The organism is Bradyrhizobium sp. 159, from assembly GCF_023073795.1.
Taxonomy (GTDB): Bacteria; Pseudomonadota; Alphaproteobacteria; order Rhizobiales; family Xanthobacteraceae; genus Bradyrhizobium.
In genome coordinates this window covers 1-191,652 of the sequence record NZ_JADPKE010000081.1, presented here as the reverse complement: position 1 = coordinate 191,652, position 191,652 = coordinate 1, and the positions used below count along the sequence as shown (strand labels likewise).

The following is a 191,652-nucleotide window of genomic DNA, read 5'->3' as shown; positions in this document are numbered from 1 at the left end:
CGCCACCCGGCAATACCGTCATGTGGCGCGGGCTGTCACGCCTCACCGACATAGCGCTAGGTGTCGTGGTCGGAGGAGAATTTGTGGGTAATTGAAAGCAAGACCGTATGCTTACGACTGAGATCGCTTGACTGCTCGCGGGAAGGCCATCCGATGCGATCTGATCGCGATCGAGAGCTTCCGAACGACTCAGGAAGTCAGGGGTTTAAGCAGTTTTGCAAGTACGTAGCGAACCTGAGCGAAAGGGGGACAAAGGTGGATCTTTGCACACTGATTGAGCGTAACGCGTCGTTTACTCCCGACAAACCCGCGATCCACTTCGACGGGGGCACCCTAAGCTACTCCGCCTTCACTCAAAGGATCGAGCAAATCGCTCGTGCTCTAAAACATCAGCTCGGCATCGAGAGAGGCGACCGCGTCGCGATCCTTGGCCTCAACCGGCCCGACTACCTGGCCCTGCTCTATGCCTGCGCGCGACTCGGCGCAATGCTCGTTCCATTAAATTGGCGGCTTACGGTCGCGGAACAGTTGTTCATCCTCTCCGACGCCGGTCCCAAAGTGCTAGTTCTAGAACAGGCCTTTGATGCGCTGCTACCAGCTCTGGCGGGGCAATTGCCCGAAACCTTTGTTGCGGGTTTGGACTTTTCGCCTCTCGGCGGGAGTAAGTGGGACTGCCTGGTAGACCAGGGCCGAGGCGACGATCGCAATCAGCACACGGACCTGTCTTGCCCGCTTCTGATTGTCTATACTTCGGGTACCACAGGGCGGCCGAAAGGCGCTGTGCTGCGTCAAGACGCGTTGCTGTGGAATGGAATTATGAGTCAGCACATGCATAACCTCGGCTCGACCGATCATGTCCTGACAGTCTTGCCGCTGTTTCACGTTGGCGGCCTGAATATCCAGACCACGCCGGCGCTGCATCACGGCGCGACCGTCACCATTCACACGCGATTTACGCCCGAGGCGACGCTTGCTGCGATCGAACGCGACAGACCTACGCTGGCTGCGTTGGTGCCTACCACGATGCAATTCCTAACCGACCATCCTCAGTGGCGGACGACGGACCTCTCCTCACTGAAGGCAATTTGCACCGGTTCAACGATGGTCCCGCAGCACCTTATCGAACGCTTTGTCGCACGTGGGGTGCCAGTGCTGCAGGTTTACGGTTCGACCGAGACCTGCCCTATTGCTGTTTATACGAGGCTCGGCGGCGATCTTACGCGTAAGGGCTCGAGCGGCTTGCCCGGCCTATGCTGCGAAGCGGCTATTCTCGATGATACCGGCAACAAGTTGCAGGCAGGCAGCCCGGGCGAGATCGCCGTACGAGGCCCCAATGTCTTCAGCGGGTATTGGGGCGCTCAACAAACAACGCGCGAGCCTTTGCACAATGGCTGGTATCTCACCGGTGACATCGGCTGCCGCAATGCCGATGGATACTTTTGGGTTCATGATCGCACAAGGAACCTCATAATTTCCGGTGGAGAAAATATCTACCCGGCGGAAGTAGAGCGCGCGCTTATGGAGCATCCCTATGTCGCAGACTGCGCCGTTGTCGGTCGACCCGATCCGCGCTGGGATGAGGTGCCGATCGCTTATGTGATCAGGCGGCCGGGGGTTCGAGTTGACGCGGAAGCACTAATGGCGCATGCAGGCTCGCAGCTCGCCCGCTTTAAGGTGCCGCGCGAAATTTTCTTCACGGAAGAATTGCCACGAACGGCGTTGGGCAAGATCCAGCATTTCGCGCTGAAGGGGCTTACACGATCAAGCCAGCACAACGACGGCGACTGAAGATTTCGATCGGGTTTGGCATTTCCTTTGCCCCGTAGGCGTGGCCGCTGAGGGCCGCGAAAACCCCACGCGTCACCGCGTCGATGCGAACACGGCAGCTGCGAGTTGATCATTTCGGCGCCTTTCGGTCGAATAACGTTGCCCCGAGGTCGCTGATGCCGCGGATCCTCATTATGAATGCCGGTACGGCGCAAATGTCGGGCTCTAATCTGCGACAACCCAACTGTCGCTTGCCCTCCAAGTCGGCTTGGTCTCCGTGTGGTTTGCACAGGAGGGAGATAGGGGGCCCAATTCCGGTATTGGTAAGTCAAGGATTCGCCGACTGTTATCTCTGGATGCTCGCGCAGTTTGAAAGGAGAAGCATTAGAACGCGTCATTTGAACCTCAGAAACGGGAGAGAACGCTCCGTGGACGAGAAGGAAAGAGAGCTCAACAGAACGGCACTCACAAGCGTTTCTCGGCCCATGCGCCTCCTTCTCGGTCTGCAGAGCAGACCGCCGAGCTGCACGACACCAGAGCTGGCATGGTTCGGAATGCCTCTTGAAATGCTGCTGCCGGCATACATTGCCATCCTCTCACCAAATATCGCGATTTACATCTCCTGCGCTTTGAACTTGCGAATCAGATCGCAAATGCCGTTGTAGTCGACGTATGTCGACGGTTCGCACAAGATGTCGTCCATGTCTTCACAGGTGCCGCACTCTTCCAGGAAGTTAATAGAGGTGCTGAGCCGGAGCGACGTCGCCAGTTGGGGTACCCGTCCTCACTCAGCCGATATTCCGATCGTCTCCCACCTCAATTTTTTGGCCTCTCGACGCCGCCGACGCCCGCGTCAGTTAGAGCTTTGCCCGTGTTGCTGCCGGCGTATTCTGGGACGTGATCGAACTGCCCATGCCGTCTTTGGGAGCGCGATTGTATCAATCTTCCTATCAACCGATAAGTAGCGCGCCATTCGAACCAGTCCGGGTTCAAAAGGAGAGATCGCTCTTGCGAGCCTGCGTTGACGCTCGTCCTTGACGAGCGCTTGCAGCAATCCCGTACCAGCGCCTTGCTGAATAAAGCTTCTGATTATGCCAGAAAAATCAGCGACCTGTCGATCGCGCAAGGCGTCTTGAACCTGACCTGACTTGTTCGGCAGTCCGAAACCGCACAACAAGCGCGGCCTCATAGTGTTAGCCTCGGACATTGCTGTTGAGGAGCATGCGCCGAGCCAGATGGAAGTGCTGGAAAGCCGCCTCATTTTAATCGGACCGCATCGACCCAGGCCGAGAGTGCGAGATGGTCGTTACCGCTCTCACAGCGCGGAAAGCGATTATGCTTGATCCAAGATGAGGCCGTTAAGGGTCACGGCGAGATTGGTCACCAGCATGCCAACGACTCCATTGGTAAAATGAAACCGGCTTTGACTCGGTCCAGAACAACTACAGTCTCGAGGCGCTTTATATCTGGATTTTCATTTATCAAGCGTCGGGTGAAATGCTCGTACTCTTCCATATTATTTGCAGTCACCAACAGGATGAAATCAGCTTGGCCCGTGACGTAAAATCCGCTCATCACCTCCGTCATAGTGCGGATCCCCCGCTTAAAGCGATCAATGATGTCGGCTCGATCGCGCTCAAAGAAAATGAGGACCAGCATAGTCACGTTTCGGCCGATCGCCCTTGGCGAAATGATTGAGACGTCTGATTCTATCACGCCCTCTTTTCGTAGGCGCTTAAGTCGGCGCTGAACTCCGGATGCAGATAGGGCAACTTTCGCGCCGAGTTCTTCACTGCTCAGGCGATTGTTGCGTTGAACGAGATCAAGAAGACGAGCATCGATTTTGTCGATTTCCGTGGCTGCATTGCGGACTCTCGAGCGCGACCGCCTCCTCCAGGCATGCGAGGTAGTGCCATTGAGCGTCCCGGTCATCTCTAAACCTTCTCCCTAGCACCTCTACGAATGCACGTCTTCAGCCGACAATGCGCGCACTGACGAGTTGAAAGGCTCAAAACCTTATCGGCGACAGCCAACCACCGATTCCGGCCTTGTGCGCGCCCGGTCGGCTTGCGTCGCCTCCCCTAATTCCAATAAGCCGCTACAGCTCTTTTCCTCACGGCGCTGTTGGTGGAGGTGACTTTGTCTGTACGGCATCTCTCTTGATCCCTGGCAGCTGATTGAACGTAGTCCTTTCGGGAGCGGACATGTGGGCGGCTTAGCGTCACCAATGGAGGACATAGGATTGACCTCCAGCTAGTGCGGGGTGAATTTCCTTCAGCTATGTCACGTCGTCGCCCGTGGCGGCGCGCAGGCCACACTGGCGGCTCTCAAAACCGACTAACGACAGCACTCTTCCATAGGCAGGGCGGCTTCCCGCCTGCGTCCCGTCGTGTGATGATCGATCACTGGACGCAATAGATCAAGAAGCAGCGCGCCCGGTATCGTCCCGCTCGCATCAGCATCGAGAACTGGCATCATTGAAATGTCTTCCTCTACGTCGAATGGGCTTAGGATTGCCTCTCCTCCGGCGTCAGTCAACGTCAGCGGCTTCGCCGCGGCAAACGGCACCTCGATATTGAAATAACTAAAGCGCGGCATCTCCCGGGCAAGGCGCACCAGAAAGGACATTGTTAACGTCACGCCACTGAGCAGCGCATTCAGGACCAGGATCGAAATCTTGGCTGTATCTGCGATACGGCCGAACGATCGAGCATCGAGGGCGCGTCTGCGTTGAGGCTCACGCCGTGGTAGGGCGGCATCAGCATCAGAAGGCTTGCGCCACGCGCGGCCGCATAGCGGACGCGCTCGATTGCAAATTGCGTGCTGAAATGTTTGCATGTGATCATGACCGCCTTGCGACTACCCACATGAGCCAGGGACAAATCAACCGATATATCGCACTCCTGCTCCGAAAACAGAAACTGCTCGGGACAATGAGCCAGAATGCAGATCCATCGGCGCGCTCGTCGATCATGCATTCGAGCACGCGGCGCTGCCCCTCAAGGGCAAGAACTCCGGTTGTGAAAGCCGGTGCGACTGGGAAGAGGCGGCCATAGGCGTATTTCCTTGCATTTGGCATGAGCAGGCGTCCAACAAGCGGATTTTCTTGACGGTCAGATGTCTTTGGGCTCGCTCAGGTCATCAAGAACATTCAATGCGCCTCGAACAGATAATAGGATCCGAGAATGGTCCTCGCAGTGTTCGCCGCCTGCAAGAAAGGCCGCACCAATCATCGGGCGTCCAGCCATCTGCTGCGAAGACTTCGTAGTTGTTGTTCCAGCGGGTCCACCAGAAACTAAAGGCTGCGTTGGTGTAGCTCATGCCATAACCCGCTTCACCTTTCTCTTCCGATGCAGGGCATGAGCAATCCCACGAGGTCATTCCGGCTCTGCGGCAGCCTTTGCCGATGAGATCGGAGCGATAGACCTTTATCCCAGCGTCGTCCGTGGATACGCGGTGTTTTTCGCTCAGCATTTTGGAGATGACTGGAACTGTCCTGCTTCGACCTTATGAGGCGCGGCCCTGCCCCGATCGTGATTATTCCAGATGAGGTCGCATTGGTCGCGGCGCCCGAACTCAGCATCTGGGTAATTTTGGGAAAGTATCCCTTGTAGGACGCAACCGTCTAAGTCAGCTGCCAACTCAGACTTGTCGGTTTCTCGCGTATCGCAACGTAGACGGGATGATTCATCCTAACATATGCTGAGCGGTGTCTTCCGCTTGTACAGCTTTCGAAAAGTAGACGGCGCTAAAGGCTCCGCAGGAAAGAAATGCTAGCGAGCTTTTGTCTCCCTCCCATGGGCTCCTCCCGCGGCCAAGGCATGCTTCTGAGCGAAGCTTGTTCTTGTTCAGCTGAGAAAAGGAAACGACGCCCTATTATAGAGATCGTCAAATTGCCGGCCGTCTCTAGGATTCGAGTGCGCTGGCGTCCGCCAGTATCAGTCCCGTATACATCCTTGTCCACTGGACTCCGGCTGGACACTTTCGGAATGAAGCTGAGGCTTCGGCGATGGTCAGGCGCATCAGCGACAAGACGCTCGAAAGCCGCAGTGCGCGGCTGGACAAGCCGGTGCGCAAAACGCCCGTCTTGGTATCAATCGGACGAGGCCTGTCGATCGGTTATCGGAGGAACGAGACCGCCGGCACGTGGGTGTTTTGCAAAGCCGACGGATCGCGACTATACGGACCCCCGGACACTCGGACCCAACTGTCGACTACAGCGTGGAGTGCAACCGATCTAAGCGCGTGTCCATTACGGGGCCCGATGCAAAACCCACTGTCGACCTCCAAGGTCGCACCGTGCCGTTGTTTCTGAATCATGACCGATCCTGGGAGAACAACGCGCAGTAACCGATCTTAAGCCAGACCCCGTCGTGCCAGCAACGATTGACATAATCGTGTCATTGCCGAAAGTCAGAAGAATTGTAACCGGCAGGCCGTCGCCATGTCTTCGATCTGCGACAGACTCCCTGGCGCCACCCGCTCGATCGCATCGGCTGGACAGCCTGCAAACACCTCGATTTCGTGGCTAGCCACGATATCGATGAATCTCTTCGCTCATGCCAGCGTCACAGCTTGTTGCTTGAAGGTATCAACTGCCGCCCGGGTCAGCCGAAAAACGCCACGACCACGGGGCCGTGAGCGATAGGCAGAGTCGGCTCGGGCCTTGAGAACATCAAACCATTGGTCGGGCGTGAGCCTCGTCGGGCACTCGCTGATCTGGATCACCCTGCCATTCGGGGCGAAGCGGACGTGAATGATGATCTGCGGATTCATATCGTTCCCTTTTTTTGACCAAGGTTTAGAGACCGGTGGGCTGCTCGATTGTGACGTGTTCAGTTTCGTCCCGTTTGGGTGGGTCCCGCGTCGCGACTTGAACTTCGCACCCGCATTGGTGCCAGGTGGGCGGTCCGGGTTGGCGGCGATAATCGCCCGTGTGTTAGGCCTCATACGTTCTTCGGCATTGCCCTGAGCTCGTTTCAGACCAACAGTCGATGTGGGCAAACTCCGCCCGTGCGTCCGCGAGATTGATGGGTATGGACGGCTTGAGAACGAATACGAGGAGGCGATTACCTGTTGCTCCGCTCGATACCGAGCGCCTTCAGGCCAAGCAGGAGCCCAATCGTGCGCTTGGAACCGCAACGCCATACTTGGAGCCAACATAGACCGCGAAAGCTGGTCCGAGCGTCTCAGTCGTCGACCGACTGGAAATTCGCTGCGAACACAATAGCGCTTCGACGGCAGAGAGACGACAACAATGATATCAGGATCCGAGAGCGGAATTGCATTCACCGCCTCCGCGTCATCGAGGCGATTCTCTGCGGGTCCAGTGCCGATCACCGCCCAACATGCCTTCTAGCCAGCACTAATCCAGTCGCTCGCGCCTGGTCGGCCGTGATCTGCATGCAGTGGTCAGATCCATCGATGAGATGCAGGTCAAACTGCGGAAGACGTCGGAATGGCTGCTGCGACAGATCCGACGCATCACATCGAACCAAGGTGAGCTGCGGAAAGCGGCGCCTTAGGTCAGCAACGACGCTAGTGTCTGTGTCAGCTGTCGCAAGCAGGCGTTCGATTTCGATCAATTGTTCTGTGGCGAGCGCCATTGTGATTCCTTATGGCTGTTGCCAATGAGCATCACTGCCAGAACAGCCGCTCGGGATCCGTGTTCAATTCGTCGATAGCCGACGCAAGCCGGTGGAAAATGCTGTAAAATTTCCAGCTTCCTCGCGCATGATTCTTGAAGAACAGTTTCCAGATCCCGCTCACGGCATCGTAATGAAATAGCGCGACATCGATCTGACCGCCATCGTTGTCGATATTGCGCGAGCAGCAGGGACTCTCAATGAGATAGCCAGCCTTTACCGGCGTTACACTCGGCAAGACATAGCGATAGTGCTTGCGCGAGATCAAAGCACGTTCGATCCGCTTGCGATCTAGCTCGTTCGGATGCGCGATCAGCCCGACCGGTACCTCTCTCGACACTCTCATTGCGAGAACATCCCCTCAAAGGACTGTGATCTCTTCTTCAAGACAACCAACGACCAGCCGCTCACCAAAATCTACAAGATAAATCGGCACGCTCGCTTCGGTATGCATTGCGACCCGGACGATCTCGCCGATAGCACCGGCGCCGACCAGGATCCCATCAGGCGGCGAAGTAGCAACTGACTCGTCATTGATGAGATTGACTGCGGTTTTCACGCGCTGGCCCGATCGATATTTTGGAACGCGCGGCTCTGTCATGACACAGCCACTTCCGGCAATGGCAGATCATCTACGGCCTCGTCGACCGGATCGAGCTCTTTGCGCCCCATGCCGACGCGGTAGCCACTTTCAAGAAATTCGATACCGTAGATATAGAATTTCTGCAGGAACGTGCCGATGGAAACGACATAACCCACGTCGCCCTTCTTGACCAGAATGTCGCCGATCTCCTTGCCGCGAAGGGTGCTGTCATTGCGGATGGTACTGCTGGCCCGCACCCTTTCGCCGAAGCTGAACGCGGGCGGCCCGCTTAGCTGGACCACATCACTGTCGCGAACGATCATGTTCATGCACCGCCCCCTCGCGAACCTGCAGGGAGCACGGAGACGCGAGCAGAGGTGCTCTTCTGCAGCATATTGTCCTCGTCTGCGATGAGACATGCCGATTCGTCATCCGCGAGGCGAATCGCCACTTCGTAGCGGGCATGCCGTTCAGGTTCGCGGTTCAGAGAGGTTACCGAATGAGGTGAAAGCCGCTGCGCGAGCTCGGCCCGAGCCTTTGGTTGCGACCGCGGCCAGACGCTTGACCGGCGTCGCCGCGCTTGACGTGCCGGATCCGCTAACTCTCCCTGCCTGGTCGTGATCCTCGCCGCAGGTTCATCCTCAATCTTGGCCTGATAAGCCTTGCGCGTCTCGAAGTCATATTGAACGTCCATGGCCATGACCTTCTCTATGGTGAACTCGCTGCTGCGATCATCTCCGAGCAGGCCGACGGCGTCAGCGCGGCGATGGCGGCAATGCCGCATCATCTTTATCTGACCTTCACAAGCATCCTGCAGGGCCGCCAATTCCTGCGCTGGTCGGGCCTCGCTGGCCTTTGAGCCCGAATGCTGTGCCGTGCTCGGGCGCGGAGATCAGTGGCACGAGAAGTCGTTCTCGGATTGGCCAAGGCATCGCCGGGGCCGGCGATACCGAGCACAGTCAGCTGTGGAATTCTGGTGGCGACCGCGAGCAGCTTTCTCGCCGCCTGCTCAGGAGTGAGCTTCTCACTACCAACACCCGGACGCGATTCATTGGCGCAGTCGTACTTACGATTGCAGTAGTTGCATTGAATATTGCAAGCCGGCGCTACTGCGACATGGATGCGAGCGTAATGATGATGAGCTTCTTCTCTAGCAGGGATGAGTCCTAATTTTGTTCCAGATTTCGGACGGCAGATCGCCTGGGCCAGCCTGTGACCCATAGCTCCGTTTGCCATTCTTCGAAGAGCTCCGGGAACCCTTATAATCGGCGATGACCCGCATCCCGCCGCTATCCTCAGCATCTTTGACATGTTTTCCGCGTCCGGCAACAGCGTTCATATTCAATTCTCTACCAAGTGTGGCCATGGCGACCAGCCTGTGGCCACAGAACGAGAGTTAGCAACTCGCGTGCCATCTCGGACGGCGATGCCATTCCCGCCCTGTGAATGAGTTAGCTAGCCGTGATCCGCACAGTTGTGCACGCGTCAGCGACAGTTCACACGTCGCAAATGCGACAGGCGTCGCAATTGTGACGGAGATGGCCGCTGGGTTCTCATTGAGCTCGCGTGAATTCTCCCAACCCGCACCCGTCGTTTGCGATGCGACCTCTTCCTACTAGCGGACCGCGGCGAGCAGCCCACTTCGCGCCGCTACTTGGCGCTCAACATCTCTATCGCGTGCGGGAGTCATATCGCGATCGGTGTCAGATGTTGCTCGATCAGAAAGTAGAGTTCGTTGCGCGAGAGTGCTTGCGGATCGACCATGCGTAATGGACGTCAGCCGAGCGTTTGGTGATCTGCCGCGCATAAATAGCAAAAAGCCGATCATTGAAGAGACAGCCGAAGAAGAGGAAGCTCCGTCCGTTCCGCCTTTCCTTGATGAGGTTGGGAACTGGTGTCTGGATGCCGATTGCAGTCAGAACCTCAATATAATCAGCGTCAGTAATCAGAAAGCTCTTGACCGGCAGCACGCTCCGTGCGGCTTGCGCAGCACAGTAGGCCAATGGGTCGCCGAGGCATGATCAACCTTTTGGCTCGCCGGATCGTAAATTGGATACCAGCAATCGACGTGGATGCCGGAGCGCGCGATACTTTGCACCTCACCCCATCCGTCGACCGAGTGCCGTCCGCATCGGGCCGTCGTACCAAGAGTCGACTATCACCGGCAGTAAGGATGCTAGATGATGATGCAGTGGTGTCGACTCCACCGGCGGGCGAACGCCTGGACCATCAAAGCCGTCACGGTGGAGCGATGTATGTCGCTCTCGACATTCTGCGCCGGCGCCCAGACATTGCCTTTGGCCTGGCGCGGTAGCGCAACTTTGCTGGAGAAGGCAGAAGGCCTCCTGTGTCATTGGCATATGTGGTCCGATCAACTCGGCGAGGCCAAGTCCGAGATACGGAACAATGCTAGGCTCTCATCCTCACCGCAAGATCGGTAAGAATCACCTTCGCGTCGGCTGCGTTGACAAACTCAATTCGCGGGAGCGCCTTCATCAGTCCGCCCGTCCTCCCCCGCGTCCTGGCATTTATTGTGATCGGCAGCGGCGTGTCGCTCGCCATCTCGGGCAGATCGTCATCCAGCCATTGGCCATTCTGATCCAACCGCGCGAGAGCGTTTCATACTCGGATTCCACGATCGGCTCTTCGAGAGCTTTCTTGCGAACGGCCCGCATCAAGAGAGCGGCGACTCAAGAGTTTCATGAGGTCAATTTTCTGGACCGCGATGTATACTTGCGTGGTTTAGCATGCTCCCGCGAGTTGGCGCGCAGCTGAGCCACAATGTTTGACAGTACGGAGACGACCTGGTCGACCTCTTCGAGGGTTGTCTCACGCGACAGGGGCAAGCGCACCGCGCCGTGCAGGCTCTTCTCCGGCAAGCCCATGGCGTGCAGGACATGCGACGGCTCGATTGAGCAGGATCCGCAGGCTGATCCGAGCGAAGCGGCAATGCCCGCACGATTGAGATGGTGGAGAATTGCGTCGCTTTCGAGATGGTCAAAAGCGATGTTTGTCCTACTTGGTTGCCGGTTGCTGATATCGCCAAGCGCCATGCAGTCGGAGGTGGCTAAAATCCCCTGCTGGAGGCGGTAGCGCAATGCACCAATGCGAAAGCGCTCCGGCTCGAGCCGAGCCGCCGCAAGCTCTGCGGCTTTTCAATGCCCGACGACCATGCCGGGATATCCTCGGCTCCGCAGCGGCGCCGCCGTTCCTGTGTGCCGCCCGAGATCAGCGGCCTGAATTTTTGTGCCTTGCGCAAATCGAGCGCGCCGATCCCCTTAGGACCGTGCAATTTGAGCCCGGACAGCGACAGCATGTCGATGGCACTGTCCTTCAGGTTGATGGGCAGCTGCCTACGGCTTACACCGCATCCGTATGAAACAGCGTGCCCGCCTCTCGCGTCACCCGGCTAGAAACTCCACCGGAAAAATCGTGCCGGGTCTCGTTGTTGGCCTACATAACAGACGCGATCGCAGTACGCGGTCCGAGCGCGCATCGAAACGCCCGGATGTCGAGCCGGCCGTATGAATGTAGAGGGATCACGTGCGTCTTAACGGTCGTTGTCGCCAAATTGCTCGACCAGCGCAAGGATGGCGGAATGCTCGACGGAGGTGACGACTTCGTCGCGGCGCTCCTGCGTCGCGAGCGCAGAAAGGAATTTGGTGTTATTGGCCTCGCTCTCGCCGGATGTGAAGACTATTTCGTGATCATGCGCGCTCCCTAACAATCCTTGCACGCTGCGACGCGCCTGCTTCACGGCTCCGCATCCTCTCGGCCAAAGGCATGGGCGGAGGAGGCATTGCCGAACTGTTCGGAGAAGAACGGCAACATGGCTTGTAGGATGGACGGATTGTCCGTGTCGTCGCGTTGTTGTCGAGATAGATCAGCACTTAATCCTCCCTCAATTCGAGCGCCTTGGTTGCGCCGCCACCCGGATCAAGCGAAGGCGGCGAGGCGATCTCAGAAGATCTCGGCGTCAAGCTGGAGAACGTCACGCTCAACATGCTCGGTCGCACGAAGAAGTTGATGATCGACAAGGAGAACACCACCATCGTCAACGGCGCCGGCAGAAGGCCGACGTCGAGGCGCGCGTGGCCCAGATCAAGGCTCAGATCGAGGAGACCACCTCGGACTACGACCTTGAGAAGCTTCAGGAGCGTCTCGCCAAGCTCGGCGGCGTCGCGGTGATCCGCGTTGGCGGCGCGACCGAAGTCGAAGGAGCGCAAGGATCGCGTTGATGACGCGATGCATGCGACCCGCGCGGCTATCGAGCAGGGCATCGTCCTGGGCAGCGGCGTCGCCCTGCTCTGTGCCTCCGAGCAGCCCAAGGGCCTGCGCACTGTTCCAAAAGCATCAGGATCACACCGCTCAGCGGCGCCTTCAAGTCATTCCGGCAGAAAAAAAGCAGAAGAGCTCTTCGCGAGGCACATCAAGCTGGCCAAGGTGGCAAGTCGGCAGTCGAAAAAACTTATGGTCTTTGGCGTCAGAGGCGATACGAGGCCTTAAATTGCTTAAGCTCTATAAGAAGACGAAGGCGAATAGGCTGGAACATAGGAGTATAAGTCCCGCGGCGGTCACCCCCAGGAGGCGGCCGGAAACAAAATCATGCTCGCGCATGAGCGCCCCTAGTTGCGGCCTGAATTGCAACCGGGCCCCTTTCCTGCGCCCGCGCGGTCAGTTCTTATCCTGATTGCGCACATAATTCCGGCTGTTGCGCCTCGAAAATGCATTTTTTGAGCACCGCACAAGGCTACTCGGCCGTGTTACTGCACGAATGATCGCTATTGCTTTCGGCTCAGCAAACGGCACCTGAAGAGCGGCGCGACATCCTGCCAGCGATGCGTGTCGTTTGGCCCGGATGTGAGGGGTTCAGTAGTTTTTGGTCATGCGTGGGTCTCTGATTTTCCTTGTGGTTTTTGCAATCATCTTGGCGGCGCGCGGGCAGCAGCAAGAACGCTTCGTGTTGCGCCCGACCGCGGCCATGCCGCCGGTCAACGTTCCTTGAGAGCAAGCGCGCGGAACGTGTCGGCGACATGATGATCATTTGGGGGACTTATCTGGTCAATCAGATCCGACGGGCCATCGGCCGGCGGAGATCGTGAGAGTCCAGGTTGGTCTTGCGGCGGCCTCGTTAGCCAGCAGTTACTCTGCGCTTGCGCGGAGGCAGCTCAGCCAGTCTTTCGTGCCGAGTTGGCGCAGTGGCACTTAACTCGCGCAGCACAAGCCAAGCTCATGGAGCTGATCGGAGAGAGACCTTTTGCTTCGGCGCGCCTCGGCCGAGCCCTGTCCGGACTGGCAAGACCCTGGGTGATGCTGTTTCGCACAGCAGCTTGCCGTCTGTCAGGAAGGTGACGGCTTTGGGCTGCACCGTGGTATCCACCGTGACCCGCTTGAGATCGCGCCTGCGCAGTGCTCCGGCGTAGTGCGCCACCCTCTGGCTCTCGGCCAGCAGAAGCTCGAGCTTGCACCAAAGCGCATGCGCCAATGGCTGAGATCCGAGCGCTCATGCGGAAACTCATGCTGGAAAAACGCCTCGCCGGTGAAGTGCTGGAATACGGATCATGGACCCAGCGATCGCACGCGACTTCGTCGGAGAGGTCATAAATGTGCTTGAGCAGCAGCAGCCCAACCACGAAGCGGGTCTCGATCCCAGGGCGGCCCCTTGTCGCTGTACAGCGGTGCAATCTGCGCATCGATCCAATCCCAGTCGACCTTGCCGGCGAGCTGCACCAGCTCGTGCTTCATGTTGATGATCTGGTCGAGCCTGGCACGAAATAGATCGCCTTCTTCGGTCGCTTTCGGCTTCTTCGGTCGCATCGGCTCCTCCGATGCGGCCATCGAATCCGGCTTTCGCGATTCGACGGAATCTCAAACTGCAAGTTGCAGGCTTCCGATGCTCAAACCTATCAAAGCCTGCAATCCGAAACGCGCCAACGTCCGGAAAACCGATTCCTGATCAGCACCTTAGGCGTTGTTCACGGACGACGGTCTAAGAGGGATGCTTCAAGAACGAGGCGGGAGCGAATTGACGTGAGTCAATGCGAACCAAGCGTGTCGGCCATCGATCGCTTTATGCCGAGCGGCATCAGCGCTCAGATACTGTTGCCGGAGAGGCGGCGAGGCTCCCAGGCACTCCGTCCCACTTGGCCGCGCCTGCGCCGTGGCTCCAGCCAACGGCTCACGCGCCGAAACTCGAGGTCCATACATGAATGGCGCACTGCCATCCCGGGATCTTGGATCTGATCGAAGCAACAGCACCTTTCCCTGATATGTGCTGAGATATCAGCACTTCTCGTTCCAGCTCTCCAAATAAAAAGCTCGAACTCCACAACGGCATCGAAAATTCTCCTTCGGCAGCCTGATCGTCGGGCGCGGCCTTAATCGCCTAGATAGTCGGTCTAAGAATGCGGTGCGCACGTTCGGCTCTTCGAGGACCGGCGCGGCCCCGGTCGTTCAGGCTGGCGCCGACGTAGTTCGACAGAATGGGATCGTGCCGGCACTGGCGATGGCAGCTCAGGAGCTCTCCTGTCCTCTGGCCTGGACTTTGGGGGTGCTAGGGCCCGGCTCCATCAGTTCGAGCACCGCTCGTCCCTTGTCCGTGATGCGCCACCCTCCATTCACACGCTCGACGAGTCGCTGCGAAAAAAGGTCGAGCTCGGGCACGCGGGCGCCCATTCTCTTGGTGCGCGCCGCCCAATCGGGACCGCTCGTGGCCAAAATGGCCATGTCTCGCTTGAGGTCCGGCATCGATGCGAACCCGTCCGGGTAGCTCACAAGGATCTTCAGCACCGTGACTTGGAAGTTCACATTAGCACTATCACTGTTGTCCGCACCTACCGCCACATTGTTGGCGCAGAGCGAAGAGCTTCCATGCCGACCTGCCTAAGGCGGTCCGCCGTGATCTCACCTCTGTTGGCGGCGTCCAAGATCTTGGAAGCGACATGGGCCCGAGTGCCGGTTTCGTTGCGAGGCAGACCCTCGCACACCTCCTCAAGAACAGCACGCAAAAGCGCAGTGGTCGTTGCGTCCAACACTTGGCGACTCAGCAAGGCGCAAAGAATGGTAGCACGAGGAAGTACACTGAAACTTTCGAATGAACTACTAGCTGATTCCAAGACTATGAACTTCACCACAGTTGCCGTTGTTTGTTGATTACCTGAAACGTCGCGGCCGTGTCCTCCTCATGGCGCATAGTTGTGATGCTCCTGCTCCGCCACGCCAGTGCCGAGGAACCACCTCCGTGATGGAATCCAGCCCCGGAGAGGCTCTTTTTGACGATTTTCATCGCGATGGCTTTGTCCTCGCCGCGTTACATGAACTCTTTCTCGTGGCGGCGCATCTTCAGCATCAATATCGCGCGCTGAGGCTAATTGAGCTCGCACACCCGATGCTCAACTGCGCGCACGGCCATTCGTAACTTGCCTTGAACTCCTTAATTCTCGTTGAAGCCAAGGTTTCGTTGGGCCGAGACCACGTTCTGGAAGCGTGTGCATAGAGATTGATGACAGACCGCAGGGAGGTCGCCTCCTTCATGGGGTCATCGTCGCGCAAATCGGTCACGAATCCCTCAATACGACTGGATGCTGCGAGCTGGCGCTAATGATTGTCGACATGTTTCTTGATCGATTCTTCACTGGGCTTGCGCTCGAATTCGGTTGCAATTTGCCCGGATTCCAAGAAGGTTTATGACAACGATACGACATGACCTTTGAATTCGTTGCTGGCATTCGACTCACGTTGCGCCACGCTCCCGTAGAGCGTGCGACAGTGCAGATTGCGCCTGTGACAATGACTCCTGAAATCCCCGTCAGTGCCAGCTGTTCGAGTAGCCCAACGTGGAATCCGCGACGCGGTGATGATGTCCAACGATTTCTGATCGCGACTTTGCTCATTTTGCCCTCAAATGACTTGTCCGGACGCGCCCGATGCTGGTTCGCACTGTCGCGCAGCTATCCTGCTAAATCGCCGAGCTCAACGTTTCTCTGCCGCTCGTTGACGAGCGCTGACTAATTTAGATTGATCCTGAAACCGAGCTATCGAGGGTACGGACGCGTACACCGAGCGAGTGTTCGATGGCCTCAATGAACAGCACGCAAGCGAATATTCTCGCGAGAAACGCTTCACGATAGCAGTTGCTGCGAACTTGACGAAATCTGCGCACAAAAACTGCAAGATATGGCTGCGAACGCCTCCAATCCTCCCAGGTAAATGAGTATCCGATCTCCGCTTGCACGATCTGACGACGTTTCGCGCAAGATTGGAGTTCCCAGTGAGTTCATTTACTTGCCGAGCTCCTATTCAGTGCCCTTCGGGGCGTTTCCTCCCTGACTCGGCCGCGCGGTATCTCGCGCGGCCTTTTTTCACGCTCGACGAAGATCTGATTGCTCGGATTTGAAAACCTCCAGGAGCAACGCGACGACCCCGACCGCCGCCGCACAACCCACCGCAAGGCTCGTCCATCCTGCGCTAGCGTCTGAAGGACCCGTCACTTCTGCCGGAGGCCTGCTACATTGATCGCGCCTGAGTCGGCTCACCTTGCCTTTGGTAAAAACAATCTGGCGATCGGCACCTCCGAGCAGGGCAAGCCGCTCTCCAAGGCCCCAGGCGAAGTCGATATCGGTGGCGCCTATGTCGAGTTCTACACCGAAGAGGCGCGCCGCATCTATGGCGAAACGATTCCCTCGCCGCGCCCGGATGCAAGGCTGCTTGCGATCAAGCCACCGATTGGCGTCTGCGGCACCATCACGCCGTGGAACTTGGCCAATTCGATGATCACCCGCAAAGTATGGTTGGCGCCCGCCGCAGGCTGCACGGTGGTGCTGAAGCCAACCAGCATGACGCCGCTCTCGGCGCTTGCGCCCGCGTCCCTCGCTGAGAAGGCCGGCGTGCCCAAAGGTGTCTTCAACGTCATCACCGGAGATCCGCGACCGATCGGCGAAGTTTTGTGCGAGCACGCGGGCGTGCGCTTTGTCGGCTTCGGCGGCTCGAGCGAAGTCGGCAAGATCCTCTACCGTCGGCCTGAAGAAGCTCGGTCTCGAGCTGGGCGGTAAGGCGCCTTACGTGGTGTTCGACGACCCGATATCGATGCCGCCATCGAAGGCGCCATCGTCTCCAAATACCGCAACATGGGCTAGACCTGCGTCTGCGCCAACCGCCTCTACGCACAGGCAGGCATCTATAAGGATTCGTGCAGAAGCTCTCAAGGTCGCGGCGATAAAGATCCGCGAGGCTGCGGTTCGTGCCTGCACACTGTCCATGAGCGGCGCGATCGCGACGGTTGTGCTCAGTTTCATAATTCGCTCTTGACAGCCGCAGCTCTGGTTTTGGCGGGCGCCGTATGGACGTGGACGCTATTCGACATTGGCGTGCAGCTCTACGCCCCGCGCTGGGTTGCGGGCCAATCCGTTGCGGCTTGGTAGGTTGCGTTCTCTGGGGGCCTCGCAGTTGGCAGTTTGGGCTGAGGGCGCCTCACCGATGCCATCGCTTTCGACATCACGCTGCTCGTCTCTGCCGGACTGATGCTGCTCTTGCCGCTGCTTGGGCGCTGGCTGCGCATGCCGGCCATCACCGAGCGCGGGATGACGCCGACATTCTTGCGATCCTAAGGTGCGGCTCACGCTGACCACCGGAACGGCCCACTGGTAATTGAGCTCGACTATCGCGTGGCCTCGGAAAATGAGCGAGCCTTCCACAACCTCATGCAGGATGTGCAGCTCTACCGGCAACGCAACGGCGCCTATGGTTGGTCAATTGCGCGTGATATCGCCGCCCCCGAGCTGTGGACCGAGTGCTAGACTGGCCGACATGACTCGATATTTGCGCCAACGCAACCGCTGGACCAGTCGGAGCGCGCATTAGGCGAGAATGCCATGGCTTTTCATATCGGGCCTGAGCCCCTGCGTATCCGTCGTATGCTGGAGCGTCCGCTTGGGTCGGTACGTTGGAAAAATAATGTGTTCGACCGCGCCGCGAGTGAGCTCTAGCTGCTGGTTGAGCGCGCGGCGCAGGCACTAGCTGTCGTCCGTTCCATCGCACCCGCATTCAAAGACCTCGGGCACGTTGACGCCCTTGCGCTTGGCTAAGCCTTCGTCGTCAATCAAGTTGGGTAGAGGACTTCCATCTCCGAGCTGTCGCTCATACTCGGCACACAAAAAGGGCCACTCTGATGAGCGGCCCAAGTCTGCGACGAAACGTCCCGTAGGGGACCTCTAGGATCAGGCCGCGGCCTGTTCGATCGGCGAGAAGGGAAGACCAAGGCTCTCGGCGACAGCCTTATAGGTTAGCCGGCCCCGATAGACATTCAGGCCTGCGCGCAGATGCGGATTTTCGAGCACAGCTGCAAATCCTTTACTGGCGAGAGCCAAACCAAAAGGCAGCGTAGCGTTGTTGAGTGCCTGGCTTGAGGTGAGCGGCACAGCTCCCGGCATGTTTGCGACACAATAGTGGATAACGCCATCCACCTCATAGGTTGGATCGGCATGTGTCGTGGCCCGCGATGTCTCGAAACATCCGCCCTGATCGATCGCTACGTCCACGATCACGGAGCCTTTGCGCATCGAACTCAACATACCGCGGCTGACCAGTTTCGGCGCGCTCGCGCCAGGAACGAGGACGGCACCAATGACAACATCCGCCGCAAATACCTCTTCTTCAACGGCGTCAATCGTCGAGAATCTGGTACGTACTCGCCCTTCGAACAGCTCATCCAGTTCGCGAAGCCTGGGAATCGAACGGTCGAGGATCGTGACCTCAGCACCCAAGCCTGCCGCCATCCGTGCAGCGTGAGTGCCGACAACGCCCCCGCCGATCACCACAATGCGAGCGGGTGGCACGCCCGGTACCCCGCCAATCAGCAGTCCCCGTCCGCCCGCGTACCGCTTCAGCGCCGCACCCGCGGCTTCAATCGCAAGTCTTCCCGCAACCTCGCTCATAGGGGCAAGCAGTGGAAGGCCACCGTGCGCGTCGGTCACAGTTTCATAGGCAATTGCGGTGCAGCCAGACTTCATGAGGCCCTTCGCCTGGTCCGGATCCGGAGCCAAATGCAGATAAGTGAAGAGGATCTGGTTTTCTCGAAGCTGCGTCCATTCGGAGGGCTGTGGCTCTTTGACTTTCACGATCATTTCGCTCGACGCGAATACCTCGCGAGCAGAGGTTGCAATCGTCGCGCCAGCCTTGCGGTAGTTATCATCTGTCGCGCCAATCCCGGCGCCGGCGTTGCTCTCGACCAATACGCTGTGGCCAGCTGCAACGTATTCGCGGACGGCCCCAGGCGTCAGGCCGACGCGGTATTCGTGCGTCTTAATTTCCTTGAGAATACCGACCTTCATTTGCAATCTCCTTGGTGAGCAGTTCGTTGTAATCGGAAGAGCGGTACAAACCTGCGAGGCGAGAAGCCAAATAACGCAGTAATCCGGCGATCTGCCCCGCCTGCTTGCAGGATTTCGAACAGACGACCGAAGACCGCCGAGTTGGCAGGGATGCTACCACAGGGTGGCAAGACCTGATGCGGCCCCGGCGCCAAACCGGGCACTCGTGATCAGGATTGATCTACGCCGGACTGGATCGACTTCTTCGTTGTTTGCCTCATTCGCAACGATGCTCGATTCACTAAGACGAGTAGCGCTTGCGAGGGTGACCCGCGGGTTCATCAAAGATGGATCGGGTTTTTCAAAGGTTTGCTGAACGATTGACCGAAAGCACGCATCAAGACGCAGCTCAGCAGAGCATGGCTGAGCTCGCCGCTGCGCTCAAGCTGTCGTGCGTCGCATATCTAGCTCTTCCCGTGAGCCGGGCAGTGCTCCCAACGTGATCTCGACATATCCCCTCCTGGACCGCCATCTATCTGCAGCGTGGCTACGAATCCGTCGATCCGGGGTGCGTCGGGCAATGCGCCAGCCTAAGCCCTTCCGATGGGGGCTTGGATTTGAAGCGCGAAATCGGTCGGAGTCCGAACGCGCTTTGTTCGAAGAAGCCGAAACATTTGGGATTTGCTGCAGGTTTACATTCTATCCACGATGACAAGGGCGCAATCGCCGCGCTGAGCTTTGCAAGTGACGAGCGTCGAACTGGTTTCGAGCGCGCGCTTGTCGAGCACGCCCAGAGCCTGCGATTAATCGCAACGTTTTTACATGAGCATGCAAAACGCTTCTGGACGATTGATCGCATGATCGGCGGCGTGGTGCTGTCTCCTCGCGAGTACCAGTGTCTCGAATGGTCCGCGCGCGGTAAATCGGCTGGGGAGATCGGGATCATTCTCGGCATCGCAGAGCCAACCGCGGGATTTCACCTGGACAACGCCCGTGCAAAGCTGGTGTCAGCTCGCTTCGTCAAGCGATCGTGCGGTTGACCGACACAAAATCTCGAAAATGAAACGCCGGCCTTCCATAAACACCTGTGGAACTGCACAGGATGCGCTTGCCTAGGCCTTCTGCTTAGTTGCCGAAACGAAGCAGGGAGGCAAAAATGATGCAGCTCATCACGCCGGAGTACATGGAAGTCGACAAGTTTGACGTCCTTGAGCGGTGGATCTACTGAACCGCTCGGGAGCCGGACGTATTCAAGGTTGCGTCCGGCTTTTGCCTTCGACCGGTCCAACCATGCTGGGGGACATCTTCCCGATCCTGCTGGACGCCAGCCGGCGCCACGAAGCGATCGGATCTGGGGAGCAGCCGATTCGCGCTCGATGTTCCCGCGGATGCGCCGAAGGCGAGCGGCGGACTTGCTGCTGCCAGTTACGAGCTGTTTGCGGGCATGATTGAATTCGGCCTTTCCATTGAATTGATCGAAATAGTCGCTGTGACCGACGCCCGCATGGAGCGCATTCTTCGCCGGGCCGGATGGCCCCTTGGCAGGGTGGGAAAACTCGGGGAATTCGTCCACGATCTCGCCGAGATGCACCGGCTGCGCTACCGCGTTTTCAAGCAACGCCTGGATTGGACCGTCGAGGTCAGCGGCAACACCTATGTCGGACTCGAGCACGAGGCTTATTCCTGTCTTCATGCTGATCAGCCTTTTGATGATGCCGTGACTGACGAGTAACATCAGGAATTCCTGCAGGGCCGGGTCTCATTGCCGGCGTGCCGATAGGCAGAAAACTCGAATCGGCTCGCACCCGCGCCATTGCGCAGCTCTCGGTAGACAAGGTCCGCCAAATTCGCCTCTCCGAGCGCTATTCCTCGCCTTCGATCGGTCGCTGACGCGCGCGGCGCGCTTTCCGGAAGCTCCTGTCGGCCGCCATGAACCGGGCCAGCATGGGCGCGATAAGCTTGGCCGGATCTCCGATCGGCTGAGCGGTCTCCTGTACAAGGATCTGGGCATATGCCACGAGATCCCTGTGCACGCTCGCGGGCAGTTCATGCGTAATCTTGATCGGCTTGTCGTCTTCGATTGCTCCGAGCTTAAGCTTTGCCATCGTCCTCAACCTCTATACGGTTCGAGCATCAGGTCACGGTTGACGATCACCCGCACCGGAAATCCCGGACGGATCGTCAAAGTCGGCTGTATGTTGAGATTGCGGCGGACAACCTGCTGGCCCGTTTGATTGATCGAATCCCCAGCTCCACGGCGGAGGGCGGCAATGAGATCGTTGTTGGTATTGCCGTTATCCGCCCCGGAATTCACCTCCGTGCCGACGGAAAGCAGCGTCGAAAGAGCGGCCGCCCCCAACAGTTCCTTCCAATGATTGTCGACCTCGTCCTCAAGACCAGAGAAGCCTGCCGCATCTGCACCGGGCTGCCGTTCCAGAACAATCGACCTCCCATTCGGCATGATTAGGCGCGTCCAGACCAGGAGCACGCGCGACTGCCCAAATGCGACCTGGCTATCGTAGCTCCCGATCAGCCTTGCTCCCTGGGGGATAAGGCGAGCTCGCCCGGTAGGAGAATCGTACACCGATTCTGTGACTTGCGCCGTGATCTGGCCAGGCAGGTCGGAGCGGATTCCTGTGATGAGAGCGGCCGGAATGACCGTTCCGGCCTGAACGACAAAAGGCGAAGCCGGCCTCACAAGGCGATCGGAGCTTGTCGTCCGACGATCGACCGTTGCACTGACGAACGCAAGCTTTCGGTCTTGGCCATTCTGAGCAAATGCTTCGTCCGATGATGGCACGCCGCTCGAACGGGCTTCGCTCGATGAAGTGGCGGGGGCTTGTGGCCGGACATTGGTGCTGGCAAATACCTTGCTGGTCCGTGCCGCCTCGCTCTCCTGATTGACACGCTGCTGTTCGGCATCAATACCGAGCGAGCTGGATGTCGAAGATCCCTGTGCAGCGACGATCGGCCGACCGAGATCACCGGGCAAAGGCGGCCCCAGGCGCGGCACGTCCTTCGGGATCTCGGTGTAATCCTTCGGTAAGGTCGCGAGCTGATCGGCGACGTTATGGTGGTCAGTCGCGTAAAGCTCCTCGGGTGCTGAAGTACCTGACCGTTTCTCGTGCAGCGCCCAGAGCACCGCGCCAGTGATCAGCGCGAGCACAAGGGCGCTGCCGCCGATAAGGACTTTCCGCGAGAGGCGCGCAACTTTTGGCCGATCCGGCCGGATCCGCAGGATTTCGGCAATCTCTTCCGGCGGCTTGCCCCGAGGCGCTTCCTTTGGTGTATCGATCGCCTGGTCCGTATCGTTCAAAGCGACCTCCCGTCGGTTCGCACGATCCTGACCTTCTGCTGGTGCTCCTCGCCCAGCCTCAGTTCCGCGGCCGCGAACAGCCGGTCAACAATCAGCACATTTCCGTAAGCGCGGTAGTTGACGATCTCGGTTTTGCCGTCGGGCCCGATCACGAAGAGCGGCGGCATCTCGCCCTGACTGACGCCGGGGGAGAATTCAATGTAGGTTTTTCGGCCGTCATCATAAGCGTTGACGGGACGCCAAGGCGGGCTGTCGCCCTCGATGGCGTAGCGGTAGCGGCGCGCCCGCAGGTCCGGAATAAAGGGTGCCGGCGGTAAAGCTCGAGCTCGCCCGCCAGGATCCGGCGGATAGAACCAGGCGACCGAGGGCATATAGGGCTTTTCGTTGGCGCGAAGCTCGATCAGGTAAGTACGGCGATCAGTATTGACGACGAGGTTGGTCTCGATCGAGGGACGGGTGGGCTTGACCATGATGTGAACGCGGCGGGCGACGCCGCTGCCACTCTCGGTGTCGCCCACCACCCAGCGGACGGTATCGCCTGCGGCGAGCGGTCCTGAGCCGATCAGCTGCTCACCGGGCTCGAGTGCAATGTCCGTAATTTGCCCCGGCGCGGCATAGATCTGGTAGAGCGCGCCCGGACTATAGGAAAACACTTGCACCGCATTGTAGTAGCCGGCTTTGCGAGGCTGCACGCGTGCAGCGTCATTTGCGGTTTCGATGCGCTCGACAGGCTCCTCGGCCTCCGCGCTCTTGCCGCCTCGTGCAGCCTTCCAGGTCGGTGGCACATGTAGCGGTCGCGGGCGATCATCGGCAAGCGCCGGCAAGTCCGGTGCCGGCGGGAGCTCGTTGTCGTAGCTGATTTGCGGCGGCCTGAAGGTCGTGCAGCCGCCGAGCGTCGAGACACAGACCAGAAGAGCCAGAGGCAAGCACGGCCGCGCTTTTCGTGACACAAAAACAAGACCTGACGGCATGTTAGCCGAGCTCCTTTGACCAGTTGATAGCGTTGACGTAGATGCCAAGGGGATTTTTGCGTAGGCGATCCAGATCGCGAGGCATTTCCACGACGATGGTAAGGATGGCAGTCCACCGTTCCGTTGCGGCAAGTTGGCCGTTATCGTAGCGGCGCTCGATCCAGGCGAGGCGAAAGCTCTCAGGCGAGGCTCGGATGACGCTCGAGACCTCGATCGCGATTTGAGACTTTCCGAGCTTGGCGAAGGGGTCGTTGTTGCGGGCATAGTCGTTGAGCGCGGCGGCGCCGCGATCGGTCGTGAAGTCGTAGGCACGCAGCCAGTTCTCGCGGAGGACAATCGCGTCCATCGGCAAGCCGCGGACGTGCTCGATGAAGCGCGCCAGGTGAAACGCTATTTGAGGGTCCGTCGGCTGGTAGGCAGCATTTGCAGGGGCAAGTGCTTTCGCTTCACCCAATTGATCGACCTCAACCACCCAGGGCGTGATCGTGCCATGGGCTGATTGCCAGACCAGAGCTCCAGCAAAGCCCGCGGAGAGGAACAGGCAGCCGAATGCCATGAGCCGCCAGTTCTTGGCCTGGACTCGTGCTGCACCAATGCGGTCATCCCAGACTTGAGCTGCGCGTTGATAGGGCGTGACCGGCTCCGGCGTGCGGCCATAGTGAACGGCCGATCGTTTGAACATTTGTCTGACCTCAAAGCATGGTTGGAAATGGATTTTGGAGAGACAGCGAACTCAGCGATTGTCTTGTGAGAGGTCCACCGATGCGCCGCTCCCGCCGTGATCGCCTGACCGAACCGCGTGCGTGGCCGCTGATGCTCCCTGTTGGATGGTCTGCGCACGCTTCATACGCCGAACCCAGGCTGGCGGACTGTCGGGGGCGGCCGAGGAGCCCCCCTCCTCCTGACCGACATGACCAGTCGCTCGCCCAAGGCCGGCTGCGAGCGAACGCAAGGGACTTGCCGCGCCTGGCGCGCTCGCCTCGACGCCGGAGCTTCCCGCCCGCAACATGTTCGTCGCGCCACTTGCAATCGCGCTTCCACCGCGCAGCGAGCCCGCAATCGCGCCGGCGGCAAGACCTGCAGCGCCGGCGGCAGCGCCAGCTCCTGCCGCGATCACCCCACCGGCAGCGAGGCCCGTGCCGACGGCGGTGCCTGCGCCAAGCTGCGGACCTCCGGAGACGATGCCATTGGCGATACCGGGGCCGAAGATGCCAAGGCCCAAGAGGGCGAGCGCGCCCAGGACAAGTGCCATCGCATTCTCGATGGTCGGCTGGTTGCCGCCAAAGCCGCTCGTGAACTGCGAGAACAAGGTCGACCCGATGCCCACGATGACGGCAAGGACCAGAACCTTGACCCCCGATGAGATGACATTGCCCAGCACCCGTTCAGCCGCAAAAGCGGTCTTGCCGAACAGGCCGAAGGGGATCAGGACGAACCCGGCAAGTGTCGTCAGCTTGAATTCGATGAGGGTCACGAACAGCTGGATCGCCAGGATAAAGAACGCGAGCAGCACCACGATCCAAGCAAACAGCAGGACCACGATTTGCACGAAATTCTCAAAGAAGCTGACATAGCCCATCAGCCCAGAGATGGAGTCCAGGATTGGCCGGCCTGCATCAAGGCCTACCTGCGCAATGCGGCCCGGCCTTAGGAAATCTGCTGACGAAAGGCTTGTCCCTGAGGCTTTCAGACCTAACCCCGCAAAACTTTCGAAGACGATCCGGGCGAGGTTATTCCAATTGCCAATCAGGTAAGCAAAGACGCCGACAAACAAGGTTTTCTTGACCAGCCGGGCGATGATGTCCTCGTCCGTTCCGAATGACCAGAACAGGCCAGCCAGGGTGATGTCGATTGCAGCCAGCGTTGTGGCGACATATCCGACTTCGCCCCCGACGAGACCGAATCCGGAATCGATGTAGCGGGTGAAAGCTTCCAGAAACTGGTCGATGACGCCCGTGCCGCCCATGGCTCACTCGCTTTGGCTCGGAATGGAGGAAAAGCCGGACGGGAGGCGACCTTCGTCTTTACGCGGGACTGGAGAGGGGAATGGCGCCGCGCCGGTCCGGCTATGCGAACCATCAATTGACCTGCTTCCGCCTAAGAATTGATTGCGCTGCTCGGCCCAGATCTTCTGGCATTCAAGCAGAGCGTCTTTCTGCTCGTAGGTGACGGTACGGCATTGCTCGAGCTTTGCTGCGGTCAAATCCGGTTTTGAGGCTAGAGAGACGGAAGACTGGGTCGCGCTCTCGTCGGTGCGCAGGCGAATGGCGCAGGCGGCAACCAACAGGACAGCAAGACCAGCTGCTGCCGCGACAGGTAGTCGTTCAAATCGTATTTTCATGATCAGTGGAACATCTGCACGGTTGTCGGTTGATAGTTTTGGCCCGGATTGAGAAAGCGCCGCAGCTGCTCCCTACCCTGCTCCTGCGCTGCAGCCCGTTGGGCGGATTCGAGCGTCTGTGCGCGACCTTGCGCGGCAACAGTCGCCGTAAGGTCCGCAAGCTGCTGGGCTTGCAGCGCAAGGAGCTGGTTGCCGGCCTGACTTGCCTGGAGCGCACCCGCTGCGCCCTGGCTCGCCGTCACGAGGGCGGACATCTGGATGCGGTTGGCGTCGAGATTGCCGACAACGCTCGCTTGGACCCTCATGGCGTCCTGCAGCCCGGCAACTGAGTTCTGCCAGCGTGTTTGGGCATTTGCGACCAGGAGCCCATCGGACATGCTCGCCGATGCCGGCGCATAGGTGGTGGAAAACGCGCGATCGATCTGCTGGACGTCGTAGGCAATCCGCTGCGCGTGCGAGAGTAGCTGCTGGGTGCGTTGAATCGACTTCTCGAGCTGTTGCAAGGATGAATAAGGCAGGCTCGCCAGGTTCTTCGCCTGATTGATCAGCATCTGCGCTTGGTTCTGGAGCGAAGTGATCTGATTGTTGATCTGCTGCAGCTCACGCGCGGCCGTCAGCACATTCTGAACGTAGTTGTTGGGATCGAACACGATCCACTGCGCCTTCGCTTCGCGGGGCGCTTGGATCATGGTCATGGCGATGATACTTGCTGCCAGAAGCGGGCGGATACAGCTCATCAGAGCGCTCCTTGTTTGGCGAACTGCGGAATGAGATTGCAGGCCCAGCCGAGGTCGCGCGCCTTGAGCCAGCCGGTGACGAACTCGTCCCTTCCGTGCTCGGCAAGCACCCGATCAATCAAAGCCTGGTCGGCTTTGGACGAGGCGGCCGCGAAGGCGAGCGCGATTTCGCCAAGTCCGAGCTCGAACAGGCGGTTGCCGCGGCGCGATTGGCAGTAGTAGTCCCGCTTCGGAGTGGCGCGGGCGAGGATCTCGATCTGCCGGTCGTTCAGCCCAAAGCGACGGTAAATCGCCTTGATCTGCGGCTCGATGGCGCGATCGTTTGGCAAAAGGATGCGGGTCGGGCAGCTCTCGATGATGGCAGGCGCGATTTTGGAGCCATCGATATCGGCAAGCGATTGGGTCGCAAACACGACCGAGGCGTTCTTTTTGCGGAGGGTTTTGAGCCACTCGCGGAGCTTGCCGGCAAAATCGGCGTCATCGAGCGCAAGCCAGCCTTCGTCGATGATGAGCAGTGTCGGACGGCCGTCAAAGCGGTCCTCGATCCGGTGAAACAGATAGGCCAGAACTGCGGGCGCGACAGAGGTCCCGATCAATCCGTCGGTCTCGAACACCTGGACGGAGGCTTCACCCAGCCGTTCATATTCGCCGTCGAGCAACAGGGCGTATGGACCACCGAGGCAGTAGGGCTGCAGCGCGCGCTTGAGAGCGTTGGACTGCAGAAGAACGGAGAACCCAGTCAGAGTCCGCTCCTTAACTGGTGCCGAGGCGAGTGAGGTCAACGCCGACCAGACATGATCCTTGGTCTCAGGGGTGACTTCGATCCGCTCGCGCGTCAGGATCGATGCGATCCAGTCGGATGCCCAGCCTCGCTCGCCGACATCGTCGATGCCTGCAAGCGGCTGGAGCGAGACGAATTCTGAGGATTCCAGGGCGCCGCCGAGATCATGCCAGTCGCCCCCCGTGGCGATGGCCGATGCGCGGATCGAGCCTCCGAAGTCGAACGCAAAGATCTGCGCCTCGCGATAGCGGCGGAACTGCAGCGCCATGAGCGCCAGCAGCACCGACTTACCGGCGCCCGTCGGCCCGATGACCATGGTGTGGCCGACATCTCCGACATGCAGAGAAAACCGGAATGGCGTGGAACCCTCAGTCTTACCGAAGAACAATGGGGGCGCGTTGAGGTGGTGATCCCTCACCTCTCCGGCCCATACGGCAGATAGCGGGATCATATGGGCGAGGTTCAGGGTCGAGACCGGCGGCTGGCGGACGTTTGCGTAAGTTTGTCCCGGCAGGCTGCCGAGCCAGGCTTCGACGGCATTGACCGTCTCGGCCATGCAGGTGAAGTCGCGGCCTTGGACGACCTTTTCGGCGAGGCGGAGCTTTTCGTCGGCTGCGCGAGGATCCCCGTCCCAGACCGTGACCGTTGCCGTAACGAAGACCTGTGCGATCTGATCCGAGCCCAATTCCTGGAGCGCACTGTCGGCGTCCATCGCCTTGTTGTGGGCATCGGTATCCAGAAGCGCGGAGGCCTCGTTCGTCATCACCTCCTTCAGGATCGCCGCGATCGACTTGCGCTTGGCAAACCATTGCCGCCTGATCCTGGTGAGGAGCTTTGTGGCATCTGTCTTGTCGAGCATGATCGCCCGCGTGGACCAGCGATACGGGAATGCCAGCCGGTTCAGGTCGTCGAGAATTCCGGGCGTGGTCGCGGTCGGAAAGCCCACGAGCGTCAGAACGCGCAGATGCGCCTCGCCCAGCATGGGCTCGAGACCTCCTGTCAGGGATTGATCGGCAAGCAACGCATCGAGATACATCGGAATTTCTGGCACGCGCACGCGATGCCGTTTGGTCGAGACCGTCGAATGCAGGTAGGTCAGCGTTTGCTCGTCATCGAGCCAGCCACATTCCGGCATGAAACCCTCGACGAGCTGCAGGACGCGGCCGGTCCGGTCGACAAAGCCGGCAAGCACCTCGCGCGCATCCGCTCCCGCAGCGCGATGGCTGCCCTCGTACAGCAGGCGCTCCGCCACGGCCGCACTCTCTGCCGGAGGCAGATAGAGGAAAGTCAGATAGTAGCTCGACTCATAGTGGCTGCCGGCCTCCTCGAATTGCGCTTTCCGCTCCGCATCCACCAGCGCCGAGGCGACGTCCGGGAATGTATCCGGCGGATAGCGTCCTGCCGAATGCCGTTGCGCCTCGACGAAGACGGCCCACCCCGATCCGAGGCGACGGAGCGCATTGTTGAGGCGGCCTGCGACAGCAACAAGCTCGGCCGGCACTGAGCTGTCGAGATCCGGCCCTCTGAACCGGGCCGTTCGCTGAAAGGATCCATCCTTGTTGAGAATGACGCCCTCATCGACCAGGGCCGCCCAAGGCAGGAAGTCGGCAAGGCGCGTGTTTGAACGGCGATATTCGGCAAGATTCATCATAGGCAACTCTAGGACCTGAGGTGGCTTGGAATACGGACGTGCCGGCGCACGACTTCCACGAAATCGGGATCGCGTTTTGCGGCCCAGATGGCGGCCATGTGGCCGACGAACCAGAGGAGAAGGCCGGCAACCCACAGGCGCAGCCCAAGACCGAGTGCCGCCGCTAACGTGCCGTTGGCGATCGCCACGGCGCGCGGCGCACCGCCCATCAGGATAGGCTCGGTGAGCGCACGATGCACGGGCGCGATAAAACCTGCGACAGGCTCCTCCATTAGATCACCACGCCGCCGCCGAAGGAGAAGAAAGACAGAAAGAAGCTTGATGCCGCAAAGGCGATGGACAGACCGAACACGATCTGAACCAGGCGGCGAAAGCCACCAGACGTGTCGCCAAATGCGAGCGAGAGCCCGGTCACAATGATGATGATGACCGCAATAATCTTGGCGACGGGACCCTCGACCGATTGCAAAATCTGGTTGAGCGGTTGCTCCCACGGCATATTTGAGCCAGCGGCGCACGCCGGGATACTGCTCAGCCAAAGGGTCACAATTGCCGTGGCCGGAATGCTGGCGCGGCGGAGAGATGAAGGCATCGTCATGATCGGTCTCCAATTGCAGAAAGGCTGTAATCACCTGATGCTTCTAAGCCGGTGACGCGGGCGAGCTCGCTCAAGCGGCGTTCGGCGCCGCGGCCGCTGAGCACCGCGATTACGTTGATTGTTTCGGCGATAAGCGGCCGGGGGACTGTGACGACAGCTTCCTGGACTAGCTGCTCGAGTCGGCGTAGCGCCCCGAGCGCCGTTCCGGCATGGATCGTGCCGATTCCGCCCGGATGTCCGGTGCTCCAGGCCTTGAGCAAATCGAGCGCCTCGGCTCCGCGCACCTCACCAATGGGAATTCGATCGGGGCGCAGACGAAGCGACGAACGGACCAGGTCGGAGAGCGAGATCAAGCCATCCTTCGTGCGGAGCGCCACGAGGTTTGGCGCCAAGCACTGAAGCTCGCGCGTATCTTCGATGAGAACGACACGGTCAGTCGTTTTAGCCACCTCGGCGAGAAGGGCATTGGTCAGTGTCGTCTTGCCGGTCGAGGTGCCGCCGGCGACCAGAATGTTCTTGCGCGCGCAAACTGCATCCCTCAATGCACCGGCCTGATCCGGCGTCATAATGCCGACTCCGACGTAATCCTCGAGGCTGAACACGGCGACCGCCGGCTTTCGGATCGCAAATGTTGGCGCGGCCACGACCGGCGGCAGCAGCCCCTCGAATCGCTCCCCCGTCTCGGGCAGCTCGGCAGAAATCCGTGGGCTCCCGGGATGAACCTCGGCACCCACGTAGTGAGCTACCACGCGGATGATTCGCTCTCCGTCAGAAGGGGATATATTCTTGCCAGTATCCGTAAGGCCGCTCGACAGTCGGTCGATCCACAGTCGGCCGTCGGGATTGAGCATCACCTCGACGATTGCCGGATCTTCCAAAAACCATGCGATGGCGGGCCCCAACGCGGTACGCAGCATACGCGCTCCGCGCAAGTTCGCTTCTGAATCAAAAGAATGGATCGCCACGATTTGCCCCAAGCTGCTGAGGCCGCTTCGGCGCCCTCATCTGAAGGCAAATAAAAGACAGGTCGTGTCTTACCGCAACAAAGGGAATATGCCGTTCGAAGTCTAGCGTGGAAAAAGGAACATTTGAAAAGAGCGCCGGCTTGACGCGCCGACCCCTCGACGGCGAGGCGAGAAATCGAACCACTGTCGCTGCCGCGCGTAGGCACGAATGAGCTCCCGCTTTTGGAGGACGCTCAAACCCGGGATAATGAACCACATCAGCCGGCGGGCTGCCGCAGGTACCAATGGCGACGCTGGTCTGGTGCACCACCGTGAGCGTAATGACCCTGCACCATTCCCCCTGGAATCAGGCTGGCCCTGTACTGCACGACGATTGCCTCCCAGAATGTAGGCATTCAAAGAGTGATTTCTAGTCCGCAATGGCCGAGCTGAGATCGCAGATCTACTTGAGCTGCGCGTGTAGCGAGACATGGTCGAGTTCACCTTCCCACCACGACACAAACACCGCGGCAATACCGTTTCCGATGATGTTGGTAAGCGCGCGCACCTCGCTCATGAACTTGTCGATCGAGAATACGATCGCAATGCCCGGGACGAGGTCAGGACTGACCACGGTCAATGTTGCGGCCAGTGTGACGAACCCGGCACCGGTAACACCACTTGCGCCCTTCGAGGTGAGCATCGCCACAACCAGTATCGTGAGCTGCTGGCCGAAGTCGAGATCGACCCCGAGCGCCTGCGCGATGAACAAGGTCGCCAACGTCATGTAAATGTTCGTCCCATCCAAATTGAAAGAGTATCCTGTCGGCACCACCAGGCCAACGACCGGCTTGGAACAGCCCAGCCGTTCGAGTTTTTCCATCAACTGCGGCAGCGCGCTTTCGGACGACGACGTTCCGAGGACGATCAGCAGCTCATCCTTGATGTAAACGATGAACTTTAGAATAGAAAAACCGACCAAGTGCGCAACCAGACCAAGCACAATGATCACGAAGAGCCCGGCTGTCACGTAGAACAGCGCAACCAAGCCGATGAGTTTACCGAGCGCGGACGGTCCGAATTCGCCGATAGTGTAGGCCATGGCGCCGAACGCCCCGATTGGCGCTGCCTTCATTACGATCCTAATGACACCAAACACCGCGTGTGCAGCATCGTCGACCAGACTGCGCATCCGCTCACCCCGCTCGCCAAGCGCCATCAGCGAGAACCCGAATAGGATGGCAAACAACAGCACCTGTAGCACGTCGCCTCGGGCCAGAGCGCCAACCACGCTATCCGGAATAATATTAAGGAGGAAATCGACCGCCTTCTGCCCTTCCGCTCTTTTGACGTAGTTGGCTACCGCCGCGGCATCAGCCCTGGGAGCCAGCCCATGGCCGGCCTGAACGAGATTGCCCATCACGAGACCCAGGATCAGCGCGAAGGTTGAAACGATCTCGAAGTAAAGCAGCGCCTTGACGCCGACTCGCCCGACCTTTCGTGCATCCTGAACATGCGCAATTCCGGACACAACAGTGCAGAAGATGATCGGCGCGATCACCATTTTGATCAGCTTGATGAATCCGTCACCAAGCGCTTTGACCCAGCTGTTCGTCCCCACAGCAGGCCACAACCAGCCAACGAGAACGCCAATCAGGATCGCGATGAGTACCTGGACATAAAGAACATTGTACCAGGGGCCAGATGGCTGGAACAGGGCGGCGGCTTTGACAGAGCGGCGCTGGCGGTGATTGTGCATCACGCTCGACCCGGCGCCGTGGTACCAAAGAGGGGTGACAATGAAGGCACGGCTTCGCTCAGTGTTACCTTAGCGCGGCGCGCACAGGGCACTGACCGCTTTAAACGACCCCGTCCGTTGCCAGGGTTTGCCGCCTCTCCCGAATGGGCTTGTGGCCAACGCGAAACGAAGTGCTGAATCCCTTCTGAAACCAGCGATAAAAACTTGAGAAAGCTTCCTTGAGAGTTGGAATGCATCAACGTCACCACCCATTTCAATCTTTTTTGGTTGTTCGAAGATGCCACCAGCATCTTATAAGACGCCACCTTTAGCAGCCCGCGACCACTCTTCACCTGGACAGGCATTCTCGCCGCTATCGCACCGGATCGCGACGTACGTTGAAGAAACATTCACCGTAAAGAAGTTGTGGTGGTGCGGCTCGCCTGCGTTCACCCCTCAATCATCCTATCCTCACCTCAGGTGAATGCCCCGACATCCCCAAAGGCATCGACGTCGATCGCAAAACCACAAGGGCCGAGAAGACATGGCCAGCAGCATTGCTCACGCTGCCTCCCTTGGCGATCCCGGTTGCGGCTTTTCGGGAGCTGTGTTTTGCGGTGTCGAACAACACTCCTCGTAACAGAGCTTCTCACTCCTGTAGCTCGCCAAGGCCTGGAGTGAGCACTGCACGAGATCCCGTTTCGCTACATCCGAGGCAGGCACTGCATCCAGCCATTTCAGCGCCACCTCGACCAATTCGATCGCGCGATCCCTGTTACCGGTCTCGTAATAGTACCGAGCGACCGCCCCGTACGAGAGAAACTTCGCGCCCTCGCTGCCTTGGGGCGGATTCGCCGCCAGGATGTGTTCGGAGAGATCCTTGCCCATGGCAAAGCGCTCGGCATGTGGGAAACCGGAGTAGTCTTTCGCGGGGTCGAAGAGTTGGCGGATGGCCACGCTCATCCAAACCACGGATTTCTTGTCGATCGCATCGCGAACCAATTGGCGCAATACCGCCAGGCCGGCCCGCATGTCGCGTATCTTGTGAAGCAACAATTCCGCATGAAGCCCACGAAAGGTGAGATCGTCCGGCATCGCAGCGAGTGCCTCCTCAATCCCTGAAAGGGCTGCCGCCCAATCCTTACTGTTCATGGCGGCTTCAAGCCTGGCAAAGATCGGCTCCACCAGCGCTCGCTTCTGCGATAGTTCGCGCTTTCTGCGTCGACCCTTGGTTATCCTCTCCGCATCCAGGGCTTGGGCTTCGTCGCTCACTGCCCAGGAGCCGTTCAGAACTTTGGGCAACGCGTTATCGAATTGCGTCGGATGGCCGATAAAGGCGAAGCGGCCGTCACGATCGATCACGAATGACGAAGGAATCCCGACAGAAAAGCTGGGATCCATCCAAAGCTTGTTCATTTCGCCGGCGTAGTCGAATGCGATCGCGAAGTTCAGATTCGGCAAGCTCTTCGTCAACCAAGCGTCCAAGCTGGCTCGCGCTTCATCTGCCGTCGAAGCTTGTTCGTGAGCCGCGATGCCCACCACCTCAACTCCGCTGCTCCTGTATTTGCTTTGCAGGATCACCAAATTCTGCATCGAGGCGATACATGGTCCGCACCACGTCGCCCAAAACTCGATGATGTATACTTTCCCAGGTTCGAACGTTGTAACGGGCTGGCCACGTAGCCAGTCCTCAACTTTGATGGAGGGAGCCGGCGAACCGACTCTCAGCACATTCTCCGCACCGACTTGACTTGCGCTCTCAGTCACACTGGTCATTGCTCAAATTCGCTTTACCTGGCTCTGCGGAAAACAACAGCAAGTCGCATGCCAGCCAGCGCTCATTGATATTACGCATTTTTCGTATCTTTCCTGTCGACCTTGCGACGCATGTCGCATATCCGACCAGCTGTTTGGAGCTTCTCAGGCAATCAGTCGGCCGGACGTTCTTGACGCGCCTGTAGACCGACGAGGCGGGTCAGGCAGAGGGCCGACTTCACCACTCCACATCTTGATCGGTTTTCAGGATAACCATTTCGGCGATCGGGATAATGACGTGAACTGACCTGCTTTGGCCCGTCGACTTGCGCTTGACGGCGATCTCAGATTTCCAAATCAACTCTTTGAGCCGAGGGGCGATGAACCAGACCAGGGCGACCAGCTGCAGCACAACATTCATACTGAAGGCCGTCTGATACGCGATAGAGGGGTAGTGTCCGTCCTTTACCGGCCATTGCGCGAGAATTAACCCCGTCCCGTACTGGACGAGGAAAGCCCACCCGAAATGCAGAACGTTGAGCACGCCGTTCGCGCGCGCGATCAGTTGGGCCGGAAAGTAATCTCCGATGATCGCGTAGCTGAGCACGATTGCTGATCCGACCACCGCCACAATGATCCACGACGGTAGCGACGGAAATGGCGGATGCAATATCAGCGCGAGTTCGGCTGCAATGAACACAGCAGCTATGATTGCGAGCAACGTTTCAATGTTCTTGCCATGCCGACGCAGCGAATCGGCGACCACGCCGAGCAGCAATGCGCCAATGCTTAGGGCTATCGCCATGACGAGCAATTGTGTGACAAGGCTTGTTCGATCCAACCCTTCCACATCGTTCAGCCAGGACGCTGCCCACAAGGACTGCAGGGCCCACGCGGACCCGATACATGTTGAAGAAATCGGCGCAATTCTCCAGAACCGCCCATCCGTATAGACGGTCTTCAGGCTGATCGTCCCTGGAGGGCTCTTCGCAGTTGCCTCATGCTCTGGAACCAAAAAATAGATCGAAGCGGCCGCGGAGGCACTGGATGCGGCAAGCAGCTCAAATAGACCGCGCCAGCCTATCCAGTTAAGCAATGCCTCGGCTGGTGCGGTTGCCGTTACCGCGCCCAGTGCACCCAGCATGATCATACAGCCGTTGATGAGCGCCACGCGCTCTCTCGGAAACCAGAGCACGACTGTTTTCAGGCCAGACATGAGGGAAGCTGCGGTGCCAAATGCTATCATCGCGCGAGCAACCAGAAGCGCCAGAAATCCACTCGATAATCCGAAAAGCGCAGCGCCTGCGGCAGCCAGCAGCAAGAGCGCACTCTGGACTCGGCGCGGACCGAAGCGATCCAAGAGCATGCCCATCGGAATCTGGCTGCCGGTAACGACCAGAAAGTAGATCGAGCCCAACAGCCCCAAATCGGCCGTACCAAGCTCCAATTCAGAGGCGAGGCGGCCACAAATGAGCGTGTTGATCATCCGAAACAGGTAGGAAAGATAATATCCCGCGGCAAAGGGAAGGAACACGCAAGAGATGATCCGCCAGGTCCAACCCCGGTTGACCGGTTTCTCGCCTGATATCAGCCCAGCGGCATCGCTGCGCGTGTTGCTCGGAACGCGGCCACTGGCTTTAGCACAAGGCGTTGGCAGCTGTCGAAAGTTGATATTGCTGCCGCCCTCCTCGGCGACAGCACACGCTTCTGAGTTTTCACCTACGACGGCCACACAGTGGGGTTCTTCTTCAGCTGGCGCTCGTCGAACGGCGCGTGACGCTACGCCTCCCATTTCAGACCCGGATCGGCTGGAATTTCCCGAGCGATCAATTGCCTCCTGCAGCAAGGGGCGGCCAAACCGTACGCGACGATCGACCTGCTCGGCAAACGCCTTGAAGCGCTCGAGCCCGAGTACGCACGCCTCGTCCTGCTTGGATGGCGGCATCGGCGGCGTCAGCGTGAGGTGGTATCGCACATGGAGAGCCACTATTTCCGCGATCATCGCGATGTCCGTCCGCAGACTGAGCACCTGCTCATTCGTTCGCTCGATCGCCTCGAAAACAAGGCCCTCTATAGGCGGCGGCGGATCCAGGAAGCGCTCAAGAGCCGCCTCGATGGCGACGCTCTTGCCCATACCAGGGCGGTCAGTCGCGGCTTGGAGTCGCTGAAAAATGCACTCAGAAAGTTGAATCGTTATCTTTCTGGTCTGCTGAGCTTCGCTTGGACTCGGCTGCGCGTCTACCTCAGCTTCATTCCGACTTGAGGTCGGTTCTCCCCGGCGCTCGCCGCTAATCTGCATACTCCAGCTTCCTTCTCTCTGCGACTGCACACCGCCCGCGCTTGCACGCGCGTGGTTTGTATGTTCGGTCGAAACGGATGAATCGCGCTGCGATGACGCACGACAAAAGCGTCGAGACCGCATGCCGCTTCAACCGCGGGGACATTCTGGTCGCAGTCTGGCGTACCGAAAGAAAGAAACGGCGGACTCTCAAAGACCAGCGCCAGACGTGTCGTAGCCTCTTGTCCCTCTAGGCAGTCAGGTCGCCGACAGACGAGCGATTTCGCGGACGGTGCGTGCACCCTTACTTGAAATCGAAAAAGTCACCGATCCAAAAAAGAGGCGCAGGCGCAATCTAGACGGCGCCCTCGCGCCCCCGACGTCGCGAACGACCCCCGCGGACGCACCGGCGTTGTTCGCTAAGGGGGTGATGCGCCTCATAAGAAGCGCACCAGCTCATGCGCGCGACCAAAATACACCTGCGCCTCACCGATTTCCGGCATGCATCACCAGCGTGCGATAGGACTTACAACCGTTCGCGTGCCGCGCGTCCAGCCCGGCTCACGGCCGTTGAAACGTATCTGCTGGCCCGGTGCGACCACTCACTTCTCGGGGGCCTTAGGGGAATGGTCGGCCGCACTGGCAGGCGGCTGAATCGCGTAGCGGGTCCCCCTCGCTATGGCGGCAGACGTAGCGCTCGTTGCGCCCGTCCTCGCCAGCCAGGAGATCCATCGGTCCCTCCGCACGCCGGGCATTGCTTCCGGATCTGATGGAGGACTGCCATGTGAATTGTCCCTGCCGACAGCGAGCTTACTCGCGCCAGATCGGCTGTTACAGGCACCTCGCAGCACATTCCGCGCAAGGCCACTGCTCGCCCGCCTTGACGTCCGAGCCGCCGATGTACTTAAGTGCATCCTGGTAGCGTTGAGTTGGGGCACACCATGGATGTTGAGTGCTACAGGAGCTTTGCATAACGGGCCCGCGATCTGGCCGGTAAGGCCGACCCGTTCACGCGAAAGCGGCTTCTGGTGCTGGCCGCGAAATACGGCCAAGCTCGGCAAGCCTTCGTCGGCCAGGCGCAATCTTCAACGCACGCTACCGCTGCCCCGCACCGTGCCAGCCGTGAGCGCCATCTCCGATGCCGGCGAGGCTTGACGAAGACCGCCGGCAGCGGCAGCAAACATCACCGCTCCAGGGCGCTGGATTTCCAGGGACGGTACACGAACTACATCGGGAAAGGATGCGCACCCAAGCCGGAGTGAGCACCCGGATCTCACCAGTCGATCGCCCTCACCGCACTTCGGAAGCACTGCGGCCGCCGAGCAGCTTGCCGGTGGAGGCATTCACGAAGTGGACCGAGGAGCATGCCAGACAAACGACCGGCAGATGAGTGTCGGGACCGATCTGCTCCAGTGCCGCCAGCAGGTGCTGCACGTTCATGCCCGTGCGTGGGCACCTGAAAAGTACTGTTTGCTCCATCCGGCCAGCATAGGCCTGGATACTGCGCCCTGAAACTGCGGTTGTTTACTGAGAGCGTGCCGGCGCCTCCTGGAGCACCGTGCGGCGGCAGTTACGAATCTTCATCGCGTCTGGAGGCTGGGTCGAGGACACCATTTTGCGTATTCTTTGGCCCAGCGCTCAAGCCGCGCGGCTGGCTCCGGATCGTTGAGCGCAAGAGTGGGCACCTTCTCGGCAAGTAATCTGGTTTTATCGTCCTCCATGGAATTCCTACCCCGAATGGGGCTCGTGTTGCGCAGAATGCTGGATGCCCTTGCATACAACTCACCGTAGCTTGACTCCGCGTTCACCTTCAGCCGCCAGCTTCCCCGGCGAGGATTGCCTGGACCTGATCTCCCCCGCCGTTGGACGCCACTCGGAAAGACCTGCCGTGACGAGCCGTCTCGAGCTGACGATGTGGCCTTTTGCGATATGAGCGGATCCTCATTGAGGCAACATCCAGATCTCGAGGCGGGGCGCTGCAAGGATGGGCGATGCGGCGGTCAGCGTAACAGTTCGAACACCTGAAGCGTACTTGCCGCTGCAGCGACGAGGTGCGCTGTAGGCTGAAGGCCTCGGCGAGGCTCCGCAGCTGGGCATTTCTCCAATAGAGAATCGGTCTGGATCATGCGAGCGGCCCGCATGGCCCTGCTGCAAACTAGTTCCTTCTACCTGTATCTCCGGCCGTTCGGGTCGAAGCGGGATGCACCAATCTCCTCCGGCCCTGGCGGGCAGGACCATTAACTCTCAAGCGGCGTCAGAGCGCGGGCCTCGCGGTGAAGGCCGGTAGTCGCCACGCTCCTGGGGGGAATAATCCGTTCATGGACGTGCGAAGAAGGTGTCCGGTCGATCAGGAGGCTGATCAGTTCAGGGCGACTGTAGTGACCGCTTGCATCCATCACTCTCTTGCGCCCGTCGATTTCGATGAAGTCGAGATCTGCAATCACATCTCCTTCACCTTCCTTCAGGGGCTCGCCTATCAATTGACCATCGGGGGCAACGATAGCGGTGAAGCAACCGCCCGAAATCGGAGCGATAGCAGCGCCCGTGTCGTTGGCAATTTGGGCTTGTTGGTCGGCGTTGAGCCATGCGGTTGCGCTGACGACGAAGCAGGCCGACTCAAGGGCATGCTGCCGGGTGCTCACTTCCGTTTGCTGGGAGAAGAGGGGGCCGAAGATCGAACCGGGGTACATCGCGGAGTGGATCTGCTCGCCATCGGCAATCAAGGCGTATCTGGCCAGCGGGAGATAATGTTCCCAGCACACAAGCTGGCCGATCCGGCCAACCGCGCTGTCTACGGCGCGAAGGCCGGCACCGTCGCCCTGGCCCCAGACCATCCGCTCATGATAAGTAGGGGTGATCTTGCGGCGACGCTGGATCAGCGTGCCGTCCGCATCGAACAGGAGTTGAGTGTTGTAGATTGATCCTCCGTCCCGCTCATTGGCGCCGACGGAAACGACCATTTGGGCGTCCTTGGCGGCATCGCCGATCGCATGCGTCTCCGCAGAGGGTACCGTAAGGGATTGCTCAAGCAGCCTCTGATGCTCCTTGGCAAGCGTGAAGGGCGGCTGGACGAACGAGAAATACGGGTAGTAGGGAATGATGGTCTCGGGGAACGTGGCGAAACGCACCCCCTTCTTGCCCAATTCGCGAATCTTTTTGGTGATCTTCTCGACTGTCCCCTCTCGGCTGTACAACATGGGGCTGATCTGTACGGCGGCTGCCTTGACGATGTTTCTCATTCTCTTCTTCTCATTGTGAGTATTCGAGCGCTGCACTGGACTGGTGTAGAGGACGACAGATGACTGTCACGGGAGGCTCTTCGAGCACATCGGCAGGGCTTGTTGGATTCAGGGCTGTGTGCGTCTGCCATCGACAGGCACGTCGATGCCGGTGGTGTAGGCGTCGCAGAAAGCGAGGAAGCTCACGCGCCGCGATCTTGCGTGGCTTGCCGAAGTGTTTCGCGGCTATCTGCTCGAGCAGGACCGTTCCGCGGTCTTGCACGCTGGCCTCGGAAATGCCGATCTTCCTAAACAGCGGGCTTTCGATGACGCCCGAGCTCTCGGCGTTTACCTGAACGCTTCGGCGGATCAGTTGGTCGCCAAGCGCTCGCGTCAAGTTGCACAGTGCGGCCTTGGATGCGGATACGGCCGATGTTCCCGCAATTCCGACCTGATCGGACAAAGAAGCCGTGAAGCCGATCGCGTTTAGGTTGCGCACGAGAGGCAACGCGCTGTGGACGTTGAAATAGGGCTAGGGAAATTGACGCTTAAGACGTCAAAGCTCTGCTGCGTTGTTTCCGCGAGCGAGCCGGGTTTCGCGATTTCGGCATTGGCATCGAAACGGGCTATAATAGTTTCGCGCATTCCTTCGAAGCGGGATAGCCAGCGCGAAAAGCGGCAATCGCCAAGCCTCCCTGTCCAGATAGCTGCACAATGCCCTGCAGGACTTTGGCTCATGACGCGTTTTCCGCATCGCTTGGCTTATGCGTTGAGGGATAAGGCTTTCTACCTACTGTGTCGGTAGTCGCGTCGGCTACTGCCGTAGTCGAATCATGCGCCATCATGTAGTACGTGGCGAAGTGGCCGCTCTTGCTGGCGATCTTACCATTCTTGCGAGTGAGGTTGCCCTTCTCACGTTTGGTAATCAGCTTCATCTTGCACCGCTTGGCGATCAGGGGCATCGGGACAAGCTTCCATCCCGTGGCCTTGCGCAACTCTGCTTGTGTAACGCCGTCTTGTCGTGAGGCGAGAGAGCGGATCAGATTGGATTTGGTGTGAGGATGCTTGGCCATCGTCGCCATCCGGGGGAATTGGGCCTCATTCAAACGGCTCCAAGCCAATAGGCTTCTCGTGGCGCAGCTGTCCCTTCCATCGAAAGGGGACGATTTAGTTCCGTTCCTTTGGAATTGTGGAAACATGTTGCAGACGATCTCAGGCGTTGCCCGATCGCAATCTGACGTAAACGGATAACGTCGCACCAGTTTGCTGAAGTGTGCGGCAGTGCAAGTTCTCGCATTTTTCGACAGGATGTTCGCATAGTAAGACCTTACAACGTGGATTGCTAACACAGAGGACCTGCGATGCAATTCGCTAAAACTGGTAGGCCAACTATTCAGAAGACCTTGAAACTCTGGAAGGCTTCCGCTTGCTCAAGCAAGCAGCGTTACTCCAGTGAGCGGCTGCTCGATGGAGACCGGACAAGTCTCAACTCGCTTCAGATTTCAGCATTCATGTCATGCGGCCTGCTACCCTCAGATATCTGCCGTCGGTACCGATCTAACGCGCTCGCTCCGTTCGATTTGGCTCTATCGTTGTTTGCGGCCGAAATGTACTCGGCGCGAGCACCCTCGCAAATTCCCTTGTAGTCCTGCATCGCCCGCCCGCTCGTCGGTTGTTGAATTACTCTGGAATTGCGGGGTTCGAATCGAAGCTCACCTCTTTCAGAACGGTTGATCCGCTGGAAAGCCTTCGGCCAAGCGCTTCAACGAATCGATCATAACGTTCGGCGCCTTTGGCGCGAGCGGCTGGACTGGATTGTTCTGGTAATGCCGGCACCGATGTCAACCAGAAGCGAATGAACAGGGCGAGCGTCTCGAGCGTGATGTTGCCATTGCGTTCGAGACGCTCGAGCAGCCGTGCGGTCCGATCCAGCCGCTTGGCAATAGCCGCCTCGCGTCGGTCGGAATCGTCAGGCGAAAGAAATGACGTGATCGCGGCCTCTGCGACCAGCGACTTGGGTTGGCCACGACGCTCCGCGAAGACATCAAGGGTTCTGAATGTCTCCGGATCAAGGTAGACACTGAGCTGAATCTTTTTCACCGATTTGCCAACTCAGAGGTCCATGCCATCGTCAGGGTCGAGGCTGGTCGCGCGCGCTAATCCCTGCATTGCGCGGCTAAGCGCTTGCGCCTGGACAGCATCTGCGTCGGGCTCATCGGGACCAGCATCGAACTCATGTTCCGCGAGCGGTGCCTTGATTTCGATCTCCTCGTGCTGCGGCAATTCTGGCTCGCGCCGCAGCCCTCCATTCGGATCGCCACGCTTTCGCTGCCGAGGCGCAAGCAGTTCGGTCGAGGGCGCAGGGGTTGGGTTCCCTGACCAGCCTTCATCTGGGCGCGAGGACAAGAGAATTGTTCCTGTTTCAGCGGGCTTGACGATTCGCTTCTGAAATTGCGGGTCCTCATAGTAACGAACCTTAGTGGCACGCAGCGGATGGAGGCCCGACACCATCACAATCGCCTCTTTCGATGAGAGCTGCATGACTTCGCCGGGCGTCAGGAGCGGACGGGACGTCTCTTGGCGGCTCACCATCAAGTGTCCAAGCCAGGGACTTAAGCGATGCCCGGCATAGTTTTTCATGGCGCGCAGTTCGGTTGCGGTCCCCAGCGCATCCGAGACGCGCTTAGCGGTGCGCTCGTCATTTGTGGAGAAGGCGATCCGGATGTGACAATTGTCGAGAATCGCGTGGTTCGGCCCATAGGCGCGTTCTAACTGATTCAAGCTCTGAGTGATCAGGAAACTGCGAATGCCATAGCCCGCCATGAAGGCAAGCTGGCTCTCGAAAAAATCGAGGCGGCCAAGGGCTGCAAACTCATCGAGCATCAGGAGGAGCTTTTGACGGCGCCGGTCGGGATCCAGGCTCTCGGTCAGGCGCCGTCCGATCTGGTTGAGGATGAGCCGCATCAGGGGTTTTGTGCGGACGATGTCGGATGGCGGCACGACGAGATAGAGTGAAACGGGCTGCTGTCTGTCGACGAGATCGCGAATGCGCCAATCGCTCCGCGCGGTGACCTTAGCGACGACCGGATCGCGATAAAGGCCCAAGAAGCTCATTGTGGTCGACAGCACGCCCGACCGCTCGTTTTCGCTCTTGTTGAGCAGCTCTCGCGCAGCTGAAGCGACGACGGGATGAACGCGATCACCAAGATGGGGAGTCGCAAGCATCGCATTCAGCGTGGCCTCGATCGGGCGGCACGGGTCCGAAAGGAATCTGGCAACCCCGGCAAGTGTCTTGTCAGCTTCAGCGTAGAGGACATGCAGGATAGCGCCGACGAGCAGAGAATGGCTGGTTTTTTCCCAATGATTGCGTCGCTCGAGCGCCCCTTCGGGATCGACCAGGATATCCGCGACATTTTGCGCGTCTCGTACTTCGCAATCACCACGGCGAATCTCAAGAAGGGGATTGTAGGCCGCGCTTGCTGCGTTGGTCGGGTCGAACAAGAGTACATCTCCAAGGTGCGCGCGCCACCCCGAGGTCAACTGGAAATTCTCGCCCTTGATATCGTGGACGATCACCGAACGCGGCCAGGTCAAAAGCGTCGGAACCACAAGGCCGACTCCCTTGCCCGAACGGGTAGGCGCAAAGCAGAGCACGTGCTCAGGCCCATCATGGCGAAGATATCGACCATGGAAACGCCCGAGCACAAGGCCATCGTTGCCTAGCAACCCCGCCCGTTTGACTTCGCGCGTATCGGCCCAACGCGCTGATCCGTAAGTCGTGACATCGCGAGCCTCATGCGCGCGCAAGACCGAAAGCACCATTGCTGCGGCGACTGCCGCGATCCCACCGCTCCCGGCAATGGCGCCCCCCTGGAGGAATATCGTGGGCGCGTAAGCGTCGAATTCAAACCACCAGATGAAGAAGGCAAACGGCTGGTAGACGGGCCAGGTGCCTAATCTGAACCAGGCCGGTCCAAGCTGCGGCTGGAACGCAAGCTGACAAGCAGTCCATTCGGTCGCGGCCCACACGAAGGTGAACGCGATTAGGCAAACCAGGATCACCTGATGCCAGATGATTTTTGTCGCAGACATGGCTTGCCGATATCGACACGATCGACCTGTTGGCTACAATCAGAGGCTTATGCTTCTCGTAGTCGCGCGCGCCCTGGCGAACGGATCGGCGGGTCAGATTGGCAAGCCGCGTTTGGGCCCAAAAAGATCCCTCGCGTGGAACAGGCCGCCTCAAAGCACCGTCCCAAGCAGCTTCGCGTGATAGGCGCTTGGATGATGAGACAATCAACTCGTACCGTGCTGCCGCTCTAGGCGAACCGGCCGGCCTTCGCGAAGCGAGGCTCCGGGTTATAGATGTCCGGAAGGCTAGCTCGCGTCTGGCCTAAGCTCTCCGTAAGTGCGCGCGATCAAGCGAGGTGCGGCGTGCCACAACGCGTTATCGATGAGGCGGGCGTCCCGGATTAAATCGGCGGGAGGCGGGGTCGCGGAGTACAAGAATCATGCGGGAGCGTCCCCGGCAGGAGCTTATTTCCGATGGGACGACACTGCCGGGCCGACGGTCATCTAGATACTCCCGCACATCGTGTCGAGCGAGTCCCCCTCCAGCCGGTCGCCTGTTGATGCCCTTGGTCAGCCAGATGCTTGGATGTTGTACGTCAGCTGTTGCGGTCTCTCTGGAAACTGGGACAGGCGAACTGGCGTTCGCCAAATCTTCATTGCGCGATTCGGGTTGCACTTCGGCTATCCGCTATCAAAGCCGGCTTGCCGGCCCGGAGCTGTCCGATTGCTCGCGGGCCTGCCTGCGCGGATAACCTCGCGCGAATGCCTCCAGACAAAATTCGAGCAGGTTAAATCGTTATTCGCCCGCTCGATGACACGCCCACAACTGGTCCAGCAAACTGGACTCTGGCGGTCGGAAAGTCGGTGCGCGAAGCGCCGGAGTCTTCTGCGGAGCATCTGACCATCAGCATCCGAGACCAGCACGCACGGAAGTATCGTCACCGCCATCACGCCACAGCCAGACACCTTCCGATCACTTGAAGATCGAAGGTCCCATGCCGTTTCCGCTACAGGGGATGGCCATCTAGATTCGAAGGGTTCTGCTGTCCGATTTAGCCGTTGAGAGTCTCAGCGACCTAAAGGTGAACGGCGCATTTTTCCACACAGCTGCGTCTAGTCGATGATCGAGCGCCACCAAGGTCGAGGGAACCCGGAGGCGATGAAGAGATCGTTTCAGAACGGTGGACCCTCCATTCGCTATTCGCTGCTCACTATCGCTCCTCTCCCATTTTCCGCCTCGACCTGTCGCGCGAGGAACCAAGTCTTCCCTGCCGTGCAATTCGGCGTAGTGCAGCGCCATCGCCTCAGGTCAGAGCGATAGGCCGCGCTTGCGCCCGAAGTCCCAGTCCACGCTGCCTGGACCGGCGATGCCGCTGACCTGCTTTCCCAACTCCCGCTCGAGCGAAGGCGACCAGGGCACAAGCTGAAAGCCGAGGCCGTTGTCGATCATCGCGAAGCGCCCGGAGGCCAGTGAGAGGCGTCGACGATAAACCCCCGAAATCTGCTCACCTACATCAGATGACAGGTGCGGAAGCCCCGTTTCCTCCATGAGCCGTCGTGTGACGACATCGAGTTCGCGGTCGCGGAGGGTTTCGATCAGGTTGCGGCTTAGCCGGACCTTGTTGCCATCGCGCTGGGCGAGCCCTTGGTCGGCCAAAACGTCGATGCGCCGTTCAAGTGCTGCACGAACCTCCGCGCCAAACGCATTGCGCGAGAGCTCGGCAGGATCTCGCGCAACGAGCTGCCGGTCTAGCCACGTTGCTCCATCCGCCGCGACCTGGTGGTCCAGAACGAGCTCCGAGCGAACCGCGAGCGCAATCCGTGTTCGACCACGAACGTCCGCAAACCGGCGCAGTTCCACAATCCCGCCGATCGGCCCATCGCCGGCCGCCTCGACGTCAGGAAGCTTCACGTGATGCACGCGCCCGTCAATCCCATCGACAATGGCAAAGGCTGTGCCCTTCAGCTCGTCATCAAGCCCGCGCGCGATGAGACGGCCAACGATCGGTTCGCCATGAGTTTCGCCCTCCAGTGCCCAGGATGCGGGGGTGCGGCTGGCGCCGTCCCGCGTGAGGGTTTTGTGCAGCCGCTTGATGATGTCACCGCGCTCACCCAGCTCTCGCAACCTCGCCTCCGCATCGGCGGCCAGAACCCAGACCGCGGGGCCAGCAGGTTCCGCCAAGCCGAGCCGCTCGAGCGTCCGCATCCGCCCGATCCGAATTTCCCGCAATGGATCGCGCCCGGCATCCCGCTCGAACCTAAAATCGATAACGCCGTCCGCCGTCCCCGCTTCCCGGGCAAGCGTCCGATCGAGCCTGGTCCAGCGTTCGGCTGTCGTGTCCGCCTCAAGGCTCTGGCGGATCTCGAGCTCCGAACGAGGGCCGAGTTCGCGCGTGACAAGGTCGCTGGCGCGGGCGCGCAAGCCCATAGCGATATAATCGCGACTGATGACGAGGTCGGCACCGTCATCGGTACGGCCCCGCACGAGGATGTGAATGTGCGGATGCTCGGTATTCCAATGGTCGACCGCGACCCAGTCAAGCCGTGCGCCAAGGTCGCGCGAGGCTTGGTCCATCAGCTCCCGAGTGAAGCTACGCAGGCTGGCAAGTTCACCAGCATCATCAGGCGAGACGATGAACCTAAAATGATGGCGGTCACCCTCGCAACGCGTGACGAACGCGCGACCGTCCGCATCATCCCCCGCAGCGTCGAATAGTTTGCCCGGAGCGCCGTCGCGAGTGACTCCGTCGCGCTGCAGGTAACCGATATGGCCGCGCAACGCGCCCGGCGAACGCATCCGCCGTACCACCCGCGCCTTGACGATAGCGCCGCGGCCGCGGGCGTTGAGGAGCCGTGCCGCAGCGATGCTCGCGGCGCGGCCGCGTCCAAACTTACGGCCGTGGCCATCCTTACCTCGCGAGAGGCCGCCGGCCTTCTGAGCGGCTGTGAGTACCTGCGCCAGAAACAGCTTTGTCCGGGGCGCGCGCGTGGAACGGATACGGCCGGGACGGATCCGAAGATCATCGTCGCGCGTCATTCCGGCCGCCGCAAGGCATCGAAAACCGTGTAAGAACAGCGCCTTGGGGAAAGCTGAACTTTTCTCCGAGTCGCCGCAATGTTTAGTTGATCATTGAAATCGATACGCTTTCTCGCACAACCGACCGGCCGCACCTTGCGGCTTTTATCCTGCCGTCGGCGGTCGGCTCCCCCCTGCTTCCTCCCGGCCATTCTCAAACATGTGAGAACCTTCGAGGCCATGCGACCAAATCCGATTGCTATCACGGAGACTGCACCTTGATTGATCGATGCCAAAACAGCCCCGTCGCGCGAGGTACAAGTGCACGGGCAACGGCTTTAGGCGCAGCCTTCGACGAATTCATTGTGCGCACTCCTGATGCAAAGTTGTCGGCAGCGGACGAGCTGCCGCATCGCTCAACAAAAACTGGAGCTTGCTGCCACAGGACGACGTGTCTGGCGGCCGAACCACGGCTGTTGCGTTGCTCAACTCCGATCAATGCTGCGAGTCTGGTCACATATGTTTGCGTTTCTTCTGGAAGCGATCGACCTGTCGTCAAATGCTCGTCATAGCGCTTCGGTCCCGCATTGTAGGCTGCAAGAAACCCTCCCGATCCGAACCGGTCGAGCATCTCGCGAATGTACGCTGCCCCAGCTATAATATTGTCGTGCGGATCAAACGGATCGATACCGAGATCATGACGAGCGCTCAGTTCGACCCAGGTCGCGGGCATGATTTGCATCAGCCCGAGCGCTCCTCGAGGCGATATGGCGTGCGCATTACCGCCACTTTCGACCTGCATCACGGCATCGATCCAACGCTCCGGGATCGCGAACCGGTGGGAGGCTTCGGTCACGAACGCGGCGTATGCAATGCTACGAGGCAGGGTTATGGAGTGCGCAGCTGGTGCCCGCGATGCGACCTCCGCTCTGGCGCTCGAGGCCGGTCCGAACCTCAGCAGAATTCCCAAAAAGCAAGCAGTGGCCCCACATCGCATTGTGCGGACTGCCGCCAAGTATAAAGTTTCTCCCAGCCGGCCTTGAGGCCGCCTGATCCTGGGGCAATGCGCGCCGATTCTCAAGAAGCTGGCCGAGACGGAGGAACGATGTTGCGAACGGCCGTATGGAGAAATGACAAGCCAACAGGGGAGAGCCGGCATTGTTACTTCTCTCTGGTCCACACCGGGAGCGCTCGCCCAATGACGGCCGATCTCGGCAGAGGTCCGAAATATCGGCCGTCTAGCGAGTCCGCCGACTGCCAGTTCATGAGAAACACTTCGTCCTCAGCAATGACCCAGCAGCCCTGCCAGACCGGCAACGGCCGGCCGCGACGATCGCGCTCGCTTGCCTCACCCATTTGTATGCTGTCTACGATGATTGCGAGGCCCGTTCTGCAGACGGTTTGGCCGGGCAGCGCCAGCACACGCTTGAGCATTGGAAGGCCGCTTGGCAAATAGCCGTTGAGATCGAGAAAAGTCGCGAGCGGGTCTGGAGTTCGAACCGCCACGAGCTCAGTAACGTACAATGGTCCGGCCTCTTGCAGGCGATAGACTCCGATCGGCACGCTGTCCGAGGCATTCCAGATGTACAATGGTGAGGTGTTGTTGACTGGCCAGAGCGCGAGCATTGTGGCCCCACACATCGCAAGAATGTTCCCCAACCGTCCCATCAGAGTGCCAACCTGCGCCGATGGAGCCACGCTTGGTGGCGTGCACGGGTATAAGCTCGTGGCTTTTCGTTGACAGAAAGACGGTTGTGGACGTGATGCCAATACTCGGGGGCTGCATCGGCAGGATCGATGCCCAGTGACTCTACGGAGTCGATCAACTGGAGAACGCGTTCGACCTTTGGCCAACCAGCTAATCGCAGCAGGCTTTCGCCGCCGGGACTGACCCAAGGCACGGTTGAGTATCGCTGGCCTGGCGCGACGGCGCGTAAAATGTCGATCCGAGACAGGATGGTTCCGAAGTCGTTGGACGTCCAGCGCACCAACGCGAAGATGCTGCCGGGCAAAAACGAGAGAATGCGCCGGTGATGATCAACGATCTTCTCTGATGCAGGTTTACCGAACCGGATTCGATTTTCGATGCGCTTCTCGAGCCACAAGAGCTCAACAGTTGTGAGGTCGCTCACCTGACTGCTCCATATTGTTGAGAGGGATTTGGACGTGCCGAGAATGGCTATCACCGACGCATCGTGCGAGGAGCCTTTGCGTCGGTAGGACGGCTGTAATGACGCTTCGATGGATCGGTTGCTTCGCGACAATCCGGGAACGGAACGGGCGGCGCGTTCCGGCGGAGAATGGTAGAGACGAACGACGGAATTTATGCAGGGCTCGACGTGTCGCTCCAGGCAACGAATGTTTGCGTGGTGGACGGCGACGGCAACGTCGTCCAGGAAGCGACACTCAAGACCGATCCGGACGCGATCGAGCTGTTCTTGGTGGAATGCGGAATCCACGGCCTGGAAGCGTTCTCGTACAGGGCCTGGCTGTTCACGGCGCTTTCCGAAAAGGGCCTCGCCGTGATCTGCATCGAGAGCCGGCACGCCAAGGCGGCGCTGAACGCGATGCTGAACAAGACCCGCCGCAACGCCAAAGGCATTGCGCAGATGATGCGGACCGGTTGGTTCCGTACGGTTCATGTCAAGTCGGAGAGCGCACAGCCGCAGCGCGCGCTGCTGGTCGGGCGCAAGGCGAGGCGCGGCGAGACGCTGGGCATGGAGAACATGATCCACGGCCTGTTGCGCCCGATCGGCCTCAAGGTCGGCGAGATCTCGGTCGGCCGTTTTGACGCGCGGGTGCGCGAGATCATGGCCGGAAAGAGAGAATTGGAAGCGATGGTCGCACCGCTGTTCGACGCCCGCAACGCCATGCGGCTGCAGCTGGCAAAACTGCACCGCCTGGCGCCGGCGGCTGCGCCCAGCGACAGCGCGGTGCGCCGGATGATGACGGCGCCCGGAGTCGGCGCGCTCGTGGCGCCGACGTTTCGCGCCACCGTCGATGATCCGGCGCGATTCAAGAAGTCGTCCAATGTTGCCGCCCATTTCGGACTGACGCCGCGGCGCTATCGATCCGGCCAGACCGACCGGATCGGCAGCATCTTCACATGCGGAGATGAGCTGACGCGAGCGATCCCGTAGGAGGCGGCGATCGCGATCCTCACGCGCATTCCGAAGAGTTTTAAGCTGCGGCTGTGGGGCCTGCGGCTGGCCAGGAAGAAGGGGCTGAAGCGCGTGGCGACCGCGGTGGCGCGCACGCTCGCCGTGCTGCTGCACAAGATCTGGATCGATGGCACGACCTTCCGGTTTGGCGCGGGCGTGAAGCGCGGCCGGCTCCCTGCGGTGGCCTGAGGGCCTCCGCGACCCGGCCGTTTCCACGAGCGGCTTCTTCCGCCGCGGCGGAGCGGCGTCTCCCAACCAGACGGGGATTTGGGTGAGATCGCTACTTTTGCTGCCAGCGGCTTCATGCACACTTTTGAAGCCATCAAGCAGGGCGCTGGCTAGCCTGACCGCCCATTCTCCAGATTCAGGCATGTGGTAGCGGCCGTGCCAACCACGAACCTTAGCGAGTTCTCCTCGACGAGCGAGTAACGGAAACGAACGAGCGTAACGCGGTGGTGACAACGATGCTGCTGATCGCGTGATTTTGCGCGCGATCGCGTCCGCGCGCGTGCGCTCGTGACAAGAATCGCATTGCGGAGAGGCTTTGCGCGTGACAAAGTAAGCGCATGAGGCATCCTCGTTGCACGCGCGGCCGACTTGTTCACAACGTACTGATTCACAACAAGAAGTTAGTGTCAGTATATTAGTAAAGTTAAGAGAGCTGGGAAGATTGCCGTCGCAGTGTTTTAGGTGCATTTCGTCCCCGGTAGCACGCGGATCGGGTCCCCGATGGCACGAGTCTTCCAGTCCCTGATAACACGAGCGAATTCACAGCTTATCCCCTGCAGGGCTGATGAGGCCAAGCTTTCGCAATGGCCGCGTAGGCGGGTCGATCTGGACGGTGCGAAATTCAATCGTTCTTCGCCATTCAGGTCGTGTGTGATAGCCAGCCGATAGCTCGGCAAGGTCTGATGATGCACGATTTGGCGCCGGTCGTTGGCGAAGTGCTTCAGCGGCGCGAGGCTCCCGGACTTGGCATGCAAGTGCATGAGCCCGAAGCTCCAACCGCTATGCTGATGACCCCCGTGCTTGCGGATGAGGCGATAGAGCCAACGTTCCAGTCCACCGGTCAGATCGAAATACGCGCGATCAATGGTCAGCACGAGCGATTCGTTTAGAACGCCCGTGTAGAACCAATCGGGTAAGATCAACTCAATCGCACGGGCATGCCTGTGCACATCGCTTGTGTGTTTCCATTCGTTTCTCCAGGAGAAGAGATGCCGCGACCGTTCTGTCGGTTGTCGGATTGAGGTCATGACGCTGGTTGATTGCAATCGGTCGAGCGCAGCCTTGAGGCGGTCGTAGTCGCGTACGCTGGTGCCGCGGCCGACGAAGGTAAGGATGTCATAGGGGGTGGTGAACATCAGGCGCGAGGTTTTCAACCCGGGCATCACGAGCATCGACAATCTGTGAGGCAGCCCAAATCAGAACGTCCGCGCCCCAGATCGTGCTCCAGGCCATGTTCCGGCACCGCTTCGACACGGATGGTGATGGTGCCCGAGCGGAAGTCGATCGGGACGATCCGCTTCGACTTTGCTAGCGAAAAGAACGGATACGCCATCAAGTCTTGCGCGTCCCGTGCAGCGAGATTGCCAGGACGCGCGCGAAACAGATCGAGTTGGTCGCGCTCTGACCGCCGCCTCCCGCCTGCAGTTGAGTTGCTGTCGGGCATAGGTCAGCGCCGCTCCTTGCCCGCATACGGAATCGGCGTGTGCCGTTTCGCGGGCAGGACTGTGCCTGCGCCAGGATCGCTGGTGGACGTTTTGGCGCCGCGGTCAACCCACGCCGTCAGGTCTTCGAGCGCATACACAACGCGGCCGCCCAGCTTCCGGTACGTCGGGCCTGTGCCATAGGTGCGGTGCTTTTCGAGGGTGCGACCGGACAGTCCGAGAAAGCGCGCCGCCTCTGGCGTGCGCAGGTATCGCGGCGGCAAGCCGGCGTTCGGATCGGGCATTTGCGAGGCTCCGTGGTCGTCTGGAGCGCGACCGGGTTCGGTCGCGCGTCGACGGTCACCATGACGGAGTAGGAGTGCTCAGGGGGATGCCGAAGATGGACCGATGGTTTTCGGCACCCCTGCTCTACTCCCTGCGAGATGGGGGATGCAGTAATGCGCGATAGCCGCAGCGCATCAGAGCCAAGCCGGCTTGCACCAGGCGGATGGTCCGGCTGCGCAGCTCATGGGTTTTCCAGCCGCGTTCAGGGATGCATTTTCGGCCGAACAGCACTTCGGCGATGACGCGATCAGAAGCGCCAAGTGCCCATCGAGTGCGCACAGCGAAGGCCAATCGTTCGCGTCGCTGCGCCGAAAGCTGATAAAATGGGGGTCCTGGGGCGCGGCCGGTGATAGCGCGCCACAACCGACGTGAAGCGTGCACGCGGATCTCCGAGGCGTCCGGCTTTACTCAGCAATACATCAGCGATTTAGAGCGTGGCCGGCCGCAATCCCACGATAGTGACGCTGTTCGAACTCGCGAGCACATTAAGCCTTAGCCACGTCGATCTCGTGTTGCCTGATGAGGAATTCTGCAAAGAGCGAACCAAGACGCCGAAGCAAAAATGAAAGGACTTCGGCCAGACGCTTGTTTCGGTTGCTCGGCAGTTGCTGCATGACTTGAACACGAAGCTCCGCCTAGGGTGTAGCCTTCCCCGCCTTCGTCATCGAACAGGTTCGCGTATATCGGCGCGTCGAGGAGGATGGTCAAGCTCGTGTGAGGTATTCACGCGCTTCCTTCGGAGCGCGTTGACCACACTGCGCCTATCTCGCGACTATACTGCGCACCAAATAGCAAGCTTATGAGCCGTTAACCGGCAATTCTTCTATGATGACCGGAAATTAGGGCTTCAAGACCATGGTCACAATAGGCTGCCTAAAGGCGGGCTTTACCATTCCAACACAGCGTCCGCCCAAGGATTGATCAACGAGTGCTAAGCGCTCGGGCCGGCGCTATCATTCACAAGCGTCGACCTCCTCGTCGGGGAATTTCTCAGCGTCCAGCTCCAGCCTGTTTTTCGCCTTTTCCAGCTCCCGTGTGACTAGCACGTAGTCTTCGAACGTGCTCGAGGCGCTGATCTGCGTGTCGTTCGAGCTGGCGCGTCGAACAGTTTGCGCTACTTCGGCGTCGCTCAGAGACTCACGAGCGCTCCGACTTTCCGCCCCCGACGCTCTTTACGACGTTGCGTAAAACGATTTCAGAAAGCTGCACTACCTGCCGTTTGAGAAACACAACCAGCTGTGTGAGACGAAGAATTTCTTGTTTGCAGCGCTCTAGCTCGCGCTCTTCGTCTGTCATCGTCGATGCTTCATGGCGATTTGTACTTGTCGTCATGGTTCATATGCCCTCCTTCTGCGAGACGAATCTATTTCGTTCTGCGAACTCTTTTTCGAACACGAATTGCGCCGGCTTGCCTTGATCCCCATCGACAACCCTTCGCCACCAATAGCTCGCGGGGATCGCGCACCAAGCCGGGGCTGCCACAGATCATGATGCGGTCATGCTGCGGCTCCAGTTCCGGCAGTTCGATCTCCGCGAACAGCTTGCCTGAAACGATCAGATCGGTGGCCTGGCCGCGGTTACAGAAGCAATCGCGCGTCACGGTCGGATAATAGATCAGCTGGTAGCGCACGAAGTCGCCGACCAGTTCGTCGCACGGCAGTTTTTCCGTGATCATCTCGCCATAGGCGAGCTCGGTGACGCGGCGGCAGCCATGCAGCAGCACGACATTCTCGAATCGCAAATAGGTTTCGGGATCCTTGATGACGCTCAGGAACGGCGCAAGCCCGGTGCCGGTGCCGATAAGATGCAGATTGCGCCCGTCCTCGAGATTATCGATGACCAGCGTCCCCGTCGCCGTGCGGCTGACGATGATCTCGTCACCCTCCTTCAGATGCTGCAGACGCGAGGTTAAGGGACCATCCGGTGCCTTGATCGAGAGGAATTCCAACCGGTTCTCGTAATGAGCGCTGGCGAGGCTGTAGGCCCGCAGCAGCGGCTTCTCGTCGACCTTGCGCCCGATCATCGTGAATTCACCGCTACGGAAGCAGAACGACGGATTCCGGGTCGTGGTGAAGCTGAAGAGATTGTCCGTCCAGTGATGGACGCTCAGTACTTTTTCCTGGCTGAACTTGCTCATCTCACCGTCCCGGCGAAACTAAGGCATGATCCGAATCCACGGGCCGCGTTCGCGCAAAGTTTGCATCAGTTTTCCGAATGATCATACTACAAGCACCAGATGAGGCTCTCGATGAAGTAGAGTCGGACCGATAGCTTCGCGCCCACAACCGCTTTGTCTTTCATGTGAAGATCGGCCTGTGTCCCTCCTGTGGCGATCAATCCCAGGCGCTGCCCATTCACGTAGATTATCCAATCGCTTTACTCTTCCGCCCGCCGGCCTCCCCAGATAAACTTTTTGCCCAGTTCACGCGGGCCGGTAGGCTGGCTTTGCCAGCTCACTCCCGGCCGAGTGGCCGTGCCCCTCCTCGAGCAGCCGCAATGGCAGATTTGGGCGCATTTGCTCCGACAAACATAGTACATTGCGAACAAACAATCTCGTTTCGCACGTGAGTGTGGTGTCTCGGCTTCAGTGGAGCGCTTCGTACAAAACACCTGTTCCATCTCGCCTGGACCTTGCGCTCGGTTCCAACGCTACTGGAACGAGAACCCCAACGAGGATCGACGCTCCGAGATTCGCCGAGATATCAATCCCCTGAACATGCTTCCTACGACCGTGCGATTGCTGAAGCAGACTGTAACAACTCTGCGATTCTGCTTAATGCAATGAGGCGCGTGTTCACGGCTAAATCCTGCATCTTGGCCACCTTCTTCGATGGATTTCACGCCGCACATGGTCCCGAACTTTCCCGGACAGCGGCCTTGTCATGACGGCACATGCTCGGTCCGATGCAGACAGCCGCGTGCTTTCAGCCTCCCCTCAAGCAAGGACTAAAGCCGAAGCACAAGAGACATGGGCACGGACTTCGAGGTCTGCATCGAGCGGCAGTTCGGCGGAAGGTCCTGTCCTGAACAAGATCGCAACATCACATTGTGTTTGTCGGGGCATTGTACCGACAGAAGCGTTCGATGAATGGAAGGATGTGATCGGCGGACTTCCTCCATCGGGACGGTTTGGGATGGGCGTTGTGTCGATCAATAAACGAAGTGATGTCTGCCCGGAGGGCGGCGACGCTGCGCCCGCCTGATCTTTTTATCCGGGAGGAGAACGAAGAAAGGCCCGGCCTAGTTGAGCCATGACGAACTGGTCGGGGTCAGGTGCACGTGCCAGCGCTGTCTTTTAGCCATCCATCATTGAATCAGTGCGGACTTATGCGTGGCGTAATTGTCCATGACGAGATGGACCTCGAGCTCGCGCGGCACAGCGGCCTCGATCTCGTCGAGGAACTGACGGAATTTGGCAGCACGGCGACCTCGCTAGCACTTCGCCGTTGGCTCGTGCTGTCGCAATGTCGAGAGCGGCGAACAGCGATGTGGTGCCATGTCTTCTGTAGTCATCCTTCCTTCGGGCCGGCTGGCCGGGACGCATCGGCAGCATGGTGGCTGCGGTCCAGCGCCCGGATTGGGACTTCTCATCCACGCATAGAATGACACGAGCTCCGGCGGCCGGACGTAAAGGCCCACAGCGTCGCGCACTTTGGCCATGAAGTTTGGATCGTGGAGAGCTTGACGGTCTCCGTCGGGTGCGGCTGGAGCCCGAAGGCCGGCCAGATGCGTTGCACGGTCGACACCGACAGGCCGCTGGCTCGCCATGCCGCGGGAACTCCGATGGATGGCGTTCTCAGGGCAACTCTCCAATGTCCTCACGATCGCGGCTTCGATGCGGGCATCCTCAACCGTACGCGGCGCCCGAAGCGTGGCTCGTCGACGCGCCGCTCCACAAAACGCCGCGCCTACCCTCGACCCCTCAAGGCCCAGCTTGGCCGCCACTTCCTTGTTCTGACCGCCTTCCGCGCAGGTCAGCACGATTCGCGCTCGCAGCGCCAGCACCAGAACCGTCTTCCGCCGCGTCGTCAGCGACTTGTTCGGCACGAACTTCATCGCTCAATGTCAGGGAGGCAAGTTGCCGGAGCGCCATCACATTCTCCGTCCCTGCTACATCCTCCATCTTGGCACAGCGACGCAAATCTAATGCAAATCTACGATTGGGGACTTGTGGCTCGGGACACCGGCCGCGGCGCATTTTTGAACCAAAGGTGATGTTGCTCTCCCTGAATGCGCACTACAGCACACCAACCGTGGGTGCCTGTCTGTTGCTGCCCGATGCAAGATCAGCAGACGGTTGCGCAGCGGCGAGGCAGACGCGCTCCGCACAACTGGGACCAGCATCGGCAAGGCCTCGGTTCCCCAAGAGCCACGTGCCTACAGTGCCGGCAGTGACCACTCATATATGGTGGCCTCGGGAGGCAATCTGAGAACCGGAGAATTGATGTTTCTCGACTGGCTGGCCGACACGCTGGGTGTTCACTTGTGCTGAAGGCTCGGTTCAGCCACCCAGAGGAGCGACAACACCGAAGGACTGGCCTAAGGTCGCAAGCCGGCGAGCCAGTTCCAAGAAGAAATAGCACTGCTGCGTAAGAGCGACTTTATGACCACCCAGATCGGTAGTGGCACTGCGAGCTCTAGAAGGCGAAATCACGAAAATCGACTGCGGCGATGCAGCGGCGCAGCGTTGATGTTTTCGACTTTAGGCTCCAAAAGGAACCCGCCCGATCAACTCGGGCGGGCTTTAGAGCGAGTCTCACTCGCCGTTCTTGCGCGGCCGCGACCAGAGCAGGGTGTACCCCTCGCCGCCTTCGTCATCGAACAGGTTCGCGTAGATCGGTGCGTTGAAGGAGGGATCGTCGAGCTTGAGCGAGAGGTAGTCGCGGCCCTCCTCGGAGCGCTTCGACCAGGCTGCCCCGATCTCCGCCCGGCCCACGTAGATGCGGTGGCTGGGCGCGTTGTCGCTGGAGCGGTTGGTTTCGGCGACGATGCGGACGCCCTTGGTCTGAAGGCTCAGGGTGACGATCTCGCCGTGAAACTCGTTACCGACTTTCTTGAACGAACCGATATTAGCCATGTTACTTCTCCTGTTTGTGTTTCGAGCCCGCGACCACCGCGGCCTCGATGGCGATCTGAAGCCGAAGACGATCGGCGACGCACCCGCTTGAAGGGCCGGAGCGCAGCGGAGGACGCCGTTGTGGCGACTTTCTTGTCTCGCGAGGAATGGGCGAAGCCCAGGGGAAGAAAGTCGCATCAACGGCGTTGCGGCTCAGACGATCGAGGCGCAGCCGGTCTTGGGCCAGATCAAGCCATCAAAGAGGCCACGTGCGTCGCGTGCTGAACCGCAATAAGGAGAAGACGTGGCATATCTCGGTTCCTCTGAACAAGAGCGGCGAACGATCCGGCGTAGAAAGAGAAACAATCTGCTGCAAAGGGCTGAAGTCCTCTTCGAAGGAATGATCAAGGGGCACGCCGCACCGCTGCAGCTACGTGGGTTGGGCCGAAATGGACGCGGATTGGTCAAGGCACTCCGAGAAGGACTGGCTCCCTGCTCGCGTCCCGATGATCCCTCATTCAACGTACCGATCTACGCGAACCTGTTCGATGATGAAGGCGCAAGGGTCATCCCTTGCGGAGAGTGGCGGTAAGAACTGGCTGGAACCGCTCCACCGCCCGACCTGACTCGAGTGGGCGGGTCTTCGCCAAAACTCTCAAGCGCGTTCATGCCGCGCCGCCGATGCAAACCGCACCTAGGCAAGCGAAGGCCTCGCGCCAAGCCAGCGAAGCCCCCCGATCTGCGAAAGCGCAAACACTGCTTCATAGCCGGCGATTGCCGCAGGGACGGCAAATGCGCTTCCGATCGCGACGCGCAAAGTCAAGGACTGACTAGCGGCGATGGCGACCTGACCAGCGGCAAGCGTCAGCGCGCCAGAAGCAATTCCGATGAGCAGTGCACCGAAAACGCCCGCGCCATCACGAAATGCCGACATCCAGACACTGAGTGCGACGAAAAACGGCAAGGCATAGACCGCCAGCGCAAAGGTCAGCCAGCAGAACAAGCCGATGCCGAATGTGTTGAGGACAAGCCGAAGGGCGAGCATGGCGGTGGCTCCAGTGCATAGATGTACTGGTCGCGCCTTCCACCACCACCGCGGCGCGGCTTCGGACCTGATATCGAAACGAGGCGGAGTTGCGGCGTGCAACTCCACCCTGCCATCTTAGATGCGAGCAAGACGGCGCTCACGCGCCGCCGAACTTCCAGACGGGAATGCCGAGCCGCTTCGCCTTGTCGGCGAGATTGTCCTGGATTCCAGTGCCGGGGAAGTACATGACGCCGATCGGCAGGAGCCCGAGCATGGCGTCGTTGCGCTTGAACGGTGCCGCCTTGGCGTGCCTGGTCCAGTCGGGCTTGAAGGCGATTTGCGGTACCTTGCGATTGATCGCCCATTTGGAGGCGATGAGTTCGGCGCCTTTCGGGGAGCCGCCATGGACCAGGACCATGTCGGGATGCTTGCCGTGAACCTTGTCGAGGCGATCCCAGATGAGGTGGTGGTCGTTGAAGTCGAGCCCGCCGGTGAGTGCGATCTTGGGTCCTGGCGGCACCAGGACCTCGGTCTCGGCGCGGCGTTTCGCTGCGATGAAGTCGCGGGAGTCGATCATTGCCGCGGTGAGCGTGCGGTGGTTGACCAGTGACCCCGACCGCGGACGCCAGGACGAACCGGTGTGGACTTCAAAGCGTTCGATCGCCTGGTCGCGGAAGAGTTCCAGGCAGTTGCGGCGCTCGATCAGCGTGATGCCTTCAGCCGTGAGGCGCTCGAGTTCGACCGATCGTACTTCGGAGCCGTTCTGCTCGCGCTGGCTCTTGTGCTGCGCCTGCTCGTTGTCGTCGAGCTGGCGTTCGATGCGATCGACGGCACGACGGAACAAGTTGACGGTCGACCAGAGCAGATCGTCAAGGTCCGGCTCGAGCCGCGTGTCGTTCAGGGTCGCGACCAGGGCGTCGAAGATATCGGCCACGGCCCCGGAGATCATCTTGCCTTCGGGAAGCGGTCTCGGGTCAGGCTGGTCGTCGAAGGGACGGTAGCCGAAGAGCTGTAGTTCGGTGAGGACGTGGTCGGTCGGAGAAGAGGCGTGCGGCGGTTCGACGTCGTCATGGTCGGTCATGGAAGGAGGTCCTTTGCCGGGTTTGGCCGCGCCCTTCGCGGCCTTCGTGGCGATCACTCAGACGGCGGGCGGAACAGGCCAGAACCCGAAGGGCCGAAGCGGCAGCGGAGGATGGCGAAGGCCGGCTATTTTGCTTCGCGATGCAAAGCGCGCTGACTAGACATATGACGTGCGTTTCAATTGCCGGCGCGCGGCGGAAAATAGCCGGACGCAGCCATTGCCGGCCCGGGCCGCTTGCCGTCCGATCGCCCTCTAGAAGGCCGAGGTCGCGTCCCCTTCCGGTATTGGCCTCGCCCATGACCGACCTGTCACGGTCGATCGAACCGTCGTGACCTATTCCGCGGGCACCGTCGACGAATGCAAGAAGCGGACGACATCCTCGGGTACGAGCTGAATCCGCAAGGCCGCTCGGAGACCGTCGAGACCGAAGACGTGCAGATCTTCGTTGAAGTCGCCCAGCCGTGGCGACAACGCGATCGCTTCAATGCCGGCGTCTGCTGCGCGCTGGGTCAGAACGGCGAGCACCGTATCACCGGCGGCATCGGCATCGCGAGCGATATAGAGCCGACGCAAGCCAGACGGCAGCAACATGGCTGCGAGGTGGTTGGCCGAAAGCGCAGCGGCCATCGGCATTGTCGGCAACACGTAGCGCAGCGACAGCATGGTCTCGATGCCCTCGCCGGCGGCGAGTATATCGTCCACCACGCCGAAACGAACGGCATTGCCGAGGAGGTCGCCCATCGCGCGTCGTGGCGTATCGATCGGAGCCTTGCCCAACCGAACGCGATCAAAGCCGACCGGGTCGAGCCAGGTACGGTGTACCCCGGTGATCCTGTCATCGAGATCAGTGACAGAAGCGATCATCGCTGGCCAAGTCTCGATCGGCAGGTGCTCGTCCGGCCGATAGTAGCAGCGCGGGTGGAAACGCAGACTGCCACCATGATGGACGTGAGCTATTCCGCGATTCAGCAAATAGGATTCGACCACGGTCCCCTCGATCGGGCTGGATATTGCAAAGAGCCGACGGGCAGCCTCTTGCGATTTGGCCGGTGCTGCCGGACCGACGGGCCTTGAGAAGAGTTCCGGTTCAGCGCGAGGCAATTTCAGGAAGCGTCTTGCTTCCTCGGCGGTCTCGCGGAAGTCACGCAATCCCAGGCTTTCGCGGATGACGTCGAGGAGATCGCCATGCTCGCCGGTCGCGGCGTCTGTCCATTTGCCGGCAGGCCCCTTCGGCGATTCCTGGAGCCGCACGAACAGCGAGCGCCCCGGGGTGTTGTGGACGTCTCCGACCAGCCAGTACCGCCCTTGCCGCTTGCCGTTGGAGAGATAGTGGCGGCACACCGCCTCGGCCTCACGCGCGAGGCGGCGTGCCAGTTCGATGGCATCGCGGGGCATCAGGCGGCCTCCCGCTCGCTGATGCGCGCGACTGGATACTGCTCAAGCACCTTCGCCAGGATCTCGACGCCGCTCGCGTCGGTGGGCACGAATATGCGCAGCTTCCAGGAGATGATTCCTCCGAAGAGGCCGTAGGCCCGCAAGCGGTCGCGCATCGTGTCGTTGAACCCAGACAGTTCGATGCGGTATGCGCCCATCACCCGGGCACGGCGAAGCTGGAGCCCCTCCGCGAGCTCGAGGACGGTCCGCCCCTCCATCAGCGCGGCGAAGGCCGCGTCCGGCGTCAGTGCCGGCGCGTCAGCCGCAAGGAGGTTCGCGACCCAGGTCGCGGAGACCTTGCGGCCGATGACGCGCTCGCCCGCATCGGTCTGGAGCCGATAGACCCGCGTCGGCTCGTTAGGCAGCCGCTTCCAGATGGGCAGTAGCAAGCCGGCCACGACGTGAATCATGCTTTCCGTGAACTCGGGGACCTCGGCGAGCTCCGCCAGCCAGGCTGCGGCGAAGCCATCACGGTCGGCCTCGACCCAATGGCTTTCCGCCATCATCGTCAAGCGAGCGCTGTGCTGCTCCATGGGGTGGATCAGGCGGACGCGCCGCTCGATCTCGCCGTCATCAAGTATGAAACTCGGAGCCGGGAGCTGTAGGGCGGCACGGCCCGATCGCTCATTGATCAAGAGGACGGCACGATGGTCGGAACGACGAGCAAGAGCATCATCCAGGCTCACCGGATGAGTGCGCTGGCGCTGGGTAATCGTGAGAAGCCGGGTCTCGGCGCCAGTGCCCGGATGGGTATAGATCGTGCTCCGGTCGGTAACGACGAAGCTTTCGGCGCGGAGCGTTTCCAGTCCCAGGTCATAGGTGCCGGATGCGACCGCGCCCTCGATCCGAGCGGCCAAGAGCTGCTCGAACACGGTGAACAGGATGTTCTGAAGTTCGATCGTGAGCGCCAGCAGCCGGTTCAGGAAGGTCGTGATCGGCGGCAGGTCATCCCTGGGCCCGTTGGTATCTGTTAGCTTCAGGCCGGTTGCACCCTCGAATGTCTCAAGTGAGCAGCCGTCGACCTTGCCACGCGCGAGCAGCGTATAGAGCTGGCGCAACGCATCCCGTCCGTACTGGCTTTCGAGATTGTCCTCGGGCCGGAACAGGCCCTGCCCCCCGGTTTGGCGCTGGCCGCGCGTAATCGCTCCCAACGTGTCGAGCCGGCGAGCGATGGTGCTCAAGAAGCGCTTCTCGGCCTTCACGTCGGTCGCAACGGGCCGAAACAGCGGCGGCTGCGCCTGGTTGGTCCGGTTGGTCTGGCCGAGACCCTGGATCGCGGCGTCCGCCTTCCATCCGGGCTCGAGCAAATAGTGGACCCGCAGGCAGCGATTCCTGGCCGACAATTCGGCGTGGTAGCTCCTGCCCGTACCGCCCGCGTCGGAGAACACGAGGATCGCGTAGACAGCGCCATCGATGGCGGCAGAGAACACAACTCGCGCGCGTCCCTGAAGGCGAACGAAGGCATCTCGCCACGCCGGATTGTCCGGCCCGAAGCTTGCACCCGTGATGGCGACCAGACGCCCACCGTCGCAAAGGCGCGCCAAGGCCGAAGCGATGTGCCGGAGCGCCGCGTCCGCCATTCGCCGATCGACATTCGCCAGCGCCGAGAACGGCGGATTCATTAAGACGACGCTAGGTACGAAATCGGCTTCGAGGTGATCATCGATCTGGGCGGCGTCGAACCGGGTGACCTCAACGCCGGCGAACAGGTGATCCAGCAACTCCGCACGGGGTTCGGACAACTCGTTCAATACCAATGCGCCGCCGGCGAGCTCGCCAAAGATGGCGAGCAAGCCGGTGCCCGCAGACGGCTCCAAAACCCAGTCGGAAGGCGTGATGCAGGCCGCGGTACATGCAGCCAGCCTCAGTGGGATCGGCGTCGAGAATTGTTGAAGCGCCTGGCTGTCCTCGGAACGCCGCGTGTGCGTCGGCAGGAGACTGGCTACTCTCGCCAGCATCGGCAACATCGCCGCCGTCGAACCAGCCTTGGTCCCCATCGCCGGACCGAACTTGCGAAGAAATAGAACGGTGGCCGCCTCGCAGGTGTCATAGGCGGTCTTCCAATTCCAGCTACCTGCCGCATCCGAGGCGCCGAAGGCAGCCTCCATGGCGCCACGCAGGACGGCGGCATCGATGCGCCGGCCGCGTTCGAGATCGGTCAAGAGCTGTCGCGCAGCCCTGACTGCAGCGGAGGTGATAGTGGCAGCGGCACGCATCGGGAGCGGCGCGGCGGCAGCGCCGCTTGCGAGAGAGTCGGTCATGGGATTTCTTTCGGAGAGCAGGAACGGGTCGAATCGCCCGGCGCTCTCCTCAAGACCACGGCGATTCAAACCCATCCCGGCCCCACTCTCCCTCTCAGCCTCGGTCATAAGAATGGGGACCGACGCTGTGCATCGGTCCCCGAGCAAGCGCGGGACAGCCGGAGCCAGCCCTTATGCTGTCACTCAGCCGCGTCGAGCTGTTGCGGATGCTCGTCGCTGCCGTTCTCCGGATCCTCCTCGCCAGCGAGGAATTCTGGCAGCGGGCCCGCTTCACCTTCCGGCTCCGCCGAAGACGGGCTGGAATCGTCGAGGCGCAGCGGCTCCGGCAACCAGCCCGAGCCATCCAGGAGACGCTCGGCCTCCTTGGCCATGTCGGCCTTCTTCAGATGGTCGATCAGTTGCGCCGACGACTCGCCCTTGGCTTCCCGCACCGCCTCCAGAATGCGAGGCTTAGTGACGCGCCGATGTAGTTGTTGACTTCCAGCCAGCCTGCACCATGTCAACTCCGGCAGCGCGCTAGCACGTTGGCCTGGTCGAGACGCGTGCGGACGCCGTGGGCTGAGACGCGACCCTGATTGTAACGATTGGCCGGCTGATAGACGGCGTTGACCGCAAAGGACGCGCAGTGGGCGAACAGCGACGCCTGTGCACCACCATCGAGAGCCGTCAGCGCATCCCAGAGATCGTTCTCGCTCTTCGGCAACCGTGCGTTCCAGCCCTCATGCCGCACCTCGACAGCCTTAGCCGAGACGCTTTCCCTCAAGCCCGGAGCTTGAGCAGGAAAGGTTGGCGTGCGCAGCCAAATCTCAAGGCAGCTCCCGGACGAAGCAAACCGGTAAAAGGCCGTCAGCACGAAGTTGTGCAGCACTGCCTGGAACGCGATCGCAGGATTTTCGGCCAGCGCATCCCGCAATGCCAGCGTACGGTGCGCCGTCAGTTCAATGATGAGCCGATCTAGCAACGGCCTTGCCGGGTCTTCCTCCTCGGCTTCGCGCACGACACACGGAACGACCTGCGTCTTCGCCATGCGCTTCTGCTTGACGAGAAGTTCCAGTGCGCGATAACGCCGACCGCCGAACATGCCGGTTTCGTCACCCTCTCCATCGAGTACAGCCCGGACATTTAGGCTCTGCAAGAGAGTGCGCTGCGCAATGCTTTCCGCGAGCTGCTCGATCGAAACGCCCGCTTTCACGCGCCGCACGTTCGACTGGCTGAGCACCAGCTTGTTGAACGGAATGTCGCGCGAGGGTGACAGCGTGATCTTTTGGACAGCCTTGGTCATGTGGATTCTCCACGACGGGCGGCCGGGAGCCTCTCTCTCGGCCTCCAACCCGTCGCGAAAACCGCATCTCCCCTCTCACTCTCGTTTCCGAAGTGGCTGGCAAGATCTTTACGCGGCCTCCTGCTCCGCTCTCTCGGTCGTCATGTCGACAACAACTTCCGGCAAGAATCCAAGGAGATAGTCCGCAACCTTGCTGGCTTGTGAAGCAGCTCGCACAATCGCGCGATTGTCTTCTCGCAGCACTTCAAGCCAGGAGCTAATATAGTCGGCGTGCCGCACCGTCGGCACGATACCGAGCGAAGCGCAACTGAACGCAGACGAGATCTCCGCAACCAGTTCCTCAAACGCGTACTTCCTGGTCCCGTAGCCGCCTGACAAGTCGCGGTTGAGACGTGACGGATGGCCGCTGGCATGCGCCAGCTCATGCAGGGCCGTTCGATGCCAATTGATCGGCTCGAAATAGGCTTGCGGTGGCGGCACCTGCACATAATCTTCTGCCGGCACATAGAAGCCGCGATTGCCGCCGATCCGGAAGTCGATGCTAGTCGCCTTGATAAGCTTTTCGACCCGGGGCTCGATCAGGCCTGGCGGCGGAGGCGGTGCCGTCGTTGTGATCTCGGAAGGCAAGCCCTCGCATTGATCACTGTTGAACACCGTGAAACGCTTGAGGAATGCAATGGCCTGCGCTTCCTCACCGTTCTCGCTCGCGCGCCGCTTTTCGTCGGCCGGCACAAAACGATCGGCGTAGACGATGGTCGTGCCGCGCTCGCCCTTGCGGACGTGACCGCCGAGCAACAGCGCCTGGCGAAATGTAAGCCAGCTCTGACCTGTGAATGCGCGCTCGGTTGCGGCCGCCCAGAGGATTAAGATGTTAATGCCGCTATAGTGGCGACCGGTCGCGGCGCTTTTCGGCAAGGCCAATTGCGCCTTCGCCGCCGCGGAGCCCCATGGCTGCACCCACGGCACTCCGCCGGCTTCCAGCTCGGCGATGATCTTGTTGGTGATTTCGTCATAAAGGCTCGCCCGGTCCTCACCGGTGCACGCCCGAGGATAATATCTGGACATCGCGGATCTCCGCGACGGGCGGTGCGAGCCTCTCTCGCAGCCTGTAACCCGTCACGGCAAATCCGCACGACACTCTTACTCTCAGCCTCTCCGCGAGAGAGTGCGAAATCTACGAGGCGGCCCGCCTTCCGTCCATTTCATCATAGGGCTTGGCCTTGACCGCCCAGGGCCGCAGGCCCTGATCAGGCGTGCGCCAACGGCGCATCACCTCAGCGGAAAATGGCACCCGGAGAGCGTGAGCATAGCGACCCGAAGGGGCACGCTGGTCCGAGTGCAGCGACGAGACCGGTTAACAGCGGCACCCGGGAACGGGGCAGTGATAGCGATCGCCGAAGGCGAGCCCCCTTTCCCGAGTGCCCCCGGCGAGGAGCTCCGAAGCTCTTGGCGCGAGGGATCGAAGCCGGGACGGCGTGCGCCGTTGAGGCGTGGAGAAGAAGGGAGTGTTCGAAAGAATGGAGCCTGCTGGTTATGGCTCTTACTTGCCCGGCTTACCGGTGTCGGAAACGACTGAAACTCCGAAAGGAGAACGGGACCAAAGCATGCCGGGAAACGTCTCGAAATCGGGCGCCGCAGCCCGGTGGAGAGCACAGAGTAAGGTGTGCATGGTGAAAGCTGTATTGCCTGAATCCCAGTTTCCAGTTGCCAAAGGGCTGGCCGTAGCGAACGCGGCTGACACGCTATGCCACGCGGGGCAGACCGCACCGGCCAGTGCGATCTGCCACCAGTCCGCGTGGGACGACCACCATCGGTGGGTCAAGGAGACGAATGGGACACCTAAACACACCGCAACTTCCTGCACACGCAACTACGGGATCGCCTGCAGCAGGCTCTTTCGAGGACCTGTATGGCGACGGAGCCGTCATAGTACCCAAACGCCCGGCGTAATGGCCAGGACAGCCGCCGCGAGGTGGACGATCATGCGTATAAGGCCGGGTGACCGGACCGAAAGCGCCTCCGATCGGGGGAAGGACGATGCCGCCAACAACGGCATTTGCAGTATGCGTAGAAGAGATTCTTCGACGGAGAGGTTCTGCTGATGCAGGCCGCTACCATCCAGAGAAGAATTGAATCACTGCCGACTTTGTCGCGGTCGGGTAAGCGCGTAAATGGCCTTCACCGCCTGATGAGATCTCCGCATCTCTTCGAGTGGGCCTACGAAAAGGTCTCCCGCAACAAGGGAGCCCTGACGCCGGGTGTAGATGGTAAGACCTTCGACGGCATGTCGCTGGCGAAGCTCGCCGATGTCGCCAGGCGCGTAGCAGACGGCACTTATCGCTTCCGGCCAGTCCAGCGGGTCTATATCCCAAAGGACAACGGCAAAACACGACCGCTGGGTATCCCAACGGTGGAAGACCGGCTCGTTCAGGAGGCGGTCAGGATTCTGCTCGAAGCGATCTACGAACCTGTGTTCCTCGATGAGTCGCATGGGTTCCGCCCGAGACGATCCTGTCATACCGCACTCAAGTCCATCAAGAAGACCTGGACGGGCTGCAAGTGGTTGGTCGAAGTGGATGTGCGTGGGTTCTTCGACAACATCGACCATGACATTCTGCTTGGGCTTCTAAAGAAGCGGATCGATGACGATAGGTTCATCGCTCTGATCGAAGGAATGCTCAAGGCAGGTTACATGGAAGATTGGGTCTACGGACGCACTTACAGTGGCACGCCACAGGGCGGGATTGTCTCGCCCCTGCTCGCCAACATCTATCTGCACGAGCTGGACCAGCACATGCAGACGATGAAGACGGGCTTCGACAAAGGCCGCGACCGACGTCCATTCCCGCGCTATGCGGCGCTGGAACGGCGCGTCCTCAGTCTCCGCCGGAAAATTGAACGGCTCCGCGCCGACGGCGCGGATCGGGCCGAGATCGACGCTGCAGTCGCGGAGATCAAAGCCATCAACAAGGAGAGACGGAAAGTGCCCTCCGTCGATCCGATGGACCCTAACTTCAAGAGGCTCCGCTACTGCCGCTACGCCGACGACTTCCTCATCGGCGTAATCGGGAGCAAGCGGGAAGCGTGTGAGATCATGGATTGTGTCGAACAATTCCTGACGCAGACATTGAAGCTCACGGTGTCGCCCGAGAAAAGTGGGGTCTATGCCGCTTCAAAGGGAGTGACCTTCCTCAGTTATCGCATCTCGACATACACATCCTACGGGGCTGGACGCAAATCCAACCGCACGGGACCGGACGGACGGACATGGCGCGTGGTACGCCGGCCGACCACCGGGAATGTCAGCCTGCGAGTGCCGCGGAAGGAGGTTACCGCGTTCTGCAAGCGACACGGCTATGGCGATCTCGCCAGAAAAACTGGCCGTCCTCGCGAGCAGTTCCTGGCCACCAGCGATGTCGCAACCGTCCTCGCCTATAACTCAGAGTTCCGTGGTTTTGCGAACTACCATTCGTTTGCTGATGACTTCAAGGGCGCCTTGGGACTGTTGGAGCTTGTTGTGTTCCGCAGCCTTGTGAAGACGCTGGCGATGCGACATCGAACGACGAGAGCGAGAACCATGGCACGTCTGTGGAAGGGTACGGACTACGAGGTCAGCTCCGTGGTCCGTGGTAAGCTTCGCAGCATCAAGCTGTGGAGACTGAAGCATCTGACCCAAACCTACTGGACGAGTCCCGTTGTCGACAACGTCACGGCAGGTGCGTGGTGGGTCAAAAGCCCAAATGATCTGGTCGATCGGCTCAACGCTCGCAGATGCGAAGCGTGCGGCGATACGAGGGGACCATTTGAGATGCATCACCTCCGCCGCGTAGGAGACCTGCAAAGCGGATCGCTGACGGCTTGGAAACGGTCCGGTTGGCGACGCAAGACCATCGTCCTGTGTCCGTCATGCCGTGTAACCGTGTCCGGTCGAGAGCATGCGCGTATGGAAAGCCGTGTGCATTGAAAAGTGCCCGCACGGTTTGGGGGGAGGCGTAGGGACATCCTCGTCGAGGTGTCCCGCGCCTACCCTACCGAGACGCAAAGCGGCTCGGTTCCACGAGAGCCCGATGCGGCGAAAGCCGCACGCGCGCAAGCGGAAGAACTCCGCTTAGACTCGAACCGGCGATCTAGATTTCCTCGCGAGCATGCGTCTGCGCGTCGTAGATCCTGATCTGAAGCAACGGAAAACGCTTCTTTAGTTCTTCGCCAGCCGCCTTGGCGCCGTCTCTGGTTGTAAATTCGGCTTTGAACCGGCCGTCCACTTCAATCGCGTAACCAGAGGTCGGCAATTCACGGGTTGCTGCAACCATTTCATTCCCATTATGCAGTGAGGTGATTGGGAATGATGGGTAGCGTGAGTCGCCCAAATCGCGCCAGAGCCACCTGCCCAACCTGTGATGATAGGCCAATACACGTTGTGGATCGGCATCTCTCCGGAACCGCATCAAGGATGGGCATTTGTGTCATCCGAGCAGGTGGCCGGCTTCCCACTTGCCCGGATGCATGCACGATAGAGCCACGGCTCGACGTAGCTTCCCTTCCAGAGTCCCTGGCCGGTACGCTCAGCCTCGCGCTGAGCCTCGCGATATCTGCCCTTCGAGTATTGAGGCCAATCCAACGCAATGCCACTCCGTACAAGCCATTCAGCGAGATCCCTGCCTGCGACCGAGCAGGTCGCGACGGTCCGGCCATACGGGTCGAGGCTGACTGGAACACAATTGACGGGACGGCGGGCAATGAAGGCGTCAAGGTCGTTCGCCGCCTGCGCACCGCAACGATATTGCAAGCTGTCTTCGCCGCGGCACAGCTGACTGCTCTCCGGTGCATCGATACCCCAAAGCCGGATACGCGCTCCATGTACTTCCAACGTATCGCCGTCGATCACGCTAGCCTGTCCGACAAAATCGTCGGCCAGCGCCACACCCGACAGAATGGTGAGAATCAAAGCGACAGAGGTTCGAAGCATTCCAATGACGTTGTAGCTATATCAAATCTCGCGGATTGGATTTGGCCAGTTCTCGAGTGGTTTCTGCGTCGGCAGGTTCTCGCCTTAGATGGTAGGCTGGTCAACCGGCGAAGAGGAAAGTTGTGTCCCAATGCGCCGCTTGGGATGAGGCAAAGGCGCTGCACACCCTTTGCCAGACGAGGCGCGACAAGGAAGACAAGCTTACAGCCTATGCACAGGGCGGCGGAACGCGTGGAAAAGCACCTGCCCCGACGATTTGGAATCCCTGCTCTGTGTTAGCAGCCGGAACGGATTGAGGGCCGCAAGGATTCGCCCCTCGCGCAGGAGCGATTTTGATGCTGATGACCAAGGAGAGGCGAACGGCGACCCGCACGGTACGCGGGCGGGCGGTGGCCGTGCTGGAGGAGGCAGGCGCGATCCGCGAGTGTGAGTACCACGGCTGGATGCAGGACCGCGCCGATCCATACGCCCGCGAGCGGGCGGTCGAAATCGCCCGCCAGGATCCGCCACCGGGCCTTTCGCCCGAGGCGGCTGCCGGCGCGCTAACCGAGGTCCTGGACTCGATCGGCGATACCTGCCCCGAATGCCCGCCCGAGGTCTAGGCAACGCGCTGGACTTTTGAGGCGGGCAAAAAATTTATCGTCCGAGACGCTTCTCGACACGCTTCCGGTTGTTGCCGACCTTTTTGACAGCTTTCTTGACCGCTGACGCCGACCGTCCTGTCTTCTTGGATTCGTACCCCACTTCATACTTTTGGCCGCCGGCCACACGGGCCCGGTCCTGCTTGCGCCCGCGCCCCGTCTTCTTCGCTGCCGCCATCGGCTCCTCCTGTCGGATTGCTAGCAGACCAACGCAGCAAAGGATTCACGGGTTCCGGAACGATTCGACCTGTGTCAGTTTGAATCAGCTGTTGCGTGGAGTGCTTCAGTGGCGTTTCAGCGTCGAAAACCGGCGACCATCGGCGTGAAGGCCCCAATGCCCGGCTTCATCGAACCGTCCTTGGCCACCTCGATCGAGAGGGTGCCGTCCGGAGAACGCTGGATTCACGAAATCCAGTTCGGCGGCTACTGGGTCCAGATCCACTTGGCCAACGAGGCGGCGAAGGTCTTCACCCGCCGCGGCCATGACTGGACCCACCGCTTCAAGAAGGTCGCCCATCACGCGTGGCGGATCAGCGCGAGCTCAGCCGTCATCGACGGCGAGATCGTCGTCCCCGCCGCCGACGGCACCACGGATCTCGGTGCTGCAGAACGAGCTCAAGGGCAAGTCAACGAGCATTGTGCTGGTGGTCTTTGATCTGCTCTACCTGAATGGCCGCGCTCTCCGAAAGCTGCCGCTGATCCAGAGGAAAGCCGAGCTCAGGAAAATCGTCGATGGTACCGACGTCCAGTTCAGCGAAAGCTTCGAGATCGAGGGACGCGAGATGTTCGCGCATGCCTGCAAACTCGGTCTGGAAGGCGTCGTCTCGAAGGTGCGAGATGCTCCCTATCCGAAGGGGCGTACAGGCGATTGGGTGAAGAAAACCTGCATCCAGCGCGAGACACTGACGATCGCTGACTCGACGAGGGAAAATGGGACGGCATCGATGTCGATCGCCGCAACGGCGACGATCTGGTCTATGCGGGCAAGGTCGACCACGGATTTGACAAGACGTCCGCCGCTGACCTCCAGAAGAAACTGATGCCGCTGATCCGGAAGACGCAACCGTACACGAAGCGGATCGCACATAAGGGCATCTGGGTCGAACCAAAGCTGCTCGCCGAGACCGAGTATCGCGCGAAGTCGGCCGAGGGAAGGTCCGGCACCCGTTCTACCGGGGCCTGCAGGAGGACCTGTGATGGATGCGTTCGATCGCTTTTGGCAGCGGGCCAACAAGCCCGTGGAAAGCCAACTGACGATTCCAGCCGAGCTACATCGGGCCGTCATGGAGCTCTCTCCTGAGGATCGACGGGACCGCGCCGCCGTGAACCAAGCCGCAGTACGCGTACTAGGGTACTCACAGATCTGGGTCGATGTCCGGTCCGCCTCGACACCGACCGCCTTTGTTCAACCGCATCAAATGCCGCGATGGGACATGTGTGGACGGCTCCGGGTTGGCAAGGAGAATCTTCACTTGCGGCGTTGGTCGAAGCAGCCATGTGTTCGGCCTTTTTGCGCGGTACTCATGACCGCTGGCCATAATGCCTTCCGCGGATCAGGTCCCGATCAACAGCTCGCATTCGAAAATGCCATGGCCCATGTGGGTTATCCTGATCGCCGGATCGACCGGCGCTGCATTAGTGCTGTTCGCCCTTCCAACCGTTACGTCACACCCGAATCCGGCTGTGATCTCGTTTACGCCGTGAGAGCGGCGGGTTCCTTGTAGCGTTCGTTCCTGGCCATCATTGCCCATGCCATCCTGGCGAGCTTGTTGGCGAGCGCGATCGCGGCAACCTTGGTGGGACGCCGCGCTAACAACGCTGTGAGCCAGGGCCGATGCGGCGCGCCATGGATCTTGGCATAGCGGATCACGGCGAGTGCGCCTGCCGTGAACAGGCTGCGTAAGTAGCGATCGCCTTGCTTACTGATACTACCAAGCTTGTCCTTGCCTCCGCTCGAGTTCTGCTTCGGCACGAGTCCAACCCAGGCCGAGAAGTCCCGCCCCGATCGGAATGCATTGGCATCTGCAACGCTCGCGACTAGCGCCGTTGCCAGCGCTGGTCCGACGCCGGGGATCGCATCCAGTCGCTTGCTTGTCGCGTTCGATCGATGCCAGGCGACAATGCGTCTGTCGAACTCCAGGATCTGAGCCTTCAATGCCCGCAACTGAATGCCGAGAGCCGCAAGACACGCACGGGCCACCTCCGGGAGCCGGCGTTCAGCTGGATCGGCGACGACTTCCAACAGCTGTTCGACACCCCTGCGCCCGACGGGTGCGACGATCCCGAACTCGGCTAGATAGGCGCGGATTGAATTGATGACGGCAGTCTGCTGGCGAATGAAGAGATGGCGCACGCGATGAAGCATCAGACAGCTCTGTTGCTCGATCGTCTTGATCGGCACGAACCGCATGTTCGGTCTCGTGACCGCCTCGCAAATCGCCTCCGCGTCGGTGCTGTCGTTCTTCTGCCGCTTGACGTACGGCTTCACATAGGCCGGAGGCATCAATCGCACCGCATGCCCCAACGCCTGCAACTCACGGGACCAATAGTGGGATGACGCGCAAGCCTCGATCCCCACTAAGCACGGTGGCAACTTCTCAAAGAAGGACAGCACGAAACGGCGCTTGAGCTGACGGCGTATGACCACTTGGCCGGCTGCATCGACGCCATGCACCTGAAAGACCGACTTCGCAATATCCAGACCGATCGTCGAAATTGACTGCATAGGCTGCTCCTCCGAATCGTGGGAGCCTCAAAACGGCGCCCATACCTTGGCACTCTCGTGCCGGTGGAGGAGCCGTCCACAGCATCAACAGAGGACGCGCTACAATAACGACGAGGTCGCCAACTGAGACGGTCTTACTTCATGTCGAAATTTGCCGGGGGGCGCCTCTTTAGGCGCCAATAGCCCACCAATGCGCGCCACTCAAATACGCTGATTAAGATGCCGACCAGTGCAGTCCCAATCCCGCACATTATCAAAATCATTTGGAGCATCGAATCACCGCGTGCCGTGTCGATGTTCCTGAGAGTACCAAAGTGAACAGTCGTTCCGAAGGCTTATTTGGGTGGCTGCAATCCGGGCGACGTCAGCCAGTCGCTTAGATGCGCGCCGGTCTCGGCGATCCTGGCTCGCTTAAGTAAACTCTCACGTTCCGTACCAGCCGGTAACTGGCTCGCCCGTTCTTTAAGCTTATTGGCCTGTTCGGCCATTCGTTCTTCAAGCGAGCAGGTCTGCTTCACTCTGCGGCGCTCTCCCATGGGGCGCTCCCTAGTGTTGAATACGATTTCCAAACCGCGAAAGGTAAGTTCGGTTCCGGTCGGGTCGTTGAAGATCTGTCGGATCAGGCCGGGCGCCTGAGAACGACGCCGGGCTTTGCCATGGTCGCGGCGACGACGTCCCGATCGTGGCTCTCCCTTGCCGCGCCCTGATGGAAGAGATTGCTATCTGCGCCCCACGCTTCCAGAGCCGCTTTCATGCAGGGAGCGGCGATCGCCTGACCGACGAAGCCCAGCGAGGTCTGATAGGTCTTCAGTTTTCTGGCCATCGGTCCGATCCGCCCTCCGCGATCGATCGTGCTCACGCCACGACGCCTGCGGAACACGACGCGGCCTCGAAGCATTCCCTAATCCTTGAAGGACGTCCATGCATTTCGCAACGCGCTCCGAAGGATTGACCTCGAATGAGCCGGACGTCGCCCTTGCCCAAGCGCCTCCAGCCGATGCTCGCCACGCTCACCGACGCGCCGTTCAATGACCCCGGCTGGGTTTTCGAGGACAAGTATGACGGCTTCCGGATGATCGCAGAAATCCGGCGGGGCAAGGTTGCACTCTACAGCCGCAACGGCAAGATCATCAGCCGCAGCTATATCGAGATCGCTAAAGCGCTGGAGGGCGTGAAGGGCGACGCCGTGATCGACGGTGAGCTCGTCGCGATCGGAAAGGACGGCGTCTCACATTTCCAGCTGCTTCAAAACGCGCTGCGCCATGAAGCGAAGCTCCTGTATTGCGCCTTCGACCTCATGTTCGAGAACGCAGTGGACTTGCGCAGGCAGCCTCTCCTCGAGCGCAAGAAGCGGCTGAAGGCGATTCTGCCGCGCGACAGGCTGATCGCCTTCAGCACTCACCGCAAAGGAGACGGCACGAAATTCTTCGTCGATGCCGAGCGGAAGGGTTTGGAAGGCCTCATGGCGAAGCGCGCCGACAGCGCGTATACATCAGGAAGCCGAACGGCGGATTGGCTGAAGATCAAGACGGCAAAGCGTCAGGAAGTGGTGATCGCCGGCTTCACGGCACCCAGGCGCACCAGGCCATTCTTCGGCGCCCTGGTCCTCGCCGTGCGGGAAGACGACGCATGGCGCTATATCGGACATGTCGGCACCGGCTTCAGCCACAAAATCCTGGAAGACCTGCATGGCAAGCTCGTGAAGCTGACGGCCCCTAAATCGCCGTTCCCTGCCAAAGTGAAGGACGAGGCCGCCACGACCTGGGTCAGGCCCTCGCTCGTTGCCGAGGTCAAGTTCGCGGAGTGGACGAGCAAGGGCGAACTGCGCCAGCCCGTCTACCTCGGGCTCCGGTCCGACAAGCGGGCGAAGGAAGTCGTGCGCGAGCGAGAACGTCCGCGCAAATAACGCTTCCCTTCGAATGTGACCGGCAAACGGAACGAATTAACGCATTCGCCTCCTCCGCTGTGAATTCCCAGCGCGGTGGTGCGCTCAGTCGCCTCCAAGGTCATGGATTTCCGGTCGCATGCCCTGAGAAGTGACATCGAGCGTCGCAAGCGTGATCGGCAGCTTGAAGCGCCGCGGTCCCGCGCTTCCGGGATTCAGGTAGAGAACGCCACCGACCGTATCGATCTTCGGCACGTGGGAATGCCCGGAGACGATGACGTCGATGCCCGCGCCAAGATCGTCCTGCAGCGTCTTCAGGTCGTGCAGAACGTAGATCGACTTTCCCGCCAGGCGCACGAGGTTCGTGTCGGGGTATTCGCGGGCCCACTCGCCATTGTCCACGTTTCCGCGGATGGCGGTGACGGGCGCAATCCGGCGGAGCGCGTCGACGATCTCGGGACGCCCCATGTCGCCGGCATGAATGATGTGATCGACGCCCGCCAAGCCTCGTTCCGCCTCGGGCCTTAACAGGCCGTGCGTGTCCGAAATGATTCCAATCCTGAACGTCATTTCTCAGCTCTCTCAACGGCGATCGCCAAAAGACGATCGAGAAGCTGTACCTGAGCGGTCAGCATCTTGGTCCGTGCGAACTCGATATCGAACCATTCCGCGCGGTCGACTTCGGGAAAGCTCTGCCGTCGACCGCTTCGGGGCGGCCATTCGATATCGAAGGTATTGCTGGTCAGCGCGGCCGGGTCAAAATGGCCTTCTCCGGAGAATGCGATGACGCGCTTCCCTCCTCGCTGTCGGACCTCCCCCAACGGCTGGAGCGGACCAATAGAAGCGCTCGGGCCGAGTTCTTCGGCAAACTCGCGCCGCGCGACCTGTTCCGGAGCATCCGCGGCATCGATTTCGCCCTCGGAATGGACCAGGCGCCATTATCCTTATTGCTCCAGAACGGACCGCCGGGATGAACGAGCAGAACCTCGAGCCCGGAAGCGCCCTTGCGGTAGGCGAGAATGCCCGCGCTCAACTTCGATCTCTTGGAAGTCGTTTTCAGCACAGCCATATCGCTCCCCGCCGCGGACACGAAGTAGCGGCCGTCTGGCGTCACTGCATGCTTAACGAGACGCTAGGCCGACTTGCGCTGCGGCTTGGCTGCCGGTTTCTTCGCCGCGGCCTCTTTCGCCGGCTTCTTGCCTGCGATCGGCATCAGCATTTCCTTCTGCCCGGCCGCCGCCTTGCGCGGCTTTTTGCCTGGCTTTTTGGCAGCCTCTGTCGCGGCCGGCGCGTCTCTTCCAATGCTCTTGCGCAGCGCGTCCATCAGGTCGACGACGTTCTCGCCGCGGGGACGCGCCTTCGCGGTGATAGGTTTGCCGGCGCGCTTCTGGTTGATGAGATCGATGAGGGCGGTTTCATACTGGTCTTCGAACTTGTCCGGCTCGAAATGACCTGCCTTCTGATTGACGATGTGCTTGGCGAGATCGAGCATGTCCTTGGTGACTTTGACGTCCTGGATCTCGTCGAAATACTCATCCGCGGACCGGACTTCGTAGGGATAACGCAGCAGCGTCCCCATCAACCCCTTGTCGAGCGGCTCCAGCGCGATGATGTGCTCGCGATTGGTCAGCACCACACGACCGATCGCGATCTTGTTCATTTCGCGGATGGTCTCGCGGATAACGGCGAAGGCGTCGTGCCCGACTTTGCCATCTGGAGTCAGGTAGTAAGGGCGGATCAGATATCTTGGATCAATCTCGGTGCGGTCGACGAACTCGTCGATCTCGATCGTTCGCGTCGATTCCAGCGCGACATTCTCGAGCTCCTCCTTCGTCACCTCGATGAAGGTGTCGGTGTCGACCTTGTAGCCCTTGACGATGTCCTCGTTGTCGACCTCCTCGCCGGTATCAGCGTCCACCTTGGCGTACTTGATGCGGTGGCCGGTCTTCCGGTTGAGCTGGTTGAACGAGACCTTTTCGGATTCCGACGTTGCCGGATAGAGCGCTACTGGACAGGTGACGAGGGAAAGACGCAGGAAGCCTTTCCAGTTAGCGCGGGGGGCCATGGCGGGGAACTCCGATACTGATGCCGGATTCAAGACGATCCACCCAGGTTGGTTCCGACATGGCACCCCTTCCACCTGAATGATTTTTTCTCGTGAGGGTGCGGACGGACTCGACTTTTGTTCTTGTTATGTTCTAATTCGGAATGACCGATCGACCCGCGAGCTGGCGTATGCCGACCCCGAAGCAGATGGAAAAACTGGCCGCTGAAGCTGCCCGCAGACCGGGCCCCTCCACGGCGGCTCCAGATGCGCCACTCCCGGCCGAATATTGGGAATCCGTCCTGAAAGACCCTCGCGCCGATGAGAGCCGAGCCCGGAAGCGGCAGCGACGTCTTTCCGAGATTCGACGCCACGTGCTGCGCGTCTCGTGCCGCCGCTGCGAGCGGACCGTGGAAATCCAGACCGCTGATGCGGTCCGATTGTATGGCGGCAACGCGCTCTGGAAGGACGTGGCGCACCGGTTGCTCGATAACACCTGTCTGCAGCGCACTGGCAGACATGAAGAAGACGGGTGCTGGCCGGCGTTCGAAACGCCCTAGCCCGTTCCGGAACGCGATCCGATCTCTTTGCGCCTGGATGTCCGGATGGCCCCGAAGTATCACCCCACGCCCCTGTCGGGCGGCGATCGCAAGGCTCTGGCAAAGGAGCTCGGCAAGGCGCGCGCGATGGCCAACATGCTGGCAGCCCAATCGGCGGAGATGCGGGCCAAGGGCGAGGCCATGGTCCAGCAAGCTGACAGGCTGCTTTGCGAAAGCTGGAATGAGCGGATGTGGAGCGACGGCGAACCGATCGATCCGTCGCCCACCATCGATCAGGCTGTGAATGGAGGCTTTCCCTGGCTTGAGATCAGGTGCACGCGCTGCAAGACGCCGAGCGACGTCGACCTCGCAGCTATGAAACATCCGCCGACCACCTTCGTGCATGATCTCGCCAGCCGGCTGCGCTGCCGCAAATGCGCGAAGGCCGGTCGGCGTCCGACCGCGACTCTGCTACAGTTGGCTTGGCAGCCTCGCCACCCCAAAACCGAAGCCTGATTGATGTGCAATCTCTTGTCTGATTGCGGTTGCTGGCACAAGGGTTCAGCTCGTTACCGACAGCCTGCGAGGCTCGCTCTTGTCTACGAGGTCGACGTTCATAGGCGCCTCACGATGGTAGTCCGAAGATCGGGAGCTGCTATCTATTAGGCGCGTGCTGCAGGCACAGAGGTTGCAGCGCAGTCACCCCGACCTCGTCCTCGCAGGACGTCGTCCTGCCTTTTCGGCGGATCCGCTGAATTGCTAATTGATCATGCGGTCGCCTCCTCGCGGGTCCATCGGAACTCGCTTCCATCTGCCCAGATCCGATGCATCACGATCGCTAATTTTCGTGCGACTGCTACGACCGCTCGGCGAAGCCCGCGTCGCTTGGCCACCCTTACACCCCAAGCTTTCAATGCGGAGCAACGCTGGGCGCGGGTTAGAAGTGCAAGCGCGGCCTGATAAAGTATGGTCCTGAGCATCACATCGCCACACCTCGAAATAGCGCCATTCCGATCGGTTGCCCCAGATGCGTATTTGCGTGGCGTAAGGCCAAGATGCGCGCCAACATCGCGGGAGCGTTGAAAGCGATCCGGGTCATCAATGGTTGTTAGAAACGTGATTGCCGTCAGTGCACCTACGCCCGGTATCGTCATGAGCCGCTGACATGTCGGTTCGCGGCGTACTATTTCAAGTACCATCTTGTGCAAGACGCCGTACTGTTCACGCAGCGCGGCTCGAGCCACAAGCATTGGGCGCAGCATCGCCGCGAGTCGTGGATGGCCATCTGTGAGTTCATTAGTCTGCTGCTCAAACGTCGCTTGAGATATACGACCAGACAGCTTTAAGCCGAAGACGCGTAAGACGCCGCGAATTTCGTTCTCGATATCGATCTGCTTGATCAAAAGCGTCTTGCGATTGTTGAGAAGCATTCGTAGCTCCTGGCTCCCGTCACCCTTGATATGAACAACGGTGTACCAGCCGATCTGCATTACCTGTGCAATGGCGCGAGCGTCGTTTCGATCGGTCTTAATCGGCATCGTCTTAGTCACGCCACGCAGTCTTCGGGGATCGATGCAGACTGCGTGTAAGCCGGCAGCACGCAGTTCGCTGTACAGCCAACGAGCGAGACCACCAATCTCAATCCCGATCTTGACAATGGGCAATCCGCTTTCGTTGAGCCAGGCAACAATAGCCTCCGGTTCCGAAAGTGCCTTGCCCTCGCGAATGACGACGCCATTCTCGTCCACAACACAGATAGCCGTCTCCTTTAGCGAAACATCCAGACCGACATAGTGCTTCATGTTCCCGCTCCTGCTGCCACCGGCTCGCCGGCTTCCTTCCAGGCTGAGCCTTTCGAGCAGCAACCGCAATCACCCCATCTATTCGATCACGACCAACCAGGCTGCCATTAGTGCGCTGTTTCGCGTCGTAAACCGATACGTCGGCAATCTGGCGCCGATGCCTGGCGTGTTTCCCGACTACAAGGCACCGATCGTGCACAACGGAGCCGAGGGCCGCGAGCTCGCCACGGCGCGATGGGGGATGCCGTCGTCATCGAAGGCACTGATGGACGCCACCAAGAAACGAGCCCAAAAGCTGCAGGCCAAGGGCAAGGCAGTGGATTTCAAGGAATTGCTCAGAATGGAGCCGGACGGCGGCACGACCAACATCCGCAACGTGAAGAGCAAACATTGGACCCGCTGGCTCGGCGTCGAAAATCGCTGCGTCGTGCCATTCAACTCGTTCAGTGAGTTCAACAAGGCCGAAGGCGGCGATATCTGGTTCGCTTGATGAGACCCGTCCCCTCGCTTGCTTCGCCGGCATCTGGACTAACTGGACGTCCGTGCGGAAGGTCAAGGAAGGCGAGACCACGAACGACCTCTACGCGTTCCTCACGACGGAGCCGAACGCCGAAATTGGCGCCGTCCACCCCAAAGCGATGCCGGTGATCCTGACGACACCGGAGGAAGTCGAGACCTGGATGACCGCTCCTCCGGACAACGCTTTGAAGCTGCAGCGGCCCTTGCCGGACGGGTCACTGCGGGTCGTCGCCTGCTGCGCCAAGGAAGACCCGATCGGGCCGCCAACGTAATCACGCCGTATGGCCCGGCACGACTGCGATTGTCCACAATGAACGGGATCCAAGGCGAGCTGTTTGCTAAACGACCTTGCGCAAAGCGTCGGCCTTGCGTTTCACGCCGACCTTGGGATCGAGCGATAGCGCTTCGTCGAAGCAGGCGAGTGCCTCCCTGAGATCGGCGAGCGCCTCGAGGCAGGTGCCGCGCGACCGCAGTAGGCGAGCCCGCGTGCGACCGTCACTGGGACCCGCCATCGTTGGGGCGCGGAATCCGGCCCTCGACTATCACCCGTTTGCCATCGAGCAAGAGATAACGCCCGATCCGGGACTGATCCGGCCCGCCATCGGCCCAGGCTAAAATAAACCGCCCGTTTGGCGAGCGCGCGCGCAGCCCGATGAAATTATGCGAGGCGATATGGATCGTATTGCCGAAGTCGAAGTCCTCTTCGTCGGCATCGCCGCGCGGCGCATTCTTCGATCTGGTCAGCCAGTTCCACATTTCCATACCTAGGATAGTAGGGCGAGCCCTGTCCCGCGGGGAAGCCCTCACGCCGTCTGTGGCTCTGCCGAGACGAGGTGCCGAATCAAGTTCGATAGGAAGAAAAAGAGACCGACGAGTCCCTGACGGGCTTCGGCGACGGTGACCTCGGCATGGACGCCCTTTGAGGCGAGATCGTTGAGCCGGCGGAAGAAGAAGTCCAGATGGTCGAGCTCGGCTATCAGCAGGTCGCGTGCGCTCGAATTGCGCAGCTTGACCCGCGTGAATTCCTGCAGGCGATTGAGGTATTGCTGGTCGCCGAGCTTGCGTTGCTGCCCATCCGCACAGGTGACCGGCTCCTCGCTCGTGACCGGCCAGAACAGATCGGCGGCCGCCTTCATCGCTCGGCGCACCTCGGTCAGCACGAGCGCACAATCCTCGCCATCCTTCGAGGTGGCCAGTTGGCTGGCCTTGATCAGCTTCTGCACGACATCGTCGAACCGGCCCTTGAAGTAGTTGTGCACTTCCGCCTGCACGCTGTGCAGGAAGTTGTCCTGCTGCCGGCCCGCGTCGAGCTGGCGCCCGACCTCCAGCGCATAGTTGAGGCAACAGGTCTTGAGGCGGGCCTTGATCGTATGGAGCCCGGCAAGCCGCTTGTGCACGATCCCTTTCTGCTCCATGGCGCTGGCCGTGAACTCCGCCATATCGTACTGCGACGGGCCGGGTGGTGGCACTAGGTCGTCCAGCGTGTCCTGCCAGCGCTTGATCTCGGACTCGATCTCGCCTGCCGCGGCCATCAGGACGTTGGCGCGGTCGCCTTCAGCCTTGCTTGTATCAGGATCGACGCCCACGATCGTGTGCAACTCGAGGAAACGCTCCAGCGACGGCTCGAAGATGAATTTCTTGGCCTCATCGTTGAGGTGCTGCGTTTCGGTGAACAGTGCCCGCGCGATCTCGATCTTGCTCGGGTAGAGCTCGCGAAGGAAGATGGCGGCGAACAAGGAATCCCTGCTTGCTCGCGCGACGCGCAGGCAAGCCATGACCGCGTTCTCAACGCGGTCATCCTCGATATGGTCGTGGATGCGTTCGAGCGCGGCAGAAAAGTCCATGGCATCACGAAGACTGGTGACGAATCTTCATATGATCGCACGGATCAGGCTCCGGCGCGACATTTTCGAGCACTGAAAAGGCATCCGCGGTCGCAGGGTTTGTGCTAGCTATTCCTCGTCCCCGTGACGCACGGCGGCAATGTCGTAAAGCTCGGCCAACCACGCCGCGACGGCAGCGTCGCGTTCATCCCGTGATCCCGTGGGCAGCTCCACAGCAATCTGCCGCTCGTCGACCTGGATCGGTTGGCTGATCTGGTGACGGCCGATCCCGAGACGCTTCCCGCGCAGACCGACGCCGCCCATGATCACGCGCAACGGGGTGCCGTTGCCGTAACCGTTGGACAGTGTCACGAAATTTTCCAGCACGCGACCGAAGATGTTTTGCACATTCGTGGTCGGGATCAGATCGTCGCCCTGGTGGTGAACGAACATCTCCGTGGTCACGGCCCAGAACTCACCGTTTGGAAAGACTTGCGTGAACGCGCGCGGCTCGGTCGCCGTGCCGTGCGGCTCATAGGTGATGGCGCCATGGGCGTTGCGGTCGCCGACTCCCATATAGAGATTGCGCAAGAGGAGATCGACGCGCCGGTTCAGGACGTCATCGTAAAGCGGGGTGAGCTTTAGCGATGCAGCGCGTGCCCGTACCGGCATCAGGCGGAGATAGAGCGCCTGGCGCTGGCTGAAACGGTAATCGATCGCATCCGGCGACGGCGCATGATTCTGCGCGAGGATTTCGCCCGGTTGGAAGAACACGGCCTTGGTGAAGGTCGTGGGCGTCGGGACATGAACCGGCGCCGCGGCCGCGGCCATGGTTAGGTAGGGGCGGAGCGCCGCAACGAACTGGGCCTTGAGCTTGTCGCGCTCCGCCTTGATCTCGGCCTTGGAAGCGTCGGGCGCGAGGGTGTAGCTTAGCGGCCAGGATTTTTGCCGCAGATCGAACGGCAGCGCATCACCATCGCCGTAATGAAGGTTCTGCACCATCAGCACGCGCCGTGCGCCGTGCGCGCGGTGCGCATGCCCGTATTCGATCGCAACGTTGGAATTGATGAGCTTCTTGCCGTCGGGTGTCTCGCCGACAAGGGTCACGTCGGCCAGGAAAACATCGGCCTTCTCGATCTTCTCGAAGATCGTTGCCGCAAGATCCGGGCTTCCCGGCACGCCCTGCCGGTCTGAGTCCATCGCAAGGCGCGACGCGGCCTCGCGCTCGACGGGCTCGAGCAGTTCTTGGTCGGTCTTCAGCATCTGAATGGCTTCGCGCAACGCGTCGCGCACGAAGAAGCGGCCGATCTCCTTCGGGATGTCCGACTGCCACGACCAGAAAATTATCACGCAACACCACTCCTTCGAATCCGCGAACCGGATCACACATTAAGTACGTTTCCTGTGATTGGCTTCAAGGCGCGTCCGCAGGCGCGGGTCGGGGCTCTTGTGCATCGGGCCGCGAAGCCGCGTCCCGGCCCCAGAGGGCCTCGATCCCAATCGGCAATTCACCGCGCTTGCTAAAAGGCTCTGCTCCTCGCGGCGCCAGCATTCACACCCTTGGCCTACTGCAAAATCCCGTAGTTGATCCGGAGATCGCCAAAGCCGGAAAACCCGGCGGCTATTTCCTCGGCACCATCGGCGAGACGGCGGCAGGGGCAAGTGCTCCGCGCAGAGAGCAAGGTGCACCGTCGAGGCTTGCGGCGACCTCCTCGAAGTCCGGTAAGCAGCGCCTCAAACTCGCCGCCGTCAGCCCGCTCCCACCGACGGCTCCGCCGCCGCGACGCTAGGACCAGTGCGGTCAAGGCCGAAGGGTTCGCCCACCTGCGCCCTATCGTCAGCCGAATCACAAAAATATTCTATATCTCAGTTAGTTAGGAGCATTGCCCCAACCCGACGCAGCAAGACCTAGGCCGGCCTTCCGTTCGATTGTTTTTCCCTAGATGAAGCAGGTCTCGTCTTTCGGAATACAGGCAGGCAAGGATCAAGGCGTGGCGTTCGTCGGCCACCGGTGATGAAGGTGTGCGTCACGTCCAAGCAACGCTCTTGTGCGGGTTTTGCCGCCTAGCCTATAAGTTGTAGGAGCGGCGGCCACAGCTTGCTGGCGGAGCCAATTCTCGTGGTCCAACCAAGTCGAAATCCAACACTTCGGCGCCTTCCTGCAAGTTCGCTCCGCCATGATCCACATCTCACGCGTAGACCTCACCGAGCGGGGCATCCTGTTGCCGCACGATCGCGTGGGCATGGTGATTGCCCAGCCCCATCTGACATTGACGCAGCAGGAGCCGTATAGGACTGCGCCTGCCGATAAACCCGGACTCCTGGCCAACCTGACCGCGACGCTGGCTGTCTCGCGGGCAGCGCCGCATCACGCCGAGAAAACGCATTTCACGATCTTCCCGGAATACAGCATCCCCGGTCTGGATGGGATCGACCTGATCGACGCCGCGCTCGCGGACCAGCAGTGGCCGACGGGAACGATCGTGATCGGCGGGGTGGATGCGCTCTCGAAGGCCGATTTCGCAAGTCTGGCCGGTCGCGCGGGTAGCCACCTCGACACCGAGCATAACGGCCTGGGCAACATCGGCGCCAACGAATGGGTCAATTGCGCGATCACCTGGACCAAGGCCGCAGATGGTACGGTCGAGCGCTGGTTGCAGCCCAAGCTTTGGCCGGCTTGGGAAGAGCAGAACATCAGCTACCAGAATATGTACCGGGGCAAGTCGATCTTTTCCTTCAAAGGGGATTTGTCCAATGGCTCGAAGTACCGCTTCTCCTCGCTGATCTGTTTCGACTGGATCGCGACGATCAGTGCCAAGCCCTCGTGGCGATGGGCCCTCGATGATCTCGGCGTCCAAGCCGGCGAAGGCGAGCTGCCGCTTTCATGGATGTTCGTCATTCAGTACAACCCACGCCCTTCGCATCCAACATTCATGAACGCGGCGGTATCCTTCTTCGATGGGACGATCGTGCCGAAGGTCCAGCGGGATCGGACATGCCTCGTGTTCGCCAACAGCGCGGGCAAGCCTGCCCCTGGGCGATCCGAATTCTACGGCGGCACCAGCGTGGTTTTTTCACCTAAAACTCTATTTCAGGAAACCGCTTCACGGCCGACCGTCGCGAGGGGCGGTCCGCGCTTCAGAGGCAATCCGCTGTTGAATGCCTTCCGCGATGCGTATTTCCGTGAAAAGGGCGCGTGCATTCATTCGTTCGTCCAGATCAATCCCGACTCTGTAACTGCTGGTGCAGCAAACCGCTCGTTCGCCGTCGATAGGCCGTTCGTCTTTCCGCTGGCCGCTGCCGCCGACCCACGCGCGCCATCCAACCTGGTCCCGGCCTGCGTCAAATGGATCAACGATGAACTTGACGATGTAACGAGCCCCAGCGATTTCCAACCTGCGGGCGACCTCGGTGCCCGCGCCGACGCCGCACATGCGACGTCGATTCAGGAATTGCGCGCGCTCTCCGCGCCCTCCTGCGACAAAGTTATACGGTTGGCGACCGCGCGCGACGGTCAGACAAGCGGACGCGGCGCGACCGAGGACGACGCCGATGCATGGGACGCCGATGAACGCGACGCCCTCGGTCATGTTGTGCACACGCTCGATCTGCTCGCCATGTGCGGCGAGGCTGCTGCAAGCGATCAAGACACCGGACATGCGACCGTGTCGGTCGGCGGAAAGACGCTCGACCTGCTCGCCGTACGGGGCAAGACGCATGACCAATGCCACAAATACGCAAAGGCCAAATTCACGCCGAATACCCGCCGGCACACGATCCTGGTCACGCGCGATCGTGACAACTCGCCGCGCAAACGCCGGGCTGGCAGCATCCTTCAAACCACTTCGCCAAAGCTCGGTGAGGAGCGCAAGATCACGGATCCTGAAAGCGCGATCATCCACGTCGATTATCAAGGGTTGATCGCCGCCTTCATCGATGCGGCCACCGTCGAAGAATTCTCACAAAAAGTAGCTGCCCATGTCGGCGCTTAACGAAGGTCACGCGGAAGCAGTGAAGGCGTGCCTCGGTCAGGTGCCGGGAGGCACCCTGTCGGTGTTGGAGGCAGGAAGAGGTCTTCCGGTCACCATCCTGCGAACCGATCGGGTCATCGCCGCCTTTGCCTTTGCAGGTTCCGACCCGCACGCAACATTCGAGGAAACCTACGAGGCGTTCAAGGACGAGGCCGAGCGAGCGAAGGATTGGGATCAATACGATCTGTCCTACGTGCTCTGTATTGCGACAGACACCGACAAGCTCGACCAGTTCGCATCAGACATCGAAACCGACGTCTATTTTTGCCGCAAGTTCGTGGTGCCGCTAACCGAGCATGTCGGAAACGCGCTCGCGCGGCTGCCCTTCTTTCCATTGACGCAGCTTGACGGCCCGGCCCTTCGTCCCGCATCGGCCCAAACATTCCTTCAACAGTCTGACGTTCCGAACACCTTGGCCAGGCAGATCGTCGCTCAGCATGAACGGGGCGCCGAACGAATCGTCGAAGCGTGTCTGGCCAACGAGTATGGAAGCCCGAAAATACCGACACGTGTGGCGACGTTATCCGCAGTTTCCGACGAGCAGATCAGCTCGCCTGTGTTGCTGGAATCCGTTACGATCGAAAATTTCCGGGCATATCGCGCTCCGACGACGTTCAAGATCGGCAGCGAGATCACCGTGCTCTTTGGGCCGAACGGGTTCGGTAAAACCTCGTTCTTCGACGCGATCGACTTCGGTATCACCGGATCGATCGGCCGGCTCAAAATTGCCGATAAGAACCGCTTCAGCAAGGTCGCAGCCCATCTCGACAGCAAGCCGGAAGACGCCCGCGTCGCCTTGACTTATCGATCGGACGGGAAATCGCACACGATCGAAAGGACAGTAGCCGACCCGGCGTATGCGACACTGGATGGGTCGCAGGAAGAGCGAAAGCCGATCCTCAAGCAGCTGACCAAGAGTGGCGAGGCCGTCGCCGAGCGGGTCGACAATCTCATCAGCTTGTTTCGTGCCTCCCATTTGTTCAGCCAGGACAATCAGGCGCTGACGCAGAGTTTCAAGGATCATTGCACCCTGCCGCGCGAGATTGTCTCGCGCATGCTGGCGTTCGAGGATTACGAGAACGCGTTGAAAAAATCCGCCAACATCGTGACGATACTCGAGAACAGCCTCGACGCGCTTTCTTCCGAGATATCGGAAACCACGGCTTCCTTGAAGGCGGACAAATCCGAACTCGACGGGCTTCGTCGTACCATCAAGGACAAGTCGAACATCGGCGCCCTCAATGCCGAGCTGCGCAATTTGCGCGCCGCATTGAAGGATATCGGCGTCGACGCCGGCTCCGGTCCAGTCGACGCCACGGCGGCGCGTGGCTGGCGCGCAACGCTGGAGGCCCGCATCGCTGAAAGCGATGGCAGGATCGGCCTGCTTTCCGAGATCGCCAAAGAAGTCGTCCGGCTCCCGCCCCTCATCCAGGAAGGGAAAGATCTGCGCGCGCAGATCGGAGCTGGCGATGCCCGCAGGGTGGCTGCCGAGCAGGCGAAGGCGTCCGTCCAGCAGCAACTGGATGCTGTGCACAAGCGCGTTGCAGAGATCGCCGCCCAGATCCGGCAAGCTCAATCTGCGCTCGACAATCTCAAATGGGTGCGCGATCAGCGCCCGGGCTACGCGACCGCGCTCAACTCGCTCAACGCACAAACCGAGCGGCTCAATCGGGCGACGGAGGCGATCACCGCTGATCGCAACCGGTCAGCAACCGCCTCGACCGACCTGCAGCAAAAATCTATTCAGCTCGCGACGTCCGTTGAATGGCAGGCCGCGGCGAGAAAGCGTTCCGCCGATCTGGAAGCACTTCGTGCGGCCTTGGGCCCGTGGAAGGCGAGCAACGACCGTCTCGCCGAAATCAGCCAGCAGGAAGCGGCCCTTAACCAGACTTTGCGGGAGTTGCGCACAGCAGAGCCAACGCTTCAAGCTCAACTGGATTCGAATGCCCCGCAGCAGGCAGCGCTCGAACGGGTGATCGCTGATGCCGATCGCAGCCAGTCCGAGCTTCGACAATTACTTTCCCAGCTGCAAAAACATATCACGGACGGCAACTGCCCTCTGTGCGGCGTCGATCACGGAAGTCAGGATGAGCTGGTCCGTCACATCCAGGAGCAGATGACGCTAGACAGTGCGGGGACGGCACGCACCGAACTCGCCGGGCTGCGGCAGCGTATCCAGGAAATAACCCGCCAGCTGGCAGGAAATCGCGAGGCCCAAAAATCCGCTCAAGCGCAATTGAGCCAACTCGCGAACGATCGCATCACCCGTGATCGCGAGATCAATGTCTGGGCGAACACCGCGGACGGCCTCGGCCTGAATGCATCTGCAGGTTTGACTGAGCTGACCAGACAGATCGCGGCCAATTCCACCGAAGCACGCAAAGATATAGAAGACAGCAATACTGCCGTGAAGGCGGCCGCGGATGCCGCCGACGCGGCAAGGGCCGCCCTCGACGCGCTCACCAAGTCGATCGCCCAACAAGAGTCGGCGAGGACCACGGTAAATACGGAACTGGAGCGAATTCGAAAGGGGCTCACGACATTACGTGGGGACCCGCGCTTGAGCGGCGTGACGTTGGATTCGAGCAATGATGAGTTGAATGAAGCGGAGCAAGATCGCTCGGGACTGCTCGACGAGCTTCGCCAATCTCACGATGCCGCAACAAAAGAACAGACAAGGCTACAGGGACTGCTCGATGCAGAGTCACGCATCATCGCGGAACTCGCAGGCCAACTCCCGTTCCTTCGCAGGCGCGCGAACGAGAACGAACAAGCACGTAAGGCCATCGTCGCGCGGCTTGCCGACGCCAATTTGCCGGAAGATTCCGACGAGCAGGAATTGATCGGCAAACTGGGTGAAGAGATGCAGGCGCTTGCCCGCCTGCGCGCGCTACATCAACGTGTCGCGAGTGCCGAAATCGGCCTCGATGCCGCGACGACCGCCGCCGCGCTCGCCCGACTTGAAGCAACCATAGCGGCGAAAGAAAAACTCATCGCCGAGAAGAGAGCATCGCGCGACGCACGCAACCCCTGGCGGGAATACTTCGCAGCGATTGAGAAGATTCTGTCCGACGAACAGGCCGCGGCCATCGCCAACTTCACGCGCCAATACGGCCCGCGGACGTCGGTCATTCAGCGCCGGCTTCGATCGGTCTACGGCTTCGACGACGTCGAGATCATCAACCGCAGGTCCGAGATTTCGGTCACGGTTAAGCGGCATGGTGTCGAGCTGCGTCCCGTCGACTATTTCAGCGAGTCCCAAAAGCAAACACTGCAGCTCGGTCTCTTCCTGACGGCCTGCAGCGGACAAAACTGGTCGTCGCTGGCGCCGGTCTTTCTCGATGATCCCGTCACGCATTTCGACGACCTCAACATCTATGCTCTGTTGGATTTGATCATGGGCCTGCTGAGGTCAGATTTTGGCACCCGGCAATTCATCATCTCGACGTGTGACGAGAAATTCTTCCAGCTCGCGCGCCAGAAATTCAACTATCTGCAGGACAGTGTTCGCTTCTACCGTTTCCGCGCTATCGGAGAAGACGGTCCTCTCATCGACCGGATCGGTCCATGAGTCGAGCCGTGGCGCTGCATCAGCGATGGCTATGCGGCGTCCAACGCGCCTCTCTTCACCTCGCGCAGAAATCCCGACTGCGTTTCAGCCTTGATGATGTACGGCTTTGAGAGCGTAAGCTCTCGGTATCGCTTGGACCATTTGTAACACCCGCCAGCCGACATTTCTTCGCCGCCTTCACCAAACCAGCTGCTCGATTCCACATAAGTCTGATGGCCCTTCATCTTGGCATGCCGAAAAGCTTTTTCGTCCGGAACATACATCCACATGCCATCGCCTCCGCCGAAGCCGTGAACCCATTTTTCAAATGGTCGAGGTGAGTACCGCTCTATGAAGCGCGTCCCGCCCGAGCTTGGCTCCGAAGCTGAGACGGTGGCGCTTGCGAGAAATGGCAACCAAATCTGCGCGATCCCCGCCCGCGAATAGGCGCTGGCGCGAGCTTCGATTTCTAGAATACCAATGGATGTATGTTGTAACTCGATTGCGAGCACATTTGTCGTCGACCATGGTCGACCATGCCATTACATCCGCGCGTCTGTCGCCTGGCAGTGTGTCAACGACGTACTCCAGCATCGCTGTCACGCCGCGGGTCTGCAATCCATCGAATACGATCTGCTTTGCTTCAAGATGCGCCTTGGTTTCACCGCGTGCCCAACTGCAATTGGTCGGTGGTTTATGCGAGAATGGGCGATGACAATTCGCCCGCGTTTCAGAATAACGATCTTCTTGCATTTCGGACAAAGGTACTCCGGGCCCTTAAGGGCCGTATCAGCAGAGACGCGACCTGAATTATGTTCAGCGATGAGCAAGGAAAATTCCTCGGCGTAGTCAAATTATAACGTTGTCCGGTCAATTAGAATATCGGAAACAGCTCGAAGGAAACGCTCACTCTAATGCCAAAAACTGTCCCAGCCTTCAAAAGGCTCAGTTGTGTGCGGATCAGTCATTGGTCTTGATCTCCGTGAGCGAGTAGCTTGTATTGCGGCCACCCCCCTCGTCCTTCACCAGCATGCCGCGTTCGACCAGTTCGCTGATGACGCGTAGCGCCGTATCGGCCGAGCATTTTTCGATCTTCGCGTATTTGGACGATGTCAGCTTGCCCTCGAATCCGTCGAGGAGACGGTTGAGAATATCGCGCTGACGCCTGTTGAGCGGCGCCTGTGCGTAGTTCTTCCAGAACTCTGCTTTGTGGAAGACATTTGCCAGAACCGCTTCAGCGCCGTCAAACGCCCGATCGAGGCATGCGAGAAACCATTCAAGCCATGAGGTGACATCGAGGTCTCCCTTCACCAAAGGTGAAACCCTCAAGGCGTACATGGTGCTGAGCAACGGAAAGGATACCGAGTGGTCGGAGACGAGATCATGCTGGCAGGATAACCGCCATGTGTCGGTCGACAATCACCGTCGCCAGTGCGGCATTTGCGCGGCCTGCATGCTGCGGCGACTAAGCGTTCATGCGGCGGATCTCACGGAACCTGCAGATACGTATGTCTGGGAAAATCTCTCTGCTCCAACTTTTGATGCGGGCGCCGCCGAAGGTTTCAACAAAAGGACCCGCGCGCAAAAACAATATGCAATCGCAGGCACATTGCATCTCGTTCACCTCGCGTATCTAAAGCAGTCGCGCGCGGCAGAGCGGCCGCTCAGTCTCGCGGCCTTTCAGCTGGCACGCGCGCTCGGAGAGACGGAAGCGGTGATCCGGCCAAAGCTGGACCGACTGCTTTCCCAACACCAAAAAGAATGGAAGACTTATATGAGTTCTCTGGGACCACAGTCATTCGTTGCTCAGTGGGCCGACAATGACCAGTCTGCTTGAAACCATGCCGCCGGTGGAAGTCGGAGAGCGCCTCCGCGGAGCGCGCGACCGTGTGAAGCTCAAGCAAGCGGAAGCAGCGGAATCCGTCGGGCTGTCGCGGACCACTCTGATTGCGATCGAGCAAGGGCAACGACGCGTCCGCATCGACGAGCTCCGCAAACTCGCGAATCTTTACCGAACGTCCATCAACGAGCTGATGCTGCAGGAGGCGATCCACGCAGAACTCACGCCCAAATTCCGTAAATTATTCCAACAGGAGGATGATGCGGTCGAGCTCGCTGTGAAGCAGCTGGAGGATTTGGCCCGTGCCGAGGCGGAGCTGGAACAGCTTCTCGGCGTTCAGCCACTGCGCAACTATCCGCCGCAACGCCCCATTCTTCCCGGCGATGTTCGAGCGCAGGCGGAGCAGGACGCGCTCGAATTGCGGCAGCGGCTCGGACTAGGCCTGAGCCCGATCTCCGACATTGTAACGCTGCTGGAGCTTGAGCTTGGTGTGCGCGTCTACATCCGGCGGATCGATGGCGGAATCTCTGGCGTATTCGCGTACGACGAGGCGCTCGGCGCCTGCATCCTCCTTAACGGCAATCACCCGCGCGATCGCCGCGCTCAAACGGCAGCCCACGAGCTCGGTCATCTGGTTTCGACGCGGCGTGAGCCGGAGGTGCTGGAAGAGGGCGTCACTGAAAACTCCCGCGAGGAGCGTTACGCCAACACGTTCGGCAGAGCCTTCATGACTCCCGCCCGCGCGGTCATGCAAAAATTCAAGGAAATTACTGTCGGATCGGAAAAGCTGACTCGGCGGCATGTCATCGTGCTCGCCCATTTCTTCGGCGTGTCACGTGAAGCGATCGTCAGGCGGTTGGAGGAACTTAAGCTGGCGAAGTCTGGAACGTGGGATTGGTTTCAGGCGAACGGCGGCATTAGCGATCAGCAGGCTGTCCAGGTGCTGGGCGATCTCTCGGGGCCCGACCTTCATAAAGCGGATGCGGACAGGCCGACGACGCTTCGGCTCGGGCTCCTCGCCGGCGAAGCCTGGCGCCGTGGGATGCTCAGCGAAGGCCAACTCGCGCGCATGCTCCATCTGAACCGTGTCGAGCTGCGGCGCATGTTTGATGGCCTGGAAATAGAAGGGAGCGAAGCCGATGGGGCTCTCATGCCTGATTGACCCCACGGCGCCGGTTGTGATCGATGCGAGTACCGTGATCAATCTGAATGCAACGGCCTGCGGGCCGCGCATTCTAAGAGCCATTCCAAATCCCTTTATCGTTACGGATGTCGTGCAGGGAGAACTCCTCGAAGACCGCCGCAATGGTCGCAACGACGGGCAACTGGTCGCCGAGCTTGTTGCGCCAGGTCTTATCTCCGTTGCGAAACTTGACGATCTCACCGAGTCCCATTTCGAGGATCTGGTGATCGGGCGGGGCGACGCAACCCTCGACGACGGCGAAGCCGCGACAATCGCTTATGGCGTCGAGAAGGGAGCGATCACGCTGATCGACGGGCGGAAGGCAACGCGAATCTGCGGTGAACGGTATCCGCGCCTGACCGTTGGAAATTCTTTTGATTTACTCACCCACCCCGCCGTGCTGGCGGCATTGGGTAAGGGCGCCACCGCCGATGCGGTCTTCAACGCACTCCGGCTTGCCCGGATGCGGGTCCCGCCCTCTTCGTTGAAATGGGTGGTTGAGCTGATCGGAGCAGAACGCGCGGCGATGTGCGAGTGCCTTCCGCGCGCATTCAAAACAAAGGCGGTAACTCATCAATGATAACGCAGACTTGGGCGAAATCATTCTCACGAATCCGCCGGTCGCTGCGCCGAGAGCAGATCGAATTGACCATTCATGGCCTGCGACCCACCGCGTCAACGCTCCTGCACGAAAGCGCCAAGTAGCAAGCGGATGCGATCAAACGTTAACTTGCGCATCAGGAGACGAATGAGATCCATGGCGCCTATATCCATGCCGCCGAATTCTGGCAGGGGCGCCTGCGGATGATGCGATAGTGACAAAGGCGACGAGGAAATTTTTTACGAATGCGCCAGCCACAGTGGGGCATCGCGCGCCGAGTCTAGTCTGCCAATGTCGGCAGCAAATTCCCCAAGCGTTCGCCGTTGTTCACCGACGTCTTATTCAACCATTATTCAACGAGCGCGGTTGATGGCAACCTAAGTACCTGAGATTGCTGGCGCTTCCTAGGGGAGGGAACGGGCAGCTCGGGAAGCTGCTGAAAAACAAACACAAATCAGCTTTGCTGAGGGGTGATTGCTACCACGGACTGCTACTACCCACAACCTAGCCTGCCGTGTTGAAATGCATCGGCGGATATCCGGGGGTGTTATTCCGACCCACGAGGAGCCGATTAGGCGTATAAATTAGCGAAACTCTGCTCATTGGGTAGGGCCGGCCATGCCTGACAGATCGAAAGAGCCCCCCGTTCCACCAGAGAACGGCCCTATCTCGCTGGAGGAGCGAAAATTCCAGCTTGAGGTTCAGAAATTCGAGTTCGACAAGTCAAAGTCTCGGGGGTTTCGCTTCTTCAATAGCAATCTCGGCGTCATCATTACTGCCATCATTGGTACAGCCACAATTGCGGTCTCGTACCTTCAACTCCAAATCAACCGCGAGTCCAGCGCAAATCAGCTTGAACTTCAGCGGTCGACCAGCGACGCGCAATTGAACTTAGAGAAATCAAAGGCAAGCGCTGCCCAAGAAAAGGATGAGCGAACGTTCCAGTTCGATGTCGCACGCCTAATGTTGGAGAGACAGAGCGATATCAATACTGAAGAAATCAAACGGGTCTATTATCTGCGAGAAATCGTTATGTCTGCCCTTCCCAATACTGTCGGTATAATGATCACCCGCAGGGCGGCAGATCACGCGGCGGATGATCGAGTGCGCTCGGCTTGGTTAGACGGATTCGTAAAGCTGACCCTCGCCGAAACCCGCTCATCAGTAACTACGCAGCAGCCATCTATATCGGTGGATTATGTGCTGGCGCGCTATTCTGCTCTAAAGACTCCCGATGGAGTGAACCGCATTGCAGATATTTTGGACGCAGCCCGAGAGTTCGACTTAAAAGACTCAGTGGCTATCATCCTAGCGTACGCTTTGTTTACTTCAGATTTTTTTAAGGGATACGATCAATATCTCAACATTGTCTCGGCAGAGCTGATAGCGGTTATGCTTCCGAACATTTTTCCGAATGCTTCAGATGCTAAGCCTTTCGTCGGCAATGCCCGTTCGCTGGCAAATAAAGTGTATTCGGGCAGATTTGGTAATGTCGGGCCCGACGACGGTTGGAACTATCGTGGAAGAGGCTATTTGCATACTGTAGGCAAGGCGAACTATGCGCGGTCTGGTGCTTTGATCGGTATAGATTTGGTGAGCCGGCCCGAAAAGTTGGCCGAAAGTAAAGTTGCTGCAAGGGAAATAGCTGCTGCATTCGCGGCGCTAAGTCGGCCGATCACCGTGGATGGAGCTGTTCGACAGCTGAACGGCAGGCTCCTAGGGCTAGCTGGGATACAAGGGATATATGAAAAGCTCGCGCCTGAAATGCCAAAGGTAACCGAGGGATTAACGATCCCATCCGTCGGTAAGTCATGCACACTGTGGTGCTGAGATGCGGAAAGGCCCTGGAGCAGCAGGCTTGGGCACCGCCGCGCATGATCCTTCGCGTCGATTTCCTAACGAATTTTCTTCATCCACGGTTCGCTTTGCATCAGTTGAGGGCTGAGCGTGCTCAACGCAATCCTGAGCAGATGGTAGCTGAGATGCCTCAGGCCTCAGCCACGAAGCGCTCATAAGCGAGTTCAACGGCTGGGTGTTCTGAATAATGAAGGCCCGATCAGGTTCGATTGGTTGGGCAAACGGTAGGAGGATGTAGGCGTGACACTCCTGATCGGGCAGTATCGGATCGGGGTGAGCTACCACCGATCAAGCGTGCGCCTGCTGCTGCGCGGAGCAGGGGTGGTGCAACGGGCAGTCTTTACGAGCGATGAGGCGACGGCGGCGATCAGGTACAGTTGGATGAGAACCACTCCGACAGCGTCAAACCACTGAAACCACTTGTCTATTTTCTCCGCAGTTCCTGCACTTTGTACTATCCGTTTGTAGTTGCAGCCAAGCCGTTAACGCGCCGATGACGCCGCGCCGTTTCCCGGCGGCCCGTAGTTCCTTTGTGCAGAGGCCAGCGCGCGCTTCAGGTTGCTGTCAAATTCGACCTGCATGTTCCTGAGCGGGTGGGCGCACCATTCCTTGGGCAAACCCCTCCGAATACTTTCCTCATAGAGCGCGGTGTATAGCTCGGACATGTAAGCTTCCTGCACCACGGCGGTGAGCGCCTTCTCGGCCATCCGGCGGGGCTCCAGGAACCCCGGAAAGTAGGAGCCCTTGCGCAGCTTGGGGATGCGGCACGGGTCTCCCAGATCCGGTCGCGATAGCCGTTGCGCTGCGCCAGGCGCTCGGGATTCTTCTCGCCGTAGGCCGCCCCGGTCTGGCCTTCGACTTCCAGCTCCATCAGACACTGGGCGGCAAAGCCGATCATCTCGCGCAACAGATCGGCGTCAGGGGTCTTCTCCACGAGCGTGCGCAGGTTCATCATCTCGTCGGTCATCGGTGGCTCCTCGAATCAGGTTGGTGTCAGCTACCCGACCCTACCGGCGAACCGCCGGTGACCACGCAAAGCCGCCCGCCCGCTACGGCGCTATTGCGGGCGCGCGTGCGGGCGGCTTTGCTCTACCGAGCTACACCATCACTGGGGACACGACCTCCGGATGGTCTTGCCGCGCTAAACGCTTTCGTTCCGCCGAAGGAGCGGCGCGGGCTCGTATTCATCGATCCGCCGTTCGAAAGCACCGACGAATTCGCACTTGCAGGCGATACCCTGAACAGCGCACTGCGCAAGTGGTCCACAGGCATCTATGCCTTCTGGTATCCGATAAAAGGACGGAGCCAGATCTCGAAATTCCGAAGAATGCTCGTCGAGGAAGCTCCGACCTTCTGCACCGAATTTCTCGCATACGCGAAGACTCAGGATGGACTGACGGGGAGCGGGTTGGTCGTATTTAACCCACCCTGGCAATTCGACAAGGACGTCAACGCAATTTGTAGGGCGCTCGTGCCGATCTTTGAAGATAGCGGCTCGGGCTTCTCGACCGACTGGTGGACCAGGCCGCACTAGGCTAGTTCAGCCTATCTTTGGCGCACTCGTCCGCACTGATCGCATGGATGGCTACCATAACGTTTCGCCAACGCACAGCCGAGGGAACGTCTCTTCGGTCGATGCACCGTTCAGCGCGTTGGTCTAGCAATGCCAGGGGCCCCGTCAAGACCAAAACGATCGATCAGCCGAGCGGCTCGACGCCATACGGGCGGCGCCACCCGATGGAAAAGGCCTTCGTCAGGCTGGGCGCGCTCCTCGATTACGTCCACCACAACAGTGGTTCGACCGACCAGGGCGGTCAATATTCTCCGGATGGCCATCACCGCAGTATATGTTCTCCGGGGCCGGAATCAAAGGGTCGAGCAGAAGACCTCGCGGCCACCTAGAGAGCCTGTCGGACATGATCGATCTCGGGAGGCGGCCGGTCTGGCTTGAGCGTCACGCTCTTCTGCCGCGCTGGTGACGACACTTTCCTCTTCGTTCGCGGCAAATTGCGCCGCTGAAGTTGAGTGCGTGGAGCGGTATCAACAGCTTTCCAGAAAGCCTGGATCTACAAGAGGGCCTGTGCCAAGCAAAAGGCCGCGATGGACAGTGCGTTATTCGCAAATTGAAACGGATCGCGATGGGCAGCCTGAAAATTGGCTCGACTTGGGCGAATACGATCGAATTTGCCTCTAGAATGAAAGTATCGCCCCGGTTTACGATTCGCTTCTGCTTTTGGCCTGAGCGATCCCACCAGATAACTTCACCACCAATGTGAACCTCGTAGGAGGCCGATTTGAGCTGATCCTCGCTGAATGGATCAAGCATTCCGGTCGCGCGCGCGTAGTCAGCTATTTCAGCAGACGACAGCAAAGCCCGCGGGATGCTTTTAAAAGGATCCGACTTCGCGTACTTTCTCGCGCGCTCCTCCGCGTCTGACTCATTCGGATTCATCGATGACCATCTCTTGGAAATTAGATCAATAACCAAGATGCAAAACCGGTACGTAGGCGACGTCGGAGACTTCGCGAAATTCGCCTTGCTGAGAGCAATTGCACGAGAGACGAATCTTCGGATCGCCGTCATATGGTACTTGTACTCGGACGAGGACCACAACGCAGACGGGAGACATATCAGTTACCTCCGCGACCAGGCTTTTGCACAGCTCGATCCCAACCTCCACTCCGCTCTGGCCCGCATTATTCACAAGGGGCGAAGAAGCGTGAGATCTATTGCGGCTTCGCAAATCCTGCCGCCCGGCACAACATTCTTCAGCAAGTTGATATCCGACCAAGAACACAGAGCGAGGATTTCGCGGACGGAGAAAGCGCTGTCACGGGCAGCTTGGCTGAAGAAGGCCGTCGCAGGCGCAACTGGCCACGAACTTGTGTTTCTCGATCCAGACAATGGCCTGGAGACGGCTTCAGTCCAACGTCATTCCCCCAAGAGCGGCAAGTATGCCTTTTGGAATGAACTGGCTGAGTTCTGGGGCAATGGTCACTCGTTGATCGTCTACCACCATCTCAACAGGACCGCGACGGTTGTTCAGCAGGCCGAGGTGCTGCGCGCGAAATTCGGAGAACGATTTCCCGATGCACCTCTCATCAGACATTTCTTGGCACGAAGAGGCTCGTGCCGGCATTTCTGGATCGTGGGGCAGAAAAAACATGCTCAGGCGCTATCCCGGTCGATTGAAGCGATATCTCAGAGCGCTCTGAGCGAATGCCTCGAGCTCGGATGATTTCGCGTCGCGTTGAACTCAGACCTTGCCACCAGCGAATTTGGCCCAAGCCCAACTTTGTCTATCTTCTGTCCGATCCCAGCTTCGACAAACGAAAGAAAATCACATGCCCGACGTGTCCTCTCCCCCGCGCGAACCGCCGGATCGAGGTAGTCGAGATGGTTTAGCACGATCGATGTCGGTTGGTTGACGGCGATCGCGCGTCGGACCACGTCCAGTTCGAATCGTCCGATGCGTCTGACTTTCCGCGTTGCCGTGGTCAGCTCCTTGTAACCTTCGGGAAGACCTGCTTCAGCTGCGACCTCTTCCCAGCTCATCTCTTGCTCGAGAGGACCGGAGGTGCCTGCAACGCGTATCGGGTGTGCACGCAAGACGAGCACGATCTCGTCGACGTCGCGCGGGCTTAGACCCGCTTCGGCGACAAATGCCGCCGCCGTCGTGTCTCGACCGGTCGCATGCGGATAGAATCCGCCGTGCAGGAGCGAAAGGCCGAACCCCTGCGAGCCCTCGATGACGATGCGCTGCCCCTTGGCCAATACACTTCGCATGAGGTCGGTCGTATCCCTCAAGTAGGGACGCAGCTTTTCCTCGTCTTTAGCTAAACGGACCAAGGCCCCGCGACTGATGCGACGTACGAGCGCTGCGCCTGTACCTGATCCGGTCGATCCGATCCGATCTACCAGGCTGGACTCGCTGCCGCGATCTTCCGCGGTAATTAGGCTCGCGAGCGGACTAACGACGACACGGTCCGGCTCCAAACCCAACTCAGCGACCTCTTTCTCAAAAATATCGATGTCGATCAGGGCCCCTGGCGGAAGGACCGCGATCGAATTATCCGCGAACGTGGAGGCCGGCAATTGGCGGAATGATCTCGGCTTCTCTCCGTCTACGATTGTGTGCCCCGAGTTGGTCCCTCCCACTCGAACAACGCAATGTGCATGCTTCTCTCGCGCGACCGCGAGCGCCACCTTACCCTTGCCTTCTGAACCGTACTGGCCGCCTACAACTACTGAGACAGGCATTTATCACTCTTTGAGAAGTCCGAGACAATCTGAACAAGCGATTGTTTCAAATCGGACAAAGTTCCTTCGTTCGTCATGTGCGCCTGGGCCAACTTCGAGAGCGGCTCAATCCCAGCTTCGACGGGCTGGTTATCCGCTGTTTCGAAGGAAACGGCTGCATCTTCGGCGTATCGTTTACGACGAATTTCGTCGGATGCTGAGATATGCACGTGAATGAAACGAGTTCCAAACGTCTCTACGAAATAAGCTCGATCCTCCGGGAACCGGAGTCCATCAATCGCGATCAGCTTCTGTTTGCCCACGCGTTGCAGGACGCGCTCGCACAGCCACCTCTGGCCTTTTTCCCGGTGGATTTGTTCGCCAAACTTTTGGCGCGTCGCGCGATCCAACGAAGCACCCGCATTCCGGATTTCGTCGTCGATCACAAGACTAAAGCGAGTGTAAACGAAGCCAGCCTCCTCGAGCATGTGAGCAGCGGTCGTCTTTCCCGAGCAGATACGTCCGCTAATGCCTACAACCAGAGGTGCATCCTCACCATCTGACAGCTTCGGCACGATCAATGCCCCTTCCGTCGGACCGCTTAGCCCCTCATACTTGCCGGCGAGGAAAAATGAGCCAACGAGCGCTGCGGTTATGGCATCCAGCTCGTCGTGAGTGACTTGCTCGGAAACATAACGCCCTTCGATCCCGAAGTCCGACAGGCCGCGCTTGAGGTACTCGATCCCAGCGCCCTTCCGCGGGATGGCCATAATGTCTTGGGCGGCGCCGGGATAGCTTTCGATGACCGCGATCCCTTCCGCTCGGATCCTGGAAGCCAGCAACATCCCCCGACGGGTCAAGCCTTGCATGCTGGGCAGGAGCGCCGGATATACATTCACCCCGCGGCGTTTCAGCTCTCGTTCACACTCGCGCATGATGCCGAACTGCTGGCGACCGGGATCATCATCCGTCACGACCGTGCGCCCGAATGGAAGTGAGAGCGGAGAGTCGATGGAGACCAGATCCGGCTTGAGCTCGAGTATCCGGTCGATCATTTCCTGATCGGTGTGGACGGTAAGTGTTTCGGCGGCCGCGCCGTTCAGGACGCACCAACCAGATCCACGCTTTTCGGAACCGGTTAGATCGATCCCAACGATACGCGCGCGCTCCGCTGACGTTCCGGAAAAGATCGACTTGAAGCTCCGGAACGTTACGCCGGGCTGGAGCGCTCTATCCGCAATCATCGGCACCGGCTGATGGAAGATGTGGCGCGCAATATCATTGAACGCTTGCGGCTGCAGCCAGAAATCGCGCTGAAGGTTAAGCCGCGCCATTACGACGTCCAGGATGGCGGCCATCCCGAGAACGTCGCTGCGATTGTAGAGCACGAGCCGCTGGAGAGCGGCGAGGCTTCCCCGCAGGTAATCGTGCCACAGAAGGACTGCTGCGGCTCCGTCGACGTCTTCGAGATCGGTTCGGAAGTCGACCTGAAGCTCTCTTTCGATGCTTTTTTGTCCGCCCGCTAGTCCTACGCGCCGCGCCAGATAGCGCAAATCGACGTGAATGCCGGGCAGCGCCAGTTCCCCGAACGTCTTCTGAAGAAAACGGAGGTCGAAAAGCGTACCGTTAAACGTCACCAGGACGGTCGCAGATGTGAGATCCTGGAGCAGCGGAGCCGGGTCCTCGCCTTTGACCAAGACCTTGTATTCGCCGTCTATAGCCCAGCCGATGATCGTAATCTCATCGTAGAACCAGCTGAGGCCGGTGGTTTCCACGTCCAGGAACAGTACCCGCGCACCGTGTGACAGGATTGGCGACAAATCCACGTCTGGCGCGAGACTCTTGCGGGCAACTTGGTTCGCTCGCGGCCGCGAAATCGGCGGGTTGACGCCCTCCGCATCGAAAAGTGAAAACAAGTTGTCGCTCCGCCCTCACGCGCGCCGCAGCGCGACTCCGTTGAGGTTATCGCCAAACCTCCATTGCCGAAAGCAGCTTTCCGGATCCCGATCGCCGGAGTGCCCCGGGCTCCACAAGAGATTGGAGCTCTTCATAAACTTCGGCACGACCTTACGAATCGGGTCCGCTTCCTCCGCAAGCTCGCCAGCGCGTACGTACCGGGAATCAGCCTGTACCGCGAGGCCCACCGCCGCAATGTTCTCAGTTTTTGATTCGGTCAACCTTGGGACGCTCGAACCTGAAAATAGCGAAGTCGCTCCGGATCACACGGAGGCAACACCGAATAGGCTTTTTTGTAGTAATATCGGTGGGTTACGAAGCTAAAAAGGGGTGCGCCGCGATTGCGCAAAGCAAGCTGCCCCAGGTTTCGGAAGAGGCTGGGCCGCCTGCCTCGCGCACTGAGGGCTTTGATACTTTACTTTTCACAACGATTTGTGCATTACACTTTAATCGACCATGGGTTAAAGGATTCGCGAATGACTGATGAAGAGGTCCGCTCCGCGTTCTGGGCCACGGTGCTGCGTGACACCAAGTTGCCGTTCTGGCGCGGGATCCAGAACAGTATGGAATGGGCCTACGACGAATCGTTCCAGGCCGTGACGAACGATATGCGTATTCTGGAAGATCAGAAGCCCGCGAAGCTGCTGGATGAGCGATTCTACGTCGCCGAACGCGCCTTGCGCCAGGTTGCAGCCGAAACGGGGATGATCTCCACCGTCCAAAAGATCTCAGCGAATGACTGGAATTACACGCTGGTTCGAGGCGGTGCGGTTGCGATGGTGCAATGCTACGTCCAGACGCCTTCCGAAATGGCGAGACCAGCCAAATTCCGTGAAGCCATGTCCGCCATGAACACCTTCTTGAGCGCGCCGCAATTCGACCTGGGCGATATCAATCCCAAGGTGTTCGATCTTTCAGCGATCAACGGCATTCTTATACATGGGCCGATCGGCAAGAAATTTGAGGCGCCTGAACAGCGACTGGGATTTCTGAACTTTGCGGTCGCGGACGAATCATATCGAACGTGGGGGCTCAACATCGCAGTGGCAGAAATTATCGCGCGGTTTGAGCAGAACGAAGCCGGGCTCGAGGTTCCTCAGCGCGATATCGCCAAGCCTCTCATCAAGCGTCGAGCGAAGAAGGCGGAAGAGTAGGACAGCAATGACAGTAGGTACCCCTGGTTTCGTGGCCGGGAGGTTGACTGAAGCTCGGCAGGCCTTTGGGCTAACCAAAGTCGCGCTCGCCGAGATGATCAACGTCAGTCCCATGGCCATTTCGCAATATGAGTCTGGGCCTCAAACGCCGCGCCCCGATGTGATGGATCGACTTTCTGAGAAGCTAGGCTTTCCACGGTCGTTTTTCCTGAGCCAGCCTTGGTCGGAAGACAACGATGACCCGACGTTCTGGCGATCAAATGCCAGCGCGACTCAGATCGCTCGCGAGCGATGCCATCCCCGCCTTCGTTGGCTAAAGGAGATAACATCCTATCAGCGTGAGTTTTTGGACTTCCCGAAGCTCGAACTGCCGCCGATTCGCGCGCCGGAGGATTTCCGGACACTCACTTCTGCTCAGATTGAACACATAGCTCAGGAGTGTCGGGACTGGTGGAATTTCGGGTCGGGTCCGATACCGGACCTCTTATTGGAGTTGGAGAACAGCGGCGTGATAACCGCTCGCATTAATGTTGCGGCCGAGTCGCTAGATGCCTTTTCACAATGGTCATCGTCCTTCCGAATTCCCTTTGTGGTACTTGGCAAGGATAAGGCAAGCGCGGTGCGCTCGCGGTTTGACGCCGCTCACGAGCTTGCGCATTTGCTTTTACATCGTCGAGTCGATCGTCGGCGTGTTAGAAACACTGCCGATTGGAAGGTACTAGAACAACAAGCGCATCGCTTCGCCGCAGCTCTTTTGCTACCAGCAAAGAGCTTCGTGGATGAACTCTGGGCTCCCACTCTAGACGGCATGCTCTCTCGTAAGGAGCGCTGGCGTGTTTCCATTGGGATGATGATCGTCAGATGTGAGCACATCGGTCTCATCAATCAAGACCAGGCCAGGAGACTATGGATCAATTACAATCGAAGAGGCTGGCGCGGCGAGGAGCCGCTCGATGCGGTCCTTAATTCAGAACAGCCGCGGGTCTTGCGACGCGGCTTTGAAGCTTTGATCGAGAATAAGATTCGCACGAAGGGCGAAATCGTAGCCGAACTGTGCCTGCCGGCGCGTGAAATTGAAGAACTCGCCGCCCTACCTCGTGGGTATTTTTCGGGCAACGATGCCGACGTAAAGGCCTTTCCGCGCCTGAAGTCACAGACTGAAGGGGTACCCTCCTCGAACAACGATGGAGCCGAAATAATTTCGCTAGTCGACCGGAAAAAGCCGAGCTGATTCGACGCTTTGCGATCGACGAAAACCCACAAGCAAGGGAAATCACCGGCACCACCCGCGAGCGTCTAGCGGCCGTCCCTTCCACTGCTGTTGCATAGAGCCCCCTGGTTATCTGGGCCCAGTGTCGTTCTTCGTCGCGCCCGATCTTGCGATCGCACGGTCCAATTCCCGGCGTAAGACTTGCACCTCGACCCTGGTCTCCTCGAGTTGAGCGCGTAGTCGCTGAAGCTCCTCCGCCGGAGCTCGCGCTGCCATTGCATCGACCGCAGCACGAACGTCCTTTACGTCGTCCTGTGCTCTCTTGGCATCGGCTCCGGCTTGCGTTGCTGCGACGGAGACCGTTGAAGCCAAATTATAGGCTGCAATGACGTTCGCTTTGACGGACTCAAAGAAGGAGAACAAGCCGACCACCACACCAGCGACCGCGAGCAGACCGCCTCCGACGAAAATCTTGTTTGTTCGCTCGGCTCTTGTTGCCGCATCCACCGCCTCTTGCGCCTTTGAGTTGGCGTCCGCAACCACTCCGGGGATGGAACTTCGGATCGGCCTGTTCTTGCTTGCGCGGTCAAAGTAGTACTCCGGCGGCTGGTTGTTTTTCCGGGGCTCGGTAGGGTCAAATTTGGCGACAGGACGGTTCGTGACGATCCCATGCTTCGACGGATGGGACGTTTTGGTGAACTCCATCCATATCAATCCCTCATCGCCACGGATCGTGTATTCATCCGACGTCAGATTGTGGAGTGGAATGAGCAGCGTTCCGTGAAAACCCGGATCGACCAGCGGCCCCGTCCCAAGAAGAAGCCCTCGGTGAACATGCGTTATTCGAAGATTGAAACGAACCGCGATGTATTGAGGAAGGCGGAACGTAATGTCTATCTGAACAAAACTGATCGAGTTCGCAGGGAGGGTAATTGTGCCGTCCTTCGCGACAGGGACTGATTTCTTGCATCCCGCCTCGTCCCAGTAGATAAATCGTCCACCGGCATTAACTTCGTACGAGGCGGATTTGAGGCGTCCTTTGTCGTCGTCGAACGGATGAATCATTCCGGTCTGTCGGACGTAAGCCTTAATGTGCTCGGACGACAGAAGCGCCGGCGGAATATCGGGGAAGGGATCGATGTCCAGCTTATCTCCTTGGTATCGGGCCGATCGAATTTCCGCTACATCATCCGTTAAAGCGTATTCGGTTTCGGCTGGGAAAGTTGGAAGGCCGTTTCCTTCTGCGTTGGGGATCGGCGGATCGCTAGGAGGCAGCATTGAAAATCCTCGTAGGGGAAGCGGCACTATTTCTGACGATGTCCTTCGGGATCGCCGGCGCGACCGTTGTGACATACGTCGGCGCCGCACTCTTACGCAACGTGCGCAATGATGTCGAAAGCTTATTGGGAAGTCTACCGACTCGAGTGGTCGAGGATAAAGCTGAAGCCCGAGAAACCAATAGAGTAAAGGCGTGGAACGAGCTTATCTGGTTGCTCGCAATTCGAAGTGCCCCCGGTGCAATATTGGCCCTCTTCGGCTTCCTTCTCCTTTGCACGCTTTCAACGAAAGTCCTAGATATCGCAGCATCCGCACCGATCCCCGCAAGGGCGCCATATCGGTCCTGGTCCAGGTCTCGTCGATGAAGACCAGCCGCTCAGCTTCGACGCGACCTTGATATTTTGTCCACTGGGCTCGCCGCCGCGCGACCTCGGGTCGATCCCGTTCGCCAGCCGCCACGCTTTTTTTTGAAGCTGAGCTTCTCGGCATGCACGAAGTCCCACACCGAATGGTAGTCGACCTTCAGGCCGCGTCCGGCAAGCTCGGCAACGAGCCCGCGTATCGTGAAATCGCCGTCCTTGATCCGTTGCGACAGCCAGACCGCAGGCTCTCCCGAAATCGCCTTCGGCTTATGACCGCCCATCTGGCCCGGAGCAACGCTCCCGGTCTCGTCGACCCGCTTCATCCAGCCAATTGCGGTGCTGATCGCGACCCCAAACTGCTTGGCTGCCCGATTGCGGGACATCCCGCCCTCAATCGCGGCCACGACACGCTGGCGAAGACCCAGAGAATAAGGCTTGCCCATCCATGCTGGCCTCCCGCCCAGCCAGCATGGTGAATCAGAAACGAACTGATTTGGGAATCTTGAGGGTTCTGTGAGGTCGCGTGGCAGGCGCGAGCCGCGCACTCTGTCCTGCGTGCGACCTCATAGAAGCCGGATTGAACGAAGCTGCGGAGTTGTGGGCGCTATGGGAATAGTGCAGCGGGTGCGGTTGCGGGGAACGCGCGCCTGTGGTCGCCGCGCGTCCCCGAGTCATTCATCGGATGTGAAAGGCCCGATTGATCGGGCCAAGGGCGCGATCCGGCGAGCGATTTGCTGCGCTGGGATGCGTGGCCGAACGATTGGCCGGGTGTTCGGTGACGAGCGCGGCCATGGCGACTTCGGACGTCGCCGTGGAGAAGGTGATCACCGAAGGGGCGAATGGTGCAGGCGCTGGTCATGACGTATCACAACGAAACGGATGGTCGCGCGCGTAGGCTCGCGGCACGACATCGACGCGCCGCATGGTGCCGCCACAATACGGGCAGACGGGGATCTCGCATGTGGCGAGGGGATCGTCGCCGGCTCTTTGATCAGTCGGCGCGTTGCGGACAGCAAGGAGTTGGCGGCAGAGAGCGATTTTATCGTTGCGTCCGCCATTGGCAAGGAAGCCATAGTGGCGGATGCGGTGGAAGCCGTCCGGCAGGGAGTGCAGGAGAAAGCGACGAATGAACTCATCGACATCAAGCGTCATCACTTTGGCTTTACGATTCTGCCGATAGTCCTTCCAGGAAAAGCTCACCTTGCCGTCGGCAAGCGAGATCAGCCTACTGTTGGCGATGGCGACGCGATGCGTATAGCGGCCGAGATAAGCCAGCACCTGTTCGGGCCCGCCGAATGGCGGCTTGGCATAGACGACCCAGTCGGTCCGTCGGAGTTGTGCGAGGCGCTCGCCGAATGCGGCGGGATCGGCGAGACGGACGAGATTGCCAAAGAAGCCCAACTGGCTAGCCGCGAAGGCAGCTTGCAGCTCTTGCAGAAACAGGCGGCGGAACAGCCGGGAGAGGACGCGCACCGGCAGGAAGAAGCCGGGCCGGCAAGCGACCCAGCGTGTGCCGTCGAGCGAGGGTCCACCGCCGGGCACGACGCAGTGGATATGCGGATGGTGTTGCAGGGTCTGGCCCCAGGTATGGAGGACGGCGGTCACGCCGAGCTGAGCGCCAAGATGCTTGGGGTCGGCCGCGATGGTGGCGAGCGTCTCTGCCGCGCAGCGGAACAGGATGGCATAGACGACGGCCTTGTTCTGGAAAGCGATCTCTCTGGCGGGGGCCGGTATGGTGAAGACGACGTGGAAATACGGTACGGGAAGGAGTTCAGCTTGCCGTTCGGCGAGCCATTGCGCGCGCGCCGAAACCCTGGCACTTCGGGCAATGCCGATTGCGACAGGAGTTGTAGGCAATGCGGGTGGCACCGCAGTCATCGCATTGCTCGACATGGCCACCGAGCACAGCCGTCCGGCATGCCGCGATGGCGCCCATGACGCGCCGTTCGACACGGCCGAGATGCTCGGCACGGGCTTGCCGAAACGCTTCGCCATGGCGGCGGAAGATCTCCGCCACTTCCAGAACCGGAGCCATCAGGTCCGCTCAGCCGGGCGGCACGACCTCCAGGCGGAGCCGATCCAGCGGACTTGGCGTATTGCTGATAGTCTTGGTGGCGACTTGGGTATAGCGCGCCGTGCTCTGCAGACCGGCATGGCCGAGCAGCACCTGGATAATGCGCACGTCGGCCCCGTTCTCCAGGAGATGGGTCGCGAATGTGTGCCGCAGCGTATGCACTTTCACCGACTTGCTTAAGCCGGCCGCAGCACAGGCTGAACGGCAGGCAGCGTGCAGTACGTTCGGGACGAGCGGACGCTCATCGTCGCGGCCGGGAAACAGCCATCGTTTTGACCGAGTGAGCCGCCAATACGTCCGCAGAATCCTCAAAAGCTGCGGCGAGAGCATAACGAAACGATCCTTGCCGCCCTTGCCGTGCTCGATCCTTCCGTCGTGGACAAAGCGAGCAAAGCCTTCCCATCGGTTGAGCAGATAATTGATCGGCTTGATCACGTTGGACGAACGCGAGAGCCGGGCGGATTCCGCCCGTAGCCAAGCCTCAAAATCGCTCAGCAGCGGCGCGCTTCTGTCTTGGCGGACCCGTAGCCGCTCCGCAGCACTCGACCCATGGATCTCGCGCTCGATCTCGAACAGCTGGTCAATTCGACGAACCGCTTCCAGCGCAATGGGCGAGATCGCCGTCGCCGATCTTCCGCGGCGAGCGTTCTGGGCGATATCGGCCAGTTCGAAGAATGCTCTGCGGCCGTGCGCCCAGCAGAAGGCGGCCGTGGCGGGCACCGCCTTGCGCCCGGGATCGAAGAGCGCGTTGAACCCGCTATAGGCGTCGGCTTGAAGGATGCCGGCGAAGTCCTGAAGATGCCGCGCCGGATGTTCGCCGCGCCGATCGCGCGAGGCGTAAAACAGCGCCGCCGGCGGACCTTGCCCGCCAAATGGCCGATCGTCGCGGACATAGGTCCAAATCCGCCCGGTATCCGTCTTTCCCTTCGCCAGGATCGGGATCTTGGTGTCGTTGCCATGGAGCCTATCGGCGGAGAGCACATGGGCTTCGATCAGTTCAAAGATGGGCCTGACCGCGAACGCTCCGGCGCCAACCTGATCCGCCAGCGTCGAGACCGACAGGTCGATCCCCTCGCATTTGAAGCGCTGGCTCTGTCGGTTCAGCGGCTGATGCTGACCAAATTTGTCGTACAGGATCGTCGCCAGAAGCTGCGGTCCGATATAGCCCCGCGGCGTGGCATAGAACGGTGCCGGTGGCTGCGTGATCGCCTCGCAGTCCCGGCAACTGAACTTCTCCCGCACCGTGTCGATCACCTTGAACCGGCGTGGGATCTCCTCCAGCGTCGAGGTCACGCTTTCGCCGAGCTTCGACAGCCGCGCCGACCCGCAGTAGGGGCATTGCGTCGGAGCCGGCAGGACCACGCGTTCTCGCACGATGTCGTCGGGGAAGGCCTGGCGAACGGGCCGCCTGCGCTCAAACGAACGCACCGTCTGCGTCTTGCCTGCTGCCTTCTCGGCGGCGAGTTCATCCTCAGTTGCGGCCGCCTCAAGCTCCTCAAGCTCCAGCTCTAGCTAATCGAGCAGCCGCGCCGATCGCTCCGAGCGCGTGCCATATATCGTGCGTCGTAGCTTCTCGATCTCGAGCTTGAGATGGGCAATCAGCGCTTCGGTGCTCGATTGCTTCGCCTGGGCATTGGCCGCTTCAGCAAGCCTGGCTTCCGCCGCAAGCCTGGCCGTGCGTTCGGCCAAAATCATTGCATGCGCGGCGGCAAGATCGGGCGGCAGGTCGGCGCTGGAGTCCATGGCCAGATGGAATCACATTCGCTGCCAAACTCAAATGACAAAGTCTCAGCCTACGCTGGTCGGACGCCAGGACTCTTGGGGATTGCGCCAGTCGATGCCGGACAGCAGATAGCTCATCTGCGCCTGCGAGATCGACACCACGCCGTCCGCCAGCGACGGCCAGACAAAACGACCTCTCTCGAGTTTTTCCGTAAACAGGCATGCTCCCTGGCCGTCATGCCAGATCACTTTCAATAGATCGCCCCTGCGTCCGCGGAAGCAGAACAAATGACCACTCAGCGGATCACGGCGCAGCACCTCTTGCACCTGCAACGACAGTGAGGCGAAGCCTTTGCGCATGTCAGTGTGGCCCGTCGCCAGCCACACCCGAACTCCCGTAGGAACCGGGATCATCGCGGATCCAAAATCTCGATGATCCGGCGAAGCGCCTCAACATCGACGCCCGCATCAACAATGACGCGTCGCCCGCCAGCCAGCTCGATCTCAATCCGACGCTTCGTCGAATGTGCGGTCGCGCTCTCCGATGAGGCCGCCACCGACGCCACGGGCCCGCCCTCGGCCATAACTGCCCTGACAAACCCAGCCTCGGATTTGGTTCGGTTCGCTGCGAAGGCTCTTCGCCAGGTCACCAGCAGAGAACGTGATAAGCCGTATCGCAGCGCTGTCGCCGCAACCAGGCGCGGCTCGGATAGGCTTTCCAAAACAATCCGCGCCTTCCTCCTCAGACCAGCGGCGCCGCCGGCCTGTATCAACCACTTCAAGTCGATTCAGAGTACTGATCGTCTGGCTGTCCATACGTACAGTTCTCAACCATCAGCCCAGCCCGCCGCAAGGCGTCTCCCCTCGGAGGCTTACGCCCTGAATGCGAACTCGGCGAAGCAGCTCTGGAGGCTTATCGCGCCACGTGTCGGCTGGAGGAAGCTCCAGCAAAAATGCATATTCTTGACCTTGACCTCAACGAAGTGGCTTCGGTGCTGGGTAATGCCCGCGCGGTTTGCGGAATATCACCGTCGACTCGCGAGCTTTCTGAGATTGAGCGCCATCCGCAGATGCTTGTCTAGGCGACAGAGGGATATCAATATCACGCCAAGCACAGTCTTTCCGGGTGCCTTTTTTGCCAGAACCCATTGTCACAGGAGCGAATGGGTGAACTCGGCGAGGCTATTGAAAGCGGCGGTATCGACAGAGTCCTCCACGCTATTGGCCAAGCTCGCGAGAAGATAACCTCCGCGCAACTCCAGCTGTCGAGTATCGCGGCTCCAGATGAGAGGCACCTAATCTCCTCGCTGAAAGACTCTTACGATCGTTCCGTCTCGGTGTTCAACGAGCGATTGGGTCAATTGAAGCTAATAGCCTCAACGAGGGCTAGCGTTCTCGACCAGATCCGATCATGCGATTGCACCAGGCAAATACCTTGGAAGAGAAGGAAGAGATCGAGGTGACGGTCGCTGACAACGAGTCAGCGAAGTCCCACTGCCGCGTGTGGCGCTGAACCCGGGAGATCTCTCAAGTCCCAGTCGAGAAGAGGTTCTGGCGTTATTGAAGCCAGGCGGCGATCGAACGCGCACCATTTGCGCGGTCGCGGGCGCACTGATTGTTGGGTTTGTGCTCGGATGAGGACAGGATGGCGTTCGGACGGCAACACGCGCCGACACCGTGCCGAGTATTGGTCGGATCGACTCCATCGTGCGTCGGGGCAACCGGTGGATCGTTGCAACAGCTAGTGGATTGATCTCGACGCCAAAAAGGCGCTCAGACTTCTCTTCCGGTTTTCTTCAGCGTGTCCGGCGTCTTGAGTTCATGACGGATCAGCTCTTCGTTCAGCTGTCGTTCCGCTTCTAGATAGAACTCTTGATCGCGCCCCTTAGGCATTCCGGCTTGCTCCCACAGTTGATATGCGCGGCGCTCGACGTCCTTCTGAGTCAGAGGACCTACCATTGCGTGACTCCTAATGAGAGCAAGGGCGGCTTAGGCTGGCCGCGTCCGAGAGTGTCAGTAGCACAGTGTAAGTTGGCTTCCCTGACCTTTGACAGGAGATTCACATGCCTACGGATTTTTCACCTCAGATTTTGGATCAGCTGCTTGGTGGGGCACTCGCAATGGGAACTTCGCGGGTCGATGCCGACCACGTTGATCATGATGACGTGGCGCTCGGGGCGGCGGCTACACCGTCACTTTTCATAAGAAAGCTGCCATTCAACTCATTCTCGAGAGAGCTTGAATCGCACGTGGCGTCATATTGTACGCTATCGATTGCGTAGAGTTGCGCTTCCGTTGCGGCATTTGGGACGACATTTATCGCGGACGTGTCGAGTTATGGACAGTACCGCCAATGGCATGACTGATGCTTGTTGGAACAAACGAGACGTTAGACCAACCCCATCGAGGCATGTGCATTCGACAGCCCTCCAATCCTGCTGGACTGGGGCGCTAAGGAGAGAGCCGTGGCGCTTTCTTCATCTGTCGCGATCGCGCTTGCGACCGTGCCGTGTCGCGCTGATGGACGACGAATCGAGAATGATGCATGGGCGAATCGGCATGAGATGCAAATCGACAGTCCTCTCAAGCTCTCTTTGTTCCAAACGCGGAGCGCGGAAGTGGACAATATAAAATCGATGACTCTACAGGAGCTGCGCTCCGCAATCAGTGGCGGCAGGGTCTTGGAGATAACGACGACAACGGGCTGTGTCGTCGGATGTTCTTATTGCCCGCAGGACAAGTTTGCCGAACGGCAAAGAGCGATATCCGACGTGAAGCATCTTTCTCTCCAAGATTTCAAGCGATGTCTGGCGCGCGTACCAGCAGCTGTCGACATCAGCTTTTCCGGGTATTCGGAGCCTTGGCTCAATCCGGCTTGCACCGAAATGGTTGAGCATGCCTATGCTTGTGGCCATGGAATCCGAATTTTCACAACCCTGGTAGGGATGAACGGGCGGGATCTAAGACGCTTGCGTGCGCTGCAGTTCCGCGTTTTCCTGGTGCATGTTTTTGATGACGGCACGCACATGAATAGTGGTCTCGTCAGGCGCAACTATGTCGATTTGATGCGCCAACTTGTCGATGCCGACATTTCATCGTTGCTCTTCATAGTCATGGGCGAGGTGCATCCCGAACTTATCGGCATAATTCCTGACGAAGCGCTGGTTCGCTCGCGTCCGCTGTGCAGCAGGGCTGGCAACAGCGAGAAGATGGTTGGAGCGCGGCAGCCAATCGTTGGAGCACTGACATGTCCTGACGAACGGCAATATCGTAATGTTCTTCTCCCAAACGGCGACGTTACTTTCTGCTGCATGGATTTTGAGCGACGACACGTTCTGGGCAACCTTCTCCGCGACAGGTACAAGGATCTCTTCGAAGGGGCAGCTTTTTGCAAGATTGCCGATCGCATGAACGGAACGGACGGCTTTCTGCTTTGTCGATCGTGTGAATTCGCCGAACCGATAACGTCGGAATGCTGATTTTTGAGAGAAGTTGACCCCTCGAAGTGAATCGCGAGCCCTGGCAAGGTGGCCTTCCAGCTCATCACCACATCAGCCGCGGGACGACCGTGCCATGAACGGAGGGCCGCCATGGCCTGGAGCATTTTGTTGGTCGCCGGCCTGCTGGAGGTCGCCTGGGCAATCGGCCTCAAATACACTGAGGGCTTTACCAAGCCCGTTCCGTCCGTGCTCACGCTCGCGGCCATGGCCGGCAGCGTGATCCTGCTCGGCCTTGCTCTAAAGACGCTGCCCATTGGAACTGCTTATGCGGTTTGGACCGGCATCGGTGCGGTCGGCACCGCAGCGCTCGGGATCATCCTGTTCGGAGAACCGGCCGCCGCGTTTCGCCTTGCCAGCATCGGGCTGATCGTCGCCGGCATTGTCGGGCTGAAGCTCGTGTCCTGACGAAAACATCGAAAGCATTGACCCCATCAGGTCAGCGCCGCAACGATCGCCGAGGCTGGCACGTAATTCTCTCCAGGCATAGACGATCGAGCTGGCCACGTTCCAGCGCACCGCTAAGGGGCGCGGCGCCGATAATGGCGAGGAAAGTCGCCAAGAACAACATGCTGATGCAATGCCTCTGGACCGAGACCATCTGGCCGCGACCTGGTCGTGACGCGAAAGCCCTAGCGCACGATACGCCAGCCGCCCATCAGGGTCCCCCCGGCATCGGTCTGGCACAATAGCACCACCCAGAACGGCACGAAGAATTCGCTGCCGAGATCGCCGTGCGAATAGAACGGCAATGAAACCCAGCTATTTTGGTGGGCCTCTGGCGACGGTCACGAAAGGTCGCTTGCCGGAGTTATAAGAAGCCTGATCTCCGGAGCAGCAGGGGAGAAAATGCAGACCGGCAGATCGTGTTCGTTTGCTCCGAACTGCTTCCGACCATCCCGCGTCGGCACCATCGGGGACTGCCGACCAGTTCAATTCTTAGATCGCAGTCAGGTGAGCTTGCGATCTCTGAGTGAGCTCAGCTCCGCTCCTCGAATTACCGGTGCGACTTCATTGTGTGGTTCCTACCCGCCCGGCCAAATGCTGGGCCTATGTCGGAGCAGCCGTGGCTTGAAACGGCAATCGCGGCCGATATTGCCAACAGCAGCGAAGTCCGGAAAGGTACCTATGCGGCGTTCCCGCGGCAAAGGGCGCAATTCGACTGCCGTCGTTTCGATGGCCCCTCGGGGCGGCGTTGAGCAAGCGTCGCACCTGCTTGGTCCATCAGATTTGAGCGCGAGTGTATGAGTTTTGGCGGGACAGCATCTGGCGACCTCTGGGAATCAAGCTGCGAGCTCTGGGCATGTCAAAACCTGAAAGTTTGAGGCGAATGGCGTGGAGGTAGGCTGCATCCCAAGCCTCATTCGTGTTGCCTACCTCGCCCAGTGGTGCCTTGAACGCCAGTGGCCTTCTTTCTTCCGCTCAACCTGTACCCGGCGGAATCTGATTGTTGTTCCGTGCCACGCCTTTGTCTTGTTTAGGCTCCGGAGAGCCCGCCATTCTTCCGAGTAAATGCGGCTCTCTCTCGAACTCGAAAAGGCGCCGCCTTGGCATGACCGCGAGTCCATGGTTCCGAAGAATTACGCCGAGAACGAGGCGTTCCTGCGGAGCTTGCGATTTTCTGTCTTGCGACTTTCGCGCTTACGAGAGCTTGAGACCGTCCTACTTCTTTGAGCATGGTTGGGCGGCAGTGGTAAGCCTGCTCACTCCCGGTCGACGCCAGCTCGCCCGTGACTGTCACTTTGTGCGGAACCGACTCTGGCATATATTCTGGTCTAGGGAATACGGGTCAAGGGTGTGCATTCGCGTCGTCAGAACAGCTGGCTGGTCGACCACCTAACCGAACGCACGCTCGATATAGCCAAGGTACGGCAAAGCTGCCCGCCCACAAGCCCAGTCCGGCACGATCGGCCGCGCGTTGCGCAGCGTGGTATCGTCCCCTGGAGTATCGCGCCCAATCGAGCACGAGACCGTTACGCACCAACCATTCTCCGAGTTCGATGCCATCAGCTGAACAGATCGCCATCGTCCGTCCACACTCATCCTCCAGGACTGACAGACAACTGACTTCGCGCTCTGCAATGAAGATTTCAAGCTCGCTCGCGGCCCTGAGGCCACATCGATATGGATTGACGTTGATATCTCGGCACATTTGCGTCTTGTCCGGCGCGTCGATGCCCCAGAGCCGAACGCGCGTCCCGTGAATTTCAAGAGTGTCGGTGCTGATGACCTTTGCCGGCCCCGTCAATTCGCCGGCAAACACGATGCTGCACAGTGCGAGTATGGTCAACACCACGATCAATCCATACATGGCGATCTTCTTTGTCGAACTGCGAACATTCCGGCCGACTGCAGCAGAGCATGGGAAGCCGCCGAACGGCGTGCCATCGCGGCTGTGATTAGGAGGCTGCTAATGTTGCATGGGTAACCTCGTTCGACGGATGAATTCCCGTTTATCAGCAGCGCAAGACGCCCCTGGTGTCCAACCCCGCCCCCGATGCTCTGCGACCAGGCTGCTGCGCTGACCGCATCCCGCCATTCGTCCACGTCGTTGCGGCAGTTCGCCTTGGCCGCATCACGCACCAGCAGGTCGAACTCGGTAGTGCGCGTCCGCTCACTAGCGACCGCGCGATAGGCGGCCTTGGATGGAATGAGCCGCTTGGCGAGCGCCCGGCTCGCAAACAGCGGCACTAGAAGCGTCGTGGCATTCATACCATATTGCGGCAGATCGGTCGGAACAAAGAGGACGCCTTGCAGCAAAAGGCCGAGCGCAAGACCAAAGGCAGCCGGCGCCGCGCCGAACAACAGTGACCGCGTCGAGCGCCGCACGAAGTGCACTTCGGAGACCCCACCCGCAAAGTGCGGCAGGTTTCGAAAAACGTGAACACAAGGCCCGTCGCGGCGATGGCTCGCATAGCAAATGACAGAGCGCCCCGCTCGCTTATGGTCTCGACCACAAGCTTGGCGATGACGCAGCCCGTCGCAATGCCTGTCGCGTACCTCAACACGAGCTTGGCGCCTGTTACTATTCCCGGTTCGATATGCACGGTCTCAAGTCCTTTCTGCCGTTGTACCCGGGCCTTGGCTGGACGTCGTGTGGCTGACGGTTGAAAACGGCACTTCACCTTCGCCACCCTCGGTCCACTGGTAACGTCCTGTTTTCGCCAGATCGGACCGGGTGTGCACTCCGCCTTCGCTCGGTCATTGCGACATTTCATAGCAACAGCTATGCCAGCGCCGCTGCAGCGGTTAAGGCTCTGATTGCCTTGAAGCATCCGGCGGCGCGCAGGATTCGCCGTGTTCTGTAGCCGACATGCTCTGGAGGAAATTGAACACACATCGCGGCCAGTCTTTGGTCAACCTGTGCCGTTTCAGACAATCATTTTCGCTCGCCCATTGAAGCGGAAACTCCTGACGCCGTTGGCGCGAAGACACCGGTTCGGCATCAATCTTGCTCGACCTTGTTTCGAGGACGACGCCTATGGCGCAGCCAAATGTTTGGCGGCCCGGGTCGTCGAATTCCTCCAAGAGTTGCTGGGTCATTCGATTGACCTTGCGGCCAAGCATGCACGAACATGGAAATGGCGACGCACCCATCCAAACTTCGAACCGGCATTTTCTGGATCGCAGCATCATCTCTCAGCGACGCGCCCGGCAAATTCCGCTGCACCATCTGCGACGAAGTTCTGGACGTGTTTGAAGGTCCCGGGGGAACGCTATCGTGTCGCAGTCAAACCGGATGCTAAAGTGAACATGGATCAACTTACGCCCGGTAAGCCTGCCGTCTCCGAACAGACGGCGGCCGCCTCGATGCTGAGCATTCGCGCAGTCATGCTGGGCGATCGCATCAGCCCGTCGGCTCTCGAAATCGGAACGCTAGTGTCCTCGACGCCGGTCGCTTTCCGCATTCATGCGGGCCTTGTCGTGATCGTCCGCTATGGCGTTGTAGTGCTCATCGGATTGTCGCCCTCGGAAGAAACCGCTCTGATCGGAACCCTGATATCGCGGGTCATCGGTGAACTCAGCTCCTATGAGGAGGAGAGCGCGCAGGCGCAGCTCTGCAATGACCAGAGCGCCGAGGTCATCCTGCCGGTCGGGCGGATTTGTCTCAGAGAATTTAGCGACGATCGGCTGCTGCTGATCGCCGATACGCTAGCCAAGAGCACGGCGCTGGAGCGAGATGAGCGCCGTGTCGCCGCGGTGTTCGACGTGATCGAACCCTTTGCACGCGAACTAGCCGAGCGCGGCCGGACGCCGCGGGGCCGCAAGGGCATTCTCCAACTGATCGGCAATGCGCTCCTGGTCCCGCAGCGCGTCGCGGGCCGCGTCGCCATTGCCGAAAAGCCCGACGCACTCTGGGAGAAGCCGGAACTCGAGCGGCTCTATTCGCGTCTGAAAGACGAATACGAACTGAAGGAGCGTCTTGAGATGCTTGAGCGCAAGCTGTAGGCCATATCCGGAACGGCTAACGCACTGACGGACATCATCGACACACGGCGCTCGCTGCGTCTTGAGTGCGTTATAGTCGTGCTGATCGTGATGGAAGTTGCGATCGGATGCTTTCAGATTATTACAGCAGCTCACTGAGTGCGGCTGGCCGTAGCGCGTGGAGGCGCCTTCGTGGGGTTTGAGCGGGCCTACTGACCGACCTGACCAAGCGTTGACGTGGGACCCGCCGTTCGGCCGCACTCAGCTGCGGATTTCGGCCATGTCTTCGCCGTGCTCGTGGACGCGAGGTTCGGCGAAATCCCGGTGCGCTCGCGAACACAGCAAATAGCCGGGGCGAGTTCGTTTCCCCGAGGATCGAGCAAGGATAGGGGGTGTATGGCAGACGCGCGGCGGAGCGTTCATGTCGACGATCCAGCGCCACCCAAGAAGGCCCTTTTGCCCAATTTGCAGCGGGCCGCCACTCAGCTTCTCTGCTGTTCTCGACTTGGTCGCGGAATACTTGCCAGGCCTTGCCCCGCCCCCCAGGCGCAGCCAGCGACTACCGAAACAACGTCGGTCGATTTCACCAGGACGCCTCACTGGGTTGAGCGACTGCCTTTCGCCGCTTTGCCACATCGCCGCGGCTCGGTCGACGTGTCCTGCCGTGATTTCCCTTGCGTGGCTGTTAGCGAACGGTTGCATGATCCGCCAGCGCGAAAAACGCGCGCAGCAACTGGACATGAAAGCTCAGAACTGCGGATCTCGCCCTCGCTAACGCGAAGGTCGCCGAGCTTGACGCGGCCGGGGACTGCGACGGGGCGTGCATAGCGGCTCCGCGTCAGCGATAAATACTAAACGGATGACAAAGGAACTACGCCGCAAATTTCGATGCGGTTTTGAGCTCGCAAGCATGCGCCGAGATTTTCTGACGTCCCCATCCGCTCTGGACATTCCATCTTGCAGGACTGTCCCTCAAAGCCCCCTGGACACTCACGCACGCTCGGCAGCTCCTCTAAAATCCGCTTCCGAACCGATCCAGGCATGGCGATCCTTCGCTGGCTGGTTCAGGAGCCCGGCGAGCCTGAGGCCTTCAAGGACTCCCTCGAGCCGCTGTTCGCGAATGATTGCGGCTAGCGCGAAACGGCCTCCTCCCGATCCACGGTGAAGCAGACGTCAGGCGCTCGCTCAACCAACAGGTCCAGCAAGGTCGGAAGGTCAGCGACGTGGTGGCCTAAGGTCGAAACCACATCATTCGCGAGATAGCTCGCCAAATCAGCATTCGGCAGCGGATCAAAGTCCAAGTCGACCTCGGCGCGCTTCTCGATCGCATGTCGTATCAACTCGCGCTGCCGTCTTGCATTCATCGAGAGCATGAACACCGCATCCGCGAGGTTCTCGCGCGGCAAGCTTCTCAGTTCGGCTATGCGGGCCTGGATGTCGCCGACCGAACTCTCATGGCGTGCTTCTGCTCGCCGCGCGTTAGCGGCTGCCCTGCTCGTTTGTAGTCGAACCATCGTCATGCTCTCCGGCCGATCATATATCCCCCCTATACAGGCGAATGAAAGTGCAAACTTGTGTGCTGCATGCGCGCAGCCCGCCTGACGAACGCGCAACCGGCGGTCGCGCGAAGGAGTCACAAAGCGCTAATTTCGTGATCCGCTCGTACCTGTCTGTCTACAAGGCGCTCGATGGCACGTTCGTCGGGCCGGCGGCGCAAGCGTAGTCCTGCTTCGAGCGTTCCGTTTGTAGGTGATAGGCAGCGTCGCGAGGCAGCGGCGGCAGGCGGATCGCCGCGAACTCCAAGGAGGACGAACCGGCCAGATATTGGGGAAGAGAACCAGGATCCGTCGACAGATCCGAGATGGACAACCTAATCCCGCCAATGCGTTGCGCCCTGTTTCGGATCCGCTCGCTTTGGCTATCTCCGAGCATATTATAGCGGAACCTGGCAAGGGCGCGCGCGGTAGATGGAAAGATCTGGACTCGATTGAATCAGGTGAAATCTCAATTTCGCGCGTGATCTCGTTGTATCGCGAGAACGCCGCAGCCTGCCAATCAGCCGCTACCCCGAAGCTTTAACCAAATTTGAATAGCACACCGTAACCGCCACGTGGGTAGCTCCACTCGATATCGCCACTTTCTTCGCAGATCACCCGGCAGGTACCGCACTCGATACATCCGTCGACTGTCACCTCAACATGACCTTTATCGCTGAGCTCGTAGCACCGTGCAGGGCAGGCCTTCAGCATCGATAAGAGCCGCGAGGATGGTGTGGTGTGCGGCCGCACCTTGATATGGGCGCGGCCGGAATCAACGAGATAGCGGTTGTAGAACAGTTTGTCCTCGACACGTCGGGATGGCTCGCTCGGCATTGTTTCTGGCTCCGTCGTTCGTCGTTGTCTTTGGTTTGTGATCACCGCCAGGCCCGGGCAATGCGCAGGGCATCGCTGAACAGTCCACTCCACGACCGCGCCTTGATGAACGAGCTCAGCATCAGCTTCTCTTTCTCAAGCTTTGGTGTGCCGTCGACGCGCACGTAATCCTGCATCGCCTTGGAGAAGAGCTGCGGATATGTGAGAAAGAAGTTCTGCGAGTGGGTATGCATAAGTGCCGGCATATCCTTGTACTTCTTCAGGTCCTTGATCACGAACGAATCATTCAGCAGCTTTTTGTAAAGCGAAAGATTTTTGGCCGTCATCGGATCATTTCGCGATTTGATAAGGCAGATCGCTTCCGCGGCGATACGGCCCGACGTCATCGCCAGATTGGACCCCTCGCGATGGATGGCGTTGTTGAGCTGGGCGGCGTCTCCGACAACGACCCAGCCCTCACCACAAAGCTGCGGGATCGCCTTGTATCCACCTTCGGGGATCAAATGCGCGGAATATTCCTTTACTTCCGAACCCTCGATCAACGGCGCGACGGACGGGTGACGCTTGAAGCCCTCGAGCAGGCCGTAAGGCGTCTCGCCGGTACGCTGGAAGTCGGCAACAAGACAGCCGATACCGAGCGATATGCATTCCTTGTTGGAATAGATGAAGCCCATACCGGTCATGCCGCGGGAGATGGTTCCGGCGGCTTCGATGACGAGCCCCTCGTCGCCTTTGAGATTGAAGCGAGCATCGATTGTCTCGCGCGATAGGAAATGCATCTCCTTGACCGCGAGTGCGACCTTGTCCGGTTTCGGCCGCCCTCTTAAGCCCGCACCCGTCCCCAGCACTCCGTTCACCCCCTCGGCCAGCACGACGACATCTGCATGGATTTCACCCCCATCTCGGTCTGTGCGCACCCCGACGACCCTCCCATCGGAATCCTGGAGGAGCTCGGTCACCGTGGTCTCGCACAGCACCGTGGCGCCGGCCTCGCGGACCTTCTGCGAGAACCATTTATCGAACTGGGCGCGGATGATGGTGTAGCGGTTCGGCTTTTCCTCGTTGAAGTCATCGGAGCGATAGTGAATCCCGGTGTGCGAACGCTCGTCCACGATCCAGAAGCGTTGCTCGACGAGATGCCGCTCAAGCGGTGCATCTTCTCGGAAATTCGGGATCAGCTTCTCCAGCATATCGGCATAGAGGATGGCGCCTTGCACGTTCTTCGATCCCGAATACTCGCCGCGCTCCAGCTGCAGCACTTTTAGGCCCCGTTCGGCCATGATCAGCGCTGCCGCATTCCCGCCCATGCCAGCACCGACGACGATCGCGTCGAACCTTTCCTCGATCATAACAAGCTCCCCTAACCAGCGATGCGGTCGTGCGAGTGCGGCGACAGCTGCGCGCGGAATGCAGAGGTCAATGCGGGCAACAGTCGAATGGCGTCGGTGACGATGCCGATATGGGCGAAGTCGAAGATCGGAGCGTTCTTGTCGGTGTTGATGGCAACGATGAGGTCGCCCCCCTCCACGCCAACGCGATGCTGGATCGCGCCGGAAATACCGGCCGCGATATAGAGCTTTGGCCGAATGGTTTTCCCGGTCTGGCCGATTTGTCGGTCCGAGGTGACCCAGCCCTTCTGGACCAGCGGCCGCGAGCAGCCATATTCGGCGCCAAGCACGTCCGCGAGCTGCTGTACCAGTTGGAAGTTCTCAGGCGACCCCAGACCGAGCCCTCCAGCGACGACCACGTCGGCATAGGCAAGGTTGGACTTTTTAGAATCGCGGTCTGGCAGGAACGACAGCACTTTTGTGACGATATCTTCTTCTACAAGCCCGAGCGGGTGCGAGATGACGCGCCAGACCGCGCCGGTCACGCGCTCGGGCATCGGCATCACGCGCGGACGGACGGTTGCCATCTGTGGACGGTAGTTCAGTGTGTAGATCGTGCACAATAGTGAGCCGCCAAACGTCGGCCGGGTCGCTGCAAGCGAGCCGTCGGCATCGACATCGAGCTCGGTGCAGTCGGCAGTTAGGCCGGTGAGCAGTGTGGTGGCCACTGAACCGGCGAGATCGCGGCCGAGTGTAGTTGCCCCTAGGAGTAGGATTTCCGGCTTGTACGTATTGACCAGCTCTGACAGGGCCTTGGTGTAGGATTCATTGCGATAATCGGCCAAGAGATCATCCGCGACGATATAGGCGAGGTCGGCGCCGTAGCAGAAGGATTCGGCGACCGCCTGCTGCGTTGTCTCCCCGACTGGGCCGATGACAACCGCGGCGAGGTTAACGTTGAGCTTGTCGGCAAGCCGTCGGCCGGCACCCATCAGCTCCCAGGAGACGGGGTGTACTATCCCGCGTTCCTGCTCGATGAAGACCCAGACGTGCTTATACGCTTTGAATCGTTCGGGCAGCTCCCTCTTGGTCGCCGCGCGACCACCACCCGCGGCCGGAGCTGCGCTTTTGGGTGCGGTGCTCATCATCTGTACTCCCATCCGTGTTCAGTAGCGGCTCGCCAGCGACGCGTGCTCCGCCTCCAGCTTTGAATTAGCGGGTGAAGATTGCTTCAGTTAACGTTCGGCCGCGTGCCCGCCGTCATTTTGTCAACACCGCCTGGCAGCAGCGCGGGGCCGAGACACCCATTGCTGGACTTTTGTCGACGAGCCCGGAAGCACGCGCTTCGGGTTCTTTCCGGGTTCGGCATTCTGGGGCAGCCACCATTTGGCAACTAGTGAGGCACGCAACCGCGCGGTCACGCGAGCCGATCGATTGGTCCCCCTCATCCTCGAGATGCAACCGAGCTGGAACAGATCGAGGACCTACCAGAGGCTCGGCTGGTGCCATTGTCGGCCGCGAGCTTGCCGGTGAAAACGCGATCCATTACTCTGAATGCCCTCGCAATCTTGCCGATTGCAGCGACACGCCCGCAACTCTTGGCGAGGGCACGAGGGCCGGCGGTGAAGCCGCCCGTCAACGGCGCCGCGCGGCCGGCGCTGGAGAGCAAGGGGTTCCCCCGGGAAGTCTCGGCCATAGATCGGCCAACGGGAGTGATTTCGTCGACGAATCTTTGGCGCGGATCAAGCGCAGCTTTCAGCTCAGCCAGGCCGGAATATGCAACCATCGCTTTGGCGTCGTGACGCATCATGATGCCGACAGGCAGCGCGCGCGAAACTGCGTGGCGTCCAAAACAAACTCGATGCGGACCAAGATGTGCATTCGCTTCTCCAGACTAGCTGAGCATATGTCAGCAATTGTCGTACCAATTGCGCAGACGATGAAAATTGACCGCCAATACAGAATCATACTGAAGGAAATCGGATTGGCAGCCTCTCACGAGGATCGGAACATTCGAAACCGTGCTGACCCGTGTCCGGAATGCGACAGAAGACATTCATCCGAACCTTGCTGCGCTTTCCTCGCCAAATATGCGCTCCCCGCTGCCGGCGTACCATTGCAGGAGATAGCTGCATCATGAGACCAGCTTGAAACGACGGAAATATCCGGGCTGAGCCGTGATTACCCTTAAGGAGCCGAGTGTCCAAGCTGCGGATCCGCGAGGCCGTAACTGCAACTTGGGTCGTTGGCAGGTTCTCTGAACCTTCACGCTCCAGAGCACGAGATATAAACTCAATTCACTCCAAAGAACCGAGCTGCACCAATGCTGGATGCTTGTTCGGTTGTGGTGCGGCCGCATCCTTCAGGACCTTGAACACGCGCTGTTCGATCGGGGAGGACGTGACGAAGTCGGCATAGGCGCGCTCAAGCGTGGCCTTGCAACGCGAGGCGATGTCAGGATCTGATGCACCGGTAAACTCCTCGCCGGCGAGATATTGACCCATGCGACGCAGGATATGAAGCCGCGCCACGTCGATGATTTTCGCATCGTACTCGACGCCGAGCAGTGCAAAAAACTCCTCTGCCGCCGAGGCCTTGTTCAATTGCGAAAGAATCCCGTCCGTCGTCATTTTCAACCTCCATTAGATCCGCGCCGAGAAACCGTCCTGGCTCGAATGTTCCAACCTGATCGCGCGATGCGCATGGCTGACCACCCGATCGCCCTCGGTTGACGAGCGATCTCTCGTGAATGTCGCGCCAGATCGCCACCACCGTTTTCTGCGAAACCGGACCTTTGTGCTCGATGGCATGCTTGCTGACGCGCGCGAGAATGGTTTCGGTTTGCTCGGCGGTGACCGAAAGCTGCAACTCGGACAAGAGCGAAGTGATAGCGGCAAGGCCTGAATGCTTGCCGATCACAATGCGGTGGGAGCGGCCGAGTAACCCCGGGTCCAGCGCTTGGTAGGTGGGCCGGTCTTTTCGAGAGCCCACGTGGATGCCGGGTTTATGGGTAACGACATGCTCGCCGTCAATCGCCTTGTTGAGCGCAATGGTGCGGCACGCTGCGGCTGCAACGGCGGCCGCGAGCTTTTCCAGTTCAGATACCAGCACGCCGGTATCACGGCCGTAGAGCTGCCTAACTGCGACGGCAGCTTCCTCCAGCGGCGCATTGCCGGCTCGCTCGCCCAGTCCAATGACCGTCACAGAGGCGTGCGTCGCACCGGCCTTGATCGGCGCCAGCGTATTAGCCGTCGCCAGCCCAAGATCGTCATGGCCGTCGAATCCGAGCTCGAGATCGGTGCTGGCGCGCAGTGCGGCCACGAGCGCGAAGGACGCGTCGGGATCGAGCACGCTCAGCGTATCTGCGACACGAAAGCGCCGCGCGCTGGCCGCCTTGGCGATTGCGATCAGGTCGACCAGGTCGATCAGGAAGTTGACATCGGCACGCGAGGAGTCTTCGCCACCCACCGCAACATCCAGTCCCTTGGTGCGAGCATAGGCCATGAAGCGCTTCACCCGCTCCAGCGCGGCCAAGCGGCCGCCACCGAGTTCGCTGCAATCTGCACGTCCGACGATGGAATCGAAAGGCTGACCATCGAAACACCGGCCTCGATCGCCGCATCGACGTCCGCGGGTTTCATCGGCACCAGCCGATGATCGTGGCCGCAAGGCCCGCTTCGGCGACCGCTCGGATCGCGGTAATCTCTTCCTGACCCATCGCCGGCGTTCCGGCCTTGATCTGCGTGACTCCGGCCGCGGCCAGCGCACGCGCGATCGAGACCTTTTCCGGTGTCGTGAAGGCCACGCCGGGTGTCTGTTCGCCGTCGCGCAAGGTGGTGTCGTTAAGGACTATGGACCTCGACCGATCTTTGTCGGGCCCGGTGATTGCGGCGGCGAACGCCATCAGCGGCTCCGTATGTTTATTCCGGAAGCTGTTCAGCAACTGCTGTGCCAACCCGCTCGAATTCCCAAGAACCTGTGAATGACGCCGAATTTCAGATTAGTCGGGTGTGTCGCAAATCCGACAGGGTGGAAACGGCGGAGCGCCAGGTTCGGTGCGTTTGCGACCGAGCTGAAGGCAGGCGCCGAGCTTGGAAGCTTGCTAGCCGGCCAACGGTTCGGGCCTCACCTCAAGCTACAGCACTTCGGGGAAGGCGCGTGCATTCCGGCGCTTATCGAGGAAGATTTTTGAGCCATCGGGTTCGGTCCAACCACAAGTCGGTGTTCGTAAATAAGTTCAGCGGGGCGCGATCAAGAGGCGGATGTTGGCGTCGATCGTCGCGTCAACATAGAACATCTCGGCGGTAAATGTGACGGTCGCCTCCGCCAGTTATCAAGCCGCGATCATCAGGCGCCGCCGCGTCCAGCTTAGGCCGCCTGCGCGAAGTTGTTTGTCTCTTTTCAAACCCTCAGTCTCGTCATGTGACAGCTGGCCGAAAGCTCGTCCGATACACCGGGACTCGCGCCAGGAGGGGGCATCCATTATGAGCTCAGTCTTGCGAACTTGGGATGGGTTGGACTGAGTCATCGAGACGACGCAGATGATCCCGCCGGCGTCCGGCCATCCGGCTCTCCCCGCTCTCCTCGCCGAAGCAAAGATCAAAATCATTGCATTCCGTGCAGACCGGCGTGGTACACATCACCAGACCGTCATCTTCGCATAGCGTGCGATAGAAGAAGCGCTTCCAGCGCATGTTCTTGGTGTTGCGAGCCGCCAGCGGCTCGAAATGGCGCATCAGGAGGCGGGACAATTCGTCCCGCTCCCGCAGACCGAGATCTTCCCACAGGTGATTAGGCTCCATGGCGCGCCGCGCGATCATCGTCGCGAGCCAACCGCCGACCTCGCCATGGGTGGAACGTTGCGCAAGCAGGAGGTCGCGCACCATAATCGTCTCGTCAGGAGCCGGTAACGCGGACTGTTCGCGCCAGGTACAACTCCTGACTGGGGTGGATGGGAAGTATTGCACCAAGAGCGCATCGAGCTCCTGGGTAGTCAAGCCAGCCCGTTCGGGAAGTTGGCCGCCATCCATAGCGGATGCGGCGAGAACGCAAGCGAGCACATGGCGATCGAAATCGTCATCGTCGCTGATGTCGACTTCTGTTGGATGGCGCCCGGTCAGAAGCCCGTAGAGCTCACTTGCGTCGCGCTGCTCGGCGATGTGAGCTGCTGATACAGGAGATGACATCGTATCGGCCAATTTGCTTTGTGTGCCAATCATGAAGGTCCCCCAGCTTCTGAGTGGACGATGTCGGCCTTCCCCGGTCGAGAAGGCCGACAACATCAACTATGCCGAAACAGCGGCGAGCTCGGCGGCGGTCTTGCCGACCAGGCTCTCGTCGACAGGCTTGATGATGCCGTGCTCCATGAGCATATCCTCGAGCTCGTCCATGCTGATTGGCGTCGGGATGGCGCCTTGTCCTGCATTATTGTGGATCTTGGTCGCGAGATTGCGATAGTGATCCGCCTGCTTGGACTCTGGCGCGTATTCCAGCACAGTCATGCGGCGCAGCTCCGCGTGCTGCACGACATTGTCTCGTGGCACGAAGTAGATCAGCCGGCTGCCGAGCTTCTTGGCAAGAGCATCTGCCAGCTCCAGCTCCTTGTCCGTCTGCCGCTCGTTGCAGATCAGGCCGCCGAGGCGCACGCCGCCGGAATTCGCATACTTCAGAATACCCTTGGAGATGTTGTTGGCGGCATACATCGCCATCATCTCGCCGGACATCACGATGTAGATTTCCTGTGCCTTGTTCTCGCGGATAGGCATCGCGAAGCCACCGCAGACAACGTCGCCGAGCACGTCGTAAGAGACATAGTCGATGTCCTCATAGGCGCCATTCTCCTCCAGAAAGTTGATCGAAGTGATCACGCCTCTTCCGGCGCACCCCACCCCCGGCTCTGGACCGCCGGACTCGACGCATCGAATGTCCTTGTAGCCGAGCTTGATGACGTCCTCGATTTCGAGGTCCTCAACGCTGCCGGCATTCGCCGCCAGACTCAGAATGGTGTCCTGCGCTTTGGCGTGCAGGATGAGGCGAGTCGAGTCCGCTTTGGGATCACAGCCAACGATGAGAATCCTTTGACCCAGCTCAGCAAGAGCCGCCAGCGTATTTTGCGACGTTGTCGATTTACCGATGCCACCCTTGCCATAAAACGCGATTTGTCTCAGCGAAGACATGTTGCTCTCCATCAACCGATTGCCAATTTTTCGCGCGGAACGCGCGAGGCTGTTTCTCTCTCTCAGAAACGTGGGCACACGGGTTTCGGGAAGGAGGCCATCGCTCGCCATCGGCGTCGGCGTGCCCTCAGCCCTCACTCGTTGTTGCTGCATCCAGTTAGCAACTGGCGTGCCATTCGTTCGCACGCGCGTTAAGCATCTGACTAGGCTCGACTAATAGCGCAGCGTCCGAGACTGGATGCTGTGGCGGACCCGACAGCGGCAAGAGCTCTGAGACAAACCTGACAAAGCCGGCGCGTGGATTCCACTACGAGTGCCGGGCGAAAGAGCGCGGAACGGGGAATGCCGGGCCAAGTCAATTGAGGACCATCCGGTGCAGATGGGGTTCGAGGACACGCCAGCATCAAAGGCGAATGTTCCACGACCGGCATGATGGGTACTTGCCGGCAGATGGGTGGCATATCGCTTGCTTTGCCAGTCGCGGAACGCTGTTTCCGTGTAACGCGATGTTGTGAGGACAATATGCCTGGAATTGGAAGTAAGTTGCCGCCGTTCGACATCACAGGCGTGAAGCCCGGCTTTCACCTGCAAGAGGAGAACGGGCAGAGCGCCTTCGAGACGCTGACTGAGAGGAGTTTCCCCGGAAAATGGAAAGTCATCTTTTTTTACCCGAAGGATTTCACATTCGTCTGCCCAACCGAAATCGCTGAGTTTGCTCGCCTGTCCAAGCATTTCGCCGATCGCGATGCAGTCGTGCTTGGTGGCTCGACCGATAACGAGTTCTGCAAGCTCGCCTGGCGGCGTGAGCACAAGGATCTGCACCGTCTATCGATCTGGCAGTTTGCCGACACCAAGGGCGCACTGGTCGATGGCCTTGGAGTGCGATCGCGTGATGGCATCGCGCATCGCTACACCTTCATCGTCGATCCTGAGAACACGATCCAGCATGTCTATGCGACAAGCCTCAATGTCGGCCGCAGCCCGACTGACACGTTACGCGTTCTGGATGCGATACAGACTGATGAGCTCTGCCCTTGCAACCGCGAAATCGGCGGCGACACGCTTAAAATTGCCTGAGGCAACATATCGAAAGTGCAGCAAGGAGCAGCTCCCGCATTCGAAGGACGTCAGATTCAATCGTTTGTGGGATACGAGATGAGACGATCTTACCGCAAATGCGGCCTGCTGCTAGCGAGTGCGGCCCGCAATTCAATTCTCATTGCCGACATGGAGTCTGCCGCGGCCGCCGCGCTGTCCGCGCGCGGCACTCGCGGCGGCGAAATCCACGGTCTCGATGATAACGATGAACAATGTTCACAACTGCTTTGCTCACCTCACAACAAATCCCGCATACAAGAGGATGCCGGCGCGGCTCCGCATGAACATACAAAATGCTTGTACGCTTCTGCGCCTGCTGTCTGCACATCTCCTGCCGGACTACCTATGTTGTCGCCGTAGGCCGGATCGCGGCTATTCCCTTCTTTCTGCGGCTTGCCGGCCGGCAGCATCATCAGAGCGATCTGCGTCAGCCGCCGGCCGCTAATGCTGTAGGCCGACGATGTCGGCCCCCCGGACTCGGAAAAATGGTGCCAAGCTCCCTGTTGGGGGCAACTAGGTTCCAGTCGCCGCGCCTCGAGAAGTATCGAGGCAGAGGGAGATGGCTCAGCGCCGAATGACGTCTACCGGGCGAGATGATGATCCGCCGGCACGCTCGCGGACCGTATTTTCCCAGCTCAGTAAATGTAAGCCGCTCAGCAAACCGGTCAGCTCGTTCATCGCGCGAGCTGCCCCTCGGGCGCAGGGACCTGAAAAGATCAGGTGGCCCGAGGGTCGTAAGCCGCCTGGCCGTCTCGATCATCACGCCGGTCAATTTCCGAACATTCACGCGTATCTCAGCGCTGGTGACCCAAGCCAATCCCCAAGGTACGTGCTTTCTGTCTTAGAGAGCCCTCGGATCGCTTCATAAGCTTTGAAACCCTAGCTACAGGGGTGCGGGCCTTTGAGTGCGCTTTGAGCAGCTTGACGTCATCCTTACTATACTCTTTGCGCTTGGTGCTTTTTGCCACGTGTTCTCCGATTTCGCTTTGCACATTTGCCTGCAGCGTCTTGTTTTGGCGAAGACGCAACTGCTTCCCATTACCATATCAATGGTCATCGACAACTATTCAAGCGGATTTTTCTCTTCGAGATAAGACTGGAACTACACGCGAATTTGTCCTCTGTCCTCTGGATCTTTATCCGCGTGACAAACCCGATTTTCGACGTGCACGTCAGCCCCTTCAACATGGAAGCAAGCCATAGAGAAGGGACGCTCGATGCGTCTTCGAAAAACAACTCGAAAAGCGCTTCTTGCTTGAATGCGCCGACTTCACTCACCAATTTCGTAGTATGATATTTCCAGGCGCCAATACTATTGATGGAGTAGCGCGGATCGGCCGGGACAGTCGCACTGCCTCACTTTGCGCGCGCATCAACGGGCCTTCACGGCAAGTGCACGGCGTTACCGCGCGAAGAGCAAACGTCTTCTCCTATTTTCTCAAGTCCTGCGGACTTAAGGGCGAGTACTCACAAAGCCAAATCTTGCAATGCCTGACCGTTACTCCTCGTCAGCTGATCGAGCACGGTTCGCTCATCCCCATTTGATCTACCGCAGTATCCTTGGATTAATAAGCCACGTTGAGATACCCAGGCAATTCCGCCCTCAGCGAACACTTCTGCGAGACCATCGCCTGCCCCCGTCACATGGACCCGATGAACGAGCGAGCGACCTGATCGTGATATTTCCCGGGCCGGGCACTACGGCATGGCAAGCAACCCGCGGGCCTAGCCGTCCTGTGTGAGCTTGGCACCGGAAGGCGATTGCTTGATCATGACTTGCCAGAGCGCTTGGCCAGCACAATGCCGGCGGCGCGGTGTGGATCATTCGTGATCTGTACACAGCGATCTCCACTGTTGAGCAGATGCAGGTCGAACTTTCCAAGCCGGCGGAACGGACTCAGCGTCATGTCGGACGCCTCGCAAGAAGGCAAGATGTGGAACTTTCTGCCGGAGCGTCAGGCAGGGCTCAGAGGCTGTATCAATAGCGGCGAGCGTCTGCTCGATCTCTGTCAAGTCGCCTTCGAGCACCATCTCCACAATCCTTATTGCCAGAACAAACGTTCAGGGTCGGCGTTCAGAACCGCTGTCGCCAAGCCAAGCCGTTGATGGGTCGAATGCCACTCCCAGACGCCCTTGCGGTGATCTTTGCGGAGCAGCTGCCATGCCGCCCCAGTCCTATCGTGGTGCAGCAGCGCGACGTCGACGAGGTCGCCCTCCGCATTGATATTGCCTGAGCAGCACGGGCTCTCGACCAGATAGCCGCCAGCAACCGCTGTCACCTTTGGCGAGACATATCGGTAGTGCTCGCGCTTCGTCAGCGCGCGCACGATCCGCCACCGGTCGAGCTCGTTGGGATGCGCAGGCAATCCGGAATGATGTCGTCTGATGATTGCGGCGTTCATTGCGCGATATCCTAGACTGCAGAGATTTCTGCCTCGAGGCAGCCAACCACCAAGTGCTTGCCGAAGTCGACCATATAAATGGGTAGGTTCGCTTCCGTATGGCGACCGACCTGGACGATCTCACCAATGTACCCGACGCTGACCAGACACTCTTCCGCCGACGCGCCGGGAAAGGAACCGTCGTTGAGCAGATCGATTGCCGCCTTGACACGTTGGCCTGACCGGTATTTTGGCGATCTTGGTTCGATCATCGGGGTGCCGCTCCTGGCAAGAACGGCTCCTCGCCTTCGTGGCTTGGCGTGACTAGATCGAGCTCCTTGCATTTCATGCCGACGCGATTGCCGGAGCCGAGGAATTCGACTCCATAGATATAAAATTGTTGCAGGAACGTGCCGATCGAGATGACATAGCCAAGCTCGCCTTTCTTGACCAGAACCTCACCGATCTCCTTGCCTACATAGGTGCCGTCGTTACGGATGGTGCGGTTGGCCCGCACGTTGTCACCATAATCAAAGAAGGGGGCGTCCGTCAGCTCGACGATGTCACTGTCACGGGCGATGTTGCTCATGCTGCGTCCCTGTTCCATAGTTCAATTGTACCGCGCCTTGCAGGCGCCCGGCCTTACGGACCACCCTATCATGATGCTCGATCAACCCCCTCCATTCCCGCACGGCGGCGCTTGCGATCACGGATTGCATGAGCCTGTCGGGATCCCGGTGCAGCAACATCAACGCCCGCAACCTAAACTCCAGATGCTCGAGACTGTCGTGAGCCCATGGTTGATGTTGAAGAAGCCATCGACGCGGCACGCGCGTCTGCCATCGAGGGAGGCGTGCTTGAGCCGGCGGCGAGGCGCGTGCTTCAGCGCGGGATGCGCACAGCCGACAGAGTCGACCTGATTACCCCGGCAACCGATGGCATTGTGGACGTCATCACTCACGGTCCCGCCCATACGCTCGAGCGTGCCCAACAACACCTTGGCGCCAGCCTTGTCCGCGGGGCAAAGCCCCAGCAGTCTCCCGACAGCTGCCGTCCTTCCCCAGTTGCCCGAGACGCATCTGCAAGTCGGCAATATGCGTCGAGCGAGAACAGGAAGACCCACACGAGGTGCTCTCATAGCAGCCGAATTCCGGCTTGGTGGCGCCCACCGCACCAGTGGCAAGAAATTCGTTTCCGCATCACGTGATCCGGTGCGAACGCCTTGGCGTGGCGCAGGTGTACTTTCTGCACTTTCATCGAGGTGATAGGATAGCCCTGTCGCCCTGGGATGATGCTCGGCTGACTCGACACCGTGCGACCAAGACAGGACTCGCGAGGACGCCCTCTTTCGGATGACCAACTGAAGAAGGCCTCGGGCATGAATGTCGCCTGATCAACAATGGCTGCAGGTGCCTGGATTGATGTCGCGGAAGATGCGTCCGCTCTTCGTGGGCCCATCGGCGAAATCGATCCTCCACGCTCAAGGCGGCGGCCTTCGGGCCGACAGGAATAGCTCGACGCGCTCCCGCCGACGTGCTCGTCGCCAGAATATGACTTGGCAACTTGCGAAAACGTTTGGGACCAGGGCGAGCCGTCCACCTGGTCTGAGAAGGCGAAAGCCGCGGCCGGCGCCTCGTCAAGGCGGGCATCATCCGCCCGAGTTTCTGAACCTTTAGTGTCGTAGTGACATCCATCGTAGCCCTCAAGCAGGCTCCTGGTGACGCGGCAGTGCCGTGTCGAGCACGCATGTATTGTCAACCGGGCAAACGGCCACGCATTGCGGCTCATCAAAGTAGGCGGCGCACTCGGTGCATCTCTCAGGATCGATCAGGAAAACGCCGGCTCGCTCGGAAATAGCAAAGTTCGGGCACTGCGTTTCGCACGCCGAACAGCCCGTGCATTGCGAGGCGATGATCTTGAACGGCATTGTCTGAACCCATCCTCTCAGGCGGCGGAAATCAGCGCATTGCGGTGGGCCGCCCGATCGACCCGCTCAACGTGCTCGATCTTCCCCTCATTGACTTTATCGAGATAGAGTTTGAACCAGGCGATCGCCGAGCCATCAATGAACTCGTAGGCATACTGATCGACCGGTTCGATTCCGGCCTTGATCAATTCGGCCTTCGGGCAGCCGCCGATCTTTGACACGAACACGGCATGACAATCGTTGATGGCGCCGATGGCGATTTCGAGCTTGCTGTCCTCGCCATGGCCGCCCTGGCAATAGGGATGAATAGGACGATGACCAACGAATTTTGCGCCTGAAGTCGAGAGCTCGTAGATCTGGAACTCCTTGGCATGACCGAAGTGCTGGTTGATCAATCCCGAGCCCTTGGTTGCAACCGCCACCAGCACCTTGATTTCGCTGGACGCGCTGGCGAGCCCCGCAAGCTGCTCCTGCTTGGCCGCAAGCTTTGCAACGCGCGCCTTCTCGACTTTGGCCTGATACTCCTTTCGGGCCTGCTCATCATATTTGATGTCCATGGCCATGATCTTTTCCACGGTGAACTCCGCGCCGCGGTCCTCCCCAAGCAGTCCGACGGCGTCGGCGCGGCACTGGCGACAGTGACGCATCATGTTCATCTCGCATTCGCAGCTATCCTGCAATGCTGTCACTTCCTGTGCGGTCGGGCCGCGTTGCCCGCTGAGACCGAACACGGTGCCGTGCTCGGGCGACGATATCAGCGGCATCACGTTATGCAGGAAGGCGCCGCGCGACTTCACGGCCTTGTTAACCTCAACCAGATGCTGATCGTTAATCCCGGGAATCATCACCGAGTTGACTTTGCAAAGGATGCCGCGCGCGGTGAGCATCTCCAGGCCCTGGAGCTGCCGATTGCTGAGAATGCTTGCAGCTTCAATGCCTGTGTAGCGCTTGTGGCGGTAAAAGATCCAGGGATAGATCTCTGCACCAATATCGGGATCGATCATGTTGATCGTGATCGTCACGTGATCGACCTTGAGTCTTGCGATCGTGTCGACATGATCAGCTAACGCCAGACCGTTCGTCGAGAGGCACAGCTTGAGATCTGGCGCGAGTTTATTGACGAGCTCGAACGTCTTGAATGTCTTGTCCGGATTCGCCAGGGGGTCGCCAGGGCCAGCAACGCCGACCACGCTCATCTGAGGGATCGCGGAAGCGACCGCCAGCACCTTCTTGGCGGCCTGCTCCGGCGTCAACTTCTCGCTGACAATGCCGGGGCGCGATTCGTTGGCGCAATCGTATTTACGATTGCAGTAATTGCACTGGATATTGCAGGCGGGCGCGACCGCGACATGCATGCGGGCATAATGGTGGTGCGCCTCCTCGCTGTAGCAGGGATGGTTCTTCACCTTTTCCCAGACCTCATTTGGCACATTGCCGATGCCGGCCTGAGATCCGCAGCTCGCCTTGCCGCTTCCACCGACCGTACCGCAGCTCTTGTGCTTAGCCATGACTTGCATGGTCTCGCTGATCTCGCCGCCGCCGCAGGATACCTGGTGTTGCGCTGAAGTACTCATTTTTCCAATTCTCTTCGCAAGTCGAATCCTTCCAGGCAAGCATCCCCAGAATCGTTTCTGAAAAGCCAAGAGCAACTGGCATGCCATACCTGCCACAAACGAATTTTTTGGTTCGTTTCAAGCAGTTAGATAACGCCTGCTCGAATGTCCGTTTTATCAACTCATGTTGGAAAGCTGACAGAAATTGCGATCACAAGAGCGCTGGCCGCGCTATGATGACGGCGGGTACGCTGCTTCATCTATGCCCTTGGGCCAAGAGCATGGCGGCTGGTGTCGTTGAAAGTTGATCTTGTCGCCGAAATGTGACGCGTATGCAAAGCACAATCCGCAAAAGACGTTTCCGGACGCTTTGAAGGACAACTTGAACCGGCGATCCTACGCAGATGCAGACAAGAAGCAGCCCCCTGTTGCCGACCTACGTCGTGAAGATCACGCGGGCCCCTGCCCTGAAACTCCGGAAGGCATTGTCGGGATGAAGAGAAACGCCGAGTGGCCAGGGTGCCGACGGCCACGAATTGGACCGTGCGTCCAAACGTTGGTTGGATCTCGAAAAGGTCGTGCGGGTTTGGACGCCGATCAGATTCGTAAGGCTGCAGCCGCCTCGGTTGACATCGCACGAAGTGCCGTCCAACAACTACACTACGTCGCTGACGTCTCGGTATCCAGCCAGCCGATCCTGCTCTTCAGGAAACGCAGGCCCAGCACCAACAAGCTGGCGTGCTCCCTGTTGTCCTTGCCATAGCCGTGGCCGCCGGCGGCATGCTCGTAGAAATAAGCCTCATAGCCCATCGCCTGCAGCTTCGCTGCCATTTTGCGCGCATGTCCGGGATGGACGCGATCGTCCCGCCGCCTGGTGGCCATCAGGATCGGTGGATAGGACTGCCCGGGTCTTGCGGCATGATAGGCAGAATAGGTCTTCAGCCACTCCCACTCCTCAGCGTTGTCGGGATCGCCATATTCGGCGAGCCAGTTCGCCCCGACGAGCAGTTTGGTGTAGCGGCGCATGTCGATCAGCGGGACGGTGCAGAACAGTGCGCCAAAGAGCCCGGGATATCGCGTTAGCATGTTGGTAATGAGGATGCCGCCGTTCGATCCACTCTCGGCCCCGATCCGCTTGGCCTGTGTCACGCCGCGCTTAACGAGATCGACGGCGACGGCTGCGAAATCGTCATGCGACAATCTCTTGCCGGCCAGCCGGCCGGCGTCGTGCCAGCGCGTGCCGAACTCACCGCCGCCGCGCAAATTTGCCTGAACCGTGGTGCCGCCGCAGTGAAGCCAAAGCTTACCGAGCGCGGAATTGTAATACGGTTTCACGGAGATCCCAAACCCGCCATATCCGCTCAGATGGACCGGCGCGTTGCCGGTCTGTCTGACCGGGCCGGTCTGTAGGTAGGGAATTCGCTCACCGTCGATCGAGATGGCCTCGTGCCGCGTGACCACGCAGTGCTCCGCGGCAAACGTCTTCGGCGCCTGCTTCAGCACGGCGGGACTGCCAACGCCCCGCTCCATCAGGATGAGGGACGGCGGGGTGAGCGGATCCTCGACGTGAGCCAGCAAGTCGCCATTGCTCTCGGACGGATTGCGATCGAGAGACCAGATGTCGACCACGCCAAGATCAGGAAGCCCGCCCAATTGCTCGCGGATCCAGCCATGATCGGATGGCGTGCAGATCTCGAAGACTGGCCGGAGTTCGTCGAGAATACAAAGCACAACTTTGCCCGCACTCCAAAAGAAGCTCTGCAGCGCACGGCGCGGCCCCGGCTCGAAGAGAATCTCGAACTGGCGGCTGCCCGCCAGGAATGCCGGCAGCGGGATGACGAGCACCGTATCCGCGGCATAGGTCTGCCCTGCCACAGACCAGGATTCGCGCGGCTTCAGGGCAAGCCAGTTGCGATGCGACCGCATCCAGATGTTACTTGGCAAGTCGAGCCTCGTCTTGGCGCCCGTTTCATCGCCCAGCCAGACCACGCAATTGGAGACGTCTGTCGCATCGAGGAACCAGATCCTGGGCGGCACGACAGTGTCGTCAACACTGCAACCGACTGACACATGAGCGGCCTTGATCTCAAAGATCACTGCCGCTTTGTCAACATGCGTACCACGCCGCCACAGCCTCACCGTGCGCGCATAGCCGGTGGTCGCGGCCATGCCATCGCCATGGGAGCTTAACAACACCAGCGTATCAGAATCGAGCCATACGCCGCTGCCTTTGGCTTCCGGCAAGCTAAAGCCATCGTGGACGAAGAGCTTCGTGTCTGAATCGAATTCACGCAAAGTGACGGCATCGCTTCCGCCGCGCGATAGACCCAAGATCCATCGCGAGTGATTTCCAGGCGGTGCGGCCGTGGCATTCAGAAGCCAGTCTTTGCCTTCGCTGACGGCAAGTTGATCGAGGTCGAGCAGAATGTCCCATGACGGCTTCAGCGTGCGATACTCTTTCAGAGTGGTTCGCCGCCAGAGGCCGCGTGGATTAGTGGCGTCCCTCCACAGATTGTAGAGATACCCGCCGCGCCGGCTGACATAGGGGATATTGTCAGGTCGGTCGTAAATCGCTGTCAGCGCATCTCCGTCTCGTTCGGCTGCGGGTCCGCCAAACACCTCCAGGGTTCTGCTATTCTGCCGCTCGACGAAGTTCAGCGCCCGCGCGCCTTCGATCTGTTCCAACCATAGATAGGGATCATCGTCAGGAGCGGAGGGCGTTGGCCTTCCAGTTCGCGCGCCATCGACGCTCCTTGTCTGACCATGCTTCATTTACAACCTTAGTCTTGACGCGTAGTTCGACTGATTCAAGGATTTGCATCGCGAACGTTGCATCAAGATTTGCAAGCTACGAGCTGGCCCGAGATTCAATCCTCTCGAAAATGACTCTTGCGGAGTTGCAGCAATTGGCCTGACGCTGTTAAGATGTGCGGAATGCAACGACCGGGCTGGCGATGTCAGCACAATGGGCCCTCGCGAGGGCCTTCCCACCAACGCCATCTCGCTGGCCCAACGCCTCAGTGCTGGCCTAGGCCGAGATATTGCGTGTGGCACCGCGCGTCGGCGCCTTCTTGGTTCCCAAGAATGCTTCGAGCGCTTCCGGAGTCATCGGCACGCTCGGCTGGAACTTTCGGTCACGCCAAGCCAAAGCCAGAGAATGCTGTGGCCTTCCTCGCAGGGGCCAAACCGCTTCGCCAAGAATAGCTTCCGCATCCGCCGGTTTGGCGAGGTTCTGTGGAGTCGCAGCATTCATCATTCGGTTGCTTCGCCGCCGCGCTTCTTGGCGTTGATAGTGATTGGAAGGATGGTGTCACTCGCCATCGCGGGTAGGTCGAGCACCCAGCCATTCGCGATTCGAATCCAACCACCCCACAGCGTCTCGTGCTCACATTCGACAATCGACTCCTCAAGATCCTTCTTGGGCACATAAATCGAAAGCCCCGTCTCGGGCGAACGGCGAATCATGACCTTCATAGGAGCTCCGCAAGTTGTGATCTCTCGCCCGCGCGCTCCTGACACGCACGCCAGAAGGCTCTCTGTTTGGCATTGATGTCCGCCAGGACTTGCAGGACACGATCGATCTCATCCGCCGCCGTCTCGCGCGACAGCGAGAAGCGAACCGCACCGCGCAAAAAGGCCGGTGGTACTCTCATCGCGCGCAGGACATGGGACGGCTCCATCGAGCCGGACGCGCAGGCTGAACCGAGTGAGACGGCAATTCCGTTGCGGTTCAGGTGGTCGACGATGGCCTCTGCTTCGAGATGCTCGAATGCAATGTTAGACGTATTTGGCAAGCGGTTCTTGATATGACCAAGCACGATGCAACAGCCGAGAGCGAGAATGCCTTGCTCCAGCCGGTCGCGAAGGACGCCTATCTGCATCTGCTCTTGTACGAGGTGTGCCGCAGCGAGTTCCGCCGCCTTGCCGAGCCCAATAATGCCCGGAACGTTTTGGGTGCCAGCTCGGCGATGCCGCTCCTGTGCGCCGCCGAAGATCAGCGGTCGGAACTTGATGTCCTTGCGCACATACAGCGCGCCGATCCCCTTCGGACCATGGAGCTTATGGCCGGAGAGCGACAGCATGTCGATGTCCGTAGTCTTCAGGTCAATCGGAATCCGCCCGACCGCCTGGACCGCGTCGGTGTGAAAGAGCGCGCCGACTGAGCGCGCCATCCTGGCGAGGGATTTCACCGGAAAGATCGTACCGGTCTCATTATTGGCCCACATGACCGAGGCGATTGACGTGCGCCTCGACAATGCGTTGCGATAAGCCTCGATGTTCAATCGGCCGCTTGCATCGACCGGAATGACATGGGTCTTGATTCCTCGTCGGCCCAGCTCCTCGGCAAGGGACAGCACGGCTGGATGCTCAACGGCCGTTGTGACGATCTCGTCGCGCCCCTCCTGCACGGCGAGCGCGGACAGGATCGCTGTGTTGTCGGATTCAGTCGCGCCCGACGTGAAGACGATCTCGTGATCGAATGCCGCGCCAACGAGGGCCTGCAGCTTCTGGCGCGCTTGCTTCAATGCGGGCGCAACCTCAATGCCGAATACATGCGCGGACGACGCATTGCCGAATTGCCCAGAGAAGAACGGCAGCATTGCCGCGACCACCAAAGGATGGGCACGGGTCGTCGCGTTGTTATCCAGGTAGATCGGCCGCACGGACTGTCCGCTCTGCACTTAAGGCCCCACTTTGGCAGCTCCGGGGAGCGGGATCAGGCGGACGAACTCGCCGAGCCGCTCGATTAGGCGCGCTTGAATGGCCGCGAGCGTCGTTCCCGCAAGCTTGCATAACATGCAGGCGCCGGTGAGCCTGACCATGATCTTGTTGCCTTCGATTTCGACGAGCTCACAATCCCCACGATCACGCCTGAGCCTTGGCCGACTCTCATCGAGCACGGCGCGGACAATCCGCTGGCGATCGGAAGGCTCTGCAGTCGAAGATTGCTTCGTTCGTTCAGCCTTCAGGCCCATGTTCGATGCTCCTTCCATTGCGAATGGTCCGAAGGCGGCTCAGCTGAACGATTTGCCGCAGGAGCAGCTCGATTTGGCATTTGGGTTATCGAAGCGGAACCCTGATCCTTCGAGCGACACCACGAAATCGATCGTGGTGCCGTTGAGATGCGCCCGGCTCGCCTTGTCGACGAAGACTTTGATCCCGTCTTGCTCGAACACGGGCTCATCGGAGACCGGCTCATGAGCAAGACCCATTTTGTATGTGAACCCTTGGCAACCGCCGCCTTCGACCATGACCCGCAAACCGCTTGCCGGCTGGGCTGTCGAGGAGATTGCGGCCTTCAGTGCGTTGATGGCGCTATCCGTTAGGTTGATCATTTCTGGCTCGCTCTCAGTTTCTGTCGCGAGGCACAATTCGCAAATCCCATGCCAGTCGAGATGCAGCTGAAATCAATTGGTTTTGCAGGCGGCGACCATACGATTTGCGACCTGTCGGCTTTGCGACAGGCGGTTTTCCGGCGTCCCGACCTCATCCGGCCGAGACCTCGTGATGGTGCCGGCACGTATTCATGCACATTGCGCCAAGCCGCCGCTTACGGTGTGCGTCGCTGCAGACATAGGCGCACGGCAAACAACTTGCATAGGGTTAGCGGACACGCCGCGTTCGGCGATGAATGTACACGACAGATTGATGAGGAGCCTTCCATGACGTCGATCGACAACACCGCTCTTGGCCAGTTGGACAAGGAGGGGCGGTTGCTGAATGCGGTGCTTAAGAGCGAGACAACGAAGTCGGGGCGATTTGGATTTCGGGGCGACATCGCGCTGAAGTTCCAAGCCCAGCTCGCCGACGAAAAACGACCGCCGGACTATTCCATCGAACAAGTTCTTGCAATCGCGCAGGAAGGCGAACCGACCATCCCAGTCCTTGCCGGATATCTGCATTCCTTCGCCTATCTACCTCAGGCCGCAAAGGTTCTGGATGGCAGGCTGAGCCCCAAAGGCAGCTATTTCATGTTCTGCAACAACATTGATCTGCTCGCGAAGTACCGCACTAAGATAGGCGACACCACCTTCCGCATTCTGCCTTGCGACGAATCAACTGTATGGAAGGAGATGATGGACCTCGCCGGCGTCGACAAGAATGACATCAAGAAGCTGGGTACGGCCGGTAGGCTCGACTACTTGCTCGACGCGGCCAAGGACATCGGTGGATCATACACGGAAATTTCATACGAGGACGGCCTGGCCAAAATGGAGCCGGTGAAGAACAGAAGCGAAAACCGCCCCGTCTGAGGCATCGCCTCAGACCCTCTCTCTCACCAGCTCGACGAGTATGCCGCAGAGAGAGTCACTGCACCCGCTTCGCCGGGACTGGCTCTGACAAACCCTGGTGATGGACTTATCGGCCTACCTTTCGGGAGAGAACACACCGCCACTCTGCTAAGCGTGTGTTGGTCAAGAGCACTGTCGTCAATTGCACCGAGGAGCGGCTGGCCGCGACGGTCCGGCTGACTGCATCCATGGGGATCCGGACATTCCAGTGCTCATCGGTTCATGATCGCGGTCACATTTCAGAGGGCGGATCGACGATGTATGGATCGGCTTTCGCGCCTGTGCGCCAGGCCTTTGCCAGCCTGCGTGGCGCAGAGATGTCGCGCGTCGATGCTCGCCAGCCGACAGTTGTCGACGAGCTGCGCCCATGGACGATGGAAACCGACCCGGGGATTGGGTAACGCGCAGGTTGCATCGCTCGAGAGAACCCGGCGAGCCAGCGTCGAGCGGTTTGCCTCGTACATGCAGTTCCGCAGAGCCTCAAAATGCGACGGCGGGGTGCCGGTCGATCGAGCCAAGCCAAGCGATAGCTGAGCAGACTTGGCCGCACGTCCTCAATGTTGTGAGAACGAAGCGAAGCTATGCAGAATGCCGCAACCGAAGCTGTCCCAGGACCTGTACCTAAATAGCGCCAGGTGATTCCCTCTCCTGCGAGTTTTTGATTCGGGGGCGAGAGAATGCGCGCGGGTTTGTTTTGGCTGAATGATCGGCAGGACGTATCGAGCCTCATCTGCCGACGGGACTGACGGGGCCGGATCGGGACGACGACCCGGGATCATTCACACGCTGCAGTCGGGTGCGCGATGGGGCGACTGCCCGCGTGAATACGGCCCTTACACGACCGTCTACAATCGCTTCAACCGCGGGGCCAACCGCGGGCGATGGTGCGCAATCTTCGAAGCGCTGGCCAAGCCCGGCGAAGACGGCGTCGTGCTGTCGCTCGACGCGACCTCGATTAAAGCTCACCGGTGTGCCTCCGGCGGAAAAGGGGGGAGCACAATCAAGCAATCGGCCGCGCGCGCGGAGGCCGCACGACAAAAATCCATGCGCTGAGCGATCCGCTCTGCCGGCCGGTCGTGCTGCATCTGACCCGAGGCCAGAATGCCGATATCGCGGCGGCGCCCGATGTTCTGGCGCTCGGGCGGCCCATGAGCGCGCTCCTCGCTGACAAAGGGTATGACGGCGTCGACCTTCGCGGCGAAATTGTTCGTCGCGGCGCCAAGCCCGTCATCCCTAACAAATCCAACCGCGTTGTCATCCATCGCTTCAACAAACGCGCCTACAAAGGCCGAAAGTCATCGAGCGCTGTTTTTGCAGGCTCAAGACTTCCGCCGCATCGCCACCCGATACGACAAGCTGGCCGGGAATTTCTTGGCCACTGTTCATCTCGCCGCTCTCGTCGCATATTGGCTCAATTGAGTCTGGCACCTTCGGCGCCTGCCGGTAGGGCAGCATGCTTCCTAGCCGCGCCGTCAGTTCCATCAGCTCCGGTGTCGCTCGATCGGGACAAAGTTCCTTCGGCGGCGGAAAGCACCGACCATCCCTGGACGGCATTCCCGGCACAGCATCCGGGGATTGCGAACCTCAACGGTGCCGCAGACGGTTCGGATCGGGCGTGTCGTGTAGTCCTTGACGCGGTCGGAACGTATGGCACTCCGGGCAAACCCGGCGAAGAAGGGCATACGTCTCCGCCTCATGATTCACGACCGCGTTCTGCAGCGCTGCCATGATCTTCTTGCTATCGCCGATCGACAAGCCGATGTCGCCGTCGAATAGGCTCTCCCAGCTCTTGTCTATGCGGACCTCCTTCCGGCATGTTTCACCAAATTCGTTCCGGCCCTCGATCGTAAGCGTCCATTCCACCGCCATCGCTTTGTCTCAAAACGATGCTGATGGACTGCTCGAGCCTAACAACCCGTGTTTGACCCCAGAGAAGTTACCGGTCTCCTCACGACCGACCGCGCATGACTGGGCGTCAATGTGGATCGCTACTCCTTCATTGCAATGGACTTGCACCATCTACTCCTTGCCGGTCTCCCGGCCCACCTTGTTCCGACCCCTTCAGGGGCTCAGCTCGTTCGGCTTGGCCGATCACCCCGATCAAAGCATCGACATAAGCGTCAAATGCGGCTTCACTCTGAGCTGTCCAGTCGGGCATCGCCGGGCGCTTCCCTGATCACGAAGCAACACCCTAACAAATCCGCGCCAGCGCGAATCCACCCGCATCCGCGACTTTCTGACTCAGTAAGACTAGGCGCCCGCCGCCACGTGCGGGCGACGCCGGCATCAACCGGCGGGCAGATGCGCCGAGGGCAACAAGCGCGCCTGACGCAACGCCGCGAGATCAGCCGAGCCGGTGCAGAAGCAGGCGACGGCCAACTGGCGGATGACGATCTCGAAATGCGCGACAACCGCCTCGGTGGATACCGTAGCCGCGCGCAGCACGCCGGCCGCCTGCCCGGCGATGTCCGCGCCCAGGCGAATGGCCTTGGCTACGTCGACGCCGTCGCGGATTCCGCCCGACGCGATCAGCTTCACCGTTGGCAGCGCCCGACGTACCGCCTGCACGCCGGCCGGGGTCGGAATCCCCCAATCGGCGAACGCCATCGCCACTGCACGGTCGGCGGCATCGCGGGCGCGCTCGCCCTCCACCGCGGCCCAACTGGTGCCGCCGGCGCCGGCAACATCGATCACCGCCACGCCCGCCTCGACGAGCGCACAGGCCACCGAGGCGGACAGGCCCGAGCCCACTTCCTTAGCCACGATCGGCACGCCCACGCTGCGCGCGGCGCGAGCGATCTGCGCCAGGACGCCGCGCCAGTCGCGGTCGCCCTCCGGCTGTACCGCTTCCTGCAGCGGATTGAGATGGACGATGAGTCCATCGGCCTCCAGCGCATCCACCGCCCGGCGCGCCAGGTCCAGGCCGTCGGTCTCGCGCAGTTGCGCAGCGCCGATATTGGCCAGCAAGGGAATGTCTGGGGCCAGGCGGCGCAGCGCGCGTGTCAGCCCCTGGGAGTTGCGGGATTGCAGGCTCACGCGCTGCGAACCGACGCACATGGCGATCCCCAAGACTTGCGCTGCCTCGCTCAGATGCCGGTTGATGGCCTCGGCGCGTGACGTGCCGCCGGTCATAGAGCTGATCAGCAGCGGCGCGCGCATGGTCTTGCCCAGCAGCGAGGCGCGCAGGTCGATCTGCGTCAGGTCCAACTCGGGCAATGCGCAGTGTTCGAAACGGATGTACTCCCAGCCGGCGGCGATCGTGGCCGGCGCCGTTCGCCGATCCAGCACGATGTCCAGATGGTCGTCCTTGCGCCGGCTCAGGGCGGTGTCGCTCATGCTCGCTCCATCCGTCGCATCGGGCGACAGCGTTGCGTCGGATCGGACCGACGGCAGCGCGCGCACGCCGCCGCCTCCCGCGCGTTCAGGCCGGCGCACGCTGGCCTCCCCCGCAGCGTCGCTGCGGTAGCGGCTGGTCGAGGTCTGGTAGTACTGCCCGCGGATGGCCGCCATGGCCTCGATCAACGGTCCCCACGGCGCGGGAAAGCGTTCTGAAGCCATCACCCGGTGCAGCATGCGCGTATGGCCGGCCAGCTCGTCGTTGAGGAACTCCACCACAGGCATAGCCGGATAGCGCTGCAGCAGCAGGATCGCCGCGTTATCGGCCTCGCCGGCCGACCTGTCCTTGTCGCGTCCATGCAGATCGTTCTGCAGGCGCCCTATCGCGGAGATGAGCCGCAGGACCTGGCGAAACGCCGGACGCGCGCGCAAGGTCGCCATGTCCAGCCCCCACAGCAACGACAGGCAACAGAACACGTTCGTGTAGGCGATCGAATCGATGCCGTTGTGCAGGTATTCGGCGTAGGACCAGCATTCCGCCCCTGCCGCCTGCGCGTGTCCGGCGCGCAGCGCCGCGCAGTAGCACCGAGTATCGGCAAGAAGCTGAGCATAGTCGCGACGATCGTAGGCGAGCGCGGCCAGCGAAGCACGCAGCACAGCGCAGCCCTCGAATCCGGGGAGCGCGCACGGCACGCCCTGCCCCAGCGCCTGCTCCACCGCAGCGAGCTGCTCCGGCGCGATCAGGCCAAGGTCGTTGCAATCGTCGAGCCAGAACAGCAGCGCCAGTTCGCGATAGAACGCCACGATCAGCGTTTCGTCCTGCGGATCGCGGCCGGTGCGGGCGCTGGTGTCGCGCAGGCTCGGGTGGATGCGCTGCAGGATGTACTGGCCGCCCCTGACCGCTTCCGCGGCATGCTCGTCGGCGAACCCGGTCAGGGAACGCCCCCACTCCAGCACCTGCTGCAGCGCGCGTTCGGTCTGAATCATGGCGCCGCTCCTGCTCCCCCGGCCGGGACGCGCCGCCCCCAACGAAGCGCCAGCCACAACCCGGCGAGTTCGGCCACGCGCACGACCCGGGTGGGGCAATACAGTTCCTTGCCGATCCACAGCTGCGTCTGCGGCAATGCATGCGCCGCATGGCGGGCGAGCATCCACTCCAGCGCACGCGCCACCGCCTGCGCGATGCGCCGGCGCCCTGTCGGCTCTTCGCTCCCGTCCATCACGTACAACGCGAACAGCGCATAGGCGGTTTCCTCGAATGTGGACGCGCGACCGGCGCCCCAGCCGCCCTCGTCGCGCTGCGCCTGCAGCAGCGCCGCCAGCGCGCGCTCGTCGCGCCACTGGGGCTTGCCTTGCGCCAGCGCAGCGATCGCATGCGCGGTGGGATACAGCCACGAAACGTGCCATTTTTCGTTGTCCCATAGACCGTGCGTGTTGCGATTGGCCTCGACGTAGGCGCTGGTGCCGGCGGCGGGCTTTCCCAACAGTCGCAACGCATGCAGGGCATGGATGTTGGTCGACACCGAGGCATTGCGCTCGCCGGGGAAGGTGACGAACAGCTCGCCAATTTCGAAATGGCGCAACGGATCGACCGCCGGGTCGCGGCCTGCAAGGCGCAGGACGCACAACGCAACGGCGGTGTCGTCCGCATCGGCCGCGAAGTGCAAGGCCGGTCCCAGACCGCGCACGCCCAGACGGGCGTCGAGCTGCGCGATGATCACGCGCACCGCCTCGGCGAGCGCGGGATGCGCGAACAGCCCGGCCAGATGCAGGGTGTACAGCGACCAGCATGGCTCGAACACATTGATCGGCCAGACGTTGGGAACGACACCTTCGATGCCGCTGCGCGTCGCCCGCGATGCCGCCTGCAGATACGCGTCGGCGCGCGCGGCCTGCGGCGTGCTCCCCTGTGTCACGGCGTGCGCACGACACGCCGCGGTGGCCGCCGGACTGATGCCGATGCTGCCGTCGTCATCCGGGCATGCGGTGGTCAGCGACGTGCCCCAGGCTTCCCAGGAGTGCAGCAACGGATGGCCGCTCGGCAACGTCGCCACCGCCCCCAGCTTGACCAGGCACGCTTGCCGCAACGGCAACAGCGCCGGGTGGCGCGGAAACGCCACGCCGCCCAGCAAGGATGCGGCCTCGCCGCACAACTGCGGCAGGATCAGCTCCGCGCCGATCGGCGCGTCTTCCGGCACCGTCTGCGCGTAGGGATCGGGCTCGCGCTCGAGGAACCGGGTTGCAGCCTGGACTGCGTCGGCAGCGCCGGGAAGACGATCGGCACGCTGCAATGCCAGCAACGCCGCCCAAGTGGGCGCATGGCGGAACAGCGGGAAGTCCGCGCTTCCCCATCCTCCATCGGCCTGTTGCTGCGCGATGAGCCACGCGTATGCGTCCTGCCGACCGGTGACGTTGCCGCGGAACTGTAGAGCTCGCGCCGTGTCATAGACGGACGGGCCGACGCTGCCGCCGTCGCTCATCTCGCTCAGCAGGTGGCGCAATTCGGAAAGGATCTGTTCAGACAGCGCGTTCACTCGGGATGTTCCTTCTGCAGACGGTTCGGGCAGACGCCGCGCACGTCGCCGCAGGCCCGTCGCGGCCCGGCGCATGGGCGGTGCCGGACGGTCGCCCTGCTCCGGCGCGGCGACGCGCCGATGCTGGCGCCGGTCCGCCGCATAGGCTTGCGCGCAGCGCGCCGCGGCCGTGCTGGGCAACCGCTGCGATCGGCGCCGCGGACTCGGACACAGTGCAGCATGCACCGCTGCCGCCGGGCGATCGCAGCGGCAGGGGCGACTCCATGCGGACGGGCGCGCTCATGCGCATGGCGCGTGCTTGAACAGATACGCGTTGGCCCGCTGCAGCATCTGCGCCAACCGTTCCGCACGAGGGCCCAGCGGAGCGATGGCCTCCCCGGCGTCGCGCAACAAATCCAGCGCGAACTGGCGCGCTGCCTGCAGCCCCATGATCGACGCGCAGGTCGGCTTCTGCGCCGCCGCGTCCTTGCCGGGGGTCTTGCCCAGCGTCGCGGTATCAGCTGTCGCGTCGAGAATGTCGTCGACCACCTGCAACGCCAGGCCGAAACAGGCGGTGTAGCGATCGAGCGCACAGTACAGCGCAGCGTGCGCGGCATCCTCCGCGATGGCGCATAGCGCGCCCATGCGAACGGACGCGCGCACTAGCGCTCCGCTCTTCATCCGGTGCATCGCCACGATCCTGTCCAGCTCGACGTGCTTTCCGACCAGCGACAGATCCATCGCCTGCCCGCCTGCGGCACCCTCGGCGGACACCGCCTGCGCCAGTTCGCGCACGAGCGCGATACGGTTGTCGCCCGGCGCATCCAGGCTCGCCAGGGTCAGGAAGGCGTGCGCCTGCAGCGCATCGCCGACCAGGATCGCAGTGGCTTCGCCGAACTTGACGTGCACGGTCGGGAGGCCGCGGCGAAGCACGTCGTCGTCCATCGCGGGCAGGTCGTCGTGGACCAGGGTACAGGCATGCATCATCTCGAGGGCGGCGCCGACGTTCTCGAGCATGTGCGCCGGCGTGTCAGCCAGTGCGCCGGCAGCCAGACAGAGCAAGGCGCGGGTGCGCTTGCCGCCATTCAAGGTGGCGTAGCGCATCGCCGCCATCAGCTCGGTCTCACCATTGTCTTCGGCGCAGAGAAGACGCGCCAGCGTCTGTTCGACCCGCTTTGCGCCGTCCTGCATCCAGATCTCCGGCAGCAGCCTGCCGGACGCGCCGCGCACCTGCGCGCCCAATCCGCCGAGCGCGGAAACGCCAGTTCGGTCGTCCTGTAGCGTAGAACCGGTCTGCATGTTGTTCATGTCCTTGTACCTGACACGGCCACGGCGAGCGCCGAGCCGCCGCGGTGTTGCCGGCGTCGCACCGAGCGCACGCGCCGAGTGCAGCAATGCCGCGCGTCGCCGGCGCCGCTGCCTCGCCACACGGGGATGCGATGCCAGCTCATGAGAATTCGATGCGGATTGTCATGGACGGATGTGCGGTCGGGTAATAGCGCCGGCCTTTTTCGACGCCGCTCAGCAACCGCGGCCGCACCCCGGCCTTGTGCATGGTCAGCGCCAAGGCGATGCAGAACTGCACCAGTTCCAGCCATACCAAGTGGTAGCCGATGCAGACGTGTGGGCCGGTACCGAACTGCAGCATGTCCACCGGCTGGATCGGCTCCGTGCGTTGCAGCCACCGCGCCAGGCGGAACTGATCAGGCGCCTCGTGCAGCAGCGCCGAGGTCGAGAAATGGAGCAGCGGGATGCACAGATGGGTGCCCGCGGGAATGCGCCGTTGGCCGAGTTGCAATTCCTGCAGCGCGCGACGCGGCAGGAGCGTGGCCGTCGGATGCACGCGCAGCGTCTCGCGGAACAGCGCCTCGGCGACCGGACACTGCGCCAGGTCCGCGTGCCGGGTCGGCACCGCGCCCACGCGTTGCGCCTCCTCGACCAGGGCGTCCCACAGCACAGGCTGCCGCGCCAGCTCGATCACCATCCAGGCCATCGTCGAGGCAGTGGTGTCGTGACCCGCAAGCAGCAGCAAGCGGATATTGGCGACCAGGACGTCATCGGAGAGCGCATCTTCGCTGCGATCGAAAGCGCTCACCATCTCGTTGATCAACCCCGTGCGCGCGGCATGCGCGCGCACGTCGCGGACGAACTGGCGCAACTGCGCGTCGATCCAGTCGCGGGCGGCGCGGCCGCGCCGCAAGGGCAGTCCGGGCAGGTCGACCGGGGGCGCGACGATCAACTGCACCACTTGCCGGTACTTGCGATGCCATCCCGGCAGGTCCTGCGCGGGGATTCCCATGAGGCTGAAGATGAGCTTGAGCATCAGGTCGCCGGTTTCGCGCAGGATGGTTACGTCGCCGCGGTCGCGCCACGCCTGCACCCGTGCCCGGATGACGGGCACGAACAGGTCGCCGATGCCGGCCTGGGTCAGCCCCTTGGGCAGGAACGCCGCCTTGATCGCATCGCGCGCCTGCCGGTGCGCGCCGCCGTCCTGGGTAACCAACGTTCCGCCAAGCAATTCGGGCGCGATCTCTTCGATCAGCGCCGAGGACACGTCCTTGTGCCGGAGCAGTGCGAACGCATCCGGATCCACGCAGGTCATCAGGTGTCCGGCAGGGCCGAAATCCAGCCAGAAGTGGCTGCCCAGCGTCCGTTCCGCGCGCCGCAGTAGGCGCGGCAGGTCGCAGACAATGGCGGGAAGATGCCCGACCAGGGGGAAAGCGCCGGGCACGACCGGGATGTCGTGCCGCAGCCGGTGCCGACGGTCCAGCGGGTTGAGCAGCATGTCCATCAGCAGCGCGGCGCCGCGGCCGCTTCGGCGGTGTGCCGGCAGGCCGCGCGGCGCGGCTGTTGCCACCGTCGGCGTACGTCGGCACATGCGCCAGCATGCCGCCGTCGATGCACACGACCTGGCCGGTGATGAACGCAGCATCGTCGTAGAGCAGGAATGCCATCAGCGCGGCCACGTCCCTCGGGCCAGCCGACGCGCGGCAGGAGCTGGTGCCGGCGCAGATGCCGTTGCATGCACTCGTGCAGCTTGGCGAGGAGACGCTCCGTCATGACGAGACCCGGCGCAATCGCGTTGCAGCGGATCTGCGCATGACCGTACTGGGTGGCGAGCGAGGCCGACAGCATTTTCATCGCCGCCTTCGACGCGGCGTAGGACGTCTGCGCGGTGTCACCGCTGAGCCCCTGGCACGACGACATGTTGACGATCGCGCCACCGCCGCGGGCATATGGCCTGCCGGCAGCAGAGCAGCATGCCGCGCAGATTGGTCGCCATGTTCTGATCCCAGACCGCCAGGTCCAGGTCGAGGATCGCACGGTGGCGCGGGGTCAGATGCATGTCGCTCCACCAGCAGGTCGACCCCAGCGAAGTGCCGCTCCGCAGTCTCGAGCAGCGCGCGCATCGGCGATGTCCATGGCCAGGGCCAGCGCGTGGCCCGCTTCGGCCGCGACCTGCGCGGTGCAGGCGATGGCCGCCGAGCCATCAATGTCGGCCACCACCACTCTGCCGCCCTCGCGTGCGATGGCGAGGGCGCATGCCTTGCCAACGGCGCCGGCGCCGGTCACCACGGCCACCTTGCCTTCAAACCGTGCCATCGTGTCCTCCTGGATTGCGTTGGTCTTTCGCGGCATGCCGCTCGGCCCCCGCAGGAGAAGGCGCAGGGTCGACGCTGACGCGCTCGTCATCACCAGCGTCGCTTTCGATGACCCGAATGGCGGCGACCGGGCACTGGCTGGCCGCGAGTCGCATGGCGGCGTGCAGCGCCTGCGGGACCGTCGCCACGCACACTTCGGCCACGCCGTCGGGTTCGCGTTGGCGAAAGGTGCCCGGCAGCGTCAGCACGCACTGCCCGCTGGTTGCGCACATATCCTGGTCGACCAAGATGCGCATCTCAGCCCCCCTGCGCATGCAGCCGCACCGGCAGCGCGCGGAACGTCCTAAGGAACTCGGAGGTCTCCCGCGTCGGCGGCTCGGCCAATGCCAGCGTGGGGAAGCGCGCCTGGATCCGCGGCAGGCTCTCGGCCAACTGCACCCTGGCCAGTTGCGCACCGAGGCAAAAGCGGATGCCGTGGCCGAAGCTCAGCATGATCTTCCCGTCCGTCGACATGCCAGGACTGGTGCCGTAGAACCGCGCGGGATCAAAGCGGTCGGGATCGGCGAAGGCGTCCGGGTCGCGATTGCCGGCCGCGATCAGCACGCGCACGTCCGCGTTCTTCGGGATCACCACGCCGCCCAATTCGATGTCGCGCTGGGCGATACGCAGAGTGGCGCTGAACATGACGGGCGAGTCGCGGCGCAGGACTTCTTCGACGAATGCCTTCACCCCCACGGCGTCTCCCTGAAGCCAGTGCCGCTGTTCGGGATACGCCAGCATCGCCAGGACCGCATGGTCGATGGTCGCAGCAGTGGTTGCGAAGCCGCCCAGCAGCATGCCCCAAAGCATGCTGATCAACTCCGCATCCGACAGCGTGTCGGCATCGTCGTCGTGTGCGCCGACCAGCATCGACACGATGTCGTGGCGTGGATCGGTGCGCTTGCGCTGTATGAGGTCGCCGAAGTAGGCCTGCACCCTGGCGCTGGCCGCGTCCGCCGTGGCGAGCTGGGGGTCGCTGGCGTGCGGGCCCAGGCCTTTCAGAATGGGGTCGATGACGGCGGCGAGCCCGAACATGTCGTCCTGGGGCATGCCGAACAGTTCGGCCAAGACCAGCATGGGCAAGGCCAGCGCGAATTCCCGATGCAGGTCCACCGCCTCCCCGCGCTCCAGCGCGGGCGCCATGCCATCCAGGCGCGCTGCGACGATGCGCGCGATGCTCGGCCGCAGGTTGTCGATCTGGCGCATGGTGAAATCGGGCGAGATCAGCCGGCGCAGACGCGTATGCGTCGGCTGGTCCTTCATCGCTAGTGTAGACGCCAGCAGATTGAGTGATAGGCTGGTCGCCGCACGCGGGAAGTGGCGCGCCAGTTCGCCCGGCGCCGGTGCCCGAAACGCATCGCCCGTGGCCGTGAGCGCCCAGTAGATGTCGGCGTGGCGGCTCAACAGAAAGAGGCCCGACGCCGCGCGATGCACGGGATCGTGCTCGCGCAACCAGTGCATAAACGGATACGGGTCGTGGATGCGCGCTGGCGACGCCAGTTCGGCGAAGGCGTCCCGGCATGCTGCCGTGGTTTCTTGCACGTCCATCTTGGTTACCTGTTGGCTGGCTGATCTGATCGGCGCGCGCCAGGCGCGCCGGCAAATTGCGGAGAACATCGCGATTCCCGGCGGCGTCCGAGCATCACCAGAGCACCGGGAACCCCTCGAACCCGCCAGTGATGATCTCCTTGCGCAACTTCGCTCCTTCGGGCGCCACGGCCAGGCGCAGCGCGGGAAAGCGCTGGAAGATCGAACCGAACACCACCTTGAGTTCAAGCCTGGCCAGCGCCACGACGATGCAGTAGTGCGGGCGGCGAGCCTGTTTGTTAGGGGGCGATTTCGCCGAGGCCCCCTTCCCATAGAATGCTATCTGATGCGGATTTGCCATTTTGCTTTTCTTTCTTCGCTCCATCGATCGCGATGTCATCCACGAAATGAAGGTCGGTCGGCGGCTCCCAGCTCGCAACGAAGGGTTTCAAAACTCGTGCCAATTTGGCCGACCCAGCAGAAGAAAAGATTGTGATTGCTTTTCAGCGGATTAGCCTGCGGCCAGACAAGAGCTCGGCGAAATAGGCCGGTGTCGCGGACCAACAAAGGCGACAGAACAGTGTCGGATAGTCATCAGACGTCAGACCGGCGACACCTTCTTTATCAGTTCTCCTGAATGACGATTCCAGTTGCTTAGTATATCCGGCCTCTCGCCGCTGTTGCAGCCAAGCCATGATGAGATCCACGCACGCCGTTCCCAATAAATGGTTGGGGCACGAAGCCCGCTTTTTTGCACAGGGTTTACGGTATGCTGATCCACTGTTTCGTCATCACTATTCGCGAGCCTTGCGATCGAGCTAGAAGCGTCAGGTAAACGCGGGATCTCTGCGTTCGTTGCCAGAACAGCATCTGTTCGAAGCGCTAACAAAGACAGTGCTCCAGATCGACTTCACGTCGGTCGTCATGAACGGGATGCTAGAATTCTAGCTCTTCGCGGGAGCGCTCCACGTCGATCTCGCAACATTGGTAAGCCGCGCCGTAGTGGCTTTCTATTCTGGCAGGCCGCTGGTCTCCTTGGTCAGTCGCTGCCGCTGTCCTGGGAGCTGGTGTTTGGCGCGCTCATCAGCCTGACCGATGCGGTGGCGGTCATGGGTACGCTCAAAATGTAAAGGCACCTGAAAGGTCGAGATGCAGGGCGAGTCACTCTTCAACGACGGTGTCGGCGTTGTCGTTTTCACGATCCTGCCGGCCTTCGCCGCCGGGGCCCATGCGAGGTCGCGGCCGATTCGGAAACTGCCGGCTTCACGCCAGAACAGGTAGGATCTGGGCGTTCCCTACCAGCTACTATCTGACAACTGGCTCGTCGATCTCGTCGGAGAAAGCTAAGTCAACCAGGTGGTGTGTGGGTCTGACAGTTTGTTGGGCACACCCGGGCGCAGGCGCTGCAGCCGATGCAAGCGCCTTCGTCCTTCAGCACCATGACCTTCTTTTCGAGCTCATCGTCGTCCTCGTCGAGATCGATGATCTCGCCACCCTCACTTAGCCCCTTCAGCGTCATGACCTCACGGCCGCAGATCTTGTAGCAGCGGCCGCAGCCGATGCACTTCTTGGGATCGATAGCAACCAGGTAGTCCGGCCTCCAATTGCGACCGTCGCGGGTCCTGAATGACATGGCTAACCGTCCGTTATGTTTTGTCCAGCGCCTGGAGATATTGGCGTTTGCTTTCGAGCTCGCTGAAGGCAGCGTGGGCCTTCTGGGCCACGCTCAGGATCGACGACCAGTTGACCGGCAGCTCCTCGGAGAGGTTGGAGGTCCATCTTGGCCTGAGCCGCCTTGGCCGACAGCTTCTTTATTTCCGCTTTCAGAGTTTCGATATCGCTCACACTTGCCTCAACAACTCGCCACTTCCGGGAACTTACGGATCATCTCAACGCCACTGTTGACGAATTTGTCGCCTTGATTGGCGAGATCAGAGAGATCGTCGAAACCAAAGCGATGCACGTCGCGCAGCTGCTTGCTCACGACAACGAGCCGGCCGCCGATCAGCACGATCCGACCGAAGCCTTCGTGATGCATCTTCAGCATTGGCGAGATCATCACACCGGTCGCCTTCTCGATCGAGAGCGCAACGGCGTCGAAGAACAGCTCCAGCCGCCATGTCGTGTCCGGGTCGGGATTGCCGACGATCGGCAGCGCACGGCGCTTGCGCTTGTCGAGAACGTAGGGTTCGAGCAGCTCGAGATCCTTTTTGCCCTCCCAGGCGCCGTGGGTGTCCTGGGCGCGCCAGATCTTGATGAGCTCTTTCAGAAACGGCGCCTCCGCCGCGGCGGCGGCTGGAGTGACTTCAGACGGATCGGCCATCTTTGTTCCTTCAGGCTTCGAAATCCACCGTACGTTCCCGGCTTTTGGTGAGCAGCTTCCGTAGCCAGGGCGGCGGCGACCCCTTCAGCACGGTCTCGAGTTTGACGCAAAGATCGTGGATGGGCTCTGGCTGCAGCACCTTCATCGGATGGATGTTCCTGGCGACGACTCGCGCAGCACCCGAGCCGCCAATCGCCGCAACATAGAGGATTGCGCACTCCCTGATCGCCTCGATCTTCGGCGCGAGCTTATCCTCATTGCCGTCTTCGGTGAGGTCACCGTCGAACTGGATCGCCTCAATAAATCGATGCCCGTCCGGGCCGATCTCGTAGATCGCGATGTTCTTGGCCCAGCCGAAGTGGGCATCGACGTGCTTCAAGTCCTGAGTGGCGAATGCAACTTTCATCCGAGTTGTTTTCTCTCCCTGCTCAATGTAACTGGGGCGGATGGGCCTGCGGGCCGCCGCGGGTTGGTCGCCAGGTGTCGGGCGTCGGCCCATGGTTGGCTTCGCGGTCGGTGATGATCAGATTGGCGATGTCAAAGATCAGATCGCGCGTGCCGCGATAGCCAGCGATCGTGAGGTGCGCAGCGCCAACGCGATCGAACATCGGAAAGCCTACCCGGAAGAACGGGACATTGAGTCGCGAAGCGGCCTGGCGACCATGTGAATGCGACATCAAGAGGTCGCAGTCACGCGACTTGGCAAGCTCTTCAAGATCCTCCAGATCGCCGATCAGGACGTCCTCGGTCCTGACCCGCTGGAGCACCGGTGAGTTCGTCGTCGTCACCGCAGCCCTTACCTGTGCGCCCATCTCATGGAGCAAGCTGGAGAGATCGAATAACAAGTCCGGCTCGGCGCCGATCGCGAGCTTGCGGCCGCCGATATGGAAATGTGCATCCAGCATGGCGTCTGCCAGCTGTCCACGCTGCCGGCGATATTTCCAGGGCACCGACCGGCCGCTGATCTGGCTCAGGAAGGCGATGAATTCGTCATTTGGGATAAGGCCACAGAGCCGCTCGAACAGGCGGAACGGCGTGCCTGTCCGCACCTGCATGGCCTCGGCCGCACGGCGCATTTGCGCGCCGATCGCGATCGTCCAGGCCACCTGCCCCATGGTCGCAATCTCGTCCACTCCAATGCCCCCGATCGTGGTGGGCGTGAATTCGTCGGGGATGTGACCGTCCAGCGAACCGGCAACGTCCGGCAGGAACGAGGGCTTGAGCCCAAAATCCTCAAAAATCGTGCGAAGCTCGTCGAGATCGCCGGGCGTGAGGTGACAACCAGGTAGCACGTTCACGCGGGAGATATCGCGCGGTCTCGCTGTGTCGACCGGAGCCACAAGCACCTCGATCATCCGCGCCACTGTCTTGCCCCAGCCATCCTGAAAGGCATCCTTGAAATCCGGGGTCGAGACGTAGACAAGGGGGAGCTTTTCGAGCTTCGGATGCTTCTGTCGGATCAACCGGATGAAGGCTTCGACGTCATCGCCGTTAGTCTCAGTGACGCCAGTCGAATTGATGCCAATGATCTCGGGCTTGACGCGATTGTAGATGTTGAGGATCGCCTGTTCGAGATTCTCGTGGCCACCGAGCACGGTGGCAACCTCGCTCATGGCGGTCGTCTGCATCGGCACGGCTTCATTGAAATGGCGCACGAACAGCGTCAGCCCGAAGGAGGTGCAACCTTGCGGGCCGTGCAAAAGCGGCATCGCGCCGCGCAGGCCCAGGAAGGCAAATGAGCCGCCGATCGGCTGGCTCATTTTGAGCGGATTGACCGAACAGGCTTTCTTCGAGGTCGTGACGATCGCCATGTCGTCCCCCTACTCCGCCGCCTGCAGTGCCGGGGGCTGCAGATCGGAACGATTGTCCTTACAAGCAACGCACCGTGCGGTGGAATTGGTGCACGGCCTGGCGGGCTTGGCGAGATTCGGGCCATGCGCCTCAATCGCGCTCTCACCACCGCTGGCCTCACTTTCATTGGAGGAACTTATTGTATTGACGCCGTTCTTGCTCGCGTCTCGAACTGGATCAGCGGCTTGCGCATACATCTGCGCAACCGTCCTTGCCTGACGCTTCCGGTCGAACTCATCCCATGGCGCGGGTTGGCGGAGCTGATCCCATATCGGATTGTAGAGCGCTTTCTCGATCTCCTCCATGAGATTGACAATCCCGATATACCCCATGTAGGCGTGGCAGCGCTCCTGGTTGATATCGAGCCACGGCATCGCCGCCTTTAGTGCGACGAATTGCGACTTGCCGCCGGAGAGCATGATGTCGGCTTTTGCGTCCTTCAGCATCTTGTAGATCTCGCGAGGGGACATGTCCTCGATCATGTGGGCGTCCTGGCCCATTAATTCCTTGATACGTTCCTTGTCCTTCTTGGTCGATTTCTTCACGGACGTGCCGACGATCTCGAGCCCGGCCTCTTGCAAAGCGGCCACCATCGACCAGGATTTCACGCCACCGGTGATGAGAACAACCCTCTTGGCGGCAAAGCGTGGTTTGAAACGTTCAATCGCAGCCCAGGCTTTGGTCTCTTCGCGTGCGATCAGGGCTTGCGTGCGCTCCATCAGCTCAGCCGGCGCGCCGCGTTCGATCAGCATGCGCGCGATCTGGCGCAGTGAATCGCTGGAATCCTCAATACCGTAGAACGAGCCTTCAAAAAACGGGATGCCGTAGCGCTGCCTCATCTTGCGTGCGACGTTTATCATTGCCTTTGAGCAGACCATCATCGCGGCTTTGGCTCGGTGCGAATAAGCGACCTCGCGATACTTGCCGTCCCCCGAGATGCACGACAGGACCCGGATTCCGAGCTCATCGAGCAGCGGCTTGATCTGCCAGAGTTCGCCGGACAGGTTGTATTCGCCGATGATGTTGATGTCATACGCAGTGGTGTAATCGGGCTCTCCGGTACCGATGACGTGCTCCAGCAGTGCTTCGCCCGCGAGCTTGTTGCCAAGGTTCTTCGACCCCACAAATCCCGGTGCATTGATGGGAATGACCGGTTTGCCAAATTTGGCGGAGGCCGCCTTGCAGACCATATCGATGTCGTCACCGATCATTGCGGGCACGCATGTCTGGTAGACGAAGATGGCCTGCGGGTCGTATTTCTCTGTGATCTCCTTGACTGCCCTGTACAACCGCTTCTCGCCGCCGAACACGATGTCGGTCTCGCTCATATCTGTGGTGAAGCTTCTGCGCCACAGATCGGAGCCGGAGGAGGCGGAACCGCGATTGTCCCAGGAATTGCCCTCACAGGCGATTGGACCATGCACAAGATGGGCAACATCGGTGAAGGGCTGCAGTGCGACTTTGGCGCCATCGAAGGCACACCCACCGGCGACGCCGCCCGGCTTCAGCTGCTTGGTGCATCCATTCTTGCGCTCGACGTTCGACTTGCTCGCGTTCCTGGCGCAGCCCGGTTCGTTAAAGACGTCCTGTATGGTCGTGGGAAGCGAAGTCATGGCGTCTCTTTCGGGGATGTCAAGACATTCGCACAGACCAAGAGGATGGTCCGGCGGATAACCCGGGATCCCCGCCACAGCGCCGCTGTTCCTGCGGACAATGAGGCGGGGCGCTCGCCTCAACGTATGATGTCGAAGCTGTAGTCTGTCTTGCCAACTGAGCTGGTTTTTCGATCGATCTCATCAAAGATCTTGTCGAGAATCTTGACCAGCACATTCATGCTACCCTGATAGCCCCACACTGGATAACGATGGTGATGATGGCGATCGAAGATGGGAAACCCGATGCGGATTAGCGGCGTTCCAGTGTCACGCTCGAGATACTTGCCATAGGTGTTACCGATCAGGAAATCGACTGGTTCTGTGAACAGGAGCGAACGCATGTGCCAGAGATCCTTGCCCGGGAAGGCGCGGCAGTTTTTACCGAACGGCGAGCTCGCGAACAGCGCCTGCATCTTCTGCTCCCAGGCCTTACTTCCGTTGGTCGAGAGCACGTGCGTCGGCTCAGCGCCAAGCTCCAGCAAGAATGCGGCCAGGCCATAGCAGAGGTCGGGATCGCCGTAGATCGCGAACTTCTTGCCGTGAACATGCGCGCTAGAATCAGCCATTGCGTCTACCAGACGCCCGCGCTCCCGCTCCAGCGCATTGGGAATTGCCTTGTTGGTGATACGCGACAGCGTCATCAGGAAATCGTCCGTGGCGCTGACACCCAGCGGGTGATTGAAGGCGACGACCTCCTGGTCGTGCCCCTTGATGAAGGGCAACGTCTTCTCCGTACAATATTGCTGCATGGAAATGGTTGCCTTCGCATGGACTGCGTTCGCGGCATCCTTTAGTGTGGTGCCGCCATCATACATGCGGAACTCGCCGTCGGTGGGGGTATCGAACACATCGCTGTTATCCGCGAGGATCGTGTAGCCGATCCCCATCAGCTCGAAGATGCGCTTGATCTCACGGATGTTTCCGACAGTGTAGCCATCGAAGCCACCGATGAAGTTGATCCAGTTGTTCGCTTTGCGCTGGAGTTTAGGCGCCGTGCCGGCTTTGCCATCCCAGAAATGCTCGAGGATGCCCTTGAGCGTGTTGTCGTAGCCCGTAATGTGGCTACCGACGAATGCAGGAGTGTGAGCGAATGGTACGTCGTAGTCCGCGGGGACTGAACCTTTTTCCTTTGATGTTTTGATGAAGGCGTTGAGGTCGTCGCCAATGACTTCCGCCATGCAGGTCGTGGCGACCGCGATCATCTTCGGCTTGTACATGTTGTAGCTGTTGGCAAGCCCGTCGGTCAGGTTGTTGAGCCCCCCGAACACAGCCGCGTCTTCCGTCATGGACGAGGAGACGCACGAGGTCGGCTCCTTGAAGTGCCGCGACAAATGGCTCCGATAATACGCGACGCAACCCTGGGAGCCGTGGACGAACGGCAGTGTGCGCTCGAACCCGAGCGCGGCGAACACCGCACCTAGCGGCTGGCAAGCCTTCGCCGGATTAACAGTTAGCGCCTCGCGGGCGAAGTTCTTCTCGCGGTATTCGGGCGTCTTGGACCATTCTCTGATACGGTCGACTTCGGCGGGATCGTGCGGATTCTCAAATAGCGCCTTCTTATTGGCCAGCATCTGCTGGTATTCGTCTCCCCGGAAAAGCTCAGAGTGGTCGAGGATGTGTTCGGCGTTCTGTGTCATCATGGCACTCTTCAGGTTCTTGTGTTCGTTCTCCTGCCCTTCCCTCCTCTGCGGAAGAAAGGGCCCGAGCGTCGGCTTTCCTATTCCGCCGCCATGAGGCTCGGCCGCGGAGCGTCCTTCCATGGTGCGCTGGTCTTCCCCCAGATCGGGGAGTTGATTGCCATGTCCATGTCTCGGGCGAAGATCGCGAAGCCGTCATAACCGTGGTAAGGACCCGAGTAGTCCCAGGAATGCATTTGGCGGAACGGCACGCCCATTTTTTGGAAGACGTATTTTTCCTTGATACCGGAGCCGACGAGGTCGGGCCGGATCTTTTCTACGAAGCGCTCGAATTCGTAGCCGGTGACATCGTCGTAGATCAGCGTGCCGTCCTTGACGTAGTGCTGGGCGGTGCGCTGATAGTCGTCGTTGTGACCGAACTCATAGCCTGTGCCGACAACATCCATGCCGAGGTCCTCATACGCGCCGATGACGTGGCGAGGACGTAGGCCGCCTACGAACAGCATTACGGTCTTGCCATCGAGCCGCGGCCGGTATTTCGCGGTCACCGCATCGACCAGCGGCTGATATTTCGCGATGACGCGCTCGGCGCCCTCCTTGATCTTATCATCGAAGAAGCTTGCAATTTTGCGCAGCGACTCCGCGATTTTGGAAGGCCCGAAGAAGTTGTACTCGCACCAGGGAATCCCAAATTTTTCCTCCATGTGCCGTGAGATGTAGTTCATCGAGCGATAGCAATGCAATATGTTGAGCTTCGCTTTCGGCGTCGCCTCCAATTCAGCGAGAGATCCATCCCCGGACCACTGGGCGATGACGCGCAGGCCCATTTCTTCGAGCAGGATCCGTGACGACCAGGCGTCGCCGCCGATGTTGTAGTCACCGATGATGGCGACGTCATATGGGGTCGGCTCAAATTTAGAGCTGGCTTCTGGGGCGCTCTTGTCGAAGATCCAATCTCGAACGGCGTCGTTCGCGATGTGATGGCCGAGCGATTGTGACACTCCACGAAAACCCTCGCACCGCACAGGCACGATGGTTTTGCCGCCATATTGCTTTGACTTTTCTCTGGAGACTGCCTCGATATCGTCACCGATCAAACCAATTGGACATTCGGACTGAATGGTAATGCCCCTGTTGAGAGGAAACAGCTCCTGCAGCTCGTCGATGAGTTTGGTGACCTTTTTATCTCCGCCGAACACGATATCCTTTTCCTGGAAATCGGAAGTGAACTGCAGTGTCACGAACGTGTCGATGCCGGTCGTGCCGACGTAGTAGTTGCGCCGCGAGCCCCATGAGTACTGACCACAGCCGACCGGACCGTGGCTAATGTGGATCATGTCCTTGATCGGCCCCCAGACCACGCCCTTGGAGCCCGCGTAGGCGCAGCCGCGGATGGTCATTACGCCCGGAATGGACTTGATATTGGATTTGACGCCACAATCCGACTTTCCCGCCTCGTGAACACTCAGATGCTTGGCGCGCCTTTTGGCGGTCTTCTCTGGGTAGACCTTCAACACCTCATCAATTAGCTGCTTGTTGCGCGCCTTGATCTCTGCGACGCTTTCGGTAGTTGCTCGGCTCATACAAATTTCCTTTCCATTGTCGTCTCAAATGAAGAAGCGACGCTTTTCCGGTAGATCGACGGATTTCCGATCCGGCGTTGCGGTGTAAAGCGTGCAAATCTCCCTGGCCGGTCCTACCGAACGCAACTTCGCGGGCTTCCGGATCCAGCGGCCGATCAGGATGTTGCAGCTCATCGGCTAAGCGCTTGCGAGCACCATGTGTGACGCTGTTGATTTGTCGACGGAATCGCTGACCAAGACGCGTCTCGGTGATGTCATGCCTGCCCTCCAGCGATTGGTCATATCGGCTTCTTTACTCGCTCGCGTGCCATCAGGGGCGGCCTGCCCGTCTGCATGTCGTGCAAAGGGCTGGCAGCCGCCTGTTGCGCAGGGGTTTGCAACGAGTGTGCCAGTGCTGGTTGAATAGAAAAATCCACGTCTGTAGAGCTAGATAGCTGGCAGGATGCGGATTGTTATAAACCTGACGCTGCGTGGCACCGACAGGCGTACCCGCTAACGCCTGTCTGAAATAAAACACTCACTTGCGCTCTCCGCCAGCGAGATAGCTAGAGTCTTCCCGCGCGCCGACGTCACTCCCGTGCGCAGCTTTGCTTGGCGCACCATCGAGCGATCGCAAACACGATCGGTTCGAGAGAGTTCAGCGCACGTGACCTTGCCCCACAGGCTTAATCCAGTTTGAAGTTTGCTCTGGCCCAAGACGAGGACCAGAGCATGAAGCGCAATCGTTTTACGGAAGAGCAGATCATCGGGATCTTGAAGGAGCACGAGGCCGGGGTTTCGGTGGCCGATCTGTGCCGCAAGCACGGTGTCAGCGACGCCAGCATCTACAAATGGAAGGCCAAGTTCGGCGGGATGGACGTCTCCGAGGCCAAGCGGCTGAGAGTGCTGGAGGACGAGAACACGAAGCTGAAGCGGCTCCTGGCCGACGCCATGCTGGACAATGCGGCGCTGAAGGACCTCTTGGGAAAGAAGTGGTGACGCCCGCTGGGAAACGGAAAGCTGTCGCTCATCTGGTGGATGCCCACGGAATGAGCGAACGGCGGGCGTGTAAAGCCATCGGCTGCTGCCGCATGACCATGAGATATCGGACGACCTTGGCTGACGATGCCAGCCTTCGTCAGCGCATGAGGGCGATTGCCCAGGAACGCCGCCGCTTCGGTTACCAGCGGCTGCATGTTCTGCTCAAGCGGGAGGGGTATCTGATCAACCACATGGCCTAATCGCACGCGCGAAGCTGAGGCAGAATGTTCTCCTCAGTGCAAACGAGGAGCATGTGATGACCCTTTATGTTGGTTTGGATGTATCGCAAAAGGAGACGGAAATTTGTGTGATCGACGGCGACGGTCGGCGCACTTGGCGGGGCAAATGCTCCTCGGAGCCGGAGTGCATCGCAATGGCGCTGCGCGAGCACGCTCCAGACGCGGTTCGGGTTGGTATGGAAACCGGGCCGCTGGCGATCTGGCTTTGGCATGGGCTGCGCGCTCTCGACGTTCCAATCGACTGCATCCACGCGCGCCATGTCGCGGCGGCGCTCTCGCTACAAGTTAACAAGACGGATGTGAACGATGCATTTGGGATCGCGCAAGTGGTGCGCTCCGGTTGGTACCGGCCCGTCGCCATCAAGAGCCTGCAGAGCTGTCGTATCCGAGCCCTGCTCTCAGCCAGAAGCGAACTCGTCGCGATTCGTACGACGCTTTACAATCAAATTCGTGGTCTACTGAAGACCTTCGGCGTGGTGCTCGCAGCCGGTAAGGGTGGAACGTTCGAGCGCGCAGTGCTCACGCGATGTCCGGAGGACCCCTTGATCCGAAGCGCCATTGACGCGCTGCTTGAGGCTTGGCGTGTTGCGGGAGAGCGCAGGCAGAGGCTCGATTCGCAGCTTCTACGTCTCGCGCGCACCGATGAGGCCTGCCAGCGCATGATAACGATCCCCGGTGTAGGCGCGATTACTGCATTGACGTTCACGACGGCCGTAGACGATCCTAACCGCTTCTCCCGATCCACTGATGTCGGAGCGTTTCTCGGCCTGACACCTCGGCGCTATCAATCCGGCCAGGTCGATATCTCTGGCCGGGTATCCAAGTCAGGCGACCGCATGGCGCCTTCTGTTCGAGGCAGCCAACGCGCTCATGACGCGCGTGCGCAAAGATAGTGCACTCCGCCGTTGGGGGCAGCAATTGATGGCTCGGATCGGGTCGCGAAAGGCCAAGGTCGCCGCGGCGCGCAAACTCGCCATCATCCTGCACCGTATCTGGCTGGATGGCACGGAGTTCGCAGCTGCGCCGGCTAGCTGAGCCAAGCTAGCTAAGCCAGTATCTCTGTAGATCGTCCTGGAAGGACGCTGGCCGGATCATCCCGTAACTTCTTGGGCGGCTTCAGACCGCGGGAATCACATGGGGAGATCCACTGGCGAGGGCCATGATGAGGCGGCACATTCTTCCGACCTCGAAGACGACAAGGTCCGGCACCCAGGGCAATTGACAGCGATTAGACGACAAGAAGCTGTTCCGGCTCTACCGGGAAGAGAAGCTGGCGGTGCGTCGCCGTGGCGGCCGCAAGCGGGCGATCGGGACCCGGGCGCCGATGACGGTGCCGATGGCACCGAACGACCGCTGGTCACTCGACTTCGTCTCCGATCAGCTCACCGACGGCCGGCGCTTCCGCATCTTGACCGTGGTCGATGACTGTACCCGCGAGTGCCTGGCGCTGGTGGCCGACACTTCGCTCTCCGGCGTCCGCGTGGTGCGGGAGCTGGACAGACTGATGATCGAGCGTGGCAAGCCTAAGATGGTGGTCAGCGACAACGGCAGCGAACTCACCAGCAACGCCATTTTCGCATGGGGCCGACCAGAGCCATGTCGCATGGCACTACATCGCGCCTGGCAAGCAAACCCATGCAGAACGCCTTCATCGAGAGCTTCATGTATAGACGGCCCCGCGGATGCGAGGGATTTAGACAACATTTTGGAAAACGGTCGGGTGCGTTCATGTATACGGCCTGTTAGTGCGACCGATGCCATGGCCGCTGCCCCTGATGGAGATCGCGGATCGAGGCCTCATCAACGGGTCGCGCTTGCTGCGCTTAAAGCTCTGCCCTCAAATTCGCGCTGAGCGTTCATCGCCCGTCAGTGAAGCTTCGCATATTCTCCGTTTGGCAAATAGGGCCTGTGGATAGCCCACTTTATCTGCTTCGCGGCGCGAAATTGACGCTTTCCAGCCTTTGGCCAACGGCATGGGACAAAACAAACCCCACCGGGTGGACGGCGGGGGTCTGAAGCGAGCATGATGGGTGCGAGATCTACGGAGCGGCTCGGCTGCTCATCGTCGAGTCACTTCCAAAAAAGAGATTCTGGCCAATCTGTGAACTTCAATTCGAAGCTACGTAGGCCAGTAAGTTTGGTGGTGAATTTAAGGGTCTTCCCTGAAAGGGCTGCCAATGAGCCAGATGCGAACTTGAATACTGTCGTGCCGGAAGTTGCGACCGCAATGCCTTGCTCGCCTTCCATGCTAGAGAAGCCGGTCGCCTCGGAGAGTTGCCCAATTGCAACTCCCTCCAGCGCGCGGTGCAATTCCAGGGACGCTAGGTACGTTCCTTTATCAGCAGCCCACTCGCTGACCGACACTGCTGTAATCCCCGCGTCACTCGAGAGACCATCCGCGATCCGGCAGCCATATTGAACCGTGAGAATGACCCGCTCGTTCCGAACTCCGGCCGGCTCCTTATCGGCGGCAGTGATCGTGCACGCGTACCGCCTTGTGTCCGCAACCGCGCTCGCGCTTAGCCCGAGCAGCTCGAGAGCGGAACATAATGCAAAAGCGATAACGGCTCTTCTCATTCGGCTACACCTAGTCTGGAGTATCGTTCGCCTGCTCTGTACAATCTGACGCTACGGCCGATTCAAGCTTCTTGGATCGCTCTGTCGGATGAAAGCTACTCATGGTGACCGCGGTTTCGCAGAAAACGGCGCAATCGGTGTCCCCCCAGCCGTGGTCCTGGATGGGCGGCCCGAACGGTTTCATTATCGACGCTCACGGTGCGCCGCAGGCCAGCACATCGGTGAACCAAGGCCGAGGACCGGCGCATTTCAGTTCGGCGGCGGCCATGATGGGCGCGGCGGTCCGCGGCGACGGAGCCTACGTTTCTGACGCAGGCGCATGCGTTCTATGAGCCGACGCCATTTTGCGCGCCAATGACCCGCGGCAGGTCCCGAATTTTGCTTGACACTGTCAATGTAAAAGGAAACGTGGTCGTTAGGAGCCGTTCAAAGGCAGATTGCCGCTCAAGCAGGCGATCTTCGAGAACCTTACGCTCGAGATCACTTAGCTCGCTTTTAAGCCTTCTTCGACAGCGCCAAATGTCATTCCGCACGTTTCGGATCTCATTCAATCGATCGTCAATTGAAGCCATCACGGACACCATATCTAACTTGAACCAGCCATGGACAACTGGTCAATCACGTCGTTCCCTCGGTAAGACGCCGATGAGATCTCACGACGTGGCCATCTGCGGACATGATGTAAAGATCTCCTACCAACATGTCCCCTTGTACCGAAGTCTTTCACGCAAGAGCACGAAGTGACCATTGCTTCTGCAGAAGTTCAGCGATTTTTGCGATCAGCGCGCAGGATTTCAAAAGCTGCCACCCGGCCGTGAGGGGGTCGAAATGGTTCTTATCCCAACCCACACGCGGCCCGATCAGGCGTCAGGCCGGCACTTAAGCTGGTGTCGAATGGGAGTATCCGGGTAAATCGGACGGTCGTACCGTCATACTCTGGGTAACAGTTTTGACACCGGCAACTGCCATGCCAGCGAACCCAGACAAGCCATGTTCAGGCTTCGGGGCTCGTCTGTTACAAACGAGGGATTTCGGCGGCGGCACGCAAAGAGCCGGCCCGGATATGAGGTCGGAGAGCCTTCAGTTGGCAAGGCGAGGCGAAATCGTGAGCGATGCGCACCGCCGGGCGCCTCGGCTCAGTGTCTCGCCGTAGGCCAGCGTAGATCTTTGTACCGCCGTCCCACGTGTGGCCGGCAAGCCTGGCGATTGGATCTCATCACAAAGCTTTCTGTGCGATGATGTCTAGCCGGGACTGGCGCTTGTCACATCTGTGACACTGTATGTATTCATCAAAACAAGACATCCGACGTTGTTCGGTAGCCCGGATTCGTTTTGTAACTAAATCAGCAGCTTGCATGCAGATGCAACTGGCATGGGGGTTGCTATTGTCCAGCGGCACCGTGAGCGCTGAGCGCGACCAGCGGTGCAACACGGATAGATCAACTTCGCTGGAGCGTATTGGCCACCCAATCGCTCAATGGAGAACCGATGCGGCCACTTATCCTTTTTCGGCACGCTTGTTGTTGTCAGATCGGCCATCATTCCGAAGGTTGAGGCGCTAGTCTGATCTACCAAGGTCGTGATCTAAGCTCAAAGCGAACTCGCGAATCAAATAACGGCTTAAAGCCTCTTGGGCGAACGCCGGCAGCGAGCACCTCGAAATCGAACATTTGATGCAGCCTCGCTTCACAGGATCCGGTGCATGCTGCGCCGGCCCGTTGAGGGAACAGAGTGTGGCATCGCTTTCGACTGTTTCCTTGATTCAATCAGAACTGATGAGGCGGGTGTATGAACAAATCGATCCGGGAGCTTCGGCTTGTCGCTGAAGCATCTGTTTTGGCGATTGGGCTGCTGATGTCGTCAGGAGCTAGCGCCGACGATGATCTGATGAGAACCGCCAGGCAGATCTTCCATCCGATCCCCTCAGTCATTCCTGCGGTAAAGGACAATCCAGTCACGCATGAAAAGGTCGAGCTTGGCAAGATTCTGTTCTTCGATCCGCGGCTATCGGCAAGCGAGATCATTAGCTGCAATACGTGCCACAATCTCGGCAGCGGCGGAGTCGATGCCGGTCCGACCTCAGTCGGTCACGGCTGGAAGGTCGGCCTACGTCGGGCCCCAACCGTCTACAACGCGGTGTTCAATGCGGCGCAATTCTGGGACGGACGCGCCGCGGACCTCAAGGCGCAAGCAACTGGCCCTGTGCAGGCGAGTGCCGAAATGAATGCGACTCCGGATCATGTGCTCGACACTTTGAACTCAATGGCCAGTTATGTCGTCTTGTTCAAAAATGCTTTCCCGAACGAGGCGAGCCCGGTCAGCTTTGAAAACTTTGCGAAGGCAATCGAGGCTTTTGAAGCCACCCTCATCACACCTGCGGCCCCGTTCGATCAGTATTTGGAGGGCAATACACATGCTCTCGATGATCAGCAGAAGTCAGGGTTGGCGCTGTTTATGGAAAAGGGATGCTCCTCTTGCCACAATGGAATCAATGTCGGTGGACAGGCCTACTTCCAGTTCGGCGTGATGAAGAAGCCGGACGCAACCCTGCTTCCGCAAGCCGATAAGGGCCGATTCGCGGTCACCAAGGCGGTCGGCGACGAATATGTCTTCCGCGCGGCGCCGTTGCGGAACGTTGCTTTGCGAGCCCCTTACTTCCATTCGGGCCAGGTTTGGAGCCTGAAGCAAGCTGTTGCCCTGATGAGTGAAATCCAGCTCGGCGCCAAGCTTAGCGACGGGGAAGAAAACGACATTGTGGCGTTTCTGAATTCGCTTACCGGGCGGCTACCTAAGATCGAGTATCCAATACTACCCACCCGTACGAACACGACGCCAAAGCCTTCAATAGACAGGTAGGATTAACAGCACCGGCCTCATGTCTTGCCGAATGAGAACAGATGCGGCGCAAGAACCCGGCGTCCCGCAATGACGTTAAAATGAATGATCCCGTGGTGTCACTCATAACCAAGCGATCGGGTAGGAGGAAGCCTCGCGGCCTCCCCCTCCCACACCACCGTACGTACGGACCCGTATACGGCGGTTCGTCAAGCACGATTGACATGGCGGTGCAGTCCAATGAGGAACAGCAGAGAGGTGCACGAAGAAGGCGGTGCGATAAGCATCGTTCATGTGGCTGGCCCCGGCATTCCACCATGGGCCGCGGCCGTTGAAGGTCGACCGCCATGCCCACCCCGGATCGAGCCCACGTTGCATCAAGCGCTTGGCACGTGTCCGTGGTCGCTTCCACGGGCGCCAAAGGCCGGCCTTGGGGTCGGACGAATAGTCTCCGCCAGCGTTGCGGTGCCGGCTTGCGAACGCGTCCCTCAGCGCCATCAAAAGGCGGTGAGCAAGAGAGCGCGCGATTCGCTGTCCACGCCGCGGATGCCCTTGGTCAGCAAGAGGCGGTCCACGATGGGCCCGAGCAGCTTCTCTAATTGTTTGGCCGGCCCTCTCCCACATCTCCGTTACGGCCGTCCAGTGAGCTTCCTGCTCGTCGTGACTCTCAGTGTCCGGCGTCCAGCCGACACCGGGCGCGTGAACCATGGCGACACTCCGGGCGCGGCTCTCGCTGTCCGCCCAGACGCTAGAGTTCGCCTGCTAAGGCTGTCGCTTGGCGGTGGGTCGGATGCATGGGAGCGTCATCGCGGACGGCCTGCCAAACACCCTCTAGATTGGCCACGGCGACTCCATGCGCGACTTCGCTTCGGGGGGCTCTGTCCGGGGTGCGGAGGGGAAATCGAACGGCCTGCGCTCTCGCTAGGCGTCACAAAAACGAAATCATCACCGAGCGGAATAGCCAGCTGAATGCCCGCAGGAAAGCGAGACCCGTCCGGCGCATCGGCCGAACAACCCTGAACAGCAATGTTACACCCCATTGTTACACAGTCGGAGCCAGCGCAACACTCTGAAAGAGCATAACTTCTTTGAATTGCTGCACATCAAGAAGTTGATGATGCCCAGGAAGGACTCTGACCTCCAAGTCATCGAACGGACAGCACTCCGGCCGAACGCGCCAGTCACGGCGGTCCGCGCCATGCCTGGCGCACCAAAAAAACCGGCCTCCTCCGGAGGCCGGGCGAAAGTCACGCAGGAAGGACGCTGCTTTGCGCATCGCACCAGCTTTCGCCGGTAGGGAGGACTTACCGGCGATCGATTTTCGGCGAGGGCATTCGCCGTCAAACAAGGAGGAACGGATATCACTCCGCGTGAAATCTGGAGCCGTTTGCCTTCCGCCCCTGTCGGAAACTTCACGACTTTCCACCACTCGCCCGCTGTCCGGTTGGGACGGCAGTGCCTTGATCGAGCTGGGATCCTGCGCGCATCCGGTTTGGCTGCCGTGCCCTGAACACAAGCGGCAGTTTGCCGTCGCGCAGCAGCATTTGGCACGTCCCCAAAACCAACAACGCTCGATTACCTCTCCCGAAGGGCGTGCCAGGGCGTGAATTTCGTATGACGTTCCGTAAGGACCGTAAAATAGATTGTTGTGATGGGACGCACACGCGATGGATAAATGAAAAATAGCGCTGTGCTTCGCGTCGGGCGATAATGTTCGGAATATGTGACCTGATCGGGCATCGCCGGCATGCTGTCCGCCGTCGGATCGAGAACCGAGCTTGTCGCCGGCTGTATGCGACGGCCTCCGCCGGCGCCGGCCGGCATTCCCAGGCACTGGGAACTTTGGGAGCTCGCAAGGACATCGTAAGCCCCCAAAGCGCGTGCATCTTATTCACAAACGCGTTGGCGAAACGCTCCGCACCATCATGGCTCAGCCCGCAACTCGCGTGCGGCGGCCACCATATTGACGAGCGCGGGACGCACCTCCTCCCAGCTTCGAGTTTTCAGTCCGCAGTCGGGATTGATCCAGAGCTGCCGATCGGAAACTCGCTGCCGCGCCAACACAATCAGCTGCTTGATTTCCGCCGCTGCGGGAATGCGCGGTGAATGAATGTCATAGACGCCGGGCCCGATCTCATTGGGATATTTGTAGCTCTTGAAGGCCTCGAGCAATTCCATCTTAGAACGGGACGTCTCGATTGAAATGACGTCAGCATCCATTGCTGCGATCGCATCGATGATTTCGTTGAACTCGGAATAGCACATGTGGGTATGGATCTGAGTTCCGTCGGCGACAGAGGACGAGCAAACGCGGAAGCTGTCCACTGCCCAATCGAGATAGTTCCTCCACTGCGATTTGCGTAGCGGCAATCCCTCGCGCAACGCAGCCTCGTCGATCTGGATCATGGTCGCTCCAGCCGCCTCAAGATCGATCACCTCATCTCGGATCGCAAGAGCGATCTGACGGCATGTCTCGCTCCGCGAGATGTCGTCGCGGACAAACGACCAGTTCAGGATCGTCACCGGTCCGGTCAGCATAGCCTTGACGGGTTTCTTAGTCAGAGACTGCGCGAAGCGCCACCATTCAACGGTCATCGGCTTCGGCCGGGAGACATCTCCGAACAGGATAGGCGGACGAACGTACCGCGACCCATAAGACTGAACCCAGCCGTGCTTGGTGAAAGCGAATCCCAACAGCTGCTCGGCAAAGTATTGAACCATGTCATTGCGCTCGAACTCACCGTGTACGAGCACGTCCAGGCCGATATCTTCCTGCCACTGCACGGTACGGGCTGTCTCCGCTTTCAGAAGCTGCTCGTACTGCGCGTCATTCAGCGCTCCCCGCGCATGAGCCGCACGCGCATTCCGGACGTCGACCGTTTGCGGGAAGGACCCGATGGTTGTCGTTGGAAACATCGGCAATGCGAACGCGACCCGCTGGACGTCGGCACGCTGGGTGAACGCATTGCGACGGCGACGCATGCTATCGTCGATCGCGGCCATTCGTCCGGCGACATTCGCATTGTGGATCTCGGGCGATGTTTCGCGGGTCACGGCTGCGTCCTCGGAAAGCGCAAGTTCATCGGCCACCTCGGCAGCATGGCCGGCCAGCGCTTTGCCCAATATCGAAAGTTCCTTGAACTTCTGAACTGAGAACGCCAGCCACGTCTTCAGATTGGGATCGAGATCGGTCTCTAGCTCAATGTCGATCGGAACATGAAGCAGCGAGCAGGAAGGAGCAATCTGAACACGGTCCCTGCCCAGCTTTTTGACCAAAGGGGCAAGTTGGTCGAGCAGCGCCGCAAGATTGGAGCGCCAGACGTTGCGACCATCAACCACGCCTAGCGAGACCACGAGATCTCTGCGGGCTGTGGCGACAATTGCGTCCAACTGGTCGGGTGCCCGAACCAGATCGACATGAAGCCCGGCAACGGGCAAGGCAAGGGCTGTTTCAAGATTGTCGCCGATAGCGCCGAAATAAGTGGCCAGCATGATTTTAAGGGCCGGCACAACCTTTGCGAAATGAGCATAGGCCCGGCGGACAGCCGCCCGCGACGCTTCGTCGATGTCCATCACCAGGCATGGCTCGTCGAGCTGAACCCATTCAGCACCGCACGAGGCTAGTTCGCGGAGCACATCGACATAGACTGGGAGGAGCCTATCAAGCAGCGACAGCGGATTGAATGCGGGATTTGCGCTTTTGCCGAGCTTCAGGAAAGTGACTGGGCCAACTAGGACGGGGCGCGTTTGGTAGCCGAGGCTTTTTGCCTCCTCATATTCCTCGATCGGCTTTCGAGAGGAATACTTAAAGATCTGATCCTGGTGAAATTCCGGCACCATGTAGTGGTAGTTGGTATCGAACCACTTCGTCATTTCCTGTGCGGCTACGCCTGGCCCATGCTGAGTGTGATCACCGTCCTGAGCGCCACGTGCCATGGCGAAGTAGGTCTTGAGCGACACAGCACCTTCGGTCCAGCCGTAGACGTCGGGAATGGCTCCGACCATTACGCTGGTATCGAGCACCTGATCGTAGAGCGAGAAGTCATTCGAAGGAATGACCGTCACACCGCAGGATTTCTGCCGTGCCCAATTAGCGGCACGAAGTCCACTCCCCGCCTCGAGGAGCTCGGCTTCGCTGGAGTTTCCCGCCCAGTAGCTCTCGAGCGCGAACTTGAGTTCGCGTCGTGGGCCGATGCGTGACGTCCCCAATGTGGCAACGGGAAGCGAAAGAATAGACATAGATCAGACCCCATAATTGGGGCAAAGGCCATGGCGGACGCATGCAGCGAATATCGCGTGAGCGACAGCTGCTTGGCGCACACCGGGACACCCCGCCCGTGGACGATATATTGTCGAGGCAGGTCTCCTGGCTCGCGGGTCGTCGCTGCTGTCCGGCCTTCCCGAAGCCGCATGGCTTCAGTGACTTCGTTGGACAGCGGCTCGCCGCTTACAGTTGCGGGGGCAGCGCCGGCATTGCACCGGCTTCCCTCTTAGCTCCGGATCAAACGAAATCCGAAGACCACGACGGCTGGCATTAGACGCACGAGGATCGATCCGTCAACCTACTAAGTGTTGCCGCGATATTGCCCAAGCGATTGCCAGCTGTACCAGTTAGGGCACAACGGTCTTACTCCCGGCCTGGTAAAAACGCGTGGATCTGTGAAGCCTCCGCTTATGAATGCGTCCGCTCAACACCCTCTTGGCGTAGTCGTGAGCTAACGCGAGCAGAACGAACGCGCTGGGCGCTTCGACATCTGCGTGATCGCGACAAGCCTGGTCTTTTCCGTCAGCAGCTTCTCGAACTCGCCCGTGAGGAAGTTGCGATCATGCTCGGCCGACATCCGCTTGAACACAGCGCCATGAGGCTCCTTAGGGTTGCCAAGGCCGGGATTGCTCCAGGATCGCACGGATGATCAGGTCGGACTGCCTGTGTTCGGCGGACCCCGCGACGAGCCGCGAGCTCGATCGCCTCCGTGGCGTTGGTCAAGATGATCTCCTCGGTGCGCCAAGCACTTACGTGCTGAGCGACTTTGGCGCGCCTTCGTTGTTTCCGTCGCCGCTGGCGAGTAGTGCAGCCTGGACGTTGGCCTGCGCGACATCGCAGGAACAGTTCCGGACCTCAGGATGCACGCTGACTTGCGAAACTGGAGTAAGCGGCGAGAGCGCGGGCGGCGGGGATCCTGCTATGACCCTAGGCTCATGCACGCGTGCATGGTGACCACGGCCAAGCGGATGCCGAGCTTCTCGCACGTCTTCAGGATCTCCGGACCGATCTCGTCGCATCGAGACCGTCTCTTCGGCTTCGAAGTGACGTCGCTTTAGATATCCTGCAGAGCCCTTCGAGGGCTTCTCGGAGTCGATCGGCGCCTTAAGGTCATAACGATGTTGATCGACCTCGATCCGCCCCACGCGGTCGGCGGCCTCCACAAGCGCGACATCTACTACTTCGTTAGCGAAATCGAGCGGTGAAGCCTTCTGGACGCGGGCTGCTTATGCTGTCTTAGACGGGACACAGGTGTCAGGCACCGGACAGACCACCGCACATTGCGGCGTGTCGGAATGGCCCTCGCACTCCGTGCACTTTTTGACATCGATAACGTAAATGTCGCGCTTGAGGCTGATCGCCGCGTTGGGACACTCGAACTCACATGCCCCACAAACGGTGCATTGCGAAGCGACGATCTTGTAAGCCATGCCTTCCGACTCCTTAGGCGAGCGATGCCATTGGCGATCCCTTTCAAATGCCGTGCCAAGGACAGACGCGCTAAATGATGGGCAATTTGCCCCAAGGTGCTGTCCCGGGTCTGAGACCATGCTACATCTGCGACAGCAACGGGCCACTCAATTTCAAGCTATGCGAGCCCTCAGGCCCTACTCCGAGAGCCAGTGGCGACTCGACCGCTGGGAGCTTCCGTCGTTTGTCTGGCATGGCAGCGCGGGGCCAAGCGACGCTCGACGATTCCGAAACCGGCGGCGCGACTAAAAGCCGCGAGCCGACGCACGTCTACGCCGGATCTCGGCAAACCTCCGGTCACACACCCTGACTGGAGGTTTTGTGCAAGCCTCGCTCACGGCTGCAACGTTAACTCCGCTTTAATTGCAGTCAGCCGCATGCCTGGTGCCGAGTAGGCATGGCGGCGCGGGCGAGCGCTGGTACGCTTTGCCTGGCTCTGCTCAGCCACTCCTCATGCAACTATTTTGGACGAAGTGGAACAGGGCTGAAAGATGACTGTGCAAATTGCTTCAGCGGCATGGCCTTTCCGAACAGATGGCCCTGCGCAAGGTCGAAGCCGAGTTCGGTCACAGCGATCAGGTCGGCGTGGCTCTCCACACCTGCGGCGACGGTGCGCACGCTGTACTCTTTGGCTAGATCGACGATATGGCGGCACACCGTTCGCTTCAGGGGTCCATTTCCGCAACCGGCGACGTACTGCCGGTCCACTTTTAATTTCATGAACGGGAATTTTTCCATCCCCATCAGCTGCGGCCAATTGGCGCCGACATTGTCGATTGCAAGGCCAATGTTGTGAAAGCGAACCTCACGCGCGACCTCAATCAGGAGATCTAGGTTCTGGATCGCTTCCTCGCTATCGATTTCAATCGTCAAGCCGCCGAAAGCGGGGTGCGACGGCATGCGCTGACAGAGATCGCGTACCGCTTGCGGGTCAATCAGGAATGCTGCCGGGAGATTGATGGAGAGATCGATCGAAGTTTGCTGCTCCAGAAGATACTGCCAATCCTTGATCGCGCGGTCGATCACGAACTGCGACAACTCCCTAAAATGCGGATCGTGAGCCTCCGCGATGAAATAGGCCGGTGGAACAACGCCTCAGGTCGGGTGCCGCATTCGCACAAGCGCCTCGGCGCCGCGGCGGCTGAGGGTACACGCGTCAAACTTCGGCTCATACCAGAGCTCAAGCCAGCCAGCGTGTAAGGCTTCCCCGACATGGACCGCGGGACGGGGCGCCGGCTCTCTGGGCAAGAGCATGGCGACCCGATCGCGCAGCGTCTCGGCTGCAAACGGCGTCCTCAGCGGCGGCAGCATATCAAGTCCATATTCGCCCCCGACCTGCTGCACTGCCGTCATGATGATCGACTCGCGGGCGCCGAACGCCAGCACTCCGCCTGCAAATCCTTCGCGTACGAGTATCTCGAGCAATCGTCCAGGCTCGATGCGATCCGAGCCAATGCCGAGCAGGATCAGATCAGGGAAGTCCGTGCCGAGTACGTGCGACAGCTCGTCAGCAGTCCCGCATTCGCTGATAACAAACCCCATATCCTCCAGCACATCCCGAAGAAAGGCGCGCAGATGCCGCTTGCCGACGGCCACGCACGCTCGCGGCCGCACCTTACGCTGTCCGAAGATTACAGGTTTTCCTCCGACTAGTTCGGCCTGCCCATGCTCCATTGCAACCACTCCCGTTCCGTGACGGTCCCTTAAACGAGGAGGGAAGGTAAACAAGCTGTGCTTGCCATTATCTTTCGATTCTTCGAGGTAAGCTTAAGATAGTGCATTAGCGTGCAAAATCTTTCGCGATGTTGTTCAGACGATTTTGTCGGGCGCACGCGTATGATACCTCTCCCGCCTCGCGCAACTTTGTACGAGTGACGCACACGAGTGTGGGGAATCTCACCTTCGGACGCGCCGAGCTGATGCGCCCTATGGCACGGCAATTACCATGCCGCAAGATCTACTGAATCGAGTCGCGCGTGAGTGATGATCGGAAATCACTCTTACGAAATGTTTGATCTTCATGGCCCGCCTGCCCACGCGCGAATGTGCCGTCTCGTGGACTTCCTTTCCAATCGAAGGAAGTCCATCATGAGTTCGCAGCAGGTCAAGCCGCAGTCGATTCTGAGAACGGCAACAGCTTGCACTTACCTCACCTCTGTTGCTGATAGCGAGTGCGGACGTCCTATTCCCTATCGAGCTTGATAGTTGCTCTCAGTTGCGTTTTCTGTATCCTTCTGAAGCATGGATATCCTCAAGAGGGACTGGAGGGACTAACTGACGGGTGTTCGTGTTGTCGCTGAAGCGCAAGGCCTGCCCCACGGGGGCACGGCTTTGCGCAAAGCGTGCCAGGAGATGAGAACGCGATCGCAGAAGCCGTCGAAAAGCTACTTTCTGAATTAGGTGGCCCCGGACCAGAGTTCAGCCTTGAAGGCGCGAAGCAGGCTGCTTTGCGCCTGATTCAGGATCCCGAAGAGGCTTCATTTTTGTCGTCGAGGAACAAGCCACCCGGCAGATTGTAGGGGTCGCTGCCACCTCGGCCGTACAGGCCGTGAGAGCAGCCGGAGCGTACGGTGTGCTTCAGGAGCTATGGATTTCTCGCGACTTCCGAAGCTCTGACCACGGTCGGCATCTGCTCGAGGCGGTACATTCGGAGGCGAAGCGCCGAGGCTGGCAGATGATTGAGGTTGCGTTGCCCCCGGATGGCTATCCAGCTTTACAACGGGTACGCCGTTTCTACGAGGAGAGGGGATATCGGGTTGGAGGATTGCGCGCGCAAGAGGCTATGACAGTGCGTCGCGGCCGAGGATGATCGAGAACCTCGACGCTGATGCGGTGCTTACTCCTACTGCGAGCGGATTACCTCTTCGACCTTCTTGGCGGGTATCAGCCATCAAATCGTTCTTCATGGTGCGAAGCGATACCATGGTCTTCTCAAGGCTCGTGGACCGCGAGCCGAAACCTGCCCGGCTAAAAGGCGCGGAGCCAGGTCGGCCGCGACCCGTTGGGGGCGAAGCCCGACCCCAGCCTTACAAACGATGGCCGAGTCGTTCTTTCGTGCTTCCCACACAATGCGACTTACTGACGCCAGTTTCGGATCACCGCACACAAATGCGATCCATTCGTCGCCAAGTACAATGCCTCGGCAACTGGCAAGCCAATCATCTACCGGGCTCCTTCCTGCATCTTGATTCGGTGGACCGTCGCGTAAAAGGATTCGGTACCACCTTGTCACTCCTGCTGGCGAACGTTCAAGGAAAGTGAGTGAGATCAGCCATCAACACTGATCCGGTAGAGGATTCCGTAATGAGCAATGTGCCGTTTGCCGCCTCCAATACGAGGTTCGTGCAGGTCGCCCCAGCGCAGGACTTGATGCGGGCGATCGTTTCGCCGTTCGGCGCCATGACGAAGACGTGGCCGAGGGAGGCGTGCGCGACAAAGAGCCGCCCTTTTTGATCCATCGTCAGCCCGTCAGGATCGCTGGTCCCGAAGAACAAGCTGAACCGTCCCACCTTCCCAACCCCACCGTCACGCATCAGCGGCACGCGCCAGATGCTGTTGTCGCGCGTCATTGCAACGAGCAACACGGCCTCGTCGGGACTGAGCCCAGCCCGTTCGGCTTGACTCGTTCGAAATCGGTCAATCGAGCCGGCCGTCAGAACACAGTCGGAACACCCGGCCGGTCGGATTGTGCAATCCAGTTTGCCCCTGATCGGTGAAATAGATGTCGCCGCTGGTCGCGATATGCAGGTCGTTGCAGCCTCTGAAGGACTCGGAATCGCGGTGCCCCAGAAGCAGGCTGATAGTATCCCGCTGCGGATCGAGCTCCATGAGGCCATTCATGTAATCGGCCACCAGCACCCGGCCATCAGGTGCGATCTTCAGACCATTCGGCCAGCCGTCATATTCGATTATCAGAGACCAGATGCCGTCGCACGAAATCCGGAAAATGCGGCCGAAGGGGATATCGACGACGTAGAGATTCCCGGACTTGTCGAACGACGGCCCCTCGATGAAACAATCCACCGGATCGCCCCACGGTTGGCATCCGCCCATTTCGAGGAAACACCAGGGCGACGAAATTCCGCCGGCATCGACGAGAACACGCGGGTCTCAACCAGCTGAGGCGGCTTGTCGAGATACATCATGACGCGCCTCCCAGCGTGCGGCGCGGCTGTCCCTCGTATTTGTAGCCAAACTGCTTGGGCATCGGTCCCTTGTTACGATCCTTGCGCCTGGTCTGTTCCCAGGCGTGGGCCAGGATTCCGACCGCGCGCGACAGGCAGAAGACGCCGCGCGCCAGCGGAGGCGCGAAGCCGAGCTCGCCATAAATGACCGCGGTCGCGCCATCAATGTTCACTGGGATGAGTTTGCCCTTGCGCTGCTGCATCACGCGCTCGATCGCGCGGGCGGCCTTGGCATAGTCGCCGCTGACACTGCCCTCAGCACCTGCGTCATCCACCAGCGCCAATAGCGGTGCCGCGCGCGGGTCGACCGGATGAAACCGGTGGCCGAAGCCGGGCAGATATTTGCCGCGCCTTGCGGTGAAATGGTCGATTGCGGCGGCCGCGGCCTCGCCGATCTCTAGGCCATCGCGCCTCCGCAGCACATCTTCGTAGAGTTCGACCGCCTGCTCCCCTGCTCCGCCGTGCACGTCATCGAGTGTATTGATCGCGGAGGCCATCGCACCGTTCAGGGGCAGCCCGCAGCTCACCGCCATTTGCGCAATTGCGATGGAGGGCGCGTGCGGACCGTGGTCAACGGACGCGACCAGCGCAGCTTGCAGCAGCCGCTCCTGCGCTGGCGTCGGCAGATCGCCGCGCAACATCAGCCAGATCATGGCGGGAAAGGAAATCCGGCCGATCAAATCTTCGATTGGGTAACCCCGATAGGCGATGCGACCGGGCGCGATGTCGCAGATGGAGGTTCGCCACCAGCGGGCCGCTTGCTGTCGCAATTCTTCTTCGCTCATTTCCGGTTCCGCCCCTTCAACCTGCCGATTGCCAACCGCCGCAAGCCGTCGAATATCATGATATTGGTCCGTCCGCGGCCACGCGGACGGGCAGGAAATCAGCCCCTCCTTGCTTTGGTGTCCCGACGGCCCGGCTTGAGACCAGTTGCTCGACCTCCGCATACGAATAGCCGAGCCGCTGCAACCATCGCTCGGTGTCTGCTCCGAGCGTCGCAGGTGGTGAAGGCACCGAAAACTCCTCATCCAGCCGGAAGCCCGGCCGCGTGATTCGTAACGGCTGCGCACCGTCTTGTTCTGGGGCCAAAGTCTCGACGAATCCGCGCTCGAGGAGCTGTGGCTGCTGCAAAACTTGCGAGACCGTCAGCACGCAGCCTGCGGGGACTCCAGCCAGATTCATTTGGGTCTCCCATTCGTCAGCGGGCTTGCAACCCAACGCCTTGTTCAACTCCGTGTTCAGCGCTGCGCGATTGACCTTGCGCATCTCGCGCCCAGCAAAGCGTGGATCCGTCTTCAGGTCCGGTCGGCCAATCAGGTCGCATAGGGCTTGGTACTGCTTCTGCTCGTTGGCGGAAATGTTCAGCAGGCCTGTTGCGGTGCGGAACGTGCCGGAGGGAGCCGCGGTGAAGTTCTCGTTGCCGATGGGTTGCGGCTCGACGCCAGCGTTCAGGTGGTTGGAGACGACCCATCCCATCGCTGCGACGGTGGCTTCGAGCAGGGACACGTCAATGAACCGACCGCGGCCGCTATGCCGCTGGTCGACCAGAGCCGCGGCGATGGCAAAGGCAGCAGTCAGTCCCGCAATCGTGTCGGAGATCGGAAAGCCCGTGCGCAGGGGAGCCGAGGCCATATCGCCAGTGACGCTCATGGCACCAGACAGACCCTGAACGATCTGGTCATAGGCAGGACGGGCGGACCACGGCCCGCTCTGCCCAAAGCCGGAGATCGCGCAGTACACCAGACGCGGGTTCTGCCTGCTGAGCACATCAAAGCCTAGGCTAAGCCGTTCCATCACCTTCGGCCGGAAGTTTTCGAGCACCACATCTGCTTCCTTGACGAGCCGCAAGAATACCTCGCGGCCCGATTCCGACTTCAAGTCCAGCGCCACGGATTGCTTGCCGGCGTTCACCGCGACAAAAGAGAGGCCCTGCAGGCGCTCTGCCCTTTGCGGATCGGCGCCGAGGCGCCGCGCGAGGTCGCCGCCGTTCGGATTTTCGACTTTGATGACCTCCGCGCCAAGACGCGCGAGATGATAACCGCAGAACGGACCGGCTAACACGTTCGACAGGTCCAGGACGCGGATGCCGGTGAGCGGCAGAGACATCTGAAGAAGCCTTCCTTAGGTGATCCGATGGTGAGGGCTTGGTCTGCGAGCAGCTATTTCAGTTGTTGAGCGGCGCGTTCCGCGAAGCGATTGGTGAAGGTTTTGTTCAAGTCGATCTTTGCGGCAGCGATTTTTGGATCAGAGTCGCTCAGGACAGCCAGCGGGACCTTGGCCGCCTCAATGTCCATCTGCCCGGTTCGCGAGAAGAGCGCTTTCGATGCGTTCATGATTTCGATATTCACCTCGCGATTGTCAGTCTTGTAACCAGGAGGAATCGTATCGACGAGCTGCTCCGTCGGCGCTGCGTTGATCCAGCGGTGAGTTTTGAGCAAGGCGTTGACCAGGCGCTGGACCGTTTCGGGATTTTTATCGATGAAGGACTGCTGAAGGTAGAGACACGCGGTCGGATAGGATCCGCCGAAGGCCTGCTTTGAGCCTTCGATCGTGCGCGCATCGAACAGCGCTGTCGCGCTCTTCTTGCGCGCGAGAAGCGTCGCGATGGGATCGAAATAGACCAGGGCATCGACGTTCATGGCCTCAAGCGCCACCATGCCCGGTGCGCCGCTGCCGACGGCAATGACGTTGACATCGCGTGGACCCAATCCTGATTTCTTGATATAGTAACGCGCCATAGTCTCCGTCGATGACCCCGGCGCCGTGATCCCGAGCCTGAGACCCTTCAGGTCGGCGGCGGTTCTGACCTTGTCGGCGAGGTCGCTGCGGACACCGAGCAGGACGCCGGGAATGTCGTTCAGCAGGAACACGCAGGAAATTTGTTTACCCTGCGCCTGCATCTGAATGGTGTGATCGTAAAAGCCGATAGTCCCGTCGACGGAGCCGCCGATCAGGGCCTGCAGAGCCTTTGAGCCACCGGCCTGGAAGTTCTCGACGGCAACGTCAAGGCCTTCTTCCTTAAAGGAGCCAAGCTTCACTCCAAGTTCGACAGGCATATAGTTGAGGATCTGTGACCCCATGGCGATCTTCAATTTTGTTTTCTCGGGCTCGGTGGCATGCGCCAAAATGACCGAGAATGCGGCCAGCGCCACGACCGGCGTCAGTCTTATGGAAACGTGCATGCGAACCTCCATGATTGGCGGGAGAGCGTACGATCAGCTTTCGTGCGCAGGCGCCGGCCGCCAGACCAGGAGCCGCTTTTCCGCGCAGTCGACGATGGCATCGAGGACAACGACGAAGGCGGCGAGAACGACAATTCCTGCGAACACTCCGGTCGCATCGAGGACGCCTTCGGCCTGCGCAATTAAGTGCCCCAATCCTGCGGACGAGCCGAGATATTCGGCGACCACGGCTCCCATCACGGCCATGCCGACTGACACCCGCAGGCTCGACAGAATCCAGGTCGTAGCGGACGGCAGGTAGACGTGCCGTAGCAGGGACGACTTCGATGCACGCAGCAGGCGGGCATTCGCCAGCACGACCGGATTGACCTCGCGGACGCCCTGGAAGGTGTTGAAGAATGCGACGAATAGAACCAGCGTGACGCCGAGCGCAACCTTGGAGGTGAGGCCCAATCCGAACCAGATGACGAAAATGGGTCCAAGCAAGATCCGCGGGATTGCATTGAACATCTTGATAAAGGGCTGAACGACTTCGGCAGCAAACGGGCTTAAGCCCAGCCAGATACCAAGTGCTGTGCCGATCCCGATGCCAGCCAGGAACGACAGGACCGTCTCCAGCAATGTTATGCCAATATCGGTCCAAAAGTCCGCCATCGACATCCACTCCCCGATCCTTACGACAAGTGTCGACGGTGCCGGAAAGAAGAAGGGATCGATCAGTCCGGCCCACACGCCCAATTCCCAGATCAGGATCAGGCCAAGGAGGATGGCGAACTGCGTGAGAGCGACCCTACCCCTGCGTGACATAGCTTTTCTCCACTTCGGCGCCGAGCAGCGACCAGATTTCACGATAGAGCGCGACGAATTCGTCGGTGGTCTGCAGCGCAGAAACATCGCGCGGACGAGGCAGCGTGATCCTGACGTCGGCAACCATGCGGCTGGCGGGACCGGCAGACATCACAACGACGCGGTCCGCTAGCGTGATCGCCTCATCGAGATCATGGGTGATGAAGATGAGCGAGCGCCGGTCCGCCTGCCAGAGGTCGAGCAGGATGCGGTGCATGAGTCGGCGTGTGTGAACGTCCAGCGCGGAGAACGGCTCATCCATGAGAACGATTTTGGGCTCCATGATCAGCGTTTGTGCCATCGCAACGCGCTTGCGCTGGCCGCCGGACAATTGATGCGGATAGCGCTCCTCGAATCCCTTCAATCCGACCTTGGCGAGCCAGGGCCGTGCCTGCTCGCGCGCTTTCGCGATCGAGCTGCCCTGAAAGACGAGCCCGAGGCCGACATTGTCCTGGGCGGTCTTCCAGGGCAGCAGCCCTTCCTGTTGAAGCATGTAGCCGGACTGACCGTTCAGGCCCGTAAGAGACTTGCCGAAAATGCGAACGTCGCCGGCGGCGGGCTTCAGCAGTCCGGTGACAGTGTTGAGAATGGTCGATTTTCCGCAGCCGGTCGGCCCCACCACTGCAACGAATTCAGTCTCGGCCACCTGGAGGTTCATGCTTTTGACCGCCGTGAAGTCGCCAAAGCGAATCATGACGTCGTGCAAGTCCACGGCAAGTCCCGGCCGCCCCATTGTTTCGCTCCATAGAACTTGTTCTGGCACCTGGAACCGAGTAGCTCGCGTTCTCACGAGGAGTCAATCGTATTCTGATGTGCAGAATGGCCCTCGCGCTAGCTGGCTGGACTCCTAGCGTCATTCTGACTACTGGTTCTGCACAGCAGAACCAGAGGTATCGATGGTAAGAACAGGGGTTGATGCGGTCGCGCGGGCACTGGCAATCCTTAAGGCGTTCGACCCGGAGCGCGCCGCGATGACGCTGACGGAGATTGCGGATGCGACTGACCTGTACAAGAGCACAGTCCTTCGCCTTGCCGCATCTCTGGAGGCGGATGGCTTCCTGGTGCGGGGTACGGACCGGCTATTTCGACCCGGACCGGAGCTATGGCGCCTTGGGGCGCTCTATCAGCGCGGGCTCGACCTCGGTGACCTGATCAGACCCTCGCTCCATCGTCTGGTCGAGGCAACCGGAGAGACCGCATCCTTCTACATCGCGGAGGGCGACGAGCGCATCTGCCTTTATCGCGTCAATTCTCCGCGTTCGGTCCGGCATCACCTCGAAGAGGGTCAGCGATTGCCGATTGACCGCGGCGCTGCCGGCCGTGTTCTTACCGCCTACCGCGATTCTGCATCAGCCGATGGAAAGAAGGTCAGAGATCGTGGCTCCTACGTCTCGATCGGCGAGCGGGATCCTGAGGTCGCGGCCGCAGCTGTGCCTGTGATCGACGTTCATGGCCAATTGCGCGGCGCCCTCTCGGTCTCCGCCATTCGGACGCGCTTTGATGCAGATGCTCGGAAGGCTGCGATTGTAGTTCTGAAGTCCGAGGCTAAAGCGCTGACCGGTCTGCTGCCTGCAAGCGAGCGCTGAGCTACAATGGCAGCGTTCCGTTTATGACGCACAGCTCAGCGGTGCCGCAAGGGCCTCTCCTGAGCGCAGTTTGCCTTGGTAAGTTGGTGCGGTTTGCGCCCTCGAGGTCTCGCGCTTCGCTCGCAATCCTGCACGCGCTCGATGACGATCTTCAGTCGGGATTGGCAGCAACTCATCGAGATGTGCCGCGTGGTTGATACCGGTTCTGGTCGATCAGGAGACCATCTACGCATCGACGCATGGAAACGACCGCCTGCTGCTCGGGCTCAACGGCAGCCTCAACGAGTACGAACCGGATCTGTTGCGCCAGCCCTCGCTCTCGGCACGCTAATAGAAGGCGCGCCGGGGGCGAGTTGGTTGTGGCAGCGCCCGTCGGCTTCATGAAGGCCGGCGACCGCTATGTGAAAGACCCGGATCGGCGTGTCCAGGAAGCGATCAAGATGGTGTTCGACAAGGTCGAGGAACTGGGCGGCGCGCGACAGGCGCTTTGCCGGCCCCACGAGTACAATTTCGATCTGCCGGTGAAGCAGACCAACGGGGACACGGCCCGGCGGCGACCACACTACTCCGCCATCGGCAGGCCTAAACACCGGGATGTGGTTGTTTGAGCGCATTGATGTGACGCGCTCGCGGGTACGCGATTGCCGTTGCCGGTGTTGAGGCCATTGCGATTGAGGAGGCCGGCAATGAGATCGTCGCTGGCGATCAGCACCAGTTGGCGCACGGCTGGATGATGTCGGCGGAGAGCATCACGCACCTGATCCCGCCGTTCCTTAGCTCTCTTGGCGGCCGCGATTGCAGCGGCGATCGCCCCGGGACAGATGACGCCAAGCAGCGCTTCCTCGATCACCGCGCTGAACGATGCGGAGTTGAATGCCCTACATTAACGCGCGTTCCGCGTATTGAGGGGCGATGGGACAACTGTTCGAAGCGCAACGTCCTGTCGGACGATAGCAGCGCAGACTGTCAGTCTCGAGACAAATGTCAGCAACTTGACGCTACACACCTTACGGAGTGCCTGCAGAGCCTCGAACTCTCTTCGGCACGAGGTTTGCGTTGGTCCCGTCATCATTACCAATCGCAGTGCGATGGTCTTCGGGACGGACTCGGCGCGCATCGCCGTTAGCGTCTGGTCCGCCCCGACGGCTTGCTGCGGCGATAAGTAAGGGCGCTCGGTTGTAGACCGAGAAAATGCAGGGAAGTATTGGATGTAATCTGGAGTTCTTCTTTCGGGAGCCACAACAATTGCGCTCATCGCAAGCGGTGCAGCCAAAGCGGCGGACCTTGAGCCGGAAGTGAAACTGCCACCCGTGGTGTGGAGCTGGTCCGGAGGCTATATTGGCGGGCACATCGGCGGTGGGTACGGCCGAACCTCCTTCAGCAATCCCTACGGTCCGTCAATCTATGGCGGCGTCGTCGATACCCCCGTGTTCCTCGTAGGAGGCCAGATCGGCTACAATTGGCAGAAGAACGGCTGGGTGTTTGGCGTCGAACTAGATGCCAGCCGTGCTGTCTCCGATGGCACAAATACTTGCCTGGCCGCCTTGGGCTTTGTTGTGAGCGCAAACTGCACGGCAGTCCAAACCTCTTTGCAACCGGGACCGGCCGCGTCGGTTACTCGTTCGGCGCTCTCGGCCATACGCTGGCCTATGTCAAGCGAGGCGTGGCTTGGCAATACAATCGGGCCAACGCGCTCAATAACAACGAATATAATGGCCTGCAGCCACAGGAGAACACTCATTTCGACTATGGTCAGGTCGGTGGCATCATCGGGCTGGGCATCGAGCAAGCGCTTACGCCTGCATGGTCGGTCAAAGTAGAGTATGACTATCTGCATTTCGGTGGGCCAAGTGTCGCAACGCCTCCGACGGTGCAGCTTCCGCCGTTGGCAATTCTTCCGGCGAACACAACGAGCCTGTCCAGCAACTATCACATCGGAAAGATGGGGTTGAACTACCATTTCGGCGCGGACCATGGGCGGCCCAATGGTCCGATGCGCCGCTGTACGCGAAAGCACCTGCCGGCGCGCCGCCGATTGCTTACACGGCCGGTTAGTCGTTCGAAGGCGGATCGCGGCTCTGGGTCAGCCGGGGACGATTCCAATGGGACGCCAGCGCTATTCCCTATGAGATCGCTACTGAAGATCCTAACATTCTTATATCAAGGCTCACCTACCACGCCCTCGATAGACTTTCCGGGGAATTATTTGGCCGTCTTGACAGCCTGTGGGGAGTGTTCCTGAAGAGCAACGTGGGCATCGGGGCGCTTCGATAAAGGAAAGTTCAACGATGAAGATTGGGGCATCCCTCGCAGCTCTTATAGCAACACGATATCGGGCCAGGCAAACGGGAGGTTCACGTACTACACGGCCGACGTAGGTTACGATTTTTGCGCGGCGCCAACTACAAGCTCGGCGGATTTATCGGCTGGACCTATTACGCCCAGAACTCCGACACGATGGGATGCATGCAGATTGCCAACCCCATGACACTATGCCGGGCGTCCGCTGATCAAATCATTGGCAGCCAGGATACGCAGTGGAATGCACCTCGCGTCGGCCTGAGCGCCGAAACCATGCTTACCGAGCGTTGGCGTTTAAGCACTGATGTCGCTTACCTGCCTTGGACCGATTTCGCTGGTCGCGACCACCATCTCTTGCGCCCGACGACTACCTTCACTGATCAACGCGGGAACGGAGGCGGGGGTGTACAGGTCGAAGGCGTGTTGTCCTACTTCATCACCAATAATCTCAGCATCGGCGTCGGCGGGCGCTATTGGGCAATGTGGACCCAAAAGGACAGCGAAACGATATGCACAGGCTGTTATCGGGGAACCACTGCGACTGTGTTTTCGAAGTTTAGCATGGAGCGCTGGGGTACGTTCTTTCAGGCCTCTTACAAGGTCAACTGAAAAGGCCCCCGCCGTAGTCAAGCTACAAACTCCAGCCTTCCTGGACGAGCATCCTGAAGCCGTACGCGTTTCCCTAGCAGAAGTACCTTGAACCGTCCGAGACGTTTTCGAAGGTGGAAGTCATTACCGGCCTGGCCCGCGGGCGGCGGGTTTACGGTGGAGTCCGCCGCCAAATAGTAGTCAGATACTGTCGAGCAGCTGATAGAAACGTGGAAGCGGCGCCAGGCTGGAGTCGGCAACTTCAACAAGCCCCGCAAAGATTTGCCCTTGTAGGACGATTCACGAAGTGTGACGGGCGAAAACGAGGTTCAATTCTGATCGACGGGCGATTCGTAAGACGCACGCACTCATTCACTAGTAAAGAAGGGGCCGCCACCGTGAACTTCGGCGGCGACCCACCTGGGCCTAGGGTGCAGAAACTCCGGTCTGTCATCGGCCCGACATATCGAACTGACAACAAAGACATTCAGCGAGACTACACTACTAGGGAAACGGTCCGCGTGTTTCTTTTGCTCCGCGAAAGTGCTCGACACCTATCGCCATGGCTGCCGTGCGATTGAACAGGTTTTCACGTTTGCTGCGCGCATGACGCGCTCGAAAGCACGGTCCAAAAGTTGATACTCCCTACGCGTGACTTCCTCCTCTTCCCGGAACAGTCGCTGGAGGTCCTGCACCCATTCAAAGTAGCTCACCACGACACCGCCCGAGTTGCAGAGAATATCGGAGATGAGGAAGATCTCCTCCTGATGGCCTTCCTACTGGCTATTTCGGCCTCGATGCACCGTTCCAGGCAGCCGGAACAAGCACGTCACACGGGATCGTCAGCAACTCGCCTGGGTCTAGAGCAAGCTCGCTGGAGTAGCCATCCAGGCTACCTTGCGAGGCAGCATGTCCGACCAGCTGTGGTATATCGAGCCCCGAGGTCGATAAAGCGCGCCCGTGTGATCGCTGACCGCGATCACTTTCGCTCCCATTTTGTGTAGCTCGAGTGCGGTGATCGAACCGACATTTCCAAAGCTTGAACAACGGCTGTTGGCGCCATTGAGTGGGATTTTGAGCTCGTCCGCTGCGCGGCAAACCAAATGAGCCACACCCCACCTGTGGCTTCACGGCGACCGAGCGTTCCGCCAGCGCTGACAGGTTTGCCAGTCACGATCTCGGTGACGGTTTGGCCCTGATACATCGAGTAGATATCCACGAACCACGCCATGATCTGCTCGTTTGTTCCAAGATCGGGAGCTATGACATCTGTGTGCGGCCCAACAAACGGGATCATTTCCAGCATATACGCATATACCGGCGCGACAGAGTCTGAAGCTCACGGTTCGACAAGCTAGAAGGGTCGACGTTAATTCCGCCCTTGGCGCCGCCATATGGCAATCCGACCAGGGCACACTTCCAGCTCATCCAGATCGCGAGCGCTGCAACTTCGCCAAGGTCGACGGTTGGCCCGAATCTGGTGCCCCTTTAGTAGGGCCAAGTGTAAGGTGCTGCACCCGAGAGCCTTCAAAAACCGCCGTTGTGCCGTCACGGTGAATTGGGCACGACACCGTGACAGATCGCTTCGGGCATCAGCAGGCGGGGTCTCACGTCGTCTGGTATCCCCCAGATAATTCGCGATCAGTTCGAATTGCTTTACGGCCATCTCAAACCCTGGCCCAGTGTAGACAGTCACGATAGCTCCTGAGGCTGGATATGAAACATCGGACTGCTTGTGCTTCAGAGCACCGAGCTCCCTAGTGCGTGTTGCGCGTTTCAGATGTGGGCGAGACAACTAATCCAATCAGCAAGATTGCGTCTCGCGGTCACGCCAAAAATATGACCAATGCGAGGAAAGCGACATTGACCGAGGCGGCCACGACGGCCCAACAGCGAATCGTGGCAGGCGAAAATTCAAGAGCATCCTGCGAAGTGTCGACCCATAGCGGCGGCATTCAAGTCAGCTCCAAAGACCGGGTTAAGAGACAAACCTGCATAAGCGCAGAAACCACCCACTCTGCTAAAGCCGAGCCTTTCGCGCGTAGAGCCCTTGCCGCCCCGCCAACCGAGCTCGCAAAAAGGCACCCCGCCTGGCGAGCGGGAGCACATCGGCTATCGCTCGCCGAACTGCCCGATCCGTCCGCTAGGCGAGCCGGTGCGATCCGCGAGTGCGAGGAGCACCGCTGGAAAGGACCGTGCCGATCGCACGCCCGCGAGCCCGCGAAATCCGTGCCCACTGGCAGCGCATCTTGCCGCGAGCTTGTCAGGAGCGCGCGGCGGCTGCGAGATCGGTGGCCGGGACGGGGCTCGATGACATCCGTTCTAAGGTCAACCCGCTATCCCGATCGCTTTTGAACCACGGTGCTGGAGCGCTCGTCTGAGCTCACCTAACTGGTGGAACATGACGAACAGAGCGATCATTCCGGCGCCCAGCTCAGCGATTGCTTGACTAGCTAACAGTCCATCGAAACCCGCAACCACCGGGAATAACAGTACGGCCGGTATGAAGAGATAGCCCTGCCTCGCCAGGGCCACAATTGCACTGAGGCGTGCTCTCCCAAACGCCTGGAGCATTGCCGTCACGAAACTCTGAACCCCAAACAGTCCAAAGAAGAGATGAAACACGATGCAGGACGAGACGGCTATTTCCGCGACATTCTCGTTATCGCTAAATAGGGTCACCAAAGGCCTTGCAAAAACCACAACGGCCGCAGAATACGCGATGGAGAATGCGACCGTCACGAAGAGCATGAACTTCGCAGCCTTCAGAATACGAACATAGTCGCGTGCGCCCCAACCGAAACCCAGGACAGCTTGAGCGCCTATGCAGAACCCGGTGATAGGCAGTGCGCCGACCATCAAGATTCGCACAGCTATTCCAACTGCGGCGATGGAATCATCGCCGAACGGTGCAGCAGCTCCGTACAAGAGCATAACCGCAAGTGCCGATAAGATACTCGTCATTGTCGCTGGCGCGCCCACCGACACGAGCTGTCTGATGCGATCTGCTCGCAATGATATGTGAGATATCCTGACGAGAACTGTCCCGCCAAGCTTCGTAAAATACGCGATATAGAGTCCAATAGCAGCGATCTGCGATACCATCGTGGCGAGGGCTGCGCCACGCACACCAAGGTCAAACAAGAATATGAAGACGGGGTCAAGCACAGCGTTCAGTAGAAACCCGGTAAGCATTGCCCACATGCTGAATCGCGTATCGCCTTCGGCTCTGACAATGAACCCGCTGACGATGTTTAGAAGCATCAGGGTGTTCCCGAACAAAAGCGTTCCCGCGTAGTCGAGCGCCACGGGCATGATGGTTGGAGTCGCTCCGAGGGTCGCGAATATCGCTGGCAGACTTGGAAGCAGAGCGACGGTAACTATGATACCAGTCGGAGCGGTGAGCGCGAGAGCTGTACTTGCGCCTCGACTCGCCTCTAGGTACTCACGAGCGCCCAGATGACGAGATATGAAGGACGCCGTTCCAACACCGATCCCCTGTCCGGCTGCCGCGAGCAGGACCATGATCGGCAAGGTCATGCTCACAGCTGCGATCGCCTGCGCGCCAAGTGCGCCAACAAAGATCGCATTGACGACCTGCTGTAACGCATGGATCGATAACCCAACAACAGATGGAATGGCGAGCCGCAGGATAAGGCTTGAGAGATTCGGGTCCGATAGATCGATGTGCTGTTTCTTCTGTGGCATCAAATTTCGCTCGCTCTCGAGCGCGAATTCTGTATCCGGCTCATTCATGGATGAACGTGTCGCGAGCTTCTCCAAATTCGCTGATCGCGTACTCAGCGCAACCCTCGCCGGAGCTGCTCTTGCACAGTGTACATAAGTTTATCTGCGCCCATCGATCGCCGTGATCGCGTGGATCCATTTGACGTTTCACAAGCTGATTTTTGCGTTGGTCGATTTTCCCCTAGGCATACGCCTCCGCCAATCGTAGCCTTCTGCGGCTCTTAAGTCAGAACAACAAGCATCCTGATTGAGGTGTTCGTGGGTAGCCACCCAGGTTCTGCCAGTCATATTGTGCCGTTCTGCCCTTTGTTGACTTCTCATGGGTAGCGTTCATTTCTTTTCCTCGATGATGATCGGCGGGGAACGCGGCCGGACCCTAGGGCGACAAGTTGGCTTTGGCATCTACCGGATCTTGTAGTAGACGCTCCATCGTCTGCATGGCACACGCAAGGAACGTGCCCAGAACCACAGTTGTGGTTCGGCGACGATCTCATGCAAGCGCTCCATGATCTCGGGTTCCTTGTCGCGATCGAGACGAACGGCAGGCTGCTGGTCCCGGCCGGCGTGGTAACTGGATTTGCGTCAGCAAATCGCGCCGCGCTGGCCATCACTCGCGGACACGAACTCAAAATTCGTGTAGCCGCAGCCGGAAGCTATGCCGGCGGTTCGATGAGAGGGAGCTCGGACGATTTCTGCTTCGGCCCACGAGACGGCCCTGACGCCGTCGACCACATGCGGCAAGCCGTCGCGTAATGCCTCGCTCATCGGAAATGTCGAATCAGCGTGCAATCCCACAAACATCCCGGCATCAGATGAAGATATCTCAGGTATTTAAGTTCGAGGCAGCGCACCGACTTCCAAACGTCCCGCAGACACATCGTGTCATCGGACGCACCGTCATTCCTATCGCGTCGAGGTCGTGCTGAACGGGCCCGTCGATCCGCACACCGGGTTCGTAATGGATGTCTTCAACATGGAAGAAGCGTTCGGTCTTCTTCTAAAGAAGCTCGATCACCATTGCCTGAACGAAGTCCCGGGACTGGAAAATCCGACGGTGGAAAATATCGCCATCTGGATCTGGCAGCACGCGAAACTGCGCCTTGCGCAACTCTCGAGCGTGAGGGTGTACGAGACGACCGATTGTTGGGCGGAATATGACGGGCCGGATCGGTGAATTCAGCGCTCGTTGGGACTGTGTCGATGCGGCGCGCCTGTCAAACGCCATTCGGAACTGCCCCCTCATATTGCCTCAGATGATAATGTTACCGAAACGCACCCTAGTGTCTCCCGAATCAGCTGCCGCGAGTTCGAGCAAGCCGCTCGCGAAGCGCGCCCTCCAGAGCGCCGTAGCGAGCCAAATTATTCCAGGCGGTTTCGCTGATCGGTATCTCACTGCCGACTTCCTGATCGGCAGGACGAACACCCCAATCGGTAAGCCCCTCTCGGAGCAGAGGCACCCCAAGCATCGTACGTAGGTTAGAACGCCTTCGCGCGGACGAGGGCGCAAATTCGGGGTCGGCCTGCACATCCGGGACGTGGACCGTCATGCCATCGAGCAATGTACGCCCAACCACGCTTCCCCGTTCAAGGACGGAAGCGACCGCTGGCCGTCACGGTGGGAATGCCCGCCGCTTTGGCAGCCATTGCGGTCGGCTAGCCGATGATCACGATGGCATCAGCGTGGTGCGTCTTCAGTTCGGCAACCAGCCCGGGAATCTTTGCGACATCGCCCATCGCCCCGCGCGGCTCGAAGGTCAGGTTTTGACCGAGGACGAAACCGCGCTGGCCCAACACCTTGATCAGGATCTGGCCCGCCGGGCTGGTTTCGGTGGCCGGGGCGTTCGGCGTCACTGTCGCGAGCCGATAGACCTTGCCCGCCTGCGCTGCTGCCGCAAACGGCCGCAGCAGCGTGACAGAACCGAGCCCGCCCAGGAATTCGCGGCGCCTCATCATGATGTCCGTGCTGGGGCACAACGACACCCGGCGGGAGACTAGCACGGCATAACAAAAAAGCGGCAACAGCGATTGCCATTGCCGCTTTTCGGCTTCGATTGAACCCGCCTCAGGTCGGCCGCAGCGCCTTGGAGCCAAGATCGAGATCGAGATCGTTGACCTGCTTGTTCCGCTCGGAATCAGCCGCGGCGCGGTGGTCGGTCGCCAGCACGACGTAGACCGCGGGCAGCACGAACAGCGTGAACAGCGTGCCGATCGACATGCCGGCGACGACCACGAGGCCGATCGAGAAGCGGCTGGCCGCGCCCGCGCCGGTCGCAGTCAGGAGCGGGATCAGGCCCGTCACCATCGCGGCCGTGGTCATCAGGATCGGCCGCAGGCGGATACGCGCGGACATTTCGATGGCCGAGCGGCGGTCGAGCCGTTCATTCATCTGGAGCTCGTTGGCGAACTCCACCATCAGGATGCCGTGCTTGGTGATCAGCCCGACCAGCGTCAGCAGGCCGACCTGAGTGTAGATGTTCATGGTCGCCGCGCCAAAGAACAGCGGGATCAGCGCGCCGACGATCGCCATCGGCACCGAGATCATGATCACCAGAGGATCGCGAAGACTCTCGAACTGCGCTGCCAGCACCAGGAAGATGATGATCAACGCGAAACCGAAGGTGACCGCGAGCTGATTGCCTTCCTGCACGTACTGCCGGCTGTCGGCGAGATAGTCGTGGCTGAAACCCGCGGGCAGCTTTTTGGCTTCGCCTTCGAGGAAATCGACCGCCGCACCGACGGTCACGCCGGGCATCGGCACGGCCGAGAATGTCGCCGAATTGAGCTGATTGTAGTGGGTCAGCGAGTTCGGATCGGTCCTGGTATCGATCGACACCACCGTCGACAGCGGAAGCTGCTGGCCGGTGTTGGTCGTGACGTAGTAGCCGCCGAGCGATTCCGGCGAGAGCCGCTTGCCGCGCGGCACCTGCGGAATCACCTGGTAGGAACGACCCTCGAGGTTGAAGCGGTTGACGTAGTTGCCGCCGAGCAGCACCGCAAGCGCGCTGCCGACGTTCTGCATGTTGATACCGAGATCCTGGGCCTTGGTGCGGTCGATCTTCACCGTCACCGTCGGCTGGTTGTAGGCAAGATCGCTGTCGGAGACGATGAACATGCCGCTCTTGCGGGCGGCGTCCTTCAGCTTCTCCATCTGCTCATAGACGGTCTGGAAGCCCGCGGTCGAGTTGATCACCATCTGCACCGGAAGACCACCAGGCCCGCCTGGCAGAGGGGGCAGGTTGAACGCGAGGGCCTGCACGCCCTCGATCTTGGAGAGCTCGGCCTGCACCAGCGGCTTCAACTGGATCGACGAGCGCTTGCGCTCGTCCCAAGGCTTCAGGAGCATGCCGGCGATGCCGCCCTGCGGGCCGTTGATGCCGTTGAGCACGAAGCGCAGATCGGTCTCGGGGAATTTCTGGAATTCCTTGTCGAGCTTCTCACCGTAGAAATCGATGTAGTCGATGTTGGCGTATTTCGGCGCCTTGGTCACCGCGAACACGATGCCCTGATCTTCCTCAGGCGCCAGTTCCTTCGAGGTGTGCATGTAGAGGAAGCCGACCAACCCGAGGATCGTCACCGCGAAGAGGCCGGTGATCGCCTTGTAATCCAACGAGCGGTCCAGCTTGCGCCCGTACCACCGCGTGATGGCGCCGAACACCCGGTTCACAAGCTTGGAGAACCGG

At 60.0% G+C, this 191,652-nt stretch carries 148 protein-coding genes, 35 pseudogenes and 1 riboswitch; of the genes and pseudogenes, 47 read left to right on the top strand and 136 right to left on the bottom strand.

Features of this window, described 5'->3' with window-relative positions:
• The first annotated feature begins 255 nt into the window (after window positions 1–255).
• On the top strand, window positions 256–1,788 hold the full coding sequence (locus tag IVA96_RS22455; RefSeq protein ID WP_247277997.1) for an AMP-binding protein: 1,533 nt from the start codon (window positions 256–258) through the stop codon (window positions 1,786–1,788).
• Between the two features lie 1,000 nt (window positions 1,789–2,788).
• The gene (locus IVA96_RS35630; RefSeq protein WP_256464600.1) at window positions 2,789–2,914 is read left to right on the top strand and encodes a hypothetical protein; all 126 of its coding nucleotides are present in this window, start codon (window positions 2,789–2,791) and stop codon (window positions 2,912–2,914) included.
• Window positions 2,915–3,147: 233 nt separating this feature from the next.
• Here the strand turns inward: IVA96_RS35630 and IVA96_RS22450 are convergent, their stop codons facing one another.
• The 11 genes and pseudogenes from IVA96_RS22450 to IVA96_RS22400 form a co-directional block, all read right to left on the bottom strand.
• Entirely contained in the window at window positions 3,148–3,699 is a 552-nt protein-coding gene (locus IVA96_RS22450) for an Lrp/AsnC family transcriptional regulator (protein ID WP_247277998.1), read from the bottom strand.
• 405 nt (window positions 3,700–4,104) lie between these two features.
• Complete coding sequence (locus tag IVA96_RS22445; protein WP_247277999.1) at window positions 4,105–4,605, bottom strand: hypothetical protein; 501 nt, start codon at window positions 4,603–4,605, stop codon at window positions 4,105–4,107.
• A gap of 1,719 nt (window positions 4,606–6,324) precedes the next feature.
• A complete protein-coding gene (locus IVA96_RS22440) occupies window positions 6,325–6,543 on the bottom strand; it encodes a hypothetical protein (protein ID WP_247278000.1) in 219 nt (72 codons plus the stop codon).
• A gap of 560 nt (window positions 6,544–7,103) precedes the next feature.
• Complete coding sequence (locus IVA96_RS22435; protein WP_247278001.1) at window positions 7,104–7,373, bottom strand: DUF6129 family protein; 270 nt, start codon at window positions 7,371–7,373, stop codon at window positions 7,104–7,106.
• Between the two features lie 31 nt (window positions 7,374–7,404).
• On the bottom strand, window positions 7,405–7,758 hold the full coding sequence (locus IVA96_RS22430) for a DUF3024 domain-containing protein (protein ID WP_247278002.1): 354 nt from the start codon (window positions 7,756–7,758) through the stop codon (window positions 7,405–7,407).
• Window positions 7,759–7,773: 15 nt separating this feature from the next.
• Window positions 7,774–8,013, bottom strand: a complete 240-nt coding sequence (locus IVA96_RS22425) for a nitrogen fixation protein NifZ (RefSeq protein WP_247278003.1) — start codon at window positions 8,011–8,013, stop codon at window positions 7,774–7,776.
• A complete protein-coding gene (locus IVA96_RS22420; protein WP_247278004.1) occupies window positions 8,010–8,324 on the bottom strand; it encodes a nitrogen fixation protein NifZ in 315 nt (104 codons plus the stop codon). The genes IVA96_RS22425 and IVA96_RS22420 overlap by 4 nt, the downstream gene beginning before the upstream one ends.
• A 198-nt stretch (window positions 8,325–8,522) precedes the next feature.
• Window positions 8,523–9,334 (bottom strand): annotated as a pseudogene (locus IVA96_RS22415) (hypothetical protein); the annotation flags it as partial.
• A gap of 379 nt (window positions 9,335–9,713) precedes the next feature.
• Window positions 9,714–9,998 (bottom strand): SIR2 family protein, encoded by a 285-nt coding sequence (locus IVA96_RS22410; RefSeq protein ID WP_247278005.1) that lies wholly within the window; start codon window positions 9,996–9,998, stop codon window positions 9,714–9,716.
• A gap of 508 nt (window positions 9,999–10,506) precedes the next feature.
• Window positions 10,507–10,698 (bottom strand): annotated as a pseudogene (nifT, locus tag IVA96_RS22405) (putative nitrogen fixation protein NifT); the annotation flags it as partial.
• Window positions 10,695–11,885: pseudogene (locus tag IVA96_RS22400) on the bottom strand (aminotransferase class V-fold PLP-dependent enzyme). The pseudogenes nifT (IVA96_RS22405) and IVA96_RS22400, both read right to left, overlap by 4 nt.
• Before the next feature lie 55 nt (window positions 11,886–11,940).
• Between IVA96_RS22400 and groEL the strand changes: the two are divergent.
• Window positions 11,941–12,336, top strand: a pseudogene (gene groEL, locus IVA96_RS22395) (chaperonin GroEL); the annotation flags it as partial.
• 895 nt (window positions 12,337–13,231) lie between these two features.
• On the opposite strand, the pseudogene IVA96_RS22390 reads toward groEL, so the two are convergent.
• The 3 genes and pseudogenes from IVA96_RS22390 to IVA96_RS22380 all read right to left on the bottom strand — a co-directional run.
• Window positions 13,232–13,812: pseudogene (locus tag IVA96_RS22390) on the bottom strand (transposase); the annotation flags it as partial.
• Window positions 13,813–14,559: 747 nt separating this feature from the next.
• Window positions 14,560–14,802: pseudogene (locus tag IVA96_RS22385) on the bottom strand (hypothetical protein); the annotation flags it as partial.
• A 26-nt stretch (window positions 14,803–14,828) separates the two neighbouring features.
• Window positions 14,829–15,029 (bottom strand): hypothetical protein, encoded by a 201-nt coding sequence (locus IVA96_RS22380; protein WP_247278006.1) that lies wholly within the window; start codon window positions 15,027–15,029, stop codon window positions 14,829–14,831.
• Window positions 15,030–15,235: 206 nt separating this feature from the next.
• Here IVA96_RS22380 and IVA96_RS22375 point away from each other — a divergent pair, with 206 nt between their 5' ends.
• Window positions 15,236–15,412 (top strand): hypothetical protein, encoded by a 177-nt coding sequence (locus tag IVA96_RS22375; protein ID WP_247278007.1) that lies wholly within the window; start codon window positions 15,236–15,238, stop codon window positions 15,410–15,412.
• Window positions 15,413–16,468: 1,056 nt separating this feature from the next.
• Window positions 16,469–17,223: pseudogene (locus tag IVA96_RS22370) on the top strand (aldehyde dehydrogenase family protein); the annotation flags it as partial.
• A 122-nt stretch (window positions 17,224–17,345) separates the two neighbouring features.
• On the opposite strand, the gene IVA96_RS35875 reads toward IVA96_RS22370, so the two are convergent.
• Window positions 17,346–17,720: a hypothetical protein gene (locus tag IVA96_RS35875; protein WP_247419272.1), complete on the bottom strand. Its 375-nt coding sequence runs from the start codon at window positions 17,718–17,720 to the stop codon at window positions 17,346–17,348.
• Here IVA96_RS35875 and IVA96_RS22360 point away from each other — a divergent pair.
• On the top strand, window positions 17,658–17,789 hold the full coding sequence (locus IVA96_RS22360; protein WP_247334029.1) for an MFS transporter: 132 nt from the start codon (window positions 17,658–17,660) through the stop codon (window positions 17,787–17,789). The genes IVA96_RS35875 and IVA96_RS22360 overlap by 63 nt on opposite strands.
• 420 nt (window positions 17,790–18,209) lie before the next feature.
• Here IVA96_RS22360 and ald read toward each other — a convergent pair whose 3' ends face one another.
• Entirely contained in the window at window positions 18,210–19,322 is a 1,113-nt protein-coding gene (gene ald / locus IVA96_RS22355) for an alanine dehydrogenase (protein WP_247278008.1), read from the bottom strand.
• A 491-nt stretch (window positions 19,323–19,813) separates the two neighbouring features.
• On the opposite strand from ald, the gene IVA96_RS22350 reads away from it, so the two are divergent.
• From IVA96_RS22350 to IVA96_RS35865, 3 genes are all read left to right on the top strand, one after another.
• The gene (locus IVA96_RS22350) at window positions 19,814–20,341 is read left to right on the top strand and encodes a LuxR C-terminal-related transcriptional regulator (protein ID WP_346015608.1); all 528 of its coding nucleotides are present in this window, start codon (window positions 19,814–19,816) and stop codon (window positions 20,339–20,341) included.
• A 175-nt stretch (window positions 20,342–20,516) separates the two neighbouring features.
• Window positions 20,517–20,753, top strand: a complete 237-nt coding sequence (locus IVA96_RS35870; RefSeq protein ID WP_346015449.1) for an acyl-homoserine-lactone synthase — start codon at window positions 20,517–20,519, stop codon at window positions 20,751–20,753.
• A complete protein-coding gene (locus IVA96_RS35865; RefSeq protein ID WP_346015450.1) occupies window positions 20,653–21,033 on the top strand; it encodes an acyl-homoserine-lactone synthase in 381 nt (126 codons plus the stop codon). Before IVA96_RS35870 ends, IVA96_RS35865 begins: the two co-directional genes overlap by 101 nt.
• 130 nt (window positions 21,034–21,163) lie before the next feature.
• Here the strand turns inward: IVA96_RS35865 and IVA96_RS22340 are convergent, their stop codons facing one another.
• The 24 genes from IVA96_RS22340 to IVA96_RS22225 all read right to left on the bottom strand — a co-directional run bounded on the left by IVA96_RS22340 (window position 21,164) and on the right by IVA96_RS22225 (window position 48,848).
• On the bottom strand, window positions 21,164–21,406 hold the full coding sequence (locus tag IVA96_RS22340; protein ID WP_247278009.1) for a DUF2274 domain-containing protein: 243 nt from the start codon (window positions 21,404–21,406) through the stop codon (window positions 21,164–21,166).
• 5 nt (window positions 21,407–21,411) lie between these two features.
• Window positions 21,412–22,617, bottom strand: coding sequence for a TrbI/VirB10 family protein (locus tag IVA96_RS22335; RefSeq protein WP_247278010.1), 1,206 nt, complete (start codon window positions 22,615–22,617; stop codon window positions 21,412–21,414).
• Entirely contained in the window at window positions 22,614–23,588 is a 975-nt protein-coding gene (gene trbG / locus IVA96_RS22330; RefSeq protein WP_247419246.1) for a P-type conjugative transfer protein TrbG, read from the bottom strand. The genes IVA96_RS22335 and trbG overlap by 4 nt, the downstream gene beginning before the upstream one ends.
• Before the next feature lies 1 nt (window position 23,589).
• The gene (trbF, locus tag IVA96_RS22325) at window positions 23,590–24,270 is read right to left on the bottom strand and encodes a conjugal transfer protein TrbF (RefSeq protein ID WP_247278012.1); all 681 of its coding nucleotides are present in this window, start codon (window positions 24,268–24,270) and stop codon (window positions 23,590–23,592) included.
• 51 nt (window positions 24,271–24,321) lie between these two features.
• Entirely contained in the window at window positions 24,322–25,554 is a 1,233-nt protein-coding gene (trbL, locus tag IVA96_RS22320; protein ID WP_247278013.1) for a P-type conjugative transfer protein TrbL, read from the bottom strand.
• Window positions 25,555–25,557: 3 nt separating this feature from the next.
• Window positions 25,558–25,929 carry a putative entry exclusion protein TrbK-alt gene (gene trbK-alt, locus IVA96_RS22315; protein ID WP_247278014.1) on the bottom strand — a complete coding sequence of 124 codons (372 nt, stop codon included), beginning with the start codon at window positions 25,927–25,929 and terminating at the stop codon, window positions 25,558–25,560.
• Between the two features lie 2 nt (window positions 25,930–25,931).
• Window positions 25,932–26,666 carry a P-type conjugative transfer protein TrbJ gene (gene trbJ, locus IVA96_RS22310; RefSeq protein ID WP_247278015.1) on the bottom strand — a complete coding sequence of 245 codons (735 nt, stop codon included), beginning with the start codon at window positions 26,664–26,666 and terminating at the stop codon, window positions 25,932–25,934.
• Window positions 26,666–29,098 carry a conjugal transfer protein TrbE gene (trbE, locus tag IVA96_RS22305; protein ID WP_247278016.1) on the bottom strand — a complete coding sequence of 811 codons (2,433 nt, stop codon included), beginning with the start codon at window positions 29,096–29,098 and terminating at the stop codon, window positions 26,666–26,668. The genes trbJ and trbE overlap by 1 nt, the downstream gene beginning before the upstream one ends.
• Window positions 29,099–29,106: 8 nt before the next feature.
• Window positions 29,107–29,370, bottom strand: a complete 264-nt coding sequence (locus IVA96_RS22300; RefSeq protein WP_247278017.1) for a VirB3 family type IV secretion system protein — start codon at window positions 29,368–29,370, stop codon at window positions 29,107–29,109.
• Window positions 29,370–29,690 (bottom strand): TrbC/VirB2 family protein, encoded by a 321-nt coding sequence (locus tag IVA96_RS22295; RefSeq protein WP_247278044.1) that lies wholly within the window; start codon window positions 29,688–29,690, stop codon window positions 29,370–29,372. The genes IVA96_RS22300 and IVA96_RS22295 overlap by 1 nt, the downstream gene beginning before the upstream one ends.
• A 2-nt stretch (window positions 29,691–29,692) precedes the next feature.
• Window positions 29,693–30,613, bottom strand: a complete 921-nt coding sequence (gene trbB / locus IVA96_RS22290) for a P-type conjugative transfer ATPase TrbB (RefSeq protein ID WP_247278018.1) — start codon at window positions 30,611–30,613, stop codon at window positions 29,693–29,695.
• A 490-nt stretch (window positions 30,614–31,103) separates the two neighbouring features.
• A complete protein-coding gene (dctA, locus tag IVA96_RS22285; protein ID WP_247278019.1) occupies window positions 31,104–32,399 on the bottom strand; it encodes a C4-dicarboxylate transporter DctA in 1,296 nt (431 codons plus the stop codon).
• Window positions 32,400–32,939: 540 nt separating this feature from the next.
• Window positions 32,940–34,154: a TlpA disulfide reductase family protein gene (locus tag IVA96_RS22280; protein WP_247278020.1), complete on the bottom strand. Its 1,215-nt coding sequence runs from the start codon at window positions 34,152–34,154 to the stop codon at window positions 32,940–32,942.
• A gap of 217 nt (window positions 34,155–34,371) precedes the next feature.
• The gene (locus tag IVA96_RS22275) at window positions 34,372–35,667 is read right to left on the bottom strand and encodes an MFS transporter (protein WP_346015451.1); all 1,296 of its coding nucleotides are present in this window, start codon (window positions 35,665–35,667) and stop codon (window positions 34,372–34,374) included.
• Between the two features lie 2,034 nt (window positions 35,668–37,701).
• On the bottom strand, window positions 37,702–37,851 hold the full coding sequence (locus tag IVA96_RS22270) for a hypothetical protein (RefSeq protein ID WP_247419243.1): 150 nt from the start codon (window positions 37,849–37,851) through the stop codon (window positions 37,702–37,704).
• 797 nt (window positions 37,852–38,648) lie between these two features.
• Window positions 38,649–39,650, bottom strand: a complete 1,002-nt coding sequence (locus tag IVA96_RS22265) for a nitrilase-related carbon-nitrogen hydrolase (protein WP_247419241.1) — start codon at window positions 39,648–39,650, stop codon at window positions 38,649–38,651.
• A 10-nt stretch (window positions 39,651–39,660) separates the two neighbouring features.
• Window positions 39,661–40,137 carry an SDR family oxidoreductase gene (locus IVA96_RS22260; protein ID WP_256465488.1) on the bottom strand — a complete coding sequence of 159 codons (477 nt, stop codon included), beginning with the start codon at window positions 40,135–40,137 and terminating at the stop codon, window positions 39,661–39,663.
• A gap of 226 nt (window positions 40,138–40,363) precedes the next feature.
• Window positions 40,364–40,702, bottom strand: coding sequence for a hypothetical protein (locus tag IVA96_RS22255; protein ID WP_247419236.1), 339 nt, complete (start codon window positions 40,700–40,702; stop codon window positions 40,364–40,366).
• A 607-nt stretch (window positions 40,703–41,309) separates the two neighbouring features.
• The gene (locus IVA96_RS22250) at window positions 41,310–41,729 is read right to left on the bottom strand and encodes a CopG family transcriptional regulator (RefSeq protein ID WP_247278024.1); all 420 of its coding nucleotides are present in this window, start codon (window positions 41,727–41,729) and stop codon (window positions 41,310–41,312) included.
• Between the two features lie 12 nt (window positions 41,730–41,741).
• Window positions 41,742–43,721: a conjugal transfer protein TraG gene (locus IVA96_RS22245; RefSeq protein WP_247419233.1), complete on the bottom strand. Its 1,980-nt coding sequence runs from the start codon at window positions 43,719–43,721 to the stop codon at window positions 41,742–41,744.
• Between the two features lie 1,288 nt (window positions 43,722–45,009).
• Window positions 45,010–46,737: a DUF3363 domain-containing protein gene (locus IVA96_RS22240; RefSeq protein ID WP_247419232.1), complete on the bottom strand. Its 1,728-nt coding sequence runs from the start codon at window positions 46,735–46,737 to the stop codon at window positions 45,010–45,012.
• A 241-nt stretch (window positions 46,738–46,978) separates the two neighbouring features.
• A complete protein-coding gene (locus IVA96_RS22235) occupies window positions 46,979–47,875 on the bottom strand; it encodes a lytic transglycosylase domain-containing protein (RefSeq protein ID WP_247419230.1) in 897 nt (298 codons plus the stop codon).
• A 2-nt stretch (window positions 47,876–47,877) separates the two neighbouring features.
• Entirely contained in the window at window positions 47,878–48,342 is a 465-nt protein-coding gene (locus IVA96_RS22230; RefSeq protein WP_247278029.1) for a S26 family signal peptidase, read from the bottom strand.
• Window positions 48,343–48,383: 41 nt separating this feature from the next.
• A complete protein-coding gene (locus IVA96_RS22225) occupies window positions 48,384–48,848 on the bottom strand; it encodes a DUF2840 domain-containing protein (RefSeq protein WP_247419227.1) in 465 nt (154 codons plus the stop codon).
• A gap of 168 nt (window positions 48,849–49,016) precedes the next feature.
• Here IVA96_RS22225 and IVA96_RS22220 point away from each other — a divergent pair, with 168 nt between their 5' ends.
• Window positions 49,017–49,856 (top strand): IS110 family transposase, encoded by an 840-nt coding sequence (locus IVA96_RS22220; RefSeq protein ID WP_247419226.1) that lies wholly within the window; start codon window positions 49,017–49,019, stop codon window positions 49,854–49,856.
• 789 nt (window positions 49,857–50,645) lie between these two features.
• Here the strand turns inward: IVA96_RS22220 and IVA96_RS22215 are convergent.
• The 3 genes and pseudogenes from IVA96_RS22215 to IVA96_RS22205 form a co-directional block, all read right to left on the bottom strand.
• Window positions 50,646–51,549: pseudogene (locus IVA96_RS22215) on the bottom strand (replication initiator protein A).
• A 3-nt stretch (window positions 51,550–51,552) separates the two neighbouring features.
• Window positions 51,553–51,831: a helix-turn-helix domain-containing protein gene (locus IVA96_RS22210; protein WP_148742779.1), complete on the bottom strand. Its 279-nt coding sequence runs from the start codon at window positions 51,829–51,831 to the stop codon at window positions 51,553–51,555.
• A gap of 124 nt (window positions 51,832–51,955) precedes the next feature.
• Window positions 51,956–52,252, bottom strand: a complete 297-nt coding sequence (locus IVA96_RS22205; protein ID WP_247419225.1) for a DUF2285 domain-containing protein — start codon at window positions 52,250–52,252, stop codon at window positions 51,956–51,958.
• Window position 52,253: 1 nt separating this feature from the next.
• Between IVA96_RS22205 and IVA96_RS22200 the strand changes: the two are divergent.
• A pseudogene (locus IVA96_RS22200) lies at window positions 52,254–52,437 on the top strand (helix-turn-helix transcriptional regulator); the annotation flags it as partial.
• A 571-nt stretch (window positions 52,438–53,008) separates the two neighbouring features.
• Here the strand turns inward: IVA96_RS22200 and IVA96_RS22195 are convergent.
• The 3 genes and pseudogenes from IVA96_RS22195 to IVA96_RS22185 all read right to left on the bottom strand — a co-directional run bounded on the left by IVA96_RS22195 (window position 53,009) and on the right by IVA96_RS22185 (window position 56,948).
• Complete coding sequence (locus IVA96_RS22195) at window positions 53,009–53,203, bottom strand: hypothetical protein (protein ID WP_247278034.1); 195 nt, start codon at window positions 53,201–53,203, stop codon at window positions 53,009–53,011.
• A gap of 3 nt (window positions 53,204–53,206) precedes the next feature.
• Window positions 53,207–54,008 (bottom strand): annotated as a pseudogene (locus IVA96_RS22190) (ferredoxin--NADP reductase).
• Window positions 54,009–56,627: 2,619 nt separating this feature from the next.
• Entirely contained in the window at window positions 56,628–56,948 is a 321-nt protein-coding gene (locus IVA96_RS22185) for a DUF736 domain-containing protein (protein WP_247278035.1), read from the bottom strand.
• 410 nt (window positions 56,949–57,358) lie between these two features.
• Here IVA96_RS22185 and IVA96_RS22180 point away from each other — a divergent pair.
• Window positions 57,359–57,519: pseudogene (locus IVA96_RS22180) on the top strand (DUF736 family protein); the annotation flags it as partial.
• A 102-nt stretch (window positions 57,520–57,621) separates the two neighbouring features.
• Here IVA96_RS22180 and IVA96_RS22175 read toward each other — a convergent pair.
• The 6 genes and pseudogenes from IVA96_RS22175 to IVA96_RS22150 all read right to left on the bottom strand — a co-directional run bounded on the left by IVA96_RS22175 (window position 57,622) and on the right by IVA96_RS22150 (window position 65,077).
• Window positions 57,622–57,972, bottom strand: a complete 351-nt coding sequence (locus tag IVA96_RS22175) for a hypothetical protein (protein ID WP_346015847.1) — start codon at window positions 57,970–57,972, stop codon at window positions 57,622–57,624.
• 139 nt (window positions 57,973–58,111) lie between these two features.
• Window positions 58,112–59,035, bottom strand: coding sequence for a DUF2493 domain-containing protein (locus tag IVA96_RS22170; RefSeq protein ID WP_247278036.1), 924 nt, complete (start codon window positions 59,033–59,035; stop codon window positions 58,112–58,114).
• Between the two features lie 333 nt (window positions 59,036–59,368).
• Window positions 59,369–60,430 carry a toprim domain-containing protein gene (locus IVA96_RS22165; protein ID WP_247419224.1) on the bottom strand — a complete coding sequence of 354 codons (1,062 nt, stop codon included), beginning with the start codon at window positions 60,428–60,430 and terminating at the stop codon, window positions 59,369–59,371.
• Window positions 60,430–62,730 (bottom strand): strawberry notch C-terminal domain-containing protein, encoded by a 2,301-nt coding sequence (locus IVA96_RS22160; RefSeq protein WP_247419223.1) that lies wholly within the window; start codon window positions 62,728–62,730, stop codon window positions 60,430–60,432. The genes IVA96_RS22165 and IVA96_RS22160 overlap by 1 nt, the downstream gene beginning before the upstream one ends.
• Window positions 62,731–62,909: 179 nt before the next feature.
• Window positions 62,910–64,012 (bottom strand): annotated as a pseudogene (locus IVA96_RS22155) (ParB/Srx family N-terminal domain-containing protein).
• Between the two features lie 108 nt (window positions 64,013–64,120).
• On the bottom strand, window positions 64,121–65,077 hold the full coding sequence (locus tag IVA96_RS22150) for a zincin-like metallopeptidase domain-containing protein (protein WP_247419222.1): 957 nt from the start codon (window positions 65,075–65,077) through the stop codon (window positions 64,121–64,123).
• 1,036 nt (window positions 65,078–66,113) lie between these two features.
• Between IVA96_RS22150 and IVA96_RS22145 the strand changes: the two genes are divergently transcribed.
• Complete coding sequence (locus tag IVA96_RS22145; protein ID WP_247307145.1) at window positions 66,114–67,976, top strand: reverse transcriptase domain-containing protein; 1,863 nt, start codon at window positions 66,114–66,116, stop codon at window positions 67,974–67,976.
• Between the two features lie 163 nt (window positions 67,977–68,139).
• Here the strand turns inward: IVA96_RS22145 and IVA96_RS22140 are convergent, their stop codons facing one another.
• Together IVA96_RS22140 and IVA96_RS22135 are read right to left on the bottom strand one after the other, a co-directional pair.
• On the bottom strand, window positions 68,140–68,322 hold the full coding sequence (locus tag IVA96_RS22140; protein ID WP_247279078.1) for a hypothetical protein: 183 nt from the start codon (window positions 68,320–68,322) through the stop codon (window positions 68,140–68,142).
• Between the two features lie 134 nt (window positions 68,323–68,456).
• A complete protein-coding gene (locus tag IVA96_RS22135) occupies window positions 68,457–68,978 on the bottom strand; it encodes a thermonuclease family protein (RefSeq protein ID WP_247419221.1) in 522 nt (173 codons plus the stop codon).
• A 335-nt stretch (window positions 68,979–69,313) separates the two neighbouring features.
• On the opposite strand from IVA96_RS22135, the gene IVA96_RS22130 reads away from it, so the two are divergent.
• Window positions 69,314–69,580 carry a hypothetical protein gene (locus IVA96_RS22130; protein ID WP_247279080.1) on the top strand — a complete coding sequence of 89 codons (267 nt, stop codon included), beginning with the start codon at window positions 69,314–69,316 and terminating at the stop codon, window positions 69,578–69,580.
• A 34-nt stretch (window positions 69,581–69,614) separates the two neighbouring features.
• On the opposite strand, the gene IVA96_RS22125 is transcribed toward IVA96_RS22130, so the two are convergent.
• Entirely contained in the window at window positions 69,615–69,797 is a 183-nt protein-coding gene (locus IVA96_RS22125) for a DUF3606 domain-containing protein (protein WP_247279081.1), read from the bottom strand.
• Window positions 69,798–69,905: 108 nt separating this feature from the next.
• Between IVA96_RS22125 and ligD (IVA96_RS22120) the strand changes: the two are divergent.
• Window positions 69,906–70,816: pseudogene (ligD, locus tag IVA96_RS22120) on the top strand (non-homologous end-joining DNA ligase).
• A gap of 496 nt (window positions 70,817–71,312) precedes the next feature.
• Here the strand turns inward: ligD (IVA96_RS22120) and IVA96_RS22115 are convergent.
• From IVA96_RS22115 to IVA96_RS22105, 3 genes and pseudogenes are all read right to left on the bottom strand, one after another.
• Complete coding sequence (locus tag IVA96_RS22115; protein ID WP_247419220.1) at window positions 71,313–72,344, bottom strand: IS110 family transposase; 1,032 nt, start codon at window positions 72,342–72,344, stop codon at window positions 71,313–71,315.
• A 335-nt stretch (window positions 72,345–72,679) separates the two neighbouring features.
• Window positions 72,680–72,880 carry a hypothetical protein gene (locus IVA96_RS22110; RefSeq protein ID WP_247419218.1) on the bottom strand — a complete coding sequence of 67 codons (201 nt, stop codon included), beginning with the start codon at window positions 72,878–72,880 and terminating at the stop codon, window positions 72,680–72,682.
• Between the two features lie 86 nt (window positions 72,881–72,966).
• Window positions 72,967–73,167, bottom strand: a pseudogene (locus IVA96_RS22105) (cell envelope biogenesis protein TolA); the annotation flags it as partial.
• 135 nt (window positions 73,168–73,302) lie between these two features.
• On the opposite strand from IVA96_RS22105, the gene ligD (IVA96_RS22100) reads away from it, so the two are divergent.
• Window positions 73,303–74,250, top strand: coding sequence for a non-homologous end-joining DNA ligase (gene ligD, locus IVA96_RS22100; RefSeq protein WP_247419216.1), 948 nt, complete (start codon window positions 73,303–73,305; stop codon window positions 74,248–74,250).
• Between the two features lie 84 nt (window positions 74,251–74,334).
• Here the strand turns inward: ligD (IVA96_RS22100) and IVA96_RS22095 are convergent, their stop codons facing one another.
• The 3 genes and pseudogenes from IVA96_RS22095 to IVA96_RS22085 form a co-directional block, all read right to left on the bottom strand.
• Complete coding sequence (locus IVA96_RS22095) at window positions 74,335–74,799, bottom strand: metallophosphoesterase family protein (protein WP_247419214.1); 465 nt, start codon at window positions 74,797–74,799, stop codon at window positions 74,335–74,337.
• Window positions 74,796–75,298 (bottom strand): annotated as a pseudogene (locus IVA96_RS22090) (NUDIX domain-containing protein). The gene IVA96_RS22095 and the pseudogene IVA96_RS22090 overlap by 4 nt, the downstream one beginning before the upstream one ends.
• 63 nt (window positions 75,299–75,361) lie before the next feature.
• Complete coding sequence (locus tag IVA96_RS22085; RefSeq protein WP_247279084.1) at window positions 75,362–76,294, bottom strand: Ku protein; 933 nt, start codon at window positions 76,292–76,294, stop codon at window positions 75,362–75,364.
• 143 nt (window positions 76,295–76,437) lie between these two features.
• Between IVA96_RS22085 and IVA96_RS22080 the strand changes: the two genes are divergently transcribed.
• Window positions 76,438–76,833, top strand: a complete 396-nt coding sequence (locus IVA96_RS22080) for a hypothetical protein (RefSeq protein WP_247279085.1) — start codon at window positions 76,438–76,440, stop codon at window positions 76,831–76,833.
• Window positions 76,834–76,878: 45 nt separating this feature from the next.
• Entirely contained in the window at window positions 76,879–77,328 is a 450-nt protein-coding gene (locus IVA96_RS22075) for a hypothetical protein (RefSeq protein WP_247279086.1), read from the top strand.
• A gap of 251 nt (window positions 77,329–77,579) precedes the next feature.
• Here the strand turns inward: IVA96_RS22075 and IVA96_RS22070 are convergent, their stop codons facing one another.
• Window positions 77,580–78,614: an IS110 family transposase gene (locus IVA96_RS22070; RefSeq protein ID WP_247419213.1), complete on the bottom strand. Its 1,035-nt coding sequence runs from the start codon at window positions 78,612–78,614 to the stop codon at window positions 77,580–77,582.
• Between the two features lie 76 nt (window positions 78,615–78,690).
• Between IVA96_RS22070 and IVA96_RS22065 the strand changes: the two are divergent.
• A pseudogene (locus IVA96_RS22065) lies at window positions 78,691–79,405 on the top strand (SOS response-associated peptidase family protein).
• A 66-nt stretch (window positions 79,406–79,471) separates the two neighbouring features.
• On the opposite strand, the gene IVA96_RS22060 reads toward IVA96_RS22065, so the two are convergent.
• The 4 genes from IVA96_RS22060 to IVA96_RS22045 all read right to left on the bottom strand — a co-directional run bounded on the left by IVA96_RS22060 (window position 79,472) and on the right by IVA96_RS22045 (window position 82,306).
• Window positions 79,472–79,645 (bottom strand): tetratricopeptide repeat protein, encoded by a 174-nt coding sequence (locus tag IVA96_RS22060; RefSeq protein ID WP_247419212.1) that lies wholly within the window; start codon window positions 79,643–79,645, stop codon window positions 79,472–79,474.
• Window positions 79,629–79,889, bottom strand: a complete 261-nt coding sequence (locus tag IVA96_RS22055; RefSeq protein WP_247419211.1) for a hypothetical protein — start codon at window positions 79,887–79,889, stop codon at window positions 79,629–79,631. The genes IVA96_RS22060 and IVA96_RS22055 overlap by 17 nt, the downstream gene beginning before the upstream one ends.
• A 47-nt stretch (window positions 79,890–79,936) precedes the next feature.
• The gene (locus tag IVA96_RS22050) at window positions 79,937–80,977 is read right to left on the bottom strand and encodes a hypothetical protein (protein ID WP_247419210.1); all 1,041 of its coding nucleotides are present in this window, start codon (window positions 80,975–80,977) and stop codon (window positions 79,937–79,939) included.
• Between the two features lie 108 nt (window positions 80,978–81,085).
• Window positions 81,086–82,306: a hypothetical protein gene (locus tag IVA96_RS22045; RefSeq protein ID WP_247419209.1), complete on the bottom strand. Its 1,221-nt coding sequence runs from the start codon at window positions 82,304–82,306 to the stop codon at window positions 81,086–81,088.
• A gap of 827 nt (window positions 82,307–83,133) precedes the next feature.
• On the opposite strand from IVA96_RS22045, the gene IVA96_RS22040 reads away from it, so the two are divergent.
• Window positions 83,134–84,948: a hypothetical protein gene (locus IVA96_RS22040; protein ID WP_247419208.1), complete on the top strand. Its 1,815-nt coding sequence runs from the start codon at window positions 83,134–83,136 to the stop codon at window positions 84,946–84,948.
• Window positions 84,935–88,558, top strand: a complete 3,624-nt coding sequence (locus IVA96_RS22035; RefSeq protein WP_247419207.1) for an SMC family ATPase — start codon at window positions 84,935–84,937, stop codon at window positions 88,556–88,558. The genes IVA96_RS22040 and IVA96_RS22035 overlap by 14 nt, the downstream gene beginning before the upstream one ends.
• A gap of 29 nt (window positions 88,559–88,587) precedes the next feature.
• Here the strand turns inward: IVA96_RS22035 and IVA96_RS22030 are convergent, their stop codons facing one another.
• Together IVA96_RS22030 and IVA96_RS22025 are read right to left on the bottom strand one after the other, a co-directional pair.
• Window positions 88,588–89,049, bottom strand: coding sequence for a competence protein CoiA (locus IVA96_RS22030; protein WP_247419206.1), 462 nt, complete (start codon window positions 89,047–89,049; stop codon window positions 88,588–88,590).
• A gap of 448 nt (window positions 89,050–89,497) precedes the next feature.
• Window positions 89,498–89,956 (bottom strand): hypothetical protein, encoded by a 459-nt coding sequence (locus tag IVA96_RS22025; RefSeq protein ID WP_247419205.1) that lies wholly within the window; start codon window positions 89,954–89,956, stop codon window positions 89,498–89,500.
• Between IVA96_RS22025 and IVA96_RS22020 the strand changes: the two genes are divergently transcribed.
• The 4 genes from IVA96_RS22020 to IVA96_RS22005 all read left to right on the top strand — a co-directional run bounded on the left by IVA96_RS22020 (window position 89,943) and on the right by IVA96_RS22005 (window position 93,991).
• Window positions 89,943–90,374: a hypothetical protein gene (locus IVA96_RS22020; protein ID WP_247419204.1), complete on the top strand. Its 432-nt coding sequence runs from the start codon at window positions 89,943–89,945 to the stop codon at window positions 90,372–90,374. The two genes, IVA96_RS22025 and IVA96_RS22020, sit on opposite strands and share 14 nt — an antisense overlap.
• A complete protein-coding gene (locus IVA96_RS22015) occupies window positions 90,358–91,539 on the top strand; it encodes an XRE family transcriptional regulator (RefSeq protein WP_247419203.1) in 1,182 nt (393 codons plus the stop codon). The genes IVA96_RS22020 and IVA96_RS22015 overlap by 17 nt, the downstream gene beginning before the upstream one ends.
• The gene (locus IVA96_RS22010; protein ID WP_247419202.1) at window positions 91,517–92,140 is read left to right on the top strand and encodes a hypothetical protein; all 624 of its coding nucleotides are present in this window, start codon (window positions 91,517–91,519) and stop codon (window positions 92,138–92,140) included. The genes IVA96_RS22015 and IVA96_RS22010 overlap by 23 nt, the downstream gene beginning before the upstream one ends.
• A 639-nt stretch (window positions 92,141–92,779) precedes the next feature.
• Entirely contained in the window at window positions 92,780–93,991 is a 1,212-nt protein-coding gene (locus IVA96_RS22005) for a hypothetical protein (RefSeq protein ID WP_247419201.1), read from the top strand.
• A gap of 689 nt (window positions 93,992–94,680) precedes the next feature.
• On the opposite strand, the pseudogene IVA96_RS22000 reads toward IVA96_RS22005, so the two are convergent.
• Window positions 94,681–94,985 (bottom strand): annotated as a pseudogene (locus tag IVA96_RS22000) (transposase); the annotation flags it as partial.
• A 57-nt stretch (window positions 94,986–95,042) separates the two neighbouring features.
• On the opposite strand from IVA96_RS22000, the gene rlmJ reads away from it, so the two are divergent.
• Window positions 95,043–95,552, top strand: coding sequence for a 23S rRNA (adenine(2030)-N(6))-methyltransferase RlmJ (gene rlmJ, locus IVA96_RS21995; protein WP_247419200.1), 510 nt, complete (start codon window positions 95,043–95,045; stop codon window positions 95,550–95,552).
• A 1,003-nt stretch (window positions 95,553–96,555) separates the two neighbouring features.
• On the top strand, window positions 96,556–97,257 hold the full coding sequence (locus IVA96_RS21990; protein ID WP_247419198.1) for a hypothetical protein: 702 nt from the start codon (window positions 96,556–96,558) through the stop codon (window positions 97,255–97,257).
• Here IVA96_RS21990 and IVA96_RS21985 read toward each other — a convergent pair.
• Together IVA96_RS21985 and IVA96_RS21980 are read right to left on the bottom strand one after the other, a co-directional pair.
• Window positions 97,221–98,279: an adenylosuccinate synthetase gene (locus IVA96_RS21985; protein WP_247419197.1), complete on the bottom strand. Its 1,059-nt coding sequence runs from the start codon at window positions 98,277–98,279 to the stop codon at window positions 97,221–97,223. The genes IVA96_RS21990 and IVA96_RS21985 overlap by 37 nt on opposite strands.
• Window positions 98,264–100,174: a ribonuclease H-like domain-containing protein gene (locus tag IVA96_RS21980; protein WP_247419195.1), complete on the bottom strand. Its 1,911-nt coding sequence runs from the start codon at window positions 100,172–100,174 to the stop codon at window positions 98,264–98,266. Before IVA96_RS21980 ends, IVA96_RS21985 begins: the two co-directional genes overlap by 16 nt.
• Window positions 100,175–100,690: 516 nt before the next feature.
• Between IVA96_RS21980 and IVA96_RS21975 the strand changes: the two genes are divergently transcribed.
• Both IVA96_RS21975 and IVA96_RS21970 read left to right on the top strand, forming a co-directional pair.
• Complete coding sequence (locus IVA96_RS21975) at window positions 100,691–101,368, top strand: hypothetical protein (RefSeq protein WP_247419193.1); 678 nt, start codon at window positions 100,691–100,693, stop codon at window positions 101,366–101,368.
• A 7-nt stretch (window positions 101,369–101,375) separates the two neighbouring features.
• Entirely contained in the window at window positions 101,376–102,599 is a 1,224-nt protein-coding gene (locus IVA96_RS21970) for an XRE family transcriptional regulator (RefSeq protein ID WP_247419192.1), read from the top strand.
• A gap of 108 nt (window positions 102,600–102,707) precedes the next feature.
• Here IVA96_RS21970 and IVA96_RS21965 read toward each other — a convergent pair whose 3' ends face one another.
• From IVA96_RS21965 to IVA96_RS21930, 8 genes and pseudogenes are all read right to left on the bottom strand, one after another.
• On the bottom strand, window positions 102,708–103,856 hold the full coding sequence (locus IVA96_RS21965; RefSeq protein ID WP_247419191.1) for a hypothetical protein: 1,149 nt from the start codon (window positions 103,854–103,856) through the stop codon (window positions 102,708–102,710).
• Window positions 103,857–104,174: 318 nt separating this feature from the next.
• Window positions 104,175–104,661 (bottom strand): annotated as a pseudogene (locus IVA96_RS21960) (transposase); the annotation flags it as partial.
• 412 nt (window positions 104,662–105,073) lie between these two features.
• Window positions 105,074–106,256 (bottom strand): annotated as a pseudogene (locus IVA96_RS21955) (IS91 family transposase).
• A gap of 6 nt (window positions 106,257–106,262) precedes the next feature.
• Window positions 106,263–106,658, bottom strand: a complete 396-nt coding sequence (locus IVA96_RS21950) for a tyrosine-type recombinase/integrase (protein ID WP_346347909.1) — start codon at window positions 106,656–106,658, stop codon at window positions 106,263–106,265.
• Window positions 106,656–107,987: pseudogene (locus IVA96_RS21945) on the bottom strand (IS66 family transposase); the annotation flags it as partial. The gene IVA96_RS21950 and the pseudogene IVA96_RS21945, both read right to left, overlap by 3 nt.
• 93 nt (window positions 107,988–108,080) lie before the next feature.
• Window positions 108,081–108,428 (bottom strand): IS66 family insertion sequence element accessory protein TnpB, encoded by a 348-nt coding sequence (tnpB, locus tag IVA96_RS21940; RefSeq protein WP_247419190.1) that lies wholly within the window; start codon window positions 108,426–108,428, stop codon window positions 108,081–108,083.
• Window positions 108,425–108,796 (bottom strand): transposase, encoded by a 372-nt coding sequence (locus IVA96_RS21935; protein WP_247419189.1) that lies wholly within the window; start codon window positions 108,794–108,796, stop codon window positions 108,425–108,427. The genes tnpB and IVA96_RS21935 overlap by 4 nt, the downstream gene beginning before the upstream one ends.
• Before the next feature lie 991 nt (window positions 108,797–109,787).
• Window positions 109,788–109,973: a DUF2934 domain-containing protein gene (locus IVA96_RS21930; protein WP_247419188.1), complete on the bottom strand. Its 186-nt coding sequence runs from the start codon at window positions 109,971–109,973 to the stop codon at window positions 109,788–109,790.
• 506 nt (window positions 109,974–110,479) lie between these two features.
• Here IVA96_RS21930 and IVA96_RS21925 point away from each other — a divergent pair.
• Both IVA96_RS21925 and sugE read left to right on the top strand, forming a co-directional pair.
• Window positions 110,480–111,493, top strand: a complete 1,014-nt coding sequence (locus IVA96_RS21925; protein WP_247419187.1) for a radical SAM/SPASM domain-containing protein — start codon at window positions 110,480–110,482, stop codon at window positions 111,491–111,493.
• A gap of 111 nt (window positions 111,494–111,604) precedes the next feature.
• Window positions 111,605–111,919, top strand: a complete 315-nt coding sequence (gene sugE / locus IVA96_RS21920; protein WP_247279066.1) for a quaternary ammonium compound efflux SMR transporter SugE — start codon at window positions 111,605–111,607, stop codon at window positions 111,917–111,919.
• A 224-nt stretch (window positions 111,920–112,143) separates the two neighbouring features.
• Here the strand turns inward: sugE and IVA96_RS21915 are convergent, their stop codons facing one another.
• The 3 genes and pseudogenes from IVA96_RS21915 to IVA96_RS21905 form a co-directional block, all read right to left on the bottom strand.
• Window positions 112,144–112,263 (bottom strand): inorganic phosphate transporter, encoded by a 120-nt coding sequence (locus IVA96_RS21915; protein ID WP_247334058.1) that lies wholly within the window; start codon window positions 112,261–112,263, stop codon window positions 112,144–112,146.
• Between the two features lie 1,037 nt (window positions 112,264–113,300).
• Window positions 113,301–113,822 (bottom strand): thermonuclease family protein, encoded by a 522-nt coding sequence (locus tag IVA96_RS21910; RefSeq protein ID WP_247419186.1) that lies wholly within the window; start codon window positions 113,820–113,822, stop codon window positions 113,301–113,303.
• Between the two features lie 338 nt (window positions 113,823–114,160).
• Window positions 114,161–114,558: pseudogene (locus tag IVA96_RS21905) on the bottom strand (energy-coupling factor ABC transporter permease); the annotation flags it as partial.
• A 706-nt stretch (window positions 114,559–115,264) separates the two neighbouring features.
• On the opposite strand from IVA96_RS21905, the pseudogene IVA96_RS21900 reads away from it, so the two are divergent.
• Window positions 115,265–116,098: pseudogene (locus IVA96_RS21900) on the top strand (RMD1 family protein).
• Window positions 116,099–117,069: 971 nt separating this feature from the next.
• Here IVA96_RS21900 and IVA96_RS21895 read toward each other — a convergent pair.
• The 8 genes and pseudogenes from IVA96_RS21895 to nifH all read right to left on the bottom strand — a co-directional run bounded on the left by IVA96_RS21895 (window position 117,070) and on the right by nifH (window position 125,815).
• Entirely contained in the window at window positions 117,070–117,453 is a 384-nt protein-coding gene (locus IVA96_RS21895; RefSeq protein ID WP_247419185.1) for a hypothetical protein, read from the bottom strand.
• A 561-nt stretch (window positions 117,454–118,014) separates the two neighbouring features.
• Entirely contained in the window at window positions 118,015–118,311 is a 297-nt protein-coding gene (locus tag IVA96_RS21890; RefSeq protein WP_247279062.1) for a ferredoxin family protein, read from the bottom strand.
• A gap of 41 nt (window positions 118,312–118,352) precedes the next feature.
• Window positions 118,353–119,660 (bottom strand): FAD-dependent monooxygenase, encoded by a 1,308-nt coding sequence (locus tag IVA96_RS21885; protein ID WP_247419184.1) that lies wholly within the window; start codon window positions 119,658–119,660, stop codon window positions 118,353–118,355.
• An 11-nt stretch (window positions 119,661–119,671) separates the two neighbouring features.
• Window positions 119,672–120,784, bottom strand: a complete 1,113-nt coding sequence (locus IVA96_RS21880; protein WP_247419264.1) for an electron transfer flavoprotein subunit alpha/FixB family protein — start codon at window positions 120,782–120,784, stop codon at window positions 119,672–119,674.
• A 1,152-nt stretch (window positions 120,785–121,936) separates the two neighbouring features.
• On the bottom strand, window positions 121,937–122,269 hold the full coding sequence (nifW, locus tag IVA96_RS21875; RefSeq protein WP_247297554.1) for a nitrogenase stabilizing/protective protein NifW: 333 nt from the start codon (window positions 122,267–122,269) through the stop codon (window positions 121,937–121,939).
• 118 nt (window positions 122,270–122,387) lie between these two features.
• Window positions 122,388–123,543: pseudogene (locus IVA96_RS21870) on the bottom strand (homocitrate synthase); the annotation flags it as partial.
• Between the two features lie 586 nt (window positions 123,544–124,129).
• Window positions 124,130–124,825: a nitrogen fixation protein NifQ gene (locus IVA96_RS21865; RefSeq protein WP_247419261.1), complete on the bottom strand. Its 696-nt coding sequence runs from the start codon at window positions 124,823–124,825 to the stop codon at window positions 124,130–124,132.
• 99 nt (window positions 124,826–124,924) lie between these two features.
• Entirely contained in the window at window positions 124,925–125,815 is an 891-nt protein-coding gene (gene nifH / locus IVA96_RS21860) for a nitrogenase iron protein (protein WP_026233535.1), read from the bottom strand.
• A gap of 522 nt (window positions 125,816–126,337) precedes the next feature.
• On the opposite strand from nifH, the gene IVA96_RS21855 reads away from it, so the two are divergent.
• A complete protein-coding gene (locus IVA96_RS21855; RefSeq protein WP_247279058.1) occupies window positions 126,338–126,892 on the top strand; it encodes a peroxiredoxin in 555 nt (184 codons plus the stop codon).
• 815 nt (window positions 126,893–127,707) lie between these two features.
• Here IVA96_RS21855 and IVA96_RS21850 read toward each other — a convergent pair.
• From IVA96_RS21850 to IVA96_RS21795, 12 genes are all read right to left on the bottom strand, one after another.
• Complete coding sequence (locus IVA96_RS21850; RefSeq protein ID WP_247419259.1) at window positions 127,708–127,905, bottom strand: hypothetical protein; 198 nt, start codon at window positions 127,903–127,905, stop codon at window positions 127,708–127,710.
• Between the two features lie 777 nt (window positions 127,906–128,682).
• On the bottom strand, window positions 128,683–128,820 hold the full coding sequence (locus IVA96_RS21845; RefSeq protein WP_247419183.1) for a hypothetical protein: 138 nt from the start codon (window positions 128,818–128,820) through the stop codon (window positions 128,683–128,685).
• A gap of 135 nt (window positions 128,821–128,955) precedes the next feature.
• A complete protein-coding gene (locus IVA96_RS21840; protein ID WP_247279055.1) occupies window positions 128,956–129,315 on the bottom strand; it encodes a hypothetical protein in 360 nt (119 codons plus the stop codon).
• Window positions 129,316–129,326: 11 nt separating this feature from the next.
• On the bottom strand, window positions 129,327–129,566 hold the full coding sequence (locus IVA96_RS21835) for a nitrogen fixation protein NifZ (RefSeq protein WP_247279054.1): 240 nt from the start codon (window positions 129,564–129,566) through the stop codon (window positions 129,327–129,329).
• Window positions 129,563–129,883 carry a nitrogen fixation protein NifZ gene (locus IVA96_RS21830; protein ID WP_247419182.1) on the bottom strand — a complete coding sequence of 107 codons (321 nt, stop codon included), beginning with the start codon at window positions 129,881–129,883 and terminating at the stop codon, window positions 129,563–129,565. The genes IVA96_RS21835 and IVA96_RS21830 overlap by 4 nt, the downstream gene beginning before the upstream one ends.
• 1,113 nt (window positions 129,884–130,996) lie before the next feature.
• Window positions 130,997–131,221: a 4Fe-4S binding protein gene (locus IVA96_RS21825; RefSeq protein WP_247279052.1), complete on the bottom strand. Its 225-nt coding sequence runs from the start codon at window positions 131,219–131,221 to the stop codon at window positions 130,997–130,999.
• A gap of 17 nt (window positions 131,222–131,238) precedes the next feature.
• The gene (nifB, locus tag IVA96_RS21820; protein ID WP_247419181.1) at window positions 131,239–132,795 is read right to left on the bottom strand and encodes a nitrogenase cofactor biosynthesis protein NifB; all 1,557 of its coding nucleotides are present in this window, start codon (window positions 132,793–132,795) and stop codon (window positions 131,239–131,241) included.
• A gap of 639 nt (window positions 132,796–133,434) precedes the next feature.
• Window positions 133,435–135,546 (bottom strand): prolyl oligopeptidase family serine peptidase, encoded by a 2,112-nt coding sequence (locus IVA96_RS21815; RefSeq protein ID WP_247419180.1) that lies wholly within the window; start codon window positions 135,544–135,546, stop codon window positions 133,435–133,437.
• Window positions 135,547–136,026: 480 nt separating this feature from the next.
• Window positions 136,027–136,248 carry a putative nitrogen fixation protein NifT gene (nifT, locus tag IVA96_RS21810; protein ID WP_247279050.1) on the bottom strand — a complete coding sequence of 74 codons (222 nt, stop codon included), beginning with the start codon at window positions 136,246–136,248 and terminating at the stop codon, window positions 136,027–136,029.
• Window positions 136,245–137,438, bottom strand: coding sequence for a cysteine desulfurase NifS (gene nifS / locus IVA96_RS21805; RefSeq protein WP_247419179.1), 1,194 nt, complete (start codon window positions 137,436–137,438; stop codon window positions 136,245–136,247). The genes nifT (IVA96_RS21810) and nifS overlap by 4 nt, the downstream gene beginning before the upstream one ends.
• Before the next feature lie 18 nt (window positions 137,439–137,456).
• Window positions 137,457–137,750, bottom strand: coding sequence for a NifU family protein (locus IVA96_RS21800; RefSeq protein ID WP_247297528.1), 294 nt, complete (start codon window positions 137,748–137,750; stop codon window positions 137,457–137,459).
• Between the two features lie 39 nt (window positions 137,751–137,789).
• Complete coding sequence (locus IVA96_RS21795; protein WP_247279072.1) at window positions 137,790–138,110, bottom strand: iron-sulfur cluster assembly accessory protein; 321 nt, start codon at window positions 138,108–138,110, stop codon at window positions 137,790–137,792.
• A gap of 327 nt (window positions 138,111–138,437) precedes the next feature.
• Between IVA96_RS21795 and IVA96_RS21790 the strand changes: the two genes are divergently transcribed.
• The 3 genes and pseudogenes from IVA96_RS21790 (at window position 138,438) to IVA96_RS21780 (ending at window position 140,486) form a co-directional block, all read left to right on the top strand.
• Window positions 138,438–139,028 (top strand): hypothetical protein, encoded by a 591-nt coding sequence (locus tag IVA96_RS21790; RefSeq protein WP_247419178.1) that lies wholly within the window; start codon window positions 138,438–138,440, stop codon window positions 139,026–139,028.
• A 158-nt stretch (window positions 139,029–139,186) separates the two neighbouring features.
• Window positions 139,187–139,468 carry a hypothetical protein gene (locus tag IVA96_RS21785; protein ID WP_247334072.1) on the top strand — a complete coding sequence of 94 codons (282 nt, stop codon included), beginning with the start codon at window positions 139,187–139,189 and terminating at the stop codon, window positions 139,466–139,468.
• 257 nt (window positions 139,469–139,725) lie between these two features.
• Window positions 139,726–140,486, top strand: a pseudogene (locus IVA96_RS21780) (IS5 family transposase).
• 165 nt (window positions 140,487–140,651) lie between these two features.
• On the opposite strand, the gene IVA96_RS21775 reads toward IVA96_RS21780, so the two are convergent.
• The 18 genes and pseudogenes from IVA96_RS21775 to nifD form a co-directional block, all read right to left on the bottom strand.
• Window positions 140,652–140,936 (bottom strand): hypothetical protein, encoded by a 285-nt coding sequence (locus IVA96_RS21775; protein ID WP_247334074.1) that lies wholly within the window; start codon window positions 140,934–140,936, stop codon window positions 140,652–140,654.
• A gap of 417 nt (window positions 140,937–141,353) precedes the next feature.
• Entirely contained in the window at window positions 141,354–142,403 is a 1,050-nt protein-coding gene (gene fni, locus IVA96_RS21770; protein WP_247334075.1) for a type 2 isopentenyl-diphosphate Delta-isomerase, read from the bottom strand.
• A gap of 85 nt (window positions 142,404–142,488) precedes the next feature.
• Window positions 142,489–143,390: pseudogene (locus IVA96_RS21765) on the bottom strand (hypothetical protein).
• A complete protein-coding gene (locus tag IVA96_RS21760; RefSeq protein WP_247419176.1) occupies window positions 143,387–144,937 on the bottom strand; it encodes a hypothetical protein in 1,551 nt (516 codons plus the stop codon). The pseudogene IVA96_RS21765 and the gene IVA96_RS21760 overlap by 4 nt, the downstream one beginning before the upstream one ends.
• 279 nt (window positions 144,938–145,216) lie before the next feature.
• Window positions 145,217–146,215 (bottom strand): polyprenyl synthetase family protein, encoded by a 999-nt coding sequence (locus IVA96_RS21755; protein ID WP_247297587.1) that lies wholly within the window; start codon window positions 146,213–146,215, stop codon window positions 145,217–145,219.
• A gap of 148 nt (window positions 146,216–146,363) precedes the next feature.
• Window positions 146,364–147,707, bottom strand: coding sequence for a cytochrome P450 (locus IVA96_RS21750; RefSeq protein ID WP_247334077.1), 1,344 nt, complete (start codon window positions 147,705–147,707; stop codon window positions 146,364–146,366).
• Window positions 147,707–148,519, bottom strand: a pseudogene (locus tag IVA96_RS21745) (SDR family oxidoreductase). The gene IVA96_RS21750 and the pseudogene IVA96_RS21745 overlap by 1 nt, the downstream one beginning before the upstream one ends.
• A complete protein-coding gene (locus tag IVA96_RS21740) occupies window positions 148,506–148,814 on the bottom strand; it encodes a ferredoxin (RefSeq protein ID WP_247419174.1) in 309 nt (102 codons plus the stop codon). The pseudogene IVA96_RS21745 and the gene IVA96_RS21740 overlap by 14 nt, the downstream one beginning before the upstream one ends.
• 1 nt (window position 148,815) lies before the next feature.
• Complete coding sequence (locus IVA96_RS21735; protein WP_247419172.1) at window positions 148,816–150,105, bottom strand: cytochrome P450; 1,290 nt, start codon at window positions 150,103–150,105, stop codon at window positions 148,816–148,818.
• Window positions 150,106–150,199: 94 nt separating this feature from the next.
• Window positions 150,200–150,367, bottom strand: a pseudogene (locus tag IVA96_RS21730) (cytochrome); the annotation flags it as partial.
• Window positions 150,368–151,432: 1,065 nt separating this feature from the next.
• On the bottom strand, window positions 151,433–151,717 hold the full coding sequence (gene fdxB, locus IVA96_RS21720) for a ferredoxin III, nif-specific (protein ID WP_247279041.1): 285 nt from the start codon (window positions 151,715–151,717) through the stop codon (window positions 151,433–151,435).
• A 13-nt stretch (window positions 151,718–151,730) separates the two neighbouring features.
• Window positions 151,731–151,929: pseudogene (locus tag IVA96_RS21715) on the bottom strand (CCE_0567 family metalloprotein).
• A 7-nt stretch (window positions 151,930–151,936) separates the two neighbouring features.
• Window positions 151,937–152,407 (bottom strand): NifX-associated nitrogen fixation protein, encoded by a 471-nt coding sequence (locus tag IVA96_RS21710; RefSeq protein ID WP_247354174.1) that lies wholly within the window; start codon window positions 152,405–152,407, stop codon window positions 151,937–151,939.
• A 10-nt stretch (window positions 152,408–152,417) separates the two neighbouring features.
• Window positions 152,418–152,813 (bottom strand): nitrogen fixation protein NifX, encoded by a 396-nt coding sequence (gene nifX / locus IVA96_RS21705; RefSeq protein ID WP_247354173.1) that lies wholly within the window; start codon window positions 152,811–152,813, stop codon window positions 152,418–152,420.
• Between the two features lie 22 nt (window positions 152,814–152,835).
• Window positions 152,836–154,218 carry a nitrogenase iron-molybdenum cofactor biosynthesis protein NifN gene (nifN, locus tag IVA96_RS21700; RefSeq protein ID WP_247419170.1) on the bottom strand — a complete coding sequence of 461 codons (1,383 nt, stop codon included), beginning with the start codon at window positions 154,216–154,218 and terminating at the stop codon, window positions 152,836–152,838.
• 9 nt (window positions 154,219–154,227) lie between these two features.
• Window positions 154,228–155,871 (bottom strand): nitrogenase iron-molybdenum cofactor biosynthesis protein NifE, encoded by a 1,644-nt coding sequence (gene nifE / locus IVA96_RS21695; protein WP_247419257.1) that lies wholly within the window; start codon window positions 155,869–155,871, stop codon window positions 154,228–154,230.
• Between the two features lie 119 nt (window positions 155,872–155,990).
• Complete coding sequence (gene nifK, locus IVA96_RS21690) at window positions 155,991–157,550, bottom strand: nitrogenase molybdenum-iron protein subunit beta (protein ID WP_247279069.1); 1,560 nt, start codon at window positions 157,548–157,550, stop codon at window positions 155,991–155,993.
• An 80-nt stretch (window positions 157,551–157,630) separates the two neighbouring features.
• Entirely contained in the window at window positions 157,631–159,133 is a 1,503-nt protein-coding gene (nifD, locus tag IVA96_RS21685; protein WP_247297508.1) for a nitrogenase molybdenum-iron protein alpha chain, read from the bottom strand.
• Between the two features lie 711 nt (window positions 159,134–159,844).
• On the opposite strand from nifD, the pseudogene IVA96_RS21680 reads away from it, so the two are divergent.
• From IVA96_RS21680 to IVA96_RS21670, 3 pseudogenes are all read left to right on the top strand, one after another.
• A pseudogene (locus IVA96_RS21680) lies at window positions 159,845–160,344 on the top strand (transposase); the annotation flags it as partial.
• 65 nt (window positions 160,345–160,409) lie between these two features.
• A pseudogene (locus IVA96_RS21675) lies at window positions 160,410–161,427 on the top strand (IS110 family transposase).
• Window positions 161,428–161,620: 193 nt separating this feature from the next.
• A pseudogene (locus tag IVA96_RS21670) lies at window positions 161,621–162,054 on the top strand (DDE-type integrase/transposase/recombinase); the annotation flags it as partial.
• A 408-nt stretch (window positions 162,055–162,462) separates the two neighbouring features.
• On the opposite strand, the gene IVA96_RS21665 reads toward IVA96_RS21670, so the two are convergent.
• Window positions 162,463–162,756 (bottom strand): hypothetical protein, encoded by a 294-nt coding sequence (locus tag IVA96_RS21665; protein ID WP_247419168.1) that lies wholly within the window; start codon window positions 162,754–162,756, stop codon window positions 162,463–162,465.
• A gap of 2,001 nt (window positions 162,757–164,757) precedes the next feature.
• Between IVA96_RS21665 and IVA96_RS21660 the strand changes: the two genes are divergently transcribed.
• On the top strand, window positions 164,758–165,825 hold the full coding sequence (locus IVA96_RS21660) for a cytochrome-c peroxidase (protein WP_247419167.1): 1,068 nt from the start codon (window positions 164,758–164,760) through the stop codon (window positions 165,823–165,825).
• Window positions 165,826–167,727: 1,902 nt separating this feature from the next.
• On the opposite strand, the gene metE is transcribed toward IVA96_RS21660, so the two are convergent.
• The 4 genes and pseudogenes from metE to IVA96_RS21640 all read right to left on the bottom strand — a co-directional run bounded on the left by metE (window position 167,728) and on the right by IVA96_RS21640 (window position 173,212).
• Window positions 167,728–170,043 carry a 5-methyltetrahydropteroyltriglutamate--homocysteine S-methyltransferase gene (gene metE / locus IVA96_RS21655; RefSeq protein WP_247419165.1) on the bottom strand — a complete coding sequence of 772 codons (2,316 nt, stop codon included), beginning with the start codon at window positions 170,041–170,043 and terminating at the stop codon, window positions 167,728–167,730.
• Window positions 170,044–170,142: 99 nt separating this feature from the next.
• Window positions 170,143–170,343, bottom strand: a riboswitch (cobalamin riboswitch).
• A 176-nt stretch (window positions 170,344–170,519) separates the two neighbouring features.
• Window positions 170,520–170,657, bottom strand: coding sequence for a hypothetical protein (locus IVA96_RS21650; protein WP_247419163.1), 138 nt, complete (start codon window positions 170,655–170,657; stop codon window positions 170,520–170,522).
• A 637-nt stretch (window positions 170,658–171,294) separates the two neighbouring features.
• Complete coding sequence (locus tag IVA96_RS21645; protein ID WP_247419161.1) at window positions 171,295–171,498, bottom strand: 4Fe-4S binding protein; 204 nt, start codon at window positions 171,496–171,498, stop codon at window positions 171,295–171,297.
• A 499-nt stretch (window positions 171,499–171,997) separates the two neighbouring features.
• Window positions 171,998–173,212, bottom strand: a pseudogene (locus IVA96_RS21640) (EAL domain-containing response regulator).
• An 805-nt stretch (window positions 173,213–174,017) separates the two neighbouring features.
• Here IVA96_RS21640 and IVA96_RS21635 point away from each other — a divergent pair.
• Window positions 174,018–174,347: a GNAT family N-acetyltransferase gene (locus IVA96_RS21635; RefSeq protein WP_346347908.1), complete on the top strand. Its 330-nt coding sequence runs from the start codon at window positions 174,018–174,020 to the stop codon at window positions 174,345–174,347.
• Between the two features lie 439 nt (window positions 174,348–174,786).
• On the opposite strand, the pseudogene IVA96_RS21630 reads toward IVA96_RS21635, so the two are convergent.
• From IVA96_RS21630 to IVA96_RS21605, 6 genes and pseudogenes are all read right to left on the bottom strand, one after another.
• Window positions 174,787–175,683, bottom strand: a pseudogene (locus tag IVA96_RS21630) (SMP-30/gluconolactonase/LRE family protein).
• Window positions 175,680–176,507, bottom strand: a complete 828-nt coding sequence (locus IVA96_RS21625; protein ID WP_247276709.1) for a citryl-CoA lyase — start codon at window positions 176,505–176,507, stop codon at window positions 175,680–175,682. The pseudogene IVA96_RS21630 and the gene IVA96_RS21625 overlap by 4 nt, the downstream one beginning before the upstream one ends.
• Before the next feature lie 55 nt (window positions 176,508–176,562).
• Complete coding sequence (locus tag IVA96_RS21620) at window positions 176,563–177,828, bottom strand: CoA transferase (RefSeq protein ID WP_247419159.1); 1,266 nt, start codon at window positions 177,826–177,828, stop codon at window positions 176,563–176,565.
• Window positions 177,829–177,881: 53 nt separating this feature from the next.
• Window positions 177,882–178,904 (bottom strand): ABC transporter substrate-binding protein, encoded by a 1,023-nt coding sequence (locus IVA96_RS21615; RefSeq protein ID WP_247419157.1) that lies wholly within the window; start codon window positions 178,902–178,904, stop codon window positions 177,882–177,884.
• A gap of 33 nt (window positions 178,905–178,937) precedes the next feature.
• Complete coding sequence (locus tag IVA96_RS21610) at window positions 178,938–179,711, bottom strand: ABC transporter permease (RefSeq protein ID WP_247336973.1); 774 nt, start codon at window positions 179,709–179,711, stop codon at window positions 178,938–178,940.
• Window positions 179,695–180,483: an ABC transporter ATP-binding protein gene (locus tag IVA96_RS21605; RefSeq protein WP_247276700.1), complete on the bottom strand. Its 789-nt coding sequence runs from the start codon at window positions 180,481–180,483 to the stop codon at window positions 179,695–179,697. Before IVA96_RS21605 ends, IVA96_RS21610 begins: the two co-directional genes overlap by 17 nt.
• Window positions 180,484–180,646: 163 nt before the next feature.
• Between IVA96_RS21605 and IVA96_RS21600 the strand changes: the two genes are divergently transcribed.
• The 3 genes from IVA96_RS21600 (at window position 180,647) to IVA96_RS21590 (ending at window position 181,944) form a co-directional block, all read left to right on the top strand.
• Window positions 180,647–181,336, top strand: coding sequence for an IclR family transcriptional regulator (locus IVA96_RS21600; RefSeq protein ID WP_247276701.1), 690 nt, complete (start codon window positions 180,647–180,649; stop codon window positions 181,334–181,336).
• A gap of 193 nt (window positions 181,337–181,529) precedes the next feature.
• Window positions 181,530–181,667: a hypothetical protein gene (locus IVA96_RS21595; protein ID WP_247276702.1), complete on the top strand. Its 138-nt coding sequence runs from the start codon at window positions 181,530–181,532 to the stop codon at window positions 181,665–181,667.
• A gap of 28 nt (window positions 181,668–181,695) precedes the next feature.
• A complete protein-coding gene (locus IVA96_RS21590) occupies window positions 181,696–181,944 on the top strand; it encodes a hypothetical protein (protein WP_247419154.1) in 249 nt (82 codons plus the stop codon).
• 845 nt (window positions 181,945–182,789) lie between these two features.
• On the opposite strand, the gene IVA96_RS35860 is transcribed toward IVA96_RS21590, so the two are convergent.
• Complete coding sequence (locus tag IVA96_RS35860) at window positions 182,790–183,125, bottom strand: hypothetical protein (protein ID WP_346347907.1); 336 nt, start codon at window positions 183,123–183,125, stop codon at window positions 182,790–182,792.
• Between the two features lie 599 nt (window positions 183,126–183,724).
• Here IVA96_RS35860 and IVA96_RS21580 point away from each other — a divergent pair.
• Window positions 183,725–184,246: a hypothetical protein gene (locus IVA96_RS21580; RefSeq protein ID WP_247419152.1), complete on the top strand. Its 522-nt coding sequence runs from the start codon at window positions 183,725–183,727 to the stop codon at window positions 184,244–184,246.
• A gap of 483 nt (window positions 184,247–184,729) precedes the next feature.
• On the opposite strand, the pseudogene IVA96_RS35500 reads toward IVA96_RS21580, so the two are convergent.
• Together IVA96_RS35500 and IVA96_RS21560 are read right to left on the bottom strand one after the other, a co-directional pair.
• Window positions 184,730–185,921: pseudogene (locus IVA96_RS35500) on the bottom strand (Glu/Leu/Phe/Val dehydrogenase).
• Window positions 185,922–186,553: 632 nt separating this feature from the next.
• Window positions 186,554–187,981, bottom strand: a complete 1,428-nt coding sequence (locus IVA96_RS21560; protein ID WP_247419149.1) for an MATE family efflux transporter — start codon at window positions 187,979–187,981, stop codon at window positions 186,554–186,556.
• 462 nt (window positions 187,982–188,443) lie between these two features.
• On the opposite strand from IVA96_RS21560, the gene IVA96_RS21555 reads away from it, so the two are divergent.
• A complete protein-coding gene (locus IVA96_RS21555; RefSeq protein WP_247419147.1) occupies window positions 188,444–188,725 on the top strand; it encodes a hypothetical protein in 282 nt (93 codons plus the stop codon).
• A 59-nt stretch (window positions 188,726–188,784) separates the two neighbouring features.
• Window positions 188,785–189,146: pseudogene (locus tag IVA96_RS21550) on the top strand (6-carboxytetrahydropterin synthase).
• 479 nt (window positions 189,147–189,625) lie between these two features.
• Here the strand turns inward: IVA96_RS21550 and IVA96_RS21545 are convergent.
• Together IVA96_RS21545 and IVA96_RS21540 are read right to left on the bottom strand one after the other, a co-directional pair.
• Window positions 189,626–189,925 carry a hypothetical protein gene (locus tag IVA96_RS21545; protein ID WP_247419145.1) on the bottom strand — a complete coding sequence of 100 codons (300 nt, stop codon included), beginning with the start codon at window positions 189,923–189,925 and terminating at the stop codon, window positions 189,626–189,628.
• 109 nt (window positions 189,926–190,034) lie between these two features.
• Window positions 190,035–191,652 (bottom strand): efflux RND transporter permease subunit (locus IVA96_RS21540; RefSeq protein ID WP_247419143.1); only part of this gene is annotated, 1,618 nt, incomplete at its 5' end.

Excerpts from the sequence above, each read along its gene's own strand:
- IVA96_RS22450 (WP_247277998.1), bottom strand. The coding sequence starts at position 3,699 with ATGACCGGGACGCTCAATGGCACTACCTCGCATGCCTGGAGGAGGCGG.
- IVA96_RS22445 (WP_247277999.1), bottom strand. The coding sequence starts at position 4,605 with ATGCAAACATTTCAGCACGCAATTTGCAATCGAGCGCGTCCGCTATGC.
- IVA96_RS22440 (WP_247278000.1), bottom strand. The coding sequence starts at position 6,543 with ATGAATCCGCAGATCATCATTCACGTCCGCTTCGCCCCGAATGGCAGG.
- IVA96_RS22435 (WP_247278001.1), bottom strand. The coding sequence starts at position 7,373 with ATGGCGCTCGCCACAGAACAATTGATCGAAATCGAACGCCTGCTTGCG.
- IVA96_RS22430 (WP_247278002.1), bottom strand. The coding sequence starts at position 7,758 with ATGAGAGTGTCGAGAGAGGTACCGGTCGGGCTGATCGCGCATCCGAAC.
- IVA96_RS22425 (WP_247278003.1), bottom strand. The coding sequence starts at position 8,013 with ATGACAGAGCCGCGCGTTCCAAAATATCGATCGGGCCAGCGCGTGAAA.
- IVA96_RS22420 (WP_247278004.1), bottom strand. The coding sequence starts at position 8,324 with ATGAACATGATCGTTCGCGACAGTGATGTGGTCCAGCTAAGCGGGCCG.
- ald (WP_247278008.1), bottom strand. The coding sequence starts at position 19,322 with ATGAAGGTCGGTATTCTCAAGGAAATTAAGACGCACGAATACCGCGTC.
- IVA96_RS22340 (WP_247278009.1), bottom strand. The coding sequence starts at position 21,406 with ATGGCAAAGCTTAAGCTCGGAGCAATCGAAGACGACAAGCCGATCAAG.
- trbG (WP_247419246.1), bottom strand. The coding sequence starts at position 23,588 with ATGCCGTCAGGTCTTGTTTTTGTGTCACGAAAAGCGCGGCCGTGCTTG.
- trbF (WP_247278012.1), bottom strand. The coding sequence starts at position 24,270 with ATGTTCAAACGATCGGCCGTTCACTATGGCCGCACGCCGGAGCCGGTC.
- trbL (WP_247278013.1), bottom strand. The coding sequence starts at position 25,554 with ATGGGCGGCACGGGCGTCATCGACCAGTTTCTGGAAGCTTTCACCCGC.
- trbK-alt (WP_247278014.1), bottom strand. The coding sequence starts at position 25,929 with ATGAAAATACGATTTGAACGACTACCTGTCGCGGCAGCAGCTGGTCTT.
- trbJ (WP_247278015.1), bottom strand. The coding sequence starts at position 26,666 with ATGAGCTGTATCCGCCCGCTTCTGGCAGCAAGTATCATCGCCATGACC.
- trbE (WP_247278016.1), bottom strand. The coding sequence starts at position 29,098 with ATGATGAATCTTGCCGAATATCGCCGTTCAAACACGCGCCTTGCCGAC.
- IVA96_RS22300 (WP_247278017.1), bottom strand. The coding sequence starts at position 29,370 with ATGGAGGAGCCTGTCGCAGGTTTTATCGCGCCCGTGCATCGTGCGCTC.
- IVA96_RS22295 (WP_247278044.1), bottom strand. The coding sequence starts at position 29,690 with ATGCCTTCATCTCTCCGCCGCGCCAGCATTCCGGCCACGGCAATTGTG.
- trbB (WP_247278018.1), bottom strand. The coding sequence starts at position 30,613 with ATGCTGCGTACCGCGTTGGGGCCCGCCATCGCATGGTTTTTGGAAGAT.
- dctA (WP_247278019.1), bottom strand. The coding sequence starts at position 32,399 with ATGCACAATCACCGCCAGCGCCGCTCTGTCAAAGCCGCCGCCCTGTTC.
- IVA96_RS22280 (WP_247278020.1), bottom strand. The coding sequence starts at position 34,154 with ATGACCAGTGTGACTGAGAGCGCAAGTCAAGTCGGTGCGGAGAATGTG.
- IVA96_RS22270 (WP_247419243.1), bottom strand. The coding sequence starts at position 37,851 with ATGAACGTGCAGCACCTGCTGGCGGCACTGGAGCAGATCGGTCCCGAC.
- IVA96_RS22265 (WP_247419241.1), bottom strand. The coding sequence starts at position 39,650 with ATGAGAAACATCGTCAAGGCAGCCGCCGTACAGATCAGCCCCATGTTG.
- IVA96_RS22255 (WP_247419236.1), bottom strand. The coding sequence starts at position 40,702 with ATGGCCAAGCATCCTCACACCAAATCCAATCTGATCCGCTCTCTCGCC.
- IVA96_RS22245 (WP_247419233.1), bottom strand. The coding sequence starts at position 43,721 with ATGTCTGCGACAAAAATCATCTGGCATCAGGTGATCCTGGTTTGCCTA.
- IVA96_RS22240 (WP_247419232.1), bottom strand. The coding sequence starts at position 46,737 with ATGACGCGCGACGATGATCTTCGGATCCGTCCCGGCCGTATCCGTTCC.
- IVA96_RS22235 (WP_247419230.1), bottom strand. The coding sequence starts at position 47,875 with ATGCCGGCTCTCCCCTGTTGGCTTGTCATTTCTCCATACGGCCGTTCG.
- IVA96_RS22230 (WP_247278029.1), bottom strand. The coding sequence starts at position 48,342 with ATGCTCGCGCTCTGGCCAGTCAACAACACCTCACCATTGTACATCTGG.
- IVA96_RS22220 (WP_247419226.1), top strand. The coding sequence starts at position 49,017 with ATGGTAGAGACGAACGACGGAATTTATGCAGGGCTCGACGTGTCGCTC.
- IVA96_RS22210 (WP_148742779.1), bottom strand. The coding sequence starts at position 51,831 with ATGCCCGATCCGAACGCCGGCTTGCCGCCGCGATACCTGCGCACGCCA.
- IVA96_RS22195 (WP_247278034.1), bottom strand. The coding sequence starts at position 53,203 with ATGACGACAAGTACAAATCGCCATGAAGCATCGACGATGACAGACGAA.
- IVA96_RS22185 (WP_247278035.1), bottom strand. The coding sequence starts at position 56,948 with ATGGCTAATATCGGTTCGTTCAAGAAAGTCGGTAACGAGTTTCACGGC.
- IVA96_RS22175 (WP_346015847.1), bottom strand. The coding sequence starts at position 57,972 with ATGCTCGCCCTTCGGCTTGTCCTCAACACATTCGGCATCGGCTTGTTC.
- IVA96_RS22170 (WP_247278036.1), bottom strand. The coding sequence starts at position 59,035 with ATGACCGACCATGACGACGTCGAACCGCCGCACGCCTCTTCTCCGACC.
- IVA96_RS22165 (WP_247419224.1), bottom strand. The coding sequence starts at position 60,430 with ATGCCCCGCGATGCCATCGAACTGGCACGCCGCCTCGCGCGTGAGGCC.
- IVA96_RS22160 (WP_247419223.1), bottom strand. The coding sequence starts at position 62,730 with ATGACCGACTCTCTCGCAAGCGGCGCTGCCGCCGCGCCGCTCCCGATG.
- IVA96_RS22150 (WP_247419222.1), bottom strand. The coding sequence starts at position 65,077 with ATGTCCAGATATTATCCTCGGGCGTGCACCGGTGAGGACCGGGCGAGC.
- IVA96_RS22145 (WP_247307145.1), top strand. The coding sequence starts at position 66,114 with ATGCAGGCCGCTACCATCCAGAGAAGAATTGAATCACTGCCGACTTTG.
- IVA96_RS22140 (WP_247279078.1), bottom strand. The coding sequence starts at position 68,322 with ATGGTTGCAGCAACCCGTGAATTGCCGACCTCTGGTTACGCGATTGAA.
- IVA96_RS22135 (WP_247419221.1), bottom strand. The coding sequence starts at position 68,978 with ATGCTTCGAACCTCTGTCGCTTTGATTCTCACCATTCTGTCGGGTGTG.
- IVA96_RS22130 (WP_247279080.1), top strand. The coding sequence starts at position 69,314 with ATGCTGATGACCAAGGAGAGGCGAACGGCGACCCGCACGGTACGCGGG.
- IVA96_RS22125 (WP_247279081.1), bottom strand. The coding sequence starts at position 69,797 with ATGGCGGCAGCGAAGAAGACGGGGCGCGGGCGCAAGCAGGACCGGGCC.
- IVA96_RS22115 (WP_247419220.1), bottom strand. The coding sequence starts at position 72,344 with ATGCAGTCAATTTCGACGATCGGTCTGGATATTGCGAAGTCGGTCTTT.
- IVA96_RS22110 (WP_247419218.1), bottom strand. The coding sequence starts at position 72,880 with ATGGGAGAGCGCCGCAGAGTGAAGCAGACCTGCTCGCTTGAAGAACGA.
- ligD (WP_247419216.1), top strand. The coding sequence starts at position 73,303 with ATGAGCCGGACGTCGCCCTTGCCCAAGCGCCTCCAGCCGATGCTCGCC.
- IVA96_RS22095 (WP_247419214.1), bottom strand. The coding sequence starts at position 74,799 with ATGACGTTCAGGATTGGAATCATTTCGGACACGCACGGCCTGTTAAGG.
- IVA96_RS22085 (WP_247279084.1), bottom strand. The coding sequence starts at position 76,294 with ATGGCCCCCCGCGCTAACTGGAAAGGCTTCCTGCGTCTTTCCCTCGTC.
- IVA96_RS22080 (WP_247279085.1), top strand. The coding sequence starts at position 76,438 with ATGACCGATCGACCCGCGAGCTGGCGTATGCCGACCCCGAAGCAGATG.
- IVA96_RS22075 (WP_247279086.1), top strand. The coding sequence starts at position 76,879 with ATGGCCCCGAAGTATCACCCCACGCCCCTGTCGGGCGGCGATCGCAAG.
- IVA96_RS22070 (WP_247419213.1), bottom strand. The coding sequence starts at position 78,614 with ATGAAGCACTATGTCGGTCTGGATGTTTCGCTAAAGGAGACGGCTATC.
- IVA96_RS22060 (WP_247419212.1), bottom strand. The coding sequence starts at position 79,645 with ATGGCGGGTCCCAGTGACGGTCGCACGCGGGCTCGCCTACTGCGGTCG.
- IVA96_RS22055 (WP_247419211.1), bottom strand. The coding sequence starts at position 79,889 with ATGTGGAACTGGCTGACCAGATCGAAGAATGCGCCGCGCGGCGATGCC.
- IVA96_RS22050 (WP_247419210.1), bottom strand. The coding sequence starts at position 80,977 with ATGGACTTTTCTGCCGCGCTCGAACGCATCCACGACCATATCGAGGAT.
- IVA96_RS22040 (WP_247419208.1), top strand. The coding sequence starts at position 83,134 with ATGATCCACATCTCACGCGTAGACCTCACCGAGCGGGGCATCCTGTTG.
- IVA96_RS22035 (WP_247419207.1), top strand. The coding sequence starts at position 84,935 with ATGTCGGCGCTTAACGAAGGTCACGCGGAAGCAGTGAAGGCGTGCCTC.
- IVA96_RS22015 (WP_247419203.1), top strand. The coding sequence starts at position 90,358 with ATGACCAGTCTGCTTGAAACCATGCCGCCGGTGGAAGTCGGAGAGCGC.
- IVA96_RS22010 (WP_247419202.1), top strand. The coding sequence starts at position 91,517 with ATGGGGCTCTCATGCCTGATTGACCCCACGGCGCCGGTTGTGATCGAT.
- IVA96_RS22005 (WP_247419201.1), top strand. The coding sequence starts at position 92,780 with ATGCCTGACAGATCGAAAGAGCCCCCCGTTCCACCAGAGAACGGCCCT.
- IVA96_RS21985 (WP_247419197.1), bottom strand. The coding sequence starts at position 98,279 with ATGCCTGTCTCAGTAGTTGTAGGCGGCCAGTACGGTTCAGAAGGCAAG.
- IVA96_RS21975 (WP_247419193.1), top strand. The coding sequence starts at position 100,691 with ATGACTGATGAAGAGGTCCGCTCCGCGTTCTGGGCCACGGTGCTGCGT.
- IVA96_RS21970 (WP_247419192.1), top strand. The coding sequence starts at position 101,376 with ATGACAGTAGGTACCCCTGGTTTCGTGGCCGGGAGGTTGACTGAAGCT.
- IVA96_RS21965 (WP_247419191.1), bottom strand. The coding sequence starts at position 103,856 with ATGCTGCCTCCTAGCGATCCGCCGATCCCCAACGCAGAAGGAAACGGC.
- tnpB (WP_247419190.1), bottom strand. The coding sequence starts at position 108,428 with ATGATCCCGGTTCCTACGGGAGTTCGGGTGTGGCTGGCGACGGGCCAC.
- IVA96_RS21930 (WP_247419188.1), bottom strand. The coding sequence starts at position 109,973 with ATGGTAGGTCCTCTGACTCAGAAGGACGTCGAGCGCCGCGCATATCAA.
- sugE (WP_247279066.1), top strand. The coding sequence starts at position 111,605 with ATGGCCTGGAGCATTTTGTTGGTCGCCGGCCTGCTGGAGGTCGCCTGG.
- IVA96_RS21910 (WP_247419186.1), bottom strand. The coding sequence starts at position 113,822 with ATGTATGGATTGATCGTGGTGTTGACCATACTCGCACTGTGCAGCATC.
- IVA96_RS21895 (WP_247419185.1), bottom strand. The coding sequence starts at position 117,453 with ATGGTTCGACTACAAACGAGCAGGGCAGCCGCTAACGCGCGGCGAGCA.
- IVA96_RS21890 (WP_247279062.1), bottom strand. The coding sequence starts at position 118,311 with ATGCCGAGCGAGCCATCCCGACGTGTCGAGGACAAACTGTTCTACAAC.
- IVA96_RS21885 (WP_247419184.1), bottom strand. The coding sequence starts at position 119,660 with ATGATCGAGGAAAGGTTCGACGCGATCGTCGTCGGTGCTGGCATGGGC.
- IVA96_RS21880 (WP_247419264.1), bottom strand. The coding sequence starts at position 120,784 with ATGAGCACCGCACCCAAAAGCGCAGCTCCGGCCGCGGGTGGTGGTCGC.
- nifW (WP_247297554.1), bottom strand. The coding sequence starts at position 122,269 with ATGACGACGGACGGGATTCTTTCGCAATTGAACAAGGCCTCGGCGGCA.
- IVA96_RS21865 (WP_247419261.1), bottom strand. The coding sequence starts at position 124,825 with ATGTCATCTCCTGTATCAGCAGCTCACATCGCCGAGCAGCGCGACGCA.
- nifH (WP_026233535.1), bottom strand. The coding sequence starts at position 125,815 with ATGTCTTCGCTGAGACAAATCGCGTTTTATGGCAAGGGTGGCATCGGT.
- IVA96_RS21855 (WP_247279058.1), top strand. The coding sequence starts at position 126,338 with ATGCCTGGAATTGGAAGTAAGTTGCCGCCGTTCGACATCACAGGCGTG.
- IVA96_RS21845 (WP_247419183.1), bottom strand. The coding sequence starts at position 128,820 with ATGACGCTGAGTCCGTTCCGCCGGCTTGGAAAGTTCGACCTGCATCTG.
- IVA96_RS21840 (WP_247279055.1), bottom strand. The coding sequence starts at position 129,315 with ATGAACGCCGCAATCATCAGACGACATCATTCCGGATTGCCTGCGCAT.
- IVA96_RS21835 (WP_247279054.1), bottom strand. The coding sequence starts at position 129,566 with ATGATCGAACCAAGATCGCCAAAATACCGGTCAGGCCAACGTGTCAAG.
- IVA96_RS21830 (WP_247419182.1), bottom strand. The coding sequence starts at position 129,883 with ATGAGCAACATCGCCCGTGACAGTGACATCGTCGAGCTGACGGACGCC.
- IVA96_RS21825 (WP_247279052.1), bottom strand. The coding sequence starts at position 131,221 with ATGCCGTTCAAGATCATCGCCTCGCAATGCACGGGCTGTTCGGCGTGC.
- nifB (WP_247419181.1), bottom strand. The coding sequence starts at position 132,795 with ATGAGTACTTCAGCGCAACACCAGGTATCCTGCGGCGGCGGCGAGATC.
- IVA96_RS21815 (WP_247419180.1), bottom strand. The coding sequence starts at position 135,546 with ATGAAGCATGGTCAGACAAGGAGCGTCGATGGCGCGCGAACTGGAAGG.
- nifT (WP_247279050.1), bottom strand. The coding sequence starts at position 136,248 with ATGAAGGTCATGATTCGCCGTTCGCCCGAGACGGGGCTTTCGATTTAT.
- IVA96_RS21800 (WP_247297528.1), bottom strand. The coding sequence starts at position 137,750 with ATGGGCCTGAAGGCTGAACGAACGAAGCAATCTTCGACTGCAGAGCCT.
- IVA96_RS21795 (WP_247279072.1), bottom strand. The coding sequence starts at position 138,110 with ATGATCAACCTAACGGATAGCGCCATCAACGCACTGAAGGCCGCAATC.
- IVA96_RS21790 (WP_247419178.1), top strand. The coding sequence starts at position 138,438 with ATGACGTCGATCGACAACACCGCTCTTGGCCAGTTGGACAAGGAGGGG.
- IVA96_RS21775 (WP_247334074.1), bottom strand. The coding sequence starts at position 140,936 with ATGGCGGTGGAATGGACGCTTACGATCGAGGGCCGGAACGAATTTGGT.
- fni (WP_247334075.1), bottom strand. The coding sequence starts at position 142,403 with ATGAGCGACACCGCCCTGAGCCGGCGCAAGGACGACCATCTGGACATC.
- IVA96_RS21755 (WP_247297587.1), bottom strand. The coding sequence starts at position 146,215 with ATGCAGACCGGTTCTACGCTACAGGACGACCGAACTGGCGTTTCCGCG.
- IVA96_RS21750 (WP_247334077.1), bottom strand. The coding sequence starts at position 147,707 with ATGGACATGCTGCTCAACCCGCTGGACCGTCGGCACCGGCTGCGGCAC.
- IVA96_RS21740 (WP_247419174.1), bottom strand. The coding sequence starts at position 148,814 with ATGCGCATCTTGGTCGACCAGGATATGTGCGCAACCAGCGGGCAGTGC.
- IVA96_RS21735 (WP_247419172.1), bottom strand. The coding sequence starts at position 150,105 with ATGGACGTGCAAGAAACCACGGCAGCATGCCGGGACGCCTTCGCCGAA.
- fdxB (WP_247279041.1), bottom strand. The coding sequence starts at position 151,717 with ATGTCATTCAGGACCCGCGACGGTCGCAATTGGAGGCCGGACTACCTG.
- IVA96_RS21710 (WP_247354174.1), bottom strand. The coding sequence starts at position 152,407 with ATGGCCGATCCGTCTGAAGTCACTCCAGCCGCCGCCGCGGCGGAGGCG.
- nifX (WP_247354173.1), bottom strand. The coding sequence starts at position 152,813 with ATGAAAGTTGCATTCGCCACTCAGGACTTGAAGCACGTCGATGCCCAC.
- nifN (WP_247419170.1), bottom strand. The coding sequence starts at position 154,218 with ATGGCGATCGTCACGACCTCGAAGAAAGCCTGTTCGGTCAATCCGCTC.
- nifE (WP_247419257.1), bottom strand. The coding sequence starts at position 155,871 with ATGACTTCGCTTCCCACGACCATACAGGACGTCTTTAACGAACCGGGC.
- nifK (WP_247279069.1), bottom strand. The coding sequence starts at position 157,550 with ATGACACAGAACGCCGAACACATCCTCGACCACTCTGAGCTTTTCCGG.
- nifD (WP_247297508.1), bottom strand. The coding sequence starts at position 159,133 with ATGAGCCGAGCAACTACCGAAAGCGTCGCAGAGATCAAGGCGCGCAAC.
- IVA96_RS21660 (WP_247419167.1), top strand. The coding sequence starts at position 164,758 with ATGAACAAATCGATCCGGGAGCTTCGGCTTGTCGCTGAAGCATCTGTT.
- metE (WP_247419165.1), bottom strand. The coding sequence starts at position 170,043 with ATGTCTATTCTTTCGCTTCCCGTTGCCACATTGGGGACGTCACGCATC.
- IVA96_RS21645 (WP_247419161.1), bottom strand. The coding sequence starts at position 171,498 with ATGGCTTACAAGATCGTCGCTTCGCAATGCACCGTTTGTGGGGCATGT.
- IVA96_RS21625 (WP_247276709.1), bottom strand. The coding sequence starts at position 176,507 with ATGAGCGAAGAAGAATTGCGACAGCAAGCGGCCCGCTGGTGGCGAACC.
- IVA96_RS21620 (WP_247419159.1), bottom strand. The coding sequence starts at position 177,828 with ATGTCTCTGCCGCTCACCGGCATCCGCGTCCTGGACCTGTCGAACGTG.
- IVA96_RS21615 (WP_247419157.1), bottom strand. The coding sequence starts at position 178,904 with ATGCACGTTTCCATAAGACTGACGCCGGTCGTGGCGCTGGCCGCATTC.
- IVA96_RS21610 (WP_247336973.1), bottom strand. The coding sequence starts at position 179,711 with ATGTCACGCAGGGGTAGGGTCGCTCTCACGCAGTTCGCCATCCTCCTT.
- IVA96_RS21605 (WP_247276700.1), bottom strand. The coding sequence starts at position 180,483 with ATGGGGCGGCCGGGACTTGCCGTGGACTTGCACGACGTCATGATTCGC.
- IVA96_RS21600 (WP_247276701.1), top strand. The coding sequence starts at position 180,647 with ATGGTAAGAACAGGGGTTGATGCGGTCGCGCGGGCACTGGCAATCCTT.
- IVA96_RS21560 (WP_247419149.1), bottom strand. The coding sequence starts at position 187,981 with ATGAATGAGCCGGATACAGAATTCGCGCTCGAGAGCGAGCGAAATTTG.
- IVA96_RS21545 (WP_247419145.1), bottom strand. The coding sequence starts at position 189,925 with ATGATGAGGCGCCGCGAATTCCTGGGCGGGCTCGGTTCTGTCACGCTG.